Source organism: Nocardia abscessus (assembly GCF_015477775.1).
In the GTDB taxonomy this organism is placed as follows: Bacteria; Actinomycetota; Actinomycetes; order Mycobacteriales; family Mycobacteriaceae; genus Nocardia; species Nocardia abscessus_A.
Genome location: NZ_JADLQO010000003.1, coordinates 1 through 230,686 on the forward strand (window position 1 = coordinate 1; position 230,686 = coordinate 230,686).

General features: G+C 69.4%; 202 protein-coding genes and 3 pseudogenes (1 of these 205 cut by a window edge). 110 read left to right on the top strand and 95 right to left on the bottom strand.

Annotated features, from left to right (window positions below; translation table 11 throughout):
• A pseudogene (locus tag IU450_RS10700) lies at positions 1-1,806 on the bottom strand (DNA-directed RNA polymerase subunit beta); the annotation flags it as partial.
• Between the two features lie 838 nt (positions 1,807-2,644).
• Here IU450_RS10700 and IU450_RS10705 point away from each other — a divergent pair.
• Positions 2,645-3,739, top strand: a complete 1,095-nt coding sequence (locus tag IU450_RS10705; protein ID WP_195149644.1) for a thioester reductase domain-containing protein — start codon at positions 2,645-2,647, stop codon at positions 3,737-3,739.
• Between the two features lie 50 nt (positions 3,740-3,789).
• Here the strand turns inward: IU450_RS10705 and katG are convergent, their stop codons facing one another.
• Positions 3,790-6,021 (bottom strand): catalase/peroxidase HPI, encoded by a 2,232-nt coding sequence (katG, locus tag IU450_RS10710; RefSeq protein ID WP_195149645.1) that lies wholly within the window; start codon positions 6,019-6,021, stop codon positions 3,790-3,792.
• A gap of 35 nt (positions 6,022-6,056) precedes the next feature.
• Positions 6,057-6,473, bottom strand: a complete 417-nt coding sequence (locus IU450_RS10715; protein ID WP_228834450.1) for a Fur family transcriptional regulator — start codon at positions 6,471-6,473, stop codon at positions 6,057-6,059.
• A gap of 644 nt (positions 6,474-7,117) precedes the next feature.
• On the opposite strand from IU450_RS10715, the gene IU450_RS10720 reads away from it, so the two are divergent.
• The 9 genes from IU450_RS10720 (at position 7,118) to IU450_RS10760 (ending at position 17,894) form a co-directional block, all read left to right on the top strand.
• Entirely contained in the window at positions 7,118-8,359 is a 1,242-nt protein-coding gene (locus IU450_RS10720) for an oxygenase MpaB family protein (protein ID WP_195149647.1), read from the top strand.
• A 267-nt stretch (positions 8,360-8,626) separates the two neighbouring features.
• Positions 8,627-9,310 carry a CPBP family intramembrane glutamic endopeptidase gene (locus IU450_RS10725; protein WP_195149648.1) on the top strand — a complete coding sequence of 228 codons (684 nt, stop codon included), beginning with the start codon at positions 8,627-8,629 and terminating at the stop codon, positions 9,308-9,310.
• Between the two features lie 52 nt (positions 9,311-9,362).
• Positions 9,363-10,691 (top strand): APC family permease, encoded by a 1,329-nt coding sequence (locus IU450_RS10730; protein ID WP_195149649.1) that lies wholly within the window; start codon positions 9,363-9,365, stop codon positions 10,689-10,691.
• Between the two features lie 215 nt (positions 10,692-10,906).
• Complete coding sequence (locus IU450_RS10735; RefSeq protein WP_195149650.1) at positions 10,907-11,446, top strand: hypothetical protein; 540 nt, start codon at positions 10,907-10,909, stop codon at positions 11,444-11,446.
• Positions 11,447-11,583: 137 nt separating this feature from the next.
• Positions 11,584-12,591, top strand: coding sequence for a TIGR03617 family F420-dependent LLM class oxidoreductase (locus IU450_RS10740; RefSeq protein WP_195149651.1), 1,008 nt, complete (start codon positions 11,584-11,586; stop codon positions 12,589-12,591).
• A 95-nt stretch (positions 12,592-12,686) separates the two neighbouring features.
• Positions 12,687-14,999, top strand: coding sequence for an arylsulfatase (locus tag IU450_RS10745; RefSeq protein WP_195149652.1), 2,313 nt, complete (start codon positions 12,687-12,689; stop codon positions 14,997-14,999).
• Between the two features lie 389 nt (positions 15,000-15,388).
• Positions 15,389-15,766 carry a PepSY domain-containing protein gene (locus IU450_RS10750; protein ID WP_195149653.1) on the top strand — a complete coding sequence of 126 codons (378 nt, stop codon included), beginning with the start codon at positions 15,389-15,391 and terminating at the stop codon, positions 15,764-15,766.
• Positions 15,767-15,829: 63 nt separating this feature from the next.
• On the top strand, positions 15,830-16,540 hold the full coding sequence (locus tag IU450_RS10755) for a hypothetical protein (protein WP_195149654.1): 711 nt from the start codon (positions 15,830-15,832) through the stop codon (positions 16,538-16,540).
• A 328-nt stretch (positions 16,541-16,868) separates the two neighbouring features.
• A complete protein-coding gene (locus tag IU450_RS10760; protein ID WP_195149655.1) occupies positions 16,869-17,894 on the top strand; it encodes a DUF4185 domain-containing protein in 1,026 nt (341 codons plus the stop codon).
• Positions 17,895-17,971: 77 nt separating this feature from the next.
• On the opposite strand, the gene IU450_RS10765 is transcribed toward IU450_RS10760, so the two are convergent.
• From IU450_RS10765 to mftR, 6 genes are all read right to left on the bottom strand, one after another.
• On the bottom strand, positions 17,972-20,263 hold the full coding sequence (locus IU450_RS10765) for a SpoIIE family protein phosphatase (RefSeq protein ID WP_195149656.1): 2,292 nt from the start codon (positions 20,261-20,263) through the stop codon (positions 17,972-17,974).
• Positions 20,260-20,892, bottom strand: a complete 633-nt coding sequence (locus IU450_RS10770) for a SpoIIE family protein phosphatase (protein WP_195149657.1) — start codon at positions 20,890-20,892, stop codon at positions 20,260-20,262. Before IU450_RS10770 ends, IU450_RS10765 begins: the two co-directional genes overlap by 4 nt.
• Positions 20,885-21,298, bottom strand: coding sequence for an ATP-binding protein (locus IU450_RS10775; protein WP_051046624.1), 414 nt, complete (start codon positions 21,296-21,298; stop codon positions 20,885-20,887). The genes IU450_RS10770 and IU450_RS10775 overlap by 8 nt, the downstream gene beginning before the upstream one ends.
• Positions 21,288-21,677 (bottom strand): STAS domain-containing protein, encoded by a 390-nt coding sequence (locus IU450_RS10780; protein ID WP_040779629.1) that lies wholly within the window; start codon positions 21,675-21,677, stop codon positions 21,288-21,290. The genes IU450_RS10775 and IU450_RS10780 overlap by 11 nt, the downstream gene beginning before the upstream one ends.
• A gap of 12 nt (positions 21,678-21,689) precedes the next feature.
• Complete coding sequence (locus IU450_RS10785) at positions 21,690-22,595, bottom strand: STAS domain-containing protein (RefSeq protein WP_043726559.1); 906 nt, start codon at positions 22,593-22,595, stop codon at positions 21,690-21,692.
• Positions 22,596-22,734: 139 nt separating this feature from the next.
• Positions 22,735-23,331 carry a mycofactocin system transcriptional regulator gene (gene mftR, locus IU450_RS10790; RefSeq protein ID WP_195149658.1) on the bottom strand — a complete coding sequence of 199 codons (597 nt, stop codon included), beginning with the start codon at positions 23,329-23,331 and terminating at the stop codon, positions 22,735-22,737.
• A gap of 65 nt (positions 23,332-23,396) precedes the next feature.
• Here mftR and mftE point away from each other — a divergent pair, with 65 nt between their 5' ends.
• Together mftE and mftD are read left to right on the top strand one after the other, a co-directional pair.
• Complete coding sequence (mftE, locus tag IU450_RS10795; RefSeq protein WP_195149659.1) at positions 23,397-24,098, top strand: mycofactocin biosynthesis peptidyl-dipeptidase MftE; 702 nt, start codon at positions 23,397-23,399, stop codon at positions 24,096-24,098.
• Complete coding sequence (gene mftD, locus IU450_RS10800) at positions 24,095-25,318, top strand: pre-mycofactocin synthase MftD (protein WP_195149660.1); 1,224 nt, start codon at positions 24,095-24,097, stop codon at positions 25,316-25,318. The genes mftE and mftD overlap by 4 nt, the downstream gene beginning before the upstream one ends.
• Positions 25,319-25,320: 2 nt before the next feature.
• On the opposite strand, the gene IU450_RS10805 is transcribed toward mftD, so the two are convergent.
• Positions 25,321-25,791, bottom strand: coding sequence for a MarR family winged helix-turn-helix transcriptional regulator (locus IU450_RS10805; RefSeq protein ID WP_195149661.1), 471 nt, complete (start codon positions 25,789-25,791; stop codon positions 25,321-25,323).
• A gap of 270 nt (positions 25,792-26,061) precedes the next feature.
• Between IU450_RS10805 and IU450_RS10810 the strand changes: the two genes are divergently transcribed.
• From IU450_RS10810 to IU450_RS10820, 3 genes are all read left to right on the top strand, one after another.
• Positions 26,062-27,738, top strand: a complete 1,677-nt coding sequence (locus IU450_RS10810; protein ID WP_195149662.1) for a fumarate hydratase — start codon at positions 26,062-26,064, stop codon at positions 27,736-27,738.
• Between the two features lie 143 nt (positions 27,739-27,881).
• Positions 27,882-28,340, top strand: a complete 459-nt coding sequence (locus IU450_RS10815) for a hypothetical protein (protein ID WP_228834420.1) — start codon at positions 27,882-27,884, stop codon at positions 28,338-28,340.
• Between the two features lie 732 nt (positions 28,341-29,072).
• Positions 29,073-29,597 (top strand): M15 family metallopeptidase, encoded by a 525-nt coding sequence (locus IU450_RS10820; protein WP_228834421.1) that lies wholly within the window; start codon positions 29,073-29,075, stop codon positions 29,595-29,597.
• Between the two features lie 22 nt (positions 29,598-29,619).
• On the opposite strand, the gene IU450_RS10825 is transcribed toward IU450_RS10820, so the two are convergent.
• Complete coding sequence (locus IU450_RS10825) at positions 29,620-30,390, bottom strand: glucose 1-dehydrogenase (protein WP_195149663.1); 771 nt, start codon at positions 30,388-30,390, stop codon at positions 29,620-29,622.
• 98 nt (positions 30,391-30,488) lie between these two features.
• Between IU450_RS10825 and IU450_RS10830 the strand changes: the two genes are divergently transcribed.
• Positions 30,489-30,803 (top strand): ArsR/SmtB family transcription factor, encoded by a 315-nt coding sequence (locus IU450_RS10830; protein WP_195149664.1) that lies wholly within the window; start codon positions 30,489-30,491, stop codon positions 30,801-30,803.
• 48 nt (positions 30,804-30,851) lie between these two features.
• On the opposite strand, the gene IU450_RS10835 is transcribed toward IU450_RS10830, so the two are convergent.
• The 4 genes from IU450_RS10835 to IU450_RS10855 all read right to left on the bottom strand — a co-directional run bounded on the left by IU450_RS10835 (position 30,852) and on the right by IU450_RS10855 (position 39,423).
• On the bottom strand, positions 30,852-35,042 hold the full coding sequence (locus tag IU450_RS10835) for a TIGR02680 family protein (protein WP_195149665.1): 4,191 nt from the start codon (positions 35,040-35,042) through the stop codon (positions 30,852-30,854).
• Between the two features lie 3 nt (positions 35,043-35,045).
• A complete protein-coding gene (locus IU450_RS10840; protein WP_195149666.1) occupies positions 35,046-36,461 on the bottom strand; it encodes a TIGR02678 family protein in 1,416 nt (471 codons plus the stop codon).
• The gene (locus IU450_RS10845; protein ID WP_416382858.1) at positions 36,461-38,176 is read right to left on the bottom strand and encodes a TIGR02677 family protein; all 1,716 of its coding nucleotides are present in this window, start codon (positions 38,174-38,176) and stop codon (positions 36,461-36,463) included. The genes IU450_RS10840 and IU450_RS10845 overlap by 1 nt, the downstream gene beginning before the upstream one ends.
• Before the next feature lie 107 nt (positions 38,177-38,283).
• Positions 38,284-39,423, bottom strand: a complete 1,140-nt coding sequence (locus IU450_RS10855) for an XRE family transcriptional regulator (protein ID WP_195150008.1) — start codon at positions 39,421-39,423, stop codon at positions 38,284-38,286.
• A gap of 331 nt (positions 39,424-39,754) precedes the next feature.
• Between IU450_RS10855 and IU450_RS10860 the strand changes: the two genes are divergently transcribed.
• Positions 39,755-40,060: a hypothetical protein gene (locus tag IU450_RS10860; RefSeq protein ID WP_083887588.1), complete on the top strand. Its 306-nt coding sequence runs from the start codon at positions 39,755-39,757 to the stop codon at positions 40,058-40,060.
• Here IU450_RS10860 and IU450_RS10865 read toward each other — a convergent pair.
• Entirely contained in the window at positions 39,962-42,544 is a 2,583-nt protein-coding gene (locus tag IU450_RS10865) for an AMP-binding protein (RefSeq protein WP_195149667.1), read from the bottom strand. The genes IU450_RS10860 and IU450_RS10865 overlap by 99 nt on opposite strands.
• Before the next feature lie 114 nt (positions 42,545-42,658).
• Complete coding sequence (locus tag IU450_RS10870) at positions 42,659-43,543, bottom strand: PAC2 family protein (protein WP_039798445.1); 885 nt, start codon at positions 43,541-43,543, stop codon at positions 42,659-42,661.
• 160 nt (positions 43,544-43,703) lie between these two features.
• On the opposite strand from IU450_RS10870, the gene metH reads away from it, so the two are divergent.
• The 10 genes from metH (at position 43,704) to IU450_RS10915 (ending at position 57,122) form a co-directional block, all read left to right on the top strand.
• Positions 43,704-47,300 (top strand): methionine synthase, encoded by a 3,597-nt coding sequence (metH, locus tag IU450_RS10875; protein ID WP_195149668.1) that lies wholly within the window; start codon positions 43,704-43,706, stop codon positions 47,298-47,300.
• 566 nt (positions 47,301-47,866) lie between these two features.
• Entirely contained in the window at positions 47,867-49,702 is a 1,836-nt protein-coding gene (locus tag IU450_RS10880) for a serine/threonine-protein kinase (RefSeq protein WP_195149669.1), read from the top strand.
• Positions 49,703-50,008: 306 nt separating this feature from the next.
• Entirely contained in the window at positions 50,009-50,680 is a 672-nt protein-coding gene (locus tag IU450_RS10885) for an HAD family phosphatase (RefSeq protein ID WP_324197621.1), read from the top strand.
• Between the two features lie 160 nt (positions 50,681-50,840).
• Positions 50,841-51,704 carry an arpA protein gene (locus tag IU450_RS10890; RefSeq protein ID WP_195149670.1) on the top strand — a complete coding sequence of 288 codons (864 nt, stop codon included), beginning with the start codon at positions 50,841-50,843 and terminating at the stop codon, positions 51,702-51,704.
• A 44-nt stretch (positions 51,705-51,748) separates the two neighbouring features.
• Positions 51,749-52,585 (top strand): class I SAM-dependent methyltransferase, encoded by an 837-nt coding sequence (locus IU450_RS10895; RefSeq protein WP_195149671.1) that lies wholly within the window; start codon positions 51,749-51,751, stop codon positions 52,583-52,585.
• Positions 52,582-54,396, top strand: coding sequence for a choline/carnitine O-acyltransferase (locus IU450_RS10900; protein WP_195149672.1), 1,815 nt, complete (start codon positions 52,582-52,584; stop codon positions 54,394-54,396). Before IU450_RS10895 ends, IU450_RS10900 begins: the two co-directional genes overlap by 4 nt.
• A gap of 118 nt (positions 54,397-54,514) precedes the next feature.
• Positions 54,515-54,778: a phosphoribosyl-ATP diphosphatase gene (locus IU450_RS10905; protein WP_039798430.1), complete on the top strand. Its 264-nt coding sequence runs from the start codon at positions 54,515-54,517 to the stop codon at positions 54,776-54,778.
• Positions 54,779-54,823: 45 nt separating this feature from the next.
• Positions 54,824-55,675 carry an ATP phosphoribosyltransferase gene (hisG, locus tag IU450_RS10910; RefSeq protein ID WP_195149673.1) on the top strand — a complete coding sequence of 284 codons (852 nt, stop codon included), beginning with the start codon at positions 54,824-54,826 and terminating at the stop codon, positions 55,673-55,675.
• Between the two features lie 113 nt (positions 55,676-55,788).
• A complete protein-coding gene (locus IU450_RS40545) occupies positions 55,789-55,923 on the top strand; it encodes a hypothetical protein (protein ID WP_267470538.1) in 135 nt (44 codons plus the stop codon).
• Entirely contained in the window at positions 55,923-57,122 is a 1,200-nt protein-coding gene (locus tag IU450_RS10915; RefSeq protein WP_228834422.1) for a YeiH family protein, read from the top strand. The genes IU450_RS40545 and IU450_RS10915 overlap by 1 nt, the downstream gene beginning before the upstream one ends.
• 183 nt (positions 57,123-57,305) lie before the next feature.
• Here the strand turns inward: IU450_RS10915 and IU450_RS10920 are convergent, their stop codons facing one another.
• Entirely contained in the window at positions 57,306-58,217 is a 912-nt protein-coding gene (locus IU450_RS10920; protein ID WP_195149674.1) for a RecB family exonuclease, read from the bottom strand.
• A 75-nt stretch (positions 58,218-58,292) separates the two neighbouring features.
• Here IU450_RS10920 and IU450_RS10925 point away from each other — a divergent pair, with 75 nt between their 5' ends.
• Complete coding sequence (locus tag IU450_RS10925) at positions 58,293-59,126, top strand: tRNA (adenine-N1)-methyltransferase (RefSeq protein WP_195149675.1); 834 nt, start codon at positions 58,293-58,295, stop codon at positions 59,124-59,126.
• Between the two features lie 35 nt (positions 59,127-59,161).
• Here IU450_RS10925 and IU450_RS10930 read toward each other — a convergent pair whose 3' ends face one another.
• Entirely contained in the window at positions 59,162-59,692 is a 531-nt protein-coding gene (locus IU450_RS10930) for a hypothetical protein (protein ID WP_195149676.1), read from the bottom strand.
• A 180-nt stretch (positions 59,693-59,872) separates the two neighbouring features.
• On the opposite strand from IU450_RS10930, the gene arc reads away from it, so the two are divergent.
• The 3 genes from arc (at position 59,873) to IU450_RS10945 (ending at position 63,914) form a co-directional block, all read left to right on the top strand.
• Positions 59,873-61,633: a proteasome ATPase gene (arc, locus tag IU450_RS10935; protein WP_195149677.1), complete on the top strand. Its 1,761-nt coding sequence runs from the start codon at positions 59,873-59,875 to the stop codon at positions 61,631-61,633.
• Between the two features lie 129 nt (positions 61,634-61,762).
• Positions 61,763-62,398, top strand: coding sequence for a TetR/AcrR family transcriptional regulator (locus tag IU450_RS10940; RefSeq protein WP_195149678.1), 636 nt, complete (start codon positions 61,763-61,765; stop codon positions 62,396-62,398).
• The gene (locus IU450_RS10945) at positions 62,391-63,914 is read left to right on the top strand and encodes a glycosyltransferase family 39 protein (RefSeq protein WP_195149679.1); all 1,524 of its coding nucleotides are present in this window, start codon (positions 62,391-62,393) and stop codon (positions 63,912-63,914) included. The genes IU450_RS10940 and IU450_RS10945 overlap by 8 nt, the downstream gene beginning before the upstream one ends.
• 6 nt (positions 63,915-63,920) lie before the next feature.
• Here the strand turns inward: IU450_RS10945 and IU450_RS10950 are convergent, their stop codons facing one another.
• Positions 63,921-66,011 carry an acyltransferase family protein gene (locus tag IU450_RS10950; RefSeq protein ID WP_195149680.1) on the bottom strand — a complete coding sequence of 697 codons (2,091 nt, stop codon included), beginning with the start codon at positions 66,009-66,011 and terminating at the stop codon, positions 63,921-63,923.
• A gap of 215 nt (positions 66,012-66,226) precedes the next feature.
• On the opposite strand from IU450_RS10950, the gene IU450_RS10955 reads away from it, so the two are divergent.
• The 3 genes from IU450_RS10955 to IU450_RS10965 all read left to right on the top strand — a co-directional run bounded on the left by IU450_RS10955 (position 66,227) and on the right by IU450_RS10965 (position 68,410).
• The gene (locus IU450_RS10955; protein WP_195149681.1) at positions 66,227-66,709 is read left to right on the top strand and encodes a cation:proton antiporter regulatory subunit; all 483 of its coding nucleotides are present in this window, start codon (positions 66,227-66,229) and stop codon (positions 66,707-66,709) included.
• 5 nt (positions 66,710-66,714) lie between these two features.
• Positions 66,715-67,896 (top strand): cation:proton antiporter, encoded by a 1,182-nt coding sequence (locus IU450_RS10960; protein ID WP_195149682.1) that lies wholly within the window; start codon positions 66,715-66,717, stop codon positions 67,894-67,896.
• 73 nt (positions 67,897-67,969) lie between these two features.
• Positions 67,970-68,410 (top strand): VOC family protein, encoded by a 441-nt coding sequence (locus IU450_RS10965; RefSeq protein WP_324197622.1) that lies wholly within the window; start codon positions 67,970-67,972, stop codon positions 68,408-68,410.
• Positions 68,411-68,460: 50 nt separating this feature from the next.
• Here the strand turns inward: IU450_RS10965 and IU450_RS10970 are convergent, their stop codons facing one another.
• Positions 68,461-69,192, bottom strand: coding sequence for a peptidylprolyl isomerase (locus IU450_RS10970; protein ID WP_324197623.1), 732 nt, complete (start codon positions 69,190-69,192; stop codon positions 68,461-68,463).
• 207 nt (positions 69,193-69,399) lie between these two features.
• Between IU450_RS10970 and IU450_RS10975 the strand changes: the two genes are divergently transcribed.
• From IU450_RS10975 to IU450_RS10990, 4 genes are read left to right on the top strand one after another with little or no spacing between them, the layout of a single operon-like run.
• Positions 69,400-70,236, top strand: a complete 837-nt coding sequence (locus IU450_RS10975) for a nitrilase-related carbon-nitrogen hydrolase (protein ID WP_195149683.1) — start codon at positions 69,400-69,402, stop codon at positions 70,234-70,236.
• Between the two features lie 16 nt (positions 70,237-70,252).
• On the top strand, positions 70,253-71,674 hold the full coding sequence (hydA, locus tag IU450_RS10980; RefSeq protein ID WP_195149684.1) for a dihydropyrimidinase: 1,422 nt from the start codon (positions 70,253-70,255) through the stop codon (positions 71,672-71,674).
• Between the two features lie 34 nt (positions 71,675-71,708).
• On the top strand, positions 71,709-72,755 hold the full coding sequence (locus IU450_RS10985) for a TIGR03842 family LLM class F420-dependent oxidoreductase (RefSeq protein WP_195149685.1): 1,047 nt from the start codon (positions 71,709-71,711) through the stop codon (positions 72,753-72,755).
• A gap of 1 nt (position 72,756) precedes the next feature.
• On the top strand, positions 72,757-74,070 hold the full coding sequence (locus IU450_RS10990; protein WP_195149686.1) for an aspartate aminotransferase family protein: 1,314 nt from the start codon (positions 72,757-72,759) through the stop codon (positions 74,068-74,070).
• Positions 74,071-74,080: 10 nt separating this feature from the next.
• On the opposite strand, the gene IU450_RS10995 is transcribed toward IU450_RS10990, so the two are convergent.
• On the bottom strand, positions 74,081-74,584 hold the full coding sequence (locus tag IU450_RS10995) for a nitroreductase/quinone reductase family protein (protein ID WP_195149687.1): 504 nt from the start codon (positions 74,582-74,584) through the stop codon (positions 74,081-74,083).
• Between the two features lie 92 nt (positions 74,585-74,676).
• Here IU450_RS10995 and IU450_RS11000 point away from each other — a divergent pair, with 92 nt between their 5' ends.
• Both IU450_RS11000 and IU450_RS11005 read left to right on the top strand, forming a co-directional pair.
• Entirely contained in the window at positions 74,677-75,045 is a 369-nt protein-coding gene (locus IU450_RS11000; RefSeq protein WP_195149688.1) for an arsenate reductase family protein, read from the top strand.
• Positions 75,046-75,172: 127 nt separating this feature from the next.
• Positions 75,173-75,853 (top strand): TIGR00266 family protein, encoded by a 681-nt coding sequence (locus IU450_RS11005; protein ID WP_195149689.1) that lies wholly within the window; start codon positions 75,173-75,175, stop codon positions 75,851-75,853.
• A gap of 24 nt (positions 75,854-75,877) precedes the next feature.
• On the opposite strand, the gene IU450_RS11010 is transcribed toward IU450_RS11005, so the two are convergent.
• A complete protein-coding gene (locus IU450_RS11010; RefSeq protein WP_195149690.1) occupies positions 75,878-76,444 on the bottom strand; it encodes an NUDIX hydrolase in 567 nt (188 codons plus the stop codon).
• Between the two features lie 53 nt (positions 76,445-76,497).
• Here IU450_RS11010 and IU450_RS11015 point away from each other — a divergent pair, with 53 nt between their 5' ends.
• Entirely contained in the window at positions 76,498-76,878 is a 381-nt protein-coding gene (locus tag IU450_RS11015; RefSeq protein ID WP_195149691.1) for a nitroreductase family deazaflavin-dependent oxidoreductase, read from the top strand.
• Between the two features lie 703 nt (positions 76,879-77,581).
• Here IU450_RS11015 and IU450_RS11020 read toward each other — a convergent pair.
• From IU450_RS11020 to IU450_RS11030, 3 genes are all read right to left on the bottom strand, one after another.
• Positions 77,582-78,163: a hypothetical protein gene (locus tag IU450_RS11020; RefSeq protein ID WP_195149692.1), complete on the bottom strand. Its 582-nt coding sequence runs from the start codon at positions 78,161-78,163 to the stop codon at positions 77,582-77,584.
• 211 nt (positions 78,164-78,374) lie between these two features.
• Positions 78,375-78,638: a hypothetical protein gene (locus IU450_RS11025; RefSeq protein WP_195149693.1), complete on the bottom strand. Its 264-nt coding sequence runs from the start codon at positions 78,636-78,638 to the stop codon at positions 78,375-78,377.
• A gap of 31 nt (positions 78,639-78,669) precedes the next feature.
• The gene (locus IU450_RS11030; RefSeq protein WP_195149694.1) at positions 78,670-78,867 is read right to left on the bottom strand and encodes a hypothetical protein; all 198 of its coding nucleotides are present in this window, start codon (positions 78,865-78,867) and stop codon (positions 78,670-78,672) included.
• Between the two features lie 109 nt (positions 78,868-78,976).
• Between IU450_RS11030 and IU450_RS11035 the strand changes: the two genes are divergently transcribed.
• A complete protein-coding gene (locus tag IU450_RS11035; RefSeq protein WP_228834423.1) occupies positions 78,977-80,044 on the top strand; it encodes a helix-turn-helix domain-containing protein in 1,068 nt (355 codons plus the stop codon).
• Positions 80,034-80,240 carry a DUF397 domain-containing protein gene (locus IU450_RS11040; protein WP_195149695.1) on the top strand — a complete coding sequence of 69 codons (207 nt, stop codon included), beginning with the start codon at positions 80,034-80,036 and terminating at the stop codon, positions 80,238-80,240. Before IU450_RS11035 ends, IU450_RS11040 begins: the two co-directional genes overlap by 11 nt.
• Positions 80,241-81,033: 793 nt before the next feature.
• Here IU450_RS11040 and IU450_RS11045 read toward each other — a convergent pair.
• From IU450_RS11045 to IU450_RS11060, 4 genes are all read right to left on the bottom strand, one after another.
• Entirely contained in the window at positions 81,034-81,831 is a 798-nt protein-coding gene (locus tag IU450_RS11045) for a helix-turn-helix domain-containing protein (protein WP_324197624.1), read from the bottom strand.
• Positions 81,832-82,059: 228 nt separating this feature from the next.
• Complete coding sequence (locus IU450_RS11050) at positions 82,060-82,347, bottom strand: DUF427 domain-containing protein (protein WP_195149696.1); 288 nt, start codon at positions 82,345-82,347, stop codon at positions 82,060-82,062.
• Positions 82,348-82,407: 60 nt separating this feature from the next.
• Positions 82,408-82,959 carry an NUDIX hydrolase gene (locus IU450_RS11055; protein ID WP_324197625.1) on the bottom strand — a complete coding sequence of 184 codons (552 nt, stop codon included), beginning with the start codon at positions 82,957-82,959 and terminating at the stop codon, positions 82,408-82,410.
• Between the two features lie 171 nt (positions 82,960-83,130).
• The gene (locus tag IU450_RS11060) at positions 83,131-84,330 is read right to left on the bottom strand and encodes a DUF418 domain-containing protein (protein WP_195149697.1); all 1,200 of its coding nucleotides are present in this window, start codon (positions 84,328-84,330) and stop codon (positions 83,131-83,133) included.
• A 121-nt stretch (positions 84,331-84,451) separates the two neighbouring features.
• Here IU450_RS11060 and dop point away from each other — a divergent pair, with 121 nt between their 5' ends.
• The 13 genes from dop (at position 84,452) to IU450_RS11125 (ending at position 98,441) form a co-directional block, all read left to right on the top strand.
• A complete protein-coding gene (gene dop / locus IU450_RS11065) occupies positions 84,452-85,951 on the top strand; it encodes a depupylase/deamidase Dop (protein WP_040867183.1) in 1,500 nt (499 codons plus the stop codon).
• Positions 85,952-86,637: 686 nt separating this feature from the next.
• Positions 86,638-86,832 carry a ubiquitin-like protein Pup gene (locus tag IU450_RS11070; RefSeq protein WP_014986166.1) on the top strand — a complete coding sequence of 65 codons (195 nt, stop codon included), beginning with the start codon at positions 86,638-86,640 and terminating at the stop codon, positions 86,830-86,832.
• Between the two features lie 65 nt (positions 86,833-86,897).
• A complete protein-coding gene (gene prcB, locus IU450_RS11075) occupies positions 86,898-87,683 on the top strand; it encodes a proteasome subunit beta (RefSeq protein WP_228834424.1) in 786 nt (261 codons plus the stop codon).
• 2 nt (positions 87,684-87,685) lie between these two features.
• A complete protein-coding gene (gene prcA, locus IU450_RS11080; protein WP_195149699.1) occupies positions 87,686-88,486 on the top strand; it encodes a proteasome subunit alpha in 801 nt (266 codons plus the stop codon).
• A gap of 207 nt (positions 88,487-88,693) precedes the next feature.
• Complete coding sequence (pafA, locus tag IU450_RS11085) at positions 88,694-90,052, top strand: Pup--protein ligase (RefSeq protein ID WP_174186519.1); 1,359 nt, start codon at positions 88,694-88,696, stop codon at positions 90,050-90,052.
• Between the two features lie 22 nt (positions 90,053-90,074).
• Positions 90,075-90,371 (top strand): MTH1187 family thiamine-binding protein, encoded by a 297-nt coding sequence (locus IU450_RS11090; protein WP_195149700.1) that lies wholly within the window; start codon positions 90,075-90,077, stop codon positions 90,369-90,371.
• Positions 90,372-90,454: 83 nt separating this feature from the next.
• The gene (locus tag IU450_RS11095; RefSeq protein ID WP_195149701.1) at positions 90,455-91,450 is read left to right on the top strand and encodes a helix-turn-helix transcriptional regulator; all 996 of its coding nucleotides are present in this window, start codon (positions 90,455-90,457) and stop codon (positions 91,448-91,450) included.
• Positions 91,447-92,424, top strand: a complete 978-nt coding sequence (locus IU450_RS11100) for a helix-turn-helix transcriptional regulator (RefSeq protein WP_195149702.1) — start codon at positions 91,447-91,449, stop codon at positions 92,422-92,424. Before IU450_RS11095 ends, IU450_RS11100 begins: the two co-directional genes overlap by 4 nt.
• A gap of 22 nt (positions 92,425-92,446) precedes the next feature.
• Positions 92,447-93,496 carry a 2-dehydropantoate 2-reductase gene (locus tag IU450_RS11105; protein WP_195149703.1) on the top strand — a complete coding sequence of 350 codons (1,050 nt, stop codon included), beginning with the start codon at positions 92,447-92,449 and terminating at the stop codon, positions 93,494-93,496.
• Between the two features lie 64 nt (positions 93,497-93,560).
• Entirely contained in the window at positions 93,561-93,821 is a 261-nt protein-coding gene (tatA, locus tag IU450_RS11110) for a Sec-independent protein translocase subunit TatA (protein WP_195149704.1), read from the top strand.
• Positions 93,822-93,919: 98 nt separating this feature from the next.
• Complete coding sequence (gene tatC, locus IU450_RS11115; protein WP_195149705.1) at positions 93,920-94,873, top strand: twin-arginine translocase subunit TatC; 954 nt, start codon at positions 93,920-93,922, stop codon at positions 94,871-94,873.
• Between the two features lie 3 nt (positions 94,874-94,876).
• Positions 94,877-97,582 (top strand): DEAD/DEAH box helicase, encoded by a 2,706-nt coding sequence (locus tag IU450_RS11120; RefSeq protein WP_195149706.1) that lies wholly within the window; start codon positions 94,877-94,879, stop codon positions 97,580-97,582.
• Between the two features lie 160 nt (positions 97,583-97,742).
• Complete coding sequence (locus IU450_RS11125) at positions 97,743-98,441, top strand: DUF4333 domain-containing protein (protein ID WP_195149707.1); 699 nt, start codon at positions 97,743-97,745, stop codon at positions 98,439-98,441.
• Positions 98,442-98,650: 209 nt separating this feature from the next.
• On the opposite strand, the gene IU450_RS11130 is transcribed toward IU450_RS11125, so the two are convergent.
• Positions 98,651-99,616 (bottom strand): 5'-3' exonuclease, encoded by a 966-nt coding sequence (locus tag IU450_RS11130; protein WP_195149708.1) that lies wholly within the window; start codon positions 99,614-99,616, stop codon positions 98,651-98,653.
• An 84-nt stretch (positions 99,617-99,700) separates the two neighbouring features.
• Between IU450_RS11130 and IU450_RS11135 the strand changes: the two genes are divergently transcribed.
• Entirely contained in the window at positions 99,701-100,828 is a 1,128-nt protein-coding gene (locus IU450_RS11135; protein ID WP_195149709.1) for a M24 family metallopeptidase, read from the top strand.
• A gap of 45 nt (positions 100,829-100,873) precedes the next feature.
• Here IU450_RS11135 and IU450_RS11140 read toward each other — a convergent pair whose 3' ends face one another.
• The gene (locus IU450_RS11140) at positions 100,874-101,317 is read right to left on the bottom strand and encodes a PPOX class F420-dependent oxidoreductase (protein WP_195149710.1); all 444 of its coding nucleotides are present in this window, start codon (positions 101,315-101,317) and stop codon (positions 100,874-100,876) included.
• 115 nt (positions 101,318-101,432) lie between these two features.
• Here IU450_RS11140 and IU450_RS11145 point away from each other — a divergent pair, with 115 nt between their 5' ends.
• The 4 genes from IU450_RS11145 to IU450_RS11155 all read left to right on the top strand — a co-directional run bounded on the left by IU450_RS11145 (position 101,433) and on the right by IU450_RS11155 (position 104,892).
• The gene (locus IU450_RS11145) at positions 101,433-102,188 is read left to right on the top strand and encodes an SDR family NAD(P)-dependent oxidoreductase (protein ID WP_195149711.1); all 756 of its coding nucleotides are present in this window, start codon (positions 101,433-101,435) and stop codon (positions 102,186-102,188) included.
• Positions 102,185-103,450: a precorrin-6y C5,15-methyltransferase (decarboxylating) subunit CbiE gene (cbiE, locus tag IU450_RS11150; protein WP_324197626.1), complete on the top strand. Its 1,266-nt coding sequence runs from the start codon at positions 102,185-102,187 to the stop codon at positions 103,448-103,450. The genes IU450_RS11145 and cbiE overlap by 4 nt, the downstream gene beginning before the upstream one ends.
• A gap of 78 nt (positions 103,451-103,528) precedes the next feature.
• A complete protein-coding gene (locus IU450_RS39600) occupies positions 103,529-104,146 on the top strand; it encodes a hypothetical protein (protein ID WP_228834425.1) in 618 nt (205 codons plus the stop codon).
• Positions 104,143-104,892, top strand: a complete 750-nt coding sequence (locus IU450_RS11155) for a cobalt-precorrin-6A reductase (RefSeq protein ID WP_228834469.1) — start codon at positions 104,143-104,145, stop codon at positions 104,890-104,892. The genes IU450_RS39600 and IU450_RS11155 overlap by 4 nt, the downstream gene beginning before the upstream one ends.
• 46 nt (positions 104,893-104,938) lie before the next feature.
• Here IU450_RS11155 and IU450_RS11160 read toward each other — a convergent pair whose 3' ends face one another.
• From IU450_RS11160 to IU450_RS11180, 5 genes are all read right to left on the bottom strand, one after another.
• Entirely contained in the window at positions 104,939-105,469 is a 531-nt protein-coding gene (locus IU450_RS11160) for a PadR family transcriptional regulator (protein ID WP_043692919.1), read from the bottom strand.
• Positions 105,470-105,527: 58 nt separating this feature from the next.
• Positions 105,528-105,944, bottom strand: a complete 417-nt coding sequence (locus IU450_RS11165; protein ID WP_195149713.1) for a hypothetical protein — start codon at positions 105,942-105,944, stop codon at positions 105,528-105,530.
• A gap of 32 nt (positions 105,945-105,976) precedes the next feature.
• Positions 105,977-107,545, bottom strand: coding sequence for a precorrin-3B C(17)-methyltransferase (gene cobJ / locus IU450_RS11170; RefSeq protein ID WP_195149714.1), 1,569 nt, complete (start codon positions 107,543-107,545; stop codon positions 105,977-105,979).
• A complete protein-coding gene (locus IU450_RS11175; protein ID WP_195149715.1) occupies positions 107,542-108,177 on the bottom strand; it encodes a precorrin-8X methylmutase in 636 nt (211 codons plus the stop codon). The genes cobJ and IU450_RS11175 overlap by 4 nt, the downstream gene beginning before the upstream one ends.
• 101 nt (positions 108,178-108,278) lie before the next feature.
• A complete protein-coding gene (locus IU450_RS11180) occupies positions 108,279-108,716 on the bottom strand; it encodes an Lrp/AsnC family transcriptional regulator (protein ID WP_043726335.1) in 438 nt (145 codons plus the stop codon).
• 137 nt (positions 108,717-108,853) lie between these two features.
• Between IU450_RS11180 and ddaH the strand changes: the two genes are divergently transcribed.
• Entirely contained in the window at positions 108,854-109,699 is an 846-nt protein-coding gene (ddaH, locus tag IU450_RS11185; RefSeq protein WP_228834427.1) for a dimethylargininase, read from the top strand.
• A gap of 33 nt (positions 109,700-109,732) precedes the next feature.
• Here the strand turns inward: ddaH and cobG are convergent, their stop codons facing one another.
• Positions 109,733-110,920 carry a precorrin-3B synthase gene (gene cobG / locus IU450_RS11190; protein ID WP_195149716.1) on the bottom strand — a complete coding sequence of 396 codons (1,188 nt, stop codon included), beginning with the start codon at positions 110,918-110,920 and terminating at the stop codon, positions 109,733-109,735.
• A 48-nt stretch (positions 110,921-110,968) separates the two neighbouring features.
• Positions 110,969-111,988 (bottom strand): alpha/beta hydrolase, encoded by a 1,020-nt coding sequence (locus IU450_RS11195; protein WP_195149717.1) that lies wholly within the window; start codon positions 111,986-111,988, stop codon positions 110,969-110,971.
• 414 nt (positions 111,989-112,402) lie between these two features.
• On the opposite strand from IU450_RS11195, the gene IU450_RS11200 reads away from it, so the two are divergent.
• From IU450_RS11200 to IU450_RS11210, 3 genes are all read left to right on the top strand, one after another.
• Positions 112,403-113,476 (top strand): hypothetical protein, encoded by a 1,074-nt coding sequence (locus IU450_RS11200; protein WP_324197627.1) that lies wholly within the window; start codon positions 112,403-112,405, stop codon positions 113,474-113,476.
• A 154-nt stretch (positions 113,477-113,630) separates the two neighbouring features.
• Positions 113,631-114,431 (top strand): SAM-dependent methyltransferase, encoded by an 801-nt coding sequence (locus tag IU450_RS11205; RefSeq protein WP_195149718.1) that lies wholly within the window; start codon positions 113,631-113,633, stop codon positions 114,429-114,431.
• A gap of 9 nt (positions 114,432-114,440) precedes the next feature.
• Positions 114,441-114,881 carry a nuclear transport factor 2 family protein gene (locus IU450_RS11210; RefSeq protein ID WP_195149719.1) on the top strand — a complete coding sequence of 147 codons (441 nt, stop codon included), beginning with the start codon at positions 114,441-114,443 and terminating at the stop codon, positions 114,879-114,881.
• Positions 114,882-115,010: 129 nt separating this feature from the next.
• On the opposite strand, the gene IU450_RS11215 is transcribed toward IU450_RS11210, so the two are convergent.
• Positions 115,011-116,582, bottom strand: a complete 1,572-nt coding sequence (locus IU450_RS11215) for an MFS transporter (protein ID WP_228834428.1) — start codon at positions 116,580-116,582, stop codon at positions 115,011-115,013.
• A 103-nt stretch (positions 116,583-116,685) separates the two neighbouring features.
• Between IU450_RS11215 and IU450_RS11220 the strand changes: the two genes are divergently transcribed.
• The 3 genes from IU450_RS11220 to IU450_RS11230 all read left to right on the top strand — a co-directional run bounded on the left by IU450_RS11220 (position 116,686) and on the right by IU450_RS11230 (position 121,771).
• Positions 116,686-117,360, top strand: coding sequence for a TetR/AcrR family transcriptional regulator (locus IU450_RS11220; RefSeq protein ID WP_195149720.1), 675 nt, complete (start codon positions 116,686-116,688; stop codon positions 117,358-117,360).
• Between the two features lie 133 nt (positions 117,361-117,493).
• Positions 117,494-121,072, top strand: coding sequence for a cobaltochelatase subunit CobN (cobN, locus tag IU450_RS11225; protein WP_195149721.1), 3,579 nt, complete (start codon positions 117,494-117,496; stop codon positions 121,070-121,072).
• A 171-nt stretch (positions 121,073-121,243) separates the two neighbouring features.
• Positions 121,244-121,771, top strand: coding sequence for a hypothetical protein (locus IU450_RS11230; RefSeq protein WP_195149722.1), 528 nt, complete (start codon positions 121,244-121,246; stop codon positions 121,769-121,771).
• A 97-nt stretch (positions 121,772-121,868) separates the two neighbouring features.
• Here the strand turns inward: IU450_RS11230 and IU450_RS11235 are convergent, their stop codons facing one another.
• From IU450_RS11235 to IU450_RS11245, 3 genes are all read right to left on the bottom strand, one after another.
• Complete coding sequence (locus IU450_RS11235; RefSeq protein ID WP_195149723.1) at positions 121,869-122,828, bottom strand: helix-turn-helix transcriptional regulator; 960 nt, start codon at positions 122,826-122,828, stop codon at positions 121,869-121,871.
• A 49-nt stretch (positions 122,829-122,877) separates the two neighbouring features.
• Positions 122,878-124,230 (bottom strand): cytochrome P450, encoded by a 1,353-nt coding sequence (locus IU450_RS11240; protein ID WP_195149724.1) that lies wholly within the window; start codon positions 124,228-124,230, stop codon positions 122,878-122,880.
• 117 nt (positions 124,231-124,347) lie between these two features.
• Entirely contained in the window at positions 124,348-124,716 is a 369-nt protein-coding gene (locus IU450_RS11245; RefSeq protein ID WP_324197628.1) for an STAS domain-containing protein, read from the bottom strand.
• A gap of 258 nt (positions 124,717-124,974) precedes the next feature.
• Between IU450_RS11245 and IU450_RS11250 the strand changes: the two genes are divergently transcribed.
• A complete protein-coding gene (locus IU450_RS11250; protein ID WP_043692884.1) occupies positions 124,975-125,304 on the top strand; it encodes a hypothetical protein in 330 nt (109 codons plus the stop codon).
• A gap of 197 nt (positions 125,305-125,501) precedes the next feature.
• Here the strand turns inward: IU450_RS11250 and IU450_RS11255 are convergent, their stop codons facing one another.
• The 4 genes from IU450_RS11255 to IU450_RS11270 all read right to left on the bottom strand — a co-directional run bounded on the left by IU450_RS11255 (position 125,502) and on the right by IU450_RS11270 (position 127,293).
• The gene (locus IU450_RS11255; RefSeq protein WP_195149726.1) at positions 125,502-125,759 is read right to left on the bottom strand and encodes a DUF4235 domain-containing protein; all 258 of its coding nucleotides are present in this window, start codon (positions 125,757-125,759) and stop codon (positions 125,502-125,504) included.
• Complete coding sequence (locus IU450_RS11260; RefSeq protein ID WP_195149727.1) at positions 125,756-126,151, bottom strand: DUF3618 domain-containing protein; 396 nt, start codon at positions 126,149-126,151, stop codon at positions 125,756-125,758. Before IU450_RS11260 ends, IU450_RS11255 begins: the two co-directional genes overlap by 4 nt.
• The gene (locus IU450_RS11265; protein ID WP_195149728.1) at positions 126,148-126,564 is read right to left on the bottom strand and encodes a phage holin family protein; all 417 of its coding nucleotides are present in this window, start codon (positions 126,562-126,564) and stop codon (positions 126,148-126,150) included. The genes IU450_RS11260 and IU450_RS11265 overlap by 4 nt, the downstream gene beginning before the upstream one ends.
• Positions 126,565-126,738: 174 nt before the next feature.
• Positions 126,739-127,293: a TerD family protein gene (locus tag IU450_RS11270; protein ID WP_195149729.1), complete on the bottom strand. Its 555-nt coding sequence runs from the start codon at positions 127,291-127,293 to the stop codon at positions 126,739-126,741.
• 269 nt (positions 127,294-127,562) lie between these two features.
• On the opposite strand from IU450_RS11270, the gene IU450_RS11275 reads away from it, so the two are divergent.
• The gene (locus IU450_RS11275; protein WP_195149730.1) at positions 127,563-128,300 is read left to right on the top strand and encodes an anti-sigma factor; all 738 of its coding nucleotides are present in this window, start codon (positions 127,563-127,565) and stop codon (positions 128,298-128,300) included.
• A gap of 24 nt (positions 128,301-128,324) precedes the next feature.
• Here the strand turns inward: IU450_RS11275 and IU450_RS11280 are convergent, their stop codons facing one another.
• Positions 128,325-129,428, bottom strand: coding sequence for a glutamate--cysteine ligase (locus IU450_RS11280; RefSeq protein ID WP_195149731.1), 1,104 nt, complete (start codon positions 129,426-129,428; stop codon positions 128,325-128,327).
• A gap of 147 nt (positions 129,429-129,575) precedes the next feature.
• Here IU450_RS11280 and IU450_RS11285 point away from each other — a divergent pair, with 147 nt between their 5' ends.
• Both IU450_RS11285 and IU450_RS11290 read left to right on the top strand, forming a co-directional pair.
• Positions 129,576-129,911: a hypothetical protein gene (locus tag IU450_RS11285; protein ID WP_195149732.1), complete on the top strand. Its 336-nt coding sequence runs from the start codon at positions 129,576-129,578 to the stop codon at positions 129,909-129,911.
• Positions 129,912-129,992: 81 nt separating this feature from the next.
• Positions 129,993-130,943 carry an FAD-dependent oxidoreductase gene (locus IU450_RS11290; protein ID WP_195149733.1) on the top strand — a complete coding sequence of 317 codons (951 nt, stop codon included), beginning with the start codon at positions 129,993-129,995 and terminating at the stop codon, positions 130,941-130,943.
• A gap of 14 nt (positions 130,944-130,957) precedes the next feature.
• Here the strand turns inward: IU450_RS11290 and IU450_RS11295 are convergent, their stop codons facing one another.
• A complete protein-coding gene (locus tag IU450_RS11295; RefSeq protein WP_195149734.1) occupies positions 130,958-131,293 on the bottom strand; it encodes a hypothetical protein in 336 nt (111 codons plus the stop codon).
• 250 nt (positions 131,294-131,543) lie between these two features.
• On the opposite strand from IU450_RS11295, the gene IU450_RS11300 reads away from it, so the two are divergent.
• Complete coding sequence (locus tag IU450_RS11300; RefSeq protein WP_195149735.1) at positions 131,544-132,833, top strand: PucR family transcriptional regulator; 1,290 nt, start codon at positions 131,544-131,546, stop codon at positions 132,831-132,833.
• Here the strand turns inward: IU450_RS11300 and IU450_RS11305 are convergent.
• Positions 132,749-133,549, bottom strand: a complete 801-nt coding sequence (locus tag IU450_RS11305) for a histone deacetylase (protein WP_228834429.1) — start codon at positions 133,547-133,549, stop codon at positions 132,749-132,751. The two genes, IU450_RS11300 and IU450_RS11305, sit on opposite strands and share 85 nt — an antisense overlap.
• Positions 133,550-133,671: 122 nt before the next feature.
• Here IU450_RS11305 and IU450_RS11310 point away from each other — a divergent pair, with 122 nt between their 5' ends.
• Together IU450_RS11310 and IU450_RS11315 are read left to right on the top strand one after the other, a co-directional pair.
• Positions 133,672-134,838 carry an epoxide hydrolase family protein gene (locus tag IU450_RS11310; RefSeq protein WP_195149736.1) on the top strand — a complete coding sequence of 389 codons (1,167 nt, stop codon included), beginning with the start codon at positions 133,672-133,674 and terminating at the stop codon, positions 134,836-134,838.
• A gap of 114 nt (positions 134,839-134,952) precedes the next feature.
• Positions 134,953-135,339 (top strand): PPOX class F420-dependent oxidoreductase, encoded by a 387-nt coding sequence (locus tag IU450_RS11315; protein ID WP_195149737.1) that lies wholly within the window; start codon positions 134,953-134,955, stop codon positions 135,337-135,339.
• Here IU450_RS11315 and IU450_RS11320 read toward each other — a convergent pair.
• The gene (locus IU450_RS11320; protein WP_043698765.1) at positions 135,336-135,599 is read right to left on the bottom strand and encodes a helix-turn-helix domain-containing protein; all 264 of its coding nucleotides are present in this window, start codon (positions 135,597-135,599) and stop codon (positions 135,336-135,338) included. The genes IU450_RS11315 and IU450_RS11320 overlap by 4 nt on opposite strands.
• A 105-nt stretch (positions 135,600-135,704) precedes the next feature.
• Here IU450_RS11320 and map point away from each other — a divergent pair, with 105 nt between their 5' ends.
• Positions 135,705-136,469 carry a type I methionyl aminopeptidase gene (gene map, locus IU450_RS11325; RefSeq protein WP_195149738.1) on the top strand — a complete coding sequence of 255 codons (765 nt, stop codon included), beginning with the start codon at positions 135,705-135,707 and terminating at the stop codon, positions 136,467-136,469.
• An 18-nt stretch (positions 136,470-136,487) separates the two neighbouring features.
• Here the strand turns inward: map and IU450_RS11330 are convergent, their stop codons facing one another.
• Complete coding sequence (locus tag IU450_RS11330) at positions 136,488-137,204, bottom strand: glyoxalase (RefSeq protein WP_195149739.1); 717 nt, start codon at positions 137,202-137,204, stop codon at positions 136,488-136,490.
• 110 nt (positions 137,205-137,314) lie between these two features.
• Between IU450_RS11330 and IU450_RS11335 the strand changes: the two genes are divergently transcribed.
• Positions 137,315-137,863 carry a PadR family transcriptional regulator gene (locus IU450_RS11335; protein ID WP_195149740.1) on the top strand — a complete coding sequence of 183 codons (549 nt, stop codon included), beginning with the start codon at positions 137,315-137,317 and terminating at the stop codon, positions 137,861-137,863.
• 92 nt (positions 137,864-137,955) lie between these two features.
• On the top strand, positions 137,956-138,339 hold the full coding sequence (locus IU450_RS11340; protein WP_195149741.1) for a PPOX class F420-dependent oxidoreductase: 384 nt from the start codon (positions 137,956-137,958) through the stop codon (positions 138,337-138,339).
• A 9-nt stretch (positions 138,340-138,348) separates the two neighbouring features.
• Here IU450_RS11340 and IU450_RS11345 read toward each other — a convergent pair whose 3' ends face one another.
• Together IU450_RS11345 and IU450_RS11350 are read right to left on the bottom strand one after the other, a co-directional pair.
• A complete protein-coding gene (locus IU450_RS11345; protein ID WP_195150020.1) occupies positions 138,349-139,665 on the bottom strand; it encodes a metallopeptidase TldD-related protein in 1,317 nt (438 codons plus the stop codon).
• A gap of 68 nt (positions 139,666-139,733) precedes the next feature.
• Positions 139,734-141,263: a TldD/PmbA family protein gene (locus IU450_RS11350; RefSeq protein ID WP_416382859.1), complete on the bottom strand. Its 1,530-nt coding sequence runs from the start codon at positions 141,261-141,263 to the stop codon at positions 139,734-139,736.
• Between the two features lie 173 nt (positions 141,264-141,436).
• Between IU450_RS11350 and IU450_RS11355 the strand changes: the two genes are divergently transcribed.
• Positions 141,437-142,084 carry a TetR/AcrR family transcriptional regulator gene (locus IU450_RS11355; protein WP_227954715.1) on the top strand — a complete coding sequence of 216 codons (648 nt, stop codon included), beginning with the start codon at positions 141,437-141,439 and terminating at the stop codon, positions 142,082-142,084.
• Here IU450_RS11355 and IU450_RS11360 read toward each other — a convergent pair whose 3' ends face one another.
• On the bottom strand, positions 142,085-142,852 hold the full coding sequence (locus tag IU450_RS11360; protein ID WP_195149742.1) for a TSUP family transporter: 768 nt from the start codon (positions 142,850-142,852) through the stop codon (positions 142,085-142,087).
• A gap of 118 nt (positions 142,853-142,970) precedes the next feature.
• Between IU450_RS11360 and IU450_RS11365 the strand changes: the two genes are divergently transcribed.
• The 9 genes from IU450_RS11365 (at position 142,971) to IU450_RS11405 (ending at position 166,588) form a co-directional block, all read left to right on the top strand.
• A complete protein-coding gene (locus IU450_RS11365) occupies positions 142,971-144,143 on the top strand; it encodes a sensor histidine kinase (RefSeq protein WP_195149743.1) in 1,173 nt (390 codons plus the stop codon).
• Positions 144,144-144,271: 128 nt separating this feature from the next.
• Complete coding sequence (locus IU450_RS11370) at positions 144,272-144,931, top strand: response regulator (RefSeq protein ID WP_195149744.1); 660 nt, start codon at positions 144,272-144,274, stop codon at positions 144,929-144,931.
• 91 nt (positions 144,932-145,022) lie between these two features.
• Entirely contained in the window at positions 145,023-145,505 is a 483-nt protein-coding gene (locus IU450_RS11375) for an FxsA family protein (protein WP_195149745.1), read from the top strand.
• A gap of 57 nt (positions 145,506-145,562) precedes the next feature.
• A complete protein-coding gene (locus IU450_RS11380; protein ID WP_195149746.1) occupies positions 145,563-145,808 on the top strand; it encodes a hypothetical protein in 246 nt (81 codons plus the stop codon).
• 48 nt (positions 145,809-145,856) lie between these two features.
• Positions 145,857-147,455: an amidohydrolase gene (locus IU450_RS11385; RefSeq protein ID WP_195149747.1), complete on the top strand. Its 1,599-nt coding sequence runs from the start codon at positions 145,857-145,859 to the stop codon at positions 147,453-147,455.
• A gap of 1,560 nt (positions 147,456-149,015) precedes the next feature.
• Positions 149,016-150,698, top strand: a complete 1,683-nt coding sequence (gene lnt / locus IU450_RS11390; RefSeq protein WP_195150022.1) for an apolipoprotein N-acyltransferase — start codon at positions 149,016-149,018, stop codon at positions 150,696-150,698.
• Between the two features lie 379 nt (positions 150,699-151,077).
• On the top strand, positions 151,078-164,727 hold the full coding sequence (locus IU450_RS11395; RefSeq protein ID WP_195149748.1) for an amino acid adenylation domain-containing protein: 13,650 nt from the start codon (positions 151,078-151,080) through the stop codon (positions 164,725-164,727).
• Entirely contained in the window at positions 164,724-165,716 is a 993-nt protein-coding gene (locus tag IU450_RS11400) for an ATP-binding cassette domain-containing protein (RefSeq protein WP_195149749.1), read from the top strand. The genes IU450_RS11395 and IU450_RS11400 overlap by 4 nt, the downstream gene beginning before the upstream one ends.
• Before the next feature lie 89 nt (positions 165,717-165,805).
• The gene (locus tag IU450_RS11405) at positions 165,806-166,588 is read left to right on the top strand and encodes an ABC transporter permease (protein ID WP_195150023.1); all 783 of its coding nucleotides are present in this window, start codon (positions 165,806-165,808) and stop codon (positions 166,586-166,588) included.
• A 75-nt stretch (positions 166,589-166,663) separates the two neighbouring features.
• On the opposite strand, the gene IU450_RS11410 is transcribed toward IU450_RS11405, so the two are convergent.
• Entirely contained in the window at positions 166,664-166,999 is a 336-nt protein-coding gene (locus IU450_RS11410) for an RNA polymerase-binding protein RbpA (protein ID WP_043719627.1), read from the bottom strand.
• 243 nt (positions 167,000-167,242) lie between these two features.
• On the opposite strand from IU450_RS11410, the gene IU450_RS11415 reads away from it, so the two are divergent.
• Positions 167,243-167,563: a hypothetical protein gene (locus IU450_RS11415; RefSeq protein ID WP_195149750.1), complete on the top strand. Its 321-nt coding sequence runs from the start codon at positions 167,243-167,245 to the stop codon at positions 167,561-167,563.
• On the opposite strand, the gene IU450_RS11420 is transcribed toward IU450_RS11415, so the two are convergent.
• A complete protein-coding gene (locus IU450_RS11420) occupies positions 167,535-168,614 on the bottom strand; it encodes a hypothetical protein (protein WP_195149751.1) in 1,080 nt (359 codons plus the stop codon). The genes IU450_RS11415 and IU450_RS11420 overlap by 29 nt on opposite strands.
• Before the next feature lie 272 nt (positions 168,615-168,886).
• Positions 168,887-169,603 (bottom strand): M23 family metallopeptidase, encoded by a 717-nt coding sequence (locus IU450_RS11425; protein WP_195149752.1) that lies wholly within the window; start codon positions 169,601-169,603, stop codon positions 168,887-168,889.
• A 185-nt stretch (positions 169,604-169,788) separates the two neighbouring features.
• Between IU450_RS11425 and IU450_RS11430 the strand changes: the two genes are divergently transcribed.
• Positions 169,789-170,109, top strand: a complete 321-nt coding sequence (locus IU450_RS11430) for an ArsR/SmtB family transcription factor (RefSeq protein WP_195149753.1) — start codon at positions 169,789-169,791, stop codon at positions 170,107-170,109.
• A 55-nt stretch (positions 170,110-170,164) separates the two neighbouring features.
• Here IU450_RS11430 and IU450_RS11435 read toward each other — a convergent pair whose 3' ends face one another.
• Positions 170,165-171,151 (bottom strand): glycosyltransferase family 9 protein, encoded by a 987-nt coding sequence (locus IU450_RS11435; RefSeq protein ID WP_195149754.1) that lies wholly within the window; start codon positions 171,149-171,151, stop codon positions 170,165-170,167.
• A gap of 213 nt (positions 171,152-171,364) precedes the next feature.
• On the opposite strand from IU450_RS11435, the gene IU450_RS11440 reads away from it, so the two are divergent.
• The 5 genes and pseudogenes from IU450_RS11440 (at position 171,365) to IU450_RS11460 (ending at position 176,096) form a co-directional block, all read left to right on the top strand.
• On the top strand, positions 171,365-171,955 hold the full coding sequence (locus tag IU450_RS11440) for an HdeD family acid-resistance protein (protein WP_195149755.1): 591 nt from the start codon (positions 171,365-171,367) through the stop codon (positions 171,953-171,955).
• A gap of 166 nt (positions 171,956-172,121) precedes the next feature.
• Positions 172,122-172,427 carry a hypothetical protein gene (locus tag IU450_RS11445; protein WP_195149756.1) on the top strand — a complete coding sequence of 102 codons (306 nt, stop codon included), beginning with the start codon at positions 172,122-172,124 and terminating at the stop codon, positions 172,425-172,427.
• Between the two features lie 803 nt (positions 172,428-173,230).
• A complete protein-coding gene (locus IU450_RS11450; RefSeq protein WP_228834431.1) occupies positions 173,231-173,656 on the top strand; it encodes a DUF4383 domain-containing protein in 426 nt (141 codons plus the stop codon).
• A 634-nt stretch (positions 173,657-174,290) separates the two neighbouring features.
• Positions 174,291-174,617, top strand: coding sequence for a hypothetical protein (locus IU450_RS11455; protein WP_195149758.1), 327 nt, complete (start codon positions 174,291-174,293; stop codon positions 174,615-174,617).
• 338 nt (positions 174,618-174,955) lie between these two features.
• Positions 174,956-176,096, top strand: a pseudogene (locus tag IU450_RS11460) (arabinosyltransferase C-terminal domain-containing protein).
• A 103-nt stretch (positions 176,097-176,199) separates the two neighbouring features.
• On the opposite strand, the gene IU450_RS11465 reads toward IU450_RS11460, so the two are convergent.
• The 3 genes from IU450_RS11465 to IU450_RS40880 all read right to left on the bottom strand — a co-directional run bounded on the left by IU450_RS11465 (position 176,200) and on the right by IU450_RS40880 (position 180,347).
• Positions 176,200-176,613 carry a hypothetical protein gene (locus IU450_RS11465; RefSeq protein WP_228834432.1) on the bottom strand — a complete coding sequence of 138 codons (414 nt, stop codon included), beginning with the start codon at positions 176,611-176,613 and terminating at the stop codon, positions 176,200-176,202.
• 9 nt (positions 176,614-176,622) lie between these two features.
• Complete coding sequence (locus IU450_RS39605) at positions 176,623-176,724, bottom strand: AAA family ATPase (protein WP_228834433.1); 102 nt, start codon at positions 176,722-176,724, stop codon at positions 176,623-176,625.
• Positions 176,725-176,816: 92 nt separating this feature from the next.
• A complete protein-coding gene (locus tag IU450_RS40880) occupies positions 176,817-180,347 on the bottom strand; it encodes a CHAT domain-containing protein (protein ID WP_195149759.1) in 3,531 nt (1,176 codons plus the stop codon).
• Between the two features lie 71 nt (positions 180,348-180,418).
• Between IU450_RS40880 and IU450_RS11475 the strand changes: the two genes are divergently transcribed.
• Together IU450_RS11475 and IU450_RS11480 are read left to right on the top strand one after the other, a co-directional pair.
• Positions 180,419-180,775: a hypothetical protein gene (locus tag IU450_RS11475; RefSeq protein WP_195149760.1), complete on the top strand. Its 357-nt coding sequence runs from the start codon at positions 180,419-180,421 to the stop codon at positions 180,773-180,775.
• Positions 180,772-181,647, top strand: coding sequence for a hypothetical protein (locus IU450_RS11480; RefSeq protein WP_195149761.1), 876 nt, complete (start codon positions 180,772-180,774; stop codon positions 181,645-181,647). The genes IU450_RS11475 and IU450_RS11480 overlap by 4 nt, the downstream gene beginning before the upstream one ends.
• 142 nt (positions 181,648-181,789) lie before the next feature.
• Here IU450_RS11480 and IU450_RS40885 read toward each other — a convergent pair whose 3' ends face one another.
• Positions 181,790-183,646, bottom strand: a complete 1,857-nt coding sequence (locus IU450_RS40885) for an OmpA family protein (protein ID WP_195149762.1) — start codon at positions 183,644-183,646, stop codon at positions 181,790-181,792.
• Between the two features lie 161 nt (positions 183,647-183,807).
• On the opposite strand from IU450_RS40885, the gene IU450_RS11490 reads away from it, so the two are divergent.
• Positions 183,808-184,650 carry a patatin-like phospholipase family protein gene (locus IU450_RS11490; protein WP_195149763.1) on the top strand — a complete coding sequence of 281 codons (843 nt, stop codon included), beginning with the start codon at positions 183,808-183,810 and terminating at the stop codon, positions 184,648-184,650.
• 146 nt (positions 184,651-184,796) lie between these two features.
• Here the strand turns inward: IU450_RS11490 and IU450_RS11495 are convergent, their stop codons facing one another.
• From IU450_RS11495 to IU450_RS11530, 8 genes are all read right to left on the bottom strand, one after another.
• A complete protein-coding gene (locus tag IU450_RS11495) occupies positions 184,797-186,230 on the bottom strand; it encodes an aldehyde dehydrogenase family protein (RefSeq protein WP_195149764.1) in 1,434 nt (477 codons plus the stop codon).
• Between the two features lie 2 nt (positions 186,231-186,232).
• Complete coding sequence (locus IU450_RS11500) at positions 186,233-187,939, bottom strand: thiamine pyrophosphate-binding protein (protein ID WP_195149765.1); 1,707 nt, start codon at positions 187,937-187,939, stop codon at positions 186,233-186,235.
• Positions 187,929-188,855, bottom strand: coding sequence for an SDR family NAD(P)-dependent oxidoreductase (locus tag IU450_RS11505; RefSeq protein ID WP_195149766.1), 927 nt, complete (start codon positions 188,853-188,855; stop codon positions 187,929-187,931). Before IU450_RS11505 ends, IU450_RS11500 begins: the two co-directional genes overlap by 11 nt.
• A gap of 45 nt (positions 188,856-188,900) precedes the next feature.
• Complete coding sequence (locus IU450_RS11510) at positions 188,901-190,730, bottom strand: flavin-containing monooxygenase (RefSeq protein ID WP_195149767.1); 1,830 nt, start codon at positions 190,728-190,730, stop codon at positions 188,901-188,903.
• 58 nt (positions 190,731-190,788) lie between these two features.
• Entirely contained in the window at positions 190,789-192,165 is a 1,377-nt protein-coding gene (locus IU450_RS11515) for an aromatic ring-hydroxylating oxygenase subunit alpha (protein ID WP_195149768.1), read from the bottom strand.
• Positions 192,166-192,195: 30 nt separating this feature from the next.
• On the bottom strand, positions 192,196-193,056 hold the full coding sequence (locus IU450_RS11520) for an SDR family NAD(P)-dependent oxidoreductase (protein ID WP_195149769.1): 861 nt from the start codon (positions 193,054-193,056) through the stop codon (positions 192,196-192,198).
• 7 nt (positions 193,057-193,063) lie between these two features.
• Positions 193,064-194,659 (bottom strand): SMP-30/gluconolactonase/LRE family protein, encoded by a 1,596-nt coding sequence (locus tag IU450_RS11525; protein WP_228834434.1) that lies wholly within the window; start codon positions 194,657-194,659, stop codon positions 193,064-193,066.
• 527 nt (positions 194,660-195,186) lie between these two features.
• Entirely contained in the window at positions 195,187-195,993 is an 807-nt protein-coding gene (locus IU450_RS11530) for a FadR/GntR family transcriptional regulator (protein WP_195149771.1), read from the bottom strand.
• A 121-nt stretch (positions 195,994-196,114) separates the two neighbouring features.
• Here IU450_RS11530 and IU450_RS11535 point away from each other — a divergent pair, with 121 nt between their 5' ends.
• From IU450_RS11535 to IU450_RS11555, 5 genes are read left to right on the top strand one after another with little or no spacing between them, the layout of a single operon-like run.
• The gene (locus IU450_RS11535) at positions 196,115-197,284 is read left to right on the top strand and encodes an acyl-CoA dehydrogenase family protein (RefSeq protein WP_195149772.1); all 1,170 of its coding nucleotides are present in this window, start codon (positions 196,115-196,117) and stop codon (positions 197,282-197,284) included.
• A 32-nt stretch (positions 197,285-197,316) separates the two neighbouring features.
• Entirely contained in the window at positions 197,317-198,258 is a 942-nt protein-coding gene (locus IU450_RS11540; RefSeq protein ID WP_195150024.1) for an acyl-CoA dehydrogenase family protein, read from the top strand.
• Positions 198,259-198,262: 4 nt separating this feature from the next.
• Positions 198,263-199,045 carry an enoyl-CoA hydratase/isomerase family protein gene (locus IU450_RS11545; protein ID WP_195149773.1) on the top strand — a complete coding sequence of 261 codons (783 nt, stop codon included), beginning with the start codon at positions 198,263-198,265 and terminating at the stop codon, positions 199,043-199,045.
• Positions 199,042-200,241 carry an acyl-CoA dehydrogenase family protein gene (locus IU450_RS11550; protein ID WP_195149774.1) on the top strand — a complete coding sequence of 400 codons (1,200 nt, stop codon included), beginning with the start codon at positions 199,042-199,044 and terminating at the stop codon, positions 200,239-200,241. The genes IU450_RS11545 and IU450_RS11550 overlap by 4 nt, the downstream gene beginning before the upstream one ends.
• Positions 200,238-201,353: an acyl-CoA dehydrogenase family protein gene (locus tag IU450_RS11555; protein ID WP_195149775.1), complete on the top strand. Its 1,116-nt coding sequence runs from the start codon at positions 200,238-200,240 to the stop codon at positions 201,351-201,353. Before IU450_RS11550 ends, IU450_RS11555 begins: the two co-directional genes overlap by 4 nt.
• A gap of 46 nt (positions 201,354-201,399) precedes the next feature.
• On the opposite strand, the gene bfr is transcribed toward IU450_RS11555, so the two are convergent.
• The 7 genes from bfr to IU450_RS11590 all read right to left on the bottom strand — a co-directional run bounded on the left by bfr (position 201,400) and on the right by IU450_RS11590 (position 208,676).
• Entirely contained in the window at positions 201,400-201,879 is a 480-nt protein-coding gene (bfr, locus tag IU450_RS11560; protein ID WP_067807548.1) for a bacterioferritin, read from the bottom strand.
• Between the two features lie 58 nt (positions 201,880-201,937).
• Positions 201,938-202,129 (bottom strand): (2Fe-2S)-binding protein, encoded by a 192-nt coding sequence (locus tag IU450_RS11565; protein ID WP_083888136.1) that lies wholly within the window; start codon positions 202,127-202,129, stop codon positions 201,938-201,940.
• Between the two features lie 177 nt (positions 202,130-202,306).
• On the bottom strand, positions 202,307-204,016 hold the full coding sequence (locus IU450_RS11570) for a class I adenylate-forming enzyme family protein (protein ID WP_228834435.1): 1,710 nt from the start codon (positions 204,014-204,016) through the stop codon (positions 202,307-202,309).
• A gap of 9 nt (positions 204,017-204,025) precedes the next feature.
• Positions 204,026-205,219: an FAS1-like dehydratase domain-containing protein gene (locus tag IU450_RS11575; RefSeq protein WP_195149777.1), complete on the bottom strand. Its 1,194-nt coding sequence runs from the start codon at positions 205,217-205,219 to the stop codon at positions 204,026-204,028.
• Positions 205,220-205,232: 13 nt separating this feature from the next.
• Positions 205,233-206,216 (bottom strand): MDR family oxidoreductase, encoded by a 984-nt coding sequence (locus tag IU450_RS11580; RefSeq protein WP_195149778.1) that lies wholly within the window; start codon positions 206,214-206,216, stop codon positions 205,233-205,235.
• Positions 206,217-206,364: 148 nt separating this feature from the next.
• Positions 206,365-207,141, bottom strand: a complete 777-nt coding sequence (locus IU450_RS11585; protein ID WP_324197629.1) for an SDR family NAD(P)-dependent oxidoreductase — start codon at positions 207,139-207,141, stop codon at positions 206,365-206,367.
• Positions 207,138-208,676, bottom strand: a complete 1,539-nt coding sequence (locus IU450_RS11590) for a class I adenylate-forming enzyme family protein (protein WP_324197630.1) — start codon at positions 208,674-208,676, stop codon at positions 207,138-207,140. The genes IU450_RS11585 and IU450_RS11590 overlap by 4 nt, the downstream gene beginning before the upstream one ends.
• A gap of 118 nt (positions 208,677-208,794) precedes the next feature.
• Between IU450_RS11590 and IU450_RS11595 the strand changes: the two genes are divergently transcribed.
• From IU450_RS11595 to IU450_RS11610, 4 genes are all read left to right on the top strand, one after another.
• Entirely contained in the window at positions 208,795-209,970 is a 1,176-nt protein-coding gene (locus tag IU450_RS11595; protein ID WP_195149780.1) for a CaiB/BaiF CoA transferase family protein, read from the top strand.
• Positions 209,967-211,238, top strand: coding sequence for an acetyl-CoA hydrolase/transferase family protein (locus tag IU450_RS11600; protein WP_324197631.1), 1,272 nt, complete (start codon positions 209,967-209,969; stop codon positions 211,236-211,238). Before IU450_RS11595 ends, IU450_RS11600 begins: the two co-directional genes overlap by 4 nt.
• Positions 211,238-212,005 (top strand): enoyl-CoA hydratase/isomerase family protein, encoded by a 768-nt coding sequence (locus IU450_RS11605; RefSeq protein WP_195149781.1) that lies wholly within the window; start codon positions 211,238-211,240, stop codon positions 212,003-212,005. The genes IU450_RS11600 and IU450_RS11605 overlap by 1 nt, the downstream gene beginning before the upstream one ends.
• Positions 212,006-212,165: 160 nt before the next feature.
• Positions 212,166-212,480 (top strand): 2Fe-2S iron-sulfur cluster-binding protein, encoded by a 315-nt coding sequence (locus tag IU450_RS11610; protein WP_195149782.1) that lies wholly within the window; start codon positions 212,166-212,168, stop codon positions 212,478-212,480.
• 47 nt (positions 212,481-212,527) lie between these two features.
• On the opposite strand, the gene IU450_RS11615 is transcribed toward IU450_RS11610, so the two are convergent.
• From IU450_RS11615 to IU450_RS11630, 4 genes are read right to left on the bottom strand one after another with little or no spacing between them, the layout of a single operon-like run.
• The gene (locus tag IU450_RS11615; RefSeq protein ID WP_195149783.1) at positions 212,528-213,535 is read right to left on the bottom strand and encodes an NADPH:quinone oxidoreductase family protein; all 1,008 of its coding nucleotides are present in this window, start codon (positions 213,533-213,535) and stop codon (positions 212,528-212,530) included.
• 1 nt (position 213,536) lies between these two features.
• Positions 213,537-214,313, bottom strand: a complete 777-nt coding sequence (locus tag IU450_RS11620) for an enoyl-CoA hydratase-related protein (RefSeq protein ID WP_195149784.1) — start codon at positions 214,311-214,313, stop codon at positions 213,537-213,539.
• A complete protein-coding gene (locus IU450_RS11625; RefSeq protein WP_195149785.1) occupies positions 214,310-215,365 on the bottom strand; it encodes a phosphotransferase family protein in 1,056 nt (351 codons plus the stop codon). Before IU450_RS11625 ends, IU450_RS11620 begins: the two co-directional genes overlap by 4 nt.
• A complete protein-coding gene (locus tag IU450_RS11630) occupies positions 215,362-216,663 on the bottom strand; it encodes an acyl-CoA dehydrogenase family protein (RefSeq protein ID WP_195149786.1) in 1,302 nt (433 codons plus the stop codon). Before IU450_RS11630 ends, IU450_RS11625 begins: the two co-directional genes overlap by 4 nt.
• Positions 216,664-216,790: 127 nt before the next feature.
• On the opposite strand from IU450_RS11630, the gene IU450_RS11635 reads away from it, so the two are divergent.
• Complete coding sequence (locus IU450_RS11635) at positions 216,791-217,447, top strand: TetR/AcrR family transcriptional regulator (protein ID WP_324197632.1); 657 nt, start codon at positions 216,791-216,793, stop codon at positions 217,445-217,447.
• A gap of 195 nt (positions 217,448-217,642) precedes the next feature.
• On the opposite strand, the pseudogene IU450_RS39620 reads toward IU450_RS11635, so the two are convergent.
• The 4 genes and pseudogenes from IU450_RS39620 to IU450_RS11655 form a co-directional block, all read right to left on the bottom strand.
• Positions 217,643-217,939: pseudogene (locus IU450_RS39620) on the bottom strand (SDR family NAD(P)-dependent oxidoreductase); the annotation flags it as partial.
• Positions 217,936-218,259 (bottom strand): hypothetical protein, encoded by a 324-nt coding sequence (locus tag IU450_RS11645; protein ID WP_195149787.1) that lies wholly within the window; start codon positions 218,257-218,259, stop codon positions 217,936-217,938. The gene IU450_RS11645 and the pseudogene IU450_RS39620, both read right to left, overlap by 4 nt.
• Before the next feature lie 179 nt (positions 218,260-218,438).
• Positions 218,439-219,668 carry an acyl-CoA dehydrogenase family protein gene (locus IU450_RS11650; RefSeq protein ID WP_195149788.1) on the bottom strand — a complete coding sequence of 410 codons (1,230 nt, stop codon included), beginning with the start codon at positions 219,666-219,668 and terminating at the stop codon, positions 218,439-218,441.
• Between the two features lie 34 nt (positions 219,669-219,702).
• Complete coding sequence (locus IU450_RS11655) at positions 219,703-220,854, bottom strand: acyl-CoA dehydrogenase family protein (protein WP_195149789.1); 1,152 nt, start codon at positions 220,852-220,854, stop codon at positions 219,703-219,705.
• Between the two features lie 142 nt (positions 220,855-220,996).
• Here IU450_RS11655 and IU450_RS11660 point away from each other — a divergent pair, with 142 nt between their 5' ends.
• Complete coding sequence (locus tag IU450_RS11660; RefSeq protein ID WP_324197633.1) at positions 220,997-222,298, top strand: cytochrome P450; 1,302 nt, start codon at positions 220,997-220,999, stop codon at positions 222,296-222,298.
• A complete protein-coding gene (locus IU450_RS11665; RefSeq protein ID WP_195149791.1) occupies positions 222,295-222,483 on the top strand; it encodes a ferredoxin in 189 nt (62 codons plus the stop codon). Before IU450_RS11660 ends, IU450_RS11665 begins: the two co-directional genes overlap by 4 nt.
• Positions 222,484-222,912: 429 nt before the next feature.
• Here the strand turns inward: IU450_RS11665 and IU450_RS11670 are convergent, their stop codons facing one another.
• From IU450_RS11670 to IU450_RS11710, 9 genes are all read right to left on the bottom strand, one after another.
• A complete protein-coding gene (locus IU450_RS11670; protein ID WP_195149792.1) occupies positions 222,913-223,719 on the bottom strand; it encodes an NAD(P)-dependent oxidoreductase in 807 nt (268 codons plus the stop codon).
• Positions 223,720-223,732: 13 nt separating this feature from the next.
• Positions 223,733-224,551 carry an NAD(P)-dependent oxidoreductase gene (locus IU450_RS11675; protein WP_195149793.1) on the bottom strand — a complete coding sequence of 273 codons (819 nt, stop codon included), beginning with the start codon at positions 224,549-224,551 and terminating at the stop codon, positions 223,733-223,735.
• On the bottom strand, positions 224,551-225,072 hold the full coding sequence (locus IU450_RS11680; protein WP_195149794.1) for a DoxX family protein: 522 nt from the start codon (positions 225,070-225,072) through the stop codon (positions 224,551-224,553). The genes IU450_RS11675 and IU450_RS11680 overlap by 1 nt, the downstream gene beginning before the upstream one ends.
• A 4-nt stretch (positions 225,073-225,076) precedes the next feature.
• Positions 225,077-226,069 carry an alpha/beta hydrolase gene (locus IU450_RS11685; protein WP_324197634.1) on the bottom strand — a complete coding sequence of 331 codons (993 nt, stop codon included), beginning with the start codon at positions 226,067-226,069 and terminating at the stop codon, positions 225,077-225,079.
• Positions 226,062-227,753: a thiolase C-terminal domain-containing protein gene (locus IU450_RS11690; protein ID WP_195149795.1), complete on the bottom strand. Its 1,692-nt coding sequence runs from the start codon at positions 227,751-227,753 to the stop codon at positions 226,062-226,064. Before IU450_RS11690 ends, IU450_RS11685 begins: the two co-directional genes overlap by 8 nt.
• A 98-nt stretch (positions 227,754-227,851) precedes the next feature.
• Positions 227,852-229,204, bottom strand: a complete 1,353-nt coding sequence (locus tag IU450_RS11695; RefSeq protein ID WP_195149796.1) for a cytochrome P450 — start codon at positions 229,202-229,204, stop codon at positions 227,852-227,854.
• An 11-nt stretch (positions 229,205-229,215) separates the two neighbouring features.
• Complete coding sequence (locus IU450_RS11700; RefSeq protein WP_195149797.1) at positions 229,216-229,410, bottom strand: ferredoxin; 195 nt, start codon at positions 229,408-229,410, stop codon at positions 229,216-229,218.
• 14 nt (positions 229,411-229,424) lie between these two features.
• Positions 229,425-230,285, bottom strand: a complete 861-nt coding sequence (locus IU450_RS11705; protein ID WP_043691333.1) for a mycofactocin-coupled SDR family oxidoreductase — start codon at positions 230,283-230,285, stop codon at positions 229,425-229,427.
• Between the two features lie 67 nt (positions 230,286-230,352).
• On the bottom strand, positions 230,353-230,686 hold the 3' end of the coding sequence (locus tag IU450_RS11710) for an SDR family NAD(P)-dependent oxidoreductase (RefSeq protein WP_195149798.1). Its footprint extends 374 nt past the window's final position; 334 of the gene's 708 nt are visible here — the last part of the coding sequence; its start codon lies off the right edge, out of view; its stop codon occupies positions 230,353-230,355.

Below are 230,686 nucleotides of genomic sequence, written 5' to 3' on the forward strand. Positions count from 1 at the left end.
GTTCGCACCCATCAGGGCGCGGTTGGCGTCGTCGTGCTCGAGGAACGGGATCATCGCCGTCGCGACCGACACCATCTGACGCGGCGAGACGTCCATGTAGTCGACCTCGGTCGCAGCGACGAGCTCGACCTCGGAATTCTTGCGACGCACCGCGATTCGCGCATGAACGAAGCGCCCCTCGGCGTCGAGCGGCTCATTCGCCTGCGCCACGACGTGCAGGTCTTCCTGATCGGCGGACAGGTACGCGACCTCGTCGGTCACCCGGCCGTCGACCACCTTGCGGTACGGCGTCTCGATGAAACCGAACGGGTTGACCCGCGCGTACACCGACAGATAACCGATCAGGCCGATGTTCGGGCCTTCCGGGGTCTCGATCGGGCACATCCGGCCGTAATGGCTGTAATGCACATCGCGGACTTCCAGACCGGCGCGTTCCCTGGTCAGACCACCCGGGCCCAGCGCGGAGAGGCGACGTTTCTGGGTCAGGCTGGCGAGCGGATTGCGCTCATCCAGGAACACCGACATCTGCGAGGTGCCGAAGAACTCCTTGATCCCCGCGACGACCGGACGGATGTTCATCAGCGTCTGCGGCGTGATCGCCTCGACGTCCTGAGTCGTCATCCGCTCGCGGACCACGCGCTCCATCCGGGACAGACCGACCCGGATCTGGTTCTGGATCAGCTCGCCGACGGTGCGCAGGCGACGGTTGCCGAAGTGGTCGATGTCGTCCACTTCCACCGGGACCTCGACGCCACCGGGGGCGGTCATGGTCTTGTTCCCCGCGTGCAGATGCAGCAGGTACTCGATGATCGTGACGATGTCTTCCTCGGTGAGCGCCGGTGAGCCGATGGCCTCGCCGGTGTGGATGCCGAGTTTCTTGTTGACCTTGTACCGGCCGACGCGCGCCAGGTCGTAGCGCTTCTCCTTGAAGAACAGGTTCTCCAGCAGCGTCTGCGCGGTCTCTTTCGTGGGCGGTTCACCCGGACGCAGCTTGCGATGGATATCGAGCAGTGCCTCATCGGTCCCCGCGGTGTTGTCCTTCTCCAGGGACGTCATCATGACCTCGGAGAAGCCGAACCGTTCGGTGATCTGCGCGCTGCTCCACCCCAGCGCCTTGAGCAGGACCGTCACGGGTTGGCGGCGCTTGCGGTCGATGCGCACACCGACGGTGTCGCGCTTGTCGATGTCGAACTCCAGCCACGCGCCGCGCGACGGGATGACGCGCACGCTGTGCAATGTCTTCTCGGTGGACTTGTCGACGGACTCGTCGAAGTACACACCGGGCGAACGGACCAGCTGCGAGACCACCACGCGCTCGGTGCCGTTGATGACGAACGTGCCCTTGTCGGTCATCATCGGGAAATCACCCATGAAGACCGTCTGGCTCTTGATCTCACCGGTGTTGTTGTTGATGAACTCCGCCGTGACGAACAGCGGAGCCGCGTACGTCATGTCCTTGTCTTTGCATTCATCGATCGAGGCCTTGACCTCTTCGAAGCGTGGATCGGAGAGCGTCAACGACATGGACCCGGAGAAGTCCTCGATCGGAGAGAGCTCCGCGAGCACCTCGTCCAAACCACCCGCGAGCGACTCGCCGCGCGCCGCTGCCCGTTCGCGCCACGCAGGTGCACCGATCAGCCATTCGAACGACTCGGTCTGGATCTCCAACAACCCTGGAACATCCAGGGGCTCACGGAGTTTGGCGAACGAGACCCGTTTGGGCGCCCCGGGAACTCCGGTATCGACGGGACTTCCTGCATTGACCTCGGTTTGACTCGAGACTGCCAAGATGCGTCCTTCCAGCACCTCGCGCCGCCCACGCATTCGCGCGGTCGTCACGGTATCTAATTACCCTTGGGATATCGATGGCACACCGTGCTCGACGCTGCCCGAACGCGACTCGACAACGACGGTTCGACAGTGACGCGCAGGAAGCGCCACTTTCTCCGGTCAATTCGTATTTCGAGAGTTGGACAGCGCGCGGCCCGGCGCGACGTCCCAAATTACACCCAAATTCGATCGATGTCGAGGGCATAAAAAAATAGACACATGATTTCTCGTGTCTTCCCGTAGTAATAGTGACATCTCGGTCTGCCGTTCGTCAAGTCTATTAGCGGTAATTCGCCGGAAACGCCATCACATGAGCGGGAAGAAAGGCGTCGACGGCCACGGCGCTGCCTGCGACACGCTCGTCGACACCGGCGCGGGACCTCCCCGAACCGGCCGGAGCTCTCTGTTCGCGGTCGTGCCGCCCGCCAGGACTGCACCTGCGTGGACCTGGTCGCCGGGCGTATTGCGCATGATGCGGATGTCGACCCGAGCACGGCGAACTCGCCGCCGCCGTAGGTGGGGGAGCGGCATGCCCCCCGATTACCTGCCCCCCGATTATTGGGCTCGCCGGGCTTTCCCCGGCAATCGATACTGGGATCGGCCGAATGGCGACGGTTCGATTGGACCCCGGGATGCGTGGATATGTGCGCTCGATCACAGAGCTGATCGGAGCGAGCGTGTCGTCCCGTGTCATCGCGGAGCCGAGGTTGCCTGATTCGTTGCTCGCTCGAATAGCCGCTGATGCGACGTTGGGGGCCGAGTCGGCCTCGATCGGGACCGCGGAACTCGCCGTGCGCGCCCGAAGACGGTTCTCTTGACCGGCGCGACCGGATTCCTGGGATTACACCTGCTGAGTGAACTGGCAGCTCGCACCGAGGCCGAAATCTATTGCCTGGTGCGCGCCGCCGACAGGGACGAGGCGCTCGCACGGCTCGAGTCGGGGCTGCGGCACTACCGGCTGTGGCGGCCGGATTCGAGCTCCCGGATCGTTCCCGTGGTGGGGGACCTCGCCGAACCGCGATTCGGCACGAAAACCGAGGATTTCCACATGCTTTCCCAGGCGGACGCGATCGTCCACAATGGCGCGCGCGTCAACCACGCCGAACCGTACGCGCGGCTACGCGGTGCGAATGTCGTGGGTACGCGAGCCGTATTGCGTTCGGCGCTGTCTCGCGGAATCCCGGTTCATATCGTGTCCACGACGTCTGTGGCAGTAGCGCACGGGCGATCGCCGGATGAACCGGTGCTCGAGTCGGATCGTCCGTCCCTGAGCGAGCTACCCGGCGGCGGCTACACGATGACCAAGTGGGTCGGAGAAGAGTTGATGGCACAGGCGGCCGCGAGCGGCCTTCCGGTAGCCGTCTATCGGCCCGACCGGGTATGCGGGCGTGCCCACGTGGGTGCGGTCAGCACGAACGACGCGTTCTGGACCCTCGTGCGCGCCGCGGTCGTCTTGGGCGCGGTACCCACGGAGGATGCCGAGATCCGGCTCATTCCAGCGGATTACGTCGCAGCCGCCGTCGTGCACATCCTGCTTCACGGAGCGGCCACCCAGGTGCACCACTTGGTGAATCACACGTCGATTCCGCTCACCGACCTGTGGGACAGCCTGCGGCACAGGGGATACCGCCTTGCACCGCTGCCGATATCGGAGCTCGCCGCCCGATTGACCACCTCCGGAGCCGGTGACGATCCCGGCCTCGCGCGCGCAGTGGTGTTGAGTCAGCAGAGCGGTCCGGGAACCGCGGAGTTCGACGACGCCAACACTGCCGCGGCGCTGGCCGAATCCGCCATCAGCTGCCCGCCGATGACCATCGACCTTCTCGACCGCCACCTCGACCATCTCATCGAGATCGGATTCCTCCCACCTCCGGCCATCACCGGGCAGCGCGAGGGCACCGGCTGGTAGAACGAAGCCAGGCCGGCCCCGAAGGGCCGGCCTGGCTCCGCGCATACAGCTCAGGCGAGGTCGAACCGGTCGTTGTCGACCACCTTGACCCACGCGGCGACGAAGTCGTCGACGAACTTCGCCCCGGCATCGTCCTGGGCGTACACCTCGGCCAGCGCACGCAGCACCGAGTGCGACCCGAAGACGAGGTCGTTGGCGGTGGCGGTCCACTTGGCCTGGCCGGAGGACCGGTCGAAACCTTCGTAGACGTTCTCCGCCGACTCGGACGCCTTCCACTCGGTGTTCTGGTCGAGGAGGTTGACGAAGAAGTCGTTCGTCAACACGCCCGGCCGGTCGGTGAACACACCATGGTCGGTGCCGCCGTAGTTGGCGCCCAGGGCACGCAGGCCGCCGACGAGCACCGTCAACTCCGGAGCGGTCACGTCCAGCATGTACGCCCGGTCCAGCAGCAGGCGCTCCAGCGGTGCCTTCTCGCCGGTCCGCACATAGTTGCGGAATCCGTCGGCCCGCGGTTCGAGCACCGCGAACGACTCCACGTCGGTGTTCTCCTGGGTGGCGTCCGTCCGTCCGGGCGCGAAGGGCACCGTGACCTCGTACCCCGCGTCCTCGGCCGCCTTCTCGATCGCCGCGGACCCGGCCAGGATGATGAGGTCGGCGAGCGAGACCTTCTTGCCTCCGGCGGCCGAGCTGTTGAAGTCCTGCTGGATCTGCTCGAGCACCGGCAGTACCTTGGCCAGCTCGTCCGGCTCGTTGACCTCCCAGTTCCGCTGCGGCTCCAGCCGGATCCGAGCACCGTTGGCGCCACCGCGCTTATCGGTGCTGCGGAAGCTGGCCGCCGACGACCAGGCGGTCTTGACCAGCTGCGCGATGGACAGGCCGGACTCGAGGACCTTGCTCTTCAGCGCCGCGATGTCCTGCTCGTCGATCAACTCGTGGTCGACCGCCGGAACGGGATCCTGCCACAGCTGCGGCTCGGGAACCCACGGGCCGAGGTAGCGGCTGATCGGACCCATGTCCCGGTGCAGCAGCTTGTACCACGCCTTGGCGAACGCCTCCGACAGCTCCTCGGGGTGATCCAGCCAGCGGCGGGTGATCTCGCCGTAGATCGGGTCTTCCCGCAGCGCCAAGTCCGTGGTCAGCATGGTCGGGGTACGGGCGGGGCCACCGAACGGATCCGGGATGACGCCCTCGCCCGCGCCGTCCTTCGGCTTCCACTGCCATGCCCCGGCGGGGCTCTTGGTCAGCTCCCACTCGTAGCCGTACAGGTTCTGCAGGAAGCCGTTGCCCCACTTGGTCGGGGTGGCGGTCCAGACGACCTCCAGGCCGCTGGTGATGGCGTCCTTGCCCTTGCCCGTGCCGTAGGCGCTCTTCCAGCCCAGGCCCTGCTGTTCGATCGGGGCGGCTTCCGGTTCGGCGCCGACCAGGCCGGCGTCGCCCGCGCCGTGGGTCTTGCCGAAGCTGTGGCCGCCGACGATCAGCGCGGCCGTCTCCTCGTCGTTCATCGCCATGCGGCCGAACGTCTCACGGATGTCCCGCGCCGCGGCGACCGGATCCGGCCGACCGTTGGGGCCTTCCGGATTCACGTAGATCAGGCCCATCTGGACGGCGCCGAGCGGACCCGTCAGTTCCCGCTCACCGCTGTAGCGCTCGTCGCCGAGCCAGCTGTCCTCCGGACCCCAGAAGACCTCTTCCGGCTCCCAGATGTCCGGGCGGCCGAAGCCGAAGCCGAAGGTCTGGAAGCCCATCGACTCCAAGGCCACGTTACCGGCGAAGACGAGCAGGTCGGCCCAGGAGATCTTGTTGCCGTACTTCTGCTTGACCGGCCACAGCAGCCTGCGCGCCTTGTCCAGGTTGGCGTTGTCCGGCCAGCTGTTCAGCGGCGCGAAGCGCTGGGCGCCCTGACCGCCGCCGCCGCGGCCGTCGGCGATGCGGTAGGTACCCGCGGCGTGCCAGCTCAGGCGGATGAACAGGCCGCCGTAGTGGCCGTAGTCGGCGGGCCACCAGTCCTGCGAATTGGTCAGGACTGCCGCGACGTCGGCCTTCAGGGCATCGACGTCGAGCTTCTTGAACTCTTCGGGGTAGTCGAAGTCCTCGCCCAGCGGGTTGGACTTGGACGAGTGGGCATGCAGCACCGAGACGTCGATCTGCTCCGGCCACCAGTCCTTGTTACTGCGCGGACGATGGTCCGTCTTCGCAGTGGGGGCCGGGATCGCCGGGTTCTCGCTCTCGCTTGTGCTCTGAGTTTCGGTGTCAGGATTGGGCGGGCGGCTATCGGATGACACAGCATTCCTTCCTGAATGAGTGATGTGGGCTGGGATCACGGCTGTGATCGGGAAGCCTGTGACTTCGCACAGTCGGGACACATGCCCCAGTAGATGACCTCGGCCTCATCGATCGAGAACCCGCTGTCATCGGACGCGCTCAAACACGGAGCCTCGCCGACGACGCAATCGACATCGGCGATGACCCCGCATGCGCGGCATACGACGTGGTGGTGGTTGTCGCCGACTCGCGTCTCGTAACGTGCCACGGAGCCGGACGGCTGAATACGCCGGACCAGGCCTACCGCGGTGAGCGCGTTCAACGAGTCGTACACCGTTTGATGGGACACCTCGGGTAGATCGGATCGCACGGCACGGATGATCGATTCCGTGTCGGCGTGCGGGTGCTCGTGCACGGCGCTCAGCACCGCGACCCGAGGGCGAGTCACGCGTAGCGCGACTCCCCGCAGCATCTGCTGGAACTCCGAAGCGGTTGGCACGCACGGAAGTCTCGTCCGCTTTCTGGAACGAGTCAAGAGTCTGCGGCAAAGTCGCGCTGATCGATTCGATCGAGTTCTCGGCGCGGTAGGAGAGCCCGGATCCGGCAGGCCCGCGTACGCACCCGTCGCCTGTTCGGCTTCCGCGTCGCATCCCGGGTCGGCGGAATTCGGGACGGGGCTCTGTTTGCGCAGCGATTGCGGTAAGCGCCGCCGGTGTGGTCGTCGGTCGCGGCGGCGGTTCCGGGAGGTCTGCCGCCGTCGACGCGTCGCCGATCTGCCGTTGCGGCTGCCTTTGCCCAGATATGTGACTCACCATTATGACTAGTTAGAGGTGGTCACGATGCGGTGGGTCGAGTTCGCCTGCCGGTATCGACCACGTGTAGTCCTCCCTGGATGTGCGGCTAATGTGCTGGTGTAGAGGCCATCTGCGTCAACTCCGCTGGATCTCGAGGAGGGGCGGGGTGAGTCGGGGTCAATTTCCGAAAAGCTGGGACAGTCCGCTCCGTGACTTGATAAGTTAATGACTGTTCTGATCCGCAGAACGATGCGGAACGGGCGCGACCGACTTACATCGATCAACACGGTGGCGCTCGGGCTCAATGAGGAGTGGCGAAGACATGGATGGACTCAGCAGGCGCAACGCGTTGAAGGCCGGTGGAGTATTGGGTGCGGTCGGCGCACTGGCCATGGCGACCCCGGCGCGGGCGGAGCCGTGGACGTGGTCTCCCGAGGGCTCGGTGGCGGGCAGCGGGGACGGGGCTGATCCGCTCACCGTCTGGGACCCCGAGGCCGACCAGTTGGTCGCCTCACTACTGGACCGAGGCGAAGTGCCAAGGGTCAATGAATTGTTGCGGACCTGGACCAGGAACGGTCAGCCGTTGCCGGCCGGTCTGCCGTCCGACCTGCGGGACTTCATGGAGTATGCCCGTCGGATGCCGCAGTGGGCCGATCAGGGAAAACTGGCCACCGCGGTCGAGTTCAACAAGAAGCGCGGCCTCTATCTCGGCGTGCTGTACGGGCTGGCCAGCGGCATGATGAGCACGGTCATTCCGAAGGAGGCGCGCGCGGTCTACTACTCCAAGGGCGGTCACGATCTGAAGGACCGAATCCTGAAGACCGCCAAACTGGGTTACGACATCGGCACCGCGAATGCCTATGGCCCCGACGGCGAAATGGTCGTCACCTGCCTCAAGACCCGGCTGGTGCATGCCGCGGTGCGTCACCTGCTGCCACAGTCGCCGCACTGGGTGCACTCGGCCGAAGAGGACATCCCGATCAGTCAGAACGACATGATGGTGACCTGGCACAGCCTGCCCACCACCGTCATGAAGCACCTGACCGCCTGGAAGGTTCCGATTCCCCCCGCCGAGTCGGAGGCATTCCTGCACTCCTGGCAGCTGTGCGCGCACATGCTCGGTATCCGCGACGAGTACATACCCAACTCGTGGAACGAGGCCAACTCCCAGGCCGCGCAGGTCCTCGATCCGATACTGGCGCCGACCCCGGAGGGCGCCAAGCTCGCCGACCGATTGCTGCGACTCGGGGTCAACCTCGATTTCGCCGTCCTGAGCAAGCCGGTCCTCGGCGCGTTCACCCGCTTCCTGCTCGGCGACAAGATCGCCGACGGGCTGGCCATCGCGAGGGAGCCGGTCTGGGACCCGCTGCTGCGGGTGAGCTGGGGCCCGTTCATCGCGGTTCGCGAAGGCCTGCTCCCGGTCGTCCCGCTGGCGCCGGACGCCTACTGGCTCTTCGACGAGTTCCTCCGTCAGGCGGCGCTGATCTACCTGGCCGAACTGCGGATGCCGATCAGCATCGAACTGCCGGTGATGAATCGGGATATGAGCAAACCGCCACGCTGATCTCGTGACGCCCGGCCTTCCGGCGTCCGTCTCGAGGGCGGACCGCTGGTCCGATCGGCATCGCGGCCCCGGGTACCCCGATGTCGAGTCGGGTCGCCCTGGAAGACGGAGGCCGGACGGCGGCCGCGCGGGTTCGGAGGACACGGTGATCCGCGACCGGCGCCGGGCGGCGCGCGCTCTGTTGCGGCGACGTCTGCTCGAGGCCGCGGAAGCGGAGTGACCCGCTGGCGAGCGGCGAATGTCCGTGTCGCGAATTATCGTGGGGTCGTGCGGATTCGATTGCGGCGGCGGGTGTACCTGGGCGCCGAATACGCGACACTGTTCTTCGGTGGAGCGACCGTCTACAACGCGGTGTTGCGGGGCAGATCGCCGATACCCGCGCTGCTGGCGCTGGCTGCGGGTGCGGCGGTCTACCTCCGGCGCTCACCCGATTTCGATCGCGCCGCGCTGTGGCGCAGTGCGGCCTTGCGGACGCAGGCGCGCTCGATGGCGGCTTGGGCAGGGTCGAGTGCGGTGGCGCTCACCGCGGCGGTCGCGGTGTCGCGCCGGGAGGATCTGTTCGACCTGCCACGACGCAATCCCCTCCTGTGGCTGGCGGTGATGGTGCTCTATCCCGCGTTGAGCGTGTACCCGCAGGAGTTGATCTTCCGCTCCTTCCTGTTCCATCGGTACGCGCCGGTCTTCGGCGAAGGGCCCGTGCTGGTGATCGCGAGTGCGGCCGCGTTCGGCTTCGTGCACATCGTCTTCGGTAGCTGGTTCTCGGTGATCGCCAGCGGTGTGGGCGGCTGGATCTTCGCGTCGCGATACCTGCGGACGCAGTCGCTGTTCACCGCTTCGGTAGAGCACTCGGTGTACGGAATGGTCGTATTCACGGTCGGTTTGGGCCGGTACTTCTATCACGGCTCCACGCAGCCGGCTCGCCTCCGAATGGTCGGGCGCGCACCGGCTTGAGAACCGGCAATCGACCGGGTGCGATTCTCCGCGCGCCGGGTATCCGCCCACCGTGGTCGATTCTCTGCGCCGGGTTGTCGGTACGCCCCTGCTGTTCTTCTTCATCCTCGGCGACATCCTGGGCGCGGGCGTATACGTGCTGGTCGGGGCCATCGCGGGGCAGTCCGGCGGCGCGGTCTGGTTGCCGCTGCTGGTCGCCCTCGGTCTCGCCTGCCTCACCGCCGGTTCCTATGCCGAGTTGGCGACCAAGTATCCGAAGGCGGGCGGCTCCGCCCACTACACCAGCCGCGCGCTCGGCCCGGCCGCCGGATCGTTCGTCGGCTTCTGCATGCTCGCGGCCGGTGTCGTATCGGTCGCGGCGCTGAGCAGGGCGTTCGCGGCGGACTATCTGCACGCCTTGGTGGCGTTGCCCACGGTCGCCGTCGTGGTGGTGTTCCTCGCCGCACTGGCGTTGCTCAATATCTACGGCATCAAAGAGTCCCTGGGCGCCAACGCGGCGGCGACGCTGGTCGAGCTCGGCGGCCTGGTCGTGGTGATCGGGCTCGGAGCGTGGGTGATCATCCGGGGCGACGCCGATCCGGGCAGGCTCACCCAGGTGGGGACAGCCGAGCACGGTGTCGTCGGCGCGACGCTCGCGGGCGCCGTCTTGGCGTTCTACTCGTTCGTGGGATTCGAGACCTCCGTGAATCTGGCCGAGGAAGTCGCCGACCCACGCAGGTCCTACCCGCGAGCCCTCTTCGGGGCGCTGCTCGCCGCCGGTGGCGTGTACGTACTGATCGGGGTGGTGGCCGGTGCGGTCGTACCCACCGATCGGCTGGCGAGCTCGAGCGCTCCGCTCCTGGAGGTGGTTCGCCTGGCCGGAGGTGTTCCGGAGAGGTTGTTCGCGGTGGTCGCCTTGGTCGCGGTGGCGAACGGCGCGCTGCTGACCGGCATCATGTCCTCGCGGTTGGCCTATGGCATGGCCCGCGAGGGGCTGCTTCCCGGTGTGTTGGGCCGGATCCTGCCCGGCCGTCGCACGCCGTGGGTGGCGATCGTGACGACGGCGACGGTGTCGCTGCTGCTCGCCCTGACCGGTGAGGTGGCCTCGCTTGCCGAGACACTGGTGTTGTTGCTGCTGATCGTGTTCGCGGCGGTCAATGGGTCGGTGCTGATCCTGCGGCGCGAAGGCGACGGGGCGGAGCGCTTTCGCGTGCCCGCGGTCGTGCCCTGGGCCGGTCTGGCTTCCTGCTTGTTCCTGTTCACCCGGATCGCCGGGGAAGTGTGGCTTCGAGGCAGCATCCTCATCGCCGTGGGAGTTCTGCTCGCGGTCGTGAACGCGGTCCGCGCGCGCCGGTCCGAGCCGCACGGTCACAGCGCCTTCCTGACGAAGCGCGGAACCTGACTGTTCGCCCGCAGATCAGGAACCGGACGACACGAACCTGCCTGACCTGGTGGGACGCGGAATCCATGAGTAAATGAGTAGATTTTCTCAGAGCCGCGAACTGGTGCCCGGCGTCCTCCCGGACACCCGGCAACGGCGCCGCGGCGGCGCTCGCAGTACGGAGATCGGATCGGCATTCACTGACCACGCACCTGTCCCCGGAGGGTTCCTACGCAATGACGTCCTCAGCGCACGGCAGCTTCTCGCTCGGCAGCGGAGTCCACGGCTATACCCGGCAGAGAGGTAGACCGGATCCGGAGCGCCTGCGCGCCGTACCGGACCGTCCCAGCGAGTGGCACCCGGGGATGCTCTGGTGGGATGCGAGCACAGTGCTGGTCACCTACCCTCGGCCGGACTCGACCGGGCACTGGAATACGGTGCCGCATCTGGTGTTGCCGATCGACCACGGCCGCTTGGCTTTCCAGGTCTCGTCGCATTCGAGCGAGGCTCGGTACCTCGCCCGCGAACATCGGGTCATCGTGCAAGCCGCCGACTGGCGCGGCGAGCCGGCGCTCGGGTCGCGGCAGCACCACGGCGTAGCCGAGTCGGTGCGGACCGGGCCGGTGTTCGATCAGGTGCGCGACGGCATGCACACGAAATACGGAAGACGCGTCGGCCTGGCGCGGCTCGGACACCGGCTGGCCATGGGTGCGGCGCCCTACGGTGACGTCGTGGTCATCGTCGATGTGCGCGAAAACCGCCGCTCCGGCGCATGACGTGCGCCCTGCTGTGCCACGTTGCGCGCCCGTGGAAGCTTTCTCGCCGGACTGGACACATGCACGGAGTGCTGTCCATACGATGAGGTCGTCGTGTCGCGGAAGGCGTGGCGCACCGATGGCCGGCGGAGGTCGCTGTGAAGGTTCATCTACAGGTCGCTGGAGCGCCCCGGCAGGTCGCGACCGACGCGTGGGAGCTGGCCGAGACCGGGGCCGACGGCCTGTTCACCTTCGAGGGCCCGCACGACGTGTTCTTCCCGCTCGTCGTCGCGGCCGGTGCGACGAGACTGGAACTGATGACGAATGTGGCGATCGCCGGGCCGCGCAGCCCGATGCATTTGGCGCATTCGGCCTACGACCTGCAGATATACAGTGAGGGTCGGTTCCGGCTCGGGCTGGGCTCGCAGATCCGCGCGCACATCGAGAAGCGCTACGGCAGCAGCTGGGGTGCGCCCGCGGCGCGCACCGCGGAGAGTGTGGCGGCGGTGAAGTCGATCTTCGCCGCGTGGGAAGGACTGGCGCCGTTGCAATTTCGCGGCAAGTACTTCACACACACGCTGATGCCGCCCACCTTCGATCCCGGCCCGAACCCGTTCGGGCCCCCGCCGGTGCTGATGGGCGCGCTCGGGCCCGTGATGACCCGTAAGGCCGCCGAGGTCGCCGACGGACTGCTGGTGATGCCGTTCAACAGCGAGCGGCACTTCGCCGAGCGCACCCTGCCCGCCCTCGCCGAGGGTCTGCGCCTCTCCGGCCGGACCGCGGCGGAATTTCCGGTGATCGGTCAGGTCATGGTCGCGCTGGGGCGCACCGAGCGAGCGCTGACCGCCGCGGTGGGCGGGGTGGGCTCGCTGATCGCGTTCTACGGGTCCACCCCCGCCTATCGCCCGGTCCTCGAGGTCGAGGGATGGGCGCAGCTGCACGACCGGCTCAACGCGCTGTCCAAGACGGGCGCTTTCGCCGAGATGCGAGCGCTGGTGAGCGAGGAGATGGTGCGCACGATCGGGGTGGTCGGCACGCCGGAGGAGTGCGCGGCGCAGATCCGAAGCCGCTTCGGCGCCGGCATCGGCGAGGTGTGCTGCTATTTCCCGGGCTACCCACCGGACGCCGCGGACGTAGCCGACCTGGTGGACGCGTTGCACGCATGACGCGCACGAGCAGCGACAAACCACCCGGTCACCTGTTCGGCGCACGGTGCGCGAAAGAGTGGTGACCCGGGGATCAGGTGGCTTTGAATGCACAGATGCCTGTTCCCCCCCATGCTCGCGGCTACGAGGATTTCGGCGGCTCGGTCGGTCGCACCACCGCCGATTCCACTCCCGAATGGAGCCATCCGCCCACCGCCCCCAAGGGTGCTCCGAACATCGTCGTGGTGCTGGTCGACGACATGGGATACAGCGACATCGGCCCGTTCGGCTCCGAGATCGAGACGCCGACGCTGGACCGGCTGGCCGCCAACGGTCTGCGGCTGACCAACTATCACACGACCCCGCTGTGCTCGCCCTCGCGTGCGTCGCTGCTCACCGGCATCAATGCCCACCGTGCCGGCTTCGGATTCGTCGCCAACGCCGATCCCGGCTACCCGGGTCTGCGGCTGGAACTGGCGGACGACGTGCTGACGCTGCCGGAGATCCTGCGCAGCAACGGTTACGCCACCTACGCCGTCGGCAAATGGCACCTGGTGCGCGACGCCACGATGAACCCCGCCGCACACCGGGATTCCTGGCCGACCCAGCGTGGCTTCGATCGGTACTACGGCTCGCTCGAGGGCCTGAACTCCTTCTACTACCCGAATCAGCTGGTGTCGGACTCCTCGGTCGCCGATGTCGAGGAATACCCGGAGGGCTACTACCTCACCGACGATCTGACCGACCGGGCCATCACCTACATCAAGGATCTGCGCGCGCACGACGCCGCCAAGCCGTTTTTCCTGTACTTCGCCCACGTCGCCATGCACGGTCCGCTGCAGGCGAAACCCGCGGATCTGGCCAAGTACCGCGGCCGCTATGCCGAGGGGTGGGACGAACTGCGGCGCAGCCGGTTCGCCGCGCAACTCGCTCAGGGCCTGTTCCCCGCGGGTACACAGCAGAAACCGCGCAACACCGAGCCGGGGTACGAAGCGGCGGAGTGGGATTCGCTGACGCCTGCCGAGCAGAGCCGCTTCGCCCGGTACATGGAGGTGTACGCGGGCATGGTCGACAGCATCGACCAGAGCTTGGGGCGAATCCTCGACACACTCGAGCAGCTCGGCGAGCTCGACAACACCATCGTGGTGTTCACCTCCGACAACGGTGGCACCGCCGAGGGCGGGCCGGAGGGCACCCGCACCTACTTCGCGGAGTTCGCGCACATCACCGATCCCGACTGGGTCGGCGACGTCCCGCACGACGAGGAGTTGATCGGCACCGCGAAGCTCGGCGTGCACTATCCGCGCGGGTGGGGTCAGGCGTCCAATACTCCGTTCCGCTTCTACAAGGGGCAGACGTTCGCGGGCGGCGTGCGCGTACCGTTCCTGCTGTCCTGGCCCGAAGGGCTGCCACGCGGCGAGGGCGACGACGGCATCCGGCACGAGTACACCTACGTCACCGATCTCGCGCCGACACTGCTGGAGCTGGCCGGATTGCGGCGACCGACCGTGCGTAACGGCTTGCAGGCCAGAGAGTTCGACGGCGTCTCCGCGGTCGAGACGCTGCGCGATCGGCGGGCGCTGTCGAAACACACCGAGCAGTACTCGGAGATGGTGGGCAACCGGGGCTTCTACCGGGACGGATGGAAGCTGCTGTCGTTGTACGAGCCCGGGACCGACATCGACCGGCCGCAGTGGCAGCTGTTCGACGTCCGCACCGACCCCACCGAACTGCACGATCTTTCCGAGCGGTTCCCGGAAAAGGTCGCGGAGCTGGCCGCCGCCTGGGACGAATCCGCCTGGGCGAATACGGTATTTCCCCTGGTCACGCGGCAGGACCTGGCCCGGCGGCGGCCCGAGGAGGAGAGATTCTCGGCCCCCGTCCGGCTGCTGCCCGGCACGCCGACCCTGGAGCGGTACCGTTCGCAGCGGCTGATCGCCTATCGGGACTTCGTCATCGACGCCGAACTCGGCGGCTACCGGACCGGTGAGGAAGGGGTTCTCGTCGCGCACGGCGATCCGCTGGGCGGCTACCTGCTCTATATCGAGGACGGCCGGGTGACGTTCGGGCACAACAGCTACGGTCACTACGACACCGTGACGACGGAACCACTCGCGGCGGGCGTGCGTCGCATCACCGTGCGTGCCACGGTACGGCCCCGGCTGCGGTCGGATTTCGCCATCGAGATCGACGGCGTCCAGGTCGCGCGGCTGACCGATCAGGTCCAGTTGGTCGGCATGTCGCCGTGGACCGGAATCTCCGTCGGCGTCGACGCCCGCGGCCCAGTGGCGTGGGACCTGCGCGAACGCCGCGGAACCTTCCGCTACAGCGGCGTACTGCGCTCGATCACCTACCTCCCCGGCCCCATCCAGGTGCCGTGGCGAACCATCGAGGCGGTGGAACGCGAGGCGGAGTTCGTGGCCGAATGAATGCCTCCGGGCACCAGTGTTGTCCGGCGTGGAGCCCAGAGCGCGCGCTCGGCGAACTGCCCGCGATATGGCCAGAGGCGGTCAGGGAGGGCGGGCGCACTCGGAGGGGATCGAGCGCACCCACCCCCGCGCCTCGGCGGCGGCCGAGCAGCGGGCACGGCTGCCGCGGGCAGCATCGGGGCTGACCGACGGAGACAAAAGCGAGAACCCCCGGAAACCCCGACCCTGAACCGACTTTAACGCCACGAACCCGGCAATGGAATCGGAACGCGAAGGATATTGCGCGGCAATCCTGAAACGGATTTCAGGTGACTTCAGGCTGCCTTAAGCCACTCCCTGCGAATGTGATCGCCATCTTCGAGACGACAACTCACGCAGGAGGTTTCATTATGAAAGCCACAATCCGCCGGGCACTTCCGGGTCGGCGCAGGCTGCTGGCGGGCGCCGCTGTCGTGGCCGTCCTCGTCGGTGGCCCGGTGGCGCTGTATGCCGCCACGAATCCTCAGGTGCCAGGTCGGCATGCCATCGCCGCGTCGTTGCAAGATCACGACTGGGCGCTCACCGCGGCTCCCACGATCAGCAGGCAGCAGGCCATCGACAAGGCGCTGCAAGCCGTGCCCGGTAGCACCGCGGTCTCCGCCGAACTCGATGCCGAGGGGGCGACCACGGTGTGGGAGGTCGAACTCCGGACGCCCGACGGGATCGAGCACGAGGTGACGGTCGACGCGAACAGCGGCGCCGTGCTGGGCACGGTGAAACAGGACTGACGGCGGGGCGTTCGAAGCCGACGAATCGCATCATTCACAACGAAGGTCGAGGTTTCCGAGAACATGGGTTTGCGTAAGATCGCCACCGTATCGACGCTCGCCGTCGCGATTGCCGGCGTCCCGGCCGCACAGGCCGGTGCCGCATCTCAGGATGCCGCCGGCGAAGTCGTCAACTACACCGCCACCACCTCCGAGCAGAGCACGGTCGTCGACATCGACTCGGGCTCGATGCAGGTCGAGAACGGAGTATTCGCCATCACGGCGGCCGACGGGACCGTACTCGCGGGCACGCCACTGCAGTTCCGTGTCGACGATTTCGTCTTCCCGATCACGGCAGACATCAGCGGCCGCCGCGCCACGCTCACGCCGCGATTCGATGTCGAGCACGCGGAGTACCGCCCGGTTGCCCTTCCCTTCGAGGACAGCGCGCACTGGCGTACGCCGTACGAGCGCGAAGTCGCCGCCTTCACCCGGCTGAAGGACACCATCGCGTCGGGCGCCGCGATCGGAACCACCGTCGGCGGTCTGGGCGGCGGTCTCGTCGGCTGTGTGCTCGGCGGCATCGCAGGGGCCACCGTCGCCGCCGCGACGATCGTCGGTATGTTCGGTCCGTTCATCCCGGCCGCCGCCGTCGGCTGTCTCGGTGGCATTCTGGCCGTGGGCGCACTGGGCACACTCGCCGGTCAACTCTTCGTCACCGCACCGGTTGCCGTTGCAGCCCTCGTCCAGTACTTCACCACGGTCAACCAGCCGTTCGTTCCGCCGAACAAGTAGGACTCCGGCGGAAGCTGTCGGACCTCGTGCCGCGCCAGGTCGTACTGCCGGGTCCTGGCGCTGCGGGCGCCCACCGCATCCGATTGCCGGGCCCTCCACGGCGGCAGATCCCGCCGGGTCGAATGCACGGCCCGCCGGGTTCCGTCGACAGGACCGATCCGCTCGCAAAGCACAACCTGCACAGTCGGTTTCCGCATTTTCGCGCAAATTCATCGTCTCGAACGAGCAACATCGCAGCCATCGACACCCGATACTGATCGAGTAGGCCGTTTCGATGCCCTACGAGCTGATCTGGCCAGCGATGCACGAAAATCGACAGGATCCGGCGATGCCCAAGATCAAGAATTTGAATCCGCTCCCGATGGCCGACATCGGCGGCTCGGATCTGTTCATTCCCTTCCGAATGCCCAGTGGAGAGATCGGATACGTTCTCGGAGACACGTTCTCCGGCACCGAACCGAGAGTGGGCGGCCCGAACTGGCGTTCGCCGATGCTGTTGCGCAGCGATACTCACGATATGGCCGGCCCGATCGTGTTCCGATCGGCGGCGCGGGACGCACGACAACTCTGGGACTACGTGCACAACAACCCGGAGTATTCGACGATCCTGCCCTGCGACGCGATAACGATCGGCGGCCGAATCTATCTGTGGGTGATGGTCACCCAAGGGCTGGCGAACGAGCGCTGGTGTGAAATCCGTTATTCCGACGACAACGGAGAAAGCTGGATCAACACCCCTGCCCGGTGGTCCACAAGCGCCTACGGCGGGAAACGCACCATGATTTCCTGGGAACGCGGCGGCGACGGCTACGTCTATGTCATCTCCACCGGTGGGCTCGCCCGGAACAAGAACATGCTGCTGTGGCGAGTACGCGAGAACCATGCCGCGCTCACCGACCCGGCGGCATGGCAGGGTTGGGGCTGGAACGGCTACGACTGGGGCTGGGACCGGGACCCGGGCAGCGATCCGCGCTTCGGCATTCTGGCCGACAATACGAAGCTCGGCGAGATCGGATTACGGCGAATCCAAGGCAATTGGGTGATGTCGGGTTTCGATGCGGGGGCCTACGGTGCGTTCATCAAAGTCGCCGCCAGAATTACCGACAACTGGCGAACGGCCTTGACCTATCGGCCGGTGAAAGGGTCTTTCTGGGCGCCGGGCGGCCCGGATATCGTGCCGCGCCTGTACGGTTGCTATGCCCATCCGGACAGCAGGTTCGACGGCGCGTTCTGCCTGATCGTGAGCGAGTGGGCCGAATCCGGAATGCCGTATCGCGGTATGCAATTCCGAATATACGGAGTGCGGCCCGCGGCTCCGATCGCCCAGCGGGCCCCCGCGGCGAAGTCCATCTAATTCCTCCGGTTCGCTCATCGTGCGGACCGACAGGCGGTCATGTGCGGGCGAGCCCGCCTGGGCCCGTCGCTGTCGGGTCAGCCGGCAATACGACGGTTCGTCCCCCGCAACGGATTGGCCACCGGGAAAGTGATGGCAGGCAGCGTCACCGACATCCGGACCGTCGTGCCCGGCCCGGAGTGGTCGATATCCAGCTCCTCGGTCAGCGCGCGCATCATGTCGATGCCGCGGCCGCGATAGCCGGGATCGGAAGCCCGTGGTTTCCAGTCTCCGGTGTCGGTGACCACGATGACGACGGTGTCGATATCGCAGGTGGCCGACAGCCGCACCCGGCCGGCGTGGTCGTTGCGGTAGGCGTGCTCGATGCTGTTGCTGCACGCCTCGTTGGCCGCGGCGACCAGGTCGGCGGCGAGGTCGTGCGGCACCGCCGCGGCGGCCAGCCACCCCTTCAGCGTGCGGCGCAGCACCGCGAGTTCGTCGGCTCGCGCGGGCACGTCCAGCCGCAGCGGCGCGGGCGGCTGGCGGTAGACCACCATGGCCACGTCGTCGTCGTAACCCGCGGATGGCCGCAGGCGCGACAGCACCGCGTCGGCCACCTCGCGCGGCAGCCTTCCGGAGGTGTCGGCGAGTACCGCGGCGATCTTGGCGAATCCGTCATCGATGTCGACGCCACGCTGCTCGACCAGGCCGTCGGTGAACAGCACCAGCGTAGAACCGGGCGCCACCGCCGTGGTGGCCTCCGGGCGCCGCGGCGGATCGAACGTCGCCAGCGGCACCGAGCGCCCGCCCTCGAGCAGGCGGCCGGTCTTGGCCACGTCGGCGAGAATCGGCGGCATGTGACCGGCGCTGCTGTAGCGGACCAGCCCGCGTACCGGGTCCAGTACGGCGGCGCACACCGTGGTGCACATGGCGCCGGGAATGCGCGCGGCGACGGTGTCGAGTTCGGCCAGCAGTTGCGCCGGTCCCGCACCGCGCAGCAGCAGTGCACGGGCGGCGGTCCGCAACTGGCCCATCACGACCGCGGCGGACAGGCCGCGACCGACGCAGTCGCCGACCACGACGCCGATGGTGCCGTCGCGCAGCGGCACCACGTCGTACCAGTCGCCACCGATTTCCAGCGGCGGCAGAGCGGGCTCGTAGTGCACCGAGAAACGCGGCGGCAGATCGATCGGGCCGAGCATGGCGCGCTGCAGGGTCAGCGAGGTGGCGCGAGCCTGGTCGAAGTTGCGCGCCCGCTGGACGGCGAGGCTGAGGTGTCCGATCAACAGGGAGAACAGCGTCCAGTCCGCGGCGGTGATCGCGCGGGGCGCGGCGAAGCGCAACCACACCGCCGCGTCGCCGATCTCGCCGAGCGGCGCGACGATGCCCTCGGAGCTCTCCGTCCCGTCCGGGATGGCCAGCAGGCTGCGCGGTGGCCTGCGCCTGGCCCGATCCAGCAGTGCGCGCGACGGGTCGTCGAGAGAGGCGATGCCGTCGTGCGACGCGCCGTCGGCGCCCGCGCCGGAGACGTACACCTCCGGTGCGGCGTTGCGGCTGGGCCACACCGCCACTACGGCGGTCTCCGCGCCCACCGTGCGGCGCAGCTCGTCCAGCCCGACGGCAAGTACTTCCACCACGCTGGTCGCCGCGCCGACCGCGGTGGCGAGCCGGGACGCGGCCTGGTCGCGTGCCTGCGCGTCGTGCTCGGCGGTGACGTCGCGGATGGTGCCGACGAAGATCCGCTCGTTGCCCTCCGGTCTGATCAGCGCGCTGGTGCTCACCGCGAGCCACACGTTGCGTCCGTCGCGGTGGCGGATCGGAATCACGAAGCGCTGCGCCTCGGTTCCGAGATCGGGATAGCGCGGTCCCTCCGGGCTCGACCACGGATGCGGCAGCGGGTAGGGGACACCCGCGGCGCCGTAGCCGGTCAGCGCGCCGAAAGCGGTATTGACCTCGATGATGGTGCCCTGCGCGTCGGCGACGAAGAAACCGTCCTGCAGCGATTCCACCAGCGCGGTGCGGAAGGCGTCGCGTCCGGCGAGATCGTCGGCGCGGGAACGCTGCTGCTCGTAGCGGCGGGTGCCGTCGAGGTAGCCGCGAGTGGCGATGTCGAGCGGGACGAGTGTCTGCAACAGGAATTCCAGCGCGGTTTCCGGCAGGCGGGCGCCGCCGGATTCGCCGCCCTCGGCGGAGATCGCGTGCTGTCGCTGCTCCACTTCCTGGACCACCCGGAAATGGTTCTCGGTGAGATCGAGCAGGCTGATGCCTTCGACCAGAGCGCGCCTGCCGAGTTCGTAGCCCTCCGCGAGGCCGGCCTGGGTGGGCGAATCCATGTGCCGCCGTAGCGCGTCGGCGTAGGCGTCCAGGAAGTCGGCCAGCAGGGCGCTCATTCGGCCGTCCCTCGCGCGCCGCGGTGCCGCGCCGCCAGCACCAGCGCGTCGTCGGTGTCCTTGGCGTGCCTGGCGAGTATGTCGGCGGTGATATCGGCGGTGGACTTGGAAAGGTCGATCAGTGCGGCGGATTCGGTGACGATGCCGTCGGTGGACATCAGCAGCAGGTCGCCGGGACGGACCGCGACCGACTGGGGCTGGAGGTTCGCGGGCAGGCGGTAGCCGACGATGCCCGCGGTGAGCAGGACGGTCGCGTGCACGGTCAGGCCCGCCGGACCCGCGGTCAGCACCTGGGATTCGACATTGCCGACGCCGAGCCAGCGCACCCGGTCACCCTCGTCGAACAGGGCCAGCGAAATCGCCGCTCCGCGTGTGTCGGCCATCGCCCGGTGGCACAGCACCATCAGCACGTCCAGCGGTTCCGCGCGATTCTCGGACAGCACGCGCGCGGCACGGTCGGCCGCGTCGGCCGCGGCGGCGCCGTGCCCGAGACCGTCGAGGACCGCGAAGAGGACTGTGCCGCCGCCGGTGTCGAGGACGACGCCGCGGTCACCGGAGACCTGTTGACCGGGCAGTGCGCGACCGGCCACCGCCCACTCGATCCGGCCGATGAACCCGTCCTCATGCACCGTTCGGTACCCACTTCCACATCTCCACCAGCGTTCCGCGGCCCGGCGCCGAGTCGACGGTCAACCGGTCCATCAACCGCCGGGCCCCGGGAAGCCCGAGCCCGAGACCGCGCCCGGTGGAGTAGCCGTCCTCCAGCGCGCGGGCGATGTCGTTGATGCCGGGACCTTGATCCTCGGCCTGCACGACCAGGGCTTGACGGCCCTCGCGGTCGTCGACCAGCAAGCGAATCTCGCCGCTGCCCGCGTAACTGGTGATGTTGCGGGCGATTTCGGAGATCGCGGTGGAGATCATCGTTCGGTCGGTCAGGGTGAATCCGAGCTTCGCTGCCAGTTCGCGTCCGGCCTGACGTGCGGTCACGATGTCCCCGGACACCCTGACCGCGATCACCACGTTCTCAGCGGCCACTGTCACGACCGTCTCGCTGGCGACGGGCTGGGGTCTTTCGGTCCAACCAGGCGAGTCCCTCTTCCAGATCGAGGGCGGTGTGCATGTCCTCGAAGGTGAGACCGAGCTGCACCATGGCGAACGCGACTTCTGGTTGCAGACCGACGATCACCGTTTCGGCGCCGCGCAGCTGCGTCATGTGCGCGATGGTACGCAACGATCTCGCGGCGAACGAATCCATCACGTCGATGGCGGTGACATCGACGATGATGCCGTGTGCCCGATATTTGCTGACCTGTTTCATCAGGTCGTCCTGCAGGCGTTCGGTATCGGCGTCGGTCAGCGCGGACTGCACCGACGCGATGAGATACGTGCCCTGTTTGAGAATCGGAACCGGCATGTGCCCGCCTGATCAGCGGCCGTCGCGTTCGGTGACCCGTTCGGTGGCGCGGGAAACCTCGTAGCCCAGCAGGCGTTCGGCTTCCTCGATACCTCCCTGCAGGTCGCCGACGGCATTCATCTTCGACAGATCCAGGCCGATGGTCACCAGGGTGAGCGCGATCTCCGAGGACAGGCCGGTGATGATCACGTTCGCGCCCATGAGCCCGGACGCGTCGACGGTCTGCACCAGGTGGTTGGCCACCGTGGAGTCGATTTGGGGGACACCGGTGATGTCGATGACGACGACCTTAGCGCGGTTGGCCCGGATCGCGCGCAGCAGTTGCTCGGTGAGCTGGCGGGCGCGCTGGCTGTCCAGCACGCCGATGATGGGCAGGATCAGCAGCTGCTCGCGCACCTGCAGCACCGGCGTGGACAGCTCGCGGATGGCTTCCTGCTGCTGGCGGATGACGCGCTCGCGCTCTTGGACGAAGGACACGCCCACGGTGTTGGCGATGCGGTTGGCGGCCGGTTCGTAGGCGTCGAGCACCGCGTTGAGCAGCTCGAAGTCCGCCTGGTACTTCTCGAACAGCGACCGGGCGAGCACGTCGCGCAGCAGCAGCACGATGCCGAGGACCTCGTCGGTCTCGACGCCCCGCGGGATGATGCGTTCGGACAGGTCTCGCGCGTAGGCCTGCAGTGCCTCGACGCTACCGGTCTCGAGCACCTCGACGTAGTTGTCGTAGACCGAGGTGGCTTCGGAGAAGATCTCCTCGGGGGTCATCGCGGTCAGCAGCTGGGCGTCGGTGATGCGCCGGGCCCATTCCTCTCGCAGCGCGGTGCGGTTCTGACGCAGGTGCTCGACCAGCTGCGGAAGCAGATTGTCGACCGGCCCCGCGGTCAGGGAATCCGCCGAAAGGCTCATGGACACCTCGGACATGGAAACTCCTGCCCCTTTCGACGGTTGAGTCGGGATCTTCGTGCGTTCGGCGCTAGCCGATTCCGAGCCTAGTCATACCCCACCCGGGTCGCCGACGAAACCTGCCGGTTGTTCGCCTGATGTTCGAGTGCGGCGGATCTCACGGCACCGTAGCGAACCCGCGTTCCAGCGCTGCGAGCGCCTCGTCCAAATACACGGTGAGGTCCGCGTCGGCACGGGCCAGCCAGGCGTCGAACGCGGCCCGCGCCGCCGCCAGCGTGGTCCGCCCGACCGCGAGGGGGATGAGCGCGTCCGCCGGTTCGCCCATGCGCCCCGCCGCGAAGGCGCTCACGGCGCGCTCCCAGGCGTCGTAGTGCGCGCCCGCGGTGGCCGACAGCGCGGGGACGGTGGCGACCAGCTGCATGCGGGTGCGCAATTCGGGCACGTCCTCGGCGCGATATTGGTTGGCGCTCACCACGACTCGGCGCACGGCGGTCATCATCGGGACCTCGTCCGGCACGGTCGCGAACGCGGCGCGCAAGGCCGCGACCTCGTCGTCGAACTGCCACCAGAGCACCTCCGCTTTGGTGGGGAAGTAGCGGAAGAAGGTGCGTCCGCTGATGCCCGCGGCGGCGGCGATCTGTTCGACGGTGGTCTCGTCGAAGCCCTGTTCGGTGAACAGTCGCATGGCGATCAGTTCGAGGTCGCGCTTGGTCGTGCCCCGGGGGCGGCCGCGCGTGGTCCGGTTCTCCAGCATCGTCTGATTGTGCTCGGCCGCCCGGCGCCCTTGATTATGTCAGTGACTGACGATAATCTCGCGGAATGTTGGCGGATCTCACCTGGCCCGAGGCGGGCGCGCGCGCCACCGCGGGTGCGATCCTGGCCGTCGCGGTCGGGGCCACCGAGCAGCACGGCCCGCATCTGCCGCTGTCCACCGACACCGACGTCGCCGCGGCGCTGTGCGCCCGGCTGGCCGCGGCGCGACGGGAGGTGCTCGTCGGCCCGGCGATCCCGTACGGCGCCAGCGGCGAGCACGCGGGCTTTCCCGGCACGCTGTCGATCGGGCAGGCGGCGCTGGAACTGCTGGTGGTCGAGCTGTGCCGGTCGGCGACCGACACCTTCGACCGCGTCCTGCTGGTCAACTGGCACGGCGGCAACATCGAACCGCTGCGCCGGGCGCGGGATCTGCTGCGCTCCGAGTCACGTGACGTGCGCCTGTACCTGCCGCGCTTCGACGGTGACCCGCACGCGGGCCGATCGGAGACGGCACTGCAACTGGCGTTGGCACCCGAGCGCGTGCGGGGCGACCGCGCCGCGGCGGGGGACACCCGCCCGCTGACCGAACTGTTGCCTTTGTTGCGGGCGGGCGGAGTGCGCGCGGTGAGCGCCAACGGCGTACTGGGTGATCCGTCGGGCGCGACCGCCGCCGAGGGCGCGGCCCTGCTCGATCACCTGAGCGCCGACCTGATCGACCGAACCCGGCTCTGGTGGCCGGAGAACTCCCCGGAAAGGACCGGAACATGAACCCGTGGTTCGAGACCGTCGCCGAAGCGCAGCGGCGGGCGAAGAAGCGGCTGCCGAAATCGGTGTACGGCGCGTTGATCGCCGGCTCCGAGCGCGGGCAGACCATCGAGGACAATCAGAAGGCGTTCACCGAACTGGGTTTCGCGCCGCACGTGGCGGGCCCGATCGGCGAGCGAGACCAGTCGACGACCGTACTGGGACAGCGGCTTTCGATGCCGGTGCTGATCTCGCCGACCGGTGTGCAGGCGGTGCACCCCGACGGTGAGGTCGCCGTCGCAAGGGCCGCCGCCGCGCGCGGCATCGCGATGGGCCTGAGTTCGTTCGCCAGCAAGCCGATCGAAGAGGTGATCGCGGCCAACCCCGCGACGTTCTTCCAGTTGTACTGGTGCGGCGGCAAGGACGAGATCGCGCAGCGGATGCGGCGTGCCAAGGAGGCGGGCGCGGTCGGGTTGATCCTGACGCTGGACTGGTCGTTCTCGCACGGGCGGGACTGGGGTAGTCCGGTCATCCCGGAGAAGCTCGATCTGCGCACGATGCTGAAGTTCGCGCCGCAGACCCTGGCGCGCCCGAAGTGGCTGGCGACCTATGCGCGATCGGGCAGCATTCCCGACCTGACCGCGCCGAACATGGCTGTCGGCGATGGGCCTGCGCCCGGGTTCTTCGGCGCATACGGCGAGTGGATGGGCACGCCCGCGCCGGACTGGGCGGACGTGCGGTGGATCTGCGAGCAATGGGACGGTCCGGTCATGCTCAAAGGCGTGATGCGGGTCGACGACGCGCACCGGGCGGTCGACGCGGGCGTCGCCGCGATCTCGGTGTCCAACCACGGCGGCAACAACCTCGACGGCACCCCGGCCGCGATCCGCGCGCTCCCGGTGATCGCCGACGCGGTGGGTTCGCAGATCGAAGTGGTGCTCGACGGTGGCATCCGGCGCGGCAGCGACGTGGTGAAAGCGGTGGCCCTGGGCGCGCGGGCGGTCATGATCGGGCGCGCCTACCTGTGGGGGCTCGCCGCGAACGGGCAGGCCGGTGTCGAGAACGTGCTGGACATCCTGCGCGGCGGCGTCGACTCGGCGTTGCTGGGCTTGCGCAAGACGCGCGTCACCGAGCTGGACCGGTCGGACTTGGTGGTGCCCGCCGGGTTCGAACGAGCGCTCGGCGTGCCCGAAGCGGCCCGTGCCGCAAGCGCTCCCGCCGATCACGCGGCCTCGCCCGCCTGAACTCAGTTCTCCGCCGCCGGTCGCCGGTGATGCGCGAGCAGGGTGTCGTAGATGTCGGCCAAGGCGGCCAGCTGCCGGCGATCGAGGATGTCGATCATGTGCCTGCGCACGCTCTCCACGTGCGCGGGCGCGGCGCCGGTCAGCACGTCGGCGCCGCGCGGGGTGAGCTTGGCGGCGGTGCGGCGCGCGTCGTCGGGGATCGGCTCGCGCACGACGAGCTCCCGTTTCTCCATCCGGGTGATCTGGTGGGAGAGCCGGCTCTGCGACCACTCCAGCTTGGCCGCGAGTTCGGCGAAGGTGAGCCGGTGGTCCGGCGCCTCGGCCAGATAGGCCAGCACCGAGTATTCGACGTAGGTGAGGTCGGACTCCCTGGTCGAATCCCGCCCGACCGCCGCGGCGATGAGGTCGCGGGTGCGCACGAAACCCAACCAGGCGCGCATCTCGACGTCATCGAGCCAATGGGGATCGGTCACGATAGCGCTCCAAACTCTGACGTGTCCCGAACGTTCCGCGTCACGCCGTGCGGCGCGCGAACAGTCTGCGCGCGGATGGACCCGGACGCCGGGGCGTTTTCTCAGAGATGAGAGGTAGCATCACCGGGGTTGAACGTGCAACCTTTCGGGCCAACTGTCCGAGATAGGGTTGCCTAACCAGCAGTGGCGTGCACGGCGGTGGCTAGGCTCGCTGTGCTCGTGCCCAGCCCGGCCGTCCTGCGTTCGGGCCCACCCGAAGGAGTGCGACTGGTGACCGCGCCGGACTTCCGCTATTCAGATCTGCTGCCGATCGGCGCGGACGACACCCCGTACCGGCTGCTCACCACCGAGGGCGTCAGCGCTTTCGAGCACAACGGGCGCAGGTTCCTGCAGGTCGAGCCCGAGGCGCTGCGGCTGCTGACGGAAACGGCGATGCACGACATCAGCCACTTCCTGCGCCCTGCGCATCTGGGTCAGTTGCGCAAGATCATCGACGACCCGGAGTCCAGCGGCAACGATCGCTTCGTCGCGCTCGATCTGCTCAAGAACGTCAACATCTCCGCGGGTGGCGTCCTGCCGATGTGCCAGGACACCGGCACCGCGATCGTCATGGGCAAGAAGTCCGAAGGCGTGCTCACCGGAGCCGACGACGCGGAGTGGATCAGCCGGGGCGTGTTCGATGCCTACACCAAGCTGAACCTGCGCTACTCGCAGCTGGCGCCGATCACCATGTGGGACGAGAAGAACACCGGTTCCAACCTGCCCGCGCAGGTCGAGCTGTACTCCACCGCAAGTGATCCGGCGAACCCGTCCTACAAGTTCCTGTTCATGGCCAAGGGCGGCGGTTCGGCGAACAAGTCGTTCCTGTACCAGGAGACCAAGGCCATCCTGAATCCCACGCGGATGCTGGAGTTCCTGGACGAGAAGATCCGCTCGCTCGGCACCGCGGCGTGCCCGCCGTACCACCTCGCGGTGGTCATCGGCGGCACCAGTGCCGAGTTCGCCTTGAAGACGGCGAAATACGCCTCCGCGCACTACCTGGACAATTTGCCCACCGAGGGATCGTTGTCCGCGCACGCCTTCCGCGACCTGGAACTGGAGGAGGAGGTCTTCAAGCTGACCCAGTCCTTCGGCATCGGCGCGCAGTTCGGCGGCAAGTACTTCTGCCATGACGTGCGGGTCGTGCGCCTGCCCCGGCACGGCGCCAGCTGCCCGGTCGCCATCGCGGTCTCCTGCTCGGCGGACCGGCAGGCGCTGGCCAAGATCACCGCCGAAGGCGTGTTCCTGGAGCAGCTCGAGCGCGAGCCTGCCCAGTACCTGCCCGAGCAGACCGACTCCATTCTCGGTGGCGACGTGGTGCGCGTCGACCTGAACCGGCCGATGGACGAGATCCGCGCCGAGCTGTCCAAATACCCGGTGAAGACCAGGCTTTCACTGAGCGGTCCGCTGGTCGTGGCGCGCGACATCGCGCACGCCAAGATCAAGGAGCGGCTCGACGCGGGCGAGCCGATGCCGGACTATCTGCGCGACATGGCCGTCTACTACGCGGGCCCGGCCAAGACGCCGGAGGGCTACGCGTCCGGTTCCTTCGGCCCGACCACGGCGGGCCGGATGGACTCCTACGTCGACCAGTTCCAGGCCGCGGGCGGCTCGTTCGTCATGCTCGCCAAGGGCAACCGGTCCGCGCAGGTCACCAAGGCGTGCAAGGAACACGGCGGCTTCTACCTCGGATCGATCGGCGGACCGGCCGCCCGGCTCGCGCTGGACTGCATCAAGTCGGTCGAGGTGCTCGAGTACCCCGAGCTGGGCATGGAAGCCGTGTGGAAGATCGAGGTCGAAGATTTTCCCGCGTTCATCGTCGTGGACGACAAGGGCAACGACTTCTTCGCCGAAACGCAGAAGCCGATCGCGCTGCGCGTGCGCACCCGTTCCAAAGAGCGCGTCTGAGCCTTCCTCGACCCGCATGCGGCAGGCCGCGGACACGCCGATGTCCTGCCGATCACCGGGGCTTCGACGTCGTCGCAGCGGGCACGCTTAGCGGAGTACACCGTTGATTCCGGCACCGATGCAGGTCGAGGAGAGCTATGAGCATGTCCAGACCAGTACCGACGGCGTTGTGTATCACCGAGTCGGCCGCCCACCGGTTGGCCGATCGCGCTGCCCGGGAGGGAACCAGCTGTACCGCACTGCTCGATCGGCTGATCCACGAGGGCGTCGACCAGCTCGACCACCCGGGGATCGTCTTCCGCGGTCCGCTCGACGACCGCCGCGCCGCGCTGGCGGCGGGCCCGGAGGTCTGGGAAATCGTTGCGCGCCTGCGGGAATTGGACGGCCCGATGGAACGCCGGATCGCCGTGCTCGGCGCGAAGTCGGACCTGAGTACGAGCAAGATCAGATTGGCGCTCGCCTACGCACGGGCGCACGGCGGCGAGATCCTGGAGCGGATCGCGCGCAATAGGCAAGCGGCGGAGTCGATTCGCCGGGGCGGCGTACGCGTGGCCGCCGCGCGGCTGGGTCCCAGCGCACTGGACGGTCCACCATGCGCGTGATTCAGCCGTATTGTCCGATGCGGCCGGTCTTCACATAGCTGGGGAGGGAATGTGAAATTCCCTCTACCTGTGGATAGCCCACAAACTCGCGGGCGGCTGTCGGCACGAGCCGATAGCCGCCCGCGGTGCGTATGCGGCTCGGTATCGCTCGCTGCGCTTGGGCCGCAGCGAAATTCGGCCTGGCGTGCCATCGTCTCGTGTCGGGTCTCCTGGCGTTGCGACATACCGGCCGAAATGGACGAATCTGGCCCGTACGAACGTCGATTCAGTCGCGAATCGCCCAAATGCCCCGTCGATTCGGGCAATCCGGGAGTAGTAGCCGCCGCGGCGCCACTGTGATCCACAGCACTGGAATAGATTGTGGACAGGCAGTTTTCCATGCGGCGCGAAATATTTGCTACATCAGGACAATTGGGTGCATATCGGGCATGCCATCTCAGTATTATCCCAAGCTGTGGAGTTCTCTGTGGAATTCGCTGAATGTTGTCCACATTCCGAGTGAGTGGCATGTGGAGCCGGGCATGATGTGGCGGGAGCTGGCGGACCGTCGGCCGGGGAGGTGGGCGACCAAGTGGCTACCCGCGATGCCGCGCTCTGACCCGGGGCCGGATGAGCGCGGTGACGTCGGGGCGTCGCCTGGCGGCACGGCTGGAGCGGCCGTCGTCGGCACGGTGCGTGGGTTCCGATCGGGGCAAACCAGGCATAGGTGACCCCAGGCGATAGCATCGCCGCATGGTGCTCGAGAATGCTGGGCGGAGTCGGATGGTGGCGGCGCTGTCGGTGGCGGTGCTTCCCGCGCTGGTCGCGACCGGTGTACAGGCAGGGGAGGCGCGGGCGGACGTCGTGGTCATCGATCAGCGGGAATCGGTGGGCTCGGCGACAGGAACAGAGGGGCTCGATCCCGCGTTGGCCTTGGCCTACACCCTCGCCGAACGCGAGGCGCGCTCCCAGGGGGTGCCGCTGTCCATCACGTCCGGATACCGGACGCCCGCCGAGCAGCAGGCGCTGTGGGAGGACGGTGTGGCGACCTACGGTCCGGATGACGCGCGGCGCTGGGTGCTGCCGCCGGAGGAGTCCACCCATGTGTCCGGGCAGGCGATCGACGTCGGCCCGCAGCAGGGTGCGCGCTGGCTCGAGGCGAACGGCAACCGTTGGGGGCTGTGCCGGACGTTCGAAAACGAATGGTGGCATTTCGAGTTGGCCACCGTCCCGGGCACGAACTGCCCGCCGATGAAGCCGGACGCGAGCGTGCGCTGACGTCACCGGCCGGCCGGGCGCGCTAGACCATGGGGTCCGGAATGGCGGTGATCAGCCCTCCGTCGACGAGCAGATCCTGCCCGTTGACATAGGACGCCGCACCGGATGCGAGAAAGGCGACGGCGTCGGCCACGTTCTCGGCGGTACCGACGCGTCCCGCCGCCACCGTGGCGCTGATCGCGGCCTGTGCTTCGGCGGAGACGTTCGCGCGGAACGACGGCGTCGCGATGTAGCCCGGACTGACGGAATTGACCCGGATGCGCCGGGGCGCCAGCTCGGCGGCGAGGCTGCGCGCCAGGTTGTGCACCGCCGCCTTGGTCGCCGAGTAGAGCGATGCGCGGGGCACGCCGCGATGCAGGGCCCAGGAGGCATTGATGACGATCGCCCCGTGATCCGCCACGAGGGGGAGGGTCTTCTGGATGGTGAAGAACACCCCTTTGAAGTTGGTATCCACCACACGGTCGAACTCGGCTTCGGTGATGCTCTCGGTCGGTTGGAACGCCGCGATGCCCGCGTTCGCGAAGACGACATCCAGCCGTCCGTAGCGCTGTGTCACGGCAGCGACGAGCGCGTCTAGGTCGTCGAGATCGGCCGCGTCGCCGGCCACCGCGAGCACGCGATCGGCGTCGCCCAGCTCTTCGGCGGCGGCCTCGAGGCGGCTCTTGTCGCGCCCGGTGATGACGACGTGCGCACCTTCGATGAGCAGCCGTCGTGCGGTGGCCGAGCCCATGCCGCTGGACCCGCCGGTGATCAAGGCGATCTTGCCGTCGAAGCGGTCGCTGTCCGCGCCCATGAGAACCTCCCGAACGATTCCGTGTACGAGTATGTTCGATTGTACAAATAAATACGTACAGTTCGACTGTACGTCATCCCGCGCGCTAGCCTGGTCGCGTGATCGCGGCACATCCCGAGCGAGCGCAGATCCAGTTGACCAATGTGCTCACCGCACTGGGCAACCCGCTGCGCCTGCGGGTGGTGCGGATACTGGCCGAGGGCGGCGAGCACACCTGCGGCTCGGTGCTGCCGGACGTGGCCAAGTCGAATCTGACCCACCACTGGCGGGTCCTGCGCGACGCGGGAGTCATCTGGCAGCGCCCCTCCGGGCGCGAACTGCTGCTGTCGTTGCGCCGCGACGACCTCGAAGCCCGCTTCCCCGGCCTGCTGGACACCTTGCTCGACGCCGCCCGCCGCGAAACCGCGGACTGAACCGTCGCACGACCCGCTGCCGTCTTTCCGGGCGGCGCTGCCGAACGGCTACGTCACCGGCGTGAGTTCCAGCCCGCCCTCGATCGTGCTGGGTACTCGTCGGCGATCGGGGGAGCCGAGTGCGGCGGTCAGATCGGTTCCCTCGTGTTCGGCGAGCAGGTCGCCGCTGTCCCAGACCAGCAGGGTCGCGCTGACGGTGTTCTCCGCCGCCGCGTGCGCCAGGTCGTAGTGCGCGCACGCCGGGACGTGCGGATAGGTGATCCACAGGTCGTAGCCGGTCATGAACAGGTCGAGGTCGAACTGCACGCTCAGTCCGAGCAATTCGCTGCGGCCGTTGTCGTCCACGCCCGCGAACGCCTCGTCCAGCGCCAGCAGGCGCGGAGCCTGCGGGTCCGCCGAATCGAGCATGACGTGGGCTGCGGCGAACAGCGGCAGGTGCAGCGACACCGACTGCTCACCACCCGACAGCGCGCTGTGTCTGGCGACGGTGAGCTTGTCCTCGCTGCCGTCGGCGGAGATCAAGGTGAACGAGAACACCCGCCAGGTGCGGTAATCCAGGGTCGCCGCCAGAATCTCGGGGTAGGAGCGTTCCGGATGGGCGGTGCGCGCCGCGCGGATCTCGGCGGCGAAGTGCGCCCGGATCGCCGCCAGATCCTCCGCGGTGAGCGCCGAGGCATCCCGGTCGAGCAGCTTGCACATCGCACGCGCCGCGTCGGACAGGCTGTCGGCGAGCACCCAGTGCACGCCGATGGTGTTGCCCGAGGACATTCGCCGCTGCTTCATCTCCGCGCCCATTCTGGCGATGAGATCGCGCGCGTCGCTGGTGCGTTCGTGGATCTGCTGGGCCAGGCCGGTCAGCAGGGCGTCCTCCAGGATGCGCCGCTCGGCGTCGGTGAGGAGCAGTTCCTGGTCACGGCGCGCGGCGTCGATGCGGGTGGCGAAGTCGGCCAGCGCGGAGACACCGTGCTCGTCGTGCACCTGAACGACGGTGAGACCGTCGGCGGCATCCCATTGCAGCCGGTAATCGCGGCCGGACCCGGACAGGGCGGCGTCGAACTCCTGCAGCGCACCGGTCACCGCGGTGCGGGTGGACTTGCGCGTCGCCTCGCTCGCGCGCACCGACGCCGTGGCGGCGGCGAGACTGTCGAACAGCGCGGCGACTTCGTCGGGTAGCACCCGCGGTGGCGCCTCCGGCCCCGCCGTCGAGATCCGGTACAACAGCTGCTCGGGCGTCGACCACGCGGCGTCGCTGGTGGGCCAGCGTCCGTCGGCGGGCGCGCCGAGCAACGTGAGCAGATCCGGCCGGGCATACGGGGCAAGGGCTTTCACCTCCGCCAGTACCTCGGTGAGGGCGGTGGCGAGGGACTCGTGCGCCGTGCGGTAGGCGGCTTCGGCGTCGCCGACTGCCTCGATGGCCGCATTGGCGGCTTTGCGCGCGGCTTTCTGTTCGGCCTTGGTCGCCTCGATCCGCTGCCGGGCCTGTTCCAATTCGCGATCGATGTCGGCCGCGCCCGCACCGAGCGCCTCGCGCAGGGTTTCGAGCTTGCGCACCTGTTCCTCGTAACCGGATCGCGCGGCCTCGGCCTCTTCCGCGAATGCCTCGGCCAGGTCGGCCGCCTCGGTCGCACGGTCCTCGGCTTCGCGTTCCCGCTCCCGTTCCCGCTCGTGATCGCCGCGCAGCCGCAGCAGTGCCGCGCCGGTGTTCTCGAAGTGCCGGATGGCGGCGGCGAGGGCGTCGATCTCGCGCGCGGTGCGCGGCATGCGGTGTGCGGTGGCGGCCGCCCGCAGCTTCTTCTCCGCGACGGACATCTCCGCGACCGCCTGGTCGAGATCGCGTTCGGCCTGGGCAGCGGTCTCCGCGCGCGACCGCAGCACGCCCGCGGCCTCGGCGACGGCGCGCAACGCGGTGGTCACCGCGGCCGGGCGCGGAAGCGCTCTGGCGGCGGCGGAGATTCGCGCGAGTGCGGCGGCGGCGTCGGCCTCCTGCTGTTCGGCGGCGCGCAGATCCCCGTCCGCGGCCGTCAGGGCGGCCGTCAGTTCGGCCGCGCGGATGTCGCGGCGCCTTGCCCGCGCGGTGGCGCCGATGAACTCGGCTTCGGCCTTGTGGTGCCTGCCCACCTGCACGCCTTGCCGGAACGCGCCGTCGGCGGCGATGGTCACCGCGCCGCTCGATTCGCCCGGGTGTTCGTGCAGGGCGATGGAGGCGAGCACGTCGGCGACGACCTGCCGGGGCACGGCGAGGGTGTCCGAATCGTCCTCGACGACAAGCACGTCGGCGAGGGTACGACCGGCCGGTCGGTCCGGCGCGGGCAGCGGCACCAGGAATTGGTCGGATCGGTAATCCGGCGGCAGTTCGCCCGCTGGACAGACCCAGCCGTCGAGCAGATTCGCGGCGTGCAGTGCGGCCTCGATACCGGCCGCGGCCTCCGGGGTCACGTCGTCCGCGAAGCGCACCAGCCGCCACAGTGCGGCGCCGGGCAGGTCGCCGCTCCGGCCGGAGCGGCCGGCGAATACCGGTGGCGCGTCGTCTCGCCGAGTCGTGACCCGTTCGCGCTCGGTGGTCAGTTCCTCGATGCGTGCGGCGGTCGCAGCAGCGCGGGCGCGCGCCTCTTGGCGCCGCGCGCGGATCTCCTCGAGCAAGAGGTCGGCGCGCTCGGCCAGCACCTCGGCGACCGTCGGCGCATCCGAACCGGCCTCGGCGAGAGCCGCGTTGAGCGCCTCGAACAGGCCGGCGCGCACGGGAGCGTAGACCTCGCGGTGCTCGTCCCACCAGGTTCGCAGCGCGGACGCGACCTCGGAGCGGGTCAGCGCGACCGCCGCCTCGGCGTGCGCGACCTCCGCCGCGGCCGCGTCGCGCAGTTCCCCGGCGCGCTCGGCGAGCCGCTCGGCCCTGGCGCGTTCGGCGGCGGCGCTGTCCACCGACGCCAGCGCCGCGCGGACCGCGCGCACGTCGGCGTCGCGCTCCTCGGCGTGCCCGCGCACCGCCGCGGTGAGCTGATCGGCTCGCGCCGCCGCGGGCAGCGGCGTCCACGCGATCCCCGCCTCCTCGGCCGCGTCGCGCAGGTCGTCCTCGCCGCGGGCGAGTGCGGCGGCGGCGGTGCGCACCGCGGTTCGCGCCCGCTCGGCCTCTTCGGCGCGCTGGTCCAGGGTCTGGCGCGCCTTGAGCGCCTTGTCGGCGTGCACGCCTGCCGAGGTCTCCAGGCGCCGCACCGCGTCGGCCAGGTCGTCGAGCTGCTGTTTGCCCTCGTAGGCGCCCGAACGCTGGAGATTCTCCCGATCGGCGAGGGCCTGCTCGTAGGCGCGGTCGGCGTCCTCCGCCCTGGCCTCGGCCGTGGCGCGCTCGGTTTCCCTGCGCTCGCGCAGTGCGGTGGCGGCGAACAGCGCGGTACCGGCGTGGGTCACCGCGTCGAGTCGCGCACGTATCTGGTCGACGTCCGTCTTGGCCTGTACCGCAAGGTATTTGCGGTACACGTCGACGAAAGCCCTGGTGGCGGTGTCGGCATGCACCAAACCCTCCAGGGTGCGGCCGACCTCCTCCATATCACTGAACGACCGGGCGGCGTCGAGGAGCAGCTGCTCGTCGAGCGGGCGCAGGCCGTCGGTGAGCGCCTGGGACAGGCCGCGCGGGTCGAGGTTCTTGGCCAGCTGCGGGCGGCGCAGCGTGAGGATGAGGTTGATCAACTGGTCGTAGCGCTGCGCGCCGAGACCGAACATGCGCGCGTCGATGGCGTTGCGGTAGTCCACCGGCCGGTCGACTATCGAATCGGTGCCGATCTGCTCGGCGAGCTGTTTGCGGGTGAACGGCCGGTCGTCCGGGCCGATCAGGGAGAAGTCGACACCTACCCGGCCGTCGGCGACGAAATACCAGCGGGTCACCTTGTCCGAGGACCGGGTGGCGCGCATGCCGATGCCGACGGTGACCGCCTCGGGGTCGTCCCAGCGACCGCGGGCGAACTCCATCCAGACATAGGAGTAGGCCGAGTCCTGCTTGCGGTAGAGCAGGTTCGACTTCATGGTGCGTTCCTCACCGGCGAACGGGTTGAGCCTGCGCGGCTCGATCCGTCCGTCCAGCACGAAGGGGAACAGCACCTCGAGCGCTTTGGTCTTGCCCGAGCCGTTCGGGCCGCGCAGGACCAATCTGCCGTCGGCGAAACAGAACTCCTGGTCGCGGTAGTCCCACAGGTTGACGATGCCGGCGCGGGTCGGGGTGAACCGCACTCCGCCGTGAATGAGCGACATGCCTCAGTTCCCTTCCGTCCCGGTGCCGTAGGTGTCGGCCGCGGTGACGAACAATTCCGCGGCCCGCTTGGTGCGGACCGTGACGACCGCGCCACGGTAGCGAGCCAGCGCGGGCAGCACGAGCAGTCCGTCGTCGACCACCCGCACCAGCCGCAGCCGCGCCAGCAGTGCCACCACCTCGGTGGTCAGGCGCGCGACGTCGGCCTGCCACTGCGCGGCGAACGTGGCGCCGTAGCGATCGGCCAGCGCCTGCACCGTTTCACGCAGCCATGCCCGGTCGACCAGCGGGTAGCCGCACGGATCCGGTCGGTGCGCCGATTCCTGGGTGCCGCCCGGCGGATCGAGTTCGTCCGCGGACGAATCCAGCGCACGCAGCTCGGCCAGCGGTGCGAACACGCTCGACTCGGGAATGGCCTCGTCGAGCTGGTCGGCGAGAGCCTCGCCCGGGTCCGGGGCGGCGGGCCGCCGCGGCAGCGGGTGGTCGATATCCAGCACACGGTCGGCTATCTCGCCCGCCAGCAGCAAGGCGACCTGCGCGAGGGTGCCGGTCCCGGGGAACCGGACGTCCGACAACCGCCCGGAGGTGTCGATCAGCGCTACTCCCTCGGCGCGGCGCTCGGCGCGCAACCCCGTGAACAGCTCGACATCCGCGACGACCCGGTCCTGGGCGAGCACGGGGCGTTCTTCGGGCGCGAGATCCTCGGCGTACACCACCGGCTGTTCGACCAGTGCCCTGCGCACCCGGCGTGCCATTTCGGCGGTGGTCGTCGCGTGCGCGGAAACACCGGTGACCGTGGGCTCTTCGGCGAGCAGCCCGCGCACCGTGTGCAGATGCTGTAGTGCCCGCGGCGGCCGGAACAGCGCGAAGACCACCGGCCGGTCGATGTCGTAGAGCGCTTCACCGGCCTCCGGATCGCTGGCCCAGCCGCCGGCGTCGCCGTCGGCCAAGGTGAGCGCGCCGCGCACGGTCAGCCAGCCCACCGCGTCGACGAACGCGTCGCGGTCGGCGGCCCGGTCGGTGGCGAGGTCGAGGCCGTCCACCCGGCCCGCGTAGGCGGCGACCTGATCGGCCAGCTCGGACAGCGTGATCTGGTCTCCGGCGCGCCCCAGCGCGGCGAGGGCCAGGGCGAGATAGGCGTAGCGGCGGCGGTCGAAGACCCGTTCGGCGGGCGTGCGCGCGGGCCTGCCCGCGTCGAGGCGGTCGGGCACCGGGAACACCCGCGCGGTGGTCTCGGTGACTTCGAGCCGGTAACCGAACAATTCGGCGAGGTCCTCGCGCAGTTCGGTGGCCCAGCGGCGGATCAGCGGCAGTGCGATCCGGTCCGGGTAGGTGCGGGTCACCAGATGATCGGCCAGGATGACGCGTGCGGCGCGCTGGTAATTGTCCAGCGCGAGCGGGTCGATCGTGCGTGCGTGCATCAGCCGCGCTCCCCGCGTGGTTGCGGCCGGGTCCTGCTCGTCGGCTCTATCTTCAGCGACCGGTTGTTCAGGCGCAGCAGACCGCGCGTGGTGCGCACGACGGTCGGGCCGTCGTGCTCGGACACCGTCAGGGTGACGCCGCTGTCGGTGCCGGTGGTGCCCGCCACCCGGCCGCGCACCGGAACCCACGCGGTGGACGCGGCGTCCAGCAGCCGCAGCAGGACTTCCGTTTCCCGGTCGTCCAGTACCCGTTCGTGCAGGTCGCCCGAAGCCAGCGACCGGGCGGCCTCGGCGCGCGCCCGCTGCGCGTCCAACTGCGCCTCCCGCAGGCGGCGGATGCCCGCGTCGTTGCGGTGGAGGCGGGCGGGCGCTCCCGCCGAGGGCGGGCGGCCGGTCTCGGCGAGCGTGCGGGAGATCTCCAACGGCGGTGCGTCCCACCAAGATCGAATCGCCGGAATCACGTCGGCGTCGGGGTGCTCCATCGCCAGGTGACGCGGCTTGCCCAGCCCGAACACCACGTCGAACAGCGCGTGCGCGCTGTCCACCGTCGGCGCCGCGGTGAACCAGCCGGCCAGATGCCGCAGCGCCGATTCGCGGCTGACCCCGCCGCGCCGGGTCTCGGTGACCCGCCGCAACAGCGAGAGCACCGCGGCGATGGCGCTCATGGTGGCCTCGCGCAGCCGCTCGGCTTCCGTCGTCTGCGCCGACTCCGCGCTGCCTGCCGCGACGAACCAGGTCCGCAGTCCGTCCCACCTGGCCTGCCAATCCGACCGGCGTTCCTCGATGCTCAGCAGCACCCGTTCGTCGCTGCGCGCCGCCCTGGCGATCAGGTCCTCGGCTCCGGTCTCCTCGATCTCGGCGATCGCGGCCGCCAGCCGCGGCGTGAACCGGGCCAGGTCGAGGCTGAATTCGCGCATGTGCGCCAGCAGCGCGTCCTTGTGCGCGAGGAACGATTCGGGGGTGATCTCGGTGGTGCGGACCAGGTCGCCGAGTCCCAGATAGAAGTGCGCGGCACGGGCGGCCAGATCGGACAGCGCGGTGTCGAGGCGGCGCAGGGTGCGGTAGACGCGTTCGGCGTCACCGGCCCGGTTGGCCTCGGCCAGGGTGTGCAGATCGGCCAGCAGCTCCGGCAACACCAGGCGTGACAACGAGGCATCGTCGAGGCGGGCGTTCAGCACACCCGCGACCGCCCGGTATGCCTGAAATCCCGCCTGGGAGAACTGGTACACGTAGTGCCGGTTGCGATATTCGGCCAGCGTGGCGGCGCGGGTTCCGTCGTAACTGCGCTCCAGCACACCCCACTGGTGGAGCTGGTCGAGCAACGGACCGATCTCGGCGGCGGTCAGGCGTGGGGCCGTGGCGCCGGTGACGGTGTCCGGGGAGCGGGCCGGCGCACCGGTTTCCGGGTGCCGTCCGTCGCCTTCGTGCGGATTCGGAAAGGGCGTGCGCGATTCGGTAGTGTGCGCGACGCCTTCCTGAGTCGCGACCGGTTGGTTTGTGTCGAGTAGATCGGGCGTGCGCAGCGCGGCCCCGTTGCGTTCGATCCACTCCGCGACGTCGTCCGCGTGCAGCAACACCACGTACGCCGCCCGCGCGCTGTCGAACGCGCGCAGCACCCACAGGTAGTCGGCGCGCCGCTCGGCGGTGGCGAAGGAGAACAGCCGCAGCCGGTCGTCCCAGCGGGTATCGGCACAGCCGTCATCGGAGTCGGTCACCGGGAACAGGGTAGTAGCGGGCCGGTCGCCGCCTGCACGACGTTCCGGTGTTCGGCGTGGCCGCGTCCGGTTCGTCACCGTTCGCCGAGGCTGCGGCGCGGATCGGTTCACTCGACGGACAACGAACGCAACTGCTCCAGGTACGCGCGGGTGCGTGGGTCGCCAGGGTAGAGCTCGATGATCTCCCGCGCGACTTCGCCCGCGATCCACATCAGCGACGGCAGTGAGCGCCTGCTGCCCGCGAACGCGCGCTTGCCCTCGGCCAACGCCAGTTCCAGATTGCGATCGCGCACCGCGACGACGGCCAGCGTCAGGTGCGCCTCGGAGACGCGCATCGGGTTGCGCAGCGTGCCGTCCGGACGGGTCGCGTTGCGGATCACCTCGCGCGCGTAGGTTTCGGCGAGCCGATCCTCGCCCGCGACCCGGCAGCAGTCCATCGCGTAGAAGTCGAACTTGTTCGCATCGATGACGAAATGGTTGTCCAAATTGGCCGGGTGTTCGAGTCGCTCCAAGATAGCTCGCCCGTCATCGAGCGCGGCTTCCACCTCGCGCGGGTTGCCCAGCCTGGCCCAGGCTTTGGCGCGCTGGGCGGCGAGCTGGACGCCGACGCGCAGGTTCTGGCTTACTTCCAGCGTCGGCTGCACGGTCTCGATGACGCCGCGGTAGTTGCCCTGGGTGAGCGCGAACCACGCGGTCATTTCCGCTGCCCACGCGGCGATCTCGGTGTTCTCCGCCTCCTGGCCGAGGGATTGGGCGGCCCGGCGGGTCGCCTCGGCGGCGGTGCGCCGGCCCAGGTCGTAGTCGACGCAGCCGACCAGGAGTGCGACCCATCCGGCGAGAACCAGGATTTCGCGGTGCTGCGCCAGAGTCAGGCGACCGTCCAGCAACGAGGTGATCCTGCGCAACCACGCGGTCCCCTCGCTGTGTAGGTCGTGCGGGTCGGCGTAGGAGTATTCGCAGCACAGGCGTTCCGCGGTGATACGGATCGCCTCCAGCGTCACCGAGGACACGTCGGACATGCGCAGTCTGCCGATGAACTCGAGCGTGTCCATGCCCGTCGCCGAGAGCAATTCGTCGTCCCGGTTCGGTCTCACCTTGGGAAAGAACGCCGCGGTCACCGTGTCGAAGGTGGCGGCGATGATGGGCGCGTAGAAGTCGTCGGGGCGTGATTCGCCCGATTCCCAACGGCGCCAGTTGCGTAGGAGCGTACTGTCGGTCGGCAGGTTGTGCGAAGACTTTCCACGCATCACGCGAACAGCGTCGGCTTGCGACCACCCCCTCGCGTCACGCTCGGAACGCATTCGGACAGCCCAGACGGGTCGATCGTCGGTAGCGGCCACGTCTGTAGTATCGCACCAGTTAACGTTCGGTGGCCCCAAGAGGGCAGGCAGATGTCCGTGTGTTGACAGCTACTTTCGCCGCACCGCGTTGTGCATACTCGAACTGGCGCCAAAAGTTTGCCAATCCCTGTTGCAAGAGCAACTGCAAGTACATCTGCTCTTGCACGAAGCGCAAATACCCCGTAAAACGGGTGGATCCACATAAGAGAACAGCGATCCCAATCCAACGGAGGTTCGGGTGGAAGCGTTGATCTATGGATACTTGCGTGACGATCTGGCCGATGGCCACAGCAAGGAGCTCGAGGCCGCGATGAGCAGCCTCGCCCGCGAGGAAGGGCTGTGCTTCGCCGCAACGTTCCATGAATCGACCGGCGGTGACGGGACGGCTTTCGCCGAGCTCACGGCGGAACTCAAGCGCGCGGACGCACACCACGTGGTGGTCCCGTCACTCGATCACTTTGCCGGTCAGACGATTCCGCGCGACATCCTGATCGCGAAGCTCGCTCAGGAGGCGGCGGCGCGCGTGTGGACCGTGGAGAGCTGAGCGCCGCGACCGAATTGCCCGGTACCGCACCGTTACCCGATTTCGCAAACCGGTCGCCGTTCCCGTCGCGACCACACCCGCTGCCAGGGAAGCGAGCAGCCCCGCGAGTCGGTGCTGTTCGAACAGCGGGTACACCTGCCAGTGCAGCAGATAGGCGAACAGCGAGCTGTCGGCCAGCACTGCCGCGCAGGCGGCGACCACGGCGGGAACGCGGACCGCGGAGAACCACACAAGGACGAGCAAGCCCGCCATGACCAGCCGTTCCCGGTCGGGAACGCCGAAATACCCGGTCACCGTGACGAGTACGACGGCGCTGACCGTCATCCGCTGCCACGACGACGTCGCCTTCGCCGCCGCCCAGCCGAGTGTGAACAGCCACACCGCCAGCGGGGAGAACGGAATGTCCTTCGCCGAATACAGACCGAACGCCTGGTATCGGAAGACGAGGCTCAGTGCGACCAGCGCCATCGCGAACCAGAACGGCCCGGCGCGTTGCCACCGGTCCACCGAGGGGATCCGGATCAGCAGCGCGGCGGCCAGCATGAAGTACACGAGTACTTCGAGAAACCACAGGTGCCCGGCGGTGGCGCTGTCGTGCGGGCCGAGAATCTTGTTCAGCAACAGGACATTTTGCCAGCCGTAGTAGTCGCTGAACGTCATCGTCAGGGCGACCCACAGCGCTGTCGGCGCCGCGATGTATGCCACGGCGCGCAGCGTGTGGCGCAAACGCTCGGCAGGTGGCGCCGCGGTCACCGCGAAGCGCGCGAAATTGAAGCCCGCTACACCGAGCAGGACGTGCGCGGCGCCCCACCGTTCGAACACCCCGGCGTGCGAGCCCACGATGAGTACGATCCCGATCGCGCGCAGCATCGTACCGGTGTCGAGCGTCCGCCCGAAACGCCGGTGCTCCGCCGGGATCCGTTCGAGATCCGCCACCGGCATGGTCGGCCAGTCGGTGGGGAGGCGGCCGAGCACCCGCTCCAGCCGTGCCGCGGTGGTCACGTAGGTGAGCGAATTGCCGCCGAGATCGACGAACGTACTGTCGGGGCGGATCCGCGCGAGGTCGATGCCCAGAGCCGCGGCGTAGACGGCGCGGATGTCCCGCGGCTGCGGGGCACAACCGGCCAGACGGCGGATGGCCGGATAGTCGGGTTTGCCGTTGGGTAGCCGAGGCATCCGCTCGACCGGGTGGACGCGCACGGCGGCGGCGGGCAGACCGGACAGGCGCGCGGCGATCCCGGTGGGGTCCGAGCGCGGGCTCTCCACCGCGACGACCAGATGTGCGTCGTCGTCGGCGCAGCACGCGGTGAAACCGGCTTCCGCCAGGCCGCATTCGAGACGTTCCAAATCGATGCGCAGACCGAAGATCTTGGCGAACCGGCTGCGCCTGCCGACCACCTGATAGAGACCCTCCGGTGTGCGCCGGGCCAGATCGCCGGTGCGCAGGGCTTCGACCGTGGCGCCGAGGGCGAGATCCGCGGCGGAAGTCGCGTACCCCATCATCACGTTGGCCCCGCGATAGACCAGCTCGCACGGCCCGTCCTCGTCGTCGACCGGTTCGAGGGTGAATTCGCCACCGGGGATCGGGATTCCGATGCAGTCCGGATGCGCGCTCGCCAGATGGGCGGGCAGGTAGGCCATCCTGGCGGTCGCCTCGGTCTGGCCGTACATGACGATGAAGTCCCAGCCGGCTTCCCGGCCGAGTTCGGCGTACTCGCGCACGCGGTCCGGAGCGAGCTTTCCACCGGCCTGGGTGACGTAACGCAGGTGGGGCAACGTCATGCGGGCGAAACCGATGCGGTCGAGCAGATCGATGGTGTAGGGAACCGCGGCGAAAGACGTTGCGCGACATTCCCGGAACGACCGCCAGAATTCCGTATCCAATACCGACCGGTCGGTGAGCAGGAGACCGGCTCCGCGCAGCAGGTGGCTGTGCACCACCGACAGCCCGTAGCAGTAGAACATCGGCAAGGTGGTGGCCGCGCAGTCCTCCGGGCCGATGGCCAGGTACTCGGCGATGGCCGCGGCGTTGGCGCGCAGGTTCGTCGCCGAGAGCCGGACCAGCTTCGGCGACCCGGTGGATCCCGACGTGCTCAGCAGCAGGGCGAGATCGGGATGCAGGCGATGCGCCGAGCTCTCCCGGATCACGCGGGCACGGCCGGCGACGACGATGACATCCGGATCGTAGGCCTCCCGCAACTCCGCAGTGATCTCCTCGGCGAGCAACACGGCGCATCCGGCGCTGAGCGCGCCGAGATACGCGACGAGTGAAGCGAGGTCGTTGCGGGCGGCGAGCGCGACGAGGCGACGGGCCGGGCCCAGCTCGGCCGCGTAGTCCTCGACCAGCGCGGCAAGCCGAGCGTAAGTCAGCTGCCGGGCGGGTGCGGGCACGGCGACGCCGTCCGCCCCGGCACGGTCCGGGCAGTGGACGGCGATCCGGTCGTCGAAGCTGCGCAGACACTCGACGATCGGATGGACGGTCACCGGCGAAAGTGTAGGAGGCGGTCGTTTCCCGGCGCGAAGGTGGCCCCCTGGCGAACTTCCGGTGAACCCAGCGGCGCAGCGCCTCCGGCATCGAAGGCTGCGCCGTACAACAGATCAGAGACCGAAACTGCCCGGACCTCGTCTGCGCAGGTATTTCTCGAATTCGGCCGCGATGGCGTCGCCATCGATCTTGGCCATCGCCTCGTTCACGTCCACCGCGGCGTCGCCGCGCTCCTCCAGTGAGCGCACGTACTCGCTGATCTCCTCGTCGCCCACGGTCATCTCGTTGACCGCGGTCTCCCAGTCCTCGGCCTGCTTGGGCAACTCGCCCAGGGGCACCTCGATGTCGAGCACGTCCTCGACCCGGTGCAGCAGCGCGATGGTCGCCTTCGGGTTCGGCGGCTGGGAGACGTAGTGCGGAACGGCGGCCCAGAACGACACCGCCGGGACGCCCGCCTTCACGCACTGGTCCTGCAGCACGCCGGTGATCCCGGTGGGGCCCTCGTAGCGGGTCTGTTCCAGGTTGAACCGCTCGGCCGCCTCCTTGCTGTAGGCCGAGCCGGTCACCGGTACCGGTCTGGTGTGCGGAGTGTCGGCGAGCAACGCGCCCAGGATGACCACGGTCTGGACCCCGAGCTGCTCGATGAACTCGAGCAGGTCGCCGCAGAAGCTGCGCCAGCGCATATTCGGTTCGATACCGCGCAGCAGCACCACATCGCGGTCGCTGCCGGGCGGCGAGCAGACCGACAACATCGTCGACGGCCACTGGATTTCCCTGGTCACACCGTCCACCTGGCGCACGGTCGGCCGGTTGACCTGATAGTCGTAGTAGTCCTCGGAATCGAGTTCGGCCAACGGTTCGGCGTCCCAGATCAGTTCCAGATGCTCGACGGCGCCGCTGGCCGCGTCACCGGCGTCGTTCCACCCCTCGAAGGCGGCGACCAGTACCGGATCCCGCAACGTCGGCAGTTCCGGATCGGGAGTTTCACTGGCGTTCACCCGGTCAGCCTACGGCGTACGGCGATATGGCGTGTCGTATGGCGGCCGGACGGGATGGCGTGTTCCCGCCGATGCGGTGATCGCGCCGGGGTGTGGTCCAGGACACCGAGCCGCGACGTGGTGGGCCGGAACGTCGGCCCCGCACACTACGCTGGAACGCATGTCTGCGTCCGTCCCCGCCGAGTTCGACACCACGCTACTCGACACGCTCCGCCGCCGTGTCGTCATCGGCGACGGTGCGATGGGCACCATGCTGCAAGCAGCCGAGCTGACCCTCGACGATTTCCGCGGGCTGGAGGGCTGTAACGAGATCCTCAACGACACCCGCCCCGACGTCCTGCGCGACATCCACCGGGCCTATTTCGAGGCAGGCGCCGACGCGGTCGAGACCAACACCTTCGGCTGCAACCTGCCCAACCTCGCCGACTACGACATCGCCGACCGGATTCGCGATCTCTCCGAGCGCGGCACCCGGCTGGCCCGCGAGGTCGCCGACGAGATGGGCCCGTCCTCCGACGGTACGCCTCGGTACGTGCTCGGTTCGATGGGGCCGGGCACGAAGCTGCCCACGCTGGGGCACGCCGGGTTCGCCGCGCTGCGCGACGCCTACACCGAGGCCGCGCTCGGCATGCTCGACGGCGGCGCCGACGCCGTCCTCATCGAGACCTGCCAGGACCTGTTGCAGGTCAAAGCGGCGGTGACCGGCAGCAGGCGCGCGATGGCGAAGCTGGGCCGGCGGATCCCGATCATCACGCACGTCACGGTGGAGACCACCGGCACGATGCTGGTCGGCAGCGAGATCGGCGCGGCGCTCACCGCACTGGAGCCGCTCGGCATCGACATGATCGGCCTGAACTGCGCGACCGGACCGGACGAGATGAGCGAGCATCTGCGCCACCTGTCCCGGCACGCGCGGGTGCCGGTCTCGGTGATGCCGAACGCGGGGCTGCCGGTGCTCGGCGCCGACGGGGCGGTGTACCCGCTCAGCCCCGAAGAGCTGGCGGTCGCGCTGCGCGGGTTCGTCAGCGAGTTCGGCCTGGCCCTGGTCGGCGGCTGCTGCGGGACCACGCCCGAGCACATCCGCCAGGTCACCGCCGCGGTGCGCGAGGTGGAGCCCACCCTGCCGCCGATCACCGAGCGGCGCGCGCCGGTGCACGAGCCGAGCGTGTCCAGCATGTACACCGCGGTGCCGTTCGAACAGGACGCCTCGGTCCTGATGATCGGCGAGCGCACGAACGCCAACGGTTCCAAGGCCTTCCGCGAGGCCATGCTGGCCGAGGACTGGCAGAAGTGCCTGGACATCGCGAAGGACCAGACCCGCGACGGCGCGCACATGCTGGACCTGTGCGTCGACTACGTCGGCCGCGACGGCACCCGCGACATGACGGAGCTGGCCGGCCGGCTGGCCACCGCCTCGACGCTGCCGATCATGCTCGACTCCACCGAGGCCCCTGTGCTGCAGGCCGGGCTGGAACACCTCGGCGGGCGTTGCGCGGTGAACTCGGTGAACTACGAGGACGGCGACGGTCCCGATTCGCGTTTCCAGCAGACCATGCGGCTGGTCGCCGAGCACGGCGCCGCGGTGGTCGCGCTGACCATCGACGAGGAGGGCCAGGCCCGCACCGCGGCGAAGAAGGTGGAGATCGCCGAGCGGCTGATCGCCGACATCACCGGCAACTGGGGGCTGTCGGAAAGCGACATCATCATCGACACGCTCACCTTCACGCTGGGCACCGGCCAGGAGGAGTCGCGCCGCGACGGCGCGGAGACCATCGAGGCCATTCGCGAACTCAAGCGCCGCCACCCTCGGGTGCAGACCACCTTGGGTCTGTCCAACATTTCCTTCGGTCTCAACCCCGCGGCCCGGCAGGTGCTCAACTCGGTTTTCATGCACGAATGCGTGGAGGCCGGTCTGGATTCCGCGATCGTGCACGCCTCCAAGATCCTCCCGATGAGCCGGATTCCGGACGAGCAGCGCGAGACCGCGCTGGATCTGGTCTACGACCGCCGCGCCGAGGACTACGACCCGCTGCAGAAGCTGATGGCGCTGTTCGAAGGAGTGTCCACGTCGTCGTCGAAGGCGTCGCGGGCGGAGGAGTTGGCCGCGCTGCCGCTGTTCGAACGGCTGGAGCGTCGGATCGTCGACGGTGAACGCGCCGGGATGGAGGCCGACCTGGACGCGGCCATGACCGAGGTGCCGCCGTTGCAGATCATCAACGAGACCCTGCTGGCGGGGATGAAGACGGTCGGCGAGCTGTTCGGATCCGGCCAGATGCAGCTGCCGTTCGTGTTGCAGTCCGCCGAGGTGATGAAGGCGGCCGTCGCGTACCTCGAGCCGCACATGGAGGCCACCGACGACAGCGGCAAGGGCCGCATCGTGCTGGCCACGGTCAAGGGCGACGTGCACGACATCGGCAAGAACCTGGTGGACATCATCCTGTCGAACAACGGCTACGAGGTGGTCAACCTCGGCATCAAGCAGCCGATCTCCACCATCCTCGACGCGGCGGTGGACAAGAAAGCGGACGTCATCGGCATGTCCGGCCTGCTGGTGAAGTCGACGGTGGTGATGAAGGAGAACCTCGAGGAACTCAACGCCAAGGGCGTGGCCGAGCAGTTCCCCGTGCTGCTGGGCGGTGCGGCCCTCACCCGCTCGTACGTGGAGAACGACCTCACCACGGTCTACGAGGGTGACGTGCACTACGCGCGCGACGCGTTCGAGGGCCTGCGGCTGATGGACGACATCATGACCCGCAAGCGCGGCGGCGGGCTCGACCCGGACAGCCCGGAGGCCATCGCCGAGCGGGAGCGGGCCGCCGAGCGCAAAGCGCGCCACGAGCGCTCCAAGCGGATCGCCGCGGAGCGCCGGGCGGCCGAGGTACCCGTGGTGGTGCCCGAACGCTCCGACGTCGCGGCCGATTTGCCGGTGCCCGTCCCGCCGTTCTGGGGCACACGGCTGGTGAAAGGTCTCGCACTGCACGAGTACTCGGGACTACTGGACGAGCGGGCGCTGTTCCTCGGTCAGTGGGGCCTGCGCGGTCAGCGGGGCGGCGAGGGCCCGAGCTACGAGGAACTGGTGGAGACCGAGGGCAGGCCGCGCCTGCGCGCGTGGCTGGACCGGCTCAGCACCGAAGGCGTGCTGCAGCACGCCGCGGTCGTGTACGGCTACTTCCCGGCGGTGTCCGAAGGCGACGAGGTCGTAGTGCTCACCGAGCCGGATGCCGATGCGCCGGAACGGTATCGGTTCACCTTCCCGCGCCAGCAGCGCGACCGCTTCCTGTGCATCGCCGACTTCATCCGGTCGCGAGACTACGCCAAGGCGACGGGGCAGGTCGACGTCCTGCCGTTCCAGCTGGTCACGATGGGTCAGCCGATCGCAGACTTCGCCAACGAGCTGTTCGCCGGCGACAACTACCGCGACTACCTCGAGGTGCACGGCATCGGCGTCCAGCTCACCGAGGCGCTCGCGGAGTACTGGCATCGCCGCATCCGAGAGGAACTCGTCCTGGACGGCCACGCGGTCGCCGACTCCGACCCGGCCGACGTGCAGGAGTACTTCAAGCTCGGCTATCGCGGCGCGCGCTACTCCTTCGGCTACGGCGCCTGCCCCGACCTGGAGGACCGCGCCAAGCTGGTCGATCTGCTCGAGGCCGATCGCATCGGTGTCGTGCTGTCCGAAGAGTTGCAGCTGCATCCGGAACAGTCCACCGACGCGTTCGTCCTGCTGCATCCGGAGGCGAAGTACTTCAACGCGTAAGCGTTCGCGGATGCGGTGCGGCGCCGGCGGCCGGAGGGCCTCGGCGCCGCGCGGTCGGCGTCGGCTGTCCGGCCGTCGGCCCTGGTTGCTTCTGGAGCCGTTTCGGCACGTCTGCTCCGACACGGTCCGACGTCCCTGATTCCTGACGGCTCGACAGACTGCTTGGTCTGTCGAGGAGTTCGGAGTGGTTCGCAACGCGCTTTGTGTGGTGTCGCGGCCGAGTGGCGCGCGGCGAGCCATAGTGAAATGCTCTCGCCCGAAGGGCCTTTGCTACCTGCCCGGATGCCCTGTCCCGCGGGAATCGGAGCGCTCGTCGGCGCGTCACCGTGCCCGGGCGCGCGGTGTTTACCTGGGCGATCGCCCATCCCCGCGCCGGGAGGTGGATGTCTGTCGGGTGGATGTGCCATTGTCGAAGGCGTTGTAACTGCATCCGGGGCAGTCGGCGGATGCGTTCGCGTCCTGCTCAGCGGTGCAAAGCAACTCGGCGCGCACGCTTTCGGAGTCTTTCCGGGCTTGCGCGTGGATTGCGAAACGGCTAGGCGCGCACGTAGGAGAGGCACACCACCATGACGGCGGATCGATTGATCGCGGGACGGTACCGGCTCACGGATCCGATCGGCACCGGCGCCATGGGTGTGGTCTGGCGGGCCACCGATGTCCGGTTGCAGCGCACCGTGGCGGTCAAACAGGTGCTGCTCGGTCCCGGGCTGTCCGGCTCGGCGGCGCTGGAGGCGAAACGACGGGCCATGCGCGAGGGCCGGATCGCGGCGCGGCTGCACCATCCGAACGCCATCACCGTGTTCGACGTGGCCGAGGAGGACGGCCAGCCCTGGTTGGTCATGGAGTACATGGATGCGCCGAGCCTGGCGACGAAACTGTCGGGCACCCGCACGCTGCCCCCGATCGAGGTCGCCCAGATCGGTGCGCAGGCGGCTGCCGCCCTGGCCGCCGCACACGACGCGGGGATCATGCACCGGGACGTGAAACCGGCGAACCTGCTGGTCGCCGACGACGGCACGGTCAAGATCACCGATTTCGGCATTTCCCGCGCGGTCGGCGACGTGACGGTCACGGCCACCGGCTTCCTCGCCGGGACGCCGGCCTATCTGTCGCCCGAGGTGGCGCGCGGCGAGGACCCGGAACCGGCTTCCGACGTCTTCGCCCTCGGTTCGACGCTGTACGCGGCGGTGCAGGGCGCCCCGCCGTTCGGCGAAGGTGACAACCCGCTCGCCCTGCTGCACGCGGTCGCGCGGGCCGAGATCCCGCCACCCGAGTCCGCGGGGTCGCTTGGTCCGGTGCTGATGTACCTGCTCGCACCGGCCGTCGCGGACCGCCCGACCATGCGGGAGGCCAAAGCGGCCCTCGAAGCCGTTGCGGCGGGCCGGAATCCAGAGCTGCCCGCGTCGGCGACCACAGTGATTCCCGCGCCCGTCCCGGCTGCCGCGGCGACGACCGTCCTCCCGAACCGAGCCACTGCCGTATCGCCGGAGCAGACGGGCGACGACGGCGTCACCGCGGTCGTGCCCTTCGCTGCGCCGGGTCCGTCCGCGCCGCAATCGGTTACGCCACCGCCGGTACCGGGGCGGGCTCGGGCGGCGGCGACTTTGCCGGGCGTTCTGAGCGCCCGGCGGCGCGGCCGACTGGCGGCCGTGGAAGTCGCCGCGGTGGTCGTAGTGCTGATCCTCGTCGGCATCGTCGCGACGCTGGCGACAGTAGACGGCGAGGGTGACGCCGCCCCGACGTCGTCGGCCGTGCCTCCGGCCGCAGTGGCGCCGGAGAATGCGCCGTCACCGGCCGACGCGTCCGGATCGGAGCCGCGCCGAGCCCCGGCCCAGGCGCCCGCGCAAGCCCCGGCGCAGGCACCCGCCTCGGCGGGGCCCGTACCGACTTCCGGACCGGTGCCGGGGCCCGCTACCACCTCCGCGGCTGCCGTGCCGCCCCCGCCCGCCCCGGGAGCCACCCCACCGGCGCAGACGACGGTCCCCGCACCGAGCACCACCGCGCCGCCGCCGAGCAGCACGCCCCAGCCCACCACGTCGACGCCTGCCCCGACCACCACGGCCCCGAGCGCCACCGCGACGACCACCCCGCCCGGCCCGCCGACGCCGGAGGGCATCGCCTCGTTCATCCAGGGCTACTACGGCATGCTGCCCGCCAACGTGTCCGGCGCCTGGGCGCAGCTGGCGCCCGGATACCAGGCACAGACCGGTTACAACTCCTACGTGAACTTCTGGGGCACGATTCGCTCGGTGAGCGTGGGTTCGGTCACGCAGAAAGGTGCGAACCGGGCAGTGGTCGCCCTGACCTATACCCTGAAGAACGGCACGACGACCTCCGAGAACCGCTGGATCGAGGTCGTCGGCGACAGTGCCAAGCTGCAGATCGCCGGATCGGGCACCTAGTCGTGTCCGCGCGGCTCGGCGCCGACTGCGTGCCGACTTCGGCGTGACTGCGCAGCTCGTCCGGCTCCCTCGGCCTTGCTCAGGCTCGGCGTGGGGCTGTGCAGGCACGTCGAGTGGTGTCGTTCGGGTGGCTGTCTCGGCCTCGCGCGGCGCGGCACGATGGACGGGACGCGGGGCGGTGCCCGGTCCATCCGGCTGCACGGGCGGGCCCGGCGGTACGGTTCGGGGGCCGACTTTGCCGGGTGGCCTGCGGATGGCCCCGAGCTGTGCTCATGACATGGACGAGATATAGGAGATGTACCGAACGTGACAGCGCGACTGGCCGGGGTGCTCTGGGACATGGACGGCACGCTGCTCGACTCGGAGAAACTCTGGGACGTCGCGGTGCGCGAGCTCGCACGTGAGCACGGACACGAGATGACCGACGAGATCCGGCACGCGCTGATCGGCGCCTCGGGCCCGAACGCCCTGCGGATCATGTTCACCGGCCTGGGTATCGAGCCGAACCCCGACTCGCTGCGGGCGGCGGGGGAGTTCCTGGAACGGCGGGTGACCGAGTTGATGACCGGCCCCATTCCTTGGCGGCCGGGCGCGAAGGACGCGCTGGCCCTGGTTCGCGCCGCGGGCCTGTCCAGCGCGCTCGTCACCAATACCAAGCGGTCGCTCACGGAGTTCGGGCTCGACACCTTGGGGCGCGACTTCTTCGATGTCTCGGTTTGCGGCGACGAGGTGGCGCAGGGCAAGCCGGAGCCGGATGTCTACTTGCGCGCCGCCGAGCTGCTCGGTCTCGATCCGGAACACTGTGTGGCGGTGGAGGACTCGCCCACCGGCGCCCGTGCGGCCCAGGCCGCGGGCTGCGCACTGGTGGTGGTCCCGTGTGAGATCCCGGTGCCGCACGTGCCGGGGCGGACGTTCCGTGATTCGCTGATCGGTCTCACCATCGAAGACCTCGAACACGCTCTGCGCGTGCGCGGTTGAGCCGCTCCGGCGGCTGCGCCACGGCGACATGCCCGGGTCCCGTGCGCCGAGAGTTACTGTGCCGCAACGGGAGTGCGCGCAGATAGTAGGTGTGACCGTGATCACCGGCAATCTCGCCGAATCCCGGGCGTGTCGGCGAGCGCTCCACCAAAATGACGCCATGGCAGCGTTGGGCGTACTCGACGAGATCGTAGATTCCGCACGGTATCCCTTGGCGGATCCGGAAGGGCCCGCGCTGCGAGAGGCGGTGCGGCGCGCCCGTGCGGAACTGGCCGACACCGGTTGCACCGTCCTGCGCGGTTTCATCCGCCCTGAGCTGACCGAGACCCTGCGAGCGCAGGGGGAGTCGATGGCCCCGCACGCGCACTACGAGGTCGAGCAGGTCAACGCCTACAACATTCCGCTGGACGCCGAACTGCCGGAGGGTCATCCCGGCCGGATCGTGCTGGAGCGGGGCAACGCCTTCGTGCCCCGCGACCGCATCCCCGTCGATGCGCTGATCCACCGCCTCTACACCGACGAACTGTTCCAGCGCTTCGTCGCCGACTGCTTCGGCCTGTCCGAACTGCACGAGTTCGCCGATCCGCTTGCCGGACTGTGCCTCAACGTCGTCGCGCCGGGTATGTCGCATCCCTGGCATTTCGACACCAACGAGTTCACCGTCTCCATGCTGACCCAGCCCGCCGAGGACGGTGGCGTCTTCGAGTACTGCCCCAACATCCGCACACCCGAGGCGGAACACCTCGACGACGTCCGCTCCGTGCTGACCGGCACCGGCGAGCGTTTCGTTCAGCGGCTCGAATTGCGTCCGGGCGACCTGCAGCTGTTCCAAGGTCGCTTCTCGTTGCACCGCGTCTCACCCGTCGGCGGTGCGCGTCAGCGCCATTCGGCCATCTTCGCCTACACCGATCGTCCCGGGATGGTCGGCACGGTGGAACGCACCCGGCAGTTGTTCGGCCGCGTGCTCCCCGACCATCTAGCCGCCGCGGCCGACGCTGTCCGGGGCGATCGACTGCTCGACTGAGCCGAACGGCTCGACTGACCGAGCTCGACCCGAGAGGACCGACAGTGCCAGTGCCGTTACACACGACCGGGAAAGCGTCTTTCGACGATATCTACGACCGCCCCGATCCGCGCGCGTACTACGCGCGCATGTCCGATCTGGACTACCGCATTCCGGAACTGGCGAAACCGTTCTTCCAGCAGCAGATTCGAGAATTCCGCGCATCCGCCCGGGTCGCCGTGCCGACCGTGCTCGACATCGGCTGCTCCTACGGCGTGAACGCCGCGCTGCTGCGTCTGGACACCACGATCGGCGACCTGGCCGAGCACTATGCCGTCACCGACATCGATCGAGCCGGTCTGATCCGGCGCGACCGAGCCCGCGTCGCGGCGCGGGCCGGAGCCGCCGACGTCCGCTTCCTCGGCATGGATGCCGCTCGCCCGGCCCTCGACTACGCGCACGAGGCCGGGCTCCTGCACGACGTGGTACACGCCGACCTGGAGTCCGGCGAACCGAACGACGACCAGCGCGCCCTGCTCGCGACCGCCGATCTGGTCGTCTCCACCGGCTGCATCGGCTACGTCACCGAGAAGACCTTGACGCGCGTGGCCACCGCGCACCCGCGCAGGCGGCCGTGGATGGCACACTTCGTATTGCGCATGTTCGACTTCGCACCGATCGAGGCGGAACTCGCCGCGCTCGGCTACCGGACCGAGCAGGCGCCGGGGTTGTACGAGCAGCGCAGGTTCGCCTCCACGGCCGAGCAGGCGCAGGTGCTGAACACCCTGTCCGCCAATGGGATCGACACCACCGGCCGGGAAGACCAGGGGTGGCTGTATGCCAACCTGTACTTGTCCAGGCCGCTGCCGAAACATCACGCCGACACCGAGGATCCGCATTGACCGAACGCACCTTCGCCGCCGACGACCACCTACCCCGGGTGCCCCTGCCGACGCTGGAGGACAGCTGTGGCCGATTCCTGCAGTGGTGCGAGCCGCTGCTGACGGCCGATGAGCTCGCCGCCACCCGGGCGGCGGTCGACGACCTGCTGCGACCCGACGGGCCGGGCCGAACGCTGCACGCGGCGCTCGCGGAGTACGACGCGACGCCCGGTGTGGGCAGCTGGCTGGACCTGTTCTGGCCGTCGCGGTACCTGGGCAGGCGGGATCGGATCGCCCTGAACGCGAATTTCTTCTTCCTGTTCCGGGACGACACGCCCCTGGCGGTCTCCACCGCCGCCACTCAGGTGGACCGAGCCGCGGGCATCATCTCCGCCGCCGTCGACTACAAGCTGGCCCTCGACCAGGAGGCCGTGCCCGCGGTGACCCAGCGCGGGCAGAAGCTGTCCATGTGGCAGAACAAGTACCTGTTCTCCGAGACCAGGATCCCCGGTGTGGAGCAGGACACCGTGCGGGTCCCCTACAGCGCGGAATGGCCGGGTCCCTCGCAGGCCAGGCACATCGTGGTGTTCTTCCGCGGCAGCACGTTCCGGATGGACGTGATCGGTCCGGACGGGGCGCCGTACTCGCCGGAGGATCTCGCCGACGGGCTGCGCGCCGTGCTGAAGGCGGGCGCCCGCCCCACCCGCACCGACTCCGCCGTCGGGCACCTCACCACCAAGGCCCGCGCGGAGTGGGCGCAGAGCAGGCAGCGGCTGCTCGCCGAGCCGGTGAACGCCGCGGCGCTGGACGCGATCGAGACCGCGCTGTTCGCCATCTGCCTCGAGGACTTCGCTCCCCGCGACGAACTGCACGCCTGCGATCAGCTGCTGCACGGTGACAGCGCGAACCGGTGGTTCGACAAGTCGGTGTCGTTCATCGTCTTCGCCGACGGACAGGCGGGCATCAACGTCGAACACTGCGGACTCGACGGCACCACCATCCTGTCGTTCGTGGACGCCCTGCTGGAGACCCCGGTGCCGGAACACGCCACGCGTTCCGGCGCGCAGGCCCAGGGGCTGCCCGCGGTCGAGCCGATCGAGTTCGTGCTGGACGCGGCGCAGCGCAGCGATATCGCCGCGGCGGGCGCCGCCTTCGCCGACTACGCCGCGGCGAACGCCACCCAGACGGTGTCGTTCCCGGACTTCGGCACCACCAAGGCCAAGCAGCTGGGCATCTCGCCGGACGCGTTCGCGCAGCTGAGCTACCAGCTGGCCCACCGGCGCAGCAAGGGGCTCACCGGCGCCACCTACGAGTCCATCGCGACCAGGCAGTACCGCAACGGTCGCACCGAGGCCATGCGGGTGGTCACCCCGGAGATGATCGCCTTCGTGGACGCGATGCAGGACCCGGACGCGGACGCGGAGGCTCAGCTCGCCGCGGCGCGGACGGCGGCGGCCGCGCACGTGGAACGGGCCAAGCAGTGCCAGGCCGGTGACGCGCCCGAGCAGCACCTGTGGGAGCTGGAGTGGATCCAGCGCCGTCGCGGTGCGGAACTGGGCGTCACCGACCCGATCCCGCTCTACGACAGCCCCGGCTGGACGATCATGCGCGACGACTACCTGAGCACCAGCTCGGCGCCGTCGGTGAACATCCGCTACTTCGGTTTCGGTTCCACCAGCTCCCGGTGCATCGGCATCGCCTACGTCCTGCTTCCGGACCGCTGGAACCTCTACCTCGCCACGCCGAAGCCGGTGGCCGACCAGATGCACGCTTTCGCCGACCACCTCCGCACGGCGGTCGCCGACCTGCAGGCATTGCTCGCCGGGAACTAGGCCGTCGCCGCCCGGTTCTTCCGCCCGGCCGGGGGTGGGGGAGCCGGGCGGTCGCCGTTTCCGGCCATCGTGGGCCGGAGCAACAGACCCGCATCCGGGTCTGAAACAATGGCTCATCGTGAAGAACTTCGAATCCCTGTTCGCCGAGCTTCAGGATCGTGCGGTCAACCGCCCCGAGGGGTCCGGAACCGTTGCCGCGCTGGACGCGGGCGTGCACACCCAGGGTAAGAAGGTGCTCGAGGAGGCGGGCGAGGTGTGGCTGGCCGCCGAACACGAGAGCGACGAGTCGCTCGCCGAGGAGATCTCCCAGCTGCTGTATTGGGTACAGGTGCTGATGGTGGGTCGCGGGCTGAAGCTCGAAGACGTGTACCGACATCTGTGACGGCCGTCCGACACCCCGTTTCTCCTCCCGAAAGGACTCCCTCCCATGCTGCGCGTCGCAGTCCCCAACAAAGGCGCCCTGTCCGAATCCGCGGTTTCGATCCTCGCCGAAGCGGGCTACCGCAAGCGCACCGATTCGCGTGACCTGACCGTGCTCGACCCGGCCAACCAGGTCGAGTTCTTCTTCCTGCGGCCCAAGGACATCGCGATCTACGTCGGTTCCGGTGAACTCGACCTGGGCATCACCGGACGTGATCTCGCGCTGGATTCCGGCGCGCCGGTCCAGGAACGCCTCGCCCTCGGTTTCGGGCGCTCCACCTTCCGCTACGCCGCCCCGGCCGGGCGGGAGTGGAAGGTCGAAGACCTCTACGACAAGCGCATCGCCACCTCCTACCCGAACCTGGTGCTGAGCGATCTGCGCCGCCGAGGCATCGAGGCCGAGGTGATCCGCCTGGACGGCGCGGTGGAGATCTCCATCCAGCTCGGCGTCGCCGACGCCATCGCCGACGTCGTCGGCTCGGGGCGCACGCTGCGTCAGCACAATCTGGTGGCGTTCGGTGAATCGCTGTGCGACTCCGAGGGCGTGCTCGTCGAACGCAAGGACGCCGACCAGGACGACCGGGCCCGCAACCAGCTCGTCGCCCGAGTCCAGGGCGTGGTTTTCGCCCAGCAGTACGTCATGCTGGACTACGACTGCCCGAAGGACCTGCTCGACGAGGCCTTCGTCATCACCCCGGGACTGGAATCGCCCACGGTGGCGCCGCTGGCCGACACCGGCTGGATGGCGGTGCGCGCATTGGTTCCGCGCAAGCAGAGCAACGAGCTGATGGACAAGCTGGCCGATCTGGGCGCGAAAGCGATCCTGGCCACCGACATTCGCTCCTGTCGCGCATTCTGAACGCCGGATCAGTCCGATCCGCCTGATCCGTTCAGGCTGAGCGCAATCGGTGTGCACTGTGACCGGGTGTTGCTACCGTGCGGCCTCTCGATGAGGAAACGCAAGGAGCACCCGTGTCACAGTCACCACCCGAGGATCAGTCGGGCAGCACATTCACCTGGAACGAGGACTGGCTGGCGGCGATCGCCGGGCTGATCCTGATCGCGCTGGTCCTGCTCGGCGTGCTTCCGGACTGGCTGGTGCCGTGATGGCCGGGACCGGCGCCGGAGCGGCGGACGAACCGAAAGCGCTGACGGACAACGAATCCGGCGCGAAGGCAGCGCCCGGCGAACTTCCGTCCTCGGAGACCGAAGCGGTGCGGGCGGCGTCCCGGCCGACCGCGGGGGCCATCGTGGCCGGTGTCGCGGTCGTCCTCGTGCTCGGCGCCCTCACCCGCTACTTCGAGACGCACGTCCCGCGGTGGGCGGCGGACACTCCGTTCAAACGGGTCGCCAAGTCGGTCGAGTACCCGGTGTACGCCATCGCTCTCGGCTTGATCGGCAACGTCGTGCTCACCAGACTGGCCGTGCGCGAACGGCTTTCGGCCGGTTTCCGCACCGAGTTCTTCATCAAGACCGGCGTGGTGCTGCTCGGCGCGTCGATCAATCTGAAGATCCTGGTCACCGCGGCGGGTCCGTCGATCCTGCAAGCGCTACTGCTGATCACGGCCGTGTTCGGCTTCACATGGTGGCTGGGCGGACGGCTCGGGCTGGACGACAAGCTGCGCGCGCTGCTGTCGTCCGCGGTGTCGATCTGCGGTGTCAGCGCGGCCATCGCCGCGGCGGGGGCGGTCCAGGCGCGGCGCGAGCAGATCGCCTACGCGGCCTCGCTGGTGATCGTTTTCGCGCTGCCCTCGATCTTCCTGCTGCCCTGGCTGGCGGAGGTGCTCGGATTGCCGGACGCGGTCGCGGGCGCATGGATCGGCGGCAATATCGACACCACAGCGGCGGTCGCGGCCGCGGGCGCGATCGCGGGGGAGCAGGCGCTGCAGATCGCTACCATCGTCAAGACCACGCAGAACGCCCTGATCGGCGTCGTCGCGATCGCGCTGACCGCGTACTTCACGCTGCGCGTCGAGCGGACGCCGGGGGCGGCGCGGCCGTCGGCGCGCCAGTTCTGGGAGCGGTTTCCGAAGTTCGTACTCGGCTTCGTCGCCGCGTCGGTCATCGGCACGCTGTACCTGCAGGCGGTGGACAAGAAGTCGGGCGCGGCACACATCGCGATCGTCAACGATCTGCGCACCTGGTTCCTGATCTTCGCCTTCGTCTCCATCGGCCTGGAGTTCTCGCTGCGCGGACTACGCGACGCGGGGTGGCGACCGGTGGTGGTGTTCGGATCCGCGGCGGTCGTGAATCTCGTTGTGGGCCTGGGACTTTCGGTGTTGCTGTTCCACGACTTCACCATCTGAGTGGCCGGCTCGTGCTGACCCGGCGCGCGGCGGGGCGCAGCGGGTGATGCGGCCCGCCCGGTCCGCATCGGGATCGCGGGTGCCGGACGGACCGGGAGCTACACCATCGACGCATTGATGAAATCCGACGCCGAGGTGGGCGTCGACCGTCCGGCCCAGCCGGTCCGCCGCCCGGTTGCTCGTCTATTCGGACACCGCTTCGGCCAAGGTCTCGTCCGGGGACTCGGTCACGCCGCCGGTGGGCCAGCCGGGATAGGGCGGCGGTGTGCCGCCGAACGCCGGGCACAGCGGCTTGTAGTCGCAGTACGAGCACAGCCGGCTCGTGTTCGGCTGGAACTCTCCGGTGCGGCCGGCCTCCAGGATGGCCGTCCACAGGGCCGAGAGCGTGCGCTCGAAACGCAGTAGCTCCTGCTCGTCGGGGGCATAGGTGAGGATCTGCTCGTCGGCCAAGTAGAGCAGCCGTAGCTGGGCGGGTACGAGGCCGCGGGTGCGCAGCACCACCAGGGCGTAGAACTTCAGCTGGAACAGCGCCTTGTTCTCCTGCGTCGGCCCCGGCGCGCGGCCGGTCTTGTAGTCGACGACCCGTAAGGCCCCGGTCGGCGCGACGTCGATCCGGTCGACGAAGCCGCGCAGCAGCGCGCCGTCGGCGAGTTCGACCTCCACCCGCGCCTCGCGCGACTCCGGATCGAACCGGGTGGGATCCTCCAGCCGGTAGTAGCGGCGCACCAGCGCGCGCACCTCGCCGAGAAACCCGTCGAGCAGCTCCTCGGTGATCAGCTCCGCGACCTCCGGCCGCTCGGCCTGCACCCGCGCCCACGCCGACGGCACCAGCGCCTCGGCGTGCTCGGGCACCCGCTCCGCCGCGGGCAGCCCGTAGAGGTCCTCCAGCACCGCGTGCACCACCGTGCCGCGCACCGCGTGCACCGAGGGCCGCTCGGGTATCCGATCGATCGCCCGGAACCGGTATTTCAGTGGACATTGCTTGAAATCCGTTGCCCGGGAAGGCGACAGCGCGGGCCGGGCGCGGCTCGCCGTCGCGTCGGGCTCGGACGTCCGCGCGTCGTCGGCAGGGGGCGTGGACACGGGCGAGCACATACCTGGCAGGCTATCCCGCGGCACCGACACGCCGGTGCCCGACAGCACGGATTCCAACCAGCGGAACGGAGATTCATGACGGCCAGACGGACCGGGCCATTCACCATCGGTGACCGGGTGCAGCTGACCGATGCCAAGGGGCGTCTGTACACGGTGGTCCTGGAGCCGGGTAAGGAGTTCCACACCCATCGCGGCGGGATCAAGCACGACAACCTGATCGGCGCGAACGAGGGCAGTGTGGTGCACTCCACCAACGGCACGCCGTATCTCGCGTTGCGTCCGCTGCTGGTCGACTACGTGCTGTCCATGCCGCGCGGCGCGGCGGTGATCTACCCGAAGGACGCCGCGCAGATCGTGCACGAGGGCGACATGTTCCCCGGCGCGCGCGTGCTCGAGGCGGGCGCGGGGTCCGGCGCTCTCACCTGCTCGCTGCTGCGGGCGGTGGGGCCGCAGGGGCAGGTGGTGTCCTACGAGATCCGCGCCGATCACGCCGAGCACGCGGTCCGCAACGTGGAGACGTTCTTCGGTGAACGACCGGCCAACTGGTCGCTGACCGTCGGCGACGTGGCCGACTACACCGGAGAGCCGGTCGACCGCGCGGTGCTGGACATGCTCGCGCCGTGGGACGCGCTACCCGCGGTGTCCGAAGCGCTCGTGCCGGGCGGCGTGCTGATCATTTATGTGGCCACCGTCACACAGCTGTCGAAGGTGGTCGAGGCGCTGCGCGAGCAGGAGTGCTGGACCGAGCCGCGCTCCTGGGAGTCGCTGGTGCGCCCGTGGCACGTAGTCGGCCTGGCCGTGCGGCCCGAGCATCGGATGCAGGGCCACACCGCCTTCCTGGTCAGCGCCCGCAGGCTCGCCGAGGGCACCGTCACGCCCAAGCCGCAGCGCAGGCCATCGAAAGGCTGAGCTCGGCCCGGGCGTGCAGCGCGGGACGCGCCGGATCAGGCCGGGACGCAGGGCGCCTGCGCGAAGCCGAGCAGCAGGCAGCCGCTCGCGTCCGACAGCTTCCAGGTGCCGTCCACGTTTTCCCAGCTCAGCGGCACCGCCGGGCTGGCGCCGTGCGGGGAGGCGATGGTCACCTGCGCGTTCGCGGTGGTGCCCTGGGTGGTGATGTCGGCGACCGTGAAGGTGAGCGCGTAGCCCTGCAGGCCCTTGTTCATCTGGTCGATGTTGGCGGTGCGCTGCTCACCGTTGACGATCAGCTTGGACTTCTCCGGGGTGGGTACATTCGGATCGGCGAGCTTCACCAGCACCGCCTGCAACGTCTCTGCGGTCGGTGCCCCGGTCGCATGGTCGCCGTGGCTGTGGGTACCCGATGCCGCGGCGCTGGCGGTGGCCGAGGTCGCCGCGTTGGTGGTCGCGCTGGTGGTGGAGTCGTCGTCGGAGCCGCATGCCGCCAATGCGCCGGACAGGGCCAGCGCCGCCGCGGCGGTGGCAAGGGAGACGCGCAGGGTTCTGGCGGGAAGGAGCATGGTTCGGCAACCTTTCGGCTCGGGCGGCGAGCGGGCTCGCCAGGGTCGGGTTAGGGCAGGCTAACATGGATGTCCGGCCGCCGATCGCGGCCCAGATGTGATCACCAAGAAACCATGTCGGAAAGCGAGAACGGGTCGCGCCCGGTAGCGTTGATAGACCGGGACTGGGAGGAGCAGCACATGAGCCCCATCGAGAATTCGGATTCGGCGGCCTGGAGAGAGCTCGAGGCGGTACGCGCCGAGGCGGCTGCACTCCGAAGGCAACTCGCCGACTCGCCAGATCGCACACGGGAATTGGAAGCCCGCATCGATTCGCTGACCATTCGCAACACGAAGCTGATGGACACCCTCAAGGAAGCGCGCCAGCAGCTGGTCGCGCTGCGCGAGGAGGTCGATCGGCTGGGTCAGCCGCCGAGCGGATACGGCATCCTGATCGGTGTGTACGACGATCAGACGGTCGACGTGTTCACTTCGGGTCGCAAGATGCGGTTGACGTGTTCACCGAACATCGAGACCTCGACGCTCGAGTACGGTCAGACCGTCCGCCTCAACGAGGCGCTCACGGTCGTCGAGGCCGGGCTCTACGACGCGGTCGGCGAGATCGGCACCCTCCGGGAGATCCTCGACGACGGACGTCGCGCCCTGGTCGTCGGCCATGCCGACGAGGAGCGTGTGGTCTGGCTGGCCGGTCCGCTGGCCAAGGTCGCCGAAATGGACGACCTGGACGATCCCGACTCCCCCATCCGCAAGCTGCGGCCGGGCGACTCGCTCCTGGTGGACACGAAGGCCGGTTTCGCCTTCGAGCGCATCCCCAAGGCCGAGGTCGAGGACCTCGTGCTGGAAGAGGTGCCCGACGTGGACTACGGCGACATCGGCGGTCTCGGCAGGCAGATCGAGCAGATCCGCGACGCGGTGGAGCTGCCGTTCCTGCACAAGGATCTCTTCCGCGAGTACGCGCTGCGTCCGCCGAAGGGTGTGCTGCTCTACGGTCCGCCCGGCTGCGGTAAGACGCTCATCGCCAAAGCGGTGGCCAACTCCCTGGCCAAGAAGATCGCCGAGGCGCGCGGTGAGGATGCCAAGGAAGCCAAGTCGTACTTCCTGAACATCAAGGGCCCCGAGCTGCTGAACAAGTTCGTGGGCGAGACCGAGCGCCACATCCGGATCATCTTCCAGCGGGCCCGCGAGAAGGCGTCCGAGGGCACGCCGGTGATCGTGTTCTTCGACGAGATGGACTCGATCTTCCGCACCCGAGGCTCGGGTGTCTCCTCGGACGTGGAGACCACGGTGGTGCCGCAGCTGCTGTCGGAGATCGATGGTGTCGAGGGCTTGGAGAACGTCATCGTGATCGGCGCCTCCAACCGTGAGGACATGATCGATCCCGCGATCCTGCGGCCGGGCCGGCTGGACGTGAAGATCAAGATCGAGCGTCCGGACGCTGAGTCGGCGCAGGACATCTTCTCGAAGTACCTCACCGAGCACCTGCCGCTGCACGACGACGATCTGGCGGAGTTCGGCGGCGACAAGAACCTGTGCATCAACGCCATGATCGAGCGGGTCGTCGACCGGATGTACGCCGAGAGCGAGGACAACCGCTTCCTGGAGGTCACCTACGCCAACGGTGACAAAGAGGTCCTGTACTTCAAGGACTTCAACTCCGGCGCCATGATCCAGAACATCGTGGACCGCTCCAAGAAGTACGCGATCAAGGCAGTGCTCGACACCGGCAACCCGGGCCTGCGCATCCAGCATCTCTACGATTCGATCGTGGACGAGTTCTCCGAGAACGAGGACCTGCCCAACACCACGAATCCGGACGACTGGGCACGCATCTCGGGTAAGAAGGGCGAGCGGATCGTCTACATCCGCACGCTGGTCACCGGCAAGAACGCCAGCGCCAGCCGTGCCATCGACACCGAGTCGAACACCGGTCAGTACCTGTAAGGTCCCGCCGGAACACGAGGGCCGCGTCTCCACCGAGACGCGGCCCTTCGTCGTTCGGAGGCAGACGCGGCGGCGCCGCTCGCGCACTACTATGCCGACCACTCTGTCCGCTCGTGCTAAAATTTGGCCATGCGGCCAGAAAATGAGACAGCCGGTCAGCGAAGGTCGTTCATCGAGGAGGCGCGGCGGCGGCAGATCATCGCCGCGGCGGTGGAGGTGATCTCCGAAGGCGGGTATGCCAGTGCCTCGCTGGCGCGGATCGCCGAGCACGCCGGGATCTCGAAGGGGGTCATCTCCTACCACTTCGACGGCAAGGACGACCTGATGACGCAGCTGGTGGTCCAGCTGTACGTCTCCGCCGCGGAGTACATCGCGCCGCGGGTCGCGGCCGCGGTCGGCGCGCGCGAGCGCCTGCTGGCCTACCTCGAATCGAATCTGGGCTTCATCGAAGCGAACACCACCTACGTGGCCGCGCTGGTCGAGGTGGTGACGAATTTGCGTGACGCGCAGGGCAACCCGAAGTTCGCCTCGGCCGACGGAGAGCGCGACATCATCGCGCCGCTGGTCGACATCATGACCGACGGGCAGCGCACGGGGGAGTTCGCCGATTTCGACGCGCTGCTGATGGCCAAGTCGATCCGTGATGCCATCGACGGCGCCGCCGGGCGCGCGGTACGGGAACCGGGCTTCGCGATGGACGCCTATTCGGCGCATCTGTGCGCGTTGTTCGACACGGCGACCCGTGAAGCGGGCAAGGATGACTGAAGTGCTGGATGGCCGAGGGCAGCGGACGAATTCGGTACAACCGCTGCCGCCGTTCGCCCTCGGCGGTGTCGGCGCGGTGGCGGCGCTCGCCGCGCTGGCGCTGCTGGCCTCGATCGGGCGGTACGGATTCTTCGGCGACGAGCTGTATTTCATCGCCGCCGGGCGCAGGCCGGCGGTCGGCTACGCCGATCAGGGGCCGTTGCTGCCGCTGATCGCACGGACGATGGATCTGCTCGCCCCGGATTCGCTGGTGGCGCTGCGCCTTCCGGCGGTGCTGGTCACCGTGGCCGCCGTGGTGGTGGCCGCGCAGATCGCCAGGGAGTTCGGCGGCGGCCGCACGGCGCAGGCGCTGACCGCGGCCGCCTACGCCACCTCGCCGTTCCTGCTGGTGCAGGGCGGTCAGCTGGCCACCAACACGATCGACACGACGCTGTGGGTGGTGGTGAGCTGGCTGCTGGTCCGCTGGGTGCGCACCCGCCGCGACGGCCTGCTGTTGGCCTCCGGGCTGGTCACCGCGCTGGATATGCAGGTCAAGTGGTTGATTCCGTTCTTCTGGATCGCGATCGCGCTCGGGGTGGCGGTCTACGGGCCGCGTGAGTTGCTGCGCCGCCCGGCCCTGTGGTGGGGTGGCGCGATCGCCGCGCTCACCACCGCGCCGAGCCTGGTGTGGCAGGCGGCGCACGGTTGGCCGCAGCTGCGTCTGGGCGGTGTGGTCGCCGCCGAGCAGGCCACGATCGGCGGTCGCGCTGTGTGGTTGCCGCTGGCACTGGCCTCCGCCGGTTTGATCGGCGGCATGTTGCTGGTCTACGGGGTATGGACGTTGTTCCGGGCGCAGGACTGGCGGCCCTACCGGTTTCTCGGCCTGCTGCCGCTGGTGCTGATCGTGGTCTTCCTGGCGACCAACGGACGGCCGTACTACGCGGCGGGCTGCTACGGCGTGCTGATCGCGGTGGGGGCGGTGCGCTGGACGCAGAACCGGCGGCGCTCGCGCGTGATCCTCACCGTCCCGGTACTCGCGATGTCCGCCGCGCTGCTGGTGTTCTCACTGCCCCTACGTCCTGAGGCGGACATCGAGCCGGTGGAGACCCAGGCCCAGGCGGGACTGGAGATCGCGGTCTACGGGCGATTCGGCTGGTCGGAACTCTCCGCGGGCACGGCGGCCGCCTACCGGGCGCTACCGGAGCCGGAGCGGGCCTCGGCCGTGCTGATCGCCGATTCCTACTGGCAGGCAAGCGCTCTGGACATCGACCGCGCGGCGTACGGCTTGCCCGCCGTGTACAGCCCGAATCGCGGCTTCGGTTACTTCGGCACACCGCCCGACACGGCCACAACCGTGCTGTGGGTGGGCGGTACCGAGGCCGACGTGCGCGCACGCTGCGCCGAGGTGACCGCGATCGGGCACGTCGACGCCCGGCTCGGATTCCCCGGTGTCACCCGCGGCGTCACCGTCTGGCGGTGCGCGCAACCGCGTGCGCCCTGGTCGCAAGCCTGGCCGGGCATGCTGCGGCTGAACTGATCCCTCTCACCACCAGCCGAGGATCGGTGACAGGCGCCTGCCGAGTTCCGGCGCCAGCGACCGCGAATAGCTGGCGGTGAGGTGGTGCTCGTCGTGATAGATCAGGATGTTGCCCTCGGCCACCGCGCACACGTCGCGCTCACACAGCGCGTCCGACAGGTCCACCGGGAACACGTTGGGGAACGAGGCGGCGAATTCCGATGCCGGATTGACCTCGTCCAGCGCCGTCGCGCGCGGCATGCCGCAGCTGATCCGGTCGCCCTGCTGGGCGAGGCAATCGATGGCCCGGTACCGCACGCCGTCGCGGCGCAACCAGGGGGTGTCGCGGATGGCGATCACGTTGAGCCCACGGTCGGCCAAGTGGGACCAGACGTCGAGATAGTCGGCCGGGGTCTCGTCACCGGCGCCGTCACGCGGACGGGTCGCGGTGGTGAAGACCCACTCCGGACGTTCGACCCCCAGGCGGTCGATCACCTCCACCGACCAGTCCCGGCAATCCGGGTTCGCCTCACCCTTGTACATCGGCTCGGCCGCCACGGTCAGCGGGCAACCCATCTTCAGATACACCTCGACCCGGAAGGCGTGCTCACGGGCGAGCAGGTCGAGGGCGGGCACCCAGTGCTCGGCATGCGAGCTGCCCACCACGGCCACGGTGCGCTCCGCGGTGACATCCCCATAGGTGCAGGTGATGACGTCGCGGGTGTCCCAGTCCGCGATGCAGCCGTCGCGCGAGGGGTAGGCGGCGTCGGCGGGCGCTTCGTACACGGTCGGACGCATCGGCGCCTCGGGCGTGACCGCACCGTTGACCAGCGCCTCCGCCCCGGGATAGGGCGCCGGGGCCAGGAAGGCCACCGCCCGCGGCGGATAAACTCTGGTCGCCACCTGCTCGCCGACCGACACCGCGAGCACCGCGATGCCGAGCGCCGCGACCGAGCGGCCGGTGCGGACGCTGCGGACCGGGGTCTCTTGCGCCGACCGGTCCGACCGCATCCGCAGCGGCTCCTCCACGAACCGGTTCGTCAGGGAGGCGAGCAGCAGCGACGCTCCGACGACTCCGAGACCACCGACGAGCCCCGCGGTCGAGGTTCCGGTTCGCGCCAGCACGAAGATCAGGATGGGCCAGTGCCACAGGTACAGCCCATAGGACAATTCGCCGAGCCGCACCATGGCCGCCGCGCTCAGCAGCCGGTTGGGCAGCGGTCGCTCGGCTGCGGCCAGATTGCTGCCCGCGACGATCAGTGCCAGCGCGGCGCCCACCGGCACCAGTGCCGCGGGGCCGGGGAACCGGTCGGCGCCGTCGATCAGCCAACCGCAGGTGAGCACGGCGGCCGAGCCGAAGACCGCCGCCACGACCCGCACCAGGCGGTGCGGTGACAGCCAGGGCGCGACGGTCGCCAGCAGTGCCCCGGCCAAGAGCTCCCAGGCGCGGGCGAAGCTGTCGTAGTAGTTCCAGCCCTGGTGCACCGCGGTGCCGTGCGCGGCATAGACGAACGAGGCGACCGCGCCCGCGGCAAGCACGAGCGCCAGGGCGGGGCGCAGCGCTGCGGGGCCCGCGAAACGCCTGCACAGGCGTGTCACCGCAGCCACACCGAGCAACGCGAGCAGATAGAACTGCGATTGCACCGCCATGGACCACAGGTGCTGGAGCGGGCTCACCGACGGATCGGCGGCGAGGTAGTCCGACCAGGACAGCGCCAGATACCAGTTCTGGTAATACAGCAGCGACGCCAGGGTCTGCGCCGCCATCTCGCCCCACTGGGTGAACGGGCGCAGCAGCACGGTGGCCGTGACCACTGCGGCCAGCACCGTCACAAGCGCGGGCAGCAACCTGCGGGCGAGCCTGCGAGCGGTGTGCGCGACGCGGACCGCGCCGGTGGATTCCACGCTCCGTAGGAGCGAGCCGGTGAAGAAGAACCCGGACAGCACCAGGAACACGTCCACTCCGCCCGAGACCCGGCCGAACCAGATGTGGAACGCCACGACCAGCGCGATCGCCACGCCGCGCAGCCCGTCCAGATCGTGCCGGTACCCACCTCCGGTCGCCTTCGGGTCAGTCGCCGCGGTGGCGACCGCACCCGGCCGGAGGAACCGATTCACCGCTCGGGCGACCGTCACCGGACTCGCACGGCGCGGCACCGGAAAGCGACGGCTCGGCCACGGGGCGATGTACGGGACACGTCATTTCTCTTACCACGGGGGGCGGAGCGCGGTCCAACTCGCCTGGTCGGGGTGGTGGGCGGCACAGTCGAGAGATCCGGACAATTCGGTCACATGTCCATCGGGCGCCTGCCTGGGGTCGATAGGGTGGTGTCGTGAACGTAGAGGTGACACCCCTGCCGGGTATCGGTGTGCGCAAAGATTTTCCGCTGACCAATACACGACGCCGGATAGGAGTGATCGATCATCGCGACGGCACGATGGACCTCATCGTGAGCAAGCCCGACAACCCCGACGAGACCGAACAGGTACCGCTGTCGGCGAAGGAGGCCGCCGTGCTGGCCAGCCTGCTCGGTGCGCCACAGCTGGTGGAACAGCTGCGCGAGGAACATCGCGAGTTCACCGGCCTGACCACTCGGCAGCTGTCCATCCCAGACCGGTCACGCTTCGACGGACGCAGGCTGGGCGAGACCCAGATGCGCACCCGGACGAAGGCGTCCATCGTCGCGGTGGTGCGCAGCGGGCAGCCCATTCCCTCGCCGGGGCCGGACTTCACCTTCACCGCCGGTGACGTGCTCGTCGTCGTCGGCACCGTGGAGGGCCTGGAGGCCGCCGCCAAGATCCTGTTAGACGGCTGAGCGGCATGGTGGCACACGAGACCGCGCTCGCGCTGATCCAGCTGGGCGCGGTATTTTTCGGCCTCGGCCTGCTCGGGCGCATCGCGGCGCGCATCGGCATGTCGCCCATCCCGCTGTACTTGATCGGCGGCCTGGTGTTCGGCACCGGTGGCCTGGTCGAGTTGCGGCAGGTCGACGACTTCATCCATCTCGCCAGCGAAATCGGCGTCGTCCTGCTGCTGTTGCTGCTCGGCCTGGAATACAGTGCCGCGGAGCTGGTCACGGGGATGCGCCGGTCCTGGGCGGCGGGTGTCGTGGACATCGTGCTCAACGCGACTCCGGGCGTACTGGTCGCGTTCGCGCTCGGCTGGGGTTTCACCGGCGCCATCGCGATGGCCGGGGTCACTTACATCTCGTCCTCCGGCATCGTCGCCAAGGTGCTCAACGATCTGGGCAGGCTCGGTAACCGCGAGACTCCGGTGGTGCTGTCCATCCTGGTGTTCGAAGACTTGGTGATGGCCGGATACCTGCCGGTGCTGACGGCGGTGCTGGCCGGGGTGGGCTTGCTCGCCGGCCTGAAGACACTGTCGATCGCGTTGGCCGCGGTGACCCTCGTGCTGGTCGTCGCGTTGCGCTACGGCCGCTACGTCTCCGCGATCGTCGACAGTGAGGACCGGGAGATCTTCCTGTTGAAGCTGCTCGGCTCCGCGCTGCTGGTGGCGGGCGTGGCCTCCGCGGTGCAGGTGTCGGCGGCGGTCGGCGCGTTCCTGCTCGGCATCGCGATCTCGGATTCGACCGCGCACAACGCCACCAAGATCCTGGAGCCGCTGCGCGACTTGTTCGCCGCGCTGTTCTTCGTGCTGTTCGGCTTGAGCACCGACCCGGCGAGCATTCCGCCGGTGCTCGGCTGGGCGTGCCTGCTCGCGCTGGTCACCACGGCCAGCAAGATCGCCACCGGGTGGTGGGCGGCCAAGCGGGCCGGCGCGGGCCGCCTCGGCCGGGCGCGGGCGGGCACCGCGCTGGTCGCGCACGGCGAATTCTCGATCGTCATCGCGGGGCTCGCCGTCGCCGCGGGCGCCGTCCCGGCCGAATTCGCCGCGCTGGCCACCACCTACGTGCTGCTGATGGCGGTCCTCGGTCCGATCGCGAGCCGGTTCGTCGAGCCGGTCATGGCGCTGATCCTGCGGCGGCGCGCCGGGGTGTCCTGACCGATTCGTTCAAGATCTCCGGCGCGCGGAGGAGTTGACTCGGTTCGGTAGAAATCGGTTCGAGAGTGCGGAGGTGCGGGCTGTGCAGGCGCACGTCAATGTGATCACCCTCGGTGTGCGCGACTTGGAGCGCTCACTGCGGTTCTATCGGCAGCTCGGGATGTCCTCGCCAGGCATCGTCGGCACCGAATACGTCGGCGACGAGCGGGAACCAGGCGGCGGCGCGGCCATGTTCACGCTCGGAAACGGGCTCATCCTGTCCTTGTACGGGCGTGCGGACTTGGCCAAGGACGCGGGAATCCCCGCCGACCGGGTCGCGGGCTCCCCGATGAGCCTGGGCTGGTTCGTCGACAGTCGCGCCGAGGTGGACAGCGCCTTGGAACTCGCGCGCACGGCGGGCGGGTCCCTCGTGCACTCGCCGCGACAGCGGCCCTGGGGCATTTACGCGGGCTATTTCGCCGACCCGGACGACCACCTCTGGGAGGTCGTGTTCTTCGAGGACCGAGCCGGCTGACGCCCACGGTGGCGGCGACCGGTCGTCGCCGCCACCGTGGCAAGCCGGAATCAGTTACGCGCGGCGGCGACGGAATCGAGCACGACCTCGACGGCAGGCGCGCCGTCGCCCGAGCCGTCCTGCACGCCCGCGGCGGCGATGGACGACAGAACCTCCATGCCCGCGGTGACCCGCCCGAACGGGGTGTAGTTCGGCGGCAGCGGCGCGTCGCGGTAGACCAGGAAGAACTGGCTGCCGTTGGTGCCGGGTCCGGCGTTCGCCATGGCGACCGTGCCGGCCGGGTAGGTGGCGCCCGACAGGTTCTCGTCGGGGAAGAAGTAGCCGGGGCCGCCCATACCGGTCGCGGTCGGGTCGCCGCACTGCAATACGAAGATGCCCTCGGTGGTGATCCGGTGGCACTTCGTGTGGTCGAAGAACCGCTCACCGGCCAGGAAGACGAACGAGTTGACCGTGCGCGGCGCGCGAGCCGCGTCCAAGGCGATGGTCACGGTGCCACAAGTGGTGGCCAGCGTCGCGGTGTATCCGGCGTTGGTGTCGATGGTCATGCCGGGCTCGGCGGGCCATTGCTTGCCGTTCGGCTGTCCGGCGGCCGGTGCGCCGCAACCGGTCGGCCCCTGCTCCCGAGCGGGTGCCGGGGTCGCCGAGACGACACCCGCCGCGGACGCCACCAGCGTCACACCGACGGCGAGGACCCCGAGGATCCGCAGCGATCGCCACGGTAAACCCCGGCGCCCCGCGCGCCGGCCGTTGACGAGTTCTCGCGCTTGCACTTCGCTGCTCACCGCTGAAAAGCTCCTTCACTCGGGGTTGCGCACCGGACGATGCAGCGCGAATCATTCCATCTCCCCCGCCCTGGTGGGGAAGTACGGCTCGATTGGCGGATGCCGGGTTCGGTGGCGTGGGGGCTGCGATGGCCGCAGATCGGCCACAAAATGTTTCCGGCAACTTGTTGGACAACAGAATTAGTTCCCGGTGACGTATAACGAAGCATGGGAATCGTTCGAGCGGCGCTGGTCCAAACGAACTGGACCGGTGACAAAGAGTCGATGATCGAGGCGCACGAGGACTACGCGCGCCGGGCCGCCGCGCAGGGGGCGGGGGTGATCTGCTTCCAAGAACTGTTCTACGGACCGTATTTCTGCCAGCAGCAGGACACGAAGTTCTACGACTACGCCGAACCCGTCCCGGGTCCGACGACCGAGCGGTTCGCCGAGTTGGCGAAGGAATTGGGCGTGGTGCTGATCCTGCCCGTCTACGAGCAGCAGCAGCCGGGCCTGATGTACAACACGGCGGCGGTGATCGACGCCGACGGCAGCTACCTCGGCAAATACCGCAAGCACCACCTCCCGCACGTGCACGGATTCTGGGAGAAGTTCTACTTCCGGCCGGGCAACCTGGGCTGGCCGGTGTTCGACACCGCGGTCGGCAAGGTGGGCGTCTATATCTGCTACGACCGTCATTTCCCGGAAGGTTGGCGCGCGCTGGCCCTCGCGGGAGCCGAGATCGTGTTCAACCCGTCGGCCACCTCGCGCGGCCTGTCCGGCTACCTCTGGAAGCTCGAACAACCGGCAGCCGCGGTGGCAAACGAGTATTTCATCGGCGCCATCAACCGGGTCGGCGTCGAGGAGTACGGCGACGACGACTTCTACGGCACCAGCTATTTCGTCGATCCCGAAGGCAAGTTCGTCGGCGACGTCGCCTCCGACATCGACCCGGAACTGATCGTTCGCGATCTGGACATGGACCTGATCAAAGTGGTGCGCGAACGCTGGGCTTTCTACCGCGATCGCCGCCCCGACGCCTACGGGCCGCTGGTGGCCCCCTGAGACCGGGGAGAACGAGATGGGGCGCACTTTCATCCACGGCGGCACGGTGGTCTGCGCCACCGGATCGCAACCGCTCGACGTGCTCGTCGAGGACGAGACCGTCGTCGCCGTCCTGCAGCCCGGCTCCACCGCACTGGGCGCGGACCTCGCCGCCTCCGCCGATCGGGTGCTCGACGCGACCGGCAGATACGTGATCCCCGGCGGGGTCGACGGCCACACCCACATGCAGATGCCCTTCGGCGGGACGGAAGCCTCCGACACCTTCGAGACCGGCACCCGCGCCGCCGCGTGGGGCGGCACCACCACGATCATCGACTTCGCCGTCCAGAAGCCGGGAGAGCGGGTCCAGGACACCCTCGCCGCCTGGCACCGGAAGGCGTCCGGGCAGTGCGCGATCGACTACGGGTTCCACCAGATCATCGGCGAGGTGAACGATGAATCCCTGAAGGGGATGAGCGAATTGGTGGCCGAGGGCGTCACCAGCTTCAAACTGTTCATGGCCTATCCGGGCGTCTTCTACTCCACCGACGGCCAGATCCTGCGCGCCATGCAGTCCGCGGCGGAGCTGGGCGCACTGCTGATGATGCACGCGGAGAACGGGATCGCCATCGACGTCCTGGTCGAGCAGGCGCTCGCGCGGGGAGACACCGCACCGTACTTCCACGGCACGACCAGGCCGTGGCAGCTGGAGGAGGAGGCCACCCACCGCGCGATCATGCTGGCCGAGCTGACCGGCGTGCCGCTGTATGTGGTGCACGTGTCGGCCGAGCAGGCGCTGGCGCAGATCGCCGCGGCCCGCGACGCCGGACGCAACGTCTTCGGCGAGACCTGCCCGCAGTACCTGTACCTCTCGCTCGAAGACCAGCTGGGCGCACCGGGTTTCGAGGGCGCCAAATGGGTCTGCTCCACCCCGCTGCGGTCGAAGGCCGAAGGGCATCAGGAGCAGCTGTGGCGCTACCTGCGCACCGGCGACGTCACTGCGGTCAGTACCGACCACTGTCCGTTCTGCATGAAAGACCAGAAGGAGCGGGGTCTCGGCGACTTCAGCAAGATCCCCAACGGCATCGGCGGCGTCGAGCACCGGATGGACCTGATATTCCAGGGCGTCCGGACCGGCCGGATCTCGCTGGAACGCTGGGTCGAGGTGTGCTGCACCACGCCGGCCCGGATGTTCGGGATGTATCCGCGCAAGGGTGTGATCAGCCCCGGCGCGGACGCCGACATCGTGATCTACGACCCGCGCGGCCACACCAGCATCGGTCTCGGCAAGACCCACCACATGAACATGGACTACTCGGCCTATGAGGGGTTCGAGATCGACGGACACGTGGACACGGTGCTCTCCCGCGGCCGAGTGATCGTCGACGGCGGCGAGTATCTCGGTGCCGCCGGGCACGGCCGGTTCGTCAAGCGAGAACTTTCGCAAAACCTGATCTGACGTCACATTCGATCATCGAAACGGAGAGCGCCGCATGGACATCGGTCTGGTGCTGCAGTGCACGCCCCCGGCCTCGCGGGTGATCGAACTGGCGAGGCTGGCGGAGACATACGGGTTCTCCCACGTCTGGACCTTCGACTCGCATCTGCTCTGGCAGGAGCCCTACGTCATCTACAGCCAGATCCTGGCCGCCACCCGCAAGGTCATGGTCGGTCCGATGGTGACCAATCCGGCCACCCGGGACTGGACGGTGACCGCGTCGACCTTCGCGACGCTCAACGAGATGTTCGGCAACCGCACGCTGTGCGGCATCGGCCGCGGCGACTCGGCCGTGCGCACGCAGGGCCGCAAGCCCGCGACCCTGGCCACCTTGCGGCAATCGGTCGAGGTGATCCGGGAGCTGGGCAACGGCCGCAGCGCGCGGGTGGGCGACACCGTGGTGCGGTTGCCGTGGGCGGCGGGCTCGCGGCTGGAGGTCTGGGTGGCGGGCTACGGACCACGCGCTCTGGACCTGACCGGTGAAGTCGCGGACGGATTCATCCTGCAACTCGCCGACCCGGACATCACGGCCTGGACCATCGCGCGGGTGCGCGCGGCGGCCGAACGCGCGGGCCGGGACCCGGCCGCGGTCCGGATGTGCGTCGCCGCGCCCGCCTACGTCACCGACGGGACGGCCGCGGGGCGGGCGCACGCGCGGCAACAGTGCCGGTGGTTCGGCGGGATGGTCGGCAACCACGTGGCGGAGATCGTGGCGAAATACGGTACGGGAAGCGATATTCCGGCCGCGCTCACCGACTACATCGAAGGCAGGCGGGACTACGACTACAACCAGCACGGACGTGCGGGCAACGTGCACGCCGAGTTCGTGCCGGATGCCATCGTCGACCGCTTCTGCCTGCTGGGCACCGTCGACGACCAGTTGTCCCGGTTGCGCGAACTGGCCGACGTCGGCGTGGACCAATTCGCCGTCTACCTCCAGCACGACGCGAAAAGCGCGACCCTGCAGGCGTACGGTGAATCGGTGCTGCCTCGTCTCGACCCCCTCCTGACCGTTACCCAGCCCACCGAAGGGGGTGCCTAGCGTGGCCGACCACGTCTTCTATCCCTGGAGCGCACAGGCCGAATTGCACCCCGCGCCGATCACCGGGGCGTTCGGCTCGTACTTCTGGGACGACACCGGCAAGCGCTACCTCGACTTCTCCTCCCAGTTGGTCAACGTGAACATCGGCCACCAGCATCCGGACATCGTCGCCGCCATCGTCGCCCAGGCGCAGCGGCTGGCCACCATCTCCCCGACGGTCGCCAACGACGTGCGCAGCGAGCTGGCGCGGTTGATCGTCGAGCGGGCACCCGGCGAGCTGAACCGGATCCTGTTCACCACGGGCGGCGCGGAAGCCGTCGAGCACGCGGTGCGCCTGGCGCGCAGCTACACCGGGCGCACGAAAATGCTCGCGGCCTACCGCTCCTACCACGGCGGCACGGGAGTCGCGATCGGCCTGACGGGCGAACCGCGCCGCTGGGGCGCGGAGCCCACGAACGTCGACGTGGTCCGCTTCTTCGGGCCCTACCCGTACCGATCCCCGTGGGGCACGGCCGGTCCCGAGGAAGAGACGGCCGCCGCGCTGGCGCACCTGCGGCAGGTGATCGAACTGGAGGGTCCGCAGCACATCGCGGGGCTGATCCTGGAGACGGTGGTCGGCACCAACGGCGTGCTCGTCCCGCCGCCCGGCTACCTCGCCGGTGTGCGCGCGCTGTGCGACGAATTCGGCATCGTCTACATCGCCGACGAGGTGATGGTCGGGTTCGGCCGGGTGGGCGAGTGGTTCGCGGTGCAGGCCTTCGGCGTCGAGCCGGACATCATCACCTTCGCCAAGGGGGTGAACTCCGGCTACGTTCCGCTCGGCGGCGTTCTCATGGCGGAGCGGATCGCGCAGCGCTACGACCACGTGGTGTACCCGGGCGGGCTCACCTACGCGGGGCACCCCCTGGCGTGCGCTGCGGGCGTCGCCTCGATCGCGGTGTTCGAGCGGGAGGGGATCCTGGAGCACGTGCGTTCGGTCGGCGCCGATGTGCTCGGAAAAGGTCTGCGCGAGCTGGCCGATCGGCATCCGAGCGTCGGCGAGGTCAGGGGCCTCGGCTTCTTCTGGGCGCTGGAGCTGGTCCGCGACCCGCGCAGCAGGGAGCCGCTGATCCCGTTCGCGGCGGCGGGCGCGGACGCCGAGCCGATGGCCGCGGTCACCGCGGCGGCCAAGGCGCGCGGGCTGTGGCCGTTCAACGCGGGCAACCGCTTCCAGATCGCGCCGCCGCTGACCACCACGGCCGACGAACTGCGCATCGGCCTGGAGATCATCGACGACGTGCTCGAGGTCGCCGACGGCTACGTCCGGGCGAACTGACCCGGCCCGCTCAGTGCGGTGTCAGTTCCACTACGACGCCGCCCTGCTGCCAGGTCTGGTAGATGTCGGCCTTCGAGGGCGAACCGTCCGCGCTGTAGCCGATGCCGTTGAACTTCGCGTTCTGCTTGTTGTCCCGCGCGATGATCTCGTAGAGCCGCAGCACGTCGGCCTCGGAGGTGTGGACGACCGGATCGAACGTGCGCGGCTCGCCGCCGAACGAGGCCCGCACCCGTCCGCCCGCCCGCAGGTTCTTCACCCACGGCCGCAGCGCGGTGCCGATCAGCAGGGCGTCGCCGTGCCGGGTGTAGGCCAGCGGCACGTCGTACACCGCGCCCGATTTGCGCCCGACGACGTGCAGGATCATCAGCCGCTTGCCGACGACACCGGAGAGGCCGGGAACGCGCAGCAGCGTCCGCACGAATCGATTCATCAGGGCCTGGTACGACGGGATGGGGACGGGACCGGAGGTGGTCGGTGTGCCATAAGGGTTTTCGGACGACGCTTGCTCACTCATGCTCCCAGTATCCGAGCGCGCGCCGCACCGTGCGGTGCCACGGCCGAGATCCGCCAGCCCACCGGGGTGGGCGCTCTCGGTACCCTGCGTGCATGACTTCCGGGCAAGCAGAGATCTGGCACAACCCACGGTGCACCAAGAGCCGCAACGCCACGGCCTTCCTGGACGAGGCCGGTGTCGACTACACCGTGCGGAAGTATCTGGACCAGCCGCCCACCGCCGCCGAGCTGCGCGAGGTGCTGCGGCGGCTGGGCGCCGAACCGTGGGACATCACCCGCACCGGCGAGCAGATCGCCGTCGACCTCGGCATGGCGAGCTGGGGGCGGACCGCCGCGGACCGGGACCGCTGGATCGAAGCGCTGGCCGAACACCCGAGACTGATCCAGCGACCGATCGTGCTGACCGCCGACGGCGCAGCGGTGGTGGCCCGCGACGACGCCACGCTGCGCGACCTGCTCTGACGGCGGCACCCGCTGGCCGAGATGCCCGATCGACCAGGCGTGCACCGGTCCGGTCTCGAAGCGCGGTCGAACCGGCGGTGCACCGACCGGTCCCGCGATGCGAGACGCGGCGGTAGGGTCGGCGGGCATGAAGGTACAACTGCGCCACAGTCCCGCGTCCGCGATCGCGCGGTGCTTCCTCGCCGGCGGCGAGCCGATGCGGGTCGAGAGCGGCGCGATGGTGGCCCATTCGGCCGGAGTCACGTTGCAGGCCAAGGCGGAAGGCGGCATCCTGGCCGGGCTGAAGCGGTCGGTGCTCGCGGGGGAATCGTTCTTCGTCTCGACCTTCACCGCGCCGCCGCAGGGCGGATGGGTCGATGTGGCGCCGGCGCTGCCCGGCGACATGCTCAACCTGCAGATCACCCCGGACCGGCCGTTCTTCATCAGTCGCGGGGGCTGGATCGCGAATTCGCACGGCGTGCAGGTGGAGAGTAAATGGGGTGGTTTCGCCAATCTGTTCGGCGGTGAAGGCGGGTTCGGTCTGCGCGCGCACGGTGAGGGCGAGGCCGTGGTGGGCGTATTCGGCGCGATCGATGTGATCGATCTGCAGCCGGGGGAGCCGATCACGATCGACACCGGCCACGTGGTCGCCTACGACTTGGCGATGAATTTCACCATTCGCCGGGCGGTTTCGGGCCGGTCGATCCAGTCGTTGAAGTCCGGTGAGGGCTTCGTCTTCGACTTCACCGGCCCCGGCCGGGTGCTGCTGCAGACCCGCAATCCCGGCGCGTTCGCCGCCTGGGCCGGATCGGCTGTCTCGTCCAGCTGATCACGTCCCCGCTGTGTTCGGGGATCACGCGCCGGCCAGCAGGCCGGTGATCAGCAGTCGCGTGTCGGGGACGAAGGGCCAGTCCGGATCGGCAAGGTGCGCGCGCAACTGCGCGTCGGTCCACCACCATCCCTCGGCGATCTCGTCGGGTTGGTGGCGGACGGGCCCGTCGTAGCGCAGCTCGTACGCGAAGAGGTGGCAGCGCATCGGCCGGCCGTCCCATTCGCCGTCCCACGAGATCGCGGCCAGCGGTTCCGGGGAGAGATCGGCGGGGTCCGGCCTGACACCCAGTTCCTCGGCCAATTCGCGCAGGGCGGTCTCGCGCGGCGCTTCGCCGGGTGCGACCACGCCCCCGGCCAGACAGTCGTGCATGGCCGCGAAAACCAGCTTGGTATCGGTGCGGCGGTGCACATAAACGCGTTCGCCGTCACCGGATCGCAGGAGCACACCGGCGCTGGCATGCCACAATCCGTCGCGGTAGACCGTGGCCCGCTCGGCGGCGCCGACCGGGTTGCCCGCCCGGTCGTAGACCGCGATCGGTTCGGTGCTCGGATCCCCGGCGTGCGGCTCGTGGTGCGGCGGAGCGGACATCGGTCGAGAGTAACGTGAACACCGCACGCCACAGGGAGAGAGGATCGCCGCCCATGGTGCTTCCGCACGCACTGGCGAATTTCAACCGGCATGTCACCAACCCGACCGCGAGCCTGGTCGCGGGACGCGCGCCGGGCTTCGGCATCGTGCTGCACAAGGGCCGGAAGTCGGGGCGGTCCTACCGCACCCCGGTCATGGTCTTCGAGCAGGACGGCGCCTACCGGATCGCGCTGACGTACGGCCGGAATGTCGACTGGGTCAAGAACATTCGCGCGGCGGGGGATTTCGCGCTGGAGACCCGCGGACGCGTCGTCGAACTGACCGATCCGGTCGTGCGGCACGACCCGACCGCGGCATGGGCGCCACCGGGTGTCCGGCAGATGCTGAAGACGATCTCGGCGGAGTATTACGTCGAGTCCCGTCCGGCAGCCTGAAATCGCTGTCGGCCTGCGATTACTGCGCGCACCTCGCCGAGTCGCTCGGTGGCCGGTGGAAGTGATGCTGACCTTCTTCAGCACTCGCTCACACTTCCTTCGCGTCACCCTGCTGAGGTCGCCCGGGTGGTCTCCGGATCGGCGCCACGTAGCACCGAGACGCCTGCTTCTCGATCTGCTACGGGGGGAGATGTGCGGGCCAGGGGTATCGGTTGGCTCGCTGACGCATGCGCAGGGTTTGGGGTGCTGGGCGCTACCCGAGCTGCCGCGGAATCTATTCTGAGCAACGATAGTGCTCAGGGCCAATGTGTTTCAACCGAAGCAAGTAGGCTGTGCGCTGCGTGGACGTCGAGTAACCGGCGGTGGCCGGGGCGGCGTGGAAATCGAAACAGCGGTTCGGCGCCAGCGGCGATTCGCGCGACATCGGAGCTGCCGATCGCCGCCTGTTGCACGTCAACATCGCCCCATCACGTACCGGACCGCCGCGCCCACGGCGATGTGCAGCAGCATGTCGAGAACGAACGCGGCAGCGAGCACAGGGAAGCCGACCCGCCTCGACTCACGACCGGGTGGCCGTCGGCCCGTCATCAACTCGGTGTCGGCGCCAGTCGTAGCAGAATGCTCCGAGGAGCTCCGAACTGGCGGGGAGTCGTCGAGCGGCAAATTGCCGCGAGCTGTCGGCCCAAACCTTCGGGAGTCACGTTCATCCCTTGGCTGTTACGGTCCATATCGCCAGCTCGGCTTCGCGAGATGGCGTCCCGTTCCATGGATGGTTCCGAAAATTATTGTCCATGAGGTACTCCATGTATTTCGCTCCGGCATACCCCCAATTGGTGATATCCAGCTCGGCCGTCCTCTGTCCGAGTTCGCTTTCCTTCCACACATGTGCGATGTCGGTGGCGATCGGGCGGAGATCATCCGGCGTTGCCGCCGTGGGTACATCGAGGGTGATGAGGAATACCATTTCATCCAGTCGGCTGGGATCTCCCACCGCGTCCACAGAATTGAGACACGCTCCCACCGGTAGGTGCGTCGCTGCCAGGGCGGTCTTCAATTCCTTGGTAACCAGGGGATCGGCAGAGAGGGCGGGGCAGCTTGCTGGTTTGGCTGTCGTCGAGGTCGTCGTCGAGGTCGTCGCCCCGCTCGGCTCCGCCGCCGAATCCACCGAGCTCCCCCAACCGCAACCCGCCAGCACTGCGACACCGGCGACGACGGCCAGCAGACTCGATCCGGTACGAACCATCGACCCCACCATGTTCCCTCCGCTCAGGTTCGACTCAGCCATGGACAGCACGTCACCCCTCGACGCATCTCTCGTGAGAACAGCAGGCACTCCCGATATGACCGAGGTTTTCATACTATCCGTCGCAACCCGAGAGGCCCTGCGCCGGAGCCGCTCGCTACGCGGCGACCGGGTTCGAGGTACTGCCGCGGATGCGTTCTCGGATCACCGCGACCTCCGTCCTCGGATCGAAGTCACTCGGGGTGTGGGCGCTTCACCTGTTCTCGGGCGGATGCCACCGGGTCAGCTCCCAGCGGCACACCGCGAATTCCTCGGCGTCGCGCAGCGCCCGGCCCGCGGCGAGGTCGAGGTCGAACGAGTGGTCACTGTGGCCGGTGGTCGCCGCGATGATCCGGCGGGCGGTGGACCGGATCGCCGACTTGTCGCCGGTCACCGTCCAGCGGTTGACCGCGGGTACGTGGATGAGCCAGCGCGGGCCGCAGCAGTGCACTTCGACGTAGTACCGGCGCACGGTCACGGTCTCCGCGCTCGGGCCGGTCGACGCCGGGTCACTCGGTCCATGACAGGACTTCGGTGAGGGTCACCGGAGGCGGGGGAGGGGTCGGCACCCCGCCTCCGGGACGTTCGGGTGCGGCGGCCCACTGCCGCAGCGCGTCCGCGTAGCGCTCGAGCACGGGCAGCGGCACGCCCTTGTAGGGAGCGCGGTGCCGGGGAAACGGAACGCGTTGCGGTAGTGCGTTGGTCATGGGTCCTCCGCTGGTCGAATGGCGGCGAACGGGGAGTCTCGCCGCGCCGATCACGCGGTCAGTGGAGCACCGGACGCGGGCGGTGTGGTTATTCCCGTGGAAACTCGCTATGGAAAGTGGCAAAAGTCCTGGACACCTTCCAGCGACCCTGCACAATGTCCTCCATAAGGTCGAAATATGGCCTTCCACAATGAATTTCGGAACATTCCAATTCGCGGGTGCGGATATTCCACAGAAGGGAGCAAACAGTATGGGGGAGCGGGAAGCGGGCGGCGAGGATCGGCAGGTCGAGGCCGACATTCGCGGGACCGGGGGCGTTCCACACCGCAGTCTCGGCCGCTGCCTGCGCGGGATGCGGCAGGAGGCGGGGCTGTCCATCGAGGTGGCGTCGCGGGCGATCGGGCGCGGGGCGGGGACACTGCACCGGTTGGAGACCGGTGCGCCGAACGTGATCGTGCGCGATGAGGACCTGCGGCGGCTGTGCAGGCTGTACCAGCGGGTGGACATGCTGCCGGTGTTGAAGTCGCTGGCGGCGCAGGGGCGGACGCCGTCATGGTTGGACGAGTTTCCCGATCAGGTGAATCCGACGTTCAACGCGTACGTGCAGATGGAGGCGTCGGCCTCTCGTATTACTGTCTATCGCCCAGATATGGTGCCCGGACTGTTTCAGACTCCCGACTACGCACGGGCGCTGGATCGTGTCTACTTCCCGATGGACACCGCAGAGGAGATCGAGCGTCGCGTCCGGGTGCGGCGTAACAGACAAGCGTTGATCACTCGTGACTTCTCGCCGCTTGCAGCTGTCCTCGTGCTGGACGAGGCGGTCACCAGGCGAGTCGTCGGAGGTCCCCGCGTGATGTCGACGCAGCTGCGTCACCTGGCCGATCTGCCACCGAACGTACAGGTGCAAGTGCTGCCCTTCGGGGTTGGCTTCCCGCTGGGAGTCTCGACCGGGCCCTTCACGATCTTGGATTTTGCCGGTGACGGAGAGGGTCGGCCGCTGGAGCCGCCACTGGTCTACGTCGAGAGCTATACCGGCAACATCTACCTGGAGCGCACCAGCACTGTGCGGCGGTACAGAGCTGGATTCGAGGTAATCCAGCGAGTAGCTTTGGACGTGCCGAGTAGCAAACGCCTGCTGCGGCAGGCAGCGAAGGAGTTCGACTGTGTCCGTTGATCTATCCGGAGCGCGCTGGTTCAAGAGCACCCGTAGTGCCGCTGGAAACGACTGCGTCGAGATAGCGCATCTGGACGGCGGGCGTGTGGGGATTCGTGACTCGAAGAATCCGCACGGTGGGGTGCTGGTGTTCACGCCCTCGGAGTGGGACGCGTTTCTGTCGGGTGCGCAGGACGGGGAGTTCGACCGGCCCTGAGCCGATCGCTCATACCTGGTAGGGGAAGTCCGAAAACCCAGTCGTCGCGAGCCGTGCCGACTGGTCCGGCACGTCGGCTCAGCAGCGTGCGGTCATCGAGACTCGGCCATCGGCTCGGGTGACTCGGCCGCGCCGCCCCCGCCGAGCGCGCCCGCGACCTTGGTCATGACCTGCTCGCGCGACACGTGTCGGATCGGATGTGGAGAAATCGCCGCACTATTCGGACATACTTCCCGCCTCGATAAGGACGATCCGGCAGCCGGACATGCGTCACGCACTGAGTTCGCGCCGCGCGCAGGGGAACCAGCGTGCGACACGACGGGATCGGCGAACGATGCCGTCTCGACACACCTTCGGCGAGGCTGCCAGGCATCGACGCTGTAATTCGAGCCGACCTGCCACCGAACGCAGGGGAAGCCCACGGCTGGTCGGAACCTTACCGACGCGCCCTCGGGGGGTAATTCTCACCCAGTGCGCCGCGACGACTGCCCTGTAGGACCAGCCCACCACCAGCGCCCGGTCTACACCCCTGGCCGCCAGGACGGCATCGACATCCCGGACCGCGGCCTCGAAGGAATAGTCCGCCGAACGCCGCGAGCCCGCTCGTCATAAGTGATGTGCCGGAACCCGGCACCGAGTTCGGCGATGACCTTCCGCCAGTACCCGTCTGGAAATCCGTTGTTTTTCGCGCTGGTGAATCGGGCCGCACCCCATCACGTCGACGCCGTCGGCTCGAACCGGCACCGCGCTGGTCGGGCACTCCAGTAAGCGAGCCGTGCTCGCCCGGGAACGACTATGCGCCCGGAACGGGCTCGCCGATGTGGCTCAGCACCGAAGGAGGCAGCCCGAACGTCCGGCGGCACGTGCGGACGAGATCGGCGCCATCGGTGAAACCCGCCGCGTGCGCCGCGGCCGCGAGATCGTCACCGGCCAGCGCGCGAGTCCGCGCGATGTGCAGGCGCAGCCAGAGGATGTAGCGGCGCAACGGAATTCCCATCTGCTCGGAGAACAGGTGGGACAACCGGGGAGCCGGAATGCCCAGTTGCCGTGCGACATCCGAGCCGCGCACCGACCCCTTGCGCACCAGAGCGGGCAGCAGGTGCAGGGCCGCGGTGACCACCGCATGCCGCTCGCCGGCGCCGGACGCGCCCTCCTGCGGCAGCAGATCGTCGACCACCGCCGTGACCTGCGCGGTCAGGTCGCTGCCACTGGCGGTGAGGCCGAAGGTGTCGGCGCTGCCCGCCCAGCCGTTGACGTGGGCCCTGCGGTCGGCCGCCGCACCGGCGGCGGTCTCGGGGTCGAGGTAGACCGCCGTGCCGTGCGCGGAGCCCACATCGATCCGGTGCGGGGCGTCGGTGGGCACGATGACGTGGGTGCCCTGCCTGCGGACGCCGCTGCCGTCGACCACCACGATCGGGGTGCTGGCGGCGACGATCTGCACCGCGTGGTGCGCGTGCAACTCGGCCGGGCCGATCGATCCGGCGAAGGCCAGGACCCCTGGGCGCAGCAGCGCGACACCCGCGGGCGGTGGTTCGTCCGCTGCGCCGGTGGGCGACATGGAGAAGCCGTTGGTGACCAGAGCCTTCATCATGGGATGCTCCCGGCTGAGACACGCGCGCTGAATCCTGGGATGAGCGTATCGGTTTCGCGCACGCGGCATTCGGAAATCTTGGATTACCGCCCGCCCGGGATCGTGTGGGACATGCCGCCGACCGGTGCCCGAACCGGGCAGACGGTCACCTCACCGCCGTGACTCGACCGGATTCCGGGATCGATCATGAGTCCCGCGCTCGATTTCCCGCCCCGGAAGGACGGCCGGTCAGCTGTCGGTCACGTCGACGCCGCGCCAGAACGCGACATAGTCCTTGATCTGCGCCGCCTTCGTCTTCGGCTCGGGGTAGTACCAGGCGGCGTCGGGGTTGCTGTCGCCGTCGACCACCACGGTGTAGTAACTCGCCGTGCCCTTCCACGGGCAATAGGTGTGCGTGTCGGTGGGCTGGAGGAATTCCGGTCGGATCGAGTCCGGCGGGAAGTAGTGGTTGCCCTCGATGATGATGGTGTCGTCGCTGGTCGCGAGGACGCGGCCGTGCCAAGTTGCCGTTGCCATCCTTCGATTCTGCCCCAGTTCCCGGCGCCGGCGGCGGTCGAGCGTGCCGCGGCCACCCGGTCACCCGGGATGATCGGGCTGCGCCGCGGGCCGGTGGAGTTCGACGGCCAATGCCACGAGCTCGCTCAGGTGCTCGCCGTCGGATCCGGCGCGCCGCATCGCCTCGGCGACGGGGAAGGTGCGCACCTCGAGGATCTGCTCGGCATCGTCGGGATTGGTCGGCGCGGAGTCGAGCACCACGTCCGCGGTGCACCAGAGCCACGCCTTGTGCGGATGCGGCTGCCACTCGCGATGCGGGGCGCGACGATTGCTCGTCGCGTGGTGCGCGCCGAACCATCGGATCGGTCCGATCGGGCGTGCTCCCGCCTCCTCGCGCAGTTCCCGGCGCACGCACGCGTCGATGGACTCGCCGCGTTCCCTGGTGCCGCCGGGGAGCAACCAGATGTCGCGATCGTCGCGGCAGAGCACGATTTCGTCGCCGACGAAGCACACGAGGTGGATATTGGTGACCAGTTCGTCGGCCGGGAGCGTGGTGGAGAAACGCACGTCCATGTCACCCCACTCCCAGTGCGCCGGAGCGTGCAGCAAGGGGTAGCGGTCGGCGAGCGTCACAGCTCGACGGTAGCGGTCGCCGACCGCCGTGCGCTCCGGTTTCGTCCGAGCCGTGACGTGTGCGGGCGCGACAAGTGCTGGGACGTAGCACAGCTCGGCGCCGCGGTGGTGGATACGGGTACGCCGCACCCTCCGTCGCGGGGACGAAGGGTGCGGGCCGTCACGGCGGCTTCAGCGTTCCCGGGCCAGCGTCCGGTAGCTCACGTTCCAGAACCACTCCACCGGGCCCCGCTCGAAGCGGCGTAACCACAGGTGTGCCCCGCCTGCGATGATCAGCGCCACCAGCAGATAGGCCCCGATGGTGAACGGAACCCGGTCGTCCGGTGAGACCCGCGCGGCGAGACCGAAACCCCAGCCGTAGCACAGGATCGATGCCACCAGGTTCTGCAGGATGTAGCAGCTGAGCGCGGTGCGGCCGATCTCGGTGAGACGGCGACCGGCGAACCCGGCCGTTGGACGCCGCAGGTACCACTCGGCGACCGCCGCGAGGATGCCGAGTCCGACGAACGGGGCGCTGCCATAGCGAGTGAACAGGATGAGGTCGCCGCCGCCCGCGATGCCGACCGCCAGATCGATCGGCGCGGCGACGCCGAAGCCGAGGATCATGAGCCGCTTGCGGATCGTCGCGCCTTCCGGGCCGAACACCCCCGCCCGGAACAGCCGCGCGCCGGCCAGGAACAGCGCGACCGACATCGCGAAGACGAAGATCGCCTCCACCCGGAACAGCCCGGCGTTGCTCAGCCGGAACATCGCGAGATCCCAGAACGAACCCTCCGCATAGGGATTCGGGTCCAGCGCACGAGGCGCCGCGGAGTCCTGCGGCGGTGCGAACGCCATGGCGAGCGCGATCAGCGTCAGCAGGCTCAGGTGCACGGCCGCGGCGCCGAGCAGCCAGCGCCGCTGGGCACGCTCCCCGGTGGCCAGCACGAACGCGACGACGAGTCCGGTCACCGCGTATCCCATCAGCACGTCGAACTCGGCGACGAACACGAAATTCAGCAGACCGTCCAGCAACAGCAATCCCGCGCGCCACGGGTACTTGCCGGGCCAGCGCCGCCCGGCCTTGGCGGCGGAGCGTTGCTGGATGGCCAGGCCGATGCCGAACATGATGGTGAGCAGCCCGAGGAATTTGCCCTGCGCCAGCTGTTGCAGCACGCGCTCGGTCCACGCCCATCCGCCTGCCTGCCCGCCCAGGTCTCGCAGGTAGCCGACCAGCCCCTCCGGGTTGGTCATGATCCAGATGTTGGTGCCGAGGGTGCCCAGGATCGCGATTCCGCGTAGCACGTCCAACGCGACCAGACGGGTGGGCACCGGCGCCGCGCGGCGCTGTTCGGCGGTCTCCGCGCGGGGGTCGGCGATCGAATCGGTCATGTCCCGACTATCGCGCCGACCTGCGCCGGGACGGGTCCTCCGGAAGTACCACCTGCGGTATGACATTGGACTCCGCCGGTCGCGACCGGTTCGGACGGGTGCGTCGCATAGGCTCGACAGCATGCAGCGCATCATCGGAATCGAGGTCGAATACGGCATCTCGACCCCAACCGAGCCGTCGGCCAACCCGATCCTCACCTCCACCCAGGCGGTTCTGGCCTACGCCGCGGCCGAGGGCGTGCCGCGCGCGAAGCGCACCCGCTGGGACTACGAGGTGGAGTCGCCGCTGCGCGACGCGCGTGGATTCGACCTGAGCCGGATGAACGGGCCCGCGCCCGTGATCGACGCCGACGAGGTCGGGGCGGCCAACATGATCCTCACCAACGGCGCCCGGCTCTACGTCGACCACGCGCACCCCGAATACTCCGCGCCGGAGGTCACCGACCCGTTGGACGCGGTGATCTGGGACAAGGCGGGCGAGCGTGTGATGGAGGCCGCCGCGCGGCACGCCTCCAGCGTGCCGGGGGCCCCGCGGCTGCAGCTGTACAAGAACAACGTCGACGGCAAGGGCGCCTCGTACGGCACCCACGAGAACTACCTGATGAGCCGGGACACCCCGTTCAACCAGATCATCGTGGGCCTCACGCCGTTCTTCGTGTCCCGCCAGGTGGTGTGCGGCTCCGGCCGGGTCGGCATCGGCCAGTCCGGTGACCACGCGGGCTTCCAGCTGTCCCAGCGCTCGGACTACATCGAGGTCGAGGTCGGCCTGGAGACCACGCTCAAGCGGGGCATCATCAACACTCGCGACGAACCGCACGCCGACGCCGACAAGTACCGCAGGCTGCACGTCATCATCGGCGACGCCAACCTGGCCGAGATGTCGACCTACCTCAAGGTCGGCACCACCGCCCTGGTCCTGGACCTGATCGAGGCGGGCGAGGACCTGTCGGACCTGCAACTGGCCCGCCCGGTCACCGCGGTGCACACGATCAGCCACGACCCGACGCTGCGGGCGACCGTCGCGCTCGCCGACGGCCGCGAGCTCACCGGCCTGGCGCTGCAGCGCGTCTACCTGGACCGCGTGGTCAAGTTCGTCGACCGCACCGGCAACGACGACAAGCGCGTCCAGGACATCATCGAGAACTGGGCGATGGTGCTCGACCTGCTCGAGCGCGATCCGATGGAGTGCGCGAACCTGCTCGACTGGCCCGCCAAGCTGCGCTTGCTCGAGGGCATGCGCAGCCGCGAGGGGCTCGGCTGGGCCGCCCCCAAACTGCACCTGATGGACCTGCAGTACTCCGACGTGCGCCTGGACAAGGGCCTCTACAACCGCCTGGTCGCCCGCGGCTCGATGAAGCGGCTGATCAACGAGCAGCAGGTCCTCGACGCGATGACCAACCCGCCCACCGACACCCGCGCCTACTTCCGCGGCGAATGCCTGCGCCGCTTCGGCGCCGACATCGCGGCGGCCAGCTGGGACTCGGTGATCTTCGACCTCGGCGGCGACTCCCTGGTCCGCATCCCCACCCTGGAACCCCGCCGCGGCACCAAGGCCCACGTCGGCAAGCTCCTCGACGGCGTGACCACCGCCGCCGACCTGGTGGAACAGCTGACTACGTAGCCTTCGGCAGCGCCTGCGTGCTTCCGGCCGCCGCACGGCTCGTGCCGAGCGACCTCCGCCGGCAACTACGTCACGGTCGCGTCGGCCGCTCACCTACGAACCCGGGCCCCGAACAACGATGATCTGCCACGCGTACACCGGCGGCGTTGTGGTCCCGGTCGTCATCAGGCTTGTGGACGCTTCGCGGGAGATCGGTGTATGGGCGGATTCGGCTGGATCTCGAACACGCCCGGGGTGCGGCAGCTCGGGCGGCACACTCCGCGCAGGACGGGAGGGTTCGATCCGTCGCTCCGGCGGCACGGTGCGATCCATCCCCAACCGGCCGGACCGAAATAGCTGAGGTGAACCGTTGGGCGTGAGGTCCATACCCTGCGCGCCCACACCGGCTCGACCACGGGGTTTCGAGCGAAGCGAGACCGGGCATTGTCCGTTCGCGGCCCGGCTCGTGTCCGAGTGGCCGCCGCGTAGGCGACGTAGGAGCAAGCGGCGGTCGCTCGGACACGAGCCATGAAGGGGCCGCGAACACGCAGCGCCGCAGGCGCTGCAGACAGACACCGACACTGCAAAATAAGCACACTGTCGGTGCTGGTAGGTAGTGTTGAAGGACGAGCACGGACAATGCTCATGATCGGGATCGTGCTCACGATGGGTTCCGGTCATGGTGAGGACAGAGGAGGTCGGCTGCCATGGCACAAGAGCAGACCAAGCGCGCCGGGGGTGGCGACGAGGACGAGGGCCCGGACGGTGTAGACGCCGCCGGTCAGGAGCGCCGCGAGAAGCTGGCGGAGGAAACCGACGACCTGCTCGACGAGATCGATGACGTGCTCGAGGAGAACGCCGAGGACTTCGTCCGCGCGTACGTGCAGAAAGGTGGCCAGTGACAGTCGGTGACCCCTCGCGTCTCCAGCTGGGGTACGCCCTCTCTTCATTCTCCGACTACCTTCGTATGCATGCTCCGGACCTGTTGCCTGCCACCAGGTTCGGACAGGGTGCCGCCGGAATCTCCGGCGGCACTTCCGCGAAGGAGATCGCTCCACACGGCACCACCATCGTCGCGGTGAGTTACCGCGGCGGTGTGCTGATCGCCGGTGACCGGCGCGCCACGCAGGGGAATCTGCTGGCCAGCCGGGATATCGAAAAGGTCTTCATCACCGACAGCTATTCCGCCGCCGGTATCGCGGGTACCGCGGGCATGGCGGTGGAGATGGTGCGGATCTTCGCGGTGGAGCTGGAGCACTACGAGAAACTCGAGGGCGTGTCGCTGACCTTCGACGGCAAGGCCAACAAGTTGTCGAAGATGGTGCGCGAGAATTTGCCCGCGGCCATGCAGGGTCTGGCGGTGGTGCCGATGCTGGTCGGCTACGACCTGGACGCCACCGATCCGGACAAAGCGGGTCGCATCGTGTCGTTCGATGTGGTGGGTGGACGCAGCGAGGAGCGTTTCGGGTACGCCGCGGTCGGATCCGGCTCGGTGTTCGCGAAATCCGCGCTGAAGAAGTTGTACGCCAAGGGAATCGATCAGGAGCGCGCGTTGCGCATCGCCGTCGAGTCGCTGTTCGACGCGGCCGACGACGACACCGCGACGGGCGGTCCGGATCTGGTGCGTGGCATCTTCCCGACGGCGATCGTGATCGATGAGGAGGGTGCGGTGGAGGTGACCGAGTCGCGGCTGGCGGAGATCGCCCGTGGGATCGTCGCCGACCGTGAGGCCGCCGAAGAAAGGAGCGCCTGATCATGACGTTGCCGTACTACGCGTCGGCCGAGCAGATCATGCGCGACAAGACCGAGCTTGCGCGCAAGGGCATCGGTCGGGGGCGCAGCGTCGTGGTGCTGACCTACGACAAGGGTGTGCTGTTCGTCGCGGAGAATCCGTCCACGACGCTGCACAAGGTGAGTGAGCTCTACGACCGGGTGGGGTTCGCCGCGGTCGGCAAGTACAACGAGTTCGAGAATCTGCGCAGGGCGGGGATCCTGCAGGCCGACATTCGCGGGTATCAGTACGACCGCCGCGATGTCACCGGCCGTGCGCTGGCCAACGCCTACGCGCAGGCCCTCGGCTCGATCTTCACCGATCAGCTCAAGCCGTACGAGGTCGAGATCTGTGTGGCGGAGGTGGGCTATCCGGAGCAGGCGCCGCAGTCGGTGCTGTACCGGATCACCTTCGACGGGTCGATCGTGGACGAGCGGGAGTTCGTGGTGATGGGCGGCACGACCGAGCCGATCGTCACCGCCTTGAAGTCGTCCTATCAGCCGGGTCTGGATCTGGCCTCCGCGATCGGCGTCGCGGTGCGCGCGCTGCAGGCGGGCGTGCCGGAAGGCGCGGAGAAGGAGAAGCGGGCGCTGGGCGTGAGTTCGCTCGAGGTCGCGACGCTGGAGCAGGCGCGTCCGCGCCGGGCGTTCCGGCGGGTGGCCGGTGCCGCGCTGGAGCGTCTGCTGAACCCAGCACAGGAGGCGGGCGCCTCCGCGGCGGAGGAGGGAGCTTCCGGGCCGAAGGACGAGGAGCCCGCGGCGAAGGAGGCTCCGCCGGCGGAGTAATCCGCCGGGGCCGACGAGCTCGGCGGCCCGCGAACGGCGCTTGTTCGCGGGCCGCATCGGCATGTCCCGAGGTGTGCTTCCTCCGGCGGAAGTGGGGTTTCACCCGGGCAAATTCCGACAAAGCGGGCCAAATCGTTGTGAAGACGTATGCATACGGGTTGTTCGGTGCACCACGCAAGTCCCTGACATGGCTGTAATGTCGATGGTGTGCAGCGACGAATTATGGGGATCGAGACCGAGTTCGGTGTGACATGCACCTTCCACGGTCACCGTCGACTGTCCCCCGACGAGGTGGCCCGGTATCTGTTCCGCCGGGTGGTGTCCTGGGGCCGTAGCTCGAACGTGTTCCTCCGCAACGGTGCTCGGCTCTACCTCGATGTCGGGTCCCACCCGGAGTACGCGACAGCGGAGTGCGACAACCTGGCGCAGTTGGTGACCCACGACCGTGCGGGCGAGCGGGTCCTCGAAGAGTTGCTGATCGACGCCGAGCAGCGTCTGGCCGAAGAAGGCATCGGCGGCGACATCTACCTGTTCAAGAACAACACCGACTCCGCGGGCAACTCCTACGGCTGCCACGAGAACTTCCTCGTGGTCCGTGCGGGGGAGTTCTCCCGGATCTCCGACGTGCTGTTGCCGTTCCTGGTCACCCGCCAGCTGATCTGCGGTGCGGGCAAGGTGCTGCAGACGCCGAAGGCGGCCACGTTCTGCCTGTCGCAGCGCGCCGAGCACATCTGGGAGGGTGTCTCCTCGGCGACCACCCGCTCGCGGCCGATCATCAACACCCGCGACGAGCCGCACGCCGACGCGGAGAAGTACCGCCGCCTGCACGTGATCGTGGGTGACTCCAACATGTCGGAGACCACCACCATGCTCAAGGTGGGCACGGCTGCCCTGGTGCTGGAGATGATCGAGGCCGGTGTCTCGTTCCGCGACTTCGCGCTGGACAATCCGATCCGTGCGATCCGTGAGGTCTCGCACGACTTGACCGGTCGCCGTCCGGTGCGCCTGGCCGGAGGACGGCAGGCGAGCGCCCTGGACATCCAGCGGGAGTACTACGCCCGTGCCGTGGAGCATCTGCGCAACCGGGACCGCGATCCGCAGATCGATCAGGTGGTCGACCTGTGGGGCCGCACCCTGGACGCGGTGGAGGCGCAGGACTTCGCGAAGGTCGACACCGAGATCGACTGGGTGATCAAGCGCAAGCTGTTCCAGCGCTATCAGGATCGGTACGGCATGGAGCTGTCCGACCCGAAGATCGCCCAGCTGGATCTGGCCTACCACGACATCAAGCGCGGACGCGGTGTCTTCGACCTGCTGCAGCGCAAGGGTCTGGCCAAGCGCGTCACCGAGGACGAGGCCGTGGACGCCGCGGTGGACACCCCGCCGCAGACCACCAGGGCCAAGTTGCGCGGTGACTTCATCACCGCCGCGCAGGAGGCCGGCCGCGACTTCACCGTCGACTGGGTGCACTTGAAGCTGAACGACCAGGCGCAGCGCACCGTGCTGTGCAAGGACCCGTTCCGCTCGGTCGACGAGCGCGTCGATCGTCTGATCGCGTCCATGTGAGTGGGGCGGGCATGATCGTGGCATGATCATCGCCTTCTCCGTCACACCGCTCGGAACCGGCGTCGATGTCGGCCGCGCGGTCGCCGAGGCGGTCCGCGTGGTGCGCGCCAGCGGACTGCCCAACCACACCGATGCCATGTTCACCACCGTCGAGGGCGAATGGGACGAGGTGATGGCCGTGGTGAAACAGGCGACCGATGCCGTTCTCGCCGCCGCGCCGCGGTGCAGCCTGGTGCTGAAGGCCGACATCCGGCCCGGTGTGACCGATGCGATCACCGCCAAGGTGGAGAAGGTCGAGCGCTACCTCGCCGAGGGCTGACGACCCGGGCGTTCCTGGTCGAACCGACACCGAATCGCGCGCCGCCGCGCGGTGGCGGGGGCGCGCAGATTACCCTCTATCGGGTGGCGATATCCAAGGTCGAGCGGCTGATGAATCTGGTCATCGCGCTGCTGTCGACCCGGCAATTCCTGACCGCGGAGCGGATCCGGGAGAGCGTCGCCGGTTATGAGGACTCCGCCAGCGACGAAGCGTTCAGCCGGATGTTCGAGCGGGACAAGAACGAACTGCGCGATCTGGGCATTCCCCTCGAGGTCGGTCCGGTGAGCCGGTACTCGACGATCGAGGGCTACCGGATCAACCGCGACGCCTACGAGCTACCCGACATCGACCTGACCGACCAGGAGGCGGCCGCCGTCGCCGTGGCCGTGCAGATGTGGGAATCGCCCGAGCTGGCCGCCGCGGCGGAGGGCGCGCTGCTCAAGTTGCGCGCGGCGGGCATCCATGTGGAGACCGACGCCGCCGTGGCGTCGATGCCTGCCGTCCCGGCCCGCACCCGTGGCTCGGAACCGGTGCTCGGCAAACTCCTCGCCGCGATCGACGCGGGCCAGGCGGTGCGATTCGAGCACCGCGCGGCGATCAACGCCCCCTATCTGATGCGCGACGTCGAGCCGTGGGGCGTGGTCACCCACCACGGCCGCTGGTATCTGGTCGGGCACGACCGGGACCGGGACGCGGTGCGTAGTTTCCGCCTGTCCCGGATCGGCGACGACGTGACCGCGTACGGCCCGCGCAACGCCGTGCGAAAGCCGGACGGCGTCGATCTGCGCACCATTGTCGACCAGGTCACCAGCACCGCGCCGGTCAGCGGCTCGGCGACGGTGTGGGTGGCCGAGGGGCGGGGACGGGAGATCCGCAGGCTCGGCCAGGTGACCGGTGCGCGCACGGTCGGTGGCCGCGCGGGCTCGGTCGTCGAGCTTCCGGTGCGATCGCGGGATTGGCTGGCCCGGCTCATCACCGGGCTGGGGCCGGATGCCGTGGTGCTGGCCCCGGAGTCGCTACGCACCGATGTCATTGCGCGGCTGCGCTCGGTGTTCGACCGCACGGAGGTGCGGGCATGAGCTCGCGGCTGTCGGTACGTCTTTCCCGGCTGCTGAACATGATCCCGTATTTCATCGCTCATCCCGGTATCAGCGCCGCCGAGGCCGCCGCCGACCTGGGCGTCACCACCAAGCAGCTGATGAGCGATCTCAATCAGCTGTGGATGTGCGGGCTACCCGGGTACGGCCCGGGCGATCTGATCGACCTGTCGTTCTCCGAGGAGAGCATCGAGGTCACCTTCTCCGCGGGCATCGATCGGCCGCTGCGGCTGACCTCCACGGAAGCGACCGCGCTGCTGGTCGCGCTGCGCTCGATCGTGGAGATGCCCGGCATGGTGGACCCGACCGCGGCCCACGCGGCTATCGCGAAGATCGAAACGGCGATCGCGGGTAGCGCGGCTCCCGCCGAGGACGGGCGATCGCGAACGCCGCCGCAGGAGGCGCCTGCGGTGGCCGCGGTGCGCTCGGCGCTGGCGCTGGGCCGGGCGCTGCGGCTGGTGTACTACTCCGCCAGCCGGGACGTGGTGTCCGAACGGATCGTCGACCCGATCCGCATCGTCCTCGTGGACGACAACAGCTATCTGCAAGCCTGGTGCAGGCAGGCCGAGGGAGTGCGGCTGTTCCGCTTCGACCGGATCGAGGCAGCGGCCGAACTGGGCGAGCCCGCCCGGCCGCCCGAGCATGCCACCGAGGCGACGGCGGGCCTGGACCTGTTCCAGGACGACCCCGCGGTTCCCTTGGCGCACTTGCGGATCCACGCCGACTACGCTTGGGTTCTCGATCAGTACCCGATGCACCGGCTCGCGGTGCACCCCGACGGCAGCCTGGAGGCGACCATGCGGTTCGCCACGCTGGACTGGATGGCGCGCCTGCTGCTCGGTTTCGGGTCGGGCGTCACCGTCCTGGGGCCGCCGGAGCTGGTCGCGGCGGTGCGCGAGCGGTCGAACGCCGCGCTGGCCGCCTACGAGGAAGCCGGATACCTGGAGGCCCGATGAAGGACAACGAGGCCCTACCGGCATGAACAGTCGCGTGCTGGTGGTTGGTGCGGGCAGCATCGGCAATTTCGTCGGAGGCAAGCTCGGGGTGGCGGGCGCGGATGTCACCCTGGTCGGTCGTAGACGGGTGCTCGACGAGCTCAGCGCGTCCGGGCTGCGGCTCACCGATCTCGACGGCGGGGACGACGCGCTGCCTGCGGACCGGTTCCACGTCGCCACCGAACCGGATGACGTCGGATCGGCCGATCTGGTGCTGGTGACGGTGAAATCGGCGGCGACCGCGGCGGCGGTACGCGAGCTGGGTGGCAAGATCCGCCCTGGCACCGTGGTGCTGAGCCTGCAGAACGGCATCGGCAACGACTCGGTGATCCGGGAGATCCTGCCGCACTGCGTGGTCTTGGCGGGCATGGTGATGTTCAACGTCGTGCACCATCCCGGCGGACGCTTCCATCGCGGCACCGAGGGCGGTCTCGCGGTGCAGGACGATCCGGCGCTCGCGCCGTTCCTGGAGGTGTTCGAGCGGGCGGGACTCGGCTTGCGCCGGTATCCCGACCTGCGCCCGGTGCAGTGGGCGAAGCTGCTGCTCAACCTCAACAACCCGATCAACGCCCTGTCGGGGCGCCCGCTGCGGGAAGAACTCGCCGACCGCGACTACCGCCGCTGTCTGGCCCTGACCCAGCGCGAAGCGCTCGCGGTGATGAACAAGGCACGAATTCGCCCGGCCCGGCTGACGCCGTTGCCGCCCCGCGTGATGGCCTCCATGCTGACCGTCCCCGACAGCCTGTTCCAGCGGGTGGCCGCGCAGGTGCTGGCCATCGATCCGATGGCGCGTTCGTCCATGGCCGACGATCTCGAGCTGGGCCGCACGACCGAAATCTCCTGGCTGTGCGGGGAAATCGTCGGACTGGGCGCGATGGTCGGAATGCCGACGCCGGTGAATCAGCGGCTGATCGAATTGATCGTCGCCGCCGAGCAGGGCGACCGGCGCGCGTGGACCGGGCGCGAACTGCTCGGCCAGTTGCGGGCCGCCGCGGCGGGCAGCGGGCCCGAACACCGGGCGAACGAGCGGTGACGGCGGCGTTCGCGCACGTCACGGTCCGGTAGCATCGAAATATCACAGTCTTGGGAGGTAGATCATGGGCAGTCTGAGCATCTGGCACTGGCTGATCATTGCGGTGGTTTTCGTGATGTTCTTCGGCGCGAAGCGGATGCCCGACGCGGCCCGCAGCCTGGGCCGATCGTTGCGCATCTTCAAGAGCGAGGTGAGCCAGATGCACAACGAGAGCAACGCGCCCGATTCCGGCGCGTCCGCTCAGCAGCCCGCGCCGCAGTTGCCCGCCGCGCAGCAGCCGACGCCGTCGGTCACCGAGCCCCGCACCGAGCAGAAGTCGGTCTGAGCGGATCCGCTCGCGCCGGAGTGAGGAAGAACTCACTCCGGACCTAGTGCTGTTGCCGAGCTGAGCGAGGCACTCAACCCAGGGGCGATCAACCAACCATGCGAATCCCGTTCGATCCGCGGCGTAGCAAGCGCAGGACAAATCCCGACGGCACGATGTCGTTGGTCGAGCATCTGCAGGAGTTGCGGTACCGGTTGCTGGTGTCGATCGCCGCGGTGATCGCGACGACGGTGCTGGGATTCCTGTGGTACGCGCACGGGTTCCTCGGGGTGGAAAGCCTCGGTGAGATCCTGCGGGGGCCGTATTGCTCGCTGCCCGCTTCGGCGCGTGCGACGTTGAGCCCGGACGGCGAGTGCCGTCTGCTGGCGACCGCGCCGTTCGAGCAGTTCACGTTGCGGTTGAAGGTCGGCATGACCGCGGGCGTGGTGCTGGCGGCGCCGATCTGGCTGTATCAGCTGTGGGCATTCATCACACCCGGCTTGTACGCCAAGGAACGCAAGTACGCGATCGGGTTCGTTTCCTCGGGCACCGTGTTGTTCGCCGCGGGCGCGGTGCTGGCGTACGTGGTGATCGCGCACGCGTTGAGCTTCTTGCTGACCATCGGCGACAACGTGCAGATCACGGCGTTGAGCGGGTCGCAGTACTTCAGCTTCATCCTGCAGTTGCTGATCATCTTCGGCGTCAGCTTCGAGACGCCGTTGCTGATCATCGGGTTGAACCTGGTGGGGGTGCTGACCTATCAGCGGTTGAAGGCGTGGCGGCGGGGGATCACGTTCGGGTTGTTCGTGTTCGCGGCGATCGTGACGCCGCAGGATCCGTTCTCGATGCTGGCGCTGGCGTTGGCGCTGACGGTGTTGTTCGAAGTGGCGATCCAGTTCTCCCGGATCAACGACATGCGCCGGGCGCGTAAGGAGCGCGAAGGCTTGGGCGCGCTGTCGGACGAGGAGGCCTCCGAGCTGGGTGGGCCGGAGCCGATCGATCCGGCGGAATCGGTCTCCACGCCCGCGGAGAAATCCACACGACCGGTGTCGGACTACTCCGATACGCTCTGACGAGTGACAGATGACCGGTCGCAGACGGGCGAGTTGGACGTATTTTCCGCCGAACTGAAGTTCCGGCTGGATCCGTTTCAGCGCGATGCCTGTGCGGCGCTCGAAGAAGGCCACAGCGTCCTGGTCTGCGCCCCGACGGGCGCGGGAAAGACGGTCGTTGGCGAATTCGCCGTCCACCTGGCGCTGGCCGCGGGCGGCAAGTGCTTCTACACCACACCCATCAAGGCGCTGTCGAACCAGAAGTTCGCCGACCTGACCGAGCGGCACGGTCGCGAGAGCGTCGGATTGCTGACCGGCGACCAGTCGATCAATCCGGACGCGCCGGTGATCGTGATGACCACCGAGGTGCTGCGCAACATGCTCTACGCGTCCTCGGACGCGCTGCGCGGGTTGTCCTACGTCGTGATGGACGAGGTGCACTACCTGGCCGACCGTTTCCGCGGCGCCGTGTGGGAGGAAGTCATCCTGCATCTGCCGCCGGACGTGCGGTTGGTCAGCCTGTCGGCCACCGTCAGCAACGCCGAGGAGTTCGGCGCCTGGATGGAGACCGTGCGCGGCGACACCGCGGTGGTGGTCGACGAGACCAGGCCGGTGCCGCTGTGGCAGCACGTCATGGTGGGTCGGCGGATGTTCGACCTGTTCGACACCAAATCGACCGAGCAGAAGGTGCTCGTCGACGAAGACCTGGTGCGGTTCATCCGCCACCGGCAGGCCGCCGACCGGATGAACAGCTGGGGCGCCTCGCGCAACGGCCGCGGCGGACCGCGCCGCGATTTCCGTCCGCTGCCGCGGCCGGAGGTGCTCGCGAAACTGGACGAAGAGGGCCTGCTGCCCGCGATCACGTTCATCTTCAGCCGGGCGGGTTGCGACGGTGCGCTCGCGCAGTGCCTGCGGTCGCGGCTGGATCTGAGCCGTCCGGAGGAGCGCGACGAGGTCGACGCGATCATCGACAAGCACACCGGCGATCTGCCGAAGTCCGATCTGGAGGTGCTCGGCTACTGGGAGTGGCGCGAGGCGCTGCACCGCGGTCTGGCCGCCCATCACGCCGGAATGCTGCCCGCGTTCCGGCACACCGTCGAGGAACTGTTCGTCAACGGGCTGGTGCGCGCCGTCTTCGCCACGGAGACGCTGGCCCTGGGCATCAACATGCCCGCGCGCACCGTCGTGCTGGAACGGCTGGTCAAGTTCAACGGTGAGTCGCACGCCGAGCTCACGCCGGGGGAGTACACCCAGCTGACCGGGCGCGCCGGGCGGCGCGGCATCGACGTCGAAGGCCACGCGGTGGTGCTGTGGCAGCCCGAGGTGGACACCAGCGCGGTCGCCGGTCTGGCCTCGACCCGCACCTACCCACTGCGCAGCTCGTTCCGGCCGGGCTACAACATGTCGATCAACCTGATCGACCGGATGGGCGCCGACGAATCCCGCGCCCTGCTGGAGCGGTCGTTCGCCCAGTTCCAGGCGGACCGTTCGGTGGTCGGGCTGGTGCGCGGCATCGAACGCAACGACGCCGCGCTGCGCAAGCTGCGTGACCAGCTCGGCGGCGCGGAAGGCGGGTTCCTGGAGTACCTGTCGCTGCGGGAGCGGATCAAGCAGCGGGAGCGGCAGCTGACCCAGCAGAGCCGGGCCGACCGCCGGGGCGCGGCGGTGGACGCGCTCGGCGCGCTGCGGCGCGGCGACGTGGTGGCGATTCCCTCCGGTCGGCGCGCCGGGCTCGCGGTGATCCTGGAGCCGGACGCGACGCCGGGCGATCCGCGGCCGCTGGTGCTCACCGAGGACAAGTGGGCCGGGCGGGTATCGGTCGCCGACTTCCCGGTGCCCGCCGAGGCGCTCGGGCACATGCGGCTGCCGCGCCGGGTGGACCACCGGACCGCGCGCACCCGCCGCGATCTGGCCTCCGCGCTGCGCAGCACCGGCATTTCGGTGCCCGGCCGGCCCCGGCGCGGCGGCAGGCAGTCCGCCGCGGCCGACGACCGGGAACTGGCCACGCTGCGCCGCACCCTGCGCGCGCATCCGGCGCACGCCCGGCCCGATCGCGAGCAACTGTCCCGGGTGGGCGAGCGATACAACCGGTTGCAGCGCGAAACGGAGGCGATGCGCCAGAAGGTTGCCGCGACCACCAACTCACTGGCGCGCACGTTCGATCGGATCCTCGGCCTGCTGGAGGAACGCGGATTCGTGCACGAGAGCGAGGTGACCCCGGAGGGACGCAGGCTGGCCCGCATCTACGCCGAAAGCGACCTGCTGGTCGCCGAATGCCTCCGCAAGGGGCTTTGGCGCGGCCTCGGCGCGGCCGAACTGGCCGGCGTGGTGTCGATCCTGGTGTACGAATCTCGCCAGGAGGGCGGATATCTCGGCGCGAGCGGACCGACGGCGCCGATCCGGCGGGCGGTCGGCGCGACCATCGGGGTCTGGTCCGAGCTGCGGTCCGACGAAGCGCGGCACAAACTGCCGCCGACCAGGGAACCCGATCTGGGCTTCGTCGACGGTGTCTACAAATGGGCACGCGGGGACGGGTTGGCCGAGTCGTTGCTCGCCAGCGGCGACCAGGGCGCGCCGCTGTCGGCCGGTGATTTCGTGCGCTGGTGCAGACAGGTGATCGACCTGCTCGACCAGATCCACAACACCGCCGACGACCCGGAGATCGCCGCCACCGCGGCCAAGGCGGTACGGGCGATCCGGCGCGGTGTCGTGGCGGTGGACGCCGCCTGACCGGTGTCGCGACCGGCCCGGCGGCGGCAATAGCAACACGGCGGATTCGATTGTGATTTGATTTCTTTCGCGTACCGACCGTGGCGGAGTAGTCGTGTCATGCGACGAGGCCCACGCGGGGGGCTACCGTGTGTACAACGATGCGAGTGGAGGCAAGCAGATGAGCGGCCCGTACGGACCGAACGACCCCGGGGAGGGACGCAACGATCCCACCCAGCAGTGGGGTGGACAGCAGGCGCCGGGCGGGGCCGGTCCCACGCAGCAGTGGGGCGGTCAGCCGCAGACCCCGGCCTCGGCCCAGCCGACCCAGCACTGGGGTGACCAGCAACCGCAGCAGCAGTGGGGCCAGCAGCAGCCGCCGCAGCAGCCGTGGGGCCAGCAACCGCAGCAGCCGCAGCAGCCGCAGTGGGGCCAGCAACCGCAGCAGCAGTGGGGCCAGCAACCGCAGCAGGACTGGGGTCAGCAGGGCCAGCAGCCGCAGTGGGGGCAGGCGCAGCAGCCGCAGCCGCAGTGGGGCGCTCCCGGCCAGCAGCCGCCGCAACAGGGCGGTAAGGGCAAGGGCCTGATCATCGGTCTGTCCGTGCTCGGCGTCGCGGTGGTCGGCGCTATCGTCGCGCTCGTGCTCGTGCTGACCGCCACGGACCAACTGGACCAGGCCGCGGTGCAGGACGGCGTGAAGAAGGTGCTGTCGGACTCCTACGGCATCCAGGACATCAGCGATGTCTCCTGCCCGTCCGGCCAGGAGGTCAAGGTCGACGCCACCTTCGAATGCAGCGTGAAGGTCAGCGGCGAGGCCAAGAAGGTGTCCATCAAGATCACCAAGGACGACGGCACCTACGAGGTCGGTCGCCCGAGCTAGGTTGCTGTGTTGGTTTTTTCCAGCGCCTGCGGCGCTGGGTGTTCGCGGCTCCTTGATGGCTCGCGTCCGAGCGACCGCCGCTGGCGACTGCGTCGCGGACGCGGCGGCCACTCGGCCGCGAGCCGGGCCGCGAACGGCGCATGCTAGGTCTCGCTTCGCTGCTGAATCGGCTTCTGGCGATGCGAGCGGTGGGCCTGGGGGTTCTCGCGTCAGGCGGTGCGTGCGGCGAGTGCCGTGATCAAGCGCGTGACCGGGCTCTCGGCGTTGTAGGCGGTGGCGAGGGCGCGCAGCCGGTCCGCGTCGGCCGGCTCGGTGGGGAGGACGTCGCTGCGCGACAGGGTCACCTCGGCGTCACAGACCACCCGGACGACCGGTGCGGCGGCCTTCAAGTAGTCCTCGGCGGCGCGCAGCCGGGCGCGCACGCTCTGCGCCAGGTCGGCGTCGGGATCATCGACGGCCGCGACCAGGGCGTCCAGCGAGCCGAAGCGGGAGATCAGCGTGGAGGCGGATTTCTCGCCGATGCCCGCCACCCCGGGCAGGCCGTCGGAGGCGTCACCACGCAGCGTGGCCATGTCGGCGTATGCCGGGCCCGCGTTGCGCAGCGGCACACCGTACTTCGCCGAGACCTCGGCCGGGCCGAACAGTTCTGCCTTGGCCAGGCCCCGCCCGGCATACAGCACCCGCACCCGGGGTGTGGGCTCGTCCCGGACGAGCTGCAACAAGTCGCGGTCTCCGCTGACCACGACGACCTCGTCGGTGCGCTCGCGGGTCGCCAGGGTGCCCAATACGTCGTCGGCCTCCAGCCCGTCCGCGCCGCCGGTCGCGATGCCCGCCGCGGCGAGCACCTCCAGGATCATCTCGACCTGGGGGGTCAGTGTGTCGGGAACACTTTCGGCGCCGGGAGCGGCCTCCGCCGACGTATCCAACCGGTGGGCCTTGTAGGACGGCACCAGATCGACGCGATAGGCCGGGCGCCAATCCAGATCCAGGCACACCACCAGCCTGCTCGGCGCGAATTTGGTGATCAGCGACGCGACCATGTCGGTGAAACCACGCAGCGCGTTCACCGAGCGGCCGTCGGGCGCGGTGATCTTGTCGGGGATGGCGTGGAAGGCACGGAACCACAGACTGGCTCCGTCCAACAGCAACAGGGGCCCACCGGCAACAGAGGTCACGCGCTGAGGCTACTCGCTCGCACCGACACCGCCGCGGCGAAGTTCGGCGTTCATCGGTCGCGCGTGCCGGGTAACGTCGGACGAATGAGCTCGCATACGGATTCCAGGTTCGCGGCGGACGTCTACGGTGCACGGCTGGAGCGTGCGGTGGAACTGATGCGAGCCGCCCACCTCGACGCGTTGCTGATCACTCCCGGGCCGGACCTGCGCTACCTGATCGGCTCGGCGGCCGAATCGTTCGAGCGGCTGACCTGCCTGGTGATCCCGGCGGACGGCGCGCCCGCGTCGGTGGTGATCCCGAAACTGGAGCTGGCGTCGCTGGATGCCTCGGCGGCGGGTGAACTGGGTCTGCAAGTGCTGGACTGGGTGGACGGCACCAACCCGTACGCGCTGGTGAAGTCGGCGCTGCACGTCGGCTCCCGGGTTGCCGTGGCCGATGTCATGCCCGCACTGCATCTGCTGCCGCTGGCCGAATCGTTCACCGGTCTGCCGGTGTCCGCCACCCCCGTCCTGCGCGAGCTGCGCATGATCAAGGACGCCGCCGAAGTGGACGCGCTGCGCCGGGCGGGCGCCGCGATCGACCGGGTGCACGCGCGGATGAGCGAGTTCTTGCGGGTGGGGCGCACCGAGGCGGAGGTCGGGCGCGACATCGAGGCCGCGATCGTGGCGGAGGGGCACACCGAGGCGGCGTTCGTCATCGTCGGCAGCGGTCCGCACGGCGCCGACCCGCATCACGGGGTGTCCGAGCGCCGTCTCGAGGCCGGTGACGTGGTGGTCGTCGACATCGGCGGACCCGTCGAACCCGGGTACTACTCCGACTCCACCCGCACCTACGTCCTGGGCGAGCCCGCCCCCGAGGTGGCCGCCCGATACGCCGAACTGGAGAGCGCGCAGGCGGCGGCGGTGGCGGCCGTCCGCCCGGGCGTCACCGCGGCCGCGGTCGACGCCGCGGCGCGAAACCCGCTGACGGAAGCGGGTTTCGGGCACGCGTTCGTGCACCGCACCGGCCACGGGATCGGGCTGTCGGTGCACGAGGAGCCCTACATCGTCGCGGGCAACGACCTCGTCCTGCAGCCCGGTATGGCCTTCAGCGTCGAACCGGGCATCTACTTCCGCGGCGAGTGGGGCGCGCGCATCGAGGACATCGTGGTCGTCACCGACGACGGCGGCGAGTCCCTGAACAAGCGGCCGCACGGTCTCGCGGGCTTGTGATCGACGGTTGACGACCGGCAACGCCACGGCGGGGCGGCGGGGACCCTACGCGCCGGCGCCGTTCCCGCGGGTTTCGCCGTCCGCGGCCGGTGCGACGAGCGTGCTGCTGGACAGGACGCGCCGGACCTGGATGGCGATCACCACACGCGTCGGGTTCTCCCGCGGCACGCGGTAACGACCGGCGTACCGCTCGACCGCCTCGGCTACCTCGTCCGGAGCGTCGAGGACGGTCGCCGGGCCCTCCAAGGTGATCCACCGGATCCCGTCGACCTGACTGACCGCCGCGTAGCCGGAGCGGCGCACATTGCGTACCTTCACCGACCCGTCGTTGGTGATCACGCGCGCGATCCCGGCTTCCCGGTCCCAGGTGAACCCCACCGCCACCACGTGCGGCGTTCCGTCCGCCCGCAACGTCGTCAGCGTGGCGAGGTGCCGTTCGGCGACGAACTCGAGGGCGGCGGGCGACAACTCAGCAGCACTCGTCGGCATCTTCCGACCGTAGCCTCCGGCCCCGCTGCACGTTTCACCAGCCCGACCGCGACAAGCACCCGCGTGCGGGTGAGTGATGACGGGCCACACCCGTGGCAATGACAGACTGAGGCGCATGGAAACGCGTGGATCGGCCGACGGGACCGTACTGCTGCTGGGCGGGCGCAGCGAGATCGGCCTCGAAGTAGCGCGGCGGCTGGCGCCCGGACGAGTGGTGGTCCTCGCGGCCCGGCGCAGCGACGAGTTGGCCGCGCAGCGTGCGCAGATCACGGACGCGGGCGCGAGCGACGTGCACACCGTCGAATTCGACGCCGACGACACCGCGAGTCATCCGGCGCTGCTGGAGAAGGTCGACGCGGAGCACGGGCCGATCGGCATCGCGGTGCTGGCCTTCGGCGTGCTCGGCGATCAGCGGCGCGCGGAGCGGGATCCAGCCCACGCGGCGGCGATCCTGCACACCGACTTCGTCGCCCAGGCCAGTGTCCTCACCACCTTGGCGAATCTGCTGCGCTCGCGCGGCGCGGGACAGATCGTGGTGTTCAGCTCGGTCGCGGGGGTGCGGGTTCGCCGCGCCAACTACGTCTACGGATCGGCCAAAGCGGGACTCGACGGCTTCGCCTCGGGTCTCGCGGACGCGTTGCACGGCAGCGGGGTTCGGTTGCTCCTGGTGCGACCCGGGTTCGTCATCGGGCGGATGACCGAGGGAATGTCGCCCGCGCCCTTCTCCAGCACGCCGGAACAGGTCGCCGATGCCGTGGTCGAAGGTCTGCGCCGCGGCGCGAGCCGAGTCTGGGTGCCACGGATCCTGCGACCGGTGTTCTTCGTGATGCGCCTGCTGCCGCAAGCGATCTGGCGTCGGATGCCCCGGTGAGCGCCGTGCCCGTGCCGTGGACCGGCGCGCCGATCGCGGTCGTCGGCATCGGCGCCGACGGCTGGGACGGTCTCGGGCGCGCGGCGCGAGACGCCGTCGGCGACGCCGAGATCCTGTTCGGTTCCGCGCGCCAGCTCGCTCTCGTGCCGCCCGGTGTCGCGGCGCGGCGGGTGCGGTGGCCGTCGCCTTTGCTGCCCGCTCTGCCCGGGCTGCTCGAAGAGCACGCCTGCGCGCGGCTGTGCGTCCTGGCCAGCGGCGATCCGATGTTCTACGGGATCGGTGTCACCTTGGCCCGGCTACTCGGCGCACCCGCGCTGCGCGTGCTGCCGCAGCCGTCGTCGGCGTCGCTGGCCTGCGCCCGGCTGGGGTGGTCGCTGCCCGAGACACCGGTGGTCAGCGTGGTGGGGCGTCCGCTGGCGACGGTGCTGCCGGAACTGGCCGACCGCAGGCGGCTACTCGTGCTCAGCGCCGACGAGCACACCCCTCGGGAGCTCGCGGATTTCCTCGGTCGGCACGGTTTCGGCGGGTCCGAACTGACGGTTCTCGAGCAACTCGGCGGTCGCGCGGAACGTCACCGCGCCGGCATCGCGAAGCAGTGGGAACACCCGCCGGGCGACCCGCTGAACATCGTGGCGGTCACCTGCGCGGCCGACCCGGGATTGCCGCGTGCCACCCGCCTGCCCGGCCTGCCGGACGAATTGTTCGGCGGTGACGGCCAGCTCACCAAACACGAGATCCGCGCGCTGACGCTGGCGGCGCTGGCCCCGGCTCCTGGCGAGCTGCTGTGGGACGTCGGCGGCGGGTCGGGCAGTATCGCCATCGAATGGTGCCGGGCGCATCCGGGCAACCGGGCCGTCGCGTTCGAGCGGCTCGAGCGCAGGCAGCGGCAGATCGCCGACAACGCCACCGCTCTCGGCGTGCCGCACATCCTGGTGCGCGGCGAGGTGCGCGCCGAACTCGCCGCCGACGCCGGAACAGCCGCGCCCGACGCGATTTTCGTCGGCGGGGGCCTGACCCAGGATGGCCTGCTCGAGACGTGCTGGGCGCAGCTGCGTCAGGGCGGCAGGCTCGTCGCGAACGCGGTGACCGCCGAATCCGAATCGCTGCTGCTCAGCTGGTCGAGCGCCCAGGGCGGCGTTTTGCGTAAGTTCCAGATCTACCGCGGGGAACCGTTGGGCTCCTTCACCGCGTGGCGCCCCCAGCTTCCGGTCGCGCAGTGGTCGGTGGTGAAACCCGCGACGGGGTTCCCCGCTGAGGGGTGAACACGTTACCGGTCACGCGGTAGGGTCGGGGCCGAGTTCCGATCATGGTCGGAAATCCGATTCCTATTGGGGAGATAGATGAGATACAAGAAGTTCGCCGCTACCGCGTTGCTGGCGGTTGCCGCCACCGGGATCACCGCCGGTACCTCCTATGCCGCTCCCACGCCGCCCGCGGCGCAGGACCAGTCCGCCGCCGCGCCCGCGGTCACGGGCACCGACCAGGGCGTCGGCTACGCGCTGCAGCTCGCCGACGCGGGTAAGTCGGTCGTCACCAGCGTGACCGGCGGCGCGTTCAGCGTCGACACCGACAACCGGTCGGTCACCCTGACGAACGCCGCGGGCGAGACGGTCACCAGCATTCCGCTCACCGCGACCGCCAAGGGCCAGGAAGTCCGGATCGCCGCGGCGGTCGCCGACGAGGGCAGGCAGCTCACGCTGACGCCGCAGGTCGCGCCGAACGCGAACGCGCCGGTCGCCGCCGAGTTCATCGGCGCGCAGGAATGGTTCTTCGCCGAATTGCAGCGTGCCTCGCTGGGCGCGCTGGTCGGCGGTCTGATCGGCGCCGCCATCGGCATCGTCTTCTTCGGTGTCGGCATCCTGCCGGGCGCGGTGCTCGGCGCGCTGATCGGTCTCGCCGTCGCGGGCGGGCCGTCGCTGCTGAACGCGGGTATCGCCTACTTCAGCGGCCAGCCCTGAGAGTTCTGATCCTGGGCGGCACCCGCGAAGCGCGGGAGCTGGCCCACATCGCTTCCGGCGAGCGAGGATTCGAGATCGTGTCCTCGCTCGCCGGTCGTGTGCGTGCGCCCCTGCTGCCCGAGGGGGTGGTCCGCATCGGCGGTTTCGGTGGCGCCGAGGGACTGCGGGCCTGGCTCGAGGACAACGACGTGGCCGCGATGGCGGACGCCACCCACCCGTTCGCGGCGGGCATCAGCGCCAACGCGGCGGCGGCCGCGCGCGCTTCGGGTGTGCCGCTGGTGCACCTGCGGCGGCCGAGATGGGTGGAACACCCGCAGGACCGGTGGGTACGCGTACCCGATCTCCCCGCCGCCGCGAGGGAAACGGCCGCCCTCGGTGAGCGAGTCTTCTTGACCATCGGCAGGCAAGGGGTCGACGCGTTCGAGGGACTCGACCGGCAGTGGTTCCTGATCCGCGCCATCGACCCGCCGGTGGGCGCGGTGCCGCCGCGGCACGAATTGCTCCTCGCCCGTGGGCCTTTCGCGCTCGAAGACGAAGCGAGGTTGCTCGCCGAGCATCGGATCGACGTACTCGTCACCAAGGACAGCGGCGGCGATCAGACCGAAGCCAAACTCGCCGCCGCCCGCGCGGCGGGAATTCCGGTCGTCGTCGTGGACCGCCCGCCGCTTCCGGAGGGCGCGCAGATCGTGGAATCCGCTGCGCAGGCTCTGGATTGGCTGCGCGAGACACGAATCCGGCACGAGTGAACCTTTCCCGGCTCACCAGCGGCGAGCCGCGGCGTGGTCCGGGAATTCAGCGGCCGAGCAGTTCCGGCAGATGGTCGAACCACTCCAGCACCGCCCGCTCGTAGCGAATCCCGAAATCCAGTGTGGCGCGGGCGAATGCAGGCATTTCCTCGGGGTCTTCGGCGAGATACCGCGTGAGCCGCGCCTGGTGGATCTCCCGGTTGGCCGCGACGATGCCGTCGAGCCGGTCGCGATCGAGATGCGCACCGAAGGAGAGCGTGAGCAGCAACGGCACCCGGATGGTCTCCCCGCCGGGATCACGGGCGACCCATTCCAGGAACGCTTCCCGGCCCGCGTCGGTGAGGTGGTACGGCGTCCGTTCCCTTGCTCCGGTCTCGCCCTTCTCGACCAGTCCCGCCGCGTCCATCGTGGCGAGTTCCCGGTAGACCTGGCTCTGCGTGATCGTCCAGAAGTCGCCGATGCGCTCCTGGGCCTCGGTGACCAGATCCCACCCCGACATGGGGCCCTCGTGCAGAAATCCGAGCAACGACGCCGCCGTCGAGTTCAGCGGCTTGCGTGTGGTCGCGGTGTTGGTCAAACGACTGCTCCCTTCGCTCTCAACATTCCATAGTGGAATGTTACCTGAACGGGGCGGGTCAGGCGTCGCCGGCCAGTTTGTCGAGCCGGGCGAGTACCTGCGCCATGCCCTGCTCCAGCCGTGCCTGCCCCTGTTCGAGCTGCGCTTGGCCCTGTTCGAGCTGCGCCTGGCCGCGCGCCAACGCCGCCTGACCCTGTTCCAAACGGACCTGTCCCTGTTCGAGCACCGTGACCCTGCGGTTGAGTTCGCCCACGTTCTCGCGCAGAGCGCCGACGTCCCGGTGCAGCTCGCCGACGGCTTCGCCGATGGTCTCCGCGCGCCGATCGATGCGGCCGATGCTGTCGAGCGCTTTCCTGGTCAGCGCCGCGAGTTCGTTGAGGACCTCGCCCTGCTCGTCGAGTGCCTGTTCGCCGGCGGTGGCCCTGGCCTCCAGGGCTCGGGCGCGCAGCGTCAGCTCCGACAGTGTCGCGGCCAAGGTCCCTCCGATCTTCGGTGCGTCAGGCGATCCTACGCGCCGTCGGCCGCCGCGTCGCGCGCGCGACCGTAGCGCCGGGAGGTGTAGACCCGGGTGCCCGCGTCGGTCTCGAGCGCCGTGGTGGTGGACGCGCCGATGATCAGCAGCGTACGCATGTCCACCTGCTCGGGGTCGAGATCACCGAGCGGTATCACCCGGACCGATTCGGCCGGACCTCCGACGTCGCGCCCGACGACGACGGGCGTGTCGGGCTTGCGATGCTCCAGCAGCAGGTCGCGCATCGCGCCCACCTGCCAGGTGCGTTGCGAGGAAGCCGGGTTGTAGATCGCGATCGCCATGTCCGCGGCCGCGACGGCGGAAAGGCGTTGCGCCACCACCTCCCACGGCTTGAGCCGATCGGAGAGCGAGATCATCGCGTAGTCGTGCCCGAGCGGCGCGCCCGCCCGGCTGGCCACGGCGTTGGCCGCGGTGAGACCGGGCAGCACCCGCACCGGCACCGCGCGCCACTGCGGGTCCGCGGATTCCTCGAGCACCGCCGCCGCCATCGCGAAGACGCCCGGATCTCCCGAGGAGACGACCGCGACGCGCCCGCCCCGCTTGGCCAGATCCAAGGCCATGGCCGCCCGCTCGGATTCCACCCGGTTGTCGCTGGCATGACGCCGCTGGCCAGGACGTTCGGGCACCCGGTTCAAGTAGGTGGTGTAGCCGACCAGGTCGGTGGCCTCCGCCAAGGCCGCGCGCACCTCGTCGGTGGTCCACTCGGGCGCGCCGGGGCCGAGGCCGACCACCACGACCTCACCGACGCCTGCGGTCGCGTCCGCGTCGCTGATTCGTTGCTCCACAACCGGAGTCGCCTCGGGGCGGGGCAGCGGCGTGGTGGGCTCGGGGCCGGGCACCAGGGTGATGGCGAAGTACGGCACCTCCGCGTCGTCCACCGCGGTGGCGTGCAGGACGCGCTGTTCGGTGGTGCTCGCGCGCTCCACGTAGTACGCGCCCGCGAGCCGCCCGGAATCCGAAAGCGCCTGGCGCACACCGGGGTAGGTGCGTCCCAGCTTCATGATCGCGGCCGCGTCGGTCGTGCGAAGCCGCTGGGTGAGTTCGTCCACCGGCATGGTGCCCGGCAGCACGGTGAGTACCTGCTCGCCCTCGACCAGCGGCGTGCCCAGCGCCGCCGAGGCCGCGCTCACGGAGGTGATGCCGGGGATGATCTCGGCTTCGAACCGGTCGGCCAGCCGCCGGTGCATGTGCATGTACGAGCTGTAGAACAGCGGGTCGCCCGCGGCGAGCAGCGCGACCGAGCGCCCTGCCGCAAGGTGCCCGGCCAGCCGCTCTGCGGCCTGTTCGTAGAACTCGTCGATCGCGCCCTGGTAACCACCGGGATGGTCGGTGGTCTCGGTGGTCACGGGATAGACGAGATGTTCCTCGAGCTGGCCGGGGCGCATGTACGGCGCGGCGATGCGGCGGGAGATGCTGCGGCCGTGGCGCGCGCTGTGGAACGCGATGACGTCCGCCGCGCCGATCACGTTGGCCGCCTTGACCGTCACCAGTTCGGGATCGCCGGGACCCAGTCCGACACCCCACAGCTTGCCCGGAGTGCTCATTCCTGTTCACTCGCGATCGCGTTCACCGCGGACGCGGTGATGGCACTGCCGCCTCGCCTGCCGCGCACCGTGAGGTATTCGACGCCACCGAAATCGATCAGCGCGTCTTTCGATTCGGCCGCCCCGATGAACCCGACCGGGATGCCGAGCACGGCGGCGGGCCGGGGCGCGCCCGCGTCCAGGAGATCGAGGAGATGGAACAGCGCCGTCGGCGCGTTGCCGATCGCTACGACGGCGCCGTCGAGCCGGTCCCGCCACAGCTCGAGCGCGGCGGCCGAGCGTGTCGTGCCCTTGGCCGCGGCCAACTCCGGCACGCGCGGATCGGCGAGGGTGCACAGCACCTCGTTGCCTGCGGGCAGCCGCTTCCTGGTCACGCCCGACGCGACCATGGTGGCGTCACAGAGAATCGGAGCGCCCGCGCGCAGCGCCGCCCGCGCCGCGGCGACGACACCGGGGGAGAAGGCGATGTCCGCGGCGAGATCCACCTGACCGCAGCCGTGGATCATCCGCACCGCGACCTGCGCCACGTCCGGCGGGAATCCGCTCAGATCGGCCTCGGCGCGGATCGTCGCGAACGAGCGACGGTAGATCTCGGCCCCGTCGGTCAGGTAGCTGGCACGTACGTCGGACATGCGGTCCACCATATGGGTGCGGGTCCGGACAGGTCGGTCCGGGTCGGGCGCTGCGCATCCCGGCCGAGCCGCCCTTGATGCCGGGCGCGGGCGTCCCGGAATCAGGTTCGCGGGCGCTCGAGAATCCGCGACATGACGATGGCGCTGCGGGTGCGCCCGACCCGGGCGTTCTCCCGGATCCGTTCCACGGTCACCTCGATCTCGGCCATGTCGGTGGCCATCACGTGCACCAGCGCGTCGGCCTCGCCCGCGATCGTCCACACCCCGACCACCTGCGGGATCGGTTCGAGGCTGCGTTTGAGTTCGGCGGGGGAGATGTTGTCGCGGTAGTACACCTCGACGTACGCCTCCGTCTTCCAGCCCAGCGCCGCGGGATTGACCAGCGCGGTGAACCCGGTGATCTGTTTGCCCGCCACCAGCCGGTCGACCCGGCGCTTCACCGCGGGCGCGGACAGCCCGACCACGCCGCCGATCTCCTGGAACGAGGCGCGGGCGTTCTTCAGCAGTTGCTCCAGGATCCGCCGGTCGAGGTCGTCCACGTCACACCTTCTCTCCGCATGCGCAATGATTCGCCGATTTTTCGGGTGTATGCGCAACGAATCGTTGTTTCTGGCGCAATGCTAGGCGACTTACCTTCATTTCAGCTGAAAGTCCACGCTGACCTCAGGGAGTTCCGTTGACGTCTGTAGCCACCCTCCCCGTCGAGTCCGCCGCACGCCGTTCGTCGCCGCGCCGGTTCGTGATGTGCCGTCCCGACCACTTCGACGTCACCTACTCCATCAATCCGTGGATGAATCCCGCCGAGCCCGTCGACCGCGCGCTGGCCCTGCGGCAGTGGGAGACGTTGCGCGCCACCTACGCCGAATACGGGCACACCGTGGACGTGGTGCCCGGTGTGGCGGGTCTGCCCGACATGGTGTTCGCCGCGAACGGCGGGCTGATCGTCGGCGACCGCGCCATGTCGGCCCGCTTCACCCATGCCGAGCGCGCCGCGGAAGGCCCCGCGTACCACGCCTGGTTCGCCGGATGCGGCGTGCCGAACCTGGTGGCCGCCGCGGAATGCAACGAAGGCGAAGGCGATTTCCTCCTGGTCGGCGACCGTCTCCTGGCCGGAATGGGCTTTCGCAGCTCGCTCGCCGCGCACGAAGAGGTGGCTCGGCACTTCGGTCTGCCCGTGGTGTCGCTGGAACTGGTCGATCCGCGCTTCTACCACCTGGACACGGTGTTGCTTCCGCTGGACGGCCACACGATCGCCTACTACCCGCCGGCCTTCAGCCCGGCGGCTCGCGCGGTGCTCGCCGAGCTCTACCCCGACGCGATCGTGGCCACCGACGCGGACGCGGCGGTGCTCGGGTTGAACGGCGTCTGCGACGGTTTCAACGTTTTTCTCAGCAGCGCGGCCACCGCCCTGAGCGAAGCCCTGCGCGCCCGTGGCTACCATCCGGTCGGGATCGAGATGTCCGAGCTGCTCAAAGCGGGTGGCGCCGTCAAATGCTGCACCCTCGAGATCCATGGCGGGTGACCCGCCGGGGGAGCGTCCGGCGCTGTGGGACGGTCAGTCGACGCGGTAACCCTCGTCGGTCGCGACGATATCGGTGACCTCGCCCTGTGGGCGGCCGCAGCGGCGATCACACCCGGACCAATGCTGACGTCCGGCGACCGCGACGTCCGTCGCGGGCATCGTCCTCGGTACCTCGGCCGGATCGACCGCGCCGGGCAGCACCCGACCCGCGCCGACCGCGTCGGCGGCGTCGGCCCGGACGTCGGTGCGCGACTTCGCGCAGCCCGGCTGCCCGGCGCAGGCGCTGACCAGCAACCACGGCGAGTCGGCGTCGAAGATCAAGCCCATCGGGGCCAGCACGCGCACCACCTGTTCGGCGGCCCACTCCGCCAGGTCGGTGACCACCAGGCTGCGCCACGGCGTGACGACGAGCGGTCGCTCGACCGCGGCGAGGAACTCGGCGGTGCGCGCGGGCAGGGAGCCGAGGCGCACGCCTGCGGCGAGGGCGATCGAGCCGTTGTCCTGCTCGAGCCAGCCGATCGGGATGCGGTGTACTGCGGGGAATTCGAGCCTTTCGGCGCCGGGGGACAGGCCGAGGCCGTCCACGACGCGTTCCGCGCCGTCTTCGATGTCGTGCAGCCGCCAGCGGCCCGCGTCGTCGCCGCGCAGTTCCAGGAACTCGTGCGCGGCGGCGAGCATGACGTCGACCGCGTCGGCGGTGGAGAGCCGCAGGCCACTGTCGTCGCCCGCGAGCAGTAGGGCGAACTCGTCGGGCTCGACAGCGTGCACACCGATGTCGGCGCCGAGTCCGCTGACGTCGCCGCGTCCGTCGTCGAGCGTGAACAGCACCCGGCCGGGCAGGTCGGCCAGCCGAGGCGCCGCGAGCAGGCCCGCGTCCAGCGCCGAAACCAGCGGATGCACGTCCGCCAGGCCGCCGATCCGGCCGGACAGCGGCGAGGCGATGATGTTGCGCACCCGCTCGTGCGTGGAGCTCGGCAGGAGGCCCGCGGCCGCGAGCCGCTCGGTCAGTGCCCCTGCGTCACGCACCTGGCGCAATTGAACGTTGCCGCGCGAGGTGAGCTCGATATTGCCGTCCGCCAAGTCGTGCGCGGCCTCCGCCAGCGCCTGCACCTGTGCGGGCTCCAGACGCCCGCCGGGCACGCGGATCCGCGCCAGCGGCCCATCGGCCGCGTCGTGCAGTCGCAGCACGCCCGGGCAGGAATCAGCAGTACCTCGCGCCATAACGACCCCAGCCTACGGACGCATGGACCTGCCGCGCTGACCGGCCGCTCACCCGGCGATCGAGTGCAACCAGTCGATGACGGCGGCCCGGTACTCGGCGGTGTTGCGCGCGAGATTGACCGAATGCCCGCTGCCGGGCAGCACGTAGGTGCGCAGCCGCGCGGCCGGGCCGAAGAACGGCGCTTCGGCGGCGTGCAGTGTCTCGGCAGTCGCGCAGACCGCGTATCCCGGACCGCAGGACAGCCGGTCCAGGCTGCCGTTGACCACCAGGACCGGGACGTCGATGAAGTTGGTCATCGGTGGAAGGGTGGAGGTCAGGCCATCGGGATACTCGGTCGGCGAGAAGACTTCCTTCGTCGCTTCGTCGACCACGAGAACTTCGGGGTCGGCCGTCTCGGGGGCGAAGAAATCGGCGGCGCGGGTACCGGGCCGTGTCGTCAGGTAGCCCGGGTCGTAGCCTCGCCCGGCGAATTGCGGGTCCGAGGCGGCTTGGTGGTAGGTGGAGATGACGCCGAGGACCTCGGACACGTTGAGCGCGTGGGAGAAACCGGTGAGCAGCACGCCGTCGACATCCTGGTATGTGGTCGCCTCCAGGACGTCGATGCCCGAGCTGAGCGAATGCCCCCCGGTGACGACCTTGCCGAACGGCGGCGCGCCCGCCAGTCCCCGGCGCAGGGCTTGGACGATGTCGTGCAAGGCACGGGCCGAAACGGTCGCCGTGACCTGTGTGCTCGGCGGCCTGGTGCTCGCGCCGTTGCCGAGTCGATCGACTACCAGCGTCGCGATGCCCGCCGCGTTCATCGCGCGCCGGAAGTTGTAGGTCTCCGGGGCGTAGGGGAAATCCCAGTACGTGTGGTTGTAGTTGGAACCCGCCATCAGCACCATGACGGTGTCGGTCGCCCGCGCCGTGGGAATGCACAAGTCACCGGCCATCACCCCGAGCGGAACCGGGAGGGAAACCGATGTGCAGCGACCCGGCGCTGTGTCCTCGGCCTGGGCCACGCACGGGGTCAGGCAGAGCAGTGTCGCCGCCGCCGATGCGACGAGGGACCGTAGCGAGGTTCGCACGCGACGCAGGCTATGCGCGAACGTCGTGCCGCGCAACACCGGTCGGCTGTAACACACGATCGGTCAAGCGATTTCGATCTGTGAACCGTCAATCGTCCATCGGTGCAACATTGCCTGCGCAAGTCGACCTCGGCGGCGCCGCCGTCGACCGCTCCGGCGACGACCTCGAAGGAGCGGGCGTCGAGGGCGGTGCACCCCAGCTCGGCGAGGCTGGCGAACCGGTAGTCGCTACCGGCCTCGCGCATCGCGTTGTCGAGGTCTTCGCGTGTGTCGTAGATCGTGGACGATACCGCCCATAATGTTTCGTGGCTATCACATAGTTGATGCCGCACGCGTGCACCCGGCCACCTCCCGATATCGCGTCGGGAGGGCAGATGTCCGGGACGATGCGGGTGAACGAGGAGCGGCGGGAACGTGGGTTCGACGAGACAAGGGGCGGGTATGCGGGCGGTGCATTTCGTCGGAAGTTTTCCGGCTGAGAGCACGGACGTCGCGATGCGGGCCATGCTGGACTGTGCGGGTGCGCGCCTGCGTACCCTCCCGACCGGGGAGACCGGGCGCTACGAGTTCTATATCCAGCCGATCATCGAAGACCTGGTCACCCAAGGTGTCCTGGCGGTGAAGAAGCCGGGCACGTGGCACTCGAGCCGGAATCGGACGATCCATCGCGTCGCGCGTGGCACCGAATTATCCGGTGCCGCGATGGATCTCGGATATCTCCGGGAGGCCGAGGAGGCGTTGCCGATCTTCCGCGAGCTGCGCGGGGACCGCGAGCTTCCCGGGCTTGCGCTCCAGATCGGGATGCCGACCGACTTCACGTTGACGTTCATCGCCATGGGAGCGTCCGGAGTGCGTCGGCATCGCCGAGCGTTCATCGACGCCACCGTGCGTGACATCACGGCCATTCGCGAGCTGGCAGGCGACGATGTCGTCGTGCAGCTCGAGGCCACGGCGGAACTGGTGCTCATGGCGAAGACGCAACCGCTGCACCGGTTGGTCGATCGAGCGCTGGGACTGGGCGCGGGGATCGCCGCACTGGCCGCGGCCGCGCCGGAGGGAACCCGTTTCGGGGTGCATCTGTGCCTCGGCAGTCTGCGCAACAAAGCCCGGGGCAGGATGCGAACTGCCCGGCCGCTGGTCGATCTGGCGAATTCCGTCGTCCGGCATTGGCCGCGTGGACGCATTCTGGAATACGTGCACGGCCCCGTCGCGGCGGGCGATAGACCCCCGTCGCCGAAGGTCCAGTTCTATGCGCCACTCGCGGGGCTGACGCTCGGGGCGGGCACGGATTTCTATGCGGGGTTGGTGCACGACGTTCCCACCGAGGCACAGCAGTTGGAGACGTTGCGGCTGATCGAGAACGCGCTGGGCCGTCCGGTCGATGGAGTCGCCTGTGCGTGCGGCTTGGGTCGCCGTTCCCGCTCGGTGGCGGATGAGCTCATGGCCCGAGCCGAGGTGCTCGCGACGGGCGGGGCACCCGGCCGGTGAGTGCGCGCCGCCGGGCCCGCCGCCGGCATCGAAAGAATTCTTCCGCAAGATCATTCGATGCTTTGCGCTTCCCACGAAGAGAAAATCGCGGCAAACGGAACTGGCAAATCGTTAGGATCCTGATCGGCGGGATCGGGAAGGTACGGTGTCCGACATGGAGCGAGCACCGCGGGGCGTCGATCCGAACGTGCCGAATTCCGCCCGGGTATACGACTATCTGCTGGGCGGCAAAGACAACTACGAGGTGGACCGGGCGGTCGCGCATCGAATGCTGTCCATCGCCCCGGATACCCGGACCTTGGCCTGGTTCAGTCGCAAGTTCCTGGTGAACGCGGTCCAGCTCGCCGCGGAGGCGGGGATCCGGCAATTCATCGATCTCGGAGCGGGAATCCCGACTTCGCCCAACGTGCACGAGATCGCGCACAAGATCGATCCGTCGGCGCGGGTGGTGTACCTCGATTTCGACCCGGTCGTCTACGCGCACTGCAATGCCCTGCTGGCGCACGCGGACGGTGTGACGGCGATGCTGGGCGACGTCCGCCGTCCGGACGACATCCTCGACCGGCTGAAGGGCGGGGGGTTGATCGACTTCGACGAACCGGTCGCGATCACGCTCGTCGGGGTGCTGCACTTCGTGATGGACGACGAACAACCGGCCGAGATCGTCGCCCGATTGGGTGCGGCCATGGCGCCGGGGAGCTATCTGGCGTTCACGCACGGCTCCGACAGCAGCGATCCGGACTTCATCTCCCAGTCGTCGTCGGACACGGCGAAATCCTCGGCGCAGGTCGTCTACCGATCCGCGGCCGCGGTCGAGTCGTTCTTCGAGGGCTTCGATCTGATGGATCCGGGCGTGGTTCCCCTGCAACGGTGGCTCGGCGACGACCTTCCGGACACCGGGTTGGTGCTGCTGGGCGGGGTGGCCCGCAAGCCCGCGAAGGCACCTGCCCACTAAGGTCGGCGTATGTCCGAAATCTCCACTCTCGCAGACCGGCTCGCCATCATCGATGTGATCACCAAGTTGTTCGTGTACACCGATCAGAAGCGCTGGGAAGGGCTGTCGTCCGAGGTCTTCACGCCGACCGTGGATTTCGACGGCGGGTTCGGCGGCCCGGTGGGGGAGCGGGCCGCGGCCGACATCATCGCGGATTGGCGCACCGGGCTCGCCGACTTCGACGAGGTGCACCACCAGTCCGGCAACCACCTGATCGATCTGGACGGCGACACGGCGCGCGTGCACGCGGACGCGATCGCGGTGCACGTCAAGAACGCCGCACTCGAGGGCAAGACCCGCACTTTCGTCGGCAGCTACGCCCTCGGCGTCGTACGCACCGCCGACGGGTGGCGGGTCGACCGGTTCCATTACCACCTCAAAGTGATCGACGGCAACGCCGACCTGGTCTGAGTCCGGTGCGGGCGGGGATCGTTCGTGACCCGGATCGCCACGCGCGCAACCGCTTCGCGAGCCGCTAGGTCGTCGGCGGCGGCGGTGTCGTGATGATCGGTCGCGCCGCGGCGTCCCGGCGAGCGATCGTCACGGCGTCGTCGTCGGTTGTTTTCCGGCTGCGGTGCAGCGGGTTTCGCGTCCACGGGGTTTCGCGTCCACGCGGGCGCGTCCCGGCGCCCACACGCCGATGAGGATCGCGGCGACGAAGGTGAGAATGCCCAGCGCGAGCGCGGACTGCTGGGCGCCGTAGACGAAGGCCGACTCGGCGAGGTCGGCCAAGGGCGCGGCCTGCGGGCCCACCCGGTCGGTGACCTGCAGCGCCGCGGCCAGCGAGTCGCCGACCGGTTCGCGGATCTGGTCGGGCACCTGCGGCAGGACGGGCGCGATGCGGGCGCTGTACCCGGCGGCCAGGATGCTGCCCGCGATGGCGATGCCCACCGCCGCACCGACTTCGCGCGCCGCGTCGTTCACCGCGGCGGCGACGCTGTGCTTCTCCGCCGGGGTGCCCGCGATGATCGCGGCGGTAGCGGGTGCGGTGCACAGGCCGGTGCCGCTGCTCATGATCAGCATCGGCCAGAGCAGGTCGAGGTAGGTGCTGTCGACGTCGAGGCCGGACAGCGCGACGAGCGCGATCCCGATGAGCATCAGCCCCCCGGCGATCGGCAGTCGCAGTCCGACTCGTTCCGCCAGCCGGGGCGCCACCGCGGAGATCGCCACCATCGGCACGACCATCGGCGCCATCGCCAGCGCCGACATCAGCGGCCGGTATCCGAGGATGAGCTGGAGGAACTGGACCAGCAGCAGGAAGGTCCCGAAGCACACGAGGAACTGCAGGGTCACCGATGCGGTGCCGGAGCCGAAACCGCGATGGGCGAACAGGCGCACATCCAGCAGGGGGTGCGCCACCCGCGTCTCGACCACCAGGAACGCCACCGCCGCCAGCACCGCCGCGACCGCCGTGCCGATCACCACCGGATCCAGCCATCCGCGCTCGGGCGCCGCGATCGCCGCCACCACCAGCGATCCGACGGCCGCGGCCGAGGTGACCGAGCCCCACAGGTCGATTCGGGGACGAGCCCGGTCGACCGACTCCGGCAGCGTGCAACCCGCGATCGTCAGGAGCAGGCCCGCGACGGACATGGCGAGAAAGATCGACACCCACGACCACAGCTCCAGCAGCAGGCCCGACCCGAGGATGCCGAGCACCGCGCCCGCACCCGCGACGCCCGCCCACAGCCCGACGGCGTTGCCCCGGCGTGAATCGGGAAACCCCGCGGTGATCAGCGACAGCGTCGAGGGCATGACGAGGGCCGCGCCCACTCCGGCCACCGTCCGGCCCGCGATCAGCCAGCCGGGAGTGTCGAGCAGCACGGGCGTCGCGGAGGCAGCCGCGAACACCAATAGCCCGATGATCAGCACGGCGCGCCGCCCGTACCGGTCGCCGAGCGCGCCCGCGGGGAGAACCAGGCAGGCCAGCGCCAGGGTGTACCCGTCGACGACCCAGGTGAGCTGCTGCTGACTGGCGCCGGTCGCGGCGGCGATCTGCGGCAGTGCGGTGTACAAGGCCGCCATCGACGCGATGACCAGGGCAACGGTGGCACAGGAGATCACCAGCATCCACCGCTGAGCGGCTGACAAACGGGTCGTGGTGGACTCCATGGCGCCTCCCGGCAGAACAGAACTGTCAGTATCGCTACGCTACTATCAGTAGCATAAGTCGACCGGGTGGCGATAGACGTCCCGGAGGAGGAACGTTCGATTCATGACCGGTGCTGTCCAACCGACCCCGCGCCCCCTCGCTCCCGACGAGGATGTCGACCCGCGCAAGCTGCGCTCCCGCGCCAGACTGCTCGACGCCGCGACCGCTCTGCTCAGAACCGGTGGGCTGGAAGCGGTTACCGTCGAGGCGGTCACCGCCATGTCGAAGGTCGCGCGCACCACGCTGTACCGGCATTTCGACAACGCCATGCAGTTGCGCGCCGCGACGCTGGAGCGCCTGCTTCCTCCGGTCATCGAGGCGCCACCCGCAGGCCCGCTCCGCGAGCGGCTGACCGAATTGCTCAGCAGGCAGGCGGCGGTGGTCAACGAGGCGCCGCTGCAAATTTCCACGCTGGCGTGGCTGGCCACCGGCGAACGTGGCGAACCCGGCGCGGGCCCCGCCTTCACCTCGCTGCGGCAGCGGTTGATCGAGCAGTACCGCGAGCCGTTCGACCAGCTGTTCGGTGATCCGCAAGTGCGTGCGCAGCTCGGCGAATTCGATGTGACGCTCGCGCTGATCCAGCTCGTCGGCCCGATCGTGTTCGCCAGGCTGGTCGGCTTCCCACCCGCCACGGCGGCCGACTGCGCGCGGCTCGTCGACGACTTCTTGGCCGCCCGGGCCTGCGACCGTGAACGCCGTACCGGACACACGAGCGAGGGCGATCACAGCGGCAGGTAGGCTCGGCGTGCTCGGCGGACGACGAGGAAACCGGTGGAAGTCCGGTGCGGTCGCGCCACTGTAGAAAGCCAGACCCTCCCCGGCGAGCAGCGAACCCCCCGATGGGCGCGTCACCCGAGGAAGGCTGCCACCCGTGATTGTGCTGTTGTCCACGTCCGACACCGATCTGCTCAGTGCCCGCGCCAGCGGCGCCGACTACCGCTGGGGCAACCCGGCTCGCCTGCTGGTCGAGGACCTGCCCGGCCTGCTCGACGGCGCCGACCTGGTGATCGTGCGCATCCTCGGGGGTAAGCGGGCCTGGGAGGACGGCCTGGAGGCGCTGCGCGCGAGCGGTATTGCGCTGGTCGCGCTCGGTGGCGAGATCGCCCCGGACGCCGAACTGATGGAATGCTCCACCGTTCCGGGCGGCGTCGCGGCCGACGCGCACAACTACCTCGCCGCCGGTGGCCCGGAGAACCTGCGCCAGCTGCACAATTTCCTGTCCGACACCGTGCTGCTGACCGGTCACGGTTTCGAGCCGCCGATTCAGCTGCCCACCTGGGGCGAGCTGGACCGGGCCGCCGCCACGGAGGCGGCCGACGGGCCGACCGTCGCGGTGATCTACTACCGCGCACAGCATCTAGCCGGTAACACCGCCTATGTCGACGCCCTGTGCACCGCCATCGAACAGGCGGGCGCACGGGCGCTGCCGCTGTACTGCGCGTCGCTGCGCACCGCCGAACCCGAGCTGATCGCCACCCTGCGCCGAGCCGACGCCCTGGTGGTGACGGTGCTGGCCGCGGGCGGCACCAAGCCCGCCACCGCCTCCGCGGGCGGCGAGGACGAGGCATGGGATGTCGGCGCGCTCGCCGACCTGGACGTGCCGATTCTGCAAGGGCTGTGCCTGACCACCGGCCGTGCCCAATGGCAGGCCAACGACGACGGGCTGTCTCCGCTGGATGTCGCGACCCAGGTCGCGGTGCCGGAATTCGACGGACGGATCATCACGGTCCCGTTCTCGTTCAAGGAATTCGACGCCGACGGCCTGTCCACCTACGTCCCCGATCCCGAGCGCGCGGCCCGCGTCGCCGGTATCGCGACACGCTATGCGCGGCTGCGCCACATTCCCGCCGCGCGCAAGCGGGTCGCCGTCATGCTGTCGGCCTACCCGACCAAGCACGCCCGCATCGGCAACGCCGTCGGCCTGGACACCCCGGCCAGCGCCATTCGTCTGCTCACCGAAATGCGCTCCGCCGGTTACCATCTCGGTGGCCCCGGCGAGATTCCCGGCTTGGACGAACAGGACGGTGACGCCCTCATCCACGCGCTGATCGCGGCGGGCGGCCAAGACCCCGACTGGCTGACCTCCGAACAGCTGGAGGGCAACCCGATCCGCATCGGCGCCGCGACCTACACGGCCTGGTTCGACACCCTGCCAGGGGATCTGCGTGCCGCCGTGGTGCAAGCGTGGGGTCCGCCGCCGGGCGAACTCTACGTCGACCGCTCGTCCGATCCGGACGGTGAGATCGTCATCGCCGCGCTGCGTTTCGGAAATGTCGTGCTCATGGTCCAGCCGCCGCGCGGTTTCGGCGAGAACCCCGTCGCGATCTACCACGACCCCGACCTGCCGCCCAGCCACCACTACCTCGCGGCCTACCGATGGCTCAGCGCGCCTGAGGGCTTCGGAGCCGACGCGATGGTGCACCTGGGCAAGCACGGCAACCTGGAATGGCTGCCCGGCAAGACGCTCGGCATGTCGGCCTCCTGCGGCACCGACGCCGCCCTCGGCGACCTGCCGCTGATCTACCCGTTCCTGGTGAACGACCCGGGCGAGGGCACGCAGGCCAAGCGTCGCGCGCACGCCACCCTCGTCGATCACCTGATCCCGCCGATGGCTCGCGCCGAGAGCTACGGCGACATCTCGCGTCTGGAGCAGCTGCTCGACGAGCACGCCAACATCTCCGCGCTCGATCCGGCCAAGCTTCCCGCCATCCGCCAGCAGATCTGGACGCTGATGCGCGCCGCGAAGATGGACCACGACCTCGGCCTCGCCGAGCGCCCGGACGAGGATTCGTTCGACGACATGCTCCTGCACGTCGACGGCTGGCTGTGCGAGATCAAGGACGTGCAGATCCGCGACGGCCTGCACGTGCTCGGTCAGGCGCCCGTGGGGGAGAGCGAACTGGACCTGGTGCTGGCCATGCTCCGCGCGCGTCAGCTGTGGGGCGGTGAGCGCAGCGTGCCCGGCCTGCGCGAAGCCCTCGGCCTGGACGAATCGGGCGGTGAGGCGCGCGAGCGCGTCGATGCGGTGGAAGAACGCGCCCGGGCGCTCGTCGCGGCGTTGCAGGCGGCGGATTGGTCGGCGGACGCGGTCGACGGTCTCACCGACAACGCGGAGGTCCAGCAGGTGCTGCGATTCGCCGCGCGCGAGGTGGTGCCGCGCCTGCGGCAGACCGGCGTCGAGATCGACCGGGTGCTGCACGCGCTCGACGGCGGGTTCATCCCGGCCGGGCCGAGCGGCTCGCCCTTGCGCGGCCTGATCAACGTCCTGCCGACCGGACGCAACTTCTATTCGGTCGACCCGAAGGCGGTGCCGTCCCGCCTGGCCTGGGAGACCGGCCAGGCCATGGCGGAATCCCTGCTCGACCGCTACCGCGCCGACCATGACGAGTACCCGCGGTCGGTGGGTCTGTCGATCTGGGGCACCTCCGCCATGCGCACCTCGGGCGACGACATCGCCGAAGTCCTCGCGCTGCTGGGCGTGCGGCCGGTCTGGGACGAGGCGAGCCGCCGGGTCCGCACGCTCGAAGTGATCTCGCTCGAGGAGCTGGGCCGCCCCCGCATCGATGTCACGGTGCGCATCAGCGGCTTCTTCCGCGACGCGTTCCCGCATGTCCTCGCCCTGCTGGACGACGCGGTTCGCCTGGTCGCCGACCTGGACGAGCCGGCCGAAGCCAACTATGTACGCGCGCACGCCCTCGCGGATCTCGCCGAGCACGGCGACCAGCGCCGCGCCACCACCCGTATCTTCGGCTCGAAGCCGGGCACCTACGGGGCGGGGCTGTTGCAGCTGATCGATGCGAAGAGCTGGCGTACCGACGACGACCTCGCCCAGGTGTACACCACCTGGGGCGGCTACGCCTATGGGCGTGATCTCGACGGTGCGCCCGCCGCCGAGGACATGCGCGGCGCGTATCGCCGAATCGCGGTGGCCGCCAAGAACACCGACACTCGCGAGCACGACATCGCCGACTCCGACGACTATTTCCAGTTCCACGGCGGCATGGTGGCCACGGTGCGTGCGCTGACCGGCAAGAATCCGGAGGCCTACATCGGCGACAGCACCCGTCCGGACGCGGTGCGCACCCGGACGCTGTCGGAGGAGACGGCGCGGGTGTTCCGTGCTCGCGTGGTGAACCCCCGTTGGCTAGAGGCCATGCGCAGGCACGGCTACAAGGGCGCGTTCGAGATGGCGGCGACCGTCGACTACTTGTTCGGCTACGACGCCACCACCAACGTGGTGGCCGACTGGATGTACGAGAAGCTCACCGAGAGCTATGTTTTCGACGACGTGAACCGGAAGTTCATGGAGCAGTCCAATCCCTGGGCGCTGCACGGTATTGCCGAGCGGCTGCTGGAGGCGGCCGAGCGGAAACTGTGGGAACATCCCGAACAGGACACACTCGACCGGCTGCGTCAGGTCTATCTGGAGGCCGAAGGCGAGCTGGAGTAGCCGGAGCCGCCTTTTCCCATCTCCCGGTGGTCATCGGAACACACTGGCGGGCAAGACATTTCGGGCATTCACTACTGCCGGAAATGGTGATGCGTAGCATCTATAATCGCTAGTGATTCACGGCTGTACCCAGGTAACGACAGATCGAATCTGCTGAGGATGGGAAGGCTCATGAAGTTCACGAAATTGGTTGCGACCACGCTGCTGACCATTGCCGCCACCGGCGTGACCGCGGCGACCGCGTACGGGCAAACCGAGTTCGACAGCCCGGCGAACAGCGCGAACGACAGCTCTGTCGGCTACACCGCCACCGTCGCGCCGGACCGGTCGAGCGCCGCGGTCACGCTCGCTTCCGGTACCTTCGCCTACTTGCCGGACGGGGGTGTCGCGGTGCTCGGGCCCGACGGCGCGGTGCTGACGACGGTGCCGACGACCATACAGTCCGCGTTCGGCCAGCAGGTCGGTGTGGCTCCGGACATCGATGCGGCCGGGACGACTTTGACCCTGACGCCGGTCGGCGCCGCCATGCCGGAGCCGGGCGCGCCGCAGTTCATCGGTGACGCGGCGACCACACTCGGAGGAGTAGCGATCGGCTGTGCCATCGGTGCGCTGATCGGTCTCGTCTTCTTCGTCGTCGGGGTCTTCCCCGGCTGCGTGGTCGGCGGCCTCATCGGCGCCGCCGCGGGCGCCAGCCGCTAGTACGGGACCGGTTCGGAGCGCTGGGCATCGGCCGCGCTCGGTGCACCAGCGCCGAGCGCGGCCGTTCGTTTCTCCGCGAAAGGTGTTCTTTCCACCGCTATTCGTGCCCGGCCGCACGCCGCAAGCGCGCGGCGGTGGCGAGGAGGTGTTCGGCGAGCACAGGGGAGTCGAGAACCTCGAACTCCACATCGGCGAGGCCGAGATACAGCGTGAGCATGTGCGGCGAGTCCGAACCCACGTGTGCGACACAGTGTTCGGGCCCGTCGGGTTCGATGTCCACCGCTGCGGGCATACGCGCCCGGATCACCTCCGCCGGTGCGGCCATGCGCACCCGGGCCCGGTAGCGCCAGGTGGCCGCGCCCACGCCGCGCTGGACTCGCTCCGCGATCTCCTCCTCGGACACGGCGCGGGGCGTGAATCGCGGACCGTTCGGATTCTTCGGCGCGATCCGGTCGACGCGAAAGGTACGCCAATCGCCGCGCCCGCCATCCCAGGCGAGCAGGTACCAGTGGCCCCGCCAATGCACCATCCGATGTGGTTCCACATCCCGGCGAGACATTGTGCCGGAATGGGTTTCGTAGTCGAAACGCAATCGCTCGCTCGCCCGGATCGCGCCGGCCACGGCCGTGAGCACCGCCGCGTCCACGGTCGGCCGTCCACTCCATGGCACGTGCACGGTGGCCGTGGTCAGTGTCTCGACCCGGTGCCGCAAGCGCGACGGCAGCACCTGCTGCAGTTTCGTCAGCGCCCGTACCGCCATCTCCTCGATGCCGGTGACCGCGCCGTTCGCGGCGGTGACCAGCCCGACCGCCACCGCGACGGCCTCGTCGTCGTCCAGCAGCAACGGCGGCAGCGCCGACCCGGCGCCGAGCCGGTAGCCGCCCGCGACCCCCGGGGTGGCATGCACGGGATAACCGAGCGCCCGCAGGCGCTCCACGTCGGTCCGGACGGTCCGAGTGGACACGCCGAGCCGCTCGGCCAATGCCGGGCCGGTCCAGTCACCCCGGAGTTGCAACAGCGACAGCAGCCGCAGCAGGCGCGCGGAAGTTTCCAGCATCGCTCGATCATGACAGTCATCGCGGAAGCCCTCCTTCCGCGATGGGCGGTCAGCCGGCCTGTGTCATGCACGGCTCGACGGTGAAGTCGAGGCCGAAGTTGTTCAGAGTCACCGGCAGCGGGGCGTCCGGGTTCGGGCGCGGGGTGGAGCGCAGCCGGAAGTCGGCCGAGGTCAGCAGGTGCGCGAGCAGCGTGCTGGTGACGAATAGGACCAGATTGCGGCCTGGGCAGTCGGCCGGGCCCGCGCTGAACGGCACGAGCTGCGGGTACTGCTCCGCGCGGCCGTCGAGCCAGATGTCCGGGACGAATCGGTCGGCGAACGGCAGCAGATCGGGATCCCGGTGGAACGCCGGGACCGCGATCATCAGGGCGGCGCCGGCCGCGATGGTGAAGGCCTCGTCGCCGTCGCGCCAGTGGGTGTCGGCGGTGATGTCGCGCAGCAGCATGGGCGTGGTGGGCCACAGCCGCACCGACTCGAGCACGCAAGCGCGCAGATAGCCGCGTAGGTCCACACGGTCCGGATCGACGGCGTCCGCGAGCGCGCGGGCGTGATGCTCGGGATGGGTGCTCAGCACCGCCAGCGCACGGCTGAGCGCGATGCCCGCCGCGTCGAAGGCGAACAACCAGTGCGGGATCTGCCCGACCGGGTCGGTGGCCCCTCCCGCGGGCACCGCGGCCAGCGCCCCGGCGAGGCTGTCCGGCGGAGCGGACTCCACGTGGCGGTACAGCCGATTGGTGAACTGGTCGCGCTGCCTGCGATGGGCCGGCGCCAGGAATGACCAGTTGCCCGCCGAGCGCAGCCGGGAAAGTTCGTCGGTGAGCACGGTGTCGTCGCGGCCCCGTTCGCCGAGCACGATCCGTCGCACCAGCCGCCACCACCGGGTGGTGAACTGCCGCGCGTCCAGGTGACCGCGGTGCAGCGCCGACACGACCAGCTCGCGCGCCTCCTCCGCGATGGCCTCGGCGAACGGCCCAGCCAGGCGATGCAGCGGCTCGGCCGAGTCCAGCGCTGCCTCGTTCACCGCGCGGCGCTGATCCCGGATCGGGCCCTCCGACAGCAGCACGCCGTGCGGCTGGAACTGCCGCAACGCGGCCCGCTTCTCCCGATTGGCCGGATGAAACGGCGTCGGCGCGTCGGCCAGCACCCGCCCGACGTCCTGCGGATCGAGAACGACCACGATCCGCCGACCCGGTACCACGAGCTCGACCGGACCCGCACCGAATTCACGCCGCAACTGCCGGACGCGTTCGATCGCCCGGGAATCGGCCCCGGTGCGTTCGAGCAGGCCCAGCACCGGCCGACGCCGCGCGATGACGCCCGAGGCGACCGAGGCGAATCCGAGATCCGCCAGTGCCGCCACCGCGGGCACTCCCAACAGTCGGTGTTCGCGGTTGTCTGCCATACGGCCTCCTCCCGGTGCGCTCAGGTCGACACGGTGCCGACGACCGGGCACATACCCGGCGACGCTGGGTCGAAACCGCGGCGGGGTCTGCGCTGCAGCGATAGGGGGCCGTGGAGCTCAGCTCGGTGACTGGGTCTCGTCCACCGCGAGTGCTGCCTCGACGGAGTCGAACACCGTGAGCAGCCGGTCCAGCGCGGTCACCTCGATCGGCCTGCGCGCCGCGTCGCTCGGGACGACGCGCAAGCCACCGGAGCCGGTGGCCTCCGAGGCCGCCAGCAGGACGCTGAGACCGGCGGAGCCGAGGAATCCGACGTTCGACATGTCCACCACGACCGCGGCGGGCGCGTCGCGCAGCGCTTCATCGAGCGCCGACTGCAAGTGTGGCGCGGATGCCATGTCGATCTCGCCGTGCACGGTGACGACCACCGTGTCCGCCGCCGACCGCACCTGGACCTCCAGCGCCCTGGGCGCGCTTTCGGAACTCACCATCCACCTCCCGTGCCGGCGAGGCGTCCTCGGCAGTTCGCCACGTCGACCTCCGCTCCGGTTCGCGTCTCTTGCGCACTCGGGCAGGGCGCAGAGAGCAAGCATTCCGCGGCCAACTTACCCCATCGAGCGGCCCTCCGATCACACCGAGTGCCGCGTCCCGTCTCGGCCCAGGTCGTATCGCACGTCCGGAGCGTGCGTCGCCCGCGCTGGTTAGTAACTCACCACCCCGGGTAGTCGCTGGGCAGGAGGTGTGACATGCCCAAGGAATGGAGCTCCAAGGAAGAGCGGCAGTACGAGCACGTCAAGGATTCGGCGAAGAGCCGGGGCGCGAGCACAGGGCGTGCGAAGGAGATCGCCGCGCGCACGGTGAACAAGAATCGTGCCCAAGAGGGGAAGACGAAGACCGCGAGCCGCAGCTCGACCCGGGACAAGTCGCCCCAACAGCGTGGCGGCCAGCGGTCCGGTAGCAGCGGGCCGAAGGGGCCGACCCGCGATCAGCTGTACAACGAGGCGAAGCGCCGCAATATCAAAGGTCGCTCCACCATGTCGAAGAGCGAGCTGGCGAAGGCGCTGGGTCGCGACTGAACCCGCCGACGAGTGGCCCCGCCCGCGAATCGATGCTGGGCGGGGCCACTCGGCGTACGGGGGTTGATACGCGCGAACCCCTTCCGGGTGCCCCGACCGTGGCACGCGACCGCCGCCGTGAATCCGGAACAGTATCCGAAATCTACGGCGGCGGAAGCGATTTCAAGCGGGCGAGGAACCGCCCACACACGGTGGCGCTATTCGGGCCAAGTGCCGGTGAGCGATTGGTAGCCGGTTGCGCCCGCACGATCGATCGCGGCCTTGACCAGACCGAAAACGGCGCCCTGCAATGCCGCGGCGAACAGCACCTCGCGCCAGGAATGATCCCGCGCGGTCGACGTGGGGGCCTGCTTCTCACCCGTGATCTGCGCCCACACCCTGGTGAACACGGCGTTCGCAGCGAGGCCGCCGAGCACGCTGATCACCAAGCCGAGCGGTTTGTAGAGCGTCTTCATCGCCGCCTCCGTACGATCTGCCACACCAGCGCCGCCAGCACCGCCGCGCCGAGGGTCGCCGGGATGGGGTGAGCGCGCAGCGCGCCACCGGCCTGCCTGCCACGCGCGGTGACCGGCTCCGGTGTCGCCGCCGCCACCCGGTGGGCGAGGCCCGCGGCGCCCGTCCGGGCCTGCCGGGCTTTGTCCGCCACAGCCAGCGCCGCCTCGGACGCCGCGTGTTGCGTCGCCTCGACGGCGTCGTGCGCCTTCTCCTTGCTGCGCGCGGGTACGTCGAGCTTGTGGCCGAGCTGTTCGACCGTCCTGCCGAGTTCCGCTCTGGTCTGATCGCGGTCGCGCCGCAGAGCCGCTACGTCGTCGGTGGGCTGCCCGGCCTCCGGTCGGCTGTCACTCATCCCCGCCTCCTGTCCTTGATCACCTCGATGTCCTCGCGCACGCCCTCGACCGCCTCCTGTGGTATCGGTGGGTTCGCGTGCTCCACGCTCTTCTTCCCGAACAGTCCGAGGATCGCCGCGACCACCAGCAGAGCGCCCGCGACGATCAGCGCGGCCGCCCAGCCGGGCAGGACCTCGGCGAGGCCGAGTACCGCCGCGGCGATCAACGCCGCCCCGCCGTAGAACGCCAGCAGCGCCGCGACACCCGCCAGGCCCGCTCCACGGCCGAACTGTTTGCTCTTCTGCCGCATCTCGATGCGAGCGAGCTGGAGTTCGTCGCGGATGAGCCGGGACACCTGGGCTGTGGCGTCCTCGACCAGTTCGGTGACCGACCGGGAGTTCGCCGGCGGGCGAGTCTGTGTCGTCTCGGTCATGAGACCTCCTTCGGCATATCACACCTCCTGCACCGCGACTACCCGGATGTCCGGATTCCAATCGGGCACCGCCGCTCGCCGCCCGGCGGCGGTATCCGAGGCGGGGGACAGGACCGCCGCGAGACCAGGGATCGCGGTCCACCTCGAAGTCGATGGGGCGCAACCGAAGTCGCGTCAGGAGCGGGCGAGGTAGTCGCCGAGCTGCGGAATCGCCTCGACCGGGTGACGCGCCTGCAGGCCCGCGCCGACGCCGTCGAAGTGCCAGGCGCCGTCGGCGCGGCGCACCCGACCGAGCACCAGGCCGGTGTGCGAACCGCTGCCGGTCAGGTCGTACCGGGCGAGCTGGCTACGGCCCACCGTGTCGATCACTCGGCAGTAGGCGTTCGCGATCCGATCGAAAGTCCGGCCCGTGTAGGAGGTGACCAGGAACAGGACTGTCGTGACTTCCGTGGCGAGCCGGGACAGATCGACGCTGATGATCTCGTCATCGCCCGCGCCCTCTCCGGTGACGCTGTCCCCGTGCAGACGCACCGACCCGTCCGTCGAACTGAGCTGCTCGTGATAGACGACGTCAACGAGCCGGTCCACGGCGAAGAGCAGGGCGGCGACGTTGAGGTCGGTCTCTTCGCGGCGGCCGAACAGGCGCGGGCGGGCGGCCGGATCCCAGCCGAGGGCCACGGTGACATGCGCGAGCGGTATACCGCCCTGATCGCGAAGTTCGGTGAACACGGTGTTCTCCTCTGCGCTGGAGAGCGGACAGGCAAACGGACGGGTGCTCCGCCGGGCGGAGTGCGGCGGGTACGTTCGGCCGGCCGGCCGAGACGATCGGGACGATCCGGCGGACGAGCAGCGTACCCGTGCGGTGGCGGAATATGGCGGGAATCCAATCCGCGGGGCGGTGCGCCGCGAAGTCAAGGCATGCGGGTTGGCATGCGCGCGCGACCGGTCGGTGGTGTGCACTCAGGGTTCCCGGTCCGTCCGGCCGAAGGTGGCCGGTCATGACCGACACCGAGTACCGCCGCGCGGATCTGCTCGACCTGGCGTACCCCTACGCGATGGACGCGGTGGCCGAGATCGAGCGCAGGCGCATCGAAAACCACCTCGCCGGGGCCGATTCCGGAACAGTCGCGGCGTTCGCGGCCGCGGTGCACGGGATCCGGGAGACGCTGGCGGCGCTGAGCGCGGCCGAAGCGGTGAATCCACCGCCCACGCTGGAGTCGAAGATCCTCCGGGCGATCGACGACTCGGGTCCGCCGACGCGACGCCGTGGCCGTGATCTCCGGCCGATGTTTCGGCGACGTCGCCTGGTCCGCCTGGCGGTGGCCGCCGCGGTGGTGATCGGCGCCGGTGCGGGCACGGTGGTGGTGGCCGAGCGGATCTCCGGGTCCCATGCCACGCCGATCACGGCCGAGCAGATCCTGGGGCAACCGGATTCCCGGACCCGGGTGGTCGAACTGCCGATCGGGGGCACCCTGCGGGTGAGCGCCTCGGACCGGCTCGCGGCCGGTGCGGTGATCTTCGACGCGGTGCCCGCGCCGCCGCCCGGACACGCCTACCAGCTCTGGGTGGTGTCCTCCGCGGGTACCGCGCGCTCGGCCGGTGTGCTGACCACGGTGCCACCGAGCGTGGTGGCGATCGGGCTCGACCGGGCTGATGTCGTCGCCGTCACGATCGAACCCGCGAACGGATCCCCCCGACCGACCTCGCCGCTGATAGCGTCCGTCTCGCTCAGCTGAGCGGCTCCCGGTGCCACGCCCCGGCTACTCGCAGCCCTCGAGGGTCGCGCGCGCCACTTCCTCGACGACATCATCGATCGAGTCGCGCACCCGCAACGCCGCCACCTGCCGATACGCGCCGTTCCCGCGTGCGAGCAGGCGAGCGAACGCCTCGTCGACGAAGCGGCGGTCACCGGCCTCCTCGAGCGCGGGCGCGATATATTCGATCAGCCGGTTCAGCAAGGTGCGAACCGGCGCCACATTGCCGTCGAGGGGGTCGACACCGTCTCCGGCCAGTCCCGAACGCGCCGCCTTCCAGTACGCCGCCCGCAGCACTTCGACGGGCACCATCGGCGCGACCTGCCCGGCCGCCACCGACTTGCGCGCCATGACCACGATGGCGCGAACCAGCGCCGCCAAGAGCGCGGTTTCCTCGACCGTCGCCGGGATGTCGCTCACCCGCACCTCGACGGTCGGGAACGAGACCGATGGCCGGACATCCCAGTAGACCATCTGCTTGTCCAAGATGCTGCCGCTGTTGAGCATCATCGCGACCATGGCCTCGTAGTCCCGCGCGGACTCGAAGTACGGCGGCGGCCCCGCGCTGGGCCAGCGCCGCCACAGGATGCTGCGCCAACTGGCGAATCCGGTCTCGGTGCCGCGGTAGATCGCCGAATTCGCGGTCATGGCGAGCAGTTGCGGCAGCCAGGGCCGCAGGTGGTTGCTGACCTGGATCGCGGTTTCGGTGTCGGGGATGCCGACGTGCACGTGGCAGCCCGACAACCCCTGCTCGTGGGCGAGCATGCCGAAGTTCTCGGCGATGCGCTGGTAGCGCGGGGTGTCGGTGACCGGGAAGTCGTGCGGGACGGTCGGCGGGATGCCGACGGCGAGCAGGCGTGCGTCGTTGCGCTGGGCGCAGATGGCGATGCCGCGGCGCGATTCGCGCAATTGCCGGTGCAGTGCGGCGATGTCGGTGTGGACCGCGGTGCTGGCCTCCACTTGGCAGCGAGTGAGTTCGAGTTGCAGGTCGATGCCGAATTCCTCGGCCGTGCGCGCCACCTCGACATTGCGCGCCAGCGGTTCGCCGGTACCTGGGTCGACGAGCAGGAATTCCTCTTCCACGCCCACGGTCAGGCGGCCATCGTCCATGCTGGTCGCAATACCCAGGGGCGGGTCGGCTAGTCAGCTGCCGGGGGGCCGGGTCCCGGTCGGATGCGTCCGCGTTCCGCGCCGGTTTGAACGGTGGGGAGACGGCAACGCGAACCACAAGGGGGCCGTACGGAGAGGAGTTGTCGCATGTCTCGGATCGCTCTGCGTCTCGCCGTGACCGGGGGCTGCGCCGTACTTGTGGCCGCTGCCGGTGCGGGACTTGCCACAGCGGGACCGACGTTGTCCCCGGACACGCAAGAGGAGGGCACCATCGCGGTGGGCAGCCAGCCGCCGTCGGAGAGTTGGAACTGCGCGCTGATCGGCTCGGCCGAGCAGGCCGGTCCACGGGTGGACCTGGCCCGCGACGGGGAGAGTCGCGGTGGTTTCGCAGCCGGCAGCACCGTGGCCGCGACCTGCGTCGGGCCGCAGTGGCCGGTGGTGGCCATGACCACCGGCGTCACCTCGCTCGACGACGCGGACTGACCTCCCTTCCCCGAACCTGCGCCTCCCACGGGCGGTGCTGCGGAAACCGCCCGAGGCGTACGAGCTCGATAGGCTCGCCCCATGCGGATCGTCGTCCTCGGCTCGGGCATCTCGGGTCTGTCCACCGCGGCCGAATTGCTCCGTGGCAGGCACGAGGTGATCGTCGTCAGCGCCGAGCCGATCACGGCGACGACGTCTTTCCTGGCCGCGGCGGTCTGGTTTCCGACCGCCGCGGGCCCAGCCGAGCGTGTCCGGGCCTGGAGCGAGACGACTTTCGAGCATTTGGCCGGGCTGGCCGCCGCCGGTGCGCCGGGCGTACGCATGTGTGCCTCCATGGCGCTGTATCGCGACGAGCCCGCGATTCCCCCGTGGGCGCGGTCGGTGCGCTCGTTCCGGTCGGCCGACCGGAACGAACTGCCCCCCGGCTATGGGTTCGGATTCCGTTTCGAAGTCCCCCTCGTGGAGATGCCGACCTACTTGCCGTTCCTCAGCGCCCAAGTGGACGCCGCGGGCGCGCGACGCGTGCTGCGCACCGTGGCGCGCCTCGGCGATCTCGCCGATCTCGCACCGGACGTCGTGGTCAACTGCGCCGGTCTGCGGGCCGCCGAACTCGTCGGCGATCCGGAGGTGTATCCGATCCGCGGCCAGATCGTGCGGGTGGCGAATCCGGGACTGTCGGTGTCGGTCCGCGACGAGGCGCATCCGCTCGGCCGCGCCTATGTCCATCCGCGCGCGAACGACTGTGTCCTAGGCGGTTCCCTGGACACCGGGGAGTGGGACACGACGCCGGATCCCGACCTCACCCGGTCGATTCTGCGGCGCTGCCGTGAGCTGGCGCCCGCGCTCGCCGACAGCGAAGTCCTGGGAACCGTGGTCGGGCTGCGCCCTGGTCGCCGTGCGGTCCGGGTGGAACTCGACACCACCGCGCTGCCCGGGATACCCGTCGTCCACAACTACGGTCACGGCGGCTCCGGGATCACCATCGGGCACGGATGCGCGCTGGAGAGCGCCGCTCTCGTCGCAACGCTCTGAGCGGCCGAAGCGGATCAGCTTGCGTAGCTGCGCGCCACCACGGAGTTCAGCGCCTCCAGGAATTCGCTGAGGACGCCGGGCTCGACCCGGTCACGCGGTGCGCGGCGTTCCGGCGAATCGGTCGCGGGCGCCGCGAGGCCTGCGTCGACACTGTCGCGCAGGACGGCGTGCACGGCTTCGATCGGGATGCCCGCCTGCGCGCACCGGGTGGCCGCGTGCTCGAACCGGCCCAGAGCCAGACTTCCCGCGGCCTCCGCCGCGTCGACCAGGACCAGCGCCAACTCCAACCCCATTCGGATCAGCGCGTCGGGGCCCTTGCGATCGGTGCCACGATCGAATCTCGCGGACATCTCGGCGATGCTGCGATCATCTTCGTGCGGGCCGATATTCATGGCCCTCCCTCCGCCCGGCGACCCTGCTGCCTCCGACGTTACGACGGGGATCGAAAGTTTTCGACCGCGCGAATACGACTTGTGAGGCTTCACAGCCGGGAGCCGTCCGCATGGGGCGGTGTCCCCAACCGCGGGCTCGCCCCTCGGCACGTCGATCCGGTCAAGTTACCGTTGAGTACTTTCCGCGATCGGGGAGGGAAGGAGTCACATGTCCATCACCGATTCGGCAGGTCCGGATCTGACCCTGTCGGGCCGCCCGGCCAGTTCTTCACTGCGGGACGTGCGGAATCTGTCGCGCAAAATGGTCGGCCACTTCATCGAGACCGTGGCGCACTGCCGGACGCTACCCGGTGAGGCGCTCAACGGCGACATCACCAACATCACCCGCCTGTGCCTGGAACTGGCCGTCAGCATGCTCGACGGCACCGACATCCCCGAGAAGACCCTTCTGCTGCGCAACGCCGCGGCGGGCTGGGCGCGGGAGGGCATCCCCATCGACACCATCCACCACGCCGTGCACGAGGGATTCAAGCTCGGCTTCGACCTGATCGTCGCTAACGCGACCGCCGCGGACTTCGACAGCCTCAAGGACATCAGCCGCCGCCTGCTGGAGATCCTGGACACCATCACCTCGACCGTCTCGCGGGCGTACGTGACCGAACTGCGTGCCGTGGTCGGCGAGCATCACACGGCCGCGCACACCCTTGCCTCGGCCCTGCTGGGCGGGCATCCCACCTTCACCATGGCGCGCGAATGCGGCATCCAGATCGCCGACTCGTATTCCGTTCTGGCACTCGCGATCCCGCCCCATCCGGACGAGCGCAATCCGCAACTCGACGGTGCGGTGGTGGCGCGGCGAAAGTTGCGCCGGGTGCAATCCGAACTGGCGACCCGCTGTGGTGATGCGGTGCTGTCGCTGCTCAGCGTCGACGGCGGCACCGTCTTGCTGCCGTCGGCGTCGCCGGAGGACAAGACCCTCGACGACCTGGTCGAGGGGCTCGGCCGCGCGGCGCAGGTGCCGATCGCCGCGACGGTGATCGCCGCGACGCCGGTCGAGGTGCCGACGGCGGCCGACCGGGCGCACGAGTTGCTCGACATGGTGCAGCGGCTGCGCTGGACCCGCGGGCTGTTCCGATTCGACGACCTGGCGCTGGAATACCAGCTCACCCGGCCGGGCCCCGGGCTGGAAACGCTGCGGACCCTGCTCGACCCGCTCGACGAGCACCCCGAACTGCTCGAAACGCTCAAACGCCACATCAGCACCAATTTGAACCGCCAGCGCACCGCGCGGTCGCTGCACATTCACACCAACACCGTGGACTACCGGCTCAAGCGCATCGGACAGCTCACCGGATTCGACCCCGCCCAGGCCTCCGGGGTGTGGTATCTGCGCGCCGCGCTGGTGGCACGCAGCTACCGGGACTCCGAGGACGAAACGCCGGTCGGCAGGTGGGCAGGGGCGGCTGTGGCGTCCCCGGCGTCCCCGGCGTCCCCGTAGCTCCGCCGCGCCTGGCCGGCGCCGAGCAACGCGTGGACCGTCTCGGGCGTCCATCGGCGGTCGGCGCCGGGACGGGTGGCGAGGTAGCCCGCGGTCGCCCGGAGCGACCAGCCGTGCGCCGTGCGCAGGCCCGCCGCCAGATGGCGCAGGTAGGCGGCGGCGGGCGGATTGCCGGGCACGTCGCGATAGCGCCAGGGCGCGGTGAAGGTGAGCACAGGGTGCCCCTCGTGGGCGCCCGCGCAGACCAGGGTTTCGTACCGTCCTGGACCGAGCGTTGTCGCGCCCGCCTCGGTGACCTCGGTCAGGTTCACCTCGGTGCCCGGGGCGCGGTACATCTCCTGCGCGACGATGTCGGAGAACTGCGCGGCCGTGAGCAGATGGGCGTGCACAGCGATCTCGCCCGGACAGCCCGGGTCGTAGAAGGCCCGGCCGCCGGTCCAGGTCAGCGATTCGGTCGCGAAATACAGCACGCCGGACAGCCGGAGCGGGATCGAGCGGATCGGGTCTGCGGGGTCCCGGCAGCCGGGCAAGACGAGTGATCCCCCTTCGGGCCTGCCGCCACGAAGGTAGGTGCGCAGCCTGGCCAGGCTCATGTTCGAGCCGTACGCGGCGTACCAGACCAGATCCGTGCGCCCGCGCAAGTCGTGCCGGTCCGCGGCCGGATCCGCTCGCGGTGCCGCCGCAGCGGCTGTGCCGTCGGGGTGCCACGCCGTCATGGCATCCATTGTCGGCGTTTCCCGCAGCCGCGCACGCGGGCGTCGGTGAGCGCGAGAATCAGGTCGACAGAAGGCGACATTGCGGAACAAAATCTTCCGCAATAGTCGGAAGAGTGTTCCGCATGACGAACACGAAGCAGATCCGGTCCTTCCGCATCGACATCGCTCAGGCCGAGCTCGATGAGTTGCGCGAGCGGCTCGGGCGGACGCGCTCGCCGCATGTCGTGCCCGGTACCGAGGCGGATTGGGAAAGGGGCATCACACCGCGATACCTGCGAGAACTGGTGACGTACTGGCGTGCGGAGTTCGATTGGCGGGCGCAGGAGGCGCGGCTGAACGCCTACGACCAGTTCACCACCGAGATCGACGGCCAGACCATCCACTTCTTCCATGTCCGCTCGCCCGAGCCGGAGGCGATCCCGCTGCTGATCACCCACGGCTATCCGGGCTCGGTGGCGGAGTTCCTCGATGTGATCGGCCCGCTGACCGACCCCCGCGCGCACGGCGGTGATCCGGCGGATGCGTTCCATGTGGTGATCCCGTCGTTGCCCGGGTTCGGGTTCTCCACGCCGCTGGCGTCGGCGGGGTGGGAGCTGGGGCGCACGACCGAGGCGTTCGCGGAGTTGATGAACAGGCTCGGCTATCCGAAGTTCGCGGCGCAGGGTGGCGACATCGGCGCGGGCGTCACCGGGCGCCTGGCCGCGACCCACCCCGAGCGGGTGATCGCGACCCATGTGAACAGCGACCAGGGCACGCTCGGCCTGGTGGGCGAGCAACTGCCGATCCCCGACGGGCTGACCGAGGACGAACTCGCCGCCATCGAGGCCGCCCGGCAACGGTGGGCCCAGCAGAAGGGATACCTGGTGCTGCAGACCACCCAGCCGAACGCGATCGCGGCCGCCCTGACCGATTCGCCGATCGCGCAACTCGGTTGGATCGCGGAGAAGTTCCAGCTGTGGACCAACTCGGCGTGCGCCGAAGGCGAAGCCGTGGATCGTGACCTGCTGCTGACCAACGTCAGCATCTACTGGTTCACCCGCAGCGGCGCGTCGGCGGCGCAATTCCTCTGGGAGACCGCGCATTCCGGCAAGGACTGGGTCGCGCCGTCGGCAGTGCCGCAGGGGTGGGCCGTGTTCGACACGCATCCACTGATGCGCCGGGTGATGGATCCGGATGGCCGCATCGAGCATTTCACCGAGTACGCCGAGGGTGGGCACTTCGCCGCGGCGGAGCAACCGGACCTGTTCGTCGCGGACGTGCGCAAGTTCTTCCGCGACTATCGCGGGTAGCGGTAGCGCGGGCGCGTCGCCGCCCGCGCCCCGACGGAGCTACGTTCGGAGGCGTAGTAGCGAACCGTTCCCCAGTCGGATGCCCCCGCCGGTGCGCGGGCCTACCGTTTCCGTATGACGTGGAACGAGATGAGCCAGAGCAAGTTCGTCCTGCTGACCACCTTCAAGAAGGACGGAACGCCGGTCGGCACACCTGTGTGGGTGGCTCCCGACGGTGACCGGATCGTCGTCTGGACCAATCCGAAGACCTGGAAGGTCAAGCGGATCCGCCGCAATCCGGAGGTCACGCTGCAGGTGTGCGACGGGCGCGGTCGCCCGGCCTCGGAGGAGGTCTTGCCGGGTAGCGCGCGCATCCTCGACGCGGACGGCACGCAGCGCGTGCGCGACGTGGTCGCGGACAAATACGGCGTCATCGGCAAGCTCGCCATTCGCGGGCACAAGCTGTTGCGTGGCGCCGACGCGTCCGTCGGTATCGCGATCGCTCCGAAGCCGGCGCCCTAGGCCGATTCGGCCAGGCCCGCGGAGCGCCAGATGTCCGCGAGGTCATCGAGCGGGACCGAGAGCGCCTGGCCCAGCGCGACCACCGTGCCGAAGGCGGGGGAGGGCAACCGGCCGGTCTCGATCTTGCGCAGCGTTTCCGGTGAGATCCCGGCCGCCAAGGCGACGTCGGCGAGTTCGCGGTCGGCGCGGGCGGCGCGCAGGGCGGCGCCGAGGCGGCGCCCTGCTTCGATCTGCGCGGGAGTCAACGGGAGGCGGACCATGCGCCCAGGCTACGGCCGGTATTTAAATACCGCAACCGGCTCGATTGGTATTAAAATACCAATGCGGCTATCGTGGTATAAAAATACCGGCGCACTGGAGGATCGATGGTCGAGTTGAAGAGCCCCGCGGAGATCGCGCGGATGCGAGTGGCGGGGCGCTTCGTCGCCGGCGTGCTCGCCGAATTGCGCGAGCGCGCCCGCGTGGGGGTGAACCTGCTCGAGCTGGAAGCGCATGTCCGGGAGCGCATCCGTGAACGCGGCGCGCAGTCCTGCTACTGGGACTACTCACCCTCTTTCGGGCGCGGGCCCTTCCGCAACACGGTCTGCCTCTCGGTGAACGACGCTGTACTGCACGGACTTCCGTTCGATTACGCGCTGCGCGACGGTGACGTGCTGAGCATGGACCTCGCGGTCGGAATCGAGGGCTGGGTCGCGGATTCGGCGACCACGGTCGTGGTCGGCTCCGCCGCCGCCGAGGACGTGCGGCTGGTGCGAGCCACCGAGGAGGCGCTGGCCGCGGCGATCGCGGTCGCGGTGCCGGGCAACCACATCGGCGACATCTCCGCCGCCATCGCCGCGGTGGCACGCGAGTACGGCTATCCGGTGAACACCGAATTCGGCGGTCACGGCCTGGGCCGCACCATGCACGAGGACCCGCACGTGCCCAACACGGGCCGCCCGGGGCGGGGGTATCGGCTGCGGCCCGGCCTCACCATCGCGATCGAGCCCTGGTTCGCGCGCGGCACCGACCGCATCGTCACCGACCCCGACGGCTGGACCATCCGCTCGGCGGACGGCTCACGCACGGCCCACTCCGAACACACCGTCGCGATCACGCCGGACGGCCCGGAGGTTTTGACCGCGGCGTGAAGGCCGCGCCGAGCGGGTCTATTCGCCGGACAGCCAGACGGTCAGGTCCTCGGAGGCGCGCAGCTCGTCGGCGACCGACGCGCGTTCCCCGGCGGACAGCCGCATCGCGCGCAGCTCGGTCCGGAACTGCTCGGCGCGGCCGGGGTCTTCGGTCGCGACGGCCAATTCGGCGAGCGCCGCGAGCGCCCTGGCCACCTCCAGCCGCGGCGCTTCGGCCCGGAACCGGCCCAGGCCGACCTCGAGCACGCGAAACGCGGCCTTGTCGTCGGTCTTGAAGTCGCGCAGGATGCGGGCGTTGTCGAGCACCTTGGCCAGTCCGTGCAGCTCCCTGGATCCGCCGTATTCCACTTTCGGGGGTTCGTCGCGCTGGATGTAGATCACCTGGTTACCCGCTGGATCGACGACGGTGAACCGGGACTGCCCCGGGCGGAAGCGGGTGATCCTGGGCAGGCCTTTCGCGGGGATCTTGCCGTAGCGGGCGCGTAGCGCCGCGGTGAAAGCCTGGTGCCTGCTCGCGACATCGTCGACCATGACCAGGCAGCCGGTGCGTTCGGCGGGTATGTCGCCACCCTTCGGTGTCGGCACGAAATGCAGGGCGCAGCCGTGATCCTCCACGGCGCCGTAGATGTAGGGACGGATCTGTTCGTGGGTCACCGCGTAGCCCAGCGTCTTGTAGAAATCCAGCGTGCCGGCCAGATCTTCGGTCCAGAGCTGCGGTACCGCCGTGTCGGCCATTCAACCTCCCGATTGCCTGCGGTAGTCAATTTTGACTAGCTAAGGGTAGGGCGGTTCCGCCCCGGAAGTCAAACTTGACTACCATGCCATCCGGAGCGAAAGGAGTCGCCATGTCCGTGGTGCGCCTACTGGTGCTGGGGGTGATGCGCCTGCGTCAGCCCGTGCACGGCTATGCCGTGCGACAGGAGTTGCTGTCCTGGCGCGCCGAGACCTGGACGAACGTCAAACCCGGCTCGATCTACCACGCCCTCAAGCAGCTGACGCGCGAAGGAAAGCTGAGCGCCTTCGCCACGCAGAACAGCGACCAGGGGCCGGGGCGCACCCTGTTCGAGCTGACCGAGGCCGGCGAGGCCGAGTTCCGCAGGCTCATGGACGAGGCACTGGTCAGCATCGACATGGAGGAACTGGGCGCGGGCATCGCTTTCATGGACGCGTTGCCCCGGTCACACGTCATCGCGAAGCTGCGCGAACAGCGCCGCCGCAGCGAGGAGGTGCGCGCCGACCTGCTGGCCATGATCTCGAACTTCCCAGGGCGATACGAGGCGCCGCACGCCACCGATCTGCTGGAGTTGTGGAGCGGCGTGTTCGACAACCTGTCGAAATGGACCGAGGGCGTGCTGGCGCGCCTGGAGGCGGGCGAATACCGCATGCCGGAGTAGGTCGGCGGCGAGCCGCCGTCGACCTCGGTCCGTGAGCCGGCTCGCTTCCCCGCGCCGGCTGCGCGCGCCGGGACGCGGGATACGCTGCCCGCATGACGAATTCGCTGGACGCCGTCGCGAAGGCCGACTACGTGCTGCTGACCACCTTCCGCAAGGACGGAACACCCGTCGGCACCGCGGTGTGGGCGGTCGCCGAGAACGGCAAACTGTACGTCTGGACCGTGACCGACAGCTGGAAGGTCAAGCGCCTGCGGCGCAATCCGGCGGTCACTGTGCAGCCGTGCAGCGCGACCGGCAAGCCGCACGGTACGGCGATCGAGGGGACCGGGCGGATTCTCGACGCGGAGGGCACCGAACGGGTGCGCAAGCTGCTGCGGCGCAAGTACCGGCTCACCGGTCCGCTGGTCATCCTCGGCAGCAACCTGCGGCGCGGCAAGGCCGGGACCATCGGCATCGAGATCACCCCGGCCGCCTGACTCCCGGCGTCAGGTCGCCTGGCTGACCGACGACATGTGGAAGTCGGGAATCCGCAGGGGCGGCATGGCGGTCCGGGTGAACCAGTCCTTCCATTCGCGCGGCAGCGTGAGCTCGGTCGCGCCGGCCTCGCTCACCCGGCGCAGCAGGTCCAGCGGGCTCTCGTTGAACCGGAAGTTGTTCACCGCAGCGGTGACCTCGCCGTTCTCCACGAGATACACCCCATCCCTGGTGAGACCGGTCAGCAGCAGCGTCGCCGGATCGACCTCCCGGATGTACCACAGCGTGGTCAGCAGCAGACCGCGCTCGGTGCGGGCGATCATGTCGTCGATCGTGGCATCCGAACCACCGGTGAGCAGCAGGTTCTCCCCGGGAACCGTGGCGGGCGCGTCGAACTCCGCGGCCGTAGCGCGCGGATAGATCAGCGAGGAGATCACGCCCTCGTGCAGCCAGTCGACCCGCTCGGCGGGCAGGCCGTTGTCGAACACCGACATCGATTCCGACGACGCGGTCGCCGCCACGAACGGGCGGTACTCCAGCCCCGGGGCGTTCGGATCCGAGTAGAGCGTCAGCGGAATGTCGCTGAGGCGCTCACCGACCCTGGTCCCGCCCGCCCGTGCGAACGCCGTGTGGCCCTCCTGGGCGCCGCGGCCCTCCATCGACCAGGCCAGGTAGATCATCAGGTCGGCCACGGTCGAGGGCGGCAGCAACGTTTCGTAGCGGCCCGCGGGCAGCTCGATCTTGCGTTTTGCCCAGTCCAGGCGGCGCGACAGGTCCGCGAGCAGGCCGGACACGTCGACGTCGGCGAAGTCGGCGGTACCGACCCCGACCCACGCGCTGGCCAGATCCGTGCCCTCGCCGCGCTTTCCGTTGATTTCCACCGATCCGGTGGGTTGCACGAAGCGGCGGCGGATACCGGTCGAAGTGCCCAGCCACGTGGTGTGCATCTGATGGTGGGCGAAACCGTAGAGGCGGTCGGCGCTGTCGAACCCGGCGGCCAAGCCGTCGGCGAGATCGGTGAACACCTCGATGCCGGTGCCGACCGCAGCGGCGGCCCAGTCGTCGTCCACGGCGTCCGGCTCGAGCAGCGGCATCGCGTCTCGCGCGGGTTCGGCGCCGCGTGCCGCCGCTTCGCTCGCGCGCACGACCGCCTCGATATCGTCGGGATCGACGCTGGTCGAGGCGATCGTGCCGACGCGGGCGAGGGCGGGTCCCTCGCGGAACACCGAGATCACCGCCCAGTTCCGCGACACCGACGAGCCGTTGGTGGTCATGGAGTTCCCGGCCCAGCGCAGCGACGCCTCGTGCTCGTCGCGCACGACCACCATCGCCTCGTCGGCGCGGGAGAGCGCCAGCGCCCGCTCCACGGTCGCGCTCGCGGGAAACAGATCGTCACTCACTGGCCTGCCTCCGTCCGGGTGTTCAGGATGTTGACGCCGCGCACCAGGATCGACGGGCAGCCGTGGCTGACCGCCGCCACTTGGCCGGGCTGCGCCTTGCCGCAGTTGAACGCGCCCCCGAGCTGCCAGGTCGACGGTCCGCCGACCGCTTCCATCGCACCCCAGAAGTCGGTGGTGGTGGCCTGGTAGGCGACATCGCGCAACTGGCCGTCCAGCTTGCCGCCGCGGATGCGGAAGAACCGCTGGCCGGTGAACTGGAAGTTGTAGCGCTGCATGTCGATCGACCACGACTTGTCGCCGACGATGTAGATGCCGTCGTCCACCCGCGAGATCAGCTCCTCGGTGCTGGTGTCGCGGTCCGGATCGGGTTGCAGCGAGACGTTGGCCATCCGCTGGATCGGCACGTGATGCGCCGAATCCGCGTACGAGCAGCCGTTGGACCGCTGCAGACCCAGGCGCGGCGCGAACACCCGGTCCAGCTGATAGCCGACCAGGACGCCGTCTTGGACCAGGTCCCAGCGCTGCCCGGCCACGCCCTCGTCGTCGTAACCGACGCTGGCCAGCCCGTGCGCTTCGGTGCGGTCGCCGGTGACGTGCATGATCGGGGTGCCGTAGCGCAACGTGCCGAGCTTGTCCGGCGTCGCGAAAGAGGTGCCCGCGTAAGCGGATTCGTAGCCGATGGCCCGGTCGTACTCGGTGGCGTGACCGATGGATTCGTGAATGGTCAGCCACAGGTTGGTCGGGTCGATGACCAGATCGGTCGGCCCGGCCTGCACGCTGGGCGCTTTCACCTTCTCGGCCAGCCACTCCGGGATCCGCGCGAGTTCGCCGTTCCAGTCCCACACGCCGTCGGCGCCGGTCACGTACTCCCAGCCGCGGCCGACGGGCGCGGCCAGCGTGCGCATGGTCTCGAACACCCCCGCCGAGGTGTCCACCGTGATCGCCTCGAGGCTCGGGTGCAGCCGCACCCGCTGCTGGGTGATCGAGGAGCCCGCGGTGTCGGCGTAGAAGGTCTGCTCCTTGACCTGCAGCACGCTCGCGGTGACGTGATCCACTCCGTCGGCATGCGACAGACGCTCCGAATAGTCCTGCAGCAGCGCGACCTTCTCGCCGGTCGGCACGGTGAACGGGTCGAGGTCGTAGGCCGAGACCCAGCGCGCGTCGGTGTAGCGCGGCTCGTCGGCCAGTTCGACGCGTTCCCGGTTGAGCGCCCGCAGCGTGGTCGCGACGGTGACCGCGGTGCGCGCCACCTCGGCGGCGGTATCGGGCGTGAGCGCGGCGTGTGACGCGAAACCCCAGGTGCCGTCCACGATCACGCGCACGGCGAAGCCCAGTTCGGTGCTGTCGGTGACGGCCTCGACCCGGCCGTCGCGCAATCGGATCGATTGGGTGACCAGGCGGTGCACCCGCAGGTCGGCGTGCTCGGCGCCGGCCGCCGTGGCCGCGGCGAGGGCGGCGTCGGCGAGCGCGGCCAGTGGCAGGCCGAGGAACTCGGCGTCCACGTCTCTGGATGTCGCGATGCTCACCCGAACCAACCTAGTCGGTGCCGCCGAGCGCGCGTACCCGCGCGGTGATCCCACGCCGTGGAAAGTTGCAGCGCGTGCGGGTTTGCACGGAATGTGCCAGGGCGCAGAGCGAACGGCACGCGCGACACTCGAGCTTCCGGCGTGTTGCTCGCCGGATGCCGTACTGTGCCCGCGTGCCGCCATCCCCCCTTCGTGACCGCAAACGCGAACGTACCCGCCGAGCCATCCTCGAGGCCGCAGCCGAGCTGTTCGAGACCAGAGGCTACGAGGAGACCACGGTGGCCGACATCGCCGCCGCGGCGGACGTCGGCACACGCACGTTCTTCAACTATTTCGCCAGCAAGGAAGAGCTGCTCTTCCCGGAGTCCGACGAACGGGTGCGCGCCGCGGTGGCCGCGATCGCCAGCAGGCGCCCCGGAGAACGCCCGGTGGAGGTCCTGCTGCGCGCGTTGCGCGCCGCGGGCGACAACCCCGGCGAGCACCTCGTCGACGATCTCCATGCCCGGATCGGTGCGCTGCGCGCCCAGGTGTCGCGCACCGTGCCCGCGGTGAGCGGGCGCGCGGCGCATGCCCAGCTGGTCACCCAGCGCGAGATCGCCAGGCAGTTGCACAAGGCGTTCCCCGCCGAACTCGATGAGGTCGGAGCCGCCGCACTGGTCGGCGCCGTCGTCGGCGCGGTGTCGGGTGCGTTGACGGTGTTGTTCCAGCAACCGGTGGCCTGCGTAGAGGACGGCGAGCGGCTGCACCGCAAGATTCACGAGACGACCTCGCGGGTGCTCGAACCCTGGCTCGCCACCCATCACGCCGAACCGGTGGGCTGATCAGCCGAACTGCTGCCAGCCCAACCGGATCACCATCCCGATCACCACCACCAGCAGCACGATGCGCACGAACTCCGCGCCCTTCCGCAGTGCCATGCGCGCGCCGACCACGGCGCCGAGCACGTTCGCCACGGCCATCCCCGCGCCGAGCGCCCAGAGGATGTGCCCGGTAGCGCCGAAGAAGAGCAGCGCGCCGAGGTTGGAACCGCAGTTGATCACCTTGGCCATGGCGGCGGCCCGTACGAACTCGGTGCCGAGCAGGGTCGCGAAGGTGATGATCAGGAACGTCCCGGTGCCGGGCCCGAGCAGGCCGTCGTAGAAGCCGATCAGCCCCGCCGCCAGCGCCACCGTGAGGACGACCTTGCGCCTGGTGGGCGGATGGGTGGCCAGGGTGACGCCGATCGACGGCCGCAGCGTGACGACCACCGCCACGCCGACCAGCACCACCATCACGATCGGAATGAACAACTCGCGGTCGATCAGCGAGACCGCGGCGGCGCCCACCGCGGCCGCCGTCGCGGCGATCGCCGCCGCGGGCAGCAGAACCCGCCAGCGCATCGGCACCTTGCGCGCGAACGTCAGCACCGAGGCGCTCGTCCCGGCGACCGCGGCGAGCTTGTTGGTGCCCAGCGCGGTCTGCGGCGCTATACCGGGGGCCACCACGAACAGCGTCGGCAGGACGATCAGCCCGCCGCCGCCCACCACCGCGTCCACCCACCCGGCGGCCGTCGCCGCCGTCAACAAAACCGCCCAGTCTCCGATCTCCACCCCGCCAGACAACCAGACTCCGGATCCGGAGGTCGCCGGGCGCCCGCGCGACGGTCCGCGGCCGGCGGACTCCGTCGGGTCGGCGTGCCCGTGCGCCGGACGCACCTAGGCTGATCCGGTGCGTCGTTTCAGTCTGTGGCTCCGGGGCAAGCCCGTCGTGGCCGATTCGGTGCTGGCGGCGATTCTCCTGCTGCTCGAGATCATCGGGGTGGCCAACGCGCACAACAAGCTCGCCTACCTGGCCATCGGAGTGCTGCTTCCGCTGCCGGTCGTGCTGCGACGGGTGTACCCGCGAGCCATGGCGGCCGTCACCTTGGCCCTGTCGGTGACGGCGACGCTGGTGGGCTTCCTGGCCGAGGACGACGCCGAGCACATCGCGCTGCTGTCGCACGGCATCATGCTGTACACGCTGGTCGCCTACGTGGGAAGGCGGGACGGCCTGTGGTACGGCCTGGGCCTGGCGGTGGATCTCGCGCTCGCGATCGTGGCGATCGGGAAACCCTCCGGCCCCGACATCGTGTTCACCGCCATGTTCTACGCCTTGTGCTGGACGCTCGCGGAGTTCATCGGCGCGCGGCACGCCTACGACGCCGAGGTCGCGGCCCGCCTCGCGGTCGCCGACTACGACAAGGACCGCCGCGCGCACGACGCCGTCGCGGCCGAACGCACCCGCATCGCGCGCGAACTGCACGATGTGGTCGCCCACGCGGTGAGCGTGATCATCGTGCAGGCCGACGGCGCGAAGTACGCGCTGCGCCGCGACCCGGACGCGGCCGAGCAGGCGCTCACCACCATCGCGAGCACCGGCCGCGAAGCGCTGCGCGAACTGCGCAGAACCGTGGCCCTGCTGCGCACCGAGCACGCTCCCGACCAGTTGCCCCAGCACGGTACCGCGGGTATCGCCAAGCTCGTGGAGATGATGCGCGGCACCGGTCTGGCCGTGGAGCTCGAGCTGACCGGTGAGCTCGACGACATCGCACCCGAGGTGAGCCTCGGTGTGCATCGCATCGTGCAGGAATCGCTGACCAACACGCTGCGGCATGCCGGACCGCACCCCAAGGCGTGGGTGCGGGTGCGCCGCACCGACGCCGACGTGCTGATCGACGTCACGGACACCGGCGGGGTGCCGCTGCCCGAACCGGGCACGCGGATCCAGGGCAGCGGGCTCGGCTTGGTCGGGATGCGCGAACGGGTCGCGGTGCTGGGCGGCAGTCTCGAGGCGGGCCGCACCGCCGACGGAGCCTGGCGAGTGCACGCGAGCATCCCGCTGCAACCCGGTCCGGCGGAGTGAGCCGGCCGCTCGAACGGCACGAGGAGCGCTGCGCCGCAGACAGTTTCGGCCCGAGCGGATCATGCAGTCCAGACCCTTCGCACCGCAGGTCACCCGGCGCGCCGGAGGGGTCACGTTACATTGGGGTCGTGCCGATCACCGTTCTCGTCGTCGATGACCAGGAACTCATGCGTATGGGGTTGAAGATGGTGCTCGGTGCGCACCCCGACATCGAAGTGATCGGCGAGGCGGCCAACGGCGCCGCCGCGGTCGCCCGAGCGGCGGAACTGCGACCGGACGTGGTGCTGATGGACGTGCGGATGCCCGTCGTGGACGGGGTCGTCGCCACCACCCGGATCGTGGAGGCAGGCCACGGTAGCCGGGTTCTGGTCATGACGACCTTCGATCTCGACGAGCACGCGCTCGGCGCGCTGCGCGCGGGGGCCAGCGGATTCCTGTTGAAGGACACCCCGCCGGAGGATCTCGTCTCGGCCATCCGCAGCGTCGCCGCCGGTGACGCCGTGGTCTCGCCGAAGGTCACCAAACGCCTGCTGGACCGGCTCATCGCGGAGGATCCGGCGCGTACCCGCGACCCGGGTGTGCTCGACGTGCTCACCGCCCGCGAGCGTGAAGTGCTCGAGCAGATCGCGGCCGGGCGTTCCAACGCCGAGATCGCCGAGCAGTTGTATCTGTCCGAGGCCACGGTCAAGACGCACGTGGGCCGGGTACTCACCAAACTCGGTCTGCGCGACCGGGTTCAGGCCGTGGTGCTGGCCTACGAGACCGGGCTGGTGCGGCCCGGCGGTTGACCCGGGCGGATCTCAGCGACTTATCAGACGGGCTGGGGAGCAAAACCCCGGTTCGAGACGTTGAACGGGTAGATCGTCCGAAAGGATCGCCATGCCCGCCCTGTTGTTCGTGCTGTACGTCGTCGTCGAAGTCGCCGCACTGGTCGCGGTCGGTCAGTTGATCGGCGTGCTGCCGACCGTTCTGGTGCTGATCGCCGGGTCCGCCGCGGGCATGCTGCTGGTCGGCGCGCAGGGACGGCGGGTCTTCGAGCAGTTCCGCCGGGCCGCTCGCGGCGAAGTGGCGCCCGGCACCGCCGTGGCCGACGGCGCCCTGGTCGCGGCGGGTGGGGTGCTGATGTTCGTGCCCGGCCTGGTCACCTCGCTGTTCGGCCTGCTTCTGCTGCTGCCTCCGACGCGCGCGCTGCTGCGTCCGCTGGTCACGGCGTTCGCCGCGCGGCGCTTCCGCAGGCTCGCCGCCGCCGCGCCCTACCGCGGCGTGGTCGTCGACGCGGGTGAGGTGGTCGACGGCGCCGTCGTGGGGCAGTGGTACGACGACGGTCAGGGCAACACGCGTCGCGCGATCACTTCGTCCTGAGCACGAACTCGGCTGTACCCGGTTCCGCGCGGCGGCGCGAAGGGCTATCGTGACGCGATGGCCACCGAGCAACTCACCGTCACGGTGAGCGAGGAGCTGGCTGCCGCGGTGAAACGCGCGGCGGCCAGTGCGGGACAGTCGATTTCCGGATTCACCGCCGCGGCGCTGCGGCTGGAGCTGATCGCCGTGGAGGCGGGCTGCCTGCCCGCGGCGTCCGGCGGGACCGGTGGTGCGCCGCCGGAGTACGCGGAGGTGATGGCGGTGCTGGCGCAGCCGGAGGATCTGGCGCGCCACCCTCTCTGAACGGCTGACCGAAACCGCCGCACCGGGCATACGGCAGACTGATGCTCCGTGAGTACCCAGTTGCTGATCGGCGGTCGTTTCTACAGTGCCAGTTCACCCGACGCCACGGCGATGGCGGTGAGCGACGGGACCGTCGTCTGGCTGGGCGCAGAGCAACCCGGTCGTGCGCTGCACCCGGACGCCGAGATCGTCGACCTCGACGGCGCCTTCGTCGCGCCCGCGTTCGTGGACCCGCACGTGCACGTCACGGCACTGGGCCTGAAGCTGACCGGGCTCGATCTGTCGGCCGCGCGCTCGCTCGCGCACTGCCTGCGGCTGCTGCGCGAGTTCGCCGAGGCGCACCCGGACGGCGCCGTTCTGGGCGACGGCTGGGACGAGACCACCTGGCCGGAGGGGCGGCCACCCACCGTCGCGGAGATCGACGCGGCGGCGGGCGCCGGTCGGCACGTCTACCTCTCGCGGGTGGACGCGCACTCCGCGGTGGCGTCCTCGGCGCTGCTGGACACGCTGCCCGAGCTGGCCGCGACCGACGGATTCACCCGGGGTGAATCCGTGCGTGCCGCCGCCCACCACCTGGTGCGCACCGCAGCGCTCGCCGATCTGTCCCGGGCGCAACGGGATAGAGCCCGCGCCGCGGCACTGGACCATGCCGCCGCGCGCGGTGTCGTCGCGGTCCACGAATGTGCGGGCCCGGAGATCGCAGGCCGCACCGACGTTCGCGAACTGCTCGAGTTCGAACACGGCGTCGAGGTCAGGGCCTACTGGGGCGAGGCGGTGCGCAGCGCCGAACAGGCCCGCGCCCTGATCGAGGAACTCGGCGTACACGCTCTCGGCGGCGACCTGTTCGTGGACGGGTCGTTCGGGTCGCGCACCGCATGGTTGCGGGCGCCCTATGCCGACGAGACCGGTTGCGGTCGAAGCTATCTCGACGCCGACGCGATCACCGACCACGTCCGCGCCTGCACCGTCGCCGGTATCCAGGCCGGATTCCACGTGATCGGCGACGCCGCCATGGACGCGGTCGTCACCGGTGTCGAACGGGTGGCCACCGAACTCGGCGGCCCCGCGGTCGCGGCGCTCGGGCATCGCGTCGAACACGCCGAGCTGATCGACGGCGAGCACATCGCGCAGCTCGCGCGCTGGGGTGTGATCGCCAGTGTGCAACCGGGATTCGACGCGGCGTGGGGTGGACCGGACGGCATGTACGCCGCGCGGCTCGGCGCGGATCGCGCCGCCGCGCTGAATCCGTTCGCCGCCATGGCTTCCGCGGGCGTCGCCTTGGCGATCGGCTCCGACGCTCCGGTCACCGCACTCGATCCCTGGGCGGCGGTGCGGGCGGCGGCCAACCACCGCACGCCCGGCCACGGCTTGTCGCCCCGTGCGGCCTTCGCCGCGGCTACCCGGGGCGCATGGCGTGCGGGCGGAGTCCGCGACGGGATGGCGGGCACCCTGGTACCCGGCGCCCCCGCCTCCTATGCGATCTGGGACGCGGCCGAACTCGTCGTCGCCGCGGCCGCCGACTCGGTGCAGCGCTGGTCCACCGATCCGCGGTCGCGGGTACCGGGACTGCCTGCGCTGGACCCGGATGCGCCGCTGCCCACCTGCCTGCGCACCGTGCATCGGGGAGCGACCATCTATGCGAAGTGAGCGAGCGCTCGACGAGCCGAGCGCGGCTGGTGACCGTCTCGTGCCCGGTGTTCGGGTGCGCCGGGACGCGCGGGATCGGCGCGTCTCGACGCTCGCCGCGTGCCTGCCCACGGCCCGCCGCCGTCCGAGCGGGGGTGGCCACTCCAGCCGGGGCATGGGGCGTTTCCATGATGCGTTGCTCGCGGCCGCCGACCATCCACAGCGCTGTTCGGTGCTCGGATATCGGATTGTGTCCGGGCGGATCGCGACCGGCTGGTCACCGGCAGCCGTACGGTCTACCTGGGGCCGGCATGGCCCCGCTACAGACTCGCGCGGGTCGAATGTGTGCTTGCCCACGGCCGAGGCTCGCGCTGCTGGGAGTCGCGGGGCGGCCGGACGGCGGACATCGGGCTTCCGTCCGACTCTTGCCGGGCAACCGACCTCGGGCGCGGAAGCACTCGTCCACGGCAGTCGGCGAACTCGGAGTCTGCGCGACGCCGGACGTCTTCCGCGCGCGGTAACCGGGTTTCCCAGTCTTTATCGCGGGGCAGTTCGGCGTGATTGCGAGGCGCCGATGGGCGGGTCGGTTGTGGGGGATCTGGGAGTAGGCCGTCTGTCCATTGGGACACGAACGTCGTGCGGCCGGACTCGCGCAGTGCGGGGGTGCGCCTGCGCGGAGAAGGGTCCGGCACCTGGACCGGCGATATGGGCTTCAAGCCGTTTCGTCCGAAGGTGGACTTCCGAGTCGGCCCGAACCACTGCCGTAGAGGGGATTACGGTCCGGCAGTGCGCGGCGTCCGGTCGGCGAAGGCCGGTCGATTCGCTCCTGACTGCTCCACGCCACCGGGCCTCCCATACGCCGGTCGAGGCGCGGTACTGCACAACCGGGAAGGGCGAGGTGGCACTGCGTGCCAGCGAGGGAGGGCTGGGCAGCGGCGGAGGATGCGCGGCCGACCGGCTGTGGTTTCCGTCGCGCCGAACGCCTGCTGAGCACCGAATCACGGTGCTGCGGCATAGCGATGCCGATCGGGTAACGGCGGGACTTTTTCGGGCCGCCAGGTGGCATCCACTGTGGTGTGTATCGGTCGCCTGCCGGGCCACGGATCGGCAGCGTCTCGCGGCCGGGCGGCTCGGTCGCCCGGTGCGGTCGCAGGGCCCCGATGCGCTGGTTTCGGCCGCAAGATGCGGGTTTGTCCGGCGGAGGCCGACCGGGGAGCCGACATCATGCCGGCGACTGCTAACGATCCGATGGCCGTCGACGATGCACGAGTGGACACCTGACGACTCGTCCACGGCTGAGGCGCGCGGTTTTCTGTGGCGCGCCTTCGCGGAGCCGATCGTGCGGCGTGAACTCGCCACTCGATCGACGCGGTCCGACCGGTGCGCCGAGGCTTGCGTGCGTCGTACGCGGGCTATGGCGGCCTTGATATTCCGTGTGACGAACGTCATCACCCCGAGCGTCAGGTGCGTCGAGTGGCGGACCTGTGCTCGTTCGCGTCCGGCTGTTTCGCGTCGATCGGCGCGGACGCGGTCGGGGGCCGACTGGCGGTCGCCGGTCCGATGGCGGACAGTGGCCGAGTGATGGTGCGAGAGCGGGTGGGCGAGTCGGTGCGGCAGGTGTCCGCAGTGGTCCGCAGCCACCCCGTAGCGGCGCGCGCGGTGTCTGCGATCTGCGCGGGGCTGCTGCTGTTCGGCAGCTTCCCGCCTCGGCCGTGGTGGTTTCTCGCGCCGCTGGGCGTCGCGGCACTGACCCTCACCGTACGCGGTGACGGTCGGCTGCGGGCGGGCTTCGGATACGGATTCCTGGCCGGGCTGGCGTTTTTCGTTCCGCTGCTGCCGTGGACCGGTATCTATGTCGGGCCGGCGCCGTGGCTGGCGCTGTCCACCGCCTGTGCGCTGCACCTGGGCCTGTTCGGTCTGCTCGCCCGGCTCGTCGGCGTGCTGCCCGGCTGGCCGCTCTGGGTGGCCTTGGCCTGGACCACTGCCGAGTGGGGCAGGTCCAGCTTCCCGTTCGGCGGATTTCCCTGGGGCCGTTTGGCCTTCGGTCAGGCCGACGGCTGGTTCTTGTCCCTGGCAGCCATCGGCGGCGCCCCGCTGGTCGGGTTCGCCGTGGCGCTCACCGGGACCGGAGCGGCGGCGTTGGTCTCGCTGCTGTGGTCGTCTCGCCTCTCTGATGACGTGCGTCGATCCGCCGATGCCGAGGCCGGCAGTCCCGAGCAGGCCGCTGCGAGCGGACGCACTCCCGTGTCCCGACTCGGGTACGCCGCTGCGGCTTTCACCCTGCTCGTCATGCCGCTCGCCGGTCTGTTCCTCCGGTCCGCGCTGCCCGATCCGGACAAAGGTGACAGAACGGTCACCGTCGCGGCGATCCAGGGCAGCGTGCCGCGCCTCGGCCTGGATTTCAACGCGCAGCGACGGGCCGTGCTGGACAACCACGTCCGGCGCACCGAGGAACTGGCCGCCGAGGTGGCCGCAGGCCGCGCCCCGCGCCCCGATGTGGTGATCTGGCCGGAGAACTCCTCGGACATCGACCCGTTGCGTAACGCCGACGCCGCCGCCCTGATCACCGCGGCCTCCGAGCGGATCGGCGCGCCCATCCTGGTCGGCGCGGTGCTGATCAACTCGGATCGGACCACGACCAACTCGGTGATGGTGTGGAACGGCGCCGCAGGCCCAGGTGAGCGGCACGACAAGAAGATCATCCAGCCTTTCGGTGAGTATCTGCCGATGCGGAGTTTTTTCCGGCTTTTCTCCGAATACGCTGATCGCGCGGGGTATTTCGTTCCGGGCAATGGTGATGGTGCGGTACGGGCAGCGGGTATCGACATCGGTGTGGCGACGTGCTATGAGGTGGCCTTCGACCGGTCGTTCGAAGACGCGATGCGAGCCGGTGCCCAACTGCTCACGGTGCCCACGAACAACGCGACGTTCGGCGACAGCGAGATGACCTATCAGCAGCTGGCCATGTCCCGTATCCGTGCCGTCGAGCACGGTAGAGCGCTGGTCGTCGCGGCCACCTCGGGTGTCAGCGCCATTATTGCCGCCGACGGCACTGTGCGGCAGGAAACCGCGTTATTCGTCCCCGCCGCGCTGGTCGCGCAGCTCCCGTTGCGCGACGACACCACTCTCGCAACGCGAATAGGCCCTGCGCCGGAGCGGATTTTCGTTATTCTGACGGCTGTCGCCGCGCTGGCCGCGGGCATCCGGCGGCGATCCACGCGCGATGATGCGCGAACCGGCCGTCGAGCCGTCGGCGGCCGATAACACCTCCTGCCGAATCGTCGATAACCGAACATTCGGTATGTTCTTGCCCCCACCGCCCCGAAAGTAAAGGTGGGGAAATGAGTTGCGCACTGTTCGCTTGACAACGGAAGTGATCCGCGGCCTACCATCGAACAGTCTGGTCAGAACCCGTTTTGCTTCGGTTCGACCTAGTTGAGTCGCAATGTTTGCGGAAATGTAACCAACCAAAGTGGCCTTCTGCCAAGGACGTTGGATGTGAAACAAATCCAAAACGTCGGCAATCCGGCAGATGCGATGCTCCGAATCATAGGGCGTGGATCACGTCCTCCAGATGGCGCGCGTGCGCTTGCTGGGGCGGTGCTCGGGGAGTTGCGTCAACAGCGGCAGAACGGAGTGATTGATGAGTTCATTGGCCACGGATCGCGTCGACCAATGTTCATCCGGCGAATTTTCGGCACAACCGTTTGCTCTGTCACCCGCCCAGACAGCTCTCTGGTACGCGCAGCGCATTCGTCCCGACGTACCGTTGACGATCTCCCAGTACGTCGAGATCCACGGTGACTTGGACGAGGGACGGCTGCTGTACGCGATCGAGCGTTTCGGTGCCGAGACCCAGGTGGGTCAGGTTCGCCTGGTGGAGGAGGATGGCACTCCGTATCAGATCGTGGATCCGGTCCACCGGCCGGGCTGGGTGCGCATCGATCTGCGCGGCGAGACCGATCCGTACGCCGCGGCGCTGCGCTGGATGCACGAGCACACGAGTGCGCCGATCGACCTGGAACGCGACCCGCTGACCTCCAACGCCGTCCTGCGCATCGGCGACGCCGACTACATCTGGTATTCGTACGCCCACCACATCGTGATCGACGGCTATGGCGCGATGAACGCGCTCACCCGTACCGCGGAGATCTACACCGCACTGGAGAACCAGACCGAGCCGGTCGCCTCGCGGGCGACGCCGCTGGCCGAGATCTACGCCGACGAGGCGCGCTACCACGACTCGAGCCGCTTCCAGAACGATCGCGAGTACTGGCTCGGGCAGCTCTCGGGCGTGGGCGAGCCGGTGAGCCTGGGCGGCGCCCGGCTCGGCGCGGCCACCCACGACGCGGGCCGCAGGCTGGCCACCGCCGTGCTCGACGACGAACAGCACGCCGCGATCGGCGCGGCGACCAGCGCGTGGAACACCACCGATTCGGCGATGTTCGTCGCGGCGCTGGCCGCCTACGTGCGGTCGGTGACGGGCAACTCGGACGTGGTCCTGAGCCTGCCGGTCTCGGCGCGCACCACGGTGTCGCTGCGCCGCTCGGCGGGCGTGATCTCCAACGTCGTGCCGATCCGGCTGAAGTTCGACGAGACGACCACGATCGGCGACCTGGTGAAGGCGGCCGAACTCCAGATCACCGGCGCCCTGCGTCATCAGCGCTACCGGCACGACGACATCCGGCGCGACAGCGGCTACTCCCGCGACGCCCGCGGATTCTTCGGCCCGATGGTCAACCTGATGCTCTTCCACGACGAGCTGCGATTCGGCAGCCTGGTCGGCTCCATGCACGTGCTGGCCACCGGCCCGGTGGAAGACCTCTCGGTCAACGTCTACAACGGCGCGGGCGGGCGCTTGCACGTCGACTTCGAAGCCAACCCCCGACTCTACGGTGAGGCGGAGGTCAGCGTGCATCACGCGCGCTACCTGGACTTCCTCGGCCGGTTCCTGGCGGCCGAGGTGACGACGCCCGCCGAGTCGCTTGCCGCGATCACCGGCGCCGAGCGGCAGTGGGTCGTGGACGGCTGGAACGCCACCGAGGCGCCCCGGCAGGACGGCACGCTGGCGAGCGTGTTCGCCGAGCGGGTGGCGTCCGACCCGCACACCGTCGCGCTGGAATTCGGCGACGAGACGCTGACCTACGCCGAACTCGACGCGCGCGCCAACCGCCTGGCCCGGCTGCTCATCGAGCGCGGCGCCGGGCCCGACACCACGGTCGGTCTGTGCCTGCGCCGCAGCATCGAGCTGGTGGTCGGCATGTACGCGATCGTCAAGGCGGGCGCGGCCTATCTGCCGCTGGACCCCGAGCACCCTGCCGAGCGGATCGGGCAGATCGTGCGTCAGGCCCAGCCGCTGTGCGTGCTCACCGCCGCCCGCGACGAGGTCGAGCTGCCCGCGATCGCCACCCGGCTGGACGTCGACACCGCGCAGGTGGCGGACTTCGACGACGCGCCGGTCACCGACGCCGACCGCAGGGCCGCGTTGCGCCCCGGCCATCTCGCCTACGTGATCTTCACCTCCGGATCGACCGGAACACCCAAGGGCGTCGGCGTGCCGCACGCCGCGATCGTCAACCGCCTGCGCTGGATGCAGCACGAGTATCCGTTGGAGCGCGCCGACGCGGTGCTGCAGAAGACCCCCGCCACCTTCGACGTCTCGGTATGGGAGTTCTTCTGGCCCTTACAGATCGGGGCGCGCCTGGTCGTCGCCGCCCCGGACGGCCACCGCGACCCGGCGTACCTCGCGCGGATCATCGCCGAAAAAGGCATCACGACAGCGCATTTCGTGCCATCCATGCTCTCGGTGTTCGTCACCGAGGCGGATCTGGACGGCTGCGCGGGCCTGCACCGGGTGTTCTGCAGCGGCGAGGCGCTGCCCGCCGCGGCGGTGCGGGAGTTCTACGCGGCGTTACCCGCCGCCGAACTGCACAACCTGTACGGCCCGACCGAGGCCGCCGTGGATGTCACCTACTGGGCGTGCCCGCCCGACGCGAGCGCCGTGCCGATCGGCTCGCCGGTGTGGAACACCCAGACCTACGTGCTGGACGATCGGTTGCAGCCCGTCCCGCCCGGCGTGGTCGGCGAACTGTACCTCGCCGGCGTGCAGTTGGCCCGCGGCTATCTGGGGCAGCCGCGGCTGACCGCGGACCGTTTCGTGGCCAACCCCTTCACTCCGGGCTCCCGGATGTATCGCACCGGCGACCTGGCCCGCTGGCAGATCGGCCGCTCCGCCGCCGAGCCGGGTGTGCTGGAATACCTGGGCCGCAGCGACTTCCAGGTGAAGATCCGTGGTCTGCGCATCGAGCTCGGTGAGGTCGAGGCCGCTCTGCTCGATGACCCGAAGGTCGCTCGCGCGGTGTGCGTGGCGCACACCGGACGCACCGGTGACGAACTGGTCGCCTACGTGGTCGCGGCGAAGCACGAGGACGACGCCGCCCGGCTGGACACGGCCGCGCTGCTCACCACCCTGCGCCACACGCTGCCCGGGTACATGGTGCCCTCCACGCTGATGGAACTCGACGAGCTACCACTGAGCGCCAACGGCAAGATCGATCGCAAGGCGCTGCCCGCCCCCGTCACCGGCGTGCGCTCGATACGGCCGATCGCCGAACCGCGCACCGAGGTCGAGCGGGTCTTGGCGGGCATCTTCGCCGAGGTCCTCGACACCGACGTCGGCATCGAGGACAGCTTCTTCGACATGGGCGGCAACTCGCTCATCGCCGCGCGGGCGGTGGCCAGGATCAACGCCGCCCTCGGCACCGCGCTGACCATCCGGGACCTGTTCGAGGCCGCGACGATCGAGGCGCTCACCCGGCGTTTCGCCACCCAGACCGTCGACGCCTCCTCGCCGCGACTTGCCCCCGCCGAGCGGCCGGAGCGAATTCCGTTGTCCCAGGCCCAACAGCGGCTGTGGATCCTGAACCGGTTCTCCGAACACGCCGCCGCGTACAACATGCCGCTGGCCGTCGAGGTGGAAGGGCCACTGGACGTGGCCGCGTTGCGCGCGGGCCTCGTCGACGTCATCGAGCGGCACGAGAGTCTGCGCACCACGTTCCCCGAGTCGCCCGAAGGGCCCTACCAGCTGATCCACCCGGCGCAGGCGATCCCGCTGACGCTCGACCCCATCGACGCCACGGCCGACGAAGTGGCCGGCTTGGCGACCGAGTTCGCCGGCTACGGCTTCGACCTGCGCAGCCAGGCCCCGGTCCGGGTGGCGCTCTACCGCACCGGCCCGCAGCGGCACGTCTTCCTCATCGTGCTGCATCACATCTGCGGTGACGGATGGTCCATCGCGCCGTTGGCCAAAGACCTGATGACGGCGGTGGCGGCGCGCGCGAAGGGCGTCGCGCCGCAGTGGACGCAGCTGCCGGTGCAGTATGCCGACTTCGCGCTCTGGCAGCGCGAATTGCTCGGTGAGGAAACGGATCCCGCCAGTGCGCTCAGCCGCCAGCTGACGCACTGGCGCTCGGCGCTGGCCGGGCTCCCCGAGCAGCTCGACCTACCGCTGGACCGCCCGCGCCCACTGCACAGATCGACCGTCGGCGGCCGGGTCGAGTTCACCATTCCCGCCGAGATCCGCCGCGCCGCTATCGAACTCGCGGCCAGCCGGGGCGTGAGCATGTTCATGGTGCTGCACGCGGCGCTGGCGACGCTGCTGTCGCGGCTGTGCGCCAACGGTGACGTCGCGATCGGCACGCCGATCGCAGGCCGCTCCGATCCGGCGCTCGACGATCTCGTCGGCATGTTCGTCAACACGCTCGTCCTGCGCACCGCGGTCGACCCGGCGGCAGGCTTCGATCGGATGCTCGACGTGGTGCGGGAGACCGATCTCAACGCTTTCGCCAACGCCGACGTGCCGTTCGAGCGGCTGGTCGATCTGGTCAACCCGGAGCGTTCCCCGGCGCGCCACCCGCTGTTCCAGGTGATGCTGTCCTACGACCACGCGCCGGATCTGCGGATCGATCTGCCCGGTGTGCGCGCCGAGGTGCTGCCGATCGCCTCGGACGTGGCCAAGTTCGACTTGCAGCTGGTCGTCCACGACGACTCGGGCGACGGACCGCTGTCGGCCGAATTCGGCTATACGACGGATGTTTTCGATCAGTCCACGATCCAGTCGTTCGCCCGCCGGTTCATCGCGGTGCTGGCAGGCGGCGTGGCCGCCCCCGAACTGCCGGTGGGTGACCTGCCGATCCTGGACCGCAGGGAGACCGAGAACCTGGTGCCCATCGCGGGCGCACCCGCCGAGCCGCCGATCACGCTGGCCACCTTGCTGACCGCCACCGCGCGCCGGATACCGGAGGCGGTGGCGGTGCGCTACCTCGGCGCCGACACCACCTACCGCGAACTCGACGAGCGATCGAACGCGCTGGCGCGCGCCCTCATCGAGCACGGCGCCGGTCCCGAGACGGTTGTCGCGATCGCGCTGCCGCGCGGTCTCGACGCGATCACCGCGGTATGGGCGGTCGCCAAAACCGGTGCGGCGTATGTGCCGATCGACCCGAGCTACCCCGGTGAGCGGATCGCGCACATGATCGGCGACTCCGGCGCGATGCTCGGTCTGACCGACCCCGAATGCCTCGCCGCCATGCCCGCCTGGCCCGCGGCGCGGGGCAAACACCGCAAGGTCCATGTCGACTGGCTGGTCCTCGGCTCCGACGAGCTGACCGCCGAACTCGCGGGCCATTCCGCGGACCCGATCACCGACGACGAGCGCCATCACCCGATGCGGGTGAGCCACCCGGCGTACCTCATCTACACCTCCGGCTCCACCGGAACACCCAAGGCGGTCGTGGTCACCCACGCGGGCATCGCGTCTCTCGCCGGCGAGCAGAACTATCTGTTCGGTATCACGGATGCGGCCCGCACACTGCACTTCTCCTCGCCCAGCTTCGACGCGTCGGTGCTGGAGATGCTGCTCGGCTTCGCCGCGGGCGCCACGATGGTGATCGCCCCCAGGGGCATGTACGGCGGCGCCGAGCTGGCCACACTGCTGCGCGAGGAGCGAGTCACCCACGCCTTCGTCACCCCCGCCGCGCTGGCCACCGTGCCGAACGACGGGCTCGACGAGCTGGAGACGGTCATCGTCGGCGGTGACGCCTGCTCGGAGGAGCTCGTCGAGACCTGGACCACCGGGCACCGCATGCACAACATGTACGGTCCCTCGGAGGCCACCGTCGCGGCCACCGCGAGCGGTCCGATGGCGGCGGGCGAGCCGGTGCCGCTCGGTATGCCCGTCCGGGGCATGCGACTGTTCGTGCTGGACGGTCGCCTGCATCCGGTGCCGCCGGGCACGCCGGGCGAGCTGTACGTGTCCGGCCCCGGCGTGGCCCGCGGCTACCACGGGCGTTTCGGTCTGACCGCGCAGCGGTTCGTGGCCGGTCCGCACGGCAGGCGCGGCGAGCGGATGTACCGCACGGGCGACCTGGTCGTCGTGGAGCGGTCGGGGCAGCTGCGGTTCCTCGGACGCGCGGACGACCAGATCAAGATCCGCGGGTTCCGCATCGAACTGCGCGAGATCGACAACGTGCTGCGTCTGCATCCCGGCGTCCGGTTCGCGTTGACGGTGGTGCACACCGACGAGCGCGGCCATGTTCGGCTCGCGGCGTATGTCACGGCCGACCGGCCGGTCGAGCCGCAGGACGTGCTGGAGACCGCGCGCCGGCGATTGCCCGGTTACATGGTGCCCGCGGCGGTGGCGGTGCTCGACGAGATTCCGGTCACCCCGGCGGGCAAGCTGGACCGAAAGGCATTGCCGGAGCCGGTGTTCGCCGCCGCCGGGTCGTCTCGCGCGCCCGGCACCGAGCTGGAGCGGACCGTGGCGGGCGTGTTCGGCGTGGTGCTCGGCCGCCCGGTCACCGGAGCCGAGGACAGCTTCTTCGACCTCGGCGGCAACTCGCTGCTGGCTACCCGCCTCGCCGCCGCGCTGCACGCGGAGTTCGGTGTCGAGCTGCCGGTGCGGTCGATCTTCGAAGCGCCCACGGTCGCCGGGGTTGCCGCGCAACTGGATCGAGCGCCCCGGACGCAGCGGCCGGCGCTGGCGGTGCAGACCCCGCGTCCGGGACGTCTTCCATTGTCGCTGCCGCAGCAGCGTTTGTGGTTCCTCAACCGATATGCGCCCGAATCGAGTGCCTACAACATCGCTTTCGTGATCCGCGTCGCCGGTGACCTGGACGTGCCCGCACTGCGGGAAGCGCTCAACGACGTGGTGCGGCGGCACGAAGTGCTGCGCACCGTCTTCCCGGAGGACGCGGACGGCCCGCAGCAGGTGGTGCTGCCGGTCGAACGCGCCCTGCCGGACCTGGCGGTCACCGACATCGATGACTCCGGTGCGAAGGCCGCGCTGGAAGCGTTGGCGCACAACGGCTTCGACCTCACCAGGCAGACACCGGTGCGTCTGGCACTGCTGCGCACCGCACCCGGGCGGCATCTGCTCGGTGTGGTGGTGCATCACATCGCCGCCGACGGCTGGTCGCTCGGCCCGCTGACCAGGGATCTGGCTGCCGCTTACGCCGCACGGCACGAGGGCGACGCGCCGTCCTGGACACCGCTTCCGGTGCAGTACGCCGACTTCGGGCTGTGGCAGCGGGCCTGCCTCGGCTCGGAAACCGATCCGGACAGCGCGGCGGCCACCCAGCTGGCCTACTGGCGCGCCGCACTGGCGGACATCCCCGACCAGTTGCCGCTGCCCTACGATCGGCCGCGCCCGCTCGAGCCCACTCAGCAGGCCGGGACCGTGCGCTTCACGGTGCCGGAGCACGTGCGGCGCGGGCTCGCCGGGATGGCCCGCGATCAGGGCGTCAGCAAGTTCATGGTGCTGCGATCGGCGTTCGCGGTGCTGCTGCGCTGCGTCACCGGCGGTCGCGACATCGTCATCGGCACCCCGGTGGCGGGGCGTAACGACACCAAGCTCGACGAACTCGTCGGCATGTTCGTGAACACACTGGTGCTGCGCTCGGATGTGCATCCCGATCGCAGCTTCGCCGACTTGCTGCGCGCCGACCGGGACACCGAACTGGCCGCCATGGCGCATGCCGACATCCCGTTCGAGCGCATCGTGGAGGAATTCGGTTCCGAGGCACGCTCCTCGGGCCGTCACCCGCTGTTCCAGGTGGCGCTGAGTGTGCAGGACGGCCCGGCGCCGACGCTGGAACTGCCCGGCCTCGCGCTGCGCGCGGAGCCGTTGGACATCGCACTGGCGAAATTCGACCTGGAGCTGCGCGTCTCGAACGACGCCGTCGATCCGGGCTCGCTCCCGGGCGAGCCGGACAGCGTCTTCGAATTCGTGTACGCCACCGAGCTTTTCGACGCACGGACGATCGAGACACTGGCCGACCGGTTCCTGCGCGTGCTCACCGCCGTCACCGGCGATCCGCGCGTCCTGGTCCGCGACGTCGACGCGCGCACCGAGCACGAGCGTCGTACCCTCGCCCCGGCGCGTGGCGAGCAGGCGGCCCCGCCGTCCACCCTGGCGGCGTACTTCACCGCGACCGCGCAGCGGTATCCGCACAACACGGCGCTCTGCGCGGGCACGACCACGCTCACCTACTCCGAACTCGACCGGCGCTCGAATCGGCTGGCGCGCGCGCTGATCGCACGCGGACTCGGTCCCGGCACCCGCGTGGCGCTCGGGCTCGCCCGCTCGATCGACTCGGTGGTGGCGATGCTGGCCGCGGCGAAGTCCGGCGCCGCGTTCGTGCCGGTCGACCCGAAGTACCCCGCCGACCGCATCCAGCACATGCTCGCCGACTCCGGTTGCGCGATCGGTGTCACCGTGTCGGCGCATATGCCACAACTGCGCGCGGGCGCCCCCGCGCAGCGCCACACCGAGTGGTTGCTGCTGGACCGCCCCGAGTTCGCCGCCGAACTCGACGGACACGACGACGCGCCGATCGACGATCACGAGCGCTCGCGCACCATCCAGGTCGCCGATCTGGCCTACCTGGTCTACACCTCGGGGTCCACCGGAACCCCCAAGGGCGTCGCGGTGACCCACAGCGGCCTGTCCAACTTGGCCGACGAGATCCGCGACCGCATCGGCGTGGACGAGCACTCGCGCACGCTGCATTTCGCGACGCCCAGTTTCGACGCGGCGATCCTCGATCTGCTGATCGCGCTGGGCGCCGGTGCGGCGATGGTGATCTGCCCGACCGATATCTACGGCGGTGACGAACTGGCCGCGCTCATGGAGCGCGAACGGGTGTCGCACGGCTTCATGACCCCGGCCGCGCTGGCCACGATCGACCGCGAACGCTGGCCGCTGCCGCACGTGCGCGCCCTCATGGTCGGCGGCGAGGCGGTGGCGCCGGATCTGGTGGCGCGCTGGGCGCCGGGACGCGTGATGGCCGACGTGTACGGGCCCACCGAGACCACGGTGGTCATCACGATCTCCGGTCCGATGCGCGCGGGCGAGCCGATCACTATCGGCAGCCTGGTGCGTGGCGCCCAGGGATTGGTGCTCGACGAGCGGTTGCGGCCGGTGCCCGTCGGCGTCCCCGGCGAGCTGTACCTCGCGGGGCACGGCCTCGCGCGTGGCTACTTCGACCGGTTCGGACTCACCGCGACACGATTCGTCGCCGACCCGTACGGCCCGGCGGGCGCCAGGATGTACCGGACCGGTGACGTGGTGCGCTGGACCGCCGCGGGCGAACTGGTCTACCTCGGCCGCACCGACCACCAGGTGAAGCTGCGCGGTTTCCGGGTGGAACTCGGCGAGATCACCGCCGTGCTCGGCGAACATCCGTCCGTGCGGTTCGCGCACACCGAGGTGCGCCGCATCGCGGGCGCCGACCGGATCGTCGCCTACGTCCAGCCGGCCGACCGCGCGGCCGGGGTGGACCCCGAGGAGTTGCGCGCCTCAGTCGCTCGCCGACTGCCCGCGCACATGGTGCCTGCCGGTGTCACGGTGCTGGACACCATCCCGCTGACCCCGGTCGGGAAGCTGGACATCAGCGCCCTGCCCGACCCGCACTTCGCGGACTCGACCGGTCGCGAACCACAGACCGACGCGGAGCGCCTGGTCGCCGCGGTGATGGGTGAGCTGGTCGGCGCGGACGACGTGCGCGCCGACGACAGCTTCTTCGACGTCGGCGGAAACTCGCTGCTGGCGACGCAGCTCGTCGCCCGGCTGGCCGCGGCGACGAACGTGCGGCTCGCCGTGCGCACCGTGTTCGCCACGCCGACCGTGGCAGGGCTCGCCGAGCTGCTGGCCGCGGGCACCGAGTCCGAGGTGGTCCGGCCCGCACTGGTGCGCCGGGAGCGCCCGGAGCGTATCCCGCTGTCGGCCGCGCAGCGACGGCTGTGGTTCCTCAACCGCTTCAATGCGGGCGGCACCTCGACCGGGGGACAGTCGGCAGGCGCCTACAACGTCCCGCTCGTACTGCGCATGACCGGCAGCCTGAACGTCGACGCGCTGGTCGCCGCGCTGCACGCCGTGCAGGCCAGGCACGAAACCCTGCGCACGGTGTTCCCGGAGACCGACGGTGCACCCGCCCAGGTCGTGCTCGACCCCTCCGAGTCGGCGATCCCGCTGACGCGGGTGAAGGTGCGGCCCGACGAGCTCGACGCCGCCGTACGGCGTTTCGCCGCACCGGGATTCGATCTGGCCGCCACCGTGCCGATCCGCGCGGCGCTGCTGTCGGTGTCGACCGCGCGCGACTCGTCGGCGCCCGCCGAGCACGTTCTCGTCGTGGTCGTACACCACATCGCGATGGACGGCTGGTCGCTGGAGCCGATGGCGACCGACGTCGCCGTCGCCTACCGCGCCGCCTGCGCGGGCGGCGCGCCGGAGTGGGCCGAGCTCGAGGTCCAGTACGCCGACTACACCCTGTGGCAGCAGGACGTGCTCGGCAGCGAGGACGATCCGGACGCCGCGGTGCGCAAGCAGCTGGACTATTGGCGGCACACCCTGGACGGCATTCCCGAGCTGCTGACCGTACCGGCCGACCGGCCGCGTCCGCCCACCCCGTCCTACCGGGGCGGCACCGTGGAGTGCGCGGTGGACCCGGTCACCCACCGCGAACTGCAGACGATCGCGGGCAGCAACAACGTCAGCCTGTTCATGGTCCTGCACGCCGCGCTGGCGGTGCTGCTGCACCGGATGACCGCGACCGACGACATCACCGTCGGCACCCCGATCGCGGGCCGCGGGCACCCGGCACTGGACCGGCTGATCGGCATGTTCGTCAACACGCTGGTGCTGCGTACCCGGATCGACCCGGGCGCCCGGTTCACCGACCTGCTGCACGCGGTGCGCGAAACCGACCTCGACGCCTTCGCCCACGCCGACCTGCCGTTCGAGCGCCTGGTGGAGGTGCTCAACCCGGCCAGGTCCCAGGCGCACCATCCGATGTTCCAGGTGATGCTCTCGGTCCGCAACGAGCCGGTCGGCGGACTGGACCTGCCGGGGCTGCGCATCGAGGCCGCTGATATCGACACCGGGATCGCCAAGTTCGATCTCCAGTTCACCCTCACCGAAACGCAGACCGCGCAACGCGATCCGGCCGGCATCACGGTCGCGGTGAACTACGCGATGGATCTGTTCGACGAGCCGACCGCGCAGCGGCTCGGCAAGCGCCTCACCCGGCTGCTCGCCGCGATCGCCGCGAACCCGACCACCGCCGTGGGCGATCTGGAACTGCTCGACCCCGCCGAGTGGTCGGGGCTGGCCCCGGTGCGCGGTGCCAAACCGGACCGGCCGATCACCTTCCCCGAGGTGTTCGAGCAAGCGGCCTGCGTCGATCGCGCCGCGGTCGCCCTGGTCTCCGACGGCACGGAGGTGACCTACGACGCGCTGGATCGCTGGACGAACCGGCTGGCGCGGGTGCTCATCCGGCGCGGCGTGGGCCCGGAAACGCTGGTGGCGCTCGGCATTCCGCGGTCGATCGAGTCGGTGGCGACGGTACTGGCGGTGGCCAAGGCCGGTGCGGCGTTCGTCCCGGTCGACCCGTTGTACCCGCAGCAGCGCATCGCGCACATGCTGTCGGATTCCGGTGCGGCGCTCGGCATCACGCTGGCGGGCTACCACGCCGAGCTGCCCGAGGACACGGAGTGGATCGTGCTCGACGATCCGGCGTTCCGCGGACTCGTGCTGGACGCGCCGGACGCGCCGATCGCCGACACCGAGCGCCTCGCGCCGTTGCGGATCGACAACCCGGCCTACGTGATCTACACCTCCGGTTCGACCGGCACGCCGAAGGGCGTGATGGTCACCCACGGCGGCTTGTCGAACTTCGCCGCCGAGACCGCCTACCGGTTCGACGTCCAGCCGGGCTGCCGTGTCCTGCACTTCGCCACGCCGAGCTTCGACGCCGCGATGCTCGATCTACTGCTGTCCCTCGGCGGCGCGGCGACCCTGGTGATCACCCCCACCGGCGTGGTGGGCGGCGACGAGCTGCGGCAGATCTTCGCCGGGGAGCGGATCACCCACGCGTTCATCACCACCTCCGCTCTCGGCACGGTCGACCCCACCGGGCTCACCGAGTTGCAGCACGTGCTGGTCGGCGGCGAGGCGCTGCCGCCGGACCTGGTGACCAGATGGGCGCCCGACCGCAGCCTGTACAACGTCTACGGCCCCACCGAGACCACCATCGTGACCGTCATCTCGCAGCCGATGACGCCGGGCGAGCCGATCACCATCGGCGGACCCATCCGCGGGGTCAACGCGGCGATCCTCGACGCGCGACTGCATCCGGCTCCGATCGGGGTGACCGGCGAGCTGCACCTCGCGGGTGACGCGCTGGCCCGCGGCTATCTGAACCGTCCCGGCCTCACCGCTCAGCGGTTCGTCGCCAATCCGTTCGGCAAGCCGGGGGAGCGGATGTACCGCACCGGCGATCTGGTGCGCTGGTGGGCCGGGTCGCGGGAGCACGGGCCGTCGGACGGTGCGCAGGAGATCCAGTACGTCGGCCGCACCGACCATCAGGTCAAGATCCGCGGTTTCCGTATCGAACTCGGCGAGATCGACGCCGCGCTCGCCCGCCACGGCGCGGTGGCGTTCTCCACCACCATCGGGCATCGCACCCCGGCGGGTGCGACGGCGTTGGTGTCGTACGTGAAGCCGCGCGACGGCGTGTCGCTCACGGCGGCGGAGCTGACCGGGCATCTGGCCGGGCTGGTGCCGAATTACATGGTGCCGCAGTCGATCATGCTGCTCGACGACGTACCGCTGAACCCGGTGGGCAAGCTGGATCGGGCGAAGCTGCCGGAGCCGGTGTTCACCGCGGGCGAGGGCTACCGCGCGCCCTCCACTCCGACGGAGGAGGCGCTGTGCGCCGCCTTCGCCGAGGTGCTCGGCGTGGAATCGGTGGGCGTGGACGACGGGTTCTTCGAACTCGGCGGCAACTCGCTGCTGGCCACGAAAGTGGTTGCGCACGTGCGTGTAACCGGCATCGACCTGCCGGTGCAATTGATGTTCGGCGACGCGACGCCCGCGGCCATCGCCGCGCGGCTGGACGGGACGGGCGCGTCCTCGGGCGCCGCGGTGGCGGCGATGCTGGCGCCGGTGCTGCCGATCCGTCCGAGCACCGCGACGAGTCAGGCGCCACTGTTCTGTGTGCATCCGGCGATCGGCCTGGCTTGGTGCTATTCGGGGTTGCTCGCGCATCTCCCGGGGGACCGGCCGGTGTACGGACTGCAGGCTCCGCACGTGGCAGGGGAAGAGGGCTACGGGTCGATCGATGAGGCCGCGAGTCGCTACGTGGCCGCGATCAAGGAGATCCAGCCGGAGGGGCCCTACCACTTGCTCGGCTGGTCGCTCGGCGGACTGATCGCACAGGAGATGGCGGTACAGCTGCAAGAGGGCGGCGACGAGGTCGCGCTGCTGTCGATGATGGACAGCTACCGGCTGTCCGACGACCTGCTCGAACACGCGACCCCGAGCATCGCCGAGATCGTCGGTGAGTTCGGCAGCGACGAACTCGACGGGCAGATCGATCCGGAGATGAGCCTGCGGGACGCGGCCGAATTGCTGCGCGCCCGGTCCGGGCCGTTCGCGGCGCTGACCGTGGAGCATCTGGAGCGGCTCTACGCGGGCTACGACAACGGCACCGTGCTCGCGCACAGTTTCCGGCCCCGCGCCTTCGACGGCGACCTGCTGTTCTTCACCGCGGGCGACGACCCGATCAACCGGGCCGACCCGGACCGGCGCGCCGACGCCTGGCAGCCGTTCGTCACCGGCGCCGTCCACGACCACGAGCTGCGCTGCGCGCACTCCGCGATGACCACGCCGGAAGCGCTGGCGGTGATCGGGCCGGTGCTGCGGAGGTGGCTGGAGACGAAGGAGACGCGCAGGTGAGTTTGGCGGTGGAGGTCACCGGCCTGGTGAAGAACTACGGCCGGGCCCGCGTGCTGGACGAGGTCGACCTACGAATCCCCACCGGTACCGTGATGGGCCTGCTCGGTCCCAACGGCGCGGGGAAGACGACGACCGTGCGCATCGTCACCACGTTGCTGAAGCCGTCCGCCGGGTCGGTGCGGGTGGCGGGCATCGACGTGCTGCGCGATCCCGCCGCGGCGCGCAAACGGATCGGCCTGTCCGGCCAGTACGCAGCGGTCGACACCAACCTGTCCGGTTACGAGAATCTGCGCATGGTCGCGCGGCTGTACGGGATGTCCCCGCGTCAGGCCACCGCCAGGGCCGAGGAACTGCTCGGCGCCCTCGGGCTCGAATACGCCGCGCACCGCAGGGCGGGCACCTACTCCGGCGGCATGGCCCGGCGGCTCGACCTCGCGGGTGCGCTGGTCGCCCGGCCCTCCGTGGTGGTGCTGGACGAGCCGACCACCGGCTTGGACCCGCGCGGCAGGCTGGACATGTGGCGGGTGATCGGCGACCTCGTCGACGACGGCACCACGGTGCTGCTGACCACGCAGTATTTGGAAGAGGCCGACCTGCTGGCCGACCGCATCACGGTCATCGACCACGGGCGGGTCATCGCCCGCGGCTCGGCCGACGAGCTGAAGACCTCGATCGGCGGTGACCGGCTCACCGTCACCCTGGCCGCCGGGCAGGCCGCCGAGCCCGCGCTGGCGGTGCTCACGCAGGTCGGCGTGGGCGAGCCCGGGCACGAGCCGGGCACCGACGAGGTGTCGGTGGTGGTCGGCGACGGCTCGCGCACCATGGTGGAGGCGCTGCGCAGGCTCGACGACGCGGGCGTCTGCGTGGTCGACGCGAACGTGCACCGGCCCAGCCTCGATGACGTATTCCTTTCCCTCACCGGCAAGCCCGGCGGCACGCCCGCCGCGGAACCGGAGACCGACGACGTACAAGAGGAGATCATGTCGTGAGCGCGGCCATGGTCGGGGAGGCAGCCCCGAAGGCGGAGCGGAAGCCGAAAGCAGCCGCGGCACAGCCGGATCCCGGTCCCCGGCTGCGGCTGTTCCGGGACAGCGCGATCGTCGCGCACCGCAATCTGCTGACCATCCTGCGCGTGCCCACCCTGCTGGTGACCGCGACGATTCAGCCGCTGATGTTCGTGTTCCTGTTCGCCTACATCTTCGGCGCCTCGCTGGGCGGCGGCCAGTACCGGGAGTTCCTGCTGGCGGGTATCTTCACGCAGACGGTCGCGTTCAACGCCGCGTTCACCACGGTAGGTCTCGCCGGAGACCTGCAGAAGGGCATCATCGACCGGATGCGGGCGCTGCCGATGTCCCGGCTGGCCGTGCTGATGGGTCGTACGCTGTCGGATCTGGTGGTGAACATCCTCAGCCTGGCCGTGATGGTCGGGTGCGGCTACATCGTCGGCTGGCGCATCCACGGCAGCGTCACCGACGCCGCGCTGGCGTTCGCGGTGATCCTGTTGTTCGCGTTCGCGATGTCCTGGGTCGGCGCGCTGACCGGCTTGCTGTCACCGACCGTCGAGGTGGCGCAGAGTGCGGGGCTGATCTGGCTGTTCCCCCTGACGTTCATCTCCTCGGCATTCATCTCCGCCGAGACCCTGCCCGGCCCGCTGCGCACGATCGCCGAGTGGAATCCGATCACCGCGGTCTCGGCGGCGGGACGCAAGCTGTTCGACAACGACTCGCCGCCCAGTTTCGTCCCGCCCAGCGGCTGGGCGGCCGATCACTGCGTCGAATACGCGGCGGCCTGCTCGGTGGCGATTCTCGTGCTGGCCGTGCCGCTGGCGTTGCTGCGCTACCGCAAGGTGGCCAGCCACTGACCGGCGTACGTACCAGGGACAGCGAACGGCCGCCGCATCCAACGATGCGGCGGCCGTTTCGGTGTTCGCGGACCGTCAGGCGCGGCGGCGGGTCTTGAGCAGTTCGAGGCGCTCCTTGAGCAACTCCTCGAGCTCCTCCTTGCTGCGGCGCTCCAGCAGCATGTCCCAGTGCGTGCGCGGCGGCTTGACCTTCTTGGTCTCCTGGGTGGTGCCCTCGATCAGCACGCCCTCCTGGCCGTTGCGGCACAGCCAGGTCGGCGGGATCTCGGCGTCGTCGGCGAACGGAACGTCGAATTCCTCGCCGTTGTCGGTCCGGTAGCGGGCGATCCGACGCGGAGCCAGGTCGTGGTCGCGATCGGTCTCGTAGCTCACCGCTCCGAGCCGGCTGCCTCGGAGTACGCGATCTGCCATGGTGTGCCTCTCCCTGTGTGCTCGAGTCTTCGTGCGCTGCCACGGTGTCCGCACGAGCGCGCGGAGCGCTCGGTGGACCTTGATGTACAACGATCGGGCCTGCGCCGATAGTTCCCGACGCGGCCGCGGCGAACCGTTCCATTGTAGTGCCCTCGGCGCGCCGAGCTCGCCACGCCCGGCGCGGGACGATTCGCCGGGGTCGCTGAACCGATCGCAGACGGCGAGCTATTAGTGTTCTGCGTCATGTCGCGCCGCTTGTCCTGCCAGTGGTGTGGGCGGGAGATCGTGGAATCGGAGGCCGGCCGTCGTCGCCGGTACTGCCGTCAGTCCTGTCGTCAACGCGCCTACGAACACCGCAACAGCCTGAAGGGAACCGGGATTCCCGACGACGCGGTGGTGCTCAGCGCCCAGGAGGCCGCGGACCTGGCCGATCGCTGGTTCGCCGCCCGCTGCGCCGCCGAGGACGTCGCCACCGCCATCGAGGAGGGGGCGACGCCCGAGGAGCTGGCGGCGCTGGGCAAGACCCTGGTCGAGCTCACCCGCGACGCGGAGCGTCTGCGCTGACCGGCTCCGCCGCCGCGCCGCCGTGCGCGTCGGCTGCCCGGTACCGCAGATACACCGCGCCGAGCAGCGCCGCGATGGTCGCGGCGAGCCCGCAGGCCGCGAGCCAGGTGGCCGTGTCCGGGTGGACCAGGGACTGCGCGCGCATCGCCTGCCAGAAGACGAGCGCCAGCAGACCGGCGTACCCGGCGGCGAGCACGCCGACGACGGCCGCGCGGGTGCGCTCCGGGCGCAGCCAGCGGTAGCGCGGGGCCAGCCAGGCGAGCAGGACGGCTACCAGCAGCAGCACCTGGATGCCGTGCAGGCCGACGAAGTGCGGAACGCGCAGGTCACCGCCGACGGTGCTCCAGTGGGTGAGCGGCATGCCGCCCATGGCGTCGCGTGGTGCGAGATCGCTCGCGTCGGGCACGACCGTGTGGCCCGCGGCCAGCTCGACGATCCGCCCTTCGCTGTCGCGGACGAGTTGCTTGCCGGTGAAGCCCATCAGGTAACCCAGCGCCATGCCCGCCACGGCCAGCGCCAGGCCGGCATGGATCGCCCGCGCCGTCGGCCGGTCCACCAACCGCTGCCAGGCGAGGATCGACACGATGAGCAGGTTGGCCAGGAAGAGGCCGGGCACGCCGGAGGCGAAGACCACCTGCCCGATCGAGTTCACCGGATCGTCCTCGGTGTTGAAGTGGCTGAACGTGCCGCGTGCGGCCTGCAGCACGATGAAGCCGACGTCGACGACGCCGGTGACGGCGAAGACGGTGCCCAGCCACCAGGTGATCCGGCTTCCCTTGTGCGGCAACGACAACAGCCAGGCCAGGGTGAGGCTGTAGAGGAAGAACGCCAGGCCGAACTTCATCGGTTTCAGCCATACCGATTCGCCGAGCAGCGTGCGGTCGTCGACCAGCATCGCCGCGAGCGCGAAGACGACGAGCGCGCCCATCGCGGCAACGGTTCCCAGCAGCGGCCGGTGCAGTCGCGCACGTGTCGCGGGTTCCGTGCGCCCGCGCGGCCGTGGCGCCGACGGCCCGTCCTGCGGTGTGGCGACGAAATGTGTTGTGGACATGGACCGAAGGTAGGAATCGCCGCCCTCGGCGGTCGTCCCGCCGCAGCGCTATTCGCGTCTAGTACCCCGGTATCGGGCGGAAATCCGGCCGATACCGCAGAGCCGTCACCGGTCGCCGAGGTTCGGATCCGCTACTGCGGGAATGCGTGAGCGTGCGGCCCCGAACGTAGTCGGGCCGCGAACGCGTCGTTGCGTTCGCGGCCCGTCGCAGGCGACGGCTCTGTCGCCGAGTCTGTTCGCAAGCCCCTCATGTCTCGCGACCGGGGTCGGGATCAGTCTTCCGGAGCAAATCCGACGTCGATGCCGCGCTCGGCCAGCCAGGGCCGCGGGTCGATCGGTTCGCCGCCGGGAAGATGGACTTCGTAGTGCAGGTGCGGGCCGGTGGAGTAGCCACGGTTGCCGACGGTCGCGATGACGTCGCCCGCGCGCACCGGCTGGCCGACGGCGGCGAGGATGTCGTTGACGTGGCCGTAGACGCCGACGGTGCCGTCGTCCTGCTGCACACGCACCCACAGGCCGAAGCCGGACGCGGGACCGGCTTCGATCACCACGCCGTCGGTGACCGCGGCGATAGGCGCGCCGAGCGGGTCACCGAAGTCGAGTCCGGCGTGCATCGCGCCCCAGCGGGTGCCGAAGTTCGAGGTGAGCACGCCGGCCACGGGCCGGACGGTCTTCGGGCGGGCGAACTCCTGCGCGATGCGGTTCGGGTCCCACGGCGCGGGCTCGGGGGCGGCCTGCGGAGGTTGCGTTTCGTCCTGGGTGAAGGTGGCGAACTGGGCCATGTTCTGGGCGGGGCGGATCTCGCCGGAGGCGATCTTGCCCGCGACGAGGCGGGCCGAAGCGTCGGCGTTCTGGTCCTGTTGGGCGGCGGCGAGGATGCCGACCGACGCGGTGACGATCGCGGAGGCGGCGACCACGCGTGTGGCGGCGCGATGGCGGCGGAACCGGGTCACGCCGCGACGGATCGGTAACGGAAAGGTCACGGGCATGAATCGAACGTACGACAGCGGCGCGCCCGTTCTGCAATCCTGTGGCTACCGTCACGGGTCGATAAACGCCCAGCTCGTCGGTCACGGGGAGGTAACGAAGCACCTACGTTTCCATGCGCGAACTGGGGCTATGTCGTATTACCCAACAGTTGACCAGCGAAACGCCAGTTGATCACACTGGATGAGTGGCGACTAATGGAGTTCGTGCTCTGACAGCGCTGGCGGACCCGACTCGCCGCGCGATCTTCGAGGCGTTGCCGCAGGCCGCGCGCTCGGTCGGCGAGCTCGCCGAAGAAGTAGGCGTGAGCAGCTCGGCGGTCTCTCAGCATCTGCGGGTGCTGCGCGAGGCGCGGCTGGTCATGATGCACCCGGAAGGCAACCGCAGGCTGTACTCCTTGGACCCGCGCGGCCTCGCCGATGCCCGCGACTACCTCGAGCAGTTCTGGCCGAGTGCGATCGCCGCGTACTCCGCGGCGCTGCGGACCGCCGCGACGGCGAGCGCGTGACTCGGGGGACAGCGCCCGCGTGACCGTCGTCCTTGGGTGGCGTCGGTAGACGGCGTCAGCCGACGCGCCGATACGCCGTCTTGCGTCGGTCGGCGCCTGTGCCGGGCCAGTTGCGTTTGCTCAGCTGTTTGTCGACGGCATTGATCACCTCGGTGACGCCGATCTGCAAGAGGCCGGGGTCGGGGGTGTCGGCGTCCGGGTCGCCGACCTGGCCGGCCCACAGCACGGCGTGCCGGCCCAGGAGGTGCGAGGGCGGACCGGCCCACCGTGGCGGCGTGGGACCGAACAGCAGGACGGTGCGGGTGCCGAAGGCGGTGGCCAGGTGTGCGACGCCGGTGTCCCCGCAGATCACCAGGGCGGCCTCGGCGACGGTGGCGGCCAGATCGATGAGGTTCTGCTCCCCGGCGAGTACTCGGCCCACGGGTAGACCCGCCCGTGCGGCGATGCCCAGCGCGAGTTCGCGTTCGTTCTCGTCGCCGGTGAGGACCACTTCCCGGCCGAGTACCAGCAGGTGCCGGACGACGGCGGCGAAACGGTCCGGTGGCCAGCGGCGGGCCGGCGCGCCCGCGCCGATATGGACGACCACGCAATCGCGCCTGCTGGTCGTCGACACCGGCGGCACCAGTCCGAGGTTGCGGCGATCCGCTCCGATTCCGTCGTATTCCAGCAGATGGCACCAGCGGTCCACCTCGTGCATGTCCGGGTCCCACTCGGGGCCGGACAGCTCGGGGAAGGCGGCATTGCGAAAGGTGAGGATGCGGCCGGGTTCGATTTTGGCCAGCGTGACGATGCTTTCGGCGCTAGCGCCGTGCAGGTTGACCGCCAATTCGGGTGGGGGTGCGTCCCAGCGGAGACTGCTGGGCTCGGCGGTCGGCGCCAGGGCGTCGACCGACGCGATCAGATCGACGATCGGCTTGAGCCGCTGCGGGGCCGCCAGGACGAGGCGGTCGCGCGGTTTGGCCCGGCGCAGCGCACGTAAAGCCGGGACCGCGGTGAGTAGATCACCCAGCCCACGCGCCTGCAACACGAGCAGAACCGCCACCCTCTTCTCCTAGCCACCCGAGTCTCACCGAACCCCGACCCACCCGTTCACCCCAGGGGCGCCAACGAAGAGTCACTTAGGAATAACTACCCGACCGCTCCGGCGGCGAAACGTGAACGCCGGGCAACGCTGCGGCACCGGCTGGGCAAGCGCGCTCGAATCGCACTGGCAAATGCGCAGTAAACGCCCGTTGGTGAGCTATAGCATCAACGAATGACGACAAACAGCGTGCTAGAGGGCCCTCTGCAGTCTCTTGCCCGCAGGGCGTGGCAAACCATCCTGGTCACCGGCATCCTGGCGGTGATCCTCGGCATCCTGATCCTGGTCTGGCCCGACATCACCCTGCTGGCCGCGGGCATCATCTTCGGCGTCTACCTGGTGGTCACCGGCTTCCTCCAGTTGATGGCAGCCTTCGGCGCGCCGACCGGCACCGGTCTGCGGGTGCTGTCGTTCGTCATCGGTCTGCTGTCCATCGTGATCGGCGTCTTCTGCTTCCGTGACGAACTGGCCTCCATCCTGCTGCTCGGGCTCTGGATCGGAATCGGCTGGCTGTTCCGCGGGGTCGCGTTGCTGGTGGCCGCGCTCTCCGAACCGGGGATGCCGGGCCGTTGGTGGCAGGTGTTCTTCGGTGTCGTGACCGCGATCGCGGGCGTCGTGCTGATCATCTGGCCGGTGCGGTCGGTGGCCACACTGGCCGTCCTGGCAGGGGTGTGGCTGATCATCATCGGCCTCACGGAGATCGTCGTGGCGTTCGGAGTCCGCCGCGAGGCCGGAGCGGCGCGCACCGCACCCGCTGCCCCCTGATCACGAACCCGCGCGGTCGCGCGCCACGGCGCCGGCGCGCGCGGTGTCTCCGGGTGCCTGACCAGCACGGTTCCGTCTCGTTGGAACTCGTGACAGAATCACAGGCGCATTTTCACCAGACGTCGGCTTCGGGGTTGGTCGACATCGAAAAGAACTGGAGGCACGAATGATTCGTACTGCTGGGTTTGTCGGTGCGCTGGCCCTGGCAGGGGCCGCGGCCCTGCTGTCGGCGGGAACGGCGCAGGCCGCGGTCGGCATTCTGACGATCAACGGAGAACAGCGGGTGGATCCGGTGGGCTGCCTGAACACCGACGGAACCTTCTACACCACCTTCCAGATCACCGTCGTCAACAGCACCGATCGTGCCGTCACGCTGCACTCCGGGCGGGACTGCACCGGTTCCGTGATCGGTGAGCTGCCCGCGGAGAGGATCGGCTACCTGCCCAAGGGCGGCAGCGTTTCGGTCAGCTGACGCGAACGCCTGCCGCAGTAGGCGAAACCGGCCGGGCCGCGATCCGAGCAGGGCGTCGACCATCGACGTCGCTGGGATCCGTTCCCGGCCGGAAACCGTTCTGCGTTGCGCTGATCCGGTGCCCCCGGATCAGCGCCACTCTCCGCTCAACGTGTGCGCGGCCAATCGCCGGGCCTCGACACCGCGGACTCCACGGCCCCCGGCGCCGGGATCGACGCCGCGACGGCCGCGCGGCGACGGCCGCGCGGATCCCACACCATCGCTGTCGCCGCGCCGCCCAACAAGACGACCACGATCATCGCCACAACGCACCAAACCAACACCGCCATTGCCTCCCTGGCTTCCCCCATCCGGCTGACAGACTGCGTTGGCTTACCAAGGCGGACAGTTGTTTTCGATTCGCGCACAGTATTCCCCTGGTTGGTGGCACGCGCGAGTCGGCGGCGCGGCGCTCACCACCCCGAGCGTCGGACGAAGCTCGCCGCGGATCCCGGCGCGGTCGGCGCACCAGCCCGAACGCGCATTCTTCCCGTGAGACGGCTCCCGGCGCAGTCGCCGGAGGAGACCGAGATCACGGACACGCCACTGCCGGTTGCCGGACCGGCCGACTCGCTCGTTCCTGCCGACATGCGCGTTCGCTCGGTGCGCGCCGAGGCGCTCAGCTGCCTGTTTGCCCCCTCTCGGCCGGGGTAGCACGTGGGGACGAAGGTCACCACGGAACACCGGAAAGGGCTGGCGCGGCGATGTCTACTTCCACACCAGGTGCGGTGAAAGATCGGCGATCCCCGCTCCAAGTCGCCGCCATGGCGGTAGGGGCGGTCTTCCTCCTTGTCGGGATCCTCGGGTTCATCCCCGGGATCACCACTGACTACAGCGAGCTGGAGTGGGCAGGACACCACTCCCAAGCCCAATTGCTGGGTCTGTTCAACGTATCCGTGCTGCACAATGTGGTGCACCTGGCTTTCGGCGTCGCCGGTGTGCTGGCCGCGCGGACCGCCGCGGCGGCACGGGCCTACCTGATCGGCGGCGGTGTCATCTATCTCGTCCTGTGGCTGTACGGGCTGATCGTGGATCCGCACAGCGACGCCAACTTCGTGCCGCTCGACACCGCCGACAACTGGCTGCACTTCGCCCTCGGTGCAGGCATGATCGCGCTCGGGTCGCTCTTGGCACGGCGGCCGGCGACCCAAGCGCCCGGAGCGGGCAGGCAGACCGGGATTCTGGAATAGCGCGACGCTGACGCCTCGGGCGGTCTCGGAGCCGCATGGCTTCAGAGCGGCGTAGACCGCCTCGATCAGATCGTATTCGTGTGCTCGGCGATCTCGGCCCGAGGGTGGTGGCGCAGGTTCGGAACGAACGTGATCGCTACGTCTCGGGCGAGGTCGCCGAGCGCGATCGAGCCGCCGAAGGCGGTGGCTCGAGGCGCCCTGCGGGGGAGAGGGATCAGCGCACACATTGTCTTACGTAGATATGCGCATCTACGGATATAACGGCGGCATCCAGCCGAAAGCGTCGGGGAAGCGTGCGGCATGTAGCCGGGGGTGCGGGCGCTTCCATCCAACCGTCGAGAGTAACGCTCCAGCAACACCGACGGGACCGAGAGTGCTTCCGATGTTGCTGCCACCCAGTGGATCTCGCGGATATCGGCGGCCCGGCGGCGCTGGGTGAACGGCGGTACCCTTGGCTTGATCGTCGGGCGCGGAGTCGGGCGCGTGAATCGCCGCACATGTTGACATCGACTGCTGTTGACAACATATGATGTCAATACTTTGTGAGCCTCGGCTCGCCGCGTCGACACCGTGGCAGCGGGAGGCGGGCAGGCACTCCACCACTTCAGCGACGATCGCGGCAAGGGAGCTACCGATGAGGGCCAAACCACCCGCGCTGGGATACCTCCGCAAGGACATCTCAGGTGTGTCCCAGGACTGGGACGAAGCGCAGATGCGGAGTTTGGCCAAACGCCTGGGTTACGAGTTGTGCAAAACCGTGACCTTCGGCGCCGGTACCGACACGCCGGTGGATCGCCTGATCGACGCCGCACGGAAGTTCGGTGTCGACGCGGTCATCGCCCCGGGTCTGCATCACTTCGGCAATACCGTGCCCGGCGAACTCGTGGAGGTCTGCGACCTGATCACGGTCACGCCGCAGCAGACCTACTCCCGCTCGGCACTCTCTCGGATCTGGGCGTAGTACGTCCCCGGCAAGCTCGGTGAAGCGCGACTTTCCGTCAGCGCAGGAGCTTCGTCAGAACGTCTCGCGCACCGGCCATTCGGCTACGATCGGGCCCCGTGGCTGACACTGTGGTGTGGCCGGGGCGGCCGTCCCTCGAGGATGTCGAGGCCGGGAAGCGTGCGAGTCGTAGGGACCGGGTGCGTCTGGCGCTGGCCGCCGCGGCGTGGTCCCATATCCGGCCGCAAGCCGGGCCGCGCGGCGATTCGATAGCTGCCCGCTCGGCCCGGGTCCCGGTACTGGCGGTGGTCGCGGCGGCGATCGTGGTCTTTCCGGTCGGATCCTTCGTCAAAGCCGCAGTGGCGCAATACCCTTCGTATTCGCTCGCGAAATCCAACCTGTCGACCGCGCTTTCGGACGGCTGCGGTTTGGCCGACGACGTGCTCGTGGAGACGGACCCGAATTCCTCGATGCTGCAGCCGGTTTCCGGTGACATCGGCACAGCGCTGGCAGGCGACGAGTCCGCCGGGTTCAGCCCGAGCGGTGTGGCGCCGGTCCTCACCTCCGACGAGGTCGAATCCACGACCGGTCGGGCGAATTTCCGACGACCGGGACGAACTGCGCGACGCCGCCCAGTCGGCCGGGTCGGCATCGGAAACCTCGAGCGGTAGCGGAATCAACGGCAGCAGCGTCGCCCTGCCCTTCGGCCTCGATCCGGCCACGACGCCCGTGCTCGGCAGCTACCGCGAAGGCCCACAGGCACCGGCTTCCCTGACCACCGGGTGGTACCGGCTGCCTGCCGCCGTCAGCGGTAGTCGCGGCCGGATCGTCGCCATCGCCGTAGCCGGTCGGATCCGTTCCGTCGACTCCGACGGAATCGCGCACCCGGGGCAGAACCTCGAACTCGAGTACGGACGTACCGAATCCGATGATCGCGTCACCCCCATGGGCCGCTTGCTCCCGATCGACATCGGCCCGTCTCCCATGTGGCGCAACTTGCGCGTGCCGCTCGACCACTTCCCCGCCGAGGCCGACGTCGTCCGGATCGTCGCCGATGACAAGGCCCTCGGCAAAGATCAGTGGCTCGCCGTGACACCACCCCGAGTCCCGAAGACCAGAACGCTGAACACCGTCGTCGGCTCGGCCACCCCCGTACTCCTCGACTGGGCGGTCGGGCTGCATTTTCCCTGCCAGAAGCATCTGCCCACCCGTGCCGGGGTCGCCGACCTCCCCGAATACCGAATTCTGCCCGACCGCAACGGTGCGACGATCACCAACCTCTGGCAAGGCCACGACGGCGGCGGTCCGCTCGGCTGGACTCAACTCCTGTTCACCGCCCGCAGCCTGCCGTCCTATTTGAACAACGACTGGGACCGTGACTGGGGCTCGATCGAACAGTTCATCCCCCACGACCCCGATGCCCGACCTGCCCGGGTCGGGGTCGAACCCGTCCAACGCTGGGGCACATGGACGCCAGGGCACATCATCACGTCGTATTAGGGTCACGAGCGGCCGGAACGCTGGTCGGCGGTTGCCTTCGCGCCCTGCCGGACGCCGACGCGGATCGGTTCGTCGGAGCGCCGATCCGCCTGGCTGGGAGCGCTCAGCCGACGGCAACACCGGCGTCGGCGGCGATTCGGGTTGCGACTTGACGTGGCAGCAAACCCGTGGTGTCGATGACACGGGCTTCTTCGCTGTGCCAAGTGCGGGCCGCGTCGTAGTCGTCGAGGTGGTCCAGGCGCCATGGTGAGTTCGGCTTGCCGGGGTCGGTTTCGATGCGGCGGAGGAGTTCGTCGCGGTCGGCGTGCAGAACGAAGTGATGAAGCTGGATGTTTGCATTCTGGAGCCCGGCACGGATCTCCTGCCAGTACCGGTGGACGAGAACCGACTGGGGGACGATGAGGACTCCACCGGCATAGTCGAGGATCTGTGTCGCTGCCGCGACGACCAGTCCGCGCCAAGGCTGCCAGTCCTGAAAGTCCCGGACCGTCTCGGAGGCGAGGACGTGGCGGAGCATGATGCCGACCTACTCGGTGTCGAAGATCCGCGAGCCCGGCAGCAGCGCGGTCAATTCCCCTGCCGTCGTGGTCTTTCCGGCGCCGAATGTCCCGTTCAGCCAGATGATCATGTCTCGAGCGTATCGAGCCGGGGTCGATGGCTCGACTACCGAGAGACTGCTTTGCGGCTGAGGTGATCGAGGCGTTCATCATCGTGGGCCGCTCAGTCGCCGACGTGCACGTGGGCGGCCCACCTAGTCGGCACGGCCGGATAGGTGTTCCGCATACGGCGCAACGTTTCCGTGAGCGCGGTGGCCGCCTCGGCGGTGTCGGCAGGCTGGGTGCCGTGCGCGGTGAGCGCCGCGTAGACCGCCTCGGCCGTCTCGGTGCTGTCCGCGGTGTGCCACAGCGTGCCGATGACGCCGCGGAAGCCCGCGAGGTGGAACGCCGACGCCAGGTTCAGCGGCTCGTCCAGCAGTGCTGGGTCGGGGCTCGCGGTGTCGCATGCGGACAGGAACGCGAGCTGTGCCTGCGTGGTGCGCAGGTCGTGGATGAACGAGGGCACGAACATCCCGTCGTTGAGCACCAGTCCGCCCTGGTCGGGGTGCTCGGCCGAGCTGACCGCACGGGCGTGGCAGGCGAAGTGGGCGATCGTGTGCTCGTGCAGACCCTGCTCGATGGCCTCCGGGTCGGCGGCGGAGTCGATGAGTACGGTGGAGCCGGGCAGCAGCCCGGCTACCGCTTCGGCCTCGGCGCGGGCGCTCGGCAGCACGGGCACACCTTTCCGCTCCCCGACACCGACAACGAGCGCGGTGGGGCGGGTGCGGTGCGGGCGAGGCGTGGTCACCGTGTCGGCGAGCGCGGTCAGCGACGGTGTGTACGAGGAGACGACCCGGTCGAAGACGGTCTGCCCCACACCGTCACGGTGTCTTCCCGCCGCGTGCAGTGGCAGCTGGGCTGTGATTCCGATCGGGCACCACCACAGCCGCGACGTCGTGACCCGATCCAGTACCGGGCCGGCCGTGGTGTCCCACAGCCATTCCAGCACGGCGTGCATGTCCCGCTGGGCCTGCTCGCGCCGGTCGAACGAGCACGCCGGATCCTTCACATCGGCCAGTGCCGCCCGCAGCCGCCTGACCTGGGCGCGGGCTGCCGTCGCGGTCATCTGCCGCAACGGCACCGCCTCGACGGGTTGGGAGTAGTCGGCGGGAACCACGAGCGCGGTGCCCGCGGCGCTGACGACCACCGCCGCGTGCCCGGCTATGCGCGTGCGCAGGACTTCGAGGTTCGGCGGCGCCAGCAGATCCTCGAACCCCGGCACTGCCCGAGCCTCGGCGAGCAGCCGGTCCCGCCGCGCCGCGAGCTGCCGGATCTGTTCGACGGCTTGTGGTCTCGGGTCCCGGTCTCGGGTGGAGGTCCGGCCGCCGAACTCCACCTCGATGTGGAACGTCAGGTCGGAGCGCGCGTCGGCATCGGTCAGCGTGTGCTCGACCTCGCTGAGTTCCTCGGCCAGCTGCGGCTGTGCCCGGCGCAGTCGTGCCCAGCCGCGGCGGATACCCCACGCGTCGCCGAACAACAGGCCGCGGCACTGTTCGACCATTTCCAGTGCCCGAACGAGCTGGTCCGACCGCACGCCCGCGTCGACCACTCGGTCGGCGAGGCCGTCCAGCTGTCGCACGGCCGCCAGTCTGCGAGACCGCGACAGCGCCCGGCTGACGGTCGCGGGGATGGCGGCGATTACGCGTTCCTGCGTGTCCAGCCATACCGCCGGGTCCGTCTCGGCGTGCATCGCGGCCTGGGCCTGTTCGCAGATCATCCGGTGCTGCGCGCTGGTGGCCGGATGCGCGGCCACTGCCCGGTAGTGGGTGATCGCGAGCCTGCGCAGCTGGTCGGCACGCGCCCCGCCGAACATGGCGAGTTCACGAGCCGAGCGCGCTAGTGCGATCGCCCGCAACGGCCACCAGTGATGCTCCCGCGGCGTTCGACCGACGGCTCTCTGCGCGAGTTCGAGCGAGTCGTCCAGCGCGTCGAGGTCGCCGCATTGCCGGTACCGGCGATAGAGCAAGTCGGCGATGGTGCTTTCGATCCGCGGAACGTCGGGGTGATCGAGACCCAGCAACGCTAGTGCGGCTCGGTAGGCGCGTTCGGCCTCGCGAAACGGTCCGGTGTCCGTGACGTTCGTGGCAACCGCCTGGGTCTGCACGGCGGCGGCGTAGTTGTAGAGCATGCCGATCCGGCGCACGTCCTCCGCTGGGATAGTGGCCACGGCGGCCGCGCCCGCGTCGACAGCTTTGACGAACATGTCGTGGTCGCCGGCCCGAGCTGCCTCGCGGGCTGCCCGGGACAGCGTCGACCAGCGCAACGGGAGTTCCGAGTCGCCGGGCGGGGTCAGCGCGACGGCCTCCTCCGCGACGGTGACGGCCTCCTGCCCTGCCGCGGGGTTGCCGCCGAGTTCGAACTGCATGATCAGCGCGGACGCGAGCGTCGAGAGCCGCAGCGCGCGCCTGCCTCGGTCCTCGGTCGGTATGTCCAGAGCGGCGCGGGCGGCGTCGACCGCCTGCTTCGCCTCGTCGGGGGAGCCGGTCTGCATGGCCGCGGTCGTCGCGGAGTTGGCGAGCGCATGCAGCAGCGCCGCCCGGTGTGCGTCGTCCGGTGCCGTGGTGAGCAGCGCTTCGGTCACCGTGTCATAGGCGAGCGTGATCGCCTCGGTGTCCCCGCCGATCTCCCAGAGGTCGTTGTGCGCGTCGTAGAGGTCCAGTAGCGCGTCCAGCCTGCCATCGTGGTCCAGTGGTAGCCCGATGGCGAGCACCCACGCCTGGTCACGTCGCTGCTCGAGCACCTCGGCCGTGACCGCCTGCTGCCGCAGGCTCCCGACCAGGTTGTACTGTGCCCGCAGAGCATCGGGATCGCGATGGCACGTCAGCAGGAACCGCGCTGTTTCCGGACCGATCCGGCCGCTGACCTCCTGCTCGAGCTGCCCGAGCGCGGGCACCGTGGCCGTGTTGCCGAAGTCACGCTTCAGCGCGTCGGCGAGGTCACGGCAGGTGACCAGCGCGCCTGCCAGGTGGATGGGCGTCCCGGTGGCGGTGTAGAGATCGGACTGGTACTGGGCGAGCTCGAGGGCGACATCGCGCCACACCGGGCGTTCCCGCAGCGCCAGCTGGGCAGCGGCCCGGTAGTCGGCGAGGATCTGCCCCGGCCGCCTGCCTGCGTTCATCTGCGCTCGGGCGCGGTCGACCAGCCTGCGGGCGCGTTGTGGATCGTCGCGGGGGGTGCGGGTGATCGTCCAGTTGAGCCCGTTGAGGACGATCTCGTGGTAGGTGTCCGTGCCGTCGTGCTCGTCGAGGACGAGCAGCAACCTGGCGTGGTCGGCGGTGAGCGCGGCTGTCATTCGCTCGTCGTCCAGCGCGTTCATCAACGTCGTGTAGGCATTCGCGAGCCATACCAGTGACTCGCGGTCTCGGTAGGCCTGGAACTGTTCGCGTGCCTCCTCCAGCGCCTGGTACTGCGGCATGGCGGTGACGCGCGTGACCGCTGGATCACCCGGCCTGCCTGCGATGGCGGCTGCGATTTCCCGGTCGACCAAGCCGGTGAACCCGCTCTGCGCCTGGAACCGGTGCCAGTGCGCTCGGGCGAGGTGCGGCAGCAGATGCCGAGGGCACTGCTGCGGTGGCGGCAGGCCGGCGGCGAGTAGTGTTCCGACGTCGCCGGTGTACTCGAAGTTCTCGACCACCAACCGGACGTCGTCGTTCACGCGCAGCCCCCGATTCCGTTCGGTCCACGGTAGCGTAATCGGGAACGCGGAGAAGGAGATTCGGAGTCGGCATGGCACCAACGACCGGTCCTCGGGTCGAAGTCCTGTGCGAGCAGGCGGGAGAGGCGCTGGCCGAGCGCGCTTCTCGCTATGGCGTCGCCGACGTGCTGGCCAGAATCGTCGCGGCGGCCGAGCGGGGCGAAGTGTCCGAAGCAGACCTCGACCTGCTCGACAGCGCCTTCGCGCAGCACGGCATCGACAACCTGACGCGGGCGCACCGTGGCTTCGAACCGTGGAAGGGAGCGCGGAGCGTCGTGGCCGCCGCATGGGTGTGCCCTGCTGGTGCGTGCACACGGGCCGCGACCGGCGAACGTCCGTTCTGCCGACTCACCGGGGAGCTGTTCCGCGAGACCAGGATCGACCTGTGAACGCGTTCCTCACCGAACTCGGCAAGAACCTGGGCACCCGCTGGGCTTCAGCGCTCGCGCTGCCCGCCGCGGTGTTCGTCGCCGTTGTGATTGTGGCGGTCGTGCTAGGGCCCTCTCGCGCACTCGATTTCACGCTGTTGCGGACGCGCGTGACAGCGGTGTCGACCGGGTCCGCGCTGGCATGGGCCGCAGCGGCGTTCCTCGCCGCGACCGCCGTGGTCGGGCTGGCGGCGACCGCGCTCGGCGGCGTGGTGATCTCCGCATGGGGAGTGACAGGCACGGGTGCAGGCAGGCCGTTCGCCGCTCTGCGCCACCGCCGTTGGCGGCGTGCGGCGGCGAAGGCGGACGTCGCGGTCAAGGCGGTGCTGGCCGACCGATCGGACCGGCGAGCCAAGAGTAAGGCGCGTCGGTCCGTGCTGCGGCGCGACGCGATCTCCCAGATCGAACCGGCATGCCCGACGTGGGCGGGAGACCGGCTGCGGGCCGTGGACGACCGCATCAGCCGCGGCGCGGGGCTCGACCTCACCACAACGTGGCCGCGGCTGTGGCTGGTGCTGCCCGACGCGGCGCGGACGGAGCTGGCGACGGTCCAGGAGCGGTGTGCTTCCGCCGCCCGTACCCCGGTGTGGGGCTTGGCCTATCTGGCGGTCGGTGTGTACTGGTGGCCGGCGCTCGTGCCGGGGGTATGCGCAATTCTGGTGTCCCGTCATCGGATCCGCCGTGCGGTGGGGGTGTACGCCGACCTCGTGGAGGCCTCGGTCGACCTGTACGCCCGCGACGTCGCCAACCAACTCGGATTCGAGCTGACGGGCAGGTTGACACCGACGATCGGCGAGCAGTTGACCGAGGTGCTGCAAAAACGGCCTAGCTAACTGATATCGGCCCAGGACTCGAAGCCCCCGCAGGCTACGAGGAAGAGCACGTCGCAGGCCTCCGAGTCCTCGAAGGCGTCGTCCTCGGATGAAAGACCCACAGGTAACCGCCGACCAGCTGCCGGGCGAGGGTGGAACGCAGTCACGGACTCATCGGCCTGCCGAATGCCTCTTCCAGGAATCCGGACGGATCCCCCAGCAGGCCCCTGACGATCGCCTCGACCAGCGGGCGCGGGTGGATGTCGTATCCCTCGACCCTGTCGTCGTCCAATTCCCTTGCGGCGGAGAGCTTGGCGGTGATCGTCGGGCCGTACCCGCGGATCCAGGTGTCGATCTCGCCGCGCAGGTTCGCCGGGATGCTGCCCCACCGCCAGTTCTCCAGTTCGACCTGCGAAGTCGCCACGGACGACGTGCTGGAACTGGAGGTATTGGTCGCCGCCAGCGGCTTGGGAACGAACCGCGTGACGTCCGGATACGGCGGTGCGATCCTGGCCCTCAGTTCGGCGAGCGCCTCGTCACGGACCGGATCGCGGTAGGGACCCGGCCTGCCGAGGTACGCGAACGCCACCCGCCGGTTCAGCCGGAACTGACCGGGCACGGTGGTCACCGGAGATCGCTCGCCTTCGCTGCGCGCCGCGATCTGGTCGGCGCCGACACCTTCCGATCGCAACCGCTCGGCCACCGCGTTCGCCCGGCGCAGACCCAGCGCCTCGTTGTACGGGTCCGTCCCGGTCGGGTCGGTATGGCCGACCAACGTCACCTGCATTTCGGGATGCGCATGCAAGTACGCCGCGGCGGCTTTCAGCTGACCGCCCGCCGCCGGGGACAGGTCGGCGGAATCGAAGGCGAAGTAGGCGATTTGCGGGGCCTGCGCGGGGTCGGCCGCCTTCCCGCGCGTCCGTCCTACTTCATACGCGGCGTTGACATGCGCGATAGCGGCGGCGATCGCCATTTCGGCCTGAGCCTTGCTCACCGGGCTGTCACCCAGCTTGGCGTCACCGAACGCGGTCCACGGCTCGGGATGCGCCTCGCTGGACACCGCCACCCCGCGACCGCCTTCCAGATCGTGCATCGCTCCGCTGACCACACCGGCCACCGCGAGCGCGAAGTAGTCGTTCAGCTTGGCTCGGCCACCATCGATCTGCGCGATCGCCGTGGCCAGCCGCGCGCCGACGGCAGCGCGCACTTTCCGCCGCACCACGAAATCCGGCCAATTGGTCTGCGGGCTGATTTGAAGGACCAATCCCTCGATCAGCCTCTCGGACATCCGGCTGATGAAGAAATCGACCACCGGCGGGCCGAAATTGGCTCGGTACCAGCCGATGATGTCCGGACGCGGCGTGCGGATATGCCCGCCGGAGAACGCGTCGGTCAGGAAGTGCTGGGCGAATGCCTCGCGCGCGAGAGCCAGCTGCAAGCCCGCCTCGTTCCTGGTGAGACCAGCATCCAGCGCCGCCGTGATGGCCGCGGTGTGGTCGGTGGCCCAACGGTCGATGGCCTGGCCCGACGCGTTGAAATGCGAAGTGTTCTCGGCGGCGAGCTTCAGGAAGGTGACCAGCCGGTCGGACTTCTGTTCAGCAGTAGGCTCGGGCAACCGCGAATGCGCCGGATCGGGGATGTGGTCGTCCCGGAATGCCGCGAGCAGCCGTTGCTTTCCCGCCTCGTCCCTGGTGTCGGCGAGCAAGTCGTCGAGCGTCGCATATTCGTCGCCGGCGAGGGCGATGAGGTCTCCCCAGCTCAGCAGGACGCCGTTGCCGAGATCGACCGTCCGGCCGGTGCCGTCGCCGAGTTCCTTGTGCTCCCTGCCTACGAAACGCTGCACGGTGGGCCGGCCGGCGATCGCCGTGCCCACCGCTCGGTTCCCCGCCTGCCGTTGCAAGCCCAGCAGCACTCCCGGCAACCCGCTCGGCCGGTCTTCCGCCGTCGGCGCGCGCTGGGGTACGGGACCGGCGCGCCGCACCGATTCCGCAGCCACCTGCCGGTCCTGCGCCGATGTCACCGCAACAGTGTCGCGCCACGGCCGACTCCGGCAAAAGGACAGTTGATCAGGTGTGCCCGATCGGGCAATTGTGCGCTTCGAAAGGGAGCGATCCCGGAGCTCGGGTCCAGTAGCCGCCCGAGCGTACGCGGTGGGACAACCGGGGCGGATAGGCTGGCGGTATGTCGGACACGGTGGCATCCAACGCATTCTCCGTCGCGCTCGTGCTGGGCGGGGGTGGTCCGGTCGGCCTTTCGTGGTTGGCGGGGTTGGCCACCGGATTGCGGGACAACGGCATCGACTTGTCGCTGGCGGACCGGTTCGTGGGCACCTCGGCCGGGGCGGTCGTCGGCGCGGTCCTGGCCGACGGTGGTGATCCGGCGCGATTGTTGCGGCCGCCGTCGCCGTCATCGCCGCCGGTGCGGGCGGATCCGGCGCGGATGGGGGAGATATTCGCCGTCTTGCGCGACCCGGGACAAGAACCGGCGCAGGCCCGTCGCCGGGCGGGTGAACTGGCACTGGCCGCCCAGGTCGGCGAGCCGGACGAGCACATCGCGCGCATGGGCGGACTGGCCGGTGTTGCGCAGTGGCCCGCCCGCGACCTGCTCGTCGCCGCGATCGATATCACCACCGGCGAGCGACAGGTGTGGACCCGAGACGGCGCGGCGTCGTTGCCCGAGGCGCTCGCATCGAGTTCCGCGGTGCCGGGTGTCTTTCCGCCGATTCCGATCGACGGCCGTCACTACATCGACGGCGGATTGGGTTCACCGGTCAACGCGGACCTGGCCGCGGGCGCGGATGTCGTGGTGATCTTCGAGCCCTTAGCGCACATGTTTCCGCGCGTTCCCAGCGATCGCCAATTGGGTTCGGCCACAGAGATTTCCATAGTCTCCGACGACGACGCCATCGCCGCGTTCGGGTTCGATCTGTTCGCCATGGCCGCCCTGGCCCCCGCGCATGCGGCCGGTGTGCGCCAGGCCGCCGATGCCGCGCCGCGATTGAAGGACGTCTGGCCCGACCGCTGACCGGCACGCGGCAGGCCCCGACGACGCGGTCCGCATGATGGACGAGACCGGCTGCGACGGCGTCGTCGGCGCCGGTCGGCATCCTGACCAGCAGGATCTCTCGGTGTGGTTGCGGCTACCGAGGTCGCCCTTCGACGGCGAACGGATCATCCGGCTTCGTCCGGCGCGTACCCCAGGATGGCCTTGGTCTCCAGGTAGTCGTGGAAGCCGAATTCGCCCCACTCGCGGCCGTTTCCGCTCTTGCGGTAGCCGCCGAAGGGTGCGTGGAAGTCGAAGGCGTCGTTGATGGTGATCCAGCCCGCCCGGACGCGGCGGGCTACGGCGCGGGCCTGGTCCAGGTCGGCGCCCGCGACGTTGCCCGCGAGTCCGTACTCGGTGTCGTTGGCGATGTCGACGGCGTGGTCGAGGCTGTCGTAGCCGAGGATGGCCAGGACCGGGCCGAAGATCTCCTCGCGGGCTATGGTCATGTCGTTGGTGACGTTCGCGAACACGGTGGGCCGGACGTAGTAGCCCTTGGCGAGTCCGTCGGGGCGGCCGGCGCCGCCCACCACCAGCGTGGCTCCCTCGTCGATGCCCTTCTGGATGAGCGCCTGGATCTTGTCGAACTGGGATCCGGAGACCACGGGGCCCAGCGCCACGTCCCCGCCGGGGTCGCCCACGGTGAGCTGGGCAGCGGCCCGGCGAGCGACGTCGACGGCCTCGTCCATGCGGGCGCGGGGAACCAGCATTCGCGACAGCGCGCTGCAGGTCTGACCGGAGTTCATCATCATCGGGCCGATCGCGGCGGCGACATTGGTCGCGAAGTCCGCGTCGTCGAGCACGATGTTCGCGCTTTTGCCGCCCAGTTCCTGGGTGACCCGCTTGACGCTGGGCGCGGCATTGCGCGCGATCTCGATACCCGCGCGGGTGGAGCCGGTGAAGGAGATCAGATCCACGTCCGGATGCGCCGACAGCGGTACACCGACGCTGGGACCGTCGCCCTGCACGAGGTTGAAGACGCCGGCGGGAACGCCTGCGGCATCGAGGATTTCGGCGAAGACCTGCCCCGTGAAAGGCGAACGCTCCGACGGCTTGAGCACCGTGGTGCAGCCGGTGGCGACGGCGGGGAACACCTTCACGGCGATCAGGCTCATCGGCCAGTTCCACGGTGTGATGAGGCCGCAGACGCCGATGGGTTCCTTGACGATCAGGGTGGCGCCGCGCTGCTGCTCGAAGACGAAGTTCTGCAGGACTTCGATGGCGGTCGCCAGGTGTCCGGCCCCGAGGTCGACCTGGAAGCCGCCTGCCAGCGTGCTCGGTGCGCCCATTTCCTCGGTCAGCGCCGCGGCGAGATCGCCCGCGCGCTTGCCGTATTCCACGCCGATGGCGCGCAGCAGCTCGATCCGCTCGGCCACCGGGGACGCCGACCAAGCGGGAAACGCTTCGCGGGCGGCCGCGACCGCCCGGTCCACGTCCGCGGCAGACCCGTTGGCGACGGTGCCGCACACCTGCTCGGTCGCCGGGTTCACGACCTCGAAGGACTGCGCCTCGGCCGGATAGACCCAGGCGCCGCCGATGTAGAACTTGGAATACTCGCGCATGACTACTGTGTCCCTTCCGCGTACCAGGTGCGGAACTCGTCGTAACTTGGCATCTCCTCGGAGTTGGCCTTCGGGTCGACGGCCACGTGGATGACGCCCGGTCTGCCGCTGGCGTACGCGCGTTTGACGGCGGGGGCGATGTCCTCGTCGCGGTCGACGTATTCGCCGTAGCAGCCGAAGCCCTCGGCGACCTTGTCCAGGCGGGTGTCGGTGCTCCAGTGCGTGCCGGTCTCCAGCGAGCCGGGCCCGAACAGGCCCTTGTAGACGCCGACTTCGAGGCCCCAGGCGTAGTCGACGGCCACCACGCAGACCAGCGGCAGGTTCAGCCGCGCCGCGGTCTCCAACTCGCCGATGTGGAACAGGAACGACGAATCGCCGGTGACCAGCATGACCGGCCGCTTCCTGCCCTCGGCCACCGAGGCGCCGACGGCGTACGGCAGCCCGGTGCCGAGGTGGCCGAAGTTCTGGTTCCAGATCACGTCGTGCGGCTTGGCCTGCGAGTAGGTCCAGCCGAAGATCGTGGTGGCTCCGCCGTCGCGGACCATGATGCCGTCGGAGGGGAACACCTTGGTCGCCTCGACGATCAGCCGCGCGGGGTGCACCGGAGACCGGCCCGACGGCGCCGTTTCGGACAGTTCGGCCAGGCGGGCGGCGTCCTGCTCGATCCAGCTCGCCAGCTCGGGCGACGGCGTGCGCGGCGTGTCCTTCAGCGCGTCGACCAGCTGCGGGACGATCGCGCGCAGGTCGCCGACGAGCGGGACGTCGATCGGGCGGTTGACTCCGATCGCCTCCGGATTCTGTTCCACCAGAACCCATTTGCGGTTCGCCTCGCCCGCCACCCAGTGCCGCCCGACCCCGTAGTGGACGGGCTCACCGAGTTCGGTGCCGATAGCCAGGCACAGATCCGATTTCACCACCGCGTCGATGGACGACGGTGAGAAGCCGTAGGCGAAGGTGCGGTCCTCGAGTCCCTCGATATACGAAGTGCCGCCCGAGGTCTGGATGACCGGGCAGGCCATCAGTTCGGCGAGCGCGCGCACCGACTCCCCGGCGCGCGCGGTGTGCACGCCGTGCCCGACCAGCAGTACCGGCTGTCGCGCCGCGCGGATCAGTCGCGCGGCCTCCTTGATCCGGTCCTGGCCCGCGGTCTGTCCGACCAGGCGATACCGGCTGGGCGGCAATGGTTCCGGTACGTCGAGTTCCTCTTGGATGATGTGCTTGGGCCACTCGATGTAGACCGGTCCGGGGGTTCCGGTGAGCGCCCGGCGCAAACCCTCGCGAATGATCTCGTCGGTCTGGTCGGCGTATTCGATGCTGGCGCTGTACTTCACCGACGGCGCGAAGAGTTCGGCCTGCTTGACGAACTGGATCCGCCCGCGCCGCACCCGCTGCTCGGTGATCCGGGCGCGCTGCCCGCCGAGGAAGATCACCGGCGAGTTCTCGACCTTCGCGCACATCATCGCGCCTGCCAGGTTGGCGACACCGGGGCCGAGTGTGCCGATGCAGACCGCGGCCTTGCCGGTCATCCGCGACACGGCCTCGGCCATGAATCCGGCCGACTCCTCGTGATGCGGTGCGACGACGTTCCAGCCGCGTTCCTCGGCGAGGTGGAACATGTGCACGAAATTCGGATCGGGAATGCCGAATATCGTGTTGATGCCCTCGGCTTCGAAGAGCTGAAGGATACGTTCGTAGACCTTAACGGGCATGCTGTCCTGCCTCCGTGGCTAGCTCGAAACTCTTCCTGATGTGATCGCTGTGCCCCGCGGGGACGGCAGGCAGAATCCAAGAGCCGGTCGTATCGCGAATGGCGTCGATCTGCTCGCCGATCTCTTCGACCGTCCACGAGGGGCGGTAGACCCCCGGGGTCTCGGCGATATAGGCCCGCGCCACGCGCCCGGCGACCGACACCAGCATCTCGCCGGTGATCGAGCAGGACTCGTGGGCGAGCCAGCCGACGGTCGGCGCCGTCAGTTCCGGCCCCATGGGCGGGTAGGACGAGGTGTCCAGTCCGTCGGCCAGCCTCGTCACCGCGGCGGGCACGATGACGTTGCCCAGGATGCCGAATTCGGCTCCCTCCAGGGCGATCACGTTCGACAGGCCGATCATGCCCGCCTTCGACACGGCGTAGTTGGCTACGCCCTTGTTGCCGTACAGTCCGCCGATCGACGAGGTGAGCACCACGCGGCCGTAGCCGGCGTCGGCCATGACCGGGAAGGCGGGCCGGACGACGTGGAAGGCGCCGCGCAGGTGCACGTCGAGCACCGCGTCGAAATCCTCGTAGCTCAGCTCCCGCAGCGAACCGTATCGGACGTTGCCCGCGTTGTGCACGAGGATGTCCAGGCGGCCGTAATGGTCGAGCGCCGCGTCGATGATCGCGCGCCCGCCCTCGGCCGTGGCCACCGACTCGGTGCAGACGACGGCGGCGCCGCCCGCCGCCTCGATCTCGGCGACCACCTCCGCGGCCGGGTCCGCCTCGACGCTGTCGCCGCGCACGCTGCTGCCGAGGTCGTTGACGACCACCTTGGCGCCCTTCGAGGCGAGCAGTAGGGCGTATGCGCGGCCCAACCCCCGCCCGGCGCCGGTGATCACGGCTACGCGATCATCGAATCTGAGTTCTCGCAAGGTGGTCGGTCCTCTCACTGGTGCGTCGCGGTGATCGGGGACTGGTCAGGCACCCAGGACGAGACCCGTCAACCGGCCTTCTTCGCGCCAGCTCCGCAGCAGATCCTCGAGCACGTAGAAGCCGCCCCAGAAGGGATCACCGAGGAACGACCGCCCGTTCGGTTCGCCCTCGCTGTTGTAGTAGCCCGGGGTGCATTCGCGGACGAAGTTGCTGTTGTCGAACGAATTCGCCCGGATGGTCGCGATCCACGCCTCCTCGGCCTCCGCGCTGGGTTCCACCGTGGTGGCGCCCCGGGCCGAGGCCTGCTGGATGATGTAGGCGATGTGATCGGCCTGCTGCTCGAACATCCGAGTGGTGGACGCGGTCACCCCGCCCTGGACGAATCCGGTGGCGAAGTGGTTCGGGAAGCCGTGCGACATGATCCCGTGCAAAGTACGGAAGCCCTCGTTCCAGTGCTCGTACAGCGACCGGCCGCCCCGCCCGGCGAACGGCTGGATGGCGAGCCTGCGGTCGATGTCGCTGCTGATCTCGAAGCCGCTGGCGAAGACGATGCAGTCGACTTCGTATTCGACACCGTGCGCGACGATGCCCTTTTCCGTGATGCGCTCTACCCCTTTGGTGTCCGAGACATCGATGAGCGTGACGTTCGGGCGGTTGAAGGCCTGCAGATAGTTGTCGCTGAAGCCCGGCCGTTTGCACAGGTGCCGGTAGTACGGCTTGAGCGCCTCGGCCGTCGCCTTGTCCGCCACGATCTGGTCGACCCGGCGGCGCACCCGCTCCATCGCGCGGTAGTCCTCGGCCTCCTTGAGTTCCATGACCTTCATGGGATTCGTCGCCAGTTCGGCCCAGCCGCCGGTGGCGTCCAGGTGGGCGGCCACATTGCGGGCGACCTCGGTCCAGCCGTCGCAGATCAGATCCGGCTCCCCGGGGGAGTAGAACGCGTAGGCGGCGTTGTGGAAGTTGCGCTGCCGCTCCTCCCGCCAGCCCGGCCGCAGCGACTGCACCCATTCCGGATCGGTCGCCGTGTTGCCGCGCTCGAAGATGTAGGACGGCGTGCGCTGGAACACATACAGGTGTTCGGCGCCTTCGGCCAGATGCGGGATCGTCCCGATGCCGCTGGCGCCGGTGCCGATGATGGCCACCTTCTTGTCGCCGAGCTTGTCCAGCCCGCCCTTCAGCGTGCCGCCGGTGTACTCGTAGTCCCAGCGCGCCGTGTGGAAAGTGTGGCCCTCGAACCGCGTGATGCCGGGGATGCCGGGCAGCTTCGGCCGGTTGTACGGCCCCTGGCACATCACGATGAACCGGGCGCGGATGTCGTCGCCCCGGTTGGTCGCGATCCGCCACCGTTCGATCCGCTCGTCCCATTCCAGCGAGCGGATCAGCGTGTGGAAGACCGCCTTCTCATACAGGCCGAAGTGCTTGCCGATGCGCTGGGCGTGTTCGTAGCACTCGTCGCCGAAGGAGAACTTCTCCTTCGGCATGTAGCCGGTCTCTTCGAGCAGCGGCAGGTAGCAGTAGCTGTCCGAGTCGACCTGGATGCCGGGGTAGCGATTCCAGTACCACACCCCGCCGAAGTCGCCGCCCAATTCGATGATGCGGAAATCGTCCACGCCGGCCTGCTGCAACCGGTGCGCGGTGATGAGACCCGCGAAACCGCCGCCGAGGATCGCCACCTCGATCTCGTCGGTCATCGCGGCGCGCGGCTCGACCGGCGTGTACGGATCTTCCTCGTAGTAGTCCGCGAATTCGCCCTCGGTCAGCAGGTACTGTTTCTGTCCCTCGGGACGCAGGCGCTTGTCACGTTCGGCGAGATATCTCGCGCGGAGGGCATCCCGATCGACATCGGGCGTAACCGTGGGCTTGCACTCTTGCATTCGAATTCCTGGATCTCTAACTCGGGTCGTCGAGGGTGGACCGGCAGGCCCCGCCCGTTCAGGTCAGATCGCGCGGCGCGCCGGTTCCCATGTACGCGGCGAGGTTGTGGTGCAGATTCACCACGCTGCGTTCGCGATACGGGTTGGGTTTCGGGCCGGAGAAGCCTCGGCTCTTCATGCCCTGCTGGACAGCGGCCATATTGGCGAAGTCCTGCGGTAGGACGGTCCGCCACCCGGGATCGCCGACGGGGGTGTACTCCCACTCGGTTCGCGGCTCCTCGCCGGGTGGGAAGAGTTCGAACACGGCGGCCTCGAAGATGCACATGTCCGGGTCGTAGCCGTAGGGCCGGAACCGGTAGCACAACATGTTGTTCAGTGCGTGGCCGATCTGGCAGTTGGGGAAGATCTGCCACGCGGTACCGGCCCGGGCGACGATGTCGGGGTCGACCTTCGGCCAGACCACGCCGCGCGCCTCGTCCTCCGACCGGGCGGTGTCGAGCCAGTAGCGCAGCACTTCGTTGGCCGGAGTGCCCTCGGGCAGTTCGTCGACCAGCCGGTTGGCGACGTCGACCAGCGTGCGCGTGGTGTTGGTATTGGCGTTCTCCCAGGTGAAGTTCTGGAGCGTGGCGGTGGAGACGCGCGCGTCGGGACCGCTGCCGACGCGCACCTTGGCCTGGTTCTCCTCCATGCCCTTGGGTGCGTCGTAGCCGATGTTGCTGTGTTTGCCCTGCGCCCGCGACCATCCGAGGAAAGTGCCGAAGTTCATGAACTCCGGATGGGTGTAGGGCACGTGGTAGGTCTCCATGAACGCCTCGAAGGCGACCTTCCAGTTGCAGTCGAAAGTCAGCCACCGCCGCCAGCGATAGCGCATGTTCTCCAGTTCGAAGTGTTCGAGCAGGCCGGCCGCGGGCTCGAGGTACTCCCGGAGCGGTTCTGCGTCGGGGTCCATGTTGATCCAGATCCAGCCACCCCAGGTGTCGACCTTGACGTGGTTCAGTCCGTCGTTGCGTTCGGTGAGCCCGCAGACCCAGTCCTCGCGCTCGGCCGCGAAGGTATTGCGGCCCTCCAGGTCGTAGCGCCACCCGTGGAAACCGCAGACGAACCGTTTGCGGCTGCCCCGGGCGTCGTGCGCGCCGTCCGGTGTATCGATCAGTGTGCGGCCGCGATGCGCGCACACGTTGTGGTAAGCCCGGATGGTGTCCGGTGCGGTGCGCACCACGATGATCGAGTCGTCGAGGATCTCGTAGGTGAGGAAGTCGCCGACTCGGGGAATCTCCTCGACGCGTTCGACCTGCTGCCACACCTTGGCCCAGAGCTTGTCGCCCTCGGCGCGTGCGTATTCCTCGGAGATGTACGCCTCGACGCCGATCGTCATCGGCGCCGACAACGGTTCGTTGGTAGCGGAATCCGTTGTCTCGGTCGTCGTTTCGCTCATGACATGCTCCTGGTCACAACTTTGGGTGCGTCAGCGGGTGATCGATGCGCGGAAGTTCTCGTCCTTGAGGAACAGCGAGGTGTGGTCCTCGCCGAGATGGGTCCACCTGAGGTTCAGGCCGCCGTCCACGAGCAGGGTCTGGCCGGTGACGTAGGTCGACAGATCCGACAGCAGGAACAGGATCGGTCCCGCCTGTTCCTCCGGGCGCCCGCGTCTGCCCATGGCGATGGCGCGGCGGTCGCGCTGGGGATCGTTGTCGACGTAGGTGCCGGAGGCAGGCGTCTCGGTGACACCCGGCGCGATGGCGTTCACCCGGATGCCGTCCTGGGCCAGTTCCACCGCCAGGGTTCTGGTCGCGGCCACCAGCGCCGCTTTCGCGGTGCCGTAGGCGATGTGGAACGGTGCGGTGTTCATGCCGCTGATCGAGGAGATCGACACCAGGGAACCGGGCCTGCCTTGCGACTTCAGCTCGGCGGCCACCGCCTGGCTCATGAAGAACATCGTCTCCAGGTTCTGCGCGAACAACGCGCGCCAGTCCTCCCTGGTCACCCGGGTAGCGGGCATCCAGGTGCGGACCGCGGCGCCGCCTGCCACGTTGACCAGCCCGTGCAGCTCACCGGGCGCCGCGCGGACGTGCTCGAGTACGGCCGCGACACCCTCCTCGGTACCGACGTCGGCCGCGACGGACACCACGGAAAGACCTTCCGCGGCAAGCGGTTCGACATGTTCGGCGAGGTTCTCCTCAGAGCGGCTCACCCCGATCACGGTGGCCCCCGCCCTGGCGATCAGGCGCGTCACCGCGGTGCCGATACCGCCACCGCCCGCGCCGGCGACGATGACGACGCGTCCGGTCAGTCCGAAGAAGTCGTGTGCGAGCCCGTCGTCGGTCATCGTCGGATCAGGCCTTCCCGCGCAGTGCGAGCACACTGCCCTCGGCGTCGGCGGACAGGTAGACCGTGCCGTCCGGTCCGGCGGCGATGCCCGCGAACGGGCCCATGGGTCCGGAGAACGGCGGAGTGCCGCGCAGCGGTTTGGCGACCACCCCGGGCGGCGCGCCGACCGGAAGGTTCGCGGCGAGCGTCTGCCGGGCCTTGGTCTCGAGATCGAAGCCGATCAATGCTTTGAGGCCGACGTCGAGAATGAGCAATTGCTTGCCGCGCACCAGGATTCCCTGCGGCGTCTCCAGTCCGTCCACCACGGTGTCGGCTCCGCCGCCGCTGATCGAGACGATCCGCCCGGCCCCGGACTCGGAGACCAGGGTAGTGCCGTCCGGGCCGAATGCCACACCCATCGGGGCGTTGAGCCCGGAGGCCAGCGCGTCGACCTGCCCGGACCGGATCGAAAGCACACGGCCCGCGCCGAGTTCCGCGGCCACGATCGTCCCGTCGGCGGTTGCCGCCACCCCGTAGAGCTGATCGAACCCGTCGGCCACGACCTCGGGCTCTCCGTCCGTGCCCGGTCGGTAGTATGAGATCTGTCCGGTGGAGGTGGCGCACAGGAACTCGCCGGGCCCGACCGCGCTGACGCCGCGCACGTAGCCGGGGTTGCCCGCGCTGAAAAGCGATGCGACCGTGTGCAATGCGCCGTCACGCAGAACGTAGAAGAAGGTGCCGTCGGCGACGTAGAGATCGCCGTCGTGGCCGACGGTCAGATCCAGCGGCCACAGCAGCCCGCCTTCCAGAACGGACCTGGTCTGTCCGCCGGTGAGAATCTCGGTGATCTCGCCGGAGAAGTTCGAGACGAACAGCCGGTTGCCGACGAAGGTGCAGTTGTCCAGGCCCGGGTCCAGCCTCGCCAGCACCTGACGGTCACCGGTGCGCGGATCGATCCGCAGCACCTCACCGGTCTGCACCTGGGTGGAGACGAGGAAGCCCGCGGAGTCGAACTTGACCGAGTCGGGCACGCCGAGATCACCCACGACTCGTTCGGGCGCACCGCCGTCGGGATCGATCCGCCAGATGTCGTTGGTACCCATCACCGGGTAGTAGAGGAGACCGTCTGGGCCGACCTCCATGGCGTTGGGCATCGGCAGGTTGTCCTGCAGAACGCGCGGCGCGCTGCCGTCCAGCGGCAGTTCCATCAGGCGACCGCCGATCCGGCATTCGTTGACGAACAACCGGCCGTTGTACACGGTGATGCCGTTGGCGCCGGGCAGATCGTCGCGGATCACCCGGGTGCTGCCGTCGGTGCCGCGCATGCTGACGCGTGCGTCCATGTACTCGGTGGCGATGAGATTGCCCTCGGGATCGAAGGCGAGGTCGTCGGGGGCGACGATGTCGCTGCCCTTGGCGCTGACGGTCTCGAGGCCGCCGGTGGCGACGTCGAGTGCGCTGATCTGGCTGCCGGCCACCTGGGCCACGTAGATTCGCCCGTCGGTACCCGTGCGTAGACCGTTCGCACCGAACAGTCGGCTCGGTGGGGTGAGCTGTCGGATGCTCCACCCCTCGGCGAGGGTTATCGGTGTGGTGGTGCGGTAGCGCGCCCCTCGAGTCAAGGCGGGGCCTCCCATGCGATGAGAAAGTCGATGTTCGAGATGCGGCACAGCCCCGGCCCGGCGGCCCGGGGCGACGGGATCCGGCCTCCGTATGCGGCAGGCCGATGTGTCGTGGGCCACGCTACTTCAATCCTCGTAAGGATAGCAATACTTGACCTGTTGGCTAACGGTGAGTAGGTTCTGATCGCTGGTGGACGAAGCGCTGGGCGCCACTCGGGGCGGTGCCCCGGGCGGTGGGCTTTGCGATCGGCAAGTATTCGATATCAAGTCCAATAGCGCTGCGTCGCAACAATTTCCGAAAAATTCTCGCGTTTGCTTGCGAGTTCGGCACTGCGGAGGGTTCTGTGCGGACGGCTGGAACCCATGTGTCGCCTGGCGCGGCGCTCACCCGCTGATGGACAATCCGATTTCACACTTTGAAAACCGCATTATCGTACGCTGTTCTCGCTCGGCGGAGCAACGCGTAATCGAAACGCGTCTGCTTTGTGCGGGCGTGTGACGTGCGGAGATGCGGCGGCTCGACGGACTCAGATCTGCGAGCGGAGGCCGGATTGGATGGCCAGCCGCGCCCCGGCGGACGAGGCGTTGACCACGCCGTCGTCGAAGCGCTGCAGCACCAGTGTCTGGGTGGCGGCGAGATGGGTCCGGTACAGGCGTTCGGCTTCGGCTGCCCGCCCCTCCGCGATCTCCCTGGTGATGCGGCGGTGGGTGCGCAAGGCTTCGGTCGACTCGGCCTCGGACGGGTATTCCCCGCGCCGGGTCAATGCCTCCGCCCACGCCTCTTCCTGTGCCGACCACAGCGTGACCAGCGTGCTAACGACGTAGCGAATGGTCAGATTCGGGGTGAACGAGACGATGAGGTCGTGGAATTCGCGGGCGGTGTGGGTGAAGGCGACGCCGTCGTCGATGAGTTCGGCCGACTTCTCCACGTTCTCCGTGAGCGCGGGGACGACGGTCTCGGCGCGGTCGGGCCGCTCGGCGCAGGCGGCCGCGCACAGCGGTTCCAGCGTGCGCAAGCCCGCGGCGAGATCGCCGAGGGTGACGCGCGCGCCTTGCAGCGCCAGGCCCAGGTGATACGCGGCCGACGTTTCGTCGGGGCGGTGCACTTCGGCGCCGCCCACGTTGCCCCGGCGGACGGTGACGAGGCCCTCGGTCTCCAGGATGCGCAGCGCCTCGCGGATCGAGGGGTAGCTCACCCCGAAGTCCTGGACCAGCTGATCCTGGGTGGGGAGCCGGTAGTTCTCGTCACCGGCCAGGATGCGGGTGCGCAGCTCGGCGGCGACGGTCTCCGCGATGCGACGCTGCGGGACCCGGCCGCGCTTGGCGGCTGTCATGCGGTCCGCCTCTGGTTGGTCCTCACCCGGCACGCCTTTCCGTCATGGCGGCAGTGTAGTCACCGCCCGATGACCATACAAATATTGCTATCCTTATGAGGATTGAAGTACTGTGCGCCACATGGACTTCACTATGGGTGAGGCCGCCACCCGGCTCCGGGGTGAGCTGCGGCGGCTGATTGCCGAAGAGGTCCCCGCCGACTACCTCGGCGCGTTCACCGACGATCCGGCCGATCTGGCTGTGGCCCAGCGTTTCTGCCGGGTGCTCGCCGAACAGGGCCTGCTGTGCGCGGCCTGGCCCGCGGAGTTCGGTGGCCGCGGCGCCTCGGTGTGGGAGCAGACCGTGGTTCGCGAGGAGATGTGGGCGCACCACGAACCGCGCGGGGCGCAGTACATGGGCGTCAACTGGGTGGGCCCGACGATCATGCGGCACGGCACGGCCGAACAGCAGCGCGAGCACCTGCCGCCGATCGCGCGCGGTGCGGCGATCTGGTGCCAGGGATTCAGCGAGCCGGACTCCGGGTCGGATCTCGCCTCGCTGCGAACCACCGCCCGTCGCGATGGCGACGGCTGGCGTATCACCGGCCAGAAGATCTGGACCTCGTACGCGACCATGGCGCAGTGGTGCTTCCTGCTCGCGCGCACCGCGACCCGGGCGCGGAAACAGCAGGGGCTCACCGTGTTCCTGGTGCCGATGTCGGATCCGGGAATCGAGGTCCGGCCGATCCGGTCCATGCTCGGGCCGCACCATCTCAACGAGGTCTTCTTCGACGGGGTGCGCGTGACCGAAGCCGACGTGCTCGGTGAGGTCGACGAGGGTTGGTCGGTGGTGCAGGAGGTGCTGGCGTTCGAACGCGTCGGCATCGCCCGCTATGCGCGCTGCGAACGGCTGTTGCAGGCCGCGCCGGAGGTTCTCGGGCAGCGGTGGGACACGGTGCCCGCCGAGCTGCGCGGCCGCTGGGTCCGCATGCTCACCCGGGCTCGGCGGGCGCGGCTGCTGGCGTACCAGGTGATCGCGCTGCAGAGCGCCGGGCGGGTCGCGCCCGGCGACGCCGCGGCCTACCGCATCGCGGTGACCCGGCTCGACCAGGAAAGCGCGAGCGTGCTGGCCGAACTCGCCGCGTTCGCGGGCTCGCGGGACCAGACCCAGCGCCGGTTCCGGCGCGCGGTGGACGACCATTGGCGATACGCGAATGCCGCGACGGTGGCTTCCGGAAGTATTGAGATGCAGAAGATCCTGCTGGCGCGCGCGTTGCTGAGCGGCCCCCGCCGGACGGGGGAGGCGGCATGACCGCCGCACCGTTCCCGCTGGACGGGCGGGCGATGACCATCGAACTCTGCGCCGAGGCACGGGAATACGGCGTTCAGGCGCTGCGCGCGTTGCGCGCGGCCGGTGGCGACGAACTGGTGCAATGGGCCGAGCGTGAGCCCGCGCGGCGGGCGCTCGTCGCGCCGGTGCTGGGCGAACTCGGCGCCTGGGAACTGGAGCCACGGTGTGATCCGGTCGAGCTGGAAGCCGCTGCGGCGCTGTGCCGCAGCGCAGGCTACTGGGCCGCGCCCTACCCGGTCGCGGAGCGGCTGGCCCGCCCGCTCGACTTGGACGTCGACGGGTTGGTGGTGGTGTCGGACGACGAGCCCGCCGCGGCGGTCGCGGATCTCGACCTGCGCTGGGCGGCGGTGACCCTGGACGGTGCCAGAGGGTCGGTGGTGGTGCGACCGTCCGGCGTGCCCGCGCGGGAGTCGGCCTTCGTGGCGCGACTGGACGTGTCGCCGGTGGACACCGACGGCACGGCGGACCTGGCGCTCGCGCTGGTACTGCCGTGCTGGACGCTGCTCGGCATGCTCGACCGCGCGGTGGAACTCGCCCGCGCCCACGTGCTGGTGCGGGAACAGTTCGGTAAGCCGCTGGCCGAGTTCCAGTCGGTGCAGTTCCAGCTGACCGACGCCGAGGTGGAACGGCGTGGCGTGGACATGCTCGCCCGCTACGCGCTGTGGAGCATCCAGGCCGATCGCGGCGAGGCGCTGATCGACGCGCTGGCCCTGCGCGCCGCGGCGCTGGAGGCGGCCGAGGCCGTGTTCCGCGTGGCCCACCAGTTGCACGGCGCCCTCGGCTTCTGCGACGAGTCGCCACTGTCCTGGTTGTCGCGCTACAGCCTGCCGTCGCGCAGGCTGCCGCTCGGGCTGGTCGCCACCGAGGATTTATCGGCCCGGCTGGCCGGTCGCCGCGGCCTGGCCGGTTTGTTCTCCGAGCCGGGGGAAGGGTGACGCCATGCGCTACGACCTGCCCGACGCGCTGACCGTGTCCTCCGAAGGGCCGGTGCGGATCGTCGTCATCGACCGCCCCGGCGAACTCAACGCGGTGAACGCCGAGTTGCACCGAGCGCTGGCGCAGGTATGGCGACAGCTGGCCGCGGACCGGGAGGCCAGAGTGGTGATCCTCACCGGCTCCGGCCGGGCGTTCAGCGCGGGTGGCGACCTGGACTGGATCACCTCTTTCCTGGACGACACGGTCGCGCGGGACGAGAGCATCCGCGAAGGCGCCCAGATCATCGAGGAGATGCTGCGCTTTCCGTTGCCGGTGATCGCCGCGGTGAACGGTGCCGCGATGGGGCTCGGCGCCAGCCTGGCGGTGCTGTGCGACGTCGTGCTGATGTCGGATCGCGCGTACCTGGCCGATCCGCACGTCGCCGTCGGGCTGGTCGCCGGGGACGGCGGCGCCGCGTTCTGGCCGCTGCTCACTCCCATCCTGCGGACGCGGGAATACCTGTACACCGGCGACCGGATCGATGCCGCCACCGCCGTCGAAGTCGGACTGGCGTCGCGGGTCGTCGCCGCGGACGAATTGCTCGACGAGGCACGGAAACTGGCCGTCCGGTTGGCCGCCCTGCCGCCGGAAGCGCTGCGCAGCACGAAACGGGTCGTCAACATGTACCTTTCCCAAGCGCTCGGCGGTCCGATGCAGGCCGGTTTCGCCGCCGAGGTGGTCAGCATGCAGTCACCGGAGCACCGGGAGCGGCTGCTGGCGTTGCGACAGCGGGCCCGGGCGCGGTGACCGGGCACGACCTCGACGAGTTCCGCGGCGAGGTCCGGGACTGGTGCCGCACGCACGTGCCTGCCGAGTGGCGGCGGGCGCAGACCGGCCCCACGGACGCGGAATTCGTATGCTTCCAGCACGATTGGTTCCAGCGGCTACGCCATGCCGGATACGCGGTGCCGCACTGGCCGCGCGAATACGGCGGCGGCATGTCCGTCCCGGAACAGATCGTGCTGTACCAGGAACTCGCCGCCCACGACGCGCCGCGACCGGTGCTGGCCTTCGTGGCCGTTCATCACGCGGCCGCGACGTTGCTGGCGGCGGGCACCGAGGAGCAGCGGCGACGGCACCTCCCCGCGATCCTGGACGGCGAGATCTGGGTCCAGGGTTTCTCCGAACCCGGCGCCGGGTCCGATCTGGCGGCATTGCAGACCAGCGCCCGCCACGACGGTGACGGTTATGTCGTGACCGGGCAGAAGGTATGGGCCAGCGGCGCGCAGTACGCGGACTGGTGCCTGCTGCTGGCTCGCACCGACCAGGCCGCCCCGAAGCGGCGCGGGATCTCCTACTTCCTGCTGGATATGCGCAGCCCCGGCATCGAGGTGCGCCCGATCCGGCAGGCCACCGGGGAATCGCACTTCTGCGAGATTTTCCTGGACGAGGTGCGGATCCCGGCCGCCGCGCTGGTCGGCGCGGAGAACGCGGGTTGGCAGGTGGCGCAGCAGACGCTCGGCGCCGAACGCGGCCTCACCATGCTGGAACTGTCCGAACGGCTCGGCAACGCCGGATTCCGCCGGCTGGTCGAGGCTTGCGAGCGGGCCGATGCCGGTGGCGTGCGGCCGATCGATGACGCGCTGGTGGCCGACCGGCTGGCCGCGCTCGACATCGAGATCGCCGGCTTGCGCGCATTGTGCCGCGACCTGGTGGAGCGGCACGACGCGGGCCGCGTGGGCCCGGCCGACGCTTCCGTCGTGAAGTTGTACTACAGCGAATTGTTGCAGCGGATGACAGATTTCGGCGCGGAGGTGGGGGGAGTGGCCGCGCACACGATGCTGCGCAAACCGATGTCCGGCGGCTGGGAATCGGGCGCCTGGGTGCTCGACTTCATCGGCTCCTGGGAATGGACCATTCCGGGCGGGACCAGCGAGATCCAGCGCACCATCATCGCGGAGCGCGGACTCGGCCTGCCCAGGGAACCGGCGGGGACACGATGATCGACGAATTCGCCGAGATCCACGACGAAATGCGTGCGGTGGCACGCGACCTGCTCGGCAAAGCCGATTCCGCGTCTGCGCTCGACTGGTCGCTGATCGCCCGCTCCGGGTGGCTCGGTCTGGAAGCGCCCGGCGAATTCGACGGCGCCGACGCCACTTTCGCCGAAGTCGCGGTGATCCTCCAGGAGATGGGCCGAGCGGTCGCCCGCACTGCGTACCCTTCGGTCGCGGTGCTCGCCGTCGGCGCGCTCGGCCTGCTGGAGCCTCATCCACAACGAGACGAATTGTTCCGCGGCACCGTCGCCGGTGCGGTGGTGCCGGTGGTCGCGCTCACCGGAGAGGAGCGGGTCGGCGCCGTGCCGCCCGGAGCAGGCTCCGCGCCCGCCGATCTCGCGCCGTTTCGGCTCGTGCCGGATACCGACGGCCTGCGCCTGCGCGGTAACGCCGATTTCGTGCTCGACGCGCCCGGCGCAGACCGGCTACTGGTGCCCGCCCGCCATCCCGGCGGCGAGGTCGTGCTCGCGGCAGTGGACCCCGATGTTCCCGGGATTGCCGTCACCGCGCGACCGGTGGTCGACGCGACCCGCGGTCTGGGGCGCGTGAGCGCCGACGGCGTCGCGGTGGCGCCGTCGGCGGTGTGGCGATTCCGCGGCGACGGAGAGCGCGCCGTGCGGCGGTTGTACGACCGGGCCGCGGTCGCGACGGCCTGCGACAGCCTCGGGCTGAGCGAGGCCATGCTCGCGGCCACCGTCGACTACGCCAAGGTGCGCGAGCAGTTCGGTCGTCCGATCGGTTCCTTCCAGGCCGTCAAACACGCCTGCGCGGACATGCTGGTGCAGGTGTCGGTGGCCGGGCAGCTGGTGGCGGCCGCCGTTCGAGCCCAGGTGACGTCGGCGCCGGACGCAGGCGACGCGGCGTCGATGGCCAAGGCGTACAGCACCGACACCGCGGTGCGGGTGGCGGGAAAGGCCATGCAATTGCACGGCGGCATGGGCTACACCTGGGAAAGCGGGATCCACGCATACCTCAAGCGGGCCACGCTCGATCGTTCCCTCTTCGGTACGCCTGCCGAGCATCGGAAACGACTGGCCCGGCGGTACGCCTCGGCGTAGTGCGGGGCGTACGGCCGGGCAGCCTTTCGGGCGCCCGGATACCGGGTCAGTCGTCCGGAGTTTCGGTGAAGCGCTGGAGGTACAGCGGCTCGCCCAGCTTCTCCACCAGATCGAGCTCGGTCTCCAGGTAGTCGACGTGCTGCTCTTCGTCTTCGAGGATGTGCTCGAAGATGCGAGCCGAGGTCACGTCGCCGCGCGAACGCATCAACTCGATGCCCCGGCGCAGCCGTTCGACCGCTTCCAACTCGATCTGAAGATCGGCCCGCAGTTGCTCGGGAACGCTCTGTCCGATGCGCAGCGGGTTCAGCTTCTGGTAGTTGGGCAGCCCCTCCAGGAACAGAATCCGGTCGGTGAGCAGCTCGGCGTGCTTCATCTCGTCGATCGATTCGTGCCGAGTGTGCCGCGCCAGCTTGGTGAAACCCCAGTTCTCCTGCATCTTGGCGTGCAGGAAGTACTGGTTGATCGCCGTGAGTTCGGCCGTCAGTTGCTCGTTGAGCAACGCCACGATGTCCTTGTCGCCGTCCATAGCAGCGATCGTGGCACAAAATGTGCGCAGCGCGGCAGAGACCGCCTGGTGTGTCGGATCAGGCGGCCGAGGGCTGTGCTCCGGTCGTCGCGCGGGCACGGCCGATCACCTCGGCCAATCGCGCCGTGCAACTGCCGCAGCCGGGCTTCCAGCCGCAGGCGTTCTTCACTTGGCGGACACTGTCGGCCCCGGCCGCAACGCAGGTGTGCACGTCACCTTCGGACAGCGCGTTACAGATGCACACGTACATGAAGCCTCACAGCCAGGGTCACCAATTCACTGAGGTTAGCCTCGACTAACGAGGTAAGCCTCCCCTAATGTATAGCACCTGCGGCCGATAGTGTGAAGTCCGGTAGGGGCCGTGTCGCGGTTCCGCGCTTCGCCGGGCTGCGGCCGGGCCGGACACCCGAGGGCAGGCATCGGAGCGCTAGCCCTCGGCCAGCCGTTTCGCGGCGAGCTGCCGCAGGTCACTGGACTTGATCTTCGCGCTGCCGGTGAGCGCGATGTCCTCCTCGGCGAACAACAGCACATGCCGCGGCACCTTGTAGCTGGCCAACCGCTCCCGCAGGAACGCGCGGACCGCCGCGCCGTCGACCGTCGCGTCCGCGTGGGGCACCACGCACGCCACCACCACCTCGCCGAGCGTCTCGTGCGCGACGCCGACCGTCCGCGCGACCTTGACGCCGGGAAACCGGATCAACGCTTCGTCGACCTCCAGCGGCGAGACATTCGCGCCGCCGGTCTTGATCAGGTCGGTCAGCCGCCCCTCCCAGTACAGCCGGTCCGCGTCGTCGAGGTAGCCGCCGTCGCCGGTGTGGAAGTAGCCGTCGGAGTCGAGCGTCTCGTCCAGCGCGGTGCCGAGATAGCCGAGCATGAGCGTCGGCCCCTTGACGCAGATCTCCCCGCGCTCGCCGCGCGCGAGGACAGCGCCGGTGAGCGGGTCGACGATCTTGACGGTATTGCCGGGCAGCGGTTTACCGCTGCTGCCCGCGATCTCGTCAGCCGGTGTGTCGGCGGGAAAGCAGGTGGTGATGGTGAAGGTCTCGGTGTTGCCGTACGCGTGCCCCGGCTCGGTCCAGCTGGTCGAGACATCGGGGTGCCGCGCCGCGGGGGTCTTCACGTCCACGAATCGCAGGCTGCTCAGATCGGTCGTCGACCAGTTGAGCGCGCTTTCCAGCTGCGCCCACTGGTGCGGCCATGCGACCGGGAAGTTCACCCGCTCGGCCTGCATCAACGCCAGGGCGCCGGCGGCGTCGAAGGTCGATTGCAGCACCAGGCTGCCGCCCGCGGCCAGGGTGGCGCCGAGCGCCTGGCCGAAGTTGCCGGACCAGAAGAAGCCGTTGGCGGTCCAGCAGCGCACGTGGTCGTCCGGGCCGAAGCCGAACATGCGGCGGAACCGCCACATCTGGATGGCGACGCCGCGGTGGGCGCTGCGGATGCCTTTCGGCTTGCTGGTGGTCCCCGACGAGAAGAACAGCACCGCGGTGTCGCTGGGCTGCACCGTGGCCGCTGTCGCCTCGATCAGTTCCGGTGGCTCGGCGTGCCCACGTGCCAGGAACGTGGGCCAGGAATCGATCGCTGCGCCCGGCGCCGGCTCGCCGACCACCGCCAGGTGACGCAGGAACGGGTAGGCCGCCGAGCGCACGGCGCCCGGTGAGGCGACGCCGATCGCCGGTTCCAGTCCGGTCAGCACGGCGGCGAAATCCTTGTTCGCCACGGTCCGTTCGAACAGCAGTACCGAGACACCGGACAGGCGCAGCAGGTGGTCGAGTTCCGCGGGGCTGGAGAAGGTGCTGAACGCGACGGCCACCGCGCCGGCCAGCGAGGCGCCGAAGACGGCCGAGAGCCACTCCGGCCGATTCGTCATCAGCACGCCGACCCGGCTGTCCTTGCCCACCCCGCATGCGCGCAGGGCGCGCGCCACTTCGGTGGCGCGCTCCCACAGCTCGGCGTAGGTCCAGCGGATGACGCCGGTGCCGGCGTGCGCGACGAGCGCTTCGCGGTCGCCGTATCGCTCGGTGACCTCGCGCAGGAAACCGGGCAGGGTGAGCGGTCCGAGACCGGGCTCGTCGGACAGCGGCGGGCCGGTGGCGATCGCCACGGCTCGCGCGCGGGTGTCGTCGGTGTCGGTGGTCATCATCGAACCTCAGTACGGGAGCTCGACCTCGGCGGTGCAGTCCACCAGCACGCCGAAGTCCTGATCGGTCAGCCGCAGTTTCACCTGGACCAGCGGCACGCCCCAGGCCGAATCCGTTTGCTTGCCGATGATCTCGGCGTCGAAATAGGTCACGTCTCCCTCGAAGGCGGGCAGGCGGAAGTCCGCCTTGCTGTGTCGGACCATGCCGTCGTGCCCGGCCCAGTAGGAGAGGTAGTCGGTGCACCAAGCGCCCATGGTGGCGCCGTAGCCGTAGGCACGCGCCATCCCGACCTCGCCCGCCTTGTCGGCGTCGATGTGCCCGCGGGACGGGCCGACGTACAGACCGTCGCGTTTGCGCGGATCGATGCGCGCGCCCTCTTCGTCGAAGGCGAATCCTTCGGTCCAGCCGGGATCCTGGTAGATCCAGGGGTCCTCGATGCCCTCCGGCGCGGTCCAGTGGAAGGTGCCCCAGATGTTGAACAGGAAGGCGCGGTACTCGGTGGTGAAGCCGGCGATGGTGTGCGGTCCGATCACCCGGCGCGGCAGCCGGTCACCGACCTTCACCTCGTCGAAGTGCGGCGAGACGCCGGCGCGGTTGGACAGGATCCACTCATGGCGCAGCGACTCGATCTCGGCCAGCTCCGCGGTGGTCCAGGTCCGCACCGCGCCGAGCTGGTTGTCGTACATGCCGCGCTTGTTGGCCTCCGATGCCAGATAACGGATGGCCGTCGATCTTTCGCGCGCGACGAGCACACCGTTCTGGTTGCGGTGGGTGGTGTCGCCGCGGGAGAACATCGTCGGCCCGGCGAACTTCGTCTCCACCACCTTGTAGTCGTGGAATCGCCGGTCCTGGAACAGTGTGTCGCCCGGACGCACCGGGCACCCGTAGAACCACCATTCCTCGCCGCCGAAGATGAGGTGGCTGCCCGGGATGTGGCCGACACAGGCCGGCTGCGCGCCGTGCCCGTAATCCAGTGCGACCGCGATCGATTGCGGCGCCACGATGCCGCCGTAGCGGGATTCGCGGGCGAATTCCTGGTCCCAGTGCAGCGGATTGGGATAGTCCATCGCCATCACCCAGCGGCGGATGTCGGAGGAACTGCACGGATCCCACAGTTGCCCGCCGCCCACCGGCTTGCCGACCCGGTGGTCGACGTCGGACAGATCGAGTGCCACGGTGGATTTCGTCGATTTCCTGGTCACCAGATGCTCCTGATCAACGATTCACGTCGACGACGATCCGGCCGCGCACGGTGCCGTCGATGAGCCGGACGGCCGCGGTGATCGCCTCGCCGAGGGGGATCTCCTGGGCGATGCTGTCCAGGGCGGCCGGGTCCAGGTCACGGGCGAGCCGTGCCCAGGCGTCCAGCCGCCGCTGCTTGGGCGCCATCACGCTGTCGATGCCCGACAATGTGACCCCGCGCAGGATGAACGGGGCGACCGTGGCCGGGAAGTCCATGCCCTGGGCCAGGCCGCAGGCGGCGACCGCGCCGCCGTACCGGGTCTGGGCGCACGCGTTGGCCAGCGTGTGGCTGCCGACGGTGTCGACCACGCCTGCCCAGCGCTCCTTCTGCAGCGGTTTGCCGCGCTCGGCCAGTTCGGTGCGATCCACCACGGTGCCCGCGCCCAGTTGCTGGAGGTAGGCGGTCTCGGTGGTCTTGCCGGTGGCGGCCGCCACGGTGAACCCGGCCTCGCTCAGCAACGCGATCGCGATGCTGCCCACGCCGCCGGTCGCGCCGGTCACCAGGATCTCGCCCTGGTCGGGACGCACCCCGTGGCGCAGCAGCGCTTCGACGCACAGGCTCGCCGTGTAGCCGGCGGTGCCGATCGCCATCGCCTGACGTGCCGTGAACTCGGCGGGCAGGGGGACCAGCCAGTCCCCGTGCAGGCGGGCTCGCTGACCGAGACCGCCCCAGTGCGTTTCCCCGACGCCCCAGCCGTTGAGGATCACCTCGTCGCCCACCGACCACTCCGCGTGGCTGCTCTCGGTGACGACACCGGCGAGGTCGATGCCGGGGACCATCGGGAACGCGCGCACGACCGGGGACTTACCCGTAATGGCCAGGGCGTCTTTGTAATTGAGGGTGGAGTACGCGACCTCGACGGTGACGTTGCCCTCGGGCAGCGTCGCTTCGTCCACGTCCGTCAGCGTGACCTTCGGTCCCGCCTCGCCCTTCTCGATCAGAACTGCGGCAAACATGCGGGGAGAATTCCCTTCCTGAGACCGGGTGAATGTAAGGTTCGTGAAGCCATTTCCGTAACGGAGAATGTAATTCTCCCAACGAGAAAGCATGCTCCCATCGTCGGATTCGAGTGTCAACCGGCGATTCAGCGGCCGATACCTCCGCTCAACGGGCGGTCCAGCCGCCGTCGACGACGATGGTCTGGCCGGTGACGTACCGGGCGGCGTCCCCGGCCAGCCAGGTGACGGCGCCGACGATGTCCGCGGCATCCGCCTCGACCGGCAGCGGGGTGTTGCGCCGCAGGTAAGCGGCGCCGCGCTCGTCGTCGTAGAGGCTGTCGGTGATCTCGCTGCGGAAGAAGCCGGGCGCCACCGTGTTCACCCGGATCGAATGTCGCGCCCATTGCACGGCCAGTTCGGCGGTGAGGCCGGACAGCCCCGCTTTGCTCGCGGCGTAGGACGCCTGCGGTATTCCGGGCACGCCGACCCGGCCGCTGATGGAGGAGACGTTGACGATGGAGCCGCGGCCCACCGCCCGCATATGCGGGAACACCGCTTGGGCGAGCAGGAACGGGGCCACCAGATTGAGCTCCAGAGTCCGGTGCACGGCGTCGAGTGGCTCGGATTCGGCGCGTTCGGTGGTGAATCGGTTTCCGGCCGCGTTGACCAAGATCTCCGGCGGTCCCAGGCCGTCGGCCACCGCGGTGACCAGGGCACCGATGTCCCCGGGCCGGCTCAGGTCGCACAGCACGGGTAGGCCGCCGAGGCGCCCGGCCAGCTCGGTCAGCCGGTCCGTGCGACGGGCCGCGACAGCGACTCGGGCGCCGAGCGAGGCCAGCGCTTCCGCGACCGCGGCGCCGAGGCCGGACGACGCGCCCGTCACGATCGCCACCCGGCCGTCGAGGTCGAACATGCCAGGGGCGCGTTCGGATCGGGAGGTCACGGTCGCTCCTGTGTCGTGGATCGGGCGGAGGTCACCAGTTCGGTCAGGCGCGTGCGCTCGATCTTGCCCATGGCGTTCACCGGCAGCGCGTCCACCCGGGTCCAGATCTCCGGCACCTTGTATCCCGCCAGTTCGCGCCGGCACAATCGCGCCACGGCGTCGAGATCGACTGTGGGACCCGCGCTTTCGATCACCGCCGCGACTTTCTGGCCGAGTCGCTCGTCCGGCACCGGGCACACGGCGACCTTCGCCACGTCCGGGTGTGTCGCGATGACTCGCTCCACCTCGAGCGGGTAGACGTTCGCCCCGCCCCGGATGATGACCATCTTCTTGCGGTCCAGCACCGAAAGCGTGCCCTCGGCGTCGACGGTGCCGACGTCGCCGGTGGGGATCGGGCCCGGCTCCGGCGGCCGCATGCCACCGGGCTCCCGGTAGCCCAGCATCGGCGTCCACAATCCGGCCCATGGTCCGGTGGCCGCCGCCTTCAGCCGCAACTCGCCGAGCGAGCCGGGCGGCAGTCGATGGCCCTCGTCGTCGTAAGCGGCGACGTCGTAGTGCGGCAGCACCTGGCCGCTGGTGCCGGGGACCCACCCGTCGCCGGGTGGGTCGATCGAGACCACCGTCGGCGCCTCGGTGAGGCCGTAGGTGACGCGCGGCACCGGCCCGTGCGCGGCGGCGAAAGCCACGCGCACCGAGTCCGGTGTGTCGCTGCCGCCGCTCCAGACCTCGCGCAACGAGCCGAGCTCGAGCCCCGGCTTGCGCGCGAGGTCGTAGAGCTGCGCCGGTGCGCCGTTCCAGACCGTGACGCGACGCTCGGCGATCCACTCCGCGACACCGTCGACATCGCGGCGGTTCATGACGACCGCGCAGCCGCGTGCCTGCGCGGTGAGCAGGGTGGACAGCACCATCAAGTTGAGGATCGTCAGCGGGAAGCTGTCGCCCTTGCGCAGCTCGGGCCCCCAGCCGCGGGTCGCCGTCAGCACGGCGCCGGGCAGCAGCAGGTTGCGCTGGCTGTGCACCACGGCCTTGGGTTGCCCGGAGGTGCCGCTGGTGAAGGCGATTCCGGCCGGGGCGTCGATGTCCTGCTCGACTCGCGGCGCGGGCGCCGCACGGTCGAGCAGTGCCGCCCAGTGCTCGGGGTCGACCGCCCGCGGCGAGTCCACCCGACACCGCGGGCCGGCGAGCAGGACGGCCGGTTCGCACAGATCGTGCAGGTGCTGCTGCTCTTTCGCGGTCAGCGCCTCGCCGATGCCCGCCCATACCGCGCCGATGCGCTGTGCGCCGTGGAAGGCCGCCACGATGTCGAGGTCGTTGGGCAGGCAGGCGGCGACGCGGTCGCCGGGACGCACGCCCAGTGACCAGAGCGCGCCCGCCGCGCGGTGGGCGTGGTCGTCGAGTTCGACGTAGGTCCAGGCGCCGGAGGCGGCCTCCACGGCCATGGCGTCCGGGTGGGAGCCGAGGGCGGTGTCCAGCACCTGGGCGATCGGGCGAAGGGCGGGCGCGCCGGGCGGGGCGCCGCCGTTGAAACTGTCCACAGCGTCCTTGATATCACTATCCTTGTAAAGATTCATCAGATAGGCTCACGGCGCCGGTTGTGGGGGCAGGGCGGCGGCGGGGTTGCGAAAGCGGCGGGGTTGCGAAAGGGGCATGGCGATGGCACACAGTGGTCCGCTGTCCGGAGTCCGTGTCGTCGATCTGACGGCGATGGTCATGGGCCCTTATTGCACGCAGATCATGGCCGACATGGGCGCGGACGTGATCAAGATCGAGCCACCGGACGGCGACAACACCCGCTACATCTCGGTCGGCCCGGAACGGGGGATGAGCGGCGTCTTCGTCAATGTCAACCGGGGCAAGCGCAGTGTGGTGCTCGACCTGCGGTCCGAGGACGGCAAGCGGTCGTTGCGCGAACTCATCGGGCAGGCCGACGTATTCATCCATTCCATGCGCGCCTCGGCGATCGGCCGGCTCGGCTTCGGCTACGACGATGTGGCCGCGCTCAATCCCGCGATCGTCTACACCAATTGCTACGGCTACGGACGCCGCGGCCGCGACGCCCGTCTCACCGCTTACGACGACACCATCCAAGCCGAGTGCGGGCTGCCCTTCGTGCAGGAGCGGCTCACCGGCACCGCCGGGTACGTCGGCACCATCATGGCCGACAAGATCGCCGGGATGACCGCGCTGTACGCGACCACGATGGCGCTGTTCCACCGGGAACGCACCGGGGAGGGGCAAGAAGTCGAGGTGGCGATGTTCGAGACGATGGCCGCGTTCATGCTGGTCGAGCACGCCAACGGGGCAATGTTCGATCCGCCGCTGGGGCCCGCGGCCTATCCGCGCGCGGTGACGCCCGACCGCAGGCCCTATCGCACCGCGGACGGCTACCTTTCCGCGCTGGTCTACAACGACAAGCAATGGACGGCGTTCGTCCAGGCGGTGCGCCCGCCGTGGGCAGGCCCGGAGTTCGCCACCCTGGAACAGCGCGCGGCCCGCATCGATACCGTCTACGCCCGCCTCGGTGCGACGTTCCGCGAGCGAACCACCCGCGAGTGGCTGGATCTGCTGCGCTCGCTGGACATTCCGGCCGCGCCGGTCCGCTCGCTGGACGAGCTCTTCGACAATCCGCACCTGGCCGACGCGAACTTCTTCGAAACAGTGGATTCTCCGTATGGAACGGTTAGATTCCCAGGTCCGCCAACCTGGTTCTCCCGCACGCCGGGACGCGTCGCGGGAGCCGCGCCCCGGCTCGGCGCCGACACCGCCGAGGTGCTCGGCCGACTGCCGTCGGCCGCCGACGGTCGCCCGAACGGCCGGGTGCAGCGGTGACCGCGCTGCTCGCGCCCGCCGACCTCGACCTGAGCAGGATCCTGCGAGCGGGTGACCGCATCGTGGTCGGGCAGGCGTGTGGCGAGCCCACCACCTTGATCGAGGCGCTCATCGCGCAGGGCCGCGCGATCGGTGGCGTGTCCGCGTTCATCGCGACGAGCTTCTCCGGACTGTTCACTCCCGCCGCGACCGAGGCATTCGCCCTGTCCAGCATGGGAGCGATCGGTGCGCTGCGATCACTGACCGAAGAGCATCGGCTCGCCATCGTTCCCTGCCACGTCAGCCGGGTGGGACCGATGATCGAAGCCGGAATCCTCGGCTGCGATGTCGCTTTCGTGCAGGTGAGTCCCGCCGACGAGCGCGGCGAGCACAGCTTCGGCCTGGTCAGCGACCATGTGCGCGCGGCGGTGGCGGCGGCGCGCGTCGTGGTCGCCGAAGTCAACGACCGAGTGCCCTTCACGCTGGGGGAGCGGCTGCCGGGCGCCGAAATCGACTACGCCGTCCGGGTTTCCCGGCCGCCGGTGCAGGTGCCGCCCGCGCGGATCGGCCCGGTGGACGAAGCGATCGCCGCCAACGCGGCCGCCTATATCGAGGACGGCGCGGTGCTGCAGATCGGGGTCGGCGCCGTGCCCGACGCCGTGTTGCGCCTGCTGCACGACCGCACCGATCTCGGCGTGCATTCGGGGATGATCGGCGACGGGTTGGTCGATCTGGTCGAATCGGGCGCGGTCACCAACGCGCGCAAGACCATCGACCGCGGGGTGTCGGTCACCGGCGCGCTCATCGGCACCGAGCGCCTGTACCGGTTCGCCGACCGCAACGCGGCGATCCGGATGTGCGCCACCGACTACACCCACGACGCGGGCGTGCTCGCACGGCTGGAGCGGCTGGTCACCATCAATTCCGCCATGGAGGTCGACCTGACCGGGCAGGTGAACGCCGAACAGATCGGTGCGGCCTACCTCGGCGGCACCGGCGGGCAGGTGGACTTCGTCCGCGCGGGCGCCCGTTCGCCGGGCGGTCACGCGATCGTCGCGCTGCGGTCGACCGCCAAAGGCGGCACGGTCAGCCGGATCACCGCCACGTTGTCCGGGCCGGTCACCACGGCGCGCAGTGACGTCGATGTGATCGTCACCGAATTCGGCGCCGCCGAACTCGCCGGGCAGACGCTGGCCGAACGCACCCGCAGGCTGATCGCCGTCGCGCACCCCGATTTTCGCGAAGAGCTGGAACGCGCGGCCCACGTCGTCCAGCGGAGAGGTTTCTGATGTCCGACGCCGTTGTCTTCGAGGCCCGACCCGACGGGATCGCGATCATCACCCTCAATCGGCCGCAACGGCGCAACTGCCTGGCTCGGGACGTGCGAGAGGGCCTGTCCGACGCCTGGGGCCGGTTCGAGCACGACCCCGCGCTGCGTGTCGCGATCCTCACCGGCGCGGGGTCGAAAGCCTTCTGCGCGGGCGGGGATCTCGAGGAGATGGTCGCGACCGGCATGACGGTGCCGCCGCGGGACATGTACCCGCTGCCCTACGACACCCTGGAGCTGTCCAAGCCCACCATCGCGGCAGTCAACGGCGCGGCCTTCGCGGGGGGCTGGATGATCGCCCAGGCATGCGACCTGTGCGTCGCGAGCACCACCGCGACCTTCGCGGTCACCGAGGTGAAAGTGGGCCGCAGCTCGCCGTGGGCCGCGCCGCTGATCCACATGATCCCGCAGCGGGTGATGATGGAGATCCTGCTGACCGGCAAGCCGATCGATGCGCGGCGGGCCTACGAGATCGGGCTGGTGAACCGGTTGGCCGAACCGGCCGATCTGATGGACACCGCGCTCGGACTGGCAGCCGAGATCCTCGCGGGCGCTCCGCTTTCGGTGCGAGCCGCTCGGGAGACGGTCATGCTCGCGACCGAGATGGGGCGCTCGGCCGCGCTGCAAGCCGCGCGGCACGCCTCGGTGCGCTGCTACACCAGCGAGGACGCACAGGAGGGTCCGCGCGCGTTCGCCGAGAAGCGCAGCCCGCGCTGGACGGGCCGCTGACCCGGCCCGCCATCGGCCGTGTGTCGCCCTGTTGACCCCTTTGGAAGAACCATGCTAAGCATGTGCACAGCACAGCATGCTGGGTGAGTGCTCAGTCTGCGCCGGAACGGCGATCGCGACGTCGGCGCTGTGCGTCCCCACCGATCAGGAGTGTGCCGTCATGGCCGTGTCCCCACTGCCCGAGTCGCCGGAATCGGTCACCTGCGCGGTGGTGACCGTGCTGTTGGACGGCGCGAAGTCCACCATCGAGGCGCGTCCCGGCGAGACCGTGCTCGAGGCCGCGAAGCGAGCCGGGCTCAACCCGCCGTTCGCCTGTGAGGAGGGAAACTGCGGCACCTGCATGGCGCGGCTCGTCGAGGGTCGCGTCGAGATGCGGGTGAACGATGCGCTCACCGACGAGGACGTGGCCGAGGGTTATGTGCTCACCTGTCAGTCCGTCCCGCAGACCCCGTCGGTGGGCGTCGACTACGTGTGATCCGATCACGCGGCCGCGCGGACCCGAGAGTGCCCGCGGTGCACGGATCAGCCGGTCGCGCCGGAGCCCGCCGCGCTGATCGGCCGGTCGCCGCACACGTCCACCAGGACCTTGCCGATCGCGCGGCCGTCGGCGACGTGCCGCAGCGCGGCGGCCACCTGTTCGAGCGGGTAACCCGCGCCTATGTGCGGCCGGACGTGCCCGCCCGCCAGCAGCGCCGCGAGTTCGCCCTCGTTGCGTCGGTATTCGGCCGGATCGAGATCCTGGAACTGGAACCCCAGTAGCCGTATGCCTTTGATCAGCACCACGTTCAGCGGGATACGCGGGATGACGCCGGAGGCGTAGCCGACCGTGACGAAACGCCCGCGGCGGGCCAGTGACCGCATGGCGGGTTCGGCGAGGTCACCACCGACCGGATCGATGACTGCGTCGGCGCCGTCGGGCAGCCCGTCGCGCAGTGCGTCGCGTAACGGCCTATCGGTGTGATCGATCAGATGCCGGGCGCCGTATCGGCCTGCGGCGGCGAGCTTCTCCGCCGAGGAGGCCACCGCGGTGACCTCGGCCCCCATGTGCGTGGCCAGTTGCACGGCGGCCAGCCCGACCCCGCCGCCCGCGCCGAGCACGATCACCCGGTCGCGCGCGCCGACCCGCGCCACCGACCGCAGCGCGTGGTAGGCGGTGCGATGGGCCACGCCGAAGGCCGCGGCGGTCCGCAGATCCACGCCCGGGGGTATCCGGGTCAGCGCGGCGGGCGTCACCACCACCTCTTCGGCGAAAGCGCCGAACAACCCGGTGCCGGTCACCCGGTCGCCGATCGCGAATCCGGTTACATCGTCGCCGAGTTCCTCGACGATGCCGGCGAATTCGCTGCCGGGCACGAACGGCGGCGCGACGCTGACCTGATACTTGTCGGCGATCAGCAGCACATCCGGGAAATTGACCGCCGCGGCGGCGACCCGGACCCGTACCTGGCCTGCGGCCGGTCGCGGCGCGGCCGACTCCCGCAGCTGCACCACCTCCGGCGGCCCGTATGCCGGGCAGACAGCCGCCCGCACCTCAGCGCCCCCGCCACACCGGTGGCCGCTTCTCCAGGAACGCCTGCGCGCCCTCCTTGGCGTCGGCGCTGGTGAAGACAGTCTCCTGCCAATGCCGCAGCCGTGCGCCCGCGCGGTCGGCATCGGTGGCGGCGAGCCGGACCAGCTCTTTGCAGGCGGCCAGGCCCAGCGGCGCGTTGGCGGCGATCCGCTCGGCGTAGTCCAGCGCCGTCGCCAGCACCTGATCCGGTGCGACCACCGCGTTGACCAAGCCGATCTCGTAGCCTCGGGTGGCGGTGATCGGTGCGCCGGTCAGGGTCAGCTCCAGTGCGATGTTCATCGGGATCCGGGAACCGACGAAAGTGCCACCGCCGCCGGGGAAGAAGCCGCGTCGCACCTCCGGGAAGGCGAACTGCGCGGACTCGGAGGCGATGATGAGATCGCTGCCCAGCAGCAGCTCGAGCCCGCCGCCGATCGCGGAACCGTTCGCCGCCCCGACCACCGGGACGGTGACCCCGCCGTGCGCGAGCCGGGTGTAGGCGGTGGTGGCGGGGTCCTCGTCGTCGAAGGTGGCACCGTCGGCGAAGGCGCGCATGTCCATGCCCGAGCAGAACGCGCGATCGCCGGAGCCGGTGAGCAGCAGGACGCGGATGGTGGGATCGGCTTCGGCCGCAAGCACCGCCGCGCCGATGCCCCGCATCATGGCCATGGTCAGCGCGTTTCGGGCGTCGGGCCGATTCAGCCGGATGACGGAGACCGCGCCGTGCCGTTCGATCCGGTACTCGTCGAGCTCGGTCATCCGCGGTACCCGCTCGTCTCGGCGAGTTCGGCGGCCGATCGCATGAGTTCGGTGACGATGGGCCCGAAGGATCGCAGCTTCGCGTCGTCGCCCGCGCGCTGGAAGCCTTGCTCGAGCACGATCGCGAGCTTCCACTTGGCCAACACCAGGTAGTAGTCGAGATCGTCGACCTGACGGCCGGACACCTCGGCGTAGCGCTCGACCAGGCGGGTGCGCGAAGGCATCCACCTCAGGTCCACGTACCCGGTGGTGGCCGCCTCGGCAGCGGAGGTGTCGGCGGGCCAATCCTGCACCATCCAGGCGAGATCCAGTTTCGGGTCGCCCACCGTACCCATTTCCCAGTCGACGATCGCCGCGAGCCGGGCAGGCGCTCCGTGGTGGTACATCACATTGGCGAACTGGTAGTCGCCGTGCATCACGCCGGGGACGAAATCCAGCGGCCGGTGTTGTCGTAACCACGCGGTGGCGACGTCCATGCCGTCCAGGTCGCGGCCCTTGACGCGCTCGAAGAAGCCGGTCCAGCGGTCCACTTGCCGGTCGTGGAATCCGTCGGGCCTGCCGAGATCGTGCAGGCCGCGGGCTCTCCAGTCGAGGGTGGACAGCAGTGCGATGCCTTCGGCGAGCTGATAGGCGAGGCCGGCGCGGACGGTGCGATCGGTGTCGAACGGTGCCGGCCACGCTTGCTGGTGCTGCATCGGCGACCAGCCGTCCACGAACCCCATGAGATAGAAGGTGCGACCGAGCACCGCTGGGTCGGTGCAGACCGCGATCGCGCGGGTGTGCGGAACCTCGGAGCCGTTGAGCGCCTCGATGATCCGCCATTCGCGCAGGATGCCCCGGTCCCGGTCGGCCGGTGCGGTCTTCGGCGGAATGCGCAGCACGCTGCGGTGCTCGCCGCGGCGGATCTGATAGATCTCGTTCTGGGTGCCGCCGGACAGCAGCCCGATCTCCAGGGGTTCCCGTGCGCCGGGCAGACCGGTCTCGTCCATCCAGGCGGCGAGCCGCGCGGTGTCGAGGGTGTGCGCGGCCACGGTCACGGTGTCGTCGGTCATCGGTTTCCTACTTCGTGTTCCAGGAATTCGGCGTACTTGGCCAGGGCGGACTCGCGGCGACGAGGAATCCACTCGGTGGGCCAGGCGTCGTCGGCCGGGTGGTGCTCGCGCAGTACCTGTTTCGCGACCGTGGTCTTGTGCACCTCGGTGGGACCGTCGGCCAGTCCGAGCACCGCGGCGCCGTGCACCATCCGGAACAGTGGCAGCTCGTTGGTCACGCCCAGCGCGCCGTGCACCTGCACGGCGCGCCAGGCGATGTCGTGCAGCACGGTGGGCATCACGACCTTCACCGCGGCGATGTCCTTGCGCACCTTTTTGTAGTCGTCGTACTTGTCGATCTCCCACGCGGTGTAGAGCACCAGCAGCCGGAACTGCTGCAGTTGCGCATAGGAATCGGCGATGTAGCCCTGCACGAACTGCTTGTCCGCGAGGCGGCTGCCCGCCGTCTCGCGGCTGAGCGCACGCTCGCACATCATGTCCAGCGCTTTGCGGGCCAGCCCGATGGTGCGCATGGCGTGGTGGATCCGGCCGCCGCCGAGCCGGGTCTGCGCGATGGCGAACGCCTGTCCCGCGCCGCCGAGCAGCGCGGAACCGGGCACCCGTACCTGGTCGTAGTGGATCAGCGCGTGCTGCCCCTCTCCTTCCGGTTCGCCGTAGAGGCCCACGTCGCGGACGATGTCGATCCCCGGAGTGTCGGCGGGCACCAGGAACATGGACATGCCCTGGTACGGACTGACGTCCGGGTCGGTGATCGCCATGACGATCAGAAACGAAGCCGTTCGGGCATTGGAGGAGAAGAACTTCCAGCCGTCGATGATCCAGTCGGCGCCGTCGCGCACCGCGCGGGTGCGGAATCGGGTCGGATCGGCGCCCGCGTGCGGTTCGGTCATCGAATAGCAGGAGAACAGTTCGCCCTCCAGCAGGGGCCGCAGATACCGCCGCTTCTGCTCGGCCGTCCCGTAATGCGCGATGATCTCGGCGTTTCCGGTATCCGGCGCCTGGCAGCCGAAGACGATCGGCGCCCAGGACGAGCGGCCCAGGATCTCGTTGAGCAGAGCGAGTTTCACCTGACCGTGGCCTTTGCCACCGAGCTCCGGGCCCAGATGGGTCGCCCACAGGCCCTGGGCGCGCACCTGCTCCTTGAGCGGAGCGATCGCCTTGCGCCTGCCGCCGTCCAGCGGCACGAACTGGCCGTGCGGCCAGACGAGGTCGAGTGGCTCGACTTCCTCGCGGACGAACTCGTCGGCCCAGTCCAGCTTCGCCTGGTACTCGGGCTCGGTCTCGAAATCCCACGCCATGACATCTCCTCTCCAATTGGAGAATAAACTTCTCTTAACTCAGAATGCAATTCTTGATTAATGCAACCAGAGGGTGCGGCAGCGCTGGAGATGGCTTTCTGCACAGCGGAAGCGGAAGGAGAACCGTGTGGTGGCAGTGGAGAACGTGACGGCGCAGTCGGCCGACGACGTGGCGACCAGGATCGCCCGGCGGACGTTGGCCAAGCGCGGTGCCGACTACGCCGCGGAGGTGCGCAAGCTGTTGGACGCCGCGCTGACGGTGATCAGCGCGGCCGGTACCGCCGGACGTCCACGGGTGGCCGATATCGTCGCCGCGGCCGGCCTGTCCAACGACGCCTTCTACCGGCACTTCCCGTCCAAGGACGCGCTGGTGGCCGCCCTGCTGGAGGACGGAGCCGAGCGGTTGACCGGCTACGTGGCCCACCAGATGGGCAAGGAAGCCGACCCGCGTGCGCGCGTCCGGCGCTGGGTGGCGGCGATTCTGGCGCAGGCCGGAGAGCAGACGGCGGCCGCGACGCTGGCTGTCCTGTGGAACGCCGCCGGGCCGGGTCTGGGGCCGGCGGCGGGACCGGGCGTGGTGGACAGCGCGCTTGCCGCGCTGCTACGCGACACGCTCGCGGAATTGGGCAGCGCCGCACCGGACTCCGATGCGGCGTTGATCACCCACGCCACGGTCGGCACTCTGGCCGAGCGGTTGCGGCAGCGCAGCGAGCCCTCGCCGGACGACGTCGAGCGCATCACCGCCTTCTGCCTGCGCGCTCTGACCCCGGCGGGCCCGGGGTGAGGCGCCTACGCGTCGTCGCGCAGCAGCCGCAGCGGCGCGTGATCGGCCCACCCCTCCTGCGGCCAGTTGAACCATCCCGCCGAAGCCGAGGTCCCGCCGTCGGGGTGCAGAGTCGATCCCGTGAGGTAGGACGAGAGCCGTGAGGCAGCGCGTCCCAGCCTTGGCCGTCGTCTCGGTGAACGGGGCGCGGAACGTGCCGCCGACCACGTTGACGAGGATGTCCAACCGGCCCCACAGCGCGTCCACCGTGTCGAACAGCGCGGCGAGGACCCGCGGGTCACGGGCGTCGCCGACCTCCACCAGTGCTTCGTGACCCTGCTCGTCGAGCGTGCGCCGCAGCGCGCGGGCCGCCTCCGCATCGAGGTCGAGCACCGCTGGGCGCACCCCGTTCGCGGCCAGATCCGCGACGATCGCTTGCCCGAGACCTCCGGCGCCGCCGGTGACGACCGCGACGGTGCCGTCCAATCCCGCCTGTTGCTCGAACCACGTCATCGCGGCGACCGCTCGAGATACGTCTCGCCGAACGCGGCGAGGAAATCGAGCGTGGCCCGACGATCGCCCGTGCGGCCGGACACCACGATCCAATCCACTCCGGCTTGGGCCAGTTCCGCCAGCGCCGCCCGGTGGCGCTCGGCGTCGACGGTGGGAGTGGTGATGCCAGGGAGGTTGTAGGAGTACACGAGGTCGATGTGCCCCGCTCGCCCGGCCGCCGCGGCGCCGGTCCGGATCTCGGTGATCTTGCGGGCCAGTTCCGCCGCCGACCCCAGTTCGGGGGTCCTGGCGGTGGCGCTCAGTTCCGCGCCGCCCGTCATCGGGATCCAGCCCTGCGCGTGTTCGGTGACGCGACGGCGGCTGAGGCGGGGAGTTGTCGCTTGGTCGCGGCGGCGGCGATTTCCGGCAGTGGGCCCGCGTCGAGCAGATCACCGTCGTACCCTGCGGTTTCCGGATCGTGGAAGATGAAACGCATTGTCTGCCTGTCGATTCGCGCCGGTCAGCGGCCGTGCTTGACTTGGTTGAACGGGACGTCGCGATCGGCGGCGAACTCGCGGGGCATGCCGAGCACGCGCTCGCTGATGACATTGCGTGCCATCTCGGTGCTGCCGCCCGCCAGGCTCCACGCGGACCGGAACAGGTACTCGAGACCTACCTCGGCCGTGTCGGCCGCGTCCCCCGGGCTGTGGGTAGCCGCGGTGGAACCGGCGATACGGACGGCCATGTCCGTTTGCAGCCACGCGTTCTCCGCGCTGAGCAGCCGGGGGATGGCGCCGGCCGAGGGCGGCAGATCACCGTTGGCGATCGCCCGCGAGATGTGCGCGATGAGCTGGTCGCGCACCACGTTCATGGCCCGCGCCTCGCCGATGTCCTCCCGGGTGCGCGGGTCGTGCCATTGCCCCGTGGCGCGGGCCAGCCGAATCAACCGGTCGGCCTCGCCGCCCAGATGCGGGCGGGCGCCACTGGTGTAGGGCGAGGTGCCGCCCAGCGCGGCCCGCTCGTGGTGCAGCAGCCGGGACGCGGCGTCCCACCCGCCGTCCACCTGACCGAGCACCGCCTCCTCCGGCAGCGCGACGTCGTCGAAGAACTCCTGGCAGAACTCGGTGGAGCCGGTCACCTGCTTGATCCGCTGCACGGTGACGCCTTCGGCGCGCACCGGCACCAGGAACATGGTGAGCCCGCGATGCTTGGTGACCTCCCAGTTGGTGCGAGCCAGGCACAGGCCGTAGTCGGCGGCGTACGCGCCGGAACTCCAGATCTTGGACCCGTTGAGCATCCAGCGGTCGCCGTCGCGTTCGGCGCGGGTGGTGAGCCCGGCCAGATCCGATCCGCCGCGCGGCTCGGACAGGAACTGCGCCAGGATCTCCTCGCCGCGCAGCACGGCGGGCAGGTGGACGCGTTTCTGCTCTTCGGTGCCGAGATCGAGCAGGCTCGCCGCGCAGATGGCCAATGTCGGCACGTTCAGCAGCAGCGGCATCTCGTAGGGGAGTGATTCCTCGGTGAACGCACGCTGGTGGGCGGGGGTGAGGCCGAGCCCGCCGTACTCCGTGGGGAAGCAGATCCCGGCGAATCCGCCCTCGTGGAGGGTCCGTTGCAGTTGCCGGGCGCGCTCCCATGCCTCCTCGGTGTCGGACTTGTGGTCCGCGGCGGAAGCGGGCCCCAGGTTGTCCCGCAACCAGGTCCGCGCACGGGCGCGGAAGTCCTCGACAGGCTCCAGATCTGTGGTCATTGCGACGGTGCCTTCCAGTTGGGTTCGATCGGGCTCACGCGGCCGCGGTGTCGAGCAGGTCGGTGATGTGGCGCCGGTGTTCTTCGGGAGTGCCGTACAGGGCACGGCCCAGGGTGATCCGGCGCAGATACAGGTGCAGGTCGTGTTCCCAGGTGACGCCGATGCCGCCGTGCAACTGCACGCAGTCCTGGGCGATCACCGGGGCTTTCGCTCCCACATAGGATTTCGCGATGCTGATCGCCTCGCCCGCACCGGCCGGGTCGTCGTCCCACGCTGCCGCGGCGGCGGTGGCGGTGGCTCGACAGGCTTCCAGCCAGGTCTTGTTGTCGGCCATCCGGTGCTTGAGCGCTTGGTAGGAGGCCAGCTGCCGCCCGAAGGTGTAGCGGTCGAACAGCCAGGTCAGCGTCGCGGCGAGGGCGGTGTCGGCGGCTCCGGCCATCTCCGCGGCGGTGAGTGCGGCCGCCGCCTGCGCCTGTGCGCGTATCGCGTCCGCGGCGTCGTCGCCGACGTGCACCACCGCGTCCGCGGACACCGCGACGTCCTCGAACGACACCCGTGCGGTACGGCGGACCAGATCCAGCGTCCACGTGGGGGTGATCGTCACGCCCGGGGCATCGGCGCGCACCAGCAGCTGCACCGGGCCGTCCGGGCTCTGGGCGGTCACCAGGTACAGGTCGGCCTGATCGCCCGCCTCCACGCGGTCTTTCACGCCGTTGACCCGGTAGCCGTCGCCGTCGCGTTCGGCGCGGGTGCGCGGTTCCGTGGCGTCGGCGTCGGGGGCGAGTGCCTCGAAGCCGCGGCCCGGTTCGTACACCGCCCACGTCACGATCGTCTCGCCCGTGCAGACGGCGGCGACGAGGTCGGCGAGACGATCCGCTTCCGCGGCGAGCCCGGCGAGGACGGCATTGGTCGTGACGAACGGGCCGGGTGCGCAGGCGCGCCCCAGTTCCTCGGCCACGAGGGCGAGTTCGGTCATCGCCCTTCCGGAGACCGTTCCGCCGCCGAGTTTCTCGGGAACCAGCATGGCCGTCCACCCCAGTTCCGCCCCGCGCCGCCACCAGTTCCGGTCGAATCCGGTCCCGGACTCGCTGAGGGCGCGCACGGTGCCCACCGGGACGGTGGCCGCGAGGAAATCGCGAGTGGTCGACTGGAAAAACCGCTGATCCGAGGTGGTGTCGAGGGGCATGATTCCGGTCCTTCGGTTGACGCGCAGCGCGGGATATGGAAATCTCATACTCACAGATGAGAGGCATATTCTCAATCACGGAAGTCAACTGGCGATGTCCGCCGAAAAGCGAGGCAGGCCGGGGTGTCGAAGGGACCGTCGAGTGGTGAACAACTTCCAGGAGCTGGACTTCTTCCTCGGGCAGGAGCTGGTCGCCGATCCGTACCCGTACTTCGACGCGCTGCGCGAGCAGTGCCCGGTGACGCGCGAGAAGCATCACGACGTGATGATGGTGACCGGCTACGACGAGGCGCTCGAGGTCTACAACGATGTCGAACGGTTCTCCTCCTGTGTCTCCGTCACCGGTCCGTTCCCCGGTTTCCCGGTTCCGCTGGAGGCGGGGTCCGACGTCGACGCGCTGATCGCCGAGCACCGGGACAAGCTGCCGATGAGCGATCAGCTGCCGACCCTGGACCCGCCGGTGCACACCGATCACCGCGCCTTGCTGATGCGGCTGATCACCCCGAAACGCCTCAAGGAGAACGAGCAGGCGATGTGGGCGATCGCCGACCGGATGCTCGACCAGTACCTGGCCAAGGGCAAGGGGGACTGCATGCGCGAATTCGCGGGCCCCTTCACGCTGTATGTGATCGCCGATCTGCTGGGTGTCCCCGAGGGCGACCAGGAGGAGTTCCTTCAAGCGCTGCAACGTGATCCGCACCGCGAGGGCGCCAGCGTCGGCAGCACCGCGGGGGAGAACATGTCGCACAACCCCATCGAATTCCTCTACGCCAAGTTCTCCGACTACGTCGAGGACCGCAGAACGAACCCGCGTAGCGACGTGCTCACCAGCATGGCCACCGCGACCTTCCCGGACGGCCGCGAGCCCGAGGTGCTCGATGTGGTGCGGGTGGCGGCGAACCTCTTCTCGGCGGGGCAGGAGACCACTGTCCGGCTGCTCAGTTCCGCGCTCAAGATCTTGGCCGAGCGCCCGGACATCCAGCGGTACCTGCGCGAGGACCGCAGCCGCATCCAGAACTTCATCGAGGAGTGCCTCCGGATGGAGAGCCCGGTGAAGGGCGACTTCCGGCTGGCCAAGGTGTCCACTACCGTCGGCGGGACCGAGGTGCCCGTGGGCACGGTCCTGATGGTGGTCAACGGCGCCGCGAACCGGGACCCGCGCCGCTTCGAGGATCCGACCACCTTCGCGGCCGGACGCTCGAACGCGCGCTCGCACCTGGCTTTCGGGCGCGGCGTGCACACCTGCCCCGGTGCGCCGCTCGCGCGTGCCGAAGCGCGGGTCGCCATCGAGCGGTTGCTCGAGCGCACCACCGACTTCCGCATCGATGAGAGCGTGCACGGCCCGGAGGGCGCCCGCGACTACCGCTATCTGCCGACATTCATCCTGCGCGGACTCACCGCGCTGCACTTGGAGTTCGATGTCGCCGAGGGCGGGGCCCGATGAAGGTCACCGTCGACGCGGATCGCTGCCGGGGCCACGGCGTCTGTCTCGGCCTGTGCCCGGACGTGTTCTCCTTGACCGACGACGGTTACGCCGAAACCACCGTCGCCGAAGTGCCCGCACACCTCGAGGCACAGGTGCGCGAAGCAGTGCAGTCCTGCCCCGAGCGCGCCATAGTCGTCGAGTGAGTGCGGCGGCGAGCACGCTGAGGTGACACACCGCACGAACCCGGCGACGTCCGCGCGGGTCACGGCGGACAGCGACGACAGGGCTTCGACGCGAGCACCGAGATCGTGTTCTTCCCCGCCGCCTACGCCCGAACGGCCACCACGCGGATCCAGGACGCCGTGGTGCTCGTCACCGCACGCGTCGACATCCGCGACCGCCGCGGGACCCTGAACTCGGTAGGCCGGTTGCCCCGCTGGGTGCGGTGCGACCGGCCTACGAAAGTCGATTGTCCCGGCGACCGTCTACGCCACAGAGCGCTTCGGCCCTGCCGCCCTGCCGTCACCCGGATGCAAGTCGTCCGCCGCGGCAAGACGGATCTGGCGCCGCTGCCGCTGGTCTTCTCGATGTCCGGGGTGCCGGAATTCGCGCGCCGTACCGTGGAGCGCCGCTCAGCCCCGGCCGGCGGCGGGCACGCCCGCGTCGATGGCGGCGTCCAATATCCCCAGGTCACCGCCTAATTCGGTGACCAACGCGCGCGCTACCGCCACATCTTTGCGGAGGAACTCGCCCACCGAGGCGCGAAACACCTCGACGGCTCCCTTCGCCGCGACGCCGGTGACGGCACGGCCGCTACTGCTCGCGTGCGGCAGTGCGGCGAGCAGGGTGGCCTCGTCCACCTCCAGTTGGCCACCCAGCCGGATCGCGTCGGCGACCAGGCCGATCTGCGCCGCGAACAATGCGTTGTTGACCAGCTTGACCCGCTGCCCGGCACCCAGCGGACCCACATGCAGAACGGGATCGGCATACGCCCGCACCACCGCTCGCGCGCGACCCACCGCGTCTTCGGCCCCGCCGAGGAAGACGGTGAGTTCGCCCGCGGCGATGCTGTGCGGTCCGCCGCTCACCGGCGCGTCCACGACACCGACGCCAGAGGGCGCCGCGGCGGCGATGTCGGCCACCGTCGTGGGGCTTCCCGTGGTGTGCACGATCAGCACGGCATCGTGTGGCAGATCGCGCAGCAGGGGTCCGTCGAGGCACACCTCGCGTACCTGGTCATCGGTGAATACGCACACCACAACCGCTTCCGCGCCGCGGGCGGCCGCGGTGACGGATCCGACCGGCTCGGCTCCGGTCTCGGCGAGCGCCGCACGCGCCTCGGCGGAGCGCCCGACCGCTCGAACGCTGTGCCCGGCCCACACCAGGCGCCGGATCATCGGGCGGCCCATCCGCCCGGCTCCCACGAATCCGATTCGCACGCGAGTTCTCCTGTCAGCGCTGCCGGTTCATCAGCGCGAGCGTCGCGTCGGCGGCGCCGAGCACGATTCCCGGGGCGATCCCCGCCGCGTCGGCCAAGTCGGCCACCAGTCCGACGTCCTTGCGGAGCAGATCGCCCGCGTGTGCGGCCAGCCGATCCAATGTGCCGCCCCCGGAGACGATCCGGCCCAGCGCGAAACTGTTCGCGGTGCCGTGCGAGATCACTTCGCCGAGCCGATCCGGGCTGATACCGAGCCCTCTGCCCAGGGCCAGGGTGCTGGCGGCGGTGGCGAGATTCGCGGTGAACAACAGGTTGTTCAGCAGTTTGGCGGCCTGCCCGGAGCCGACATCGCCGAGATGGACGATCGGGTCCGCGTAGGTCGCGAACACCGGGCGGCTGCGCTCGACGGCCTCGCTCGCGCCGCCGGCCATGACCAGCAGCCTGCCTTCCGCGGCGGCGGGCCCGCCGCCGCTGACCGGTGCGTCGATCACCGTGACCTGCTGGGCCGCGGCCGATTTCGCCAGCTCCCGGCAGGTGTCCGGGTGCACGGTGGAGTGCACGGCGATGATCGACCCGGGTGCGAGTCCGGCCAAGACGCCGTGGTCCCCGGTGACCACCTCGCGCACGTCGGCGTCGGCGACCACGCACAGGCAGACCAGGTCGCTGCGTGCGGCCAGGGCGGCGGGCGATGCGGCCGTCACCGCGGCGGTGTCGGCGAACGGCTCCAGCGAAGCGGGGCGGCGTGCCCACAAAGTGGTGGGGTAGCCGCCCTCGACGATGCGGCGCGCCATCGGCGCGCCCTGACTGCCCAGACCGATGAACCCGACGCGCATCAGCGCACCTCCTCGGTAGTGGTTTCCGGCGCGGGGGCGGGCCGGTAGAAGACGGCCAGCAGTCCCGCCGTGGCCGGCACGGCCACACCGAGCGCGAGTCCGCCACCGGCCCAGCCGGTGATCTCGATATCCGCCGCGTGGTCCAGCGACAGCCACCCCGGCCCGAGCAGACCCAGTGCCAGCGCGACGACGGCCAGCACGAGTACGTACTCGTAGCCTTCCTCGAAGACGAAGAATCCGTTCGCGCGGTGCGCCAGCAATCCGGCGACGAGCATGACCGACACGACCGCCGCGGCGGCCAGCGGGGTGAGCAGGCCGAGCACCAGCAGTGCGCCCGCGCCGATCTCGGTGATCACGCTCAGCCAGGCCTGCAGTACTCCGTTGCGCAGTCCCAACCCGCTGAACCAGCGCGCCGTCCCGGGAATCCGGCCGCCGCCGATCCAGTGATTGACGCCGTGCGCGATCATGGTGACTCCCACGACCAGCCGCAACAGCAGCAGTGCGACATCGGTGACCTCCATGGCCTCACCTTCCTGGCCGCGCGTGCGCGCCGCCGTCGAATTGCATTGCGGGACCGGTGAACTCACCGGTCGTCCGAGCGACGAGGCACTCTTCGGCGAAGCTGAGCACCTTCAGGTGGTACGCCGCCGCCGTGTGGCCGGAGCTGACGTTGTGCCCGGTGTTGGGTTGCAGATTGAGCACCACCCGCGGCGCCGCGCGGAACAGTTCGCCGATGCGCGTCAGTTCCTCGATGTCGTTGCGCCACACCGTCTCGTGATCGCCCGCGCTGAAGCGCACCGGGATCCGCACCCGCGCGGCCAGGCGCGGAAAGTCCTGATCGGCCCAGTTGGCGATGGTGGCGGCTTCCAGCCGGGGCCCCGGTACGGCGATGGACGCTCCGCCCACGAGTTCGGGTGGATACAGCCGCCGCGGCCGCCACAGCAGGCCACCGAGCCCGGCGGGCCGGGCACCCTCCGGACGCGGGCCCCACAGCACTTCCTGGGCTTCGGGATGGTGCGTGCGGCCGGTGCCCGCCAGCTCCAGGCCGAGCAGGCCGCGGCCGCGCTCGTCGGCGGCCATGCGCAGCGCGAGTTCACATCCCGCCGAATGCGCCAGCAGGAAGACGCCCGCACCGCGCGGCCGGTCGTCGAGGTGGGCTTCGACGGCCCCGTACATCAGATCGACACGCCGCCGTGGTGGCACGAGATGGTCGGCGAACGGACCCGAAGCGCCGTAACCGGGCCGGTCCAGCGCCAGCACGGTGTAACCGAGGCGCTGCCCCGTCCGCAGCAGCGAGAGCTCGGGATGCCCGGGGCAGTCGAAGTACGCCGAGGTGGTGGCGCCGCCGTGCAGGGCGACCAGCACCGCGCGGGGCGCGGGCGCCTCGGCCAGCAGCCCCGACACGGGAATGCCGTCGACCTCGGCCACCACGGGGAGCGGTCCGGCGTTGCCGAGGGGGCCGAGGTCGGATTCGGTGAGTGTCATGGCGTGCCCGTCGATGTCGCCGCGATCAGGCATCGGCGCGCAGCAGCATCGCCCCGCCGGGCGTGAGCCCGCCGCTCGAGACGACCGCGACCCGGGCGTCGTCGACCTGCCGCTCTCCGCCCGCGCCGCGCAGCTGCACCACCGCCTCGTGCAGCAGGCCCATGCCGTGGGTGCGGCCGTGGGAGAGCTGGCCGCCGTGCGTATTCACCGGGATGGTGCCGTCGCGGGCGATGTTCTTGCCTCCGTCGAGGAAATCCTTGGCCTCGCCGATGCCGCAGAAGCCGAGCGCCTCGATCCAGGACAGGCAGTTGAAGCTGAACCCGTCGTACAGTTCGGCGACGTCGACATCCTCGGGGCGCAGCGTGGTGCGCGTCCACAGGTGCGCGGCCGGGCCGAGCACCTGTGGTTCGTGGGTGAGCGTGCTCTGGTCCCACTCGACGCGCTCGATGATCTGCGTGCCGACCGCCTCCACCAGCACCGGCGCGCTGGGCAGATCGCGTGCGGCGTCGATCGCCGAGACGATCACCGCCACCGCGCCGTCGCAGGGCACGTCGCAGTCGTAGAGCCCGAACGGGGTGGTGATGGGCCGCGCGGAGAGGTAGTCGTCCATGGTCATCGGGTCGCGGTAGACCGCGGTCGGCTCGAGTTCGGCGTTGGCGCGCTGGTTGAGCGCGATCCAGCCCAGCGTCTCGCGCGTGGTGCCGTAGCGGTGGAAGTGACGCTGCGCGTTCTGGGCGAGCGTGTGGGCGGCGGAGATCGCGCCGAACGGCGTCAGCCAGCTCGTGGTGCGGCCACCGGAGGACGGGATCCGTCCCGTCTTCGCCAGCTCGTTGAAGGTGGATTCCCAGACGGTGCGGAAGCACAGGACGTGCCGGGCCAGCCCGACCGCCACCGCGGTCATCGCCGCGACCACCGACCCGCCAGGCCCGAAGGTCTCGATACCGCCGTTGTGCCAGCTGGGGTGCAGGCCGAGCGCGGCTTCCAGCGCGGTCACCCCGCCCTCGCCGAAGCCGCCGAGATTGCCGCCGCCGGGATAGGACGCCAGGCCGTCGATGTCGTCGAGCGTCAGGCCCGCGTCGGCGACCGCGCGCTCACACGCCTCGATCGTCAGCTCCAGCGGCGGCACCATGAGCCTGCGCCCGATCCGGGACATCCCGATTCCGGTGAGCGCGACCTTCTCCTCGAACTTCTCCTGCCGCAGCATCGGCCGCACATGTTCGGCGAAACGCTCCGGCTCGATCTCGTCCACCGGCAGCGGTGCGGGCTCGGCTTGCTCGGCGGCGGGCCGGAACAGCGGCAACCAGACGTCGGCGTCGCGCAGGAAGACCACCTCCACCCGCATGCCCAGGGCGAGGTCGCCGGGATCGGCGTCGATGATGTTCGTGGTCAACCGGACTCGCGTGTCCTCGACCAGCGCCACCTGCGCCACCACGTACGGCGGTCGCAGGCCGGGCACGGCGAAGCGATGGTTCACCGTGAAGCTCGCCAGCGTGGCCGCGCCGGAGACCTCCCGCACACCGAGATCGTGCCCGCGGCAGTACCGGCACACCGGCTGCGGCGGATGGATGAGCGCGGTGCAGGATCGGCACTCCTGGATGCGCAGCTTGCCGTCGGCCCCCGAGGTCCAGAAGAACTCGGTGTCCAGGCCGAGCAGCGGCAGCGGCCGGCCCGACGGCTCGGCCGTCGTCGCAGGGGTCTTCTCCTCCGCGTCTGCCACAGCGCCTCCTCGTAGTCGTCGCAGCCGATAGCCGCGTGTGTCCGGCGTCGGCCACACACGGCGGATCTTCCGGTTCCGTTGTTCCCGACCGCTTCCGGTCAGATCTGTGCCGTGCCTTTGTGCACGGTCACCGGCTCGGCGAGCCGCTGCTCGTCGCAGACCTTCTGCAGCTTCTCCAGGGTCTCGTCGAGTCCGGGACCGAGCCTGGGACCCGGGGTGAACTCGGTGGGCAGGTGCCGCATGCCCTGGATGACCGCGATCGTGTCGTAGTGCACGGTCTCCTCCGGGATGCAACGGAAGTCCGGCATCCGGTCCAGCACCGCCACCAGCATCCGCTTGAACACCGTGCGGGCCACATTGGAACCGATGCAGCGATGGATGCCGAGACCGAAGCTGTAGTGCCGGTTGCCTTTCCGATCCAGGATCAGTTCCTCCGGATTGTCGAACACCGCCGGGTCGCGGTTGGCCATCGCCCAGGACAACCAGACCCGATCACCTTCTTTGAAGGAGGCTCCCGCCACCTCGCAGTCCTGGGCGATGGTGCGCGCGTCGCCCGGAGCCGGGGTGTAGTAGCGCAGGAACTCCTCGGTGGCCGAGTCCAGCAGCAGATCCCGTTCCCGGCTGAGCGTTTCGCGCTCGCCCGGATGCTCGGACAACCATTCGAGGGCGTGCGCGGTGAGCGCCGTGGTGGTGTCGAAACCGCCGCCGATGAGCAGGCTGAGCATGCCCAGGATCTCCATGTCCGGCAGCGGCTCCCCGTTGACCGGCGCGGAGGCGACCGCGTGGATGAGGCCGGGACGGGGATTCTCCCGGATCTCGGCGAGGTTGGTCAGCAGGTCCAGACCCATCGTGCGGTGCATCTCCGCGATGCGCGGGTAGTCCGGCGAGTCCGGCGGCGTGTACACCGCGGCGTGCACCGGCTCGTTGTAGATGGTCCACTTCCGCAACGGGATGCCCAGCATCCCGAGGGTCAGCACGGCGGGAACGACATTGGCCAGATCGTCGACGAAATCGATACGGCCGCTTTCGATCTTCTCGTCCAGGGCGGCGCGAACCACTTCGTCGACGAACGGAATCCAGCGTTTGACGGCGGCGGGGGAGAGGTACGGGTTGAGCGCGGAGCGCAGTTCCCGGTGCTCGGGCTCGTCCATCTCCAGGATGCCGCCCCGGATGCCACGCGCCCGGGGCGGTGGCGGAATGGAGATTCCCTTGTAGCCCTTCCGAACGCCTTGCGGGTCGTGATCGTTGGAGACGTGCGGGCAGCGCGCGAGTTCGAACACCTCCTTGTTGCCCGCCGCCACCCAGTGACCGTCGTAGGTGTCGGTCCAGGCGAGCGGGCACTCGCTCTGCATCTCCTCGGTGATCGACTGGAAATTCTCCCGGTATTCCGCTGCGTACCGGTCGAAATGGAACCGAGGCTGCTTGCGATCGGTGACGTTTTCCGCGGTCATGGCGCTTCCCCCTACTCGGCGATCGAGATCGCGCGTTCCGGGCAGGAGTGGACGGCCTCGCGTACCTGATCCTGCTGATCCGCCGGAATCGATTCGCCGACCGCGGAGGAGTGGCCGTCGATCTCGCTGAGTTCGAATGATTGCGGGGCGATCATCGCGCACAGCGTGTGCCCTTGGCAGCGCTGCTGATCGACTCGGACCTTCACGGTGTTTCTTCCTCTCAGATGTGGTAGTCGTACCACTTCAGGTAGCCGCCCGCGTCGACGCGCAACTGCGTGCCGGTGATGTAGCGCGCCTCGTCGGAGGCCAGGAACAGCACGGCGTCGCTGATGTCCTCGGGCTCGACGTAAGGGGTCGGCATGGCCTGCTGCACATGGAAGGCGGGTTCGGCGTCCGCGCGGGTGGGATGTTCCAGATCCGGGCGGAAGGATCGGTACATCGGCTCGCTCTGCAGCATCGGGGTGTTGCAGTTGGTGGGGTGGATGACGTTGGCTCGGATGTTCTGCGGCGCGATGTGCAGGGCGAGCGCGTGCACGTACTGCGCCAGGCCGCGTTTGGCGACCACGTAGGCGATGCCGCCGGGATCCTTGCCCGGCTGGTCCACTTTCGAGACGTCCATCAACGCGGCCACCGACCCGGTGGCGATGATCGAACCGCCCGCGCCCAGATGCGGCAGCGCGACCTGGATGGTGTTGATCACGCCGACCAGGTTGGTATCGATGACGTCGGACCAGGCCTGCCACTGCGGCGTGCCCTTCATGCCCGCGATGCCGGCTTGGGCGATCACGATGTCCAGCCGCCCGAACTCCGCGACGCCGCGTTCCAGCACGGCGCGCAATTGCCCGGCCTCGCGCACGTCGGCCGGTTCGGCGACGATCCGGCGACCGGTTTTCTCGACCAGCCGCGCGGTCTCGTCCAGGTCTTCCTGGCGCGACAGCGCGTACCCGATCGTGTCGATGTCGCGGCAGATGTCCACCGCGATGATGTCGGCACCTTCCTGCGCCAGCCGTACCGCATGACTGCGGCCTTGGCCACGAGCGGCTCCGGTGACGAAGGCGACCTTGCCCTCAACGCGTCCCACGGGCCTTCCTTTCGATCTTGCTCTCTTCGGGCTGCACCCGTCCCGCACGCTCGGTGCGCGACGGGTCTCAGGTGTTGCGTCCGCCGTTGACGCCGAGGATCTGGCCGGTGATGTAGCCGGCCTCCTCGGAGATGAGGAACGCGCAGGCGGCCGCTATGTCCTCGGGTGTGCCGACCCGGCGGACCGGAGTCCGCTGGATGTGGTCCTCGACGGTGCCGCCGAGCCGACGAGCCTCCTCGTTCTTGCGCAGCATCGGGGTGTCGATGAACCCGGGCGGCACCGCGTTCACGGTGATGCCGGACGGGCCCAGTTCCAGCGCCAGCGCTTTGGTCAGGCCGTTGACCGCCGACTTGGCCGAGACATAGTGCGTCATGAACGGCTGGCCCGAATGCGTGCTCGAG

Coding starts and splice junctions, on each gene's coding strand:
- IU450_RS11625 (WP_195149785.1), bottom strand. CDS start 215,365: ATGACCGACGACACCGTGACCGTGGCCGCGCACACCCTCGACACCGCG.
- IU450_RS11250 (WP_043692884.1), top strand. CDS start 124,975: ATGCCCAAGGAATGGAGCTCCAAGGAAGAGCGGCAGTACGAGCACGTC.
- IU450_RS11235 (WP_195149723.1), bottom strand. CDS start 122,828: ATGCTGGAAACTTCCGCGCGCCTGCTGCGGCTGCTGTCGCTGTTGCAA.
- IU450_RS11685 (WP_324197634.1), bottom strand. CDS start 226,069: ATGCCTGATCGCGGCGACATCGACGGGCACGCCATGACACTCACCGAA.
- IU450_RS39600 (WP_228834425.1), top strand. CDS start 103,529: ATGAGATACAAGAAGTTCGCCGCTACCGCGTTGCTGGCGGTTGCCGCC.
- IU450_RS11305 (WP_228834429.1), bottom strand. CDS start 133,549: ATGACGGCGTGGCACCCCGACGGCACAGCCGCTGCGGCGGCACCGCGA.
- IU450_RS11395 (WP_195149748.1), top strand. CDS start 151,078: ATGAGTTCATTGGCCACGGATCGCGTCGACCAATGTTCATCCGGCGAA.
- IU450_RS10945 (WP_195149679.1), top strand. CDS start 62,391: ATGACTGAAGTGCTGGATGGCCGAGGGCAGCGGACGAATTCGGTACAA.
- prcB (WP_228834424.1), top strand. CDS start 86,898: ATGCATGCTCCGGACCTGTTGCCTGCCACCAGGTTCGGACAGGGTGCC.
- IU450_RS11290 (WP_195149733.1), top strand. CDS start 129,993: ATGCGGATCGTCGTCCTCGGCTCGGGCATCTCGGGTCTGTCCACCGCG.
- IU450_RS11060 (WP_195149697.1), bottom strand. CDS start 84,330: ATGACCGATTCGATCGCCGACCCCCGCGCGGAGACCGCCGAACAGCGC.
- IU450_RS11135 (WP_195149709.1), top strand. CDS start 99,701: ATGAGCTCGCATACGGATTCCAGGTTCGCGGCGGACGTCTACGGTGCA.
- IU450_RS11495 (WP_195149764.1), bottom strand. CDS start 186,230: ATGCGCGAGTATTCCAAGTTCTACATCGGCGGCGCCTGGGTCTATCCG.
- IU450_RS11285 (WP_195149732.1), top strand. CDS start 129,576: ATGTCTCGGATCGCTCTGCGTCTCGCCGTGACCGGGGGCTGCGCCGTA.
- prcA (WP_195149699.1), top strand. CDS start 87,686: ATGACGTTGCCGTACTACGCGTCGGCCGAGCAGATCATGCGCGACAAG.
- IU450_RS11570 (WP_228834435.1), bottom strand. CDS start 204,016: ATGACCACCGACACCGACGACACCCGCGCGCGAGCCGTGGCGATCGCC.
- IU450_RS11530 (WP_195149771.1), bottom strand. CDS start 195,993: ATGACAGCCGCCAAGCGCGGCCGGGTCCCGCAGCGTCGCATCGCGGAG.
- mftE (WP_195149659.1), top strand. CDS start 23,397: ATGTTGGCGGATCTCACCTGGCCCGAGGCGGGCGCGCGCGCCACCGCG.
- IU450_RS10915 (WP_228834422.1), top strand. CDS start 55,923: ATGGCCGGGACCGGCGCCGGAGCGGCGGACGAACCGAAAGCGCTGACG.
- hisG (WP_195149673.1), top strand. CDS start 54,824: ATGCTGCGCGTCGCAGTCCCCAACAAAGGCGCCCTGTCCGAATCCGCG.
- IU450_RS11605 (WP_195149781.1), top strand. CDS start 211,238: ATGTCCGACGCCGTTGTCTTCGAGGCCCGACCCGACGGGATCGCGATC.
- tatC (WP_195149705.1), top strand. CDS start 93,920: ATGCGAATCCCGTTCGATCCGCGGCGTAGCAAGCGCAGGACAAATCCC.
- IU450_RS11595 (WP_195149780.1), top strand. CDS start 208,795: ATGGCACACAGTGGTCCGCTGTCCGGAGTCCGTGTCGTCGATCTGACG.
- IU450_RS11340 (WP_195149741.1), top strand. CDS start 137,956: ATGACGAATTCGCTGGACGCCGTCGCGAAGGCCGACTACGTGCTGCTG.
- IU450_RS11145 (WP_195149711.1), top strand. CDS start 101,433: ATGGAAACGCGTGGATCGGCCGACGGGACCGTACTGCTGCTGGGCGGG.
- IU450_RS10815 (WP_228834420.1), top strand. CDS start 27,882: ATGTCCAGACCAGTACCGACGGCGTTGTGTATCACCGAGTCGGCCGCC.
- IU450_RS10930 (WP_195149676.1), bottom strand. CDS start 59,692: ATGCTCCTTCCCGCCAGAACCCTGCGCGTCTCCCTTGCCACCGCCGCG.
- IU450_RS11215 (WP_228834428.1), bottom strand. CDS start 116,582: ATGGAGTCCACCACGACCCGTTTGTCAGCCGCTCAGCGGTGGATGCTG.
- IU450_RS11105 (WP_195149703.1), top strand. CDS start 92,447: ATGAACAGTCGCGTGCTGGTGGTTGGTGCGGGCAGCATCGGCAATTTC.
- bfr (WP_067807548.1), bottom strand. CDS start 201,879: ATGGACGGCGACAAGGACATCGTGGCGTTGCTCAACGAGCAACTGACG.
- IU450_RS11630 (WP_195149786.1), bottom strand. CDS start 216,663: ATGGCGTGGGATTTCGAGACCGAGCCCGAGTACCAGGCGAAGCTGGAC.
- IU450_RS11205 (WP_195149718.1), top strand. CDS start 113,631: ATGGAGCGAGCACCGCGGGGCGTCGATCCGAACGTGCCGAATTCCGCC.
- IU450_RS11645 (WP_195149787.1), bottom strand. CDS start 218,259: ATGACGGGCGGCGCGGAACTGAGCGCCACCGCCAGGACCCCCGAACTG.
- IU450_RS11510 (WP_195149767.1), bottom strand. CDS start 190,730: ATGCAAGAGTGCAAGCCCACGGTTACGCCCGATGTCGATCGGGATGCC.
- IU450_RS11520 (WP_195149769.1), bottom strand. CDS start 193,056: ATGACCGACGACGGGCTCGCACACGACTTCTTCGGACTGACCGGACGC.
- IU450_RS11440 (WP_195149755.1), top strand. CDS start 171,365: ATGACGACAAACAGCGTGCTAGAGGGCCCTCTGCAGTCTCTTGCCCGC.
- hydA (WP_195149684.1), top strand. CDS start 70,253: ATGGGGCGCACTTTCATCCACGGCGGCACGGTGGTCTGCGCCACCGGA.
- IU450_RS11415 (WP_195149750.1), top strand. CDS start 167,243: ATGTCGCGCCGCTTGTCCTGCCAGTGGTGTGGGCGGGAGATCGTGGAA.
- IU450_RS11665 (WP_195149791.1), top strand. CDS start 222,295: ATGAAGGTCACCGTCGACGCGGATCGCTGCCGGGGCCACGGCGTCTGT.
- dop (WP_040867183.1), top strand. CDS start 84,452: ATGCAGCGCATCATCGGAATCGAGGTCGAATACGGCATCTCGACCCCA.
- IU450_RS11555 (WP_195149775.1), top strand. CDS start 200,238: ATGATCGACGAATTCGCCGAGATCCACGACGAAATGCGTGCGGTGGCA.
- IU450_RS11275 (WP_195149730.1), top strand. CDS start 127,563: ATGACCGACACCGAGTACCGCCGCGCGGATCTGCTCGACCTGGCGTAC.
- IU450_RS11255 (WP_195149726.1), bottom strand. CDS start 125,759: ATGAAGACGCTCTACAAACCGCTCGGCTTGGTGATCAGCGTGCTCGGC.
- mftD (WP_195149660.1), top strand. CDS start 24,095: ATGAACCCGTGGTTCGAGACCGTCGCCGAAGCGCAGCGGCGGGCGAAG.
- IU450_RS11580 (WP_195149778.1), bottom strand. CDS start 206,216: ATGTTTGCCGCAGTTCTGATCGAGAAGGGCGAGGCGGGACCGAAGGTC.
- IU450_RS11320 (WP_043698765.1), bottom strand. CDS start 135,599: ATGGTCCGCCTCCCGTTGACTCCCGCGCAGATCGAAGCAGGGCGCCGC.
- IU450_RS11610 (WP_195149782.1), top strand. CDS start 212,166: ATGGCCGTGTCCCCACTGCCCGAGTCGCCGGAATCGGTCACCTGCGCG.
- IU450_RS11140 (WP_195149710.1), bottom strand. CDS start 101,317: ATGCCGACGAGTGCTGCTGAGTTGTCGCCCGCCGCCCTCGAGTTCGTC.
- IU450_RS11175 (WP_195149715.1), bottom strand. CDS start 108,177: ATGTCCGACGTACGTGCCAGCTACCTGACCGACGGGGCCGAGATCTAC.
- IU450_RS11545 (WP_195149773.1), top strand. CDS start 198,263: ATGCGCTACGACCTGCCCGACGCGCTGACCGTGTCCTCCGAAGGGCCG.
- map (WP_195149738.1), top strand. CDS start 135,705: ATGGTCGAGTTGAAGAGCCCCGCGGAGATCGCGCGGATGCGAGTGGCG.
- IU450_RS11655 (WP_195149789.1), bottom strand. CDS start 220,854: ATGCCCCTCGACACCACCTCGGATCAGCGGTTTTTCCAGTCGACCACT.
- IU450_RS10855 (WP_195150008.1), bottom strand. CDS start 39,423: ATGCGTGGAAAGTCTTCGCACAACCTGCCGACCGACAGTACGCTCCTA.
- arc (WP_195149677.1), top strand. CDS start 59,873: ATGAGCCCCATCGAGAATTCGGATTCGGCGGCCTGGAGAGAGCTCGAG.
- IU450_RS11650 (WP_195149788.1), bottom strand. CDS start 219,668: ATGACCACAGATCTGGAGCCTGTCGAGGACTTCCGCGCCCGTGCGCGG.
- IU450_RS11335 (WP_195149740.1), top strand. CDS start 137,315: ATGTCCGTGGTGCGCCTACTGGTGCTGGGGGTGATGCGCCTGCGTCAG.
- IU450_RS11515 (WP_195149768.1), bottom strand. CDS start 192,165: ATGAGCGAAACGACGACCGAGACAACGGATTCCGCTACCAACGAACCG.
- IU450_RS11005 (WP_195149689.1), top strand. CDS start 75,173: ATGAAGGTACAACTGCGCCACAGTCCCGCGTCCGCGATCGCGCGGTGC.
- IU450_RS11425 (WP_195149752.1), bottom strand. CDS start 169,603: ATGCCCGTGACCTTTCCGTTACCGATCCGTCGCGGCGTGACCCGGTTC.
- IU450_RS11535 (WP_195149772.1), top strand. CDS start 196,115: ATGGACTTCACTATGGGTGAGGCCGCCACCCGGCTCCGGGGTGAGCTG.
- IU450_RS11240 (WP_195149724.1), bottom strand. CDS start 124,230: ATGGCAGACAACCGCGAACACCGACTGTTGGGAGTGCCCGCGGTGGCG.
- IU450_RS11070 (WP_014986166.1), top strand. CDS start 86,638: ATGGCACAAGAGCAGACCAAGCGCGCCGGGGGTGGCGACGAGGACGAG.
- metH (WP_195149668.1), top strand. CDS start 43,704: ATGTCTGCGTCCGTCCCCGCCGAGTTCGACACCACGCTACTCGACACG.
- IU450_RS11125 (WP_195149707.1), top strand. CDS start 97,743: ATGAGCGGCCCGTACGGACCGAACGACCCCGGGGAGGGACGCAACGAT.
- lnt (WP_195150022.1), top strand. CDS start 149,016: ATGGTGCGAGAGCGGGTGGGCGAGTCGGTGCGGCAGGTGTCCGCAGTG.
- IU450_RS11035 (WP_228834423.1), top strand. CDS start 78,977: ATGGAAAGTGGCAAAAGTCCTGGACACCTTCCAGCGACCCTGCACAAT.
- IU450_RS11380 (WP_195149746.1), top strand. CDS start 145,563: ATGGCCACCGAGCAACTCACCGTCACGGTGAGCGAGGAGCTGGCTGCC.
- IU450_RS11020 (WP_195149692.1), bottom strand. CDS start 78,163: ATGGCTGAGTCGAACCTGAGCGGAGGGAACATGGTGGGGTCGATGGTT.
- IU450_RS11310 (WP_195149736.1), top strand. CDS start 133,672: ATGACGAACACGAAGCAGATCCGGTCCTTCCGCATCGACATCGCTCAG.
- IU450_RS11010 (WP_195149690.1), bottom strand. CDS start 76,444: ATGTCCGCTCCGCCGCACCACGAGCCGCACGCCGGGGATCCGAGCACC.
- IU450_RS11345 (WP_195150020.1), bottom strand. CDS start 139,665: ATGGTGGTCGTGCGCGACGAGCACGAGGCGTCGCTGCGCTGGGCCGGG.
- IU450_RS10755 (WP_195149654.1), top strand. CDS start 15,830: ATGGGTTTGCGTAAGATCGCCACCGTATCGACGCTCGCCGTCGCGATT.
- IU450_RS10765 (WP_195149656.1), bottom strand. CDS start 20,263: ATGAGCGCCCTGCTGGCCGACTTCCTGGACGCCTACGCCGACGCGCTA.
- IU450_RS11210 (WP_195149719.1), top strand. CDS start 114,441: ATGTCCGAAATCTCCACTCTCGCAGACCGGCTCGCCATCATCGATGTG.
- IU450_RS11500 (WP_195149765.1), bottom strand. CDS start 187,939: ATGCCCGTTAAGGTCTACGAACGTATCCTTCAGCTCTTCGAAGCCGAG.
- IU450_RS11090 (WP_195149700.1), top strand. CDS start 90,075: ATGATCATCGCCTTCTCCGTCACACCGCTCGGAACCGGCGTCGATGTC.
- IU450_RS11300 (WP_195149735.1), top strand. CDS start 131,544: ATGTCCATCACCGATTCGGCAGGTCCGGATCTGACCCTGTCGGGCCGC.
- IU450_RS10745 (WP_195149652.1), top strand. CDS start 12,687: ATGCCTGTTCCCCCCCATGCTCGCGGCTACGAGGATTTCGGCGGCTCG.
- cobG (WP_195149716.1), bottom strand. CDS start 110,920: ATGGCGCGAGGTACTGCTGATTCCTGCCCGGGCGTGCTGCGACTGCAC.
- IU450_RS10785 (WP_043726559.1), bottom strand. CDS start 22,595: ATGTCCGAGGTGTCCATGAGCCTTTCGGCGGATTCCCTGACCGCGGGG.
- IU450_RS11045 (WP_324197624.1), bottom strand. CDS start 81,831: ATGATGAAGGCTCTGGTCACCAACGGCTTCTCCATGTCGCCCACCGGC.
- IU450_RS10890 (WP_195149670.1), top strand. CDS start 50,841: ATGGCAGCGTTGGGCGTACTCGACGAGATCGTAGATTCCGCACGGTAT.
- IU450_RS10975 (WP_195149683.1), top strand. CDS start 69,400: ATGGGAATCGTTCGAGCGGCGCTGGTCCAAACGAACTGGACCGGTGAC.
- IU450_RS11455 (WP_195149758.1), top strand. CDS start 174,291: ATGAGGGCCAAACCACCCGCGCTGGGATACCTCCGCAAGGACATCTCA.
- IU450_RS10925 (WP_195149675.1), top strand. CDS start 58,293: ATGACGGCCAGACGGACCGGGCCATTCACCATCGGTGACCGGGTGCAG.
- IU450_RS10940 (WP_195149678.1), top strand. CDS start 61,763: ATGCGGCCAGAAAATGAGACAGCCGGTCAGCGAAGGTCGTTCATCGAG.
- IU450_RS10750 (WP_195149653.1), top strand. CDS start 15,389: ATGAAAGCCACAATCCGCCGGGCACTTCCGGGTCGGCGCAGGCTGCTG.
- tatA (WP_195149704.1), top strand. CDS start 93,561: ATGGGCAGTCTGAGCATCTGGCACTGGCTGATCATTGCGGTGGTTTTC.
- mftR (WP_195149658.1), bottom strand. CDS start 23,331: ATGCTGGAGAACCGGACCACGCGCGGCCGCCCCCGGGGCACGACCAAG.
- IU450_RS11465 (WP_228834432.1), bottom strand. CDS start 176,613: ATGCTCCGCCACGTCCTCGCCTCCGAGACGGTCCGGGACTTTCAGGAC.
- IU450_RS10995 (WP_195149687.1), bottom strand. CDS start 74,584: ATGAGTGAGCAAGCGTCGTCCGAAAACCCTTATGGCACACCGACCACC.
- IU450_RS11230 (WP_195149722.1), top strand. CDS start 121,244: ATGAAGTTCACGAAATTGGTTGCGACCACGCTGCTGACCATTGCCGCC.
- IU450_RS11295 (WP_195149734.1), bottom strand. CDS start 131,293: ATGTCCGCGAGATTCGATCGTGGCACCGATCGCAAGGGCCCCGACGCG.
- IU450_RS11375 (WP_195149745.1), top strand. CDS start 145,023: ATGCCCGCCCTGTTGTTCGTGCTGTACGTCGTCGTCGAAGTCGCCGCA.
- IU450_RS10820 (WP_228834421.1), top strand. CDS start 29,073: ATGGTGCTCGAGAATGCTGGGCGGAGTCGGATGGTGGCGGCGCTGTCG.
- IU450_RS11540 (WP_195150024.1), top strand. CDS start 197,317: ATGACCATCGAACTCTGCGCCGAGGCACGGGAATACGGCGTTCAGGCG.
- IU450_RS11260 (WP_195149727.1), bottom strand. CDS start 126,151: ATGAGTGACAGCCGACCGGAGGCCGGGCAGCCCACCGACGACGTAGCG.
- IU450_RS11420 (WP_195149751.1), bottom strand. CDS start 168,614: ATGTCCACAACACATTTCGTCGCCACACCGCAGGACGGGCCGTCGGCG.
- IU450_RS11475 (WP_195149760.1), top strand. CDS start 180,419: ATGGCACCAACGACCGGTCCTCGGGTCGAAGTCCTGTGCGAGCAGGCG.
- IU450_RS10715 (WP_228834450.1), bottom strand. CDS start 6,473: ATGCTGCGGGGAGTCGCGCTACGCGTGACTCGCCCTCGGGTCGCGGTG.
- IU450_RS11030 (WP_195149694.1), bottom strand. CDS start 78,867: ATGACCAACGCACTACCGCAACGCGTTCCGTTTCCCCGGCACCGCGCT.
- IU450_RS10735 (WP_195149650.1), top strand. CDS start 10,907: ATGACGTCCTCAGCGCACGGCAGCTTCTCGCTCGGCAGCGGAGTCCAC.
- IU450_RS11330 (WP_195149739.1), bottom strand. CDS start 137,204: ATGGCCGACACGGCGGTACCGCAGCTCTGGACCGAAGATCTGGCCGGC.
- IU450_RS11050 (WP_195149696.1), bottom strand. CDS start 82,347: ATGGCAACGGCAACTTGGCACGGCCGCGTCCTCGCGACCAGCGACGAC.
- IU450_RS11280 (WP_195149731.1), bottom strand. CDS start 129,428: ATGGACGATGGCCGCCTGACCGTGGGCGTGGAAGAGGAATTCCTGCTC.
- IU450_RS11695 (WP_195149796.1), bottom strand. CDS start 229,204: ATGACCGCGGAAAACGTCACCGATCGCAAGCAGCCTCGGTTCCATTTC.
- IU450_RS11100 (WP_195149702.1), top strand. CDS start 91,447: ATGAGCTCGCGGCTGTCGGTACGTCTTTCCCGGCTGCTGAACATGATC.
- IU450_RS11490 (WP_195149763.1), top strand. CDS start 183,808: ATGTCGGACACGGTGGCATCCAACGCATTCTCCGTCGCGCTCGTGCTG.
- IU450_RS11445 (WP_195149756.1), top strand. CDS start 172,122: ATGATTCGTACTGCTGGGTTTGTCGGTGCGCTGGCCCTGGCAGGGGCC.
- IU450_RS10985 (WP_195149685.1), top strand. CDS start 71,709: ATGGACATCGGTCTGGTGCTGCAGTGCACGCCCCCGGCCTCGCGGGTG.
- IU450_RS10835 (WP_195149665.1), bottom strand. CDS start 35,042: ATGTCGCTCATTCACGGCGGAGTGCGGTTCACCCCGACCCGCGCCGGC.
- IU450_RS11000 (WP_195149688.1), top strand. CDS start 74,677: ATGACTTCCGGGCAAGCAGAGATCTGGCACAACCCACGGTGCACCAAG.
- IU450_RS10920 (WP_195149674.1), bottom strand. CDS start 58,217: ATGTGCTCGCCCGTGTCCACGCCCCCTGCCGACGACGCGCGGACGTCC.
- cobJ (WP_195149714.1), bottom strand. CDS start 107,545: ATGAGCACTCCGGGCAAGCTGTGGGGTGTCGGACTGGGTCCCGGCGAT.
- IU450_RS11015 (WP_195149691.1), top strand. CDS start 76,498: ATGGTGCTTCCGCACGCACTGGCGAATTTCAACCGGCATGTCACCAAC.
- IU450_RS10720 (WP_195149647.1), top strand. CDS start 7,118: ATGGATGGACTCAGCAGGCGCAACGCGTTGAAGGCCGGTGGAGTATTG.
- IU450_RS10825 (WP_195149663.1), bottom strand. CDS start 30,390: ATGGGCGCGGACAGCGACCGCTTCGACGGCAAGATCGCCTTGATCACC.
- IU450_RS11265 (WP_195149728.1), bottom strand. CDS start 126,564: ATGACCGAGACGACACAGACTCGCCCGCCGGCGAACTCCCGGTCGGTC.
- IU450_RS11410 (WP_043719627.1), bottom strand. CDS start 166,999: ATGGCAGATCGCGTACTCCGAGGCAGCCGGCTCGGAGCGGTGAGCTAC.
- IU450_RS11315 (WP_195149737.1), top strand. CDS start 134,953: ATGACGTGGAACGAGATGAGCCAGAGCAAGTTCGTCCTGCTGACCACC.
- IU450_RS11565 (WP_083888136.1), bottom strand. CDS start 202,129: ATGTACGTGTGCATCTGTAACGCGCTGTCCGAAGGTGACGTGCACACC.
- IU450_RS11680 (WP_195149794.1), bottom strand. CDS start 225,072: ATGGAGGTCACCGATGTCGCACTGCTGCTGTTGCGGCTGGTCGTGGGA.
- IU450_RS11620 (WP_195149784.1), bottom strand. CDS start 214,313: ATGACCGAGCTCGACGAGTACCGGATCGAACGGCACGGCGCGGTCTCC.
- IU450_RS11220 (WP_195149720.1), top strand. CDS start 116,686: ATGACCGGTGCTGTCCAACCGACCCCGCGCCCCCTCGCTCCCGACGAG.
- IU450_RS11450 (WP_228834431.1), top strand. CDS start 173,231: ATGGCGGTAGGGGCGGTCTTCCTCCTTGTCGGGATCCTCGGGTTCATC.
- IU450_RS10960 (WP_195149682.1), top strand. CDS start 66,715: ATGGTGGCACACGAGACCGCGCTCGCGCTGATCCAGCTGGGCGCGGTA.
- IU450_RS10760 (WP_195149655.1), top strand. CDS start 16,869: ATGCCCAAGATCAAGAATTTGAATCCGCTCCCGATGGCCGACATCGGC.
- IU450_RS10880 (WP_195149669.1), top strand. CDS start 47,867: ATGACGGCGGATCGATTGATCGCGGGACGGTACCGGCTCACGGATCCG.
- IU450_RS11675 (WP_195149793.1), bottom strand. CDS start 224,551: ATGCGCGTCGGGTTCATCGGTCTGGGCAGTCAGGGCGCGCCGATGGCG.
- IU450_RS10780 (WP_040779629.1), bottom strand. CDS start 21,677: ATGCCGGTTCCGATTCTCAAACAGGGCACGTATCTCATCGCGTCGGTG.
- IU450_RS10840 (WP_195149666.1), bottom strand. CDS start 36,461: ATGCACGCACGCACGATCGACCCGCTCGCGCTGGACAATTACCAGCGC.
- IU450_RS39605 (WP_228834433.1), bottom strand. CDS start 176,724: ATGATCATCTGGCTGAACGGGACATTCGGCGCCGGAAAGACCACGACG.